General features: G+C 61.0%; 187 protein-coding genes, 2 tRNA genes and 2 pseudogenes (1 of these 191 running past the window's edge). 98 read left to right on the forward strand and 93 right to left on the reverse strand.

The features are described from left to right. The 3 genes from ACTJK7_RS07385 to ACTJK7_RS07395 all read left to right on the forward strand — a co-directional run. Positions 1-105: the 3' end of a heavy metal sensor histidine kinase gene (locus tag ACTJK7_RS07385; protein WP_440780462.1), read on the forward strand. The gene continues 1,284 nt to the left of window position 1, outside the view; only the last 105 of its 1,389 coding nucleotides appear in the window; its start codon lies off the left edge, out of view; it ends in the stop codon at positions 103-105. Positions 106-219: 114 nt separating this feature from the next. Continuing rightward, complete coding sequence (locus ACTJK7_RS07390) at positions 220-468, forward strand: helix-turn-helix domain-containing protein (protein ID WP_085647915.1); 249 nt, start codon at positions 220-222, stop codon at positions 466-468. Beyond that, positions 461-1,684 carry a type II toxin-antitoxin system HipA family toxin gene (locus tag ACTJK7_RS07395; RefSeq protein ID WP_108559037.1) on the forward strand — a complete coding sequence of 408 codons (1,224 nt, stop codon included), beginning with the start codon at positions 461-463 and terminating at the stop codon, positions 1,682-1,684. The genes ACTJK7_RS07390 and ACTJK7_RS07395 overlap by 8 nt, the downstream gene beginning before the upstream one ends. Before the next feature lie 15 nt (positions 1,685-1,699). Here ACTJK7_RS07395 and ACTJK7_RS07400 read toward each other — a convergent pair whose 3' ends face one another. Beyond that, a complete protein-coding gene (locus ACTJK7_RS07400; protein WP_440780463.1) occupies positions 1,700-2,704 on the reverse strand; it encodes an AraC family transcriptional regulator in 1,005 nt (334 codons plus the stop codon). 100 nt (positions 2,705-2,804) lie between these two features. On the opposite strand from ACTJK7_RS07400, the gene ACTJK7_RS07405 reads away from it, so the two are divergent. Further along, positions 2,805-3,878: a fatty acid desaturase gene (locus tag ACTJK7_RS07405; RefSeq protein WP_440780464.1), complete on the forward strand. Its 1,074-nt coding sequence runs from the start codon at positions 2,805-2,807 to the stop codon at positions 3,876-3,878. 109 nt (positions 3,879-3,987) lie between these two features. Here ACTJK7_RS07405 and ACTJK7_RS07410 read toward each other — a convergent pair whose 3' ends face one another. The 3 genes from ACTJK7_RS07410 to ACTJK7_RS07420 are packed head-to-tail and all read right to left on the reverse strand — an operon-like array spanning position 3,988 to position 8,023. Further along, complete coding sequence (locus ACTJK7_RS07410; protein ID WP_323150578.1) at positions 3,988-5,598, reverse strand: arylsulfatase; 1,611 nt, start codon at positions 5,596-5,598, stop codon at positions 3,988-3,990. Positions 5,599-5,612: 14 nt separating this feature from the next. Next, on the reverse strand, positions 5,613-6,428 hold the full coding sequence (locus ACTJK7_RS07415; RefSeq protein ID WP_108559044.1) for an ABC transporter ATP-binding protein: 816 nt from the start codon (positions 6,426-6,428) through the stop codon (positions 5,613-5,615). Continuing rightward, entirely contained in the window at positions 6,425-8,023 is a 1,599-nt protein-coding gene (locus tag ACTJK7_RS07420) for an ABC transporter permease (RefSeq protein WP_440780465.1), read from the reverse strand. The genes ACTJK7_RS07415 and ACTJK7_RS07420 overlap by 4 nt, the downstream gene beginning before the upstream one ends. A 301-nt stretch (positions 8,024-8,324) precedes the next feature. Here ACTJK7_RS07420 and ACTJK7_RS07425 point away from each other — a divergent pair, with 301 nt between their 5' ends. Then, a complete protein-coding gene (locus ACTJK7_RS07425; RefSeq protein WP_011331920.1) occupies positions 8,325-9,338 on the forward strand; it encodes an ABC transporter substrate-binding protein in 1,014 nt (337 codons plus the stop codon). Positions 9,339-9,377: 39 nt separating this feature from the next. Here the strand turns inward: ACTJK7_RS07425 and ACTJK7_RS07430 are convergent, their stop codons facing one another. Then, entirely contained in the window at positions 9,378-10,298 is a 921-nt protein-coding gene (locus tag ACTJK7_RS07430) for a LysR family transcriptional regulator (RefSeq protein WP_064382709.1), read from the reverse strand. 180 nt (positions 10,299-10,478) lie between these two features. Between ACTJK7_RS07430 and ACTJK7_RS07435 the strand changes: the two genes are divergently transcribed. Then, a complete protein-coding gene (locus ACTJK7_RS07435; protein ID WP_064382710.1) occupies positions 10,479-11,387 on the forward strand; it encodes a TauD/TfdA dioxygenase family protein in 909 nt (302 codons plus the stop codon). A gap of 145 nt (positions 11,388-11,532) precedes the next feature. On the opposite strand, the gene ACTJK7_RS07440 is transcribed toward ACTJK7_RS07435, so the two are convergent. Both ACTJK7_RS07440 and ACTJK7_RS07445 read right to left on the reverse strand, forming a co-directional pair. Next, on the reverse strand, positions 11,533-13,143 hold the full coding sequence (locus tag ACTJK7_RS07440) for an alkaline phosphatase family protein (RefSeq protein WP_440780466.1): 1,611 nt from the start codon (positions 13,141-13,143) through the stop codon (positions 11,533-11,535). A 228-nt stretch (positions 13,144-13,371) separates the two neighbouring features. Then, complete coding sequence (locus ACTJK7_RS07445) at positions 13,372-14,316, reverse strand: LysR family transcriptional regulator (RefSeq protein WP_108559051.1); 945 nt, start codon at positions 14,314-14,316, stop codon at positions 13,372-13,374. Positions 14,317-14,481: 165 nt separating this feature from the next. Between ACTJK7_RS07445 and ACTJK7_RS07450 the strand changes: the two genes are divergently transcribed. The 12 genes from ACTJK7_RS07450 to ACTJK7_RS07505 all read left to right on the forward strand — a co-directional run bounded on the left by ACTJK7_RS07450 (position 14,482) and on the right by ACTJK7_RS07505 (position 26,903). Beyond that, positions 14,482-16,842, forward strand: a complete 2,361-nt coding sequence (locus tag ACTJK7_RS07450; RefSeq protein ID WP_440780467.1) for a TonB-dependent receptor — start codon at positions 14,482-14,484, stop codon at positions 16,840-16,842. A gap of 23 nt (positions 16,843-16,865) precedes the next feature. Next, positions 16,866-18,209 carry an aryl-sulfate sulfotransferase gene (locus tag ACTJK7_RS07455; RefSeq protein WP_108559054.1) on the forward strand — a complete coding sequence of 448 codons (1,344 nt, stop codon included), beginning with the start codon at positions 16,866-16,868 and terminating at the stop codon, positions 18,207-18,209. A gap of 380 nt (positions 18,210-18,589) precedes the next feature. After that, on the forward strand, positions 18,590-19,402 hold the full coding sequence (locus ACTJK7_RS07460; protein WP_041475106.1) for an energy transducer TonB: 813 nt from the start codon (positions 18,590-18,592) through the stop codon (positions 19,400-19,402). Between the two features lie 45 nt (positions 19,403-19,447). Further along, a complete protein-coding gene (locus ACTJK7_RS07465) occupies positions 19,448-20,173 on the forward strand; it encodes a MotA/TolQ/ExbB proton channel family protein (protein ID WP_007952775.1) in 726 nt (241 codons plus the stop codon). A gap of 1 nt (position 20,174) precedes the next feature. Then, the gene (locus ACTJK7_RS07470) at positions 20,175-20,576 is read left to right on the forward strand and encodes an ExbD/TolR family protein (protein ID WP_003220570.1); all 402 of its coding nucleotides are present in this window, start codon (positions 20,175-20,177) and stop codon (positions 20,574-20,576) included. Between the two features lie 168 nt (positions 20,577-20,744). Next, the gene (locus tag ACTJK7_RS07475; RefSeq protein WP_007952774.1) at positions 20,745-21,326 is read left to right on the forward strand and encodes an alpha/beta hydrolase; all 582 of its coding nucleotides are present in this window, start codon (positions 20,745-20,747) and stop codon (positions 21,324-21,326) included. Between the two features lie 56 nt (positions 21,327-21,382). Beyond that, positions 21,383-22,315 (forward strand): sigma 54-interacting transcriptional regulator, encoded by a 933-nt coding sequence (locus ACTJK7_RS07480; protein WP_011331929.1) that lies wholly within the window; start codon positions 21,383-21,385, stop codon positions 22,313-22,315. Positions 22,316-22,479: 164 nt separating this feature from the next. Then, entirely contained in the window at positions 22,480-23,277 is a 798-nt protein-coding gene (locus ACTJK7_RS07485; RefSeq protein ID WP_011331930.1) for a MetQ/NlpA family ABC transporter substrate-binding protein, read from the forward strand. Between the two features lie 651 nt (positions 23,278-23,928). Then, complete coding sequence (locus ACTJK7_RS07490) at positions 23,929-24,594, forward strand: amino acid ABC transporter permease (RefSeq protein WP_007918712.1); 666 nt, start codon at positions 23,929-23,931, stop codon at positions 24,592-24,594. Further along, complete coding sequence (locus tag ACTJK7_RS07495) at positions 24,575-25,234, forward strand: amino acid ABC transporter permease (RefSeq protein ID WP_041475107.1); 660 nt, start codon at positions 24,575-24,577, stop codon at positions 25,232-25,234. The genes ACTJK7_RS07490 and ACTJK7_RS07495 overlap by 20 nt, the downstream gene beginning before the upstream one ends. Beyond that, the gene (locus ACTJK7_RS07500; RefSeq protein ID WP_236195506.1) at positions 25,231-26,028 is read left to right on the forward strand and encodes an amino acid ABC transporter ATP-binding protein; all 798 of its coding nucleotides are present in this window, start codon (positions 25,231-25,233) and stop codon (positions 26,026-26,028) included. Before ACTJK7_RS07495 ends, ACTJK7_RS07500 begins: the two co-directional genes overlap by 4 nt. Continuing rightward, positions 26,025-26,903: a transporter substrate-binding domain-containing protein gene (locus tag ACTJK7_RS07505; RefSeq protein WP_064382718.1), complete on the forward strand. Its 879-nt coding sequence runs from the start codon at positions 26,025-26,027 to the stop codon at positions 26,901-26,903. Before ACTJK7_RS07500 ends, ACTJK7_RS07505 begins: the two co-directional genes overlap by 4 nt. A 144-nt stretch (positions 26,904-27,047) precedes the next feature. Here ACTJK7_RS07505 and ACTJK7_RS07510 read toward each other — a convergent pair whose 3' ends face one another. Next, on the reverse strand, positions 27,048-28,208 hold the full coding sequence (locus tag ACTJK7_RS07510; RefSeq protein WP_108559060.1) for an AAA family ATPase: 1,161 nt from the start codon (positions 28,206-28,208) through the stop codon (positions 27,048-27,050). A 144-nt stretch (positions 28,209-28,352) separates the two neighbouring features. Here ACTJK7_RS07510 and ACTJK7_RS07515 point away from each other — a divergent pair, with 144 nt between their 5' ends. From ACTJK7_RS07515 to ACTJK7_RS07525, 3 genes are read left to right on the forward strand one after another with little or no spacing between them, the layout of a single operon-like run. Continuing rightward, on the forward strand, positions 28,353-29,456 hold the full coding sequence (locus ACTJK7_RS07515; protein WP_108559062.1) for an efflux RND transporter periplasmic adaptor subunit: 1,104 nt from the start codon (positions 28,353-28,355) through the stop codon (positions 29,454-29,456). Further along, the gene (locus ACTJK7_RS07520) at positions 29,453-30,517 is read left to right on the forward strand and encodes an efflux RND transporter periplasmic adaptor subunit (protein ID WP_440780470.1); all 1,065 of its coding nucleotides are present in this window, start codon (positions 29,453-29,455) and stop codon (positions 30,515-30,517) included. Before ACTJK7_RS07515 ends, ACTJK7_RS07520 begins: the two co-directional genes overlap by 4 nt. Continuing rightward, positions 30,514-33,567: an efflux RND transporter permease subunit gene (locus tag ACTJK7_RS07525; RefSeq protein WP_108559065.1), complete on the forward strand. Its 3,054-nt coding sequence runs from the start codon at positions 30,514-30,516 to the stop codon at positions 33,565-33,567. Before ACTJK7_RS07520 ends, ACTJK7_RS07525 begins: the two co-directional genes overlap by 4 nt. 26 nt (positions 33,568-33,593) lie before the next feature. Here ACTJK7_RS07525 and ACTJK7_RS07530 read toward each other — a convergent pair whose 3' ends face one another. Further along, complete coding sequence (locus tag ACTJK7_RS07530; RefSeq protein ID WP_108559066.1) at positions 33,594-34,223, reverse strand: class I SAM-dependent methyltransferase; 630 nt, start codon at positions 34,221-34,223, stop codon at positions 33,594-33,596. A 182-nt stretch (positions 34,224-34,405) separates the two neighbouring features. Here ACTJK7_RS07530 and ACTJK7_RS07535 point away from each other — a divergent pair, with 182 nt between their 5' ends. Next, entirely contained in the window at positions 34,406-35,824 is a 1,419-nt protein-coding gene (locus tag ACTJK7_RS07535) for a hypothetical protein (protein ID WP_440780471.1), read from the forward strand. A 5-nt stretch (positions 35,825-35,829) separates the two neighbouring features. Here the strand turns inward: ACTJK7_RS07535 and ACTJK7_RS07540 are convergent, their stop codons facing one another. The 11 genes from ACTJK7_RS07540 to ACTJK7_RS07590 all read right to left on the reverse strand — a co-directional run bounded on the left by ACTJK7_RS07540 (position 35,830) and on the right by ACTJK7_RS07590 (position 47,347). Then, a complete protein-coding gene (locus ACTJK7_RS07540; protein WP_007952752.1) occupies positions 35,830-36,474 on the reverse strand; it encodes a methionine ABC transporter permease in 645 nt (214 codons plus the stop codon). Continuing rightward, positions 36,464-37,588: a methionine ABC transporter ATP-binding protein gene (locus ACTJK7_RS07545; protein ID WP_108559070.1), complete on the reverse strand. Its 1,125-nt coding sequence runs from the start codon at positions 37,586-37,588 to the stop codon at positions 36,464-36,466. The genes ACTJK7_RS07540 and ACTJK7_RS07545 overlap by 11 nt, the downstream gene beginning before the upstream one ends. 2 nt (positions 37,589-37,590) lie before the next feature. Beyond that, positions 37,591-38,400: a MetQ/NlpA family ABC transporter substrate-binding protein gene (locus ACTJK7_RS07550; RefSeq protein ID WP_007952748.1), complete on the reverse strand. Its 810-nt coding sequence runs from the start codon at positions 38,398-38,400 to the stop codon at positions 37,591-37,593. Positions 38,401-38,563: 163 nt separating this feature from the next. Then, entirely contained in the window at positions 38,564-39,916 is a 1,353-nt protein-coding gene (locus tag ACTJK7_RS07555) for an LLM class flavin-dependent oxidoreductase (RefSeq protein ID WP_108559072.1), read from the reverse strand. After that, the gene (locus ACTJK7_RS07560) at positions 39,916-41,109 is read right to left on the reverse strand and encodes an SfnB family sulfur acquisition oxidoreductase (RefSeq protein ID WP_108559074.1); all 1,194 of its coding nucleotides are present in this window, start codon (positions 41,107-41,109) and stop codon (positions 39,916-39,918) included. The genes ACTJK7_RS07555 and ACTJK7_RS07560 overlap by 1 nt, the downstream gene beginning before the upstream one ends. Positions 41,110-41,147: 38 nt before the next feature. After that, positions 41,148-42,389 carry an SfnB family sulfur acquisition oxidoreductase gene (locus ACTJK7_RS07565; RefSeq protein WP_108559076.1) on the reverse strand — a complete coding sequence of 414 codons (1,242 nt, stop codon included), beginning with the start codon at positions 42,387-42,389 and terminating at the stop codon, positions 41,148-41,150. Between the two features lie 266 nt (positions 42,390-42,655). Further along, positions 42,656-43,420, reverse strand: coding sequence for a hypothetical protein (locus tag ACTJK7_RS07570; RefSeq protein ID WP_064382729.1), 765 nt, complete (start codon positions 43,418-43,420; stop codon positions 42,656-42,658). A gap of 457 nt (positions 43,421-43,877) precedes the next feature. Then, a complete protein-coding gene (gene tcyN, locus ACTJK7_RS07575; protein ID WP_064382730.1) occupies positions 43,878-44,627 on the reverse strand; it encodes an L-cystine ABC transporter ATP-binding protein TcyN in 750 nt (249 codons plus the stop codon). A 4-nt stretch (positions 44,628-44,631) separates the two neighbouring features. Then, complete coding sequence (tcyL, locus tag ACTJK7_RS07580) at positions 44,632-45,297, reverse strand: cystine ABC transporter permease (RefSeq protein ID WP_011331947.1); 666 nt, start codon at positions 45,295-45,297, stop codon at positions 44,632-44,634. Then, positions 45,297-46,097 carry a cystine ABC transporter substrate-binding protein gene (gene tcyJ, locus ACTJK7_RS07585; protein ID WP_011331948.1) on the reverse strand — a complete coding sequence of 267 codons (801 nt, stop codon included), beginning with the start codon at positions 46,095-46,097 and terminating at the stop codon, positions 45,297-45,299. The genes tcyL and tcyJ overlap by 1 nt, the downstream gene beginning before the upstream one ends. Positions 46,098-46,342: 245 nt before the next feature. Further along, the gene (locus tag ACTJK7_RS07590; protein ID WP_011331949.1) at positions 46,343-47,347 is read right to left on the reverse strand and encodes a D-cysteine desulfhydrase; all 1,005 of its coding nucleotides are present in this window, start codon (positions 47,345-47,347) and stop codon (positions 46,343-46,345) included. 190 nt (positions 47,348-47,537) lie between these two features. On the opposite strand from ACTJK7_RS07590, the gene epsC reads away from it, so the two are divergent. Together epsC and betT are read left to right on the forward strand one after the other, a co-directional pair. Further along, positions 47,538-48,464: a serine O-acetyltransferase EpsC gene (epsC, locus tag ACTJK7_RS07595; protein WP_064382732.1), complete on the forward strand. Its 927-nt coding sequence runs from the start codon at positions 47,538-47,540 to the stop codon at positions 48,462-48,464. Positions 48,465-48,873: 409 nt separating this feature from the next. Then, positions 48,874-50,835, forward strand: a complete 1,962-nt coding sequence (betT, locus tag ACTJK7_RS07600; protein WP_162831787.1) for a choline transporter BetT — start codon at positions 48,874-48,876, stop codon at positions 50,833-50,835. Between the two features lie 24 nt (positions 50,836-50,859). Here the strand turns inward: betT and ACTJK7_RS07605 are convergent, their stop codons facing one another. Continuing rightward, positions 50,860-51,120: a hypothetical protein gene (locus ACTJK7_RS07605; RefSeq protein ID WP_007952727.1), complete on the reverse strand. Its 261-nt coding sequence runs from the start codon at positions 51,118-51,120 to the stop codon at positions 50,860-50,862. A 253-nt stretch (positions 51,121-51,373) separates the two neighbouring features. Between ACTJK7_RS07605 and ACTJK7_RS07610 the strand changes: the two are divergent. Further along, a pseudogene (locus tag ACTJK7_RS07610) lies at positions 51,374-51,637 on the forward strand (type II toxin-antitoxin system HicB family antitoxin); the annotation flags it as partial. Between the two features lie 38 nt (positions 51,638-51,675). Here the strand turns inward: ACTJK7_RS07610 and ACTJK7_RS07615 are convergent. Next, complete coding sequence (locus ACTJK7_RS07615) at positions 51,676-52,713, reverse strand: LacI family DNA-binding transcriptional regulator (protein WP_108559081.1); 1,038 nt, start codon at positions 52,711-52,713, stop codon at positions 51,676-51,678. A gap of 206 nt (positions 52,714-52,919) precedes the next feature. Here ACTJK7_RS07615 and ACTJK7_RS07620 point away from each other — a divergent pair, with 206 nt between their 5' ends. The 3 genes from ACTJK7_RS07620 to mgrA are packed head-to-tail and all read left to right on the forward strand — an operon-like array spanning position 52,920 to position 57,543. Continuing rightward, entirely contained in the window at positions 52,920-55,145 is a 2,226-nt protein-coding gene (locus tag ACTJK7_RS07620; protein WP_108559083.1) for a TonB-dependent receptor, read from the forward strand. A 1-nt stretch (position 55,146) separates the two neighbouring features. Then, positions 55,147-56,466 (forward strand): LLM class flavin-dependent oxidoreductase, encoded by a 1,320-nt coding sequence (locus ACTJK7_RS07625; RefSeq protein WP_108559085.1) that lies wholly within the window; start codon positions 55,147-55,149, stop codon positions 56,464-56,466. Between the two features lie 39 nt (positions 56,467-56,505). Next, positions 56,506-57,543, forward strand: a complete 1,038-nt coding sequence (gene mgrA, locus ACTJK7_RS07630; protein WP_011331956.1) for an L-glyceraldehyde 3-phosphate reductase — start codon at positions 56,506-56,508, stop codon at positions 57,541-57,543. A 131-nt stretch (positions 57,544-57,674) separates the two neighbouring features. Here mgrA and tauD read toward each other — a convergent pair whose 3' ends face one another. The 7 genes from tauD to ACTJK7_RS07665 form a co-directional block, all read right to left on the reverse strand. Next, on the reverse strand, positions 57,675-58,517 hold the full coding sequence (gene tauD / locus ACTJK7_RS07635) for a taurine dioxygenase (protein WP_323150588.1): 843 nt from the start codon (positions 58,515-58,517) through the stop codon (positions 57,675-57,677). Positions 58,518-58,574: 57 nt separating this feature from the next. Continuing rightward, a complete protein-coding gene (gene tauC / locus ACTJK7_RS07640; protein WP_064382739.1) occupies positions 58,575-59,414 on the reverse strand; it encodes a taurine ABC transporter permease TauC in 840 nt (279 codons plus the stop codon). Continuing rightward, entirely contained in the window at positions 59,411-60,205 is a 795-nt protein-coding gene (gene tauB, locus ACTJK7_RS07645; RefSeq protein WP_440780473.1) for a taurine ABC transporter ATP-binding subunit, read from the reverse strand. The genes tauC and tauB overlap by 4 nt, the downstream gene beginning before the upstream one ends. Before the next feature lie 16 nt (positions 60,206-60,221). Continuing rightward, a complete protein-coding gene (tauA, locus tag ACTJK7_RS07650; RefSeq protein ID WP_323150589.1) occupies positions 60,222-61,199 on the reverse strand; it encodes a taurine ABC transporter substrate-binding protein in 978 nt (325 codons plus the stop codon). 341 nt (positions 61,200-61,540) lie between these two features. Then, the gene (gshA, locus tag ACTJK7_RS07655; protein ID WP_440780475.1) at positions 61,541-63,124 is read right to left on the reverse strand and encodes a glutamate--cysteine ligase; all 1,584 of its coding nucleotides are present in this window, start codon (positions 63,122-63,124) and stop codon (positions 61,541-61,543) included. 300 nt (positions 63,125-63,424) lie between these two features. Further along, positions 63,425-63,808 (reverse strand): PaaI family thioesterase, encoded by a 384-nt coding sequence (locus tag ACTJK7_RS07660; RefSeq protein ID WP_007952699.1) that lies wholly within the window; start codon positions 63,806-63,808, stop codon positions 63,425-63,427. Continuing rightward, on the reverse strand, positions 63,808-66,132 hold the full coding sequence (locus ACTJK7_RS07665; RefSeq protein WP_440780476.1) for a Tex family protein: 2,325 nt from the start codon (positions 66,130-66,132) through the stop codon (positions 63,808-63,810). Before ACTJK7_RS07665 ends, ACTJK7_RS07660 begins: the two co-directional genes overlap by 1 nt. A 359-nt stretch (positions 66,133-66,491) precedes the next feature. Between ACTJK7_RS07665 and ompR the strand changes: the two genes are divergently transcribed. Further along, on the forward strand, positions 66,492-67,232 hold the full coding sequence (gene ompR / locus ACTJK7_RS07670) for an osmolarity response regulator transcription factor OmpR (RefSeq protein ID WP_108559095.1): 741 nt from the start codon (positions 66,492-66,494) through the stop codon (positions 67,230-67,232). Positions 67,233-67,346: 114 nt separating this feature from the next. After that, the gene (locus ACTJK7_RS07675; protein WP_007952691.1) at positions 67,347-68,660 is read left to right on the forward strand and encodes an ATP-binding protein; all 1,314 of its coding nucleotides are present in this window, start codon (positions 67,347-67,349) and stop codon (positions 68,658-68,660) included. Between the two features lie 84 nt (positions 68,661-68,744). On the opposite strand, the gene rimK is transcribed toward ACTJK7_RS07675, so the two are convergent. The 3 genes from rimK to rimA are packed head-to-tail and all read right to left on the reverse strand — an operon-like array spanning position 68,745 to position 70,922. Then, positions 68,745-69,650 (reverse strand): 30S ribosomal protein S6--L-glutamate ligase, encoded by a 906-nt coding sequence (rimK, locus tag ACTJK7_RS07680; protein ID WP_007949201.1) that lies wholly within the window; start codon positions 69,648-69,650, stop codon positions 68,745-68,747. Continuing rightward, positions 69,647-70,126 carry a retropepsin-like aspartic endopeptidase RimB gene (rimB, locus tag ACTJK7_RS07685; protein WP_011331964.1) on the reverse strand — a complete coding sequence of 160 codons (480 nt, stop codon included), beginning with the start codon at positions 70,124-70,126 and terminating at the stop codon, positions 69,647-69,649. Before rimB ends, rimK begins: the two co-directional genes overlap by 4 nt. 16 nt (positions 70,127-70,142) lie before the next feature. After that, complete coding sequence (rimA, locus tag ACTJK7_RS07690) at positions 70,143-70,922, reverse strand: S6 modification regulatory phosphodiesterase RimA (RefSeq protein WP_323150591.1); 780 nt, start codon at positions 70,920-70,922, stop codon at positions 70,143-70,145. Positions 70,923-71,038: 116 nt separating this feature from the next. Here rimA and ACTJK7_RS07695 point away from each other — a divergent pair, with 116 nt between their 5' ends. After that, positions 71,039-71,446 (forward strand): RNA-binding S4 domain-containing protein, encoded by a 408-nt coding sequence (locus ACTJK7_RS07695; protein WP_011331966.1) that lies wholly within the window; start codon positions 71,039-71,041, stop codon positions 71,444-71,446. A 69-nt stretch (positions 71,447-71,515) separates the two neighbouring features. On the opposite strand, the gene ACTJK7_RS07700 is transcribed toward ACTJK7_RS07695, so the two are convergent. Next, entirely contained in the window at positions 71,516-72,316 is an 801-nt protein-coding gene (locus ACTJK7_RS07700) for a phosphatase PAP2 family protein (RefSeq protein ID WP_323150592.1), read from the reverse strand. A gap of 104 nt (positions 72,317-72,420) precedes the next feature. On the opposite strand from ACTJK7_RS07700, the gene hslO reads away from it, so the two are divergent. Both hslO and ACTJK7_RS07710 read left to right on the forward strand, forming a co-directional pair. Beyond that, the gene (hslO, locus tag ACTJK7_RS07705) at positions 72,421-73,323 is read left to right on the forward strand and encodes an Hsp33 family molecular chaperone HslO (RefSeq protein WP_011331968.1); all 903 of its coding nucleotides are present in this window, start codon (positions 72,421-72,423) and stop codon (positions 73,321-73,323) included. A 181-nt stretch (positions 73,324-73,504) separates the two neighbouring features. Next, complete coding sequence (locus ACTJK7_RS07710) at positions 73,505-75,046, forward strand: phosphoenolpyruvate carboxykinase (protein WP_007952682.1); 1,542 nt, start codon at positions 73,505-73,507, stop codon at positions 75,044-75,046. A gap of 77 nt (positions 75,047-75,123) precedes the next feature. Here ACTJK7_RS07710 and ACTJK7_RS07715 read toward each other — a convergent pair whose 3' ends face one another. The 6 genes from ACTJK7_RS07715 to ACTJK7_RS07740 form a co-directional block, all read right to left on the reverse strand. Beyond that, on the reverse strand, positions 75,124-76,395 hold the full coding sequence (locus tag ACTJK7_RS07715) for a type II toxin-antitoxin system HipA family toxin (protein WP_064382749.1): 1,272 nt from the start codon (positions 76,393-76,395) through the stop codon (positions 75,124-75,126). Next, complete coding sequence (locus ACTJK7_RS07720; protein WP_085654484.1) at positions 76,392-76,871, reverse strand: helix-turn-helix domain-containing protein; 480 nt, start codon at positions 76,869-76,871, stop codon at positions 76,392-76,394. The genes ACTJK7_RS07715 and ACTJK7_RS07720 overlap by 4 nt, the downstream gene beginning before the upstream one ends. A gap of 149 nt (positions 76,872-77,020) precedes the next feature. Next, positions 77,021-77,185, reverse strand: coding sequence for a hypothetical protein (locus tag ACTJK7_RS07725; RefSeq protein WP_159085194.1), 165 nt, complete (start codon positions 77,183-77,185; stop codon positions 77,021-77,023). Between the two features lie 75 nt (positions 77,186-77,260). Next, positions 77,261-77,560 (reverse strand): hypothetical protein, encoded by a 300-nt coding sequence (locus tag ACTJK7_RS07730; protein WP_007952679.1) that lies wholly within the window; start codon positions 77,558-77,560, stop codon positions 77,261-77,263. Between the two features lie 344 nt (positions 77,561-77,904). Continuing rightward, positions 77,905-79,032, reverse strand: a complete 1,128-nt coding sequence (locus ACTJK7_RS07735) for a hypothetical protein (RefSeq protein WP_440780479.1) — start codon at positions 79,030-79,032, stop codon at positions 77,905-77,907. Positions 79,033-79,134: 102 nt separating this feature from the next. Then, entirely contained in the window at positions 79,135-79,416 is a 282-nt protein-coding gene (locus ACTJK7_RS07740; protein ID WP_064382752.1) for a hypothetical protein, read from the reverse strand. 304 nt (positions 79,417-79,720) lie between these two features. Here ACTJK7_RS07740 and ACTJK7_RS07745 point away from each other — a divergent pair, with 304 nt between their 5' ends. Continuing rightward, positions 79,721-80,224 carry a polysaccharide deacetylase gene (locus ACTJK7_RS07745; protein ID WP_103385574.1) on the forward strand — a complete coding sequence of 168 codons (504 nt, stop codon included), beginning with the start codon at positions 79,721-79,723 and terminating at the stop codon, positions 80,222-80,224. A 17-nt stretch (positions 80,225-80,241) separates the two neighbouring features. Here the strand turns inward: ACTJK7_RS07745 and ACTJK7_RS07750 are convergent, their stop codons facing one another. Further along, a complete protein-coding gene (locus ACTJK7_RS07750; protein ID WP_267895892.1) occupies positions 80,242-80,376 on the reverse strand; it encodes a hypothetical protein in 135 nt (44 codons plus the stop codon). Positions 80,377-80,610: 234 nt separating this feature from the next. Between ACTJK7_RS07750 and ACTJK7_RS07755 the strand changes: the two genes are divergently transcribed. The 3 genes from ACTJK7_RS07755 (at position 80,611) to ACTJK7_RS07765 (ending at position 84,335) form a co-directional block, all read left to right on the forward strand. After that, entirely contained in the window at positions 80,611-82,539 is a 1,929-nt protein-coding gene (locus tag ACTJK7_RS07755) for a RecQ family ATP-dependent DNA helicase (protein WP_323150593.1), read from the forward strand. Between the two features lie 109 nt (positions 82,540-82,648). Continuing rightward, positions 82,649-83,872: a 3-hydroxyacyl-CoA dehydrogenase gene (locus ACTJK7_RS07760; protein ID WP_064382755.1), complete on the forward strand. Its 1,224-nt coding sequence runs from the start codon at positions 82,649-82,651 to the stop codon at positions 83,870-83,872. A gap of 31 nt (positions 83,873-83,903) precedes the next feature. Further along, on the forward strand, positions 83,904-84,335 hold the full coding sequence (locus ACTJK7_RS07765; protein WP_159085195.1) for an acyl-CoA thioesterase: 432 nt from the start codon (positions 83,904-83,906) through the stop codon (positions 84,333-84,335). 65 nt (positions 84,336-84,400) lie between these two features. Here the strand turns inward: ACTJK7_RS07765 and ACTJK7_RS07770 are convergent, their stop codons facing one another. From ACTJK7_RS07770 to ACTJK7_RS07785, 4 genes are all read right to left on the reverse strand, one after another. Further along, complete coding sequence (locus ACTJK7_RS07770) at positions 84,401-84,880, reverse strand: YMGG-like glycine zipper-containing protein (RefSeq protein WP_011331978.1); 480 nt, start codon at positions 84,878-84,880, stop codon at positions 84,401-84,403. A 288-nt stretch (positions 84,881-85,168) separates the two neighbouring features. Continuing rightward, positions 85,169-87,517: an FdhF/YdeP family oxidoreductase gene (locus ACTJK7_RS07775; RefSeq protein WP_064382758.1), complete on the reverse strand. Its 2,349-nt coding sequence runs from the start codon at positions 87,515-87,517 to the stop codon at positions 85,169-85,171. Continuing rightward, entirely contained in the window at positions 87,514-88,353 is an 840-nt protein-coding gene (gene fdhD / locus ACTJK7_RS07780) for a formate dehydrogenase accessory sulfurtransferase FdhD (protein WP_108559110.1), read from the reverse strand. Before fdhD ends, ACTJK7_RS07775 begins: the two co-directional genes overlap by 4 nt. A 92-nt stretch (positions 88,354-88,445) precedes the next feature. Beyond that, entirely contained in the window at positions 88,446-89,333 is an 888-nt protein-coding gene (locus ACTJK7_RS07785) for a LysR family transcriptional regulator (RefSeq protein WP_011331981.1), read from the reverse strand. A 137-nt stretch (positions 89,334-89,470) separates the two neighbouring features. Between ACTJK7_RS07785 and lysM the strand changes: the two genes are divergently transcribed. Then, complete coding sequence (lysM, locus tag ACTJK7_RS07790) at positions 89,471-89,911, forward strand: peptidoglycan-binding protein LysM (RefSeq protein ID WP_039764611.1); 441 nt, start codon at positions 89,471-89,473, stop codon at positions 89,909-89,911. 42 nt (positions 89,912-89,953) lie between these two features. On the opposite strand, the gene yrfG is transcribed toward lysM, so the two are convergent. After that, complete coding sequence (yrfG, locus tag ACTJK7_RS07795; protein WP_323150595.1) at positions 89,954-90,616, reverse strand: GMP/IMP nucleotidase; 663 nt, start codon at positions 90,614-90,616, stop codon at positions 89,954-89,956. Between the two features lie 88 nt (positions 90,617-90,704). Here yrfG and nudE point away from each other — a divergent pair, with 88 nt between their 5' ends. Both nudE and cysQ read left to right on the forward strand, forming a co-directional pair. After that, entirely contained in the window at positions 90,705-91,271 is a 567-nt protein-coding gene (nudE, locus tag ACTJK7_RS07800; RefSeq protein WP_064382762.1) for an ADP compounds hydrolase NudE, read from the forward strand. Between the two features lie 11 nt (positions 91,272-91,282). Continuing rightward, positions 91,283-92,110 (forward strand): 3'(2'),5'-bisphosphate nucleotidase CysQ, encoded by an 828-nt coding sequence (gene cysQ, locus ACTJK7_RS07805; protein ID WP_323150596.1) that lies wholly within the window; start codon positions 91,283-91,285, stop codon positions 92,108-92,110. A gap of 13 nt (positions 92,111-92,123) precedes the next feature. On the opposite strand, the gene ACTJK7_RS07810 is transcribed toward cysQ, so the two are convergent. The 4 genes from ACTJK7_RS07810 to rfbC all read right to left on the reverse strand — a co-directional run bounded on the left by ACTJK7_RS07810 (position 92,124) and on the right by rfbC (position 96,465). Beyond that, the gene (locus tag ACTJK7_RS07810; protein ID WP_108559113.1) at positions 92,124-92,579 is read right to left on the reverse strand and encodes a YiiD C-terminal domain-containing protein; all 456 of its coding nucleotides are present in this window, start codon (positions 92,577-92,579) and stop codon (positions 92,124-92,126) included. Between the two features lie 40 nt (positions 92,580-92,619). Then, on the reverse strand, positions 92,620-94,008 hold the full coding sequence (locus ACTJK7_RS07815; protein ID WP_064382765.1) for a sigma-54-dependent transcriptional regulator: 1,389 nt from the start codon (positions 94,006-94,008) through the stop codon (positions 92,620-92,622). Continuing rightward, on the reverse strand, positions 94,005-95,813 hold the full coding sequence (locus tag ACTJK7_RS07820) for a sensor histidine kinase (RefSeq protein WP_440780485.1): 1,809 nt from the start codon (positions 95,811-95,813) through the stop codon (positions 94,005-94,007). The genes ACTJK7_RS07815 and ACTJK7_RS07820 overlap by 4 nt, the downstream gene beginning before the upstream one ends. A 106-nt stretch (positions 95,814-95,919) precedes the next feature. Further along, positions 95,920-96,465 (reverse strand): dTDP-4-dehydrorhamnose 3,5-epimerase, encoded by a 546-nt coding sequence (rfbC, locus tag ACTJK7_RS07825; RefSeq protein ID WP_440780487.1) that lies wholly within the window; start codon positions 96,463-96,465, stop codon positions 95,920-95,922. A 178-nt stretch (positions 96,466-96,643) separates the two neighbouring features. On the opposite strand from rfbC, the gene ACTJK7_RS07830 reads away from it, so the two are divergent. The 9 genes from ACTJK7_RS07830 to ACTJK7_RS07870 all read left to right on the forward strand — a co-directional run bounded on the left by ACTJK7_RS07830 (position 96,644) and on the right by ACTJK7_RS07870 (position 106,244). Beyond that, positions 96,644-99,556, forward strand: a complete 2,913-nt coding sequence (locus ACTJK7_RS07830) for an aminotransferase (RefSeq protein WP_440780488.1) — start codon at positions 96,644-96,646, stop codon at positions 99,554-99,556. A gap of 180 nt (positions 99,557-99,736) precedes the next feature. Further along, positions 99,737-100,843, forward strand: a complete 1,107-nt coding sequence (gene aguA / locus ACTJK7_RS07835) for an agmatine deiminase (RefSeq protein ID WP_064382768.1) — start codon at positions 99,737-99,739, stop codon at positions 100,841-100,843. Positions 100,844-101,089: 246 nt separating this feature from the next. Beyond that, the gene (locus tag ACTJK7_RS07840) at positions 101,090-101,302 is read left to right on the forward strand and encodes a hypothetical protein (RefSeq protein WP_064382769.1); all 213 of its coding nucleotides are present in this window, start codon (positions 101,090-101,092) and stop codon (positions 101,300-101,302) included. Positions 101,303-101,544: 242 nt separating this feature from the next. Continuing rightward, positions 101,545-102,213 (forward strand): DsbA family protein, encoded by a 669-nt coding sequence (locus tag ACTJK7_RS07845; protein ID WP_064382770.1) that lies wholly within the window; start codon positions 101,545-101,547, stop codon positions 102,211-102,213. Between the two features lie 299 nt (positions 102,214-102,512). Continuing rightward, positions 102,513-103,799, forward strand: a complete 1,287-nt coding sequence (locus ACTJK7_RS07850; RefSeq protein ID WP_064592776.1) for an OprD family porin — start codon at positions 102,513-102,515, stop codon at positions 103,797-103,799. Between the two features lie 232 nt (positions 103,800-104,031). Continuing rightward, complete coding sequence (locus ACTJK7_RS07855) at positions 104,032-104,778, forward strand: 2OG-Fe dioxygenase family protein (protein ID WP_011331995.1); 747 nt, start codon at positions 104,032-104,034, stop codon at positions 104,776-104,778. 79 nt (positions 104,779-104,857) lie between these two features. Beyond that, positions 104,858-105,235, forward strand: a complete 378-nt coding sequence (locus ACTJK7_RS07860) for a GNAT family N-acetyltransferase (RefSeq protein WP_007952618.1) — start codon at positions 104,858-104,860, stop codon at positions 105,233-105,235. Then, the gene (locus tag ACTJK7_RS07865; RefSeq protein WP_064382772.1) at positions 105,232-105,948 is read left to right on the forward strand and encodes an AzlC family ABC transporter permease; all 717 of its coding nucleotides are present in this window, start codon (positions 105,232-105,234) and stop codon (positions 105,946-105,948) included. Before ACTJK7_RS07860 ends, ACTJK7_RS07865 begins: the two co-directional genes overlap by 4 nt. Continuing rightward, positions 105,927-106,244, forward strand: a complete 318-nt coding sequence (locus ACTJK7_RS07870; protein ID WP_007952614.1) for an AzlD domain-containing protein — start codon at positions 105,927-105,929, stop codon at positions 106,242-106,244. Before ACTJK7_RS07865 ends, ACTJK7_RS07870 begins: the two co-directional genes overlap by 22 nt. On the opposite strand, the gene ACTJK7_RS07875 is transcribed toward ACTJK7_RS07870, so the two are convergent. Further along, positions 106,161-107,087 carry a LysR family transcriptional regulator gene (locus tag ACTJK7_RS07875; protein ID WP_085647967.1) on the reverse strand — a complete coding sequence of 309 codons (927 nt, stop codon included), beginning with the start codon at positions 107,085-107,087 and terminating at the stop codon, positions 106,161-106,163. The genes ACTJK7_RS07870 and ACTJK7_RS07875 overlap by 84 nt on opposite strands. A gap of 447 nt (positions 107,088-107,534) precedes the next feature. Here ACTJK7_RS07875 and ACTJK7_RS07880 point away from each other — a divergent pair, with 447 nt between their 5' ends. The 4 genes from ACTJK7_RS07880 to ACTJK7_RS07895 all read left to right on the forward strand — a co-directional run bounded on the left by ACTJK7_RS07880 (position 107,535) and on the right by ACTJK7_RS07895 (position 110,020). Then, positions 107,535-108,068 carry a PBECR2 nuclease fold domain-containing protein gene (locus ACTJK7_RS07880; RefSeq protein ID WP_159085196.1) on the forward strand — a complete coding sequence of 178 codons (534 nt, stop codon included), beginning with the start codon at positions 107,535-107,537 and terminating at the stop codon, positions 108,066-108,068. Positions 108,069-108,416: 348 nt separating this feature from the next. Then, a complete protein-coding gene (locus ACTJK7_RS07885) occupies positions 108,417-108,635 on the forward strand; it encodes a tautomerase family protein (protein WP_007952610.1) in 219 nt (72 codons plus the stop codon). Next, positions 108,632-109,276: a DsbA family oxidoreductase gene (locus tag ACTJK7_RS07890; RefSeq protein ID WP_440780490.1), complete on the forward strand. Its 645-nt coding sequence runs from the start codon at positions 108,632-108,634 to the stop codon at positions 109,274-109,276. The genes ACTJK7_RS07885 and ACTJK7_RS07890 overlap by 4 nt, the downstream gene beginning before the upstream one ends. A gap of 33 nt (positions 109,277-109,309) precedes the next feature. After that, complete coding sequence (locus ACTJK7_RS07895) at positions 109,310-110,020, forward strand: SDR family NAD(P)-dependent oxidoreductase (RefSeq protein WP_323150603.1); 711 nt, start codon at positions 109,310-109,312, stop codon at positions 110,018-110,020. A 58-nt stretch (positions 110,021-110,078) separates the two neighbouring features. Here the strand turns inward: ACTJK7_RS07895 and ACTJK7_RS07900 are convergent, their stop codons facing one another. After that, entirely contained in the window at positions 110,079-110,345 is a 267-nt protein-coding gene (locus ACTJK7_RS07900) for a DUF3077 domain-containing protein (protein ID WP_064382775.1), read from the reverse strand. A 428-nt stretch (positions 110,346-110,773) separates the two neighbouring features. Here ACTJK7_RS07900 and ACTJK7_RS07905 point away from each other — a divergent pair, with 428 nt between their 5' ends. Both ACTJK7_RS07905 and ACTJK7_RS07910 read left to right on the forward strand, forming a co-directional pair. Next, a complete protein-coding gene (locus tag ACTJK7_RS07905) occupies positions 110,774-111,091 on the forward strand; it encodes a transcriptional regulator (protein WP_108559126.1) in 318 nt (105 codons plus the stop codon). Next, the gene (locus ACTJK7_RS07910; protein ID WP_007952602.1) at positions 111,081-111,365 is read left to right on the forward strand and encodes a helix-turn-helix domain-containing protein; all 285 of its coding nucleotides are present in this window, start codon (positions 111,081-111,083) and stop codon (positions 111,363-111,365) included. Before ACTJK7_RS07905 ends, ACTJK7_RS07910 begins: the two co-directional genes overlap by 11 nt. A 130-nt stretch (positions 111,366-111,495) precedes the next feature. Here the strand turns inward: ACTJK7_RS07910 and ACTJK7_RS07915 are convergent. The 7 genes from ACTJK7_RS07915 to ACTJK7_RS07945 all read right to left on the reverse strand — a co-directional run bounded on the left by ACTJK7_RS07915 (position 111,496) and on the right by ACTJK7_RS07945 (position 117,020). Continuing rightward, a tRNA-Thr gene (locus ACTJK7_RS07915) sits at positions 111,496-111,571 on the reverse strand. A gap of 76 nt (positions 111,572-111,647) precedes the next feature. After that, entirely contained in the window at positions 111,648-112,463 is an 816-nt protein-coding gene (locus ACTJK7_RS07920) for an FkbM family methyltransferase (protein WP_108559128.1), read from the reverse strand. A gap of 344 nt (positions 112,464-112,807) precedes the next feature. Continuing rightward, a complete protein-coding gene (locus ACTJK7_RS07925) occupies positions 112,808-114,043 on the reverse strand; it encodes a methyltransferase (protein WP_108559130.1) in 1,236 nt (411 codons plus the stop codon). Next, entirely contained in the window at positions 114,024-114,713 is a 690-nt protein-coding gene (locus ACTJK7_RS07930; RefSeq protein ID WP_064382782.1) for an ABC transporter permease, read from the reverse strand. The genes ACTJK7_RS07925 and ACTJK7_RS07930 overlap by 20 nt, the downstream gene beginning before the upstream one ends. Further along, positions 114,713-115,405 (reverse strand): ABC transporter permease, encoded by a 693-nt coding sequence (locus tag ACTJK7_RS07935; protein WP_102687857.1) that lies wholly within the window; start codon positions 115,403-115,405, stop codon positions 114,713-114,715. The genes ACTJK7_RS07930 and ACTJK7_RS07935 overlap by 1 nt, the downstream gene beginning before the upstream one ends. A 78-nt stretch (positions 115,406-115,483) precedes the next feature. Then, on the reverse strand, positions 115,484-116,233 hold the full coding sequence (locus ACTJK7_RS07940) for an ABC transporter substrate-binding protein (protein ID WP_102687858.1): 750 nt from the start codon (positions 116,231-116,233) through the stop codon (positions 115,484-115,486). Between the two features lie 13 nt (positions 116,234-116,246). Next, on the reverse strand, positions 116,247-117,020 hold the full coding sequence (locus tag ACTJK7_RS07945; protein ID WP_007897462.1) for an ABC transporter ATP-binding protein: 774 nt from the start codon (positions 117,018-117,020) through the stop codon (positions 116,247-116,249). Between the two features lie 552 nt (positions 117,021-117,572). On the opposite strand from ACTJK7_RS07945, the gene gabP reads away from it, so the two are divergent. Then, positions 117,573-118,964 (forward strand): GABA permease, encoded by a 1,392-nt coding sequence (gabP, locus tag ACTJK7_RS07950; protein ID WP_064382785.1) that lies wholly within the window; start codon positions 117,573-117,575, stop codon positions 118,962-118,964. A 70-nt stretch (positions 118,965-119,034) separates the two neighbouring features. Here the strand turns inward: gabP and ACTJK7_RS07955 are convergent, their stop codons facing one another. The 3 genes from ACTJK7_RS07955 to ACTJK7_RS07965 are packed head-to-tail and all read right to left on the reverse strand — an operon-like array spanning position 119,035 to position 120,881. Beyond that, positions 119,035-119,487, reverse strand: coding sequence for a hypothetical protein (locus tag ACTJK7_RS07955; protein ID WP_108559132.1), 453 nt, complete (start codon positions 119,485-119,487; stop codon positions 119,035-119,037). A gap of 6 nt (positions 119,488-119,493) precedes the next feature. After that, positions 119,494-119,907: a hypothetical protein gene (locus ACTJK7_RS07960; RefSeq protein WP_064382787.1), complete on the reverse strand. Its 414-nt coding sequence runs from the start codon at positions 119,905-119,907 to the stop codon at positions 119,494-119,496. Between the two features lie 20 nt (positions 119,908-119,927). Then, a complete protein-coding gene (locus tag ACTJK7_RS07965) occupies positions 119,928-120,881 on the reverse strand; it encodes an alpha/beta hydrolase family protein (RefSeq protein ID WP_108559134.1) in 954 nt (317 codons plus the stop codon). 265 nt (positions 120,882-121,146) lie between these two features. Here ACTJK7_RS07965 and ACTJK7_RS07970 point away from each other — a divergent pair, with 265 nt between their 5' ends. Next, positions 121,147-121,596 carry a carboxypeptidase regulatory-like domain-containing protein gene (locus tag ACTJK7_RS07970; RefSeq protein WP_323150605.1) on the forward strand — a complete coding sequence of 150 codons (450 nt, stop codon included), beginning with the start codon at positions 121,147-121,149 and terminating at the stop codon, positions 121,594-121,596. On the opposite strand, the gene ACTJK7_RS07975 is transcribed toward ACTJK7_RS07970, so the two are convergent. From ACTJK7_RS07975 to ACTJK7_RS07995, 5 genes are all read right to left on the reverse strand, one after another. Continuing rightward, entirely contained in the window at positions 121,593-121,931 is a 339-nt protein-coding gene (locus tag ACTJK7_RS07975; protein WP_108559138.1) for a hypothetical protein, read from the reverse strand. The two genes, ACTJK7_RS07970 and ACTJK7_RS07975, sit on opposite strands and share 4 nt — an antisense overlap. Positions 121,932-122,066: 135 nt before the next feature. Beyond that, positions 122,067-122,142 (reverse strand) — tRNA-Phe (locus tag ACTJK7_RS07980). A gap of 104 nt (positions 122,143-122,246) precedes the next feature. Then, entirely contained in the window at positions 122,247-122,519 is a 273-nt protein-coding gene (locus ACTJK7_RS07985) for an oxidative damage protection protein (protein ID WP_007952551.1), read from the reverse strand. Next, positions 122,516-123,583, reverse strand: a complete 1,068-nt coding sequence (mutY, locus tag ACTJK7_RS07990) for an A/G-specific adenine glycosylase (protein ID WP_108559139.1) — start codon at positions 123,581-123,583, stop codon at positions 122,516-122,518. The genes ACTJK7_RS07985 and mutY overlap by 4 nt, the downstream gene beginning before the upstream one ends. After that, a complete protein-coding gene (locus tag ACTJK7_RS07995; RefSeq protein ID WP_108559141.1) occupies positions 123,580-125,802 on the reverse strand; it encodes an AsmA family protein in 2,223 nt (740 codons plus the stop codon). Before ACTJK7_RS07995 ends, mutY begins: the two co-directional genes overlap by 4 nt. 354 nt (positions 125,803-126,156) lie before the next feature. Between ACTJK7_RS07995 and ACTJK7_RS08000 the strand changes: the two genes are divergently transcribed. From ACTJK7_RS08000 to ACTJK7_RS08030, 7 genes are all read left to right on the forward strand, one after another. Continuing rightward, on the forward strand, positions 126,157-127,821 hold the full coding sequence (locus tag ACTJK7_RS08000; protein ID WP_039764668.1) for an OFA family MFS transporter: 1,665 nt from the start codon (positions 126,157-126,159) through the stop codon (positions 127,819-127,821). A gap of 271 nt (positions 127,822-128,092) precedes the next feature. After that, the gene (gene hisB, locus ACTJK7_RS08005; protein WP_039764670.1) at positions 128,093-128,686 is read left to right on the forward strand and encodes an imidazoleglycerol-phosphate dehydratase HisB; all 594 of its coding nucleotides are present in this window, start codon (positions 128,093-128,095) and stop codon (positions 128,684-128,686) included. Next, a complete protein-coding gene (gene hisH, locus ACTJK7_RS08010; protein WP_007952546.1) occupies positions 128,686-129,324 on the forward strand; it encodes an imidazole glycerol phosphate synthase subunit HisH in 639 nt (212 codons plus the stop codon). Before hisB ends, hisH begins: the two co-directional genes overlap by 1 nt. Then, positions 129,325-129,585, forward strand: coding sequence for a DUF2164 domain-containing protein (locus ACTJK7_RS08015; RefSeq protein WP_011332018.1), 261 nt, complete (start codon positions 129,325-129,327; stop codon positions 129,583-129,585). Positions 129,586-129,687: 102 nt separating this feature from the next. After that, on the forward strand, positions 129,688-130,425 hold the full coding sequence (hisA, locus tag ACTJK7_RS08020) for a 1-(5-phosphoribosyl)-5-[(5-phosphoribosylamino)methylideneamino]imidazole-4-carboxamide isomerase (protein ID WP_003220753.1): 738 nt from the start codon (positions 129,688-129,690) through the stop codon (positions 130,423-130,425). A 9-nt stretch (positions 130,426-130,434) separates the two neighbouring features. Continuing rightward, positions 130,435-131,205, forward strand: a complete 771-nt coding sequence (gene hisF, locus ACTJK7_RS08025) for an imidazole glycerol phosphate synthase subunit HisF (RefSeq protein WP_007897430.1) — start codon at positions 130,435-130,437, stop codon at positions 131,203-131,205. 76 nt (positions 131,206-131,281) lie between these two features. After that, a complete protein-coding gene (locus tag ACTJK7_RS08030) occupies positions 131,282-132,037 on the forward strand; it encodes a substrate-binding periplasmic protein (protein ID WP_064382793.1) in 756 nt (251 codons plus the stop codon). On the opposite strand, the gene ACTJK7_RS08035 is transcribed toward ACTJK7_RS08030, so the two are convergent. The 5 genes from ACTJK7_RS08035 to gpmI form a co-directional block, all read right to left on the reverse strand. Next, positions 132,018-133,400 (reverse strand): Vps62-related protein, encoded by a 1,383-nt coding sequence (locus tag ACTJK7_RS08035; protein WP_108559145.1) that lies wholly within the window; start codon positions 133,398-133,400, stop codon positions 132,018-132,020. The genes ACTJK7_RS08030 and ACTJK7_RS08035 overlap by 20 nt on opposite strands. A gap of 118 nt (positions 133,401-133,518) precedes the next feature. After that, positions 133,519-134,295 (reverse strand): divergent polysaccharide deacetylase family protein, encoded by a 777-nt coding sequence (locus ACTJK7_RS08040; RefSeq protein ID WP_064382795.1) that lies wholly within the window; start codon positions 134,293-134,295, stop codon positions 133,519-133,521. A 2-nt stretch (positions 134,296-134,297) separates the two neighbouring features. Next, positions 134,298-135,617 (reverse strand): S41 family peptidase, encoded by a 1,320-nt coding sequence (locus ACTJK7_RS08045; RefSeq protein WP_323150607.1) that lies wholly within the window; start codon positions 135,615-135,617, stop codon positions 134,298-134,300. 31 nt (positions 135,618-135,648) lie between these two features. Then, positions 135,649-136,935, reverse strand: coding sequence for a murein hydrolase activator EnvC family protein (locus ACTJK7_RS08050; protein WP_064382797.1), 1,287 nt, complete (start codon positions 136,933-136,935; stop codon positions 135,649-135,651). A 252-nt stretch (positions 136,936-137,187) separates the two neighbouring features. Next, entirely contained in the window at positions 137,188-138,714 is a 1,527-nt protein-coding gene (gene gpmI, locus ACTJK7_RS08055) for a 2,3-bisphosphoglycerate-independent phosphoglycerate mutase (protein WP_085654437.1), read from the reverse strand. Between the two features lie 152 nt (positions 138,715-138,866). Between gpmI and ACTJK7_RS08060 the strand changes: the two genes are divergently transcribed. From ACTJK7_RS08060 to secB, 3 genes are read left to right on the forward strand one after another with little or no spacing between them, the layout of a single operon-like run. Then, entirely contained in the window at positions 138,867-139,280 is a 414-nt protein-coding gene (locus tag ACTJK7_RS08060) for a rhodanese-like domain-containing protein (protein WP_440780492.1), read from the forward strand. Position 139,281: 1 nt separating this feature from the next. Beyond that, positions 139,282-139,536: a glutaredoxin 3 gene (gene grxC / locus ACTJK7_RS08065; RefSeq protein WP_007952522.1), complete on the forward strand. Its 255-nt coding sequence runs from the start codon at positions 139,282-139,284 to the stop codon at positions 139,534-139,536. Between the two features lie 53 nt (positions 139,537-139,589). Further along, positions 139,590-140,075 (forward strand): protein-export chaperone SecB, encoded by a 486-nt coding sequence (secB, locus tag ACTJK7_RS08070; protein ID WP_064382799.1) that lies wholly within the window; start codon positions 139,590-139,592, stop codon positions 140,073-140,075. A 192-nt stretch (positions 140,076-140,267) separates the two neighbouring features. Here secB and ACTJK7_RS08075 read toward each other — a convergent pair whose 3' ends face one another. Then, positions 140,268-140,723 (reverse strand): tRNA (cytidine(34)-2'-O)-methyltransferase, encoded by a 456-nt coding sequence (locus ACTJK7_RS08075; RefSeq protein ID WP_007952520.1) that lies wholly within the window; start codon positions 140,721-140,723, stop codon positions 140,268-140,270. Here ACTJK7_RS08075 and ACTJK7_RS08080 point away from each other — a divergent pair. Beyond that, complete coding sequence (locus ACTJK7_RS08080; protein ID WP_108559149.1) at positions 140,722-141,162, forward strand: hypothetical protein; 441 nt, start codon at positions 140,722-140,724, stop codon at positions 141,160-141,162. The two genes, ACTJK7_RS08075 and ACTJK7_RS08080, sit on opposite strands and share 2 nt — an antisense overlap. 410 nt (positions 141,163-141,572) lie before the next feature. On the opposite strand, the gene ntrC is transcribed toward ACTJK7_RS08080, so the two are convergent. From ntrC to glnA, 5 genes are all read right to left on the reverse strand, one after another. After that, positions 141,573-143,009 (reverse strand): nitrogen regulation protein NR(I), encoded by a 1,437-nt coding sequence (ntrC, locus tag ACTJK7_RS08085; protein WP_007952518.1) that lies wholly within the window; start codon positions 143,007-143,009, stop codon positions 141,573-141,575. After that, on the reverse strand, positions 143,006-144,091 hold the full coding sequence (gene glnL / locus ACTJK7_RS08090) for a nitrogen regulation protein NR(II) (protein WP_007952516.1): 1,086 nt from the start codon (positions 144,089-144,091) through the stop codon (positions 143,006-143,008). The genes ntrC and glnL overlap by 4 nt, the downstream gene beginning before the upstream one ends. A gap of 230 nt (positions 144,092-144,321) precedes the next feature. Beyond that, complete coding sequence (locus ACTJK7_RS08095) at positions 144,322-144,945, reverse strand: DUF4124 domain-containing protein (protein ID WP_323151084.1); 624 nt, start codon at positions 144,943-144,945, stop codon at positions 144,322-144,324. Then, complete coding sequence (locus ACTJK7_RS08100; protein ID WP_440780493.1) at positions 144,942-145,451, reverse strand: DUF4124 domain-containing protein; 510 nt, start codon at positions 145,449-145,451, stop codon at positions 144,942-144,944. The genes ACTJK7_RS08095 and ACTJK7_RS08100 overlap by 4 nt, the downstream gene beginning before the upstream one ends. A 199-nt stretch (positions 145,452-145,650) precedes the next feature. After that, on the reverse strand, positions 145,651-147,057 hold the full coding sequence (gene glnA, locus ACTJK7_RS08105) for a glutamate--ammonia ligase (RefSeq protein ID WP_011332032.1): 1,407 nt from the start codon (positions 147,055-147,057) through the stop codon (positions 145,651-145,653). A gap of 327 nt (positions 147,058-147,384) precedes the next feature. Here glnA and thiI point away from each other — a divergent pair, with 327 nt between their 5' ends. Further along, entirely contained in the window at positions 147,385-148,839 is a 1,455-nt protein-coding gene (thiI, locus tag ACTJK7_RS08110) for a tRNA uracil 4-sulfurtransferase ThiI (RefSeq protein WP_108559153.1), read from the forward strand. Positions 148,840-148,978: 139 nt separating this feature from the next. Next, complete coding sequence (typA, locus tag ACTJK7_RS08115) at positions 148,979-150,799, forward strand: translational GTPase TypA (protein WP_007952502.1); 1,821 nt, start codon at positions 148,979-148,981, stop codon at positions 150,797-150,799. A gap of 217 nt (positions 150,800-151,016) precedes the next feature. Here typA and ACTJK7_RS08120 read toward each other — a convergent pair whose 3' ends face one another. Continuing rightward, positions 151,017-151,454, reverse strand: coding sequence for a YkgJ family cysteine cluster protein (locus tag ACTJK7_RS08120; protein ID WP_007961740.1), 438 nt, complete (start codon positions 151,452-151,454; stop codon positions 151,017-151,019). 258 nt (positions 151,455-151,712) lie between these two features. Here ACTJK7_RS08120 and ACTJK7_RS08125 point away from each other — a divergent pair, with 258 nt between their 5' ends. The 5 genes from ACTJK7_RS08125 to ACTJK7_RS08145 all read left to right on the forward strand — a co-directional run bounded on the left by ACTJK7_RS08125 (position 151,713) and on the right by ACTJK7_RS08145 (position 161,035). Further along, a complete protein-coding gene (locus ACTJK7_RS08125; protein WP_064382805.1) occupies positions 151,713-154,163 on the forward strand; it encodes a glycogen/starch/alpha-glucan phosphorylase in 2,451 nt (816 codons plus the stop codon). Positions 154,164-154,265: 102 nt separating this feature from the next. After that, positions 154,266-157,862 (forward strand): DUF2339 domain-containing protein, encoded by a 3,597-nt coding sequence (locus tag ACTJK7_RS08130; RefSeq protein ID WP_440780021.1) that lies wholly within the window; start codon positions 154,266-154,268, stop codon positions 157,860-157,862. Then, complete coding sequence (locus tag ACTJK7_RS08135; protein WP_085654428.1) at positions 157,859-159,223, forward strand: DUF3999 domain-containing protein; 1,365 nt, start codon at positions 157,859-157,861, stop codon at positions 159,221-159,223. The genes ACTJK7_RS08130 and ACTJK7_RS08135 overlap by 4 nt, the downstream gene beginning before the upstream one ends. A gap of 195 nt (positions 159,224-159,418) precedes the next feature. Next, positions 159,419-160,429, forward strand: a complete 1,011-nt coding sequence (locus ACTJK7_RS08140; RefSeq protein ID WP_007952492.1) for a class 1 fructose-bisphosphatase — start codon at positions 159,419-159,421, stop codon at positions 160,427-160,429. A gap of 3 nt (positions 160,430-160,432) precedes the next feature. Then, a complete protein-coding gene (locus ACTJK7_RS08145; protein WP_085654427.1) occupies positions 160,433-161,035 on the forward strand; it encodes a DUF924 family protein in 603 nt (200 codons plus the stop codon). Between the two features lie 13 nt (positions 161,036-161,048). Here the strand turns inward: ACTJK7_RS08145 and ACTJK7_RS08150 are convergent, their stop codons facing one another. The 3 genes from ACTJK7_RS08150 to ACTJK7_RS08160 all read right to left on the reverse strand — a co-directional run bounded on the left by ACTJK7_RS08150 (position 161,049) and on the right by ACTJK7_RS08160 (position 163,674). Further along, entirely contained in the window at positions 161,049-161,381 is a 333-nt protein-coding gene (locus ACTJK7_RS08150; protein WP_064382809.1) for a type II toxin-antitoxin system RelE/ParE family toxin, read from the reverse strand. Further along, positions 161,378-161,650 carry a type II toxin-antitoxin system Phd/YefM family antitoxin gene (locus ACTJK7_RS08155; protein WP_039764708.1) on the reverse strand — a complete coding sequence of 91 codons (273 nt, stop codon included), beginning with the start codon at positions 161,648-161,650 and terminating at the stop codon, positions 161,378-161,380. Before ACTJK7_RS08155 ends, ACTJK7_RS08150 begins: the two co-directional genes overlap by 4 nt. A 131-nt stretch (positions 161,651-161,781) precedes the next feature. Further along, entirely contained in the window at positions 161,782-163,674 is a 1,893-nt protein-coding gene (locus tag ACTJK7_RS08160; RefSeq protein ID WP_199912998.1) for a methyl-accepting chemotaxis protein, read from the reverse strand. Between the two features lie 282 nt (positions 163,675-163,956). Here ACTJK7_RS08160 and ACTJK7_RS08165 point away from each other — a divergent pair, with 282 nt between their 5' ends. Together ACTJK7_RS08165 and ACTJK7_RS08170 are read left to right on the forward strand one after the other, a co-directional pair. After that, positions 163,957-164,211, forward strand: a complete 255-nt coding sequence (locus ACTJK7_RS08165; protein ID WP_007952486.1) for a hypothetical protein — start codon at positions 163,957-163,959, stop codon at positions 164,209-164,211. 31 nt (positions 164,212-164,242) lie between these two features. Then, complete coding sequence (locus ACTJK7_RS08170; RefSeq protein WP_108559160.1) at positions 164,243-164,812, forward strand: lipocalin family protein; 570 nt, start codon at positions 164,243-164,245, stop codon at positions 164,810-164,812. A gap of 137 nt (positions 164,813-164,949) precedes the next feature. Here the strand turns inward: ACTJK7_RS08170 and ACTJK7_RS08175 are convergent, their stop codons facing one another. Next, positions 164,950-166,314: a formimidoylglutamate deiminase gene (locus ACTJK7_RS08175; protein ID WP_108559161.1), complete on the reverse strand. Its 1,365-nt coding sequence runs from the start codon at positions 166,312-166,314 to the stop codon at positions 164,950-164,952. 145 nt (positions 166,315-166,459) lie between these two features. Here ACTJK7_RS08175 and hutC point away from each other — a divergent pair, with 145 nt between their 5' ends. From hutC to ACTJK7_RS08275, 20 genes are all read left to right on the forward strand, one after another. Further along, on the forward strand, positions 166,460-167,170 hold the full coding sequence (gene hutC / locus ACTJK7_RS08180; protein WP_170844914.1) for a histidine utilization repressor: 711 nt from the start codon (positions 166,460-166,462) through the stop codon (positions 167,168-167,170). After that, a complete protein-coding gene (locus tag ACTJK7_RS08185; RefSeq protein ID WP_108559163.1) occupies positions 167,167-167,736 on the forward strand; it encodes a HutD/Ves family protein in 570 nt (189 codons plus the stop codon). Before hutC ends, ACTJK7_RS08185 begins: the two co-directional genes overlap by 4 nt. A 500-nt stretch (positions 167,737-168,236) precedes the next feature. After that, complete coding sequence (hutU, locus tag ACTJK7_RS08190; RefSeq protein WP_011332044.1) at positions 168,237-169,919, forward strand: urocanate hydratase; 1,683 nt, start codon at positions 168,237-168,239, stop codon at positions 169,917-169,919. Between the two features lie 149 nt (positions 169,920-170,068). Continuing rightward, complete coding sequence (locus ACTJK7_RS08195) at positions 170,069-171,541, forward strand: purine-cytosine permease family protein (RefSeq protein WP_440780015.1); 1,473 nt, start codon at positions 170,069-170,071, stop codon at positions 171,539-171,541. Between the two features lie 70 nt (positions 171,542-171,611). Continuing rightward, positions 171,612-172,580: an ABC transporter substrate-binding protein gene (locus tag ACTJK7_RS08200; protein ID WP_064382816.1), complete on the forward strand. Its 969-nt coding sequence runs from the start codon at positions 171,612-171,614 to the stop codon at positions 172,578-172,580. Between the two features lie 84 nt (positions 172,581-172,664). Then, on the forward strand, positions 172,665-173,516 hold the full coding sequence (locus tag ACTJK7_RS08205) for an ABC transporter permease (protein WP_007952475.1): 852 nt from the start codon (positions 172,665-172,667) through the stop codon (positions 173,514-173,516). Then, on the forward strand, positions 173,513-174,343 hold the full coding sequence (locus ACTJK7_RS08210) for a quaternary amine ABC transporter ATP-binding protein (RefSeq protein ID WP_085654423.1): 831 nt from the start codon (positions 173,513-173,515) through the stop codon (positions 174,341-174,343). The genes ACTJK7_RS08205 and ACTJK7_RS08210 overlap by 4 nt, the downstream gene beginning before the upstream one ends. A gap of 166 nt (positions 174,344-174,509) precedes the next feature. Further along, complete coding sequence (gene hutH / locus ACTJK7_RS08215; protein WP_440780012.1) at positions 174,510-176,033, forward strand: histidine ammonia-lyase; 1,524 nt, start codon at positions 174,510-174,512, stop codon at positions 176,031-176,033. A gap of 116 nt (positions 176,034-176,149) precedes the next feature. Beyond that, on the forward strand, positions 176,150-177,682 hold the full coding sequence (hutH, locus tag ACTJK7_RS08220; protein ID WP_440780010.1) for a histidine ammonia-lyase: 1,533 nt from the start codon (positions 176,150-176,152) through the stop codon (positions 177,680-177,682). A 145-nt stretch (positions 177,683-177,827) separates the two neighbouring features. Next, entirely contained in the window at positions 177,828-179,033 is a 1,206-nt protein-coding gene (hutI, locus tag ACTJK7_RS08225; protein ID WP_440780009.1) for an imidazolonepropionase, read from the forward strand. A 10-nt stretch (positions 179,034-179,043) separates the two neighbouring features. Then, complete coding sequence (hutG, locus tag ACTJK7_RS08230) at positions 179,044-179,847, forward strand: N-formylglutamate deformylase (protein WP_440780007.1); 804 nt, start codon at positions 179,044-179,046, stop codon at positions 179,845-179,847. 277 nt (positions 179,848-180,124) lie between these two features. Beyond that, entirely contained in the window at positions 180,125-181,072 is a 948-nt protein-coding gene (locus ACTJK7_RS08235) for a choline ABC transporter substrate-binding protein (RefSeq protein ID WP_440780005.1), read from the forward strand. Beyond that, on the forward strand, positions 181,072-181,989 hold the full coding sequence (locus ACTJK7_RS08240) for an alpha/beta hydrolase (protein WP_440780004.1): 918 nt from the start codon (positions 181,072-181,074) through the stop codon (positions 181,987-181,989). Before ACTJK7_RS08235 ends, ACTJK7_RS08240 begins: the two co-directional genes overlap by 1 nt. 104 nt (positions 181,990-182,093) lie before the next feature. Continuing rightward, positions 182,094-183,065: a prolyl aminopeptidase gene (pip, locus tag ACTJK7_RS08245; RefSeq protein WP_007952436.1), complete on the forward strand. Its 972-nt coding sequence runs from the start codon at positions 182,094-182,096 to the stop codon at positions 183,063-183,065. Next, a complete protein-coding gene (gene dtd / locus ACTJK7_RS08250) occupies positions 183,062-183,499 on the forward strand; it encodes a D-aminoacyl-tRNA deacylase (protein WP_011332054.1) in 438 nt (145 codons plus the stop codon). Before pip ends, dtd begins: the two co-directional genes overlap by 4 nt. A gap of 321 nt (positions 183,500-183,820) precedes the next feature. Further along, positions 183,821-185,635: a glucan biosynthesis protein G gene (locus ACTJK7_RS08255; RefSeq protein WP_011332055.1), complete on the forward strand. Its 1,815-nt coding sequence runs from the start codon at positions 183,821-183,823 to the stop codon at positions 185,633-185,635. Next, positions 185,628-188,198 (forward strand): glucans biosynthesis glucosyltransferase MdoH, encoded by a 2,571-nt coding sequence (gene mdoH, locus ACTJK7_RS08260; protein ID WP_064382823.1) that lies wholly within the window; start codon positions 185,628-185,630, stop codon positions 188,196-188,198. The genes ACTJK7_RS08255 and mdoH overlap by 8 nt, the downstream gene beginning before the upstream one ends. Before the next feature lie 247 nt (positions 188,199-188,445). Then, positions 188,446-189,243, forward strand: a complete 798-nt coding sequence (locus ACTJK7_RS08265) for a transporter substrate-binding domain-containing protein (RefSeq protein ID WP_108559177.1) — start codon at positions 188,446-188,448, stop codon at positions 189,241-189,243. 141 nt (positions 189,244-189,384) lie between these two features. Then, the gene (locus tag ACTJK7_RS08270) at positions 189,385-190,344 is read left to right on the forward strand and encodes an amino acid ABC transporter permease (protein WP_007952431.1); all 960 of its coding nucleotides are present in this window, start codon (positions 189,385-189,387) and stop codon (positions 190,342-190,344) included. Beyond that, positions 190,337-191,071, forward strand: a complete 735-nt coding sequence (locus ACTJK7_RS08275) for an amino acid ABC transporter ATP-binding protein (RefSeq protein ID WP_108559179.1) — start codon at positions 190,337-190,339, stop codon at positions 191,069-191,071. The genes ACTJK7_RS08270 and ACTJK7_RS08275 overlap by 8 nt, the downstream gene beginning before the upstream one ends. A gap of 168 nt (positions 191,072-191,239) precedes the next feature. On the opposite strand, the gene ACTJK7_RS08280 is transcribed toward ACTJK7_RS08275, so the two are convergent. The 11 genes and pseudogenes from ACTJK7_RS08280 to ubiE form a co-directional block, all read right to left on the reverse strand. Beyond that, entirely contained in the window at positions 191,240-192,112 is an 873-nt protein-coding gene (locus ACTJK7_RS08280) for a methyl-accepting chemotaxis protein (RefSeq protein WP_419791859.1), read from the reverse strand. Continuing rightward, positions 192,095-193,156, reverse strand: a pseudogene (locus tag ACTJK7_RS08285) (methyl-accepting chemotaxis protein); the annotation flags it as partial. The gene ACTJK7_RS08280 and the pseudogene ACTJK7_RS08285, both read right to left, overlap by 18 nt. A gap of 106 nt (positions 193,157-193,262) precedes the next feature. Then, complete coding sequence (locus ACTJK7_RS08290; RefSeq protein WP_064382826.1) at positions 193,263-193,970, reverse strand: 16S rRNA (uracil(1498)-N(3))-methyltransferase; 708 nt, start codon at positions 193,968-193,970, stop codon at positions 193,263-193,265. Further along, complete coding sequence (gene tatC, locus ACTJK7_RS08295; RefSeq protein WP_007952425.1) at positions 193,967-194,755, reverse strand: twin-arginine translocase subunit TatC; 789 nt, start codon at positions 194,753-194,755, stop codon at positions 193,967-193,969. The genes ACTJK7_RS08290 and tatC overlap by 4 nt, the downstream gene beginning before the upstream one ends. Continuing rightward, positions 194,752-195,198 carry a Sec-independent protein translocase protein TatB gene (gene tatB, locus ACTJK7_RS08300; protein ID WP_440780001.1) on the reverse strand — a complete coding sequence of 149 codons (447 nt, stop codon included), beginning with the start codon at positions 195,196-195,198 and terminating at the stop codon, positions 194,752-194,754. The genes tatC and tatB overlap by 4 nt, the downstream gene beginning before the upstream one ends. A gap of 10 nt (positions 195,199-195,208) precedes the next feature. Then, complete coding sequence (locus tag ACTJK7_RS08305; RefSeq protein WP_007952423.1) at positions 195,209-195,487, reverse strand: twin-arginine translocase TatA/TatE family subunit; 279 nt, start codon at positions 195,485-195,487, stop codon at positions 195,209-195,211. Between the two features lie 25 nt (positions 195,488-195,512). After that, on the reverse strand, positions 195,513-195,845 hold the full coding sequence (locus ACTJK7_RS08310; RefSeq protein WP_007952422.1) for a phosphoribosyl-ATP diphosphatase: 333 nt from the start codon (positions 195,843-195,845) through the stop codon (positions 195,513-195,515). After that, complete coding sequence (gene hisI, locus ACTJK7_RS08315) at positions 195,838-196,239, reverse strand: phosphoribosyl-AMP cyclohydrolase (protein WP_007909357.1); 402 nt, start codon at positions 196,237-196,239, stop codon at positions 195,838-195,840. Before hisI ends, ACTJK7_RS08310 begins: the two co-directional genes overlap by 8 nt. A gap of 80 nt (positions 196,240-196,319) precedes the next feature. After that, positions 196,320-197,924 (reverse strand): ubiquinone biosynthesis regulatory protein kinase UbiB, encoded by a 1,605-nt coding sequence (gene ubiB / locus ACTJK7_RS08320; protein ID WP_064382828.1) that lies wholly within the window; start codon positions 197,922-197,924, stop codon positions 196,320-196,322. Continuing rightward, a complete protein-coding gene (locus ACTJK7_RS08325; protein WP_440780000.1) occupies positions 197,921-198,544 on the reverse strand; it encodes a ubiquinone biosynthesis accessory factor UbiJ in 624 nt (207 codons plus the stop codon). Before ACTJK7_RS08325 ends, ubiB begins: the two co-directional genes overlap by 4 nt. Then, on the reverse strand, positions 198,544-199,314 hold the full coding sequence (ubiE, locus tag ACTJK7_RS08330) for a bifunctional demethylmenaquinone methyltransferase/2-methoxy-6-polyprenyl-1,4-benzoquinol methylase UbiE (protein ID WP_007952418.1): 771 nt from the start codon (positions 199,312-199,314) through the stop codon (positions 198,544-198,546). The genes ACTJK7_RS08325 and ubiE overlap by 1 nt, the downstream gene beginning before the upstream one ends. Positions 199,315-199,479: 165 nt before the next feature. On the opposite strand from ubiE, the gene ACTJK7_RS08335 reads away from it, so the two are divergent. Next, positions 199,480-199,755, forward strand: coding sequence for a polyhydroxyalkanoic acid system family protein (locus tag ACTJK7_RS08335; RefSeq protein WP_007952417.1), 276 nt, complete (start codon positions 199,480-199,482; stop codon positions 199,753-199,755). The last annotated feature ends 90 nt before the right edge of the window (positions 199,756-199,845 follow it).

Here is a 199,845-nt window from a genome sequence, read left to right on the forward strand (position 1 = left end):
CTGGCGATCGTGCAGTCGATCATGCAGTTGCATGGGGGGCGGGTGCGGGTCAGCAGTGATGTAACGGGTACGGTTTTTGAGCTTGGATTTGTAACCCGTCGCTAATCGACCCGCACATGCCGTTTTATATGAGCTAGACTTGCCCTGAGTTTGCATCGAATACGATGCATATAATTTTAATTACGCTTTATTGCACTTCATATAATGCACTGGTGTGTCATGGAACAGTTGGGCGAACTGATCAGAACTCTGCGCAAAGCGCAAAAACTCTCGCAGCAAGCGTTGGCGCAACGTTACGGCATGAGCCGCGCCACCATTTCGGGTATCGAAAACAATACGATTTCTGAAATTGGTCTGCGCAAAGTCGAGGCGATCCTCAACGGCTTTGGCTACGAGCTGACAGCGATTCCCGTGAGAGCACAACGCCCGACACTCGACGCGTTGCAGAAGGTCAATTTCCATGACTGAGCCGACAGATCGCTTGCACATCACCGTCGCTGATAGCCCGGTTGGAACGCTCGGTCGAGGGCAGCCGGGCATGGACAGTGTGTTCAGTTATCGCGAGGACGCCATCGACGAGAATGCAGTGTCGCTGACAATGCCGACCCGGCTGGAGAGCTACGGCTGGGAGCGGGGCATTCATCCCGTCTTCGAAATGAATCTGCCGGAAGGCGCGCTGCGCGATGAGCTGGTTCGACGCTTCAGTAAGGCCGTGCGCGGTTTTGATGATTTCGCCTTGCTCGCAATCGTCGGACCGCATCAGTTGGGACGGCTGGCGATTACCAGTGAGTCGGCAACCGAACGTCAGCCCGAAACATCACTGGCCGAGCTTCTGGTGCACGACGGTGCCCAGGGACTGTTCGATGATTTGCTACAGAAGTACGGCCAATACTCCGGTGTTTCAGGTGTGCAGCCCAAAGTTCTGGTGCGCGACAGTGCGGCAGCAGTTGATCGCCTGACTCACCGAGGCTCCACACATCTGGTCAAAGCCTTCCGTCCCGAAGAATTTCCCGAGCTGGCGACCAACGAGTACTTCTGTATGCGCGCCGCAGCGCTTAGCGGACTTGAAGTGCCAAAGTTTGAATTGAGTGAGCAGGGCAGGTTTTTGGTGGTCGAGCGTTTTGACCTGATTGAGCACGGCTATCTGGGTTTCGAGGACTTTTGCGTACTCAACGGCTGGCCTTCCAGAGCCAAATACGATGGCTCTTACGAAGGCGCTGCCCGACAGATCAAAGCCTTTGTTTCCCCTGCGCTATTGAGTCAGGCGCTGGAAGCTTTTTTCAAGATCGTGGCGCTGTCAGCGGGACTGAAAAACGGCGATGCGCATCTGAAGAACTTCGGTGTGCTGTATGACCATTGCGGCGCGCAGGCCTCGATCCGGCTGGCCCCGGCTTACGACATCATCACCACATCGGTTTACATCAGGAACGACAGCCTGGCCTTGCTGTTGGGCGGGTCGAAGGCATGGCCCAAGCACAAGGCGCTCATCCGCTTCGGTCGTACGGCATGCAATCTCACTGAAGGTCGCTGCAATGAACTACTGCAACAGGTTGTTCATGGCATGCAGACGGCGATGGCGGAAATGCTTGAGCATTGCCGAACCCATCAGTCGTTCGCCGAGGTAGGTACGGCAATGATCGAGCAGTGGGAATCCGGGATTGAGCGCAGTCTGACCAAGGGTTGAGCGACCCATTTGCGCTCAGCGCAACTGATCCCGAAACTGCCCCGGCGTCATCCCGGTCCAGCGTTTGAACGCGCGACTGAAACTGCTGGTGTCGGCAAATCCCAACAGATAACTGACCTCGCTCAGCGAGCATTGCGGATCGCGCAGGTGCAGCAGCGCGAGGTTTTCGCGGCTTTCATTCAGCAGGGTGTCGAAGCGGCAACCCTCGTCCGCCAGATGCCGTTGCAGGCTGCGCAGGCTCAAGTGCAGGGCCTGGGCGATGCGTTCGGCGCTGGGTTCGCCTTCGGGCAGTTGTTCTTCGATGGCGTCGCGCACCTTGCGCTCCCAGGTAAGCGGCTTGAGCTGGGCGAGGGTGCGTTTGAGCACCGCTTCGTTGTGCTCGGCCAGTTCCGGGTTGGCGTCGTCGAGGTGGCTGTCAAAGTCGGTGAGGGCGAATTCGATGCGGTCTTCTTCGGCGCAAAAGTGCACCGGCGAGCGGAACACCTTGTGCCATTGATGCGCATCGGCCGGTTCCGGGCGGCGCAGGTACACCGCCAGTGGCGCGTAGTCGCGGCCCAGGCGATTGCGGCAAGTGCGCACGTAAATCGCGGCGAAGGCGTCGATGGCTTCGAAGGCGGGTGCCGGGTTTTCGGCCGGGATCTTCAGGCGAAATCGATAGCGGTCCTCGGTGCGGGTCAGCTCCAGTTCCAGCGCGTCGCTGACCACTTGGTGATAACGCACGATCCGCTCGAACACTTCCCGCAGGCTGCCGCTGGCCACCAATGCGTAGCCCAGCGCGTGAAAGGTCGTGGGGCTGACGAAGCGCGACACCCGCAAACCGATCGCCGGATCACCGCTGACCTGCACCGCGATTTCCCACAGACGTGTGGTCGCGGACAACGGATAGCGGGCGTTCGGGTCGTCCATCAGTTGCGGATCGAGCCCGGCCTGCTGACACAGGGCAGTGCTGTCCAGCCCCAGCGCGTCGAGTTGCTTGCGCAGGGCACGGGTCCAGCTGGCGAGAGAAGTCGGTTCCTTCATGCTGATTGGCGCTTCCGGTCAACAGGTTGGCGTTCTCGGCTACCGCGTTTGGAGTCCGCGCGAGGCAGGATACGAACATCTATAACCAGAGGATGGAAGCATGGACCGTACTTCTGCAAGTCCCCAGCGACACAATGCTGCCCAGCGATCAGCGCATATTCGCGAAGTGGTGCTTGCCAAAGGCGTCGAGCTGCGCGAGCGCTACCCGATTCTCAACCATCAGGACGCCCTCGGCGCGGGGATTCTGGCGTTTGCCCTGGCCGGGATGATCGGTTCGGCGGCGCTCTACGTCACCGGGCACATGGCGTGGTGGGCGTGTCTGTTGCTCAACGCGTTTTTCGCTTCGCTGACCCATGAGCTTGAGCACGACCTTATCCACAGCATGTATTTCCGCAAACAGCGGGTGCCGCACAACCTGATGATGGGCCTGGTGTGGCTGGCGCGGCCGAGCACGATCAACCCGTGGATCCGCCGCCATCTGCACCTCAATCATCACAAGGTGTCCGGTACCGAAACCGACATGGAAGAACGGGCGATCACCAATGGCGAGCCTTGGGGTTTCGCGCGGTTGCTGATGGTCGGCGACAACGTGATGTCAGCGTTCATCCGCATGTTGCGGGCCAAGACCTGGGCGCACAAGTTCAGCATCATCAAACGCACGCTGAAGGTCTACGCGCCGCTGGCACTGGTGCATTGGGGCGCGTGGTATGTGTTTCTCGGGTTCCATGCCGCCAACGGGATCGCCTACCTGATGGGTTCGCCGATCGAATGGTCGGCGACCACGTTGTCGGTGATGCAGGTGATCGACATCGCCGCCGTGGTGATCATTGGCCCGAACGTGTTGCGCACGTTTTGCCTGCACTTCATCAGCTCCAACATGCATTACTACGGGGATGTGGAACCGGGCAATGTGCTGCAGCAATGTCAGGTGCTGAACCCGTGGTGGCTGTGGCCGTTGCAGGCGTTCTGCTTCAACTTCGGCAGCAGTCACGGGATTCATCATTTTGTGGTGAAGGAGCCGTTTTACATTCGCCAGCTGACGGTGCCGGTGGCGCATAAGGTGATGCGGGAGATGGGGGTTCGGTTTAATGATTTCGGGACGTTCGGGCGGGCGAACCGGTTTGTACGCCAAGTGAAGGTATCGGCCGAAGAGGCTCGTACAGCTCAGGCTTGATGGGTGATTGCAACGCTCTCATCGCGAGCAGGCTCGCTCCCACAATTGAATTGTGAATACGATCCAATGTGGGAGCGAGCCTGCTCGCGATGGCAATATTTCAGCCCCCTCAATCCGGCTGAAACGGCGATTCACTCAAAATCACCCCGGTCTCCTCCACATACCGCTGCCAATGCTCGATCAGCGCTTCAAGCCTTTGCGGCTGACTCGACGCCAGGTCATGAATCTCCCCCGGATCACTGCCCAGATCGTAAAGCTGCCAGGTCGCCGGCCCCACCGGCCCGGGAATCCACACCGCCTTCCACTGACCCTGCCGAATCGCCCGGCGCCCGAACAATTCCCAACCGGTAACGGTGTGTTCGTCATGCACCTGCGCCGTCTCGCCAGACAAAAAGCCCAGCCACGATTTACCACGCAAAGGCGCCACCGGTTTGCCGTGCCATTGCTTGCCAGGATGGCGCACGCCGGCCAGATCGAGAATGGTTGGTGTGATGTCCATCACGGTGTCAAAACCATGGCTGATCTGCCCCTTCAGCGGCAGCTGCGGATAGTGCAACAGTGCCGGAACGCGAATCCCGCCCTCGGTGGTGAACGCCTTGAACAGGCGCGACGGCGCGGTCGCCACCTGCGCCCAGTTCGGCCCGTACCAGACGTAGGAATTGGCGCGGCCGATGTTGTCGAGGCTGTTGTCGTAGTGCTGGCTCAGGTAGGTCACCAGCTCCGGACCGAATTTCGGGAAGGCTTCCAGCAGCGCGCCTTCGGCACCGTTGTCGGACATGAACAGGATGAAGGTGTTGTCGAGCTGGCCCTGCTGGCGCAGGTAATCGACGACGCGCCCGATGTTCCAGTCCATACGCTCGACCATCGCCGCGTAGACCTCCATCGCCCGGGCGGAAATGCGTTTTTGTTCATCGCTCAGCGCGTCCCATTGCGCGGTCAGCTGGATCAGCGGATGCGGTTCGACATCCGGCTCGATCAATCCCAGCGACTTGAGTTTCTCCAGACGCTCGAGGCGCAGCACTTCCGGCCCTGCGTCGTAGCGGCCACGGTATTTTTCGACGATGTCGGCGGGCGCCTGCAACGGCCAGTGCGGCGCGGAAAACGGCAGATAGGCGAAGAACGGCCGGCTCTGGTCACGCTCCTTGAGGTACTGCAACAGCTTGTCGCCGAACGCGTCGGAGGAATAGAAATCCTTCGGCAATTCGTCGATGAACCTGTCGTCCTCGATGTACAGCGCCGGGGTGGATTTCAGCAGGCCGGGCGTGTGTTCATCGTAGGTCGGTTCGAATCCGTAGTGGTTGGCCGCGCCGGGCAGCAGCGAGAACGAGCGCTCGAAACCACGGGCGTGGGGCGCCAGTTCGGCAGTCAGGCCCAAGTGCCATTTGCCGCTCATCAAGGTCTGGTAACCGGCCTCGCGCAGCAACTCCGGCAACGCGACGACACGGTCGTTGAGATAGCCTTCGTAACCCGGTTTGCCGATCAGGTCCGGGGTCAGGGTTTCAGCCATGGTGCCGATGCCGGCGATGTGGTGATCGGTGCCGGTGAGCAGCATCGAGCGGGTCGGCGAGCAGGTTGGTGCAGTGTGAAAATCGGTCAGGCGCAGGCCATTGTTGGCCAGGGCATCGAGGTTCGGCGTGGCGATTTCGCCGCCGAACGCGCCGATGTCGGAGAAGCCGAGGTCATCGGCCAGAATCACCAGAAAGTTGGGACGTTGTGGCATCGACAGGCTCCTGTTCAGCAGGCAATGAACGACAGCGGCAGATCGCGGATCTGTACCGGTGCGCTCGGTTGGTAATGATCGTCACTGGTCAGCTCGTGCAGCAGTTCTTCGCGCAGCTGATGGAAGTCGAAACTGCTGCGTTGGCGCGGATGGGGCAGGGCGATGTCCACCACCTGTTTGATCCGGCCGGGGCGCGGTTCCATGACTACCACGCGGTCGGCGAGGAAAATCGCTTCCTCGACATCGTGGGTGACCAGAATCGTGGTGATTTTTGCCCGTTCGCGAATCGCCAGCAGTTCGTCCTGCATCTGCTGGCGGGTCAGCGCATCGAGGGCGCCGAAGGGTTCGTCGAGCAGCAAGATTCGTGGGCTCGCCACCAGCCCGCGAGCAATCGCCACGCGCTGGGCCATGCCGCCGGAGAGTTGATGCGGGTAGGCGCGGGTGAAGTCGCGCAGGCCCACCAGCTCGATGAAATCGGTGATGCGTTGCTGCTTTTCGGAGGTAGCCAGCGGCTCGTTGACCAGGCCCAGGCCGATGTTGTCGGCCACCGTCAGCCACGGGAACAAACGGTGTTCCTGAAACACGATGCCACGCTCGCCGCCAATGCCGCTGACGGCTTTGCCATCGACAGTGATCTGCCCGCGAAATTGCGTATCGAGGCCCACCAGCAAGCGCAGCAAGGTGGATTTGCCGCAGCCGCTGGAGCCAACGATGGCGACGAATTCGCCCTCGGCGATGTCGAGGTTGAATTCGCGAATCGCCTCCAGTTCGAAACCGTCGACGTCGAAGGATTTGCCTACATGGTTGAAGCTGACAATCGGTGCGTTCATGCGTGTCTCCAGCGGGTGGCGCGGATTTCCAGGCGTTGGCCAATGAGGTTGAGCAGGGCGCCGGTGAGGCCGACCAGCAGCATCCCGGCCATGATCAGGTCCATGCGCAGCAGTTGTTGGGCGCCGATCATCTGGCTGCCGATGCCGCCGTTGGACGGCATGAAATATTCGGCGCCGATGGTGCCGAGCCAGGCGTAGATCAGGCTCAGGCGCAGGCCGGCGAAAATCCCCGGCGCGGCGCCCGGCAATACCAGTCGACGCAGGCGCTGAGTGAGGCTCAGGCGCAGCACTTGCGCGGCTTCGTTGAGTTGCGGTGAGAGGTTGGCGACGCTGCGTTGGGTCGCGACAAACAACGGAAAGAACGCGGCGAGGGCGACGAACACCCATTTCGCGAGTTCGCCCAGACCGAACCACGCGGTGAGCAGCGGCACCCAGGCGAAAATCGCGATCTGGCGCAGGGCGGCGAGGGTCGGGCCGAGTACGCGTTCGCTGGTGCGCGACAGACCCAGCAACAAACCCAGCACGAGGCCGAGGCCGCCGCCAATCAACAAGCCACCGAGTGTGCGGCCCAGGCTCAGAGCCATGCCCGCGATCAACGTGCCGTCGAGCAATCCGTTTTTCGTCGCCTCAAGCACCACCCACGGGCTGACCAGAATATTGGCATCAATCCATTGCTGATCGACCGCCAGTTGCCACAACGCAAACAGCGCCAGCGGCAGCAGCCACGGCTGCACGCGCTGCCAGCCTTCATAGCGTGGGCCGCGACGAATTTCTGCCGTGGCGGGATGTGGCCAGTGCACCAGTTTCCTGTCCAGCAGACCGATGCCGCGATCCATCGCCACGCCGATCAGGCCGATCACCACGATGCACACAAAGACGATGTCGAGCATGAACAGCTGTCGCGCCCAGACCATCAGGTAACCGATGCCTTCGCTGGAGGCCAGCAGTTCCACCGCGAGCAATGAAGTCCAGCCAGCGGCCAGCGCCAGACGCACGCCGGCCATGAATGCGGGGAGGGCGGCGGGCAGAACCAGTCGGCGAATCAGCAACCGTGGCGGCAGGCGCAACACGGCGGCGGCTTCGCGCAGTTTTGGTTGCGCGTCACGCACGCCGACCAGCGTGTGCAGGGTCACCGGCACCACGATGGCCTTGACCAGCACCACCAGTTTCAGCGTTTCGCCGATGCCGAAAAACACCATGAACAGCGGAATCCACGCCAGCGTCGGCACCTGGGCCAGGCCGGCGAAGGTCGGGAAGATCAGGCGTTCGAGACGACGGCTGAAACCCAGCGCCGCACCAAGTACTGCGCCGGCGGAAACGCCCGCCAGGAGGCCCCAGAACAGCCGTTGCAGGCTGATCCACAAGTGACTCCACAACTCGCCCTGGGACAGCTCGATCGCGCTGTTCCACACCAGCGATGGCGCCGGCAGGATCTGTTCGCTCATCCATTGATTGCGCGCCGCCATCCACCATAGGGCGAACAGTCCGAGCGGCAATATCCAGGGTAAAACGCGGTGGCTCAGGCTTGGCCAGGTTCGCCGGCTTTTCAACGGCGGTGCGGCCAGTGGCAGGCTGAGCAGGGATTCACGGGCCATGGTGACCTCCGTTGTCGGGTTGGATCGAGTCAGCGGAATTAGCTAAAAACCAATGGTTATAAGCGAGTTAGGAAATAATCATTTTGGAGATAAGCAGCGCCATTTAAGGCCTCAGCCCTGCGCGCATCCAATGCATTCGAAGAATATTTTCGATGCTCTCCATGCATACGGCTCTGCATGTCCCGACTTTGCTGGCTTAGCGTGAAAAGCTATAAAAATGTGCTTTTTAAGTATTTAAGTGCTGATACGGATTGCGCCTACTTTCGGCTCCTCAATGCCGCCGTGATCAGGAGCCGCACCCATGAACCTTCCCTTCAAACGTGTCATCAGTCTGTTTGCCGCGCCGGCACTGGCGGGTCTGCTGGCGTTCTCTGCCCAGGCCGACGAGCTCAAGGAAATCAGGATTGCCGTGCCTGATCTGAGCGCCGGTACCCAGCACAGCGGCGGGGGCATCGTGGACGTGCTGCGCGATCAGCAGATCTTCGAAAAGGCTTTCGCCGATCAGGGCATCAAGATTCAGTGGAGCTTCTTCAAAGGCGCCGGGCCTGTGATCAACGAGGCGTTCGCCAATGGCCAAGTGGACCTGGCCTATCTCGGAGATCTGGCGGCCATCATCGGCAAGTCCAACGGTCTGGATACGCGCCTGCTCAGCGCCAGCGCCCGGGGCGTGAAGCAATATCTCGGCGTCGTGCCGGGTTCGGGGATCAAGACGCTGCAGGATCTCAAAGGCAAACGCGTGGCGATCTTCCGTGGCACCGCGACCCAGTTGTCGTTCGATGCGGCGCTGGCCAGCGTCGGTTTGAGCGAGAAGGACGTGAAGGTGATCAACCTCGATTTCAACGCAGCGGTAGCGGCGCTGGCGGCGAAGCAGATCGATGCGTCTTGGGGCAGCTCCGGGCTGACCGCGTTGCAGGCCAAAGGACTGGCTGAGCTGCCATTGAATACCAAGGATCTCGGTGGCGCCGGCAGTGTGCAGTCGGTGTTGGTGGGCACCGGCAAGTTTGTCGACGGGCATCCGGAAGCCGTGGCGAAGCTGCTCAAGGCGCAGCAGCAGGCGGTGGAGTGGTTGACGCAGGACAGCAACAAGGACGCCTACGTACAGCTGGTTTCGGGGCTGGCGAGCTATCCACCAGTGATCCTCACCCAGGATCTGAAGGATCAGAACCTGAGCGAAGTCTTCCCTTCGACACTGGATCCGCTGTTCCTCGAAAACCTGCAGGGCAAGGTGGATCTGGCGGCGCAGCAGAAGCTGATTCGCAAGCCGTTCAAGGTGAACGAGTGGGTGGCGCCTGAACTGGCAGCTGCGAAGCTCTGAGTCATGCGGTCATTCCCGCGCAGAGCGTGGGAATGACCCTCAAACCGCGACGCTGATCGCCTGTTTATCCACCGCCACCAGCGTCTCGATCATCGCCCGCGCCGCCGGTGACAGCCGGAATCCCGTGCGGCTCACAATCCCGCACCGCGCATTCATGCTCTCCAGGTTCTGCGGCAGATTGCGCCAGTGCAGCAGCGCCAGCGAGCCTTGCGCAATGTCCTCGACAAACGCCTCTTCAGTGCCGACGCCAATCGCGTTGGATTGCAGCACCACTTTCACCAGCGCGGGAAAATGCTCGGTCTCGATGGACGGTGAAAAGTCGATCCGGCCGCTGAGATTCGCCAGTAGTTTGCGAATGCCCGGCGGGATCAGCGTGGTCGCCAGCGGGTAGTCGAACATGTCGTTGGTCGACAGGCTTTCCTTGGCCAGCAGCGGATGCCCCGGCCGGCAGAAAAACACCCCGCGCTTGGGTGTCAGCGGCTGGGTCTGGAAGTTCGGGTCGGATTCGAAATGACGGATGTCGGCGATGAAGAATTCGATCTCCTCACGGCTCAGGGCACGGCTGAGTTTTTCCCAGTTATCCACCTGAAAACAGGTGCGCACTTTCGGGTGCGCATTGATGAATTGCGCCACCGCGTCCGGCACCAGTTTCACCGCTGGTGCCGGACCGCAACCGAAGTGCAGTTCGCCGGCATCGAGCTTGGTCATCTGTGTCACTTCGGCGCTGAGCAACGCCGCGCCCTGCACCAGGGTCAGGGCGTGTTGCAGCACCACCTGGCCTTCGGGTGTCGGGCGCAGATCCTTGTTGCCGCGATCCACCAGCACGCAGCCGAACTCCTGCTCCAGCCCCTGAATACTGCGGCTGAACGCCGGTTGAGTGATGCCCATGGCGTCGGCCGCGCGGACAAAACTGCGGTGTTCGTTGAGGGCGATGAAGTAGCGCAACTGGCGAAGATCCATATGCTTTTCCGGCATCCTAAAAATAGCTCGAAGGCATTTGCGACGAGGTTGCTTGAGGTTTTAAATGCAAGCTCTTATTCCGTCAACGAAGCATGTGAATATCTATTAGATGTAAATGGAATATAGATAGAGCGTTGTTTCGCTGCCGTCCAACCGCAAGCAGTCGATGAGGGTCTACCCATGAGCAATGCCGCACTCGCTGTAAAACCCGCTGTCCACGCACTGGACATTTATCCGGTGGCCGGCCGTATCGGCGCCGAAATCCGTGGCGTGCAGCTGTCCGGTGAGCTGGACGCCGCGACGGTTGAAGCCATTCAACAGGCGCTGATCCAGTACAAGGTGGTGTTCTTCCGCGAGCAGACCCAGCTCGACGATCAACGTCAGGAAGCCTTTGCGCACCTGCTCGGCGAGCCCGTGGCGCATCCGACCGTGCCGTCCCGCGAGGGCACCCGTTATCTGTTGGAACTGGACGGCGCCGAAGGGCAGCGCGCCAACTCGTGGCACACCGACGTGACCTTCGTCGATGCCTACCCGAAAGCCTCGATCCTGCGCTCCGTGGTGGCCCCGGCGTTCGGTGGCGACACGCTGTGGGCGAACACCGCGACCGCGTACAACGAACTGCCGACTGAATTGCGTGAGCTGGCAGACAAACTGGTGGCCGTGCACAGCAACGAATACGACTACGCCGCCGTGAAGCCGGACGTGTCGGCGGAGAAGCTTGAGCGCTATCGCAAGATCTTCACCTCTACCGTCTACGAAACCGAGCACCCGGTGGTCCGCGTGCACCCGATCAGCGGCGAAAAGAGCTTGCTGCTGGGGCATTTCGTCAAACGCATCAAGGGCTATTCCCAGGCCGATTCGGCGCACCTGTTCGGCTTGCTGCAAAGTCATGTGATCCGTCAGGAGAACGTCGTGCGCTGGCGCTGGAAGGCCGGTGACGTGGCGATCTGGGATAACCGCTCGACTCAGCATTATGCGATTGATGATTACGGCACTCAGGATCGTGTGGTGCGTCGGGTGACGCTCAAGGGTGAAGTGCCGGTCGGGGCGAATGGGCAGCGTAGCCAGACCATCAAAGGGCGCGAGTAAGAGCAGAAGATGATCGTTCCCACGCTCTGCGTGGGAATGCAGCCCGGGACGCTCCTCGTCCCAAAGCGGACGCAGAGCGTCCATTGAGGCATTCCCACGCGGAGCGTGGGAACGATCAGTGCCTCGGCGGGGGGAGCGATCACTGTCACCAAACCCCGATCTGCACCATCTTCTCGGTCTCCGGCTCCCCATAACGAAACCGCTGCCCGCGCAAATCAATCTCCTGATGACTGATGGTCGTGCGCCGCTTCAACCCGCGCACCCACTCGAACAGATACCCCGCATGCTCCTCGCGCACCGCCGCATACGCCGGGTCCGCGCCCAGATCCTGCAGCTCCTGCGGGTCATTCAGCAGATCGAAAAGCTGCGGCCGGAAGCCGTCGTACGCCAGGTATTTCCAGCGCTCGCTGCGCACCATGGTCATGCGGCAACGGTCGATCGGCTGGCCCAGTCGCTCCCGCGCCGGGGCCTGGAAGGCGTAGTCGTATTCGCTGATCGCATAGCGGCGCCAGTCAGGGTTTTCACCATGCAGCAGTGGAATCAACGAGCGACCTTCCAGGCGATGCTCCGCCCCCGTCACGCCCAGCGCTTCGAGAAAGGTCGGCACGCCGTCGATGGTTTCCGCCAGACGTTCGTCCACCGTGCCCCGGGTGATATCCGCCGCCGCACGCGGGTCGCGCACGATCAATGGCACGCCCACCGCCTGCTCCAGCAAAAACTCCTTCTCACCCAGCCAGTGATCGCCCAGAAAGTCGCCGTGATCGCTGGTGAACACGATCAGCGTGTCTTCCCAGCGTCCGTTGCTTTGCAGGAAATCGAACAGCCGCCCCAACTGATCATCGACCTGTTTGACCAGGCCCATGTACGTCGGGATAACGTTCATTCGTACCGGATCTTTGGAGAAATTCAGGCTTTCCTCATGCTGGCGAAAGGCCTGATAGACCGGGTGGTCGCTTGGAGAGGCATTACGTACCGGGTCGAGAATCGATTTCGTACTGTACAAAGTGTAGTACGGAGCCGGTACGATGTAGGGCCAGTGGGGTTTGATATAGGACAGGTGTAAAAACCACGGTTTTTCACCTTGCTCACCGATGAAGTCGATGGCCCGATTGGTAGTGTAGACAGTCTCTGAATGTTGCTCGGGAATTCGCGCGGGCAAATGGGCATTGCGCATTTTCCAGCCACTGAGGATTTCTCCGTTGTCGCCTTCGGCCGCGTTGGCCCAGTCATGCCAGGGGTTACGCCCTTCGAAACCCTGCTCGCGCAGGTAATGGGTGTAGGGCGCGGATTCGCGTTTGTCATCGAACAGCGGGTCGTCGGGGAAGATGCCGTCGTGGCGAAAGTAGGGTTCGAAGCCGACTTCGTTCAGTACCTCGGCCTGGGCACTTTCGGGGTTGATCGCCAACCGCTGCAAGGCATCCACGTTGGCCGTGGCGTGGGTCTTGCCGACCAGCGCGGTACGAATGCCGTGGGGGCGCAGGTAATCGCCGATGGTCAGTTCTTCCAGCGGCAGCGGCACGGCGTTCCACGCCACTTGATGGCTGCTGACATAGCGCCCGGTATAGGCCGACATCCGCGACGGCCCGCAGATCGTGCCCTGTGTGTAGGCGCGGCTGAAGCGCACGCCGGCGGCGGCCAGGCGGTCGATGTTCGGGGTGTGCAAGTGCGGGTGGCCGTAGCAGGACAGGTAATCGCGGCGAAGTTGATCGCACATGATGTACAGCACGTTGCGCACAGGGTTTTGCGGGTTGGACATGGGGTTCACCAGTCAGAAAGACAGGCGAGGTTTTTCGCTTTCGGCGAGGGTGTTCGGCAAGTGCATTCGGGGAATGCTTTATATGCAGCAAATGCATCGGCGCCTGTACTGACGTCATCGCTGGCAAGCCAGCTCCCACAAGTACCGGGTGAACGCATTATTTTTGCCAGGCGCAGGTCCTGTGGGAGCTGGCTTGTCGGGTCGCCGCATCGCAGCGATAGCTGTGCCTCAGACAGCCAGATTCTCAAGTGAACACACCTCCTCATCCACCGCATCAATCGCTTTGATCTGCTCGATCATCGCCTCGGCCAACGGTGACAAGCGATACCCGGCGCGGCTGACAATTCCGTAACGGGTATAAAGCTCCTCCAGATCATCCGCCAACCCTTCGATCTTCAAGCAGACCAACTCACCCCGGGCCTGATGCAGTGCATCCGAATAGGCGCCGACGATACCGATGGCATCCGAACGCAGCACCACGCCGAGCAGGCTTGCGCTGTTCTCGCACTCCACATTCGGGACGAAATCCGGGCGGCCACTGAGGTCGACGATGACCTTGCGCAGATTCGGCGGACGAATGCTCACGGCCAGCGGATAACTCATCAATTGCTCGGCCGTGACCCGATCCGATGCGGCCAGCGGATGCCCGGCGCGGCAGCAGAAATGCCATTTGCGCGGGCGCAAGCGGTGGGTCAGATAATCCGGATCTGCCTCGAAGTGCCGTGTATCGGCAACGAAGAATTCGAACTCCTCGCTCAGCAGTCTTTTGCTCAGGCTCTGCCAGTCATCGACCTGGTAGTGCACCCGCGCTTTCGGGTAGCGGCCGATGAAGCTGCCGATCGCTCGCGGGATCAATCCCGCTGCCGGCGCCGGTCCACAACCGAAGCGCAATTCCCCAGCCTCCAGCCCGTTGAACTGGCTGATCTCGTTGGCCATCTGCTGCGCACCGCTGACCAGTCGTCGCGCATGTTCAAGCAGCACCTGGCCCTGTTTGGTCGGCGGCAATTCCTTGCGCCCGCGATCCACTAACTGGCACCCGACGCTGTGCTCCAGCGCCTGAATGCTGCGGCTGAACGCCGACTGCGACAGGTTCACCGCCTGCGCGCCGGCGACGAAACTGCGTTGTTCGGCGAGGGCGATGAAGTGTCTGAGCTGGCGCAAGTCGATATGCATTTTTCACATAAAAAATATCCGGGAAATGCATTGGATATGCATTAGGTCGACTCCTTATAAAGGCAATCTCTTATGCAGTAAATCTTTGTAAAAACATAAATAAATAACTTAAAAGAATATGCGGCACGGAAGATGTCTGCGTGTTTTTTGACCAGGAGCAGTCCCATGAGTCCGTTGCACCTCGCTTCACCGCCGCCGCCACGACGGCTCAAACGTCTGCCTCTGGCCCTGTTGCTGGCGGGGAGTGCCAGCTGGACCCACGGCTACGCTGCGGAATCGGAAACCCCTGTGCCGGCACCGGCAGGCAAGACCGCGACCGCCACTTCGCAACTGGAAACCGTGACCGTCACCACCCGCCGTCGCGAAGAAAGCTCTCAGGACGTGCCGACGCCAATGAGCGTGGTGAGCGGCACGACTCTGGAGACGCAACGGGTCTACCGAATCCAGGATCTGCAGCAACTGGTGCCCAGCGTCAACGTCGCCTACATGCATGCGCGTCAGTCCAGCGTGTCGATCCGGGGCCTGGGCAACAACCCGGCCAGCGACGGTCTGGAAGGCAGCGTCGGGCTGTACATCGACAACGTTTATCTGGGTCGCCCGGGGATGGCGGTGTTCGACCTGATGGACATCGAGCAGCTGGAAGTCCTGCGCGGGCCGCAGGGGACGTTGTTCGGCAAGAACACCACCGCCGGGGTGATCAACATCAGCACCCGCGCGCCGAGTTTTACCCCGGAGCGCAGCATCGAGACGTCGGTCGGCGAGGACGGTTACTTCCAGACCAAGGGCACGCTTTCCGGGCCGCTCAACGATCAGTTGGCCGGACGCATCTCTGCCTATCGCACCCGCAGCGACGGCGACATCAAGAACGAATTCAACGGCCATGACCTGAACGGCGGTTCCCGCGACGGCTTCCGGGCGCAACTGCTGTTCAAGCCCAACGAGAATTTCAACCTGCGCTGGATCGGTGACTACAACGAAGAGGATTCCAGCGCCGGCACCCGTGTGCTGTACAACACCGGGCCGACCATCAATGGCGTCAATCTCTACTCGGCCCGCGCCGCCGCTGCCGGCGCGACGCTGGTCAACGGCTCGCACCGCAAGGTCAATCTGGACAACGACCAGCACGTCACCGTGCATCAGGGCGGCACCTCGGTGGAGGCCAACTGGACCCTGCCGAGCGACTTCACCCTGACCTCGGTCAGCTCCTACCGCTTCTGGAATTTCACCCCGCGCAACGACGATGGCCTCAATGTGCCGGCCACCTACAACGCCGGGGTGTCGGTGGAGGACAAACAGTATTCCCAGGAATTTCGCCTCGCGTCGCCCAAGGGCGAATTCTTCGATTACGTCCTCGGCGCCTACTATTTCGGATCGGACCTGGACAACAAATCCTTCGCCTATTACGGCCCCCAGGCAGACATCTGGAACGGCACGCCACGGGGTGCGCTGGCCAACGTCAACAGCGTCGGCCGTGGCCATATCAAGACCGACAGTTTCGCGTTGTTCGCCCAAGGCACCTGGCACCTGACCCCGCGTCTGGATTTCACCGCCGGGGTGCGTGGCACCTATGAAGAGAAAAACGCTTGGGTCAATCGCGACGCGCCGGTCGGTGGCGCCGCTGTCACGGGTGCCGCAGCCACCGCGCGACGCGGCCGCACCGGCGCCTACGATTCCGGCGACCTGAACCAGTACAGCTCCAGCCCGTCCGGATTGCTCAACCTCAGCTATCGCTTCACCGATGATCTGCTCGGCTACGCCACGTTGTCTCACGGCGAAAAATCCGGCGGGGTCAACCTCGTGGTCGGCTCGGCCCCGACCGCTGGCGCCGACTCGTTGCTGATCGGCACCGAGCGCGCCAACAACGCCGAACTCGGCTTCAAGAGCACGTTGTGGGATCGGCGTTTGCAGCTCAATGCCAACGTGTTCTGGACCCAGGTCAACGCTTACCAGACCAACGCCTACGACGACGTCAACCGGGTGCAATACCTGACCAACGCCGGTTCAGTGCGTTCACGTGGCGTGGAGTTCGAAAGCACCGTGATCCCGCTGCGTGGCTTGACGCTGAACTTCAACGGCTCCTACAACGACGTCAGCTATCTCTCCTACAAGGACGCGCCGTGCCCGCCGGAGGTCAGCCAGGCACCGGGTGCTCCAGCCTCTTGCGACCTCAGCGGTCATCAGGTGGTCGGCGCCTCGAAATGGATCGGCAACGCCAACGGCAAATACGAATGGAATCTGGATAACGGCCTGCAGCCTTACGTCACCGGCAGCTACGCGTTCCGCTCCAAAGCGGTGGGCACGGTCGAGGATTCCGACTACGGCCAGATCCCGAGTTACGCAGTGGTCAATCTCTCCACCGGCCTGCGCGGCGATTTCAACCAGGGTCAGTGGGACATCTCGCTGTGGCTGAAAAACGCCTTCGACAAAACCTACTACACGACCCTGTGGACCGGCGGCAACGGCGGTTATGAAGGCCTGCTCGGTACGCCGCGCACCCTCGGCGTCACCGGTCGCTACGACTTCTGATCGATCCTTCAAGGAGCTGCATCATGTTGCGCATCAAAACCGCTTTTCCGGTGTTGTTGTCCGGCGCAGTGCTCAGTGCCGGGGCGCTCGCCGCGCCCAGCGTCTACCCCACCGGCGTCACTCGTTACGACCCGGCCAAGGCCTTCAATCAATATGTGATCTTCAGCGGTGCCGACAAGCAGACGCACCTGATCGACATGAACGGCAACGAAGTGAAGAGCTGGCCGCAATCAGGTTTTCCCTCGGCGATCATCGACCCGCAACTGGTCGGTGGTGAGCGCGGCCATGTGTTGCTGCAACTGAGCGAAAAGGATCCGGGCAAGCTCGGTTCCGCCGGCAATGGCCTCGGCAATCAGAGCGTCGGCGAGCTGGACTGGAATGGCAAAGTCGTCTGGCAGTGGGGCGACAAGGCCCCCGGTGGCGCCGCGCAACAGCATCACGATCAGCGTCGCCTGAGCAACGGCAACACCGTGGTGCTGGCGAACAAGGTGCACCAGGTCAAAGGCTTCAAAGTGCCCGAGGTGATCGACGATGCGATCTACGAAGTCAGCCCCGCCGGCGAGGTGAAATGGCAGTGGCTGGCGTCGGATCACTTGAACGAATTCGGCTTCACCGCCGAGCAGTTGAAGCTGGTTCGTGCCAGTGAGAATCCGGATTACCTGCACATCAACAACCTCAGCCTGGTCGGGCCGAACAAGTGGTTCGATGCCGGCGACAAGCGCTTCAATCCGGACAACCTGCTGATCGATTCGCGCAACGCCAACTTCATCGCGATCATCGACAAGCACAGCGGCAAAGTGGTCTGGCGTCTGGGGCCGAATCTGCCGTTGGCCAGTCCGAAAACCGCGCAGAAAATTCCGCGCCCGGTGGACCAGTTCGTCGGCCAGCATGACGCGCACATCATCCCGGCCGGACTGCCTGGCGCGGGCAATCTGCTGGTGTTCGACAACCAGGGTTCGGCGGGGTACCCGAACGTCACGCTGGGGCTGATTTCCGGTTCTCGGGTGCTGGAGATCGACCCGGTGAAAAATGAAATCGTCTGGCAGTACAGCGCGGCCAATTCGAAGCAGCCGGGGTGGGCGTTCTACAGCTCATTCATCAGCAGCGCGCGGCGCTTGCCCAACGGCAACACGCTGATCGACGAAGGCATGAACGGGCGGTTTTTCCAGGTAACGGCCAGCGGCGAAAACGTGTGGGAATACGTCAGCCCTTATCTGGGCAAGGCACCGGGCAGTGACGCGATCAGCAACTGGGTCTATCGAGCCCTTCCTGTAAGTTATGACTGGGTGCCGGCGGGCACGCCGCGTTCGGAGACAGCAGTGATTGCGCCGGCCATCGGCGTGCAACAGACCAATGCCAGTCGTTAGTTATCAAGATTGTTCACCGTCGAAACCAGGACCGTTGAGCTTGTGAAGCAATAAGAAATTCAGTCATCGAAGGCCGATGCATTAAACATGCATCGGCCTTTTTTGTTTGCTTGTTTCCAAGATCCGATGCCTTGGATGAATACTTTTTATGCCAGGAAAGCATGTCGATTCTGGCGAATCGCTGAAAGCCTTGCAGGCCGTGGCTATGGCGGAAATGACCGTTTGACATATTCCGAAAGCGTCTATTCATAACATGAAAGATTACTTTCGGAGATAAGCCGCTGGCCCAATGATTGACCCATCGATCACGCCGTGGGGGATTCAACAAACGGCGAATCGGCTAAGCGAAAAAACGCAAAGAGACCGCAGGGAGTAAATCAATGGGCAATGTCCAGACCGCCGCCAGCGCACAGGAGGTGCTGTGGCGCCAGGCGCCGAGCGGCGAGTTGGTCGACCTCGGCCGGCCCCATCGCGTGCCGTTGGGCCAGCTGCGTTTGCAGCGCGCGCCCAAGGGCATTTTGAGCCGCCGCGAAACGATTCTGCTCGGCGTTCTGGCGCTGGTGGTGCATGGCGCGGTGATCTACTGGATCAACCAGCATCCGACGCCAGCGCTGCCGATCGTGCCGCCGGAAATTCCACCGATGACCATCGAGTTTTCGCGCCCGGCGCCACCGGCACCACCTGTGGTTGTACCGCCGCCACCGGCACCAGTGGTCGAGCCACCACCGCCGGTGGAAGACGAACTGGCCACCAAGCCACCACCGAAACCGAAGCCGATCCCCAAACCGAAACCGGTCGCCAAACCCGTACCGAAACCGGCGCCAAAAGCGGTCGAGCAACCACCGGCTCCGCCACAACCGGCCGCCCCGGTCGCCGCGCCAGCGCCACCTGCACCACCGGCACCTGCGCCGGTGACGCCGGCCTCGGCCAACGCGGCGTACCTGAAGAACCCGGCGCCGGAATATCCGTCGCTGGCCCAGCGTCGCGGTTGGGAAGGCACGGTGTTGCTGCGGGTACACGTGTTGGCCAGCGGCAAACCGGGCGAAATCCAGATTCAGAAAAGCAGTGGCCGGCAACAGCTCGACGACGCGGCGCTGGACGCCGTGAAGCGCTGGAGCTTCGTGCCGGCCAAGCAGGGTGATGTCGCCCAGGACGGCTGGGTCAGCGTACCCATCGATTTCAAGATTCACTAAACCGAAACCAAATTCGCGCGAAATGTTTACACGAGGGAACACATCATGACGTTACTGGCATCTCCACTGGAATCCATCGAAAGCGCGGTGATCTGGCTGCTGGTGGTCTTCTCTGTCGCCACCTGGGGCCTGGCATTGCTCAAGGCGCTGCAGTTCGGCCGGTTGAAGGCGCAGGACCGCAAATTTCACAAGCGCTTCTGGGCGGCGTCGAGTCTGGACTCCGCCGCCGAGTTGAGCGAAACCCAGCCCGGCGCCGCAGCGCGGGTGGCACAGGCCGGTTATGCGGCGATCCAAGTGGGCGAGGCGCCGCAGGCCAATGACCTGAGCCAGGCGATCAACCATCAGGATCGCCTCGAACGTGCTTTGCGTCAGCAGATCGTCCGCGAGCGCCGTTCGCTGGAAACCGGTCTGGCGGTGGTCGCGAGTATTGGCAGCACCTCGCCGTTCATTGGTCTGTTCGGCACGGTGTGGGGAATCATGGAAGCGTTGAAAGGCATCAGCGCGGCAGGTTCGGCGAGCCTGGAAACGGTCGCAGGACCGATCGGTGCAGCGCTGGTCGCCACCGGTGTGGGGATCGCGGTCGCGGTGCCGGCGGTGCTGGTTTACAACTACTTTTTGCGTCGTCTGAAACTGACGGCGGCGGACCTGGACGACTTTGCCCACGACTTCTACAGCCTGGCGCAAAAGAGCTCGTTCCGCGTGCTGATTCACCCGACCGCGCACAAGGCTGCGGCCCAGGGCAATGCAACAAAAGTGAAGGAGGCGTCCTGATATGGCCTTCTCCACGCAAGACAGCGACGAGGTGCTGAGCGAGATCAACGTGACGCCGCTGGTGGACGTGATGCTGGTGCTGCTGGTGGTGTTCATCGTCACCGCGCCGCTTTTGACCAACGCGATACCGATCAACCTGCCGAAGACCGAAGCGGTGGCGCCGGTCGAGCAGAAAGACCCGTTGGTGGTGAGCATCGACGGTGCGGGAAAACTGTTTATCAACAAGGACGAAATCCAGCCGGACCTGCTGGAGTTCAACCTCAAGTCGGCCAAGGCCAAGGACCCGGAAGTGCGCGTGCAATTGCAGGCCGACGACGGGGTGAATTACGGCGAAGTGGCGCGAGCCATGGCTTCGATTGAGCGGGCGGGCATCACCAAGCTGTCGGTGATCACTGCACGATAAGGGTTTCACGTTTTTCCGGGGCCGTCTCCTTGGCAGGGTGCGGCCCCTTTTTTGTCTGTTGTTTAATATGCATTTCAGGTATTAATAAATAGCTTCTTATTCCTTAACGAATATAAATCCCGTCCCTATACTCGTTCAGGAACAGACACGACGCAGGAGAGCTCCCCCATGCGCAACGAATCAATCCGTTATCTGATTGTGCCGGGCTGGCAAGGATCGCCAGAAGATCATTGGCAAACCCACTGGCAGAACAGCCTGCCCAACAGTGCGCGGGTGGAGCAGGCCGACTGGCTGACGCCGCGTCGTGAAGACTGGGTCGCGGCGCTGGCCGAGGCGATTGCCGCCGACAGCTCGCCGGTGATCCTCATCGCGCACAGCCTGGGCTGCATCACCGTGGCGCACTGGGCTGCCACCGCGCCGCTGCATCATTTGCGTCAAGTGCGCGGGGCGCTGCTGGTCGCACCGGCGGACGTCGAACGCCCGGCCTGCGTGCCGGCACTGCGCAATTTCGCACCGATCCCGACCGATCTGCTGCCGTTCCCGAGCCAGGTCGTCAGCTCCGACAACGACGCCGCCGTCAGTGCGCCGCGTGCGCTGGAACTGGCGCGCAACTGGGGCGCCGAGGCGGGGATTCTCGCCGGCGCCGGCCATATCAACGTGAAGTCCGGGCATCAACGCTGGGAGCAGGGATTCGCTTATCTGTATCGCCTGCAAAACCGCATGGAACACCACGCCCGGCGCCGTGCCTGACCACTTTTATTTGTTCAACGCCCCCGTCTCCCGGCGATTTGGGGCGGGAGTCTGCCATGAGTCTTGAAACCTTCGGTCAGCCGTTGCTGACCTTTCCCGATGCGGAAAAAAGTCCCCTGAGCATTCGCGCCAAGGCGCTGGTGTTCGTCGATCCACGCTCGCGCCAGTTGCGCGAGGAAATGGCCCAGCTCGCACCCCGCTCGATCTCGGTGTTGATTCGCGGCGAGACCGGCACCGGCAAGGAATTACTCGCTCGCCATATCCATCGCGCCAGTGATCGCAGCGGATTGTTTGTCTCGGTCAATTGCGGCGCGATCAGCCCGACCTACGCCGATGCGGAATTGTTCGGTTATGCCGCCGGCAGCTACAGCGGTTCGGCCAGCAGCCGCGCCGGTTGGTTCGGTTCAGCCAACGGCGGCACCTTGTACCTGGACGAGATCGGCGACCTGCCGTTGCCGATCCAGATCAAGTTGCTTTCCGCACTGGAAAACCACGAAGTCACCCGCGTCGGTGCGCATCAACCAAGCCCGGTGGACGTGCGCCTGGTAGCGGCGACCAGCATCGATCTGGCGCAAGCGGTGGCGGCGGGGAAATTCCACGAGCGGCTTTATCACTATCTCAGCGAAGGGCATCTGGAACTGCCGGCATTGCGCGCGCGGGTTGGCGACATTCTGTCGTTGGCCGAGTACTTCCTCGGCATCTACAGCCAGCGTCTGGATCTGCCGGTGCCGCTGATCAGCGAAGCGGCGCAGCAGGTGCTGGAACAACACAGCTGGCCGGGCAACACCCGGGAGCTGGAAAACGTCATACATTTTGCGTTGCTGGTGAGCACCGGCGACGAAATCCTGCCGGAGCACCTGAACCTGCCCGAGGTGTCTGGGCCGCAGGTTCAGATCGAGCGTCAGGTGGCGAGCGTCAGCCTCAACGGCACCGTCGACGAACGTAAGGCATTGAAAGAATGGCTGTTGAGCCTGAGCGAGGCGTTGTAACCATTTTGTTCAACATGAACAAAATGGAATATGAAGCTGAATAAACGTTATTGTCCGGGAATAAAAAATCCCGGTATTGTCCGCTTCACGCCAGCAGTAGCACATCGCTGGCACACGTATTAATGCCGTCGTCGATGACGACCGATTTTCGATAAGGACACTGCATGAAAAAGGTTCTGTTGTTTACCGCATTGGCGGCTGCTCTGACGGCTTCCCTGGCCCAGGCCGGCGAGAAACTGGTGGTGGCCGCGACGCCGGTCCCACACGCCGAAATCCTCGAGCTGATCAAGCCGACCCTCGCCAAAGAGGGCGTGGATCTGGAAATCAAGGTCTTCACCGACTACGTACAGCCGAACGTACAGGTGGGCGAGAAGCGTCTGGACGCCAACTACTTCCAGACCAAGCCTTACCTGGACAGCTTCAACGCCGGCAAATACAAGGATGACAAGGCCAAGTACCTGGTGACCGTGCAAGGCGTGCACGTTGAACCGTTCGGTGGCTACTCGAGCAAGTACAAGACCCTGGCTGAACTGCCGGACGGCGCCACCATCGCCATTCCGAACGAAGGCAGCAACAGCGGTCGCGCACTGATCCTGCTGCAGAAGGCTGGCCTGATCGAGCTGAAAGATCCGAAGAATGCCCTGGCCACGCCAAAAGACATTGCCAAGAACCCGCACAACTTCAAGTTCAAGGAACTGGAGTCGGCCCTGCTGCCGCGCGTTCTGAAAGAAGTCGATCTGGACATGATCAACACCAACTACGCGCTGGAAGCCAAGTTGAACCCGACCAAGGACGCTCTGGTGATCGAAGGTGCGGATTCGCCTTACGTGAACTTCCTGGTTGCCCGTGAAGACAACAAGAACAGCGACGCCATCAAGAAACTGGCCGCTGCCCTGACCAGCCCTGAAGTCAAAGCGTTCATCGAGAAGAAATACAATGGCGCGGTACTGCCGGCGTTCTGATCTGACGCAGCAACACAACCCCTTCAAGGTATGAAAACGCCGATGGCCAGTGATGGTCATCGGCGTTTTTGTGTGTGCCTCAAAAGCACCCCTCACCCTAACCCTCTCCCCGAGGGAGAGGGGACTGATTGGGGGATATTTCAGAAATGCACCGACCTGATCGTGTGTCACCGAATCCATAATCGATGAGGTTTTTCAGGTCGGTGTCTGCCGAAAGACAACTCGGTCGGCTCCCTCTCCCTCCGGGAGAGGGCTGGGGTGAGGGTGGCTCTTGATCTCAGGCAGCGCTGGTTTTCAACGCCCTGCGCAAGGCCACCAGCCATTTCACGAAATCCTGCGGGTCCGGTCGCTGCGGCACTTTTACGTCCATGTTCTCTTCCTTGTTATGGGTTCGGCCGTGGGAGTCTGGCCAAAAGCTGTTCGTCCTTGGAGGGCTTTTACGAAAAAAAGATCCGTCCTACAGCGAAAGGAAAAATAGCCTTCTTATTCTGTCGGGGCAAACCCGCAGGATAGTTTTTTGCGTGATATCAATATGCTTTAACGGTATTTAAATTCTTTTTCTTATACCTTTAAATTCGGTGCCTGCCGGACAGTTACCCGCTGTCCATGGACTGCACCACCGTCGCTTACCGAGCGGCGTCAGGATGTTTCATGACCTTCGATTACGCATTTATCCTCAGCACCCTGCCGGCGTTTCTCAAGGCCGTGGGCGTGACGCTGCAGGTCGGTTTGATCGCCATTGGCACCTCGCTGCTGGTGGCGTTGCTCAATGCGACGATTCTGGTGTTCCGCACGCCTTATCTGCAAAAACTGGTCGGGCTGTATGTGGAGCTGGCGCGCAACACGCCGCTGCTGATCCAGCTGTTCTTCGTCTACTTCGCGCTGCCGGCACTGGGGATCAAGGTTTCCGGTTTCACTGCGGCGATCATCACCATGACGTTTCTCGGCGGTGCCTACCTCACCGAAGTGCTGCGCGCCGGCGTCGATGCGGTGCCCCAGGCGCAGCTTGAGTCCGGTCGCTCCATCGGTTTGTCCCACGGCCAGTTGCTGCGCTACGTGATCCTGCCGCAGGCCGGGATTCTCAGCCTGCCGTCGCTGTTCGCCAATTTCATTTTCCTGCTCAAGGAGACCACCGTGGTCTCGGCCGTGGCGGTGCCGGAGATTCTCTACACCACCAAGAGCTACATCGCGCTCTACTACAAGACCTACGAAATGCTCGCCGTGCTGACGCTGATCTGCGTGCTGCTGTTCCTGCCGCTGTCGCTGCTGTTGAGCCGTCTGGAAAGGAGGCTCCAGCATGGCCAGTTCGGGTCTTGAACTGCTCTGGGTGTCATTGCCGCAACTGGCCAAAGGCGCCGGGCAAACCCTGTCGATCTCGTTCCTCAGTATCGCCATCAGCACCGTCGGCGGCGTGCTTTACGGTGTGCTGCGCACGCTCAACGTACGGTGGCTGAACGCGCTGCTGCGGATCTATCTGGAGCTGTTCCGGGCGATCCCGGTGCTGGTCTGGTTATACCTGCTGTTTTTCGGCCTGCCGATTTTCTTCGGCCTGAGCCTGCCGAGCTTCTGGTGCGCGGTGCTGGTGCTGTCGTTGTGGGGCGCCAGTGAGGTGGGCGAAGTGGCGCGCGGTGCGCTGCATTCGTTGCCGCGCGGGCAACGTGAGGCGGGATTGTCGATCGGCCTGAATGCGGCGCAACTCTACGGTTACGTGCTGCTGCCCCAGGCGCTGAAGCGCATGACGCCGCCGACCATCAACGTCTACACGCGGATCATCAAGACCAGTTCGCTGGCGGTGCTGATCGGCGTCGTCGATGTGATCAAGGTCGGCCAGCAGATCATCGAACGCACCTACGAATCGGTGCTGATCTACGGCGCGCTGTTCCTGTTTTTCTTTTTCATCTGCTACCCGCTGTCGGCCGCTTCGCGCGTGCTGGAGCGGCGCTGGACGCAAGCATGAGCGCATTGATCGAGTTTCAGGGTTTCAACAAATTCTTCGGTGAACAGCAGGTGCTCAAGGGCATCGACCTGCAGGTGAAGTCCGGCGAAGTCATCGTCGTCCTCGGCCCCAGCGGCTGCGGCAAAAGCACCCTGCTGCGTTGCCTGAACGGTCTGGAAACCGCCCACAGTGGCTCTCTGAAATTCGCCGGTCGCGAATTGCTGGACAAGGCCACCGACTGGCGCGAAGTGCGTCAGCAGATCGGCATGGTGTTCCAGAGCTATCACCTGTTTCCGCACATGAGCGTGCTCGACAATTTGCTGCTCGGCCCGCTCAAGGTGCAGAAGCGCGAACGCCGCGAAGCACAGCAACAAGCCGAAGCGTTGCTTGAGCGCGTGGGCCTGGCGGACAAGCGCGACGCTTTCCCGCGCCAGCTCTCCGGCGGCCAGCAGCAACGCATCGCCATCGTCCGCTCGCTGTGCATGAACCCGCGGGTCATGCTATTCGACGAAGTCACCGCCGCCCTTGACCCGGAGATGGTCAAGGAGGTGCTGGAAGTGATTCAGGGTCTGGCCCGCGAAGGCATGACCCTGTTGATCGTCACCCACGAGATGGCCTTCGCCCGCGCGGTGGCCGATCGCATCGTGTTCATGGATGCCGGGCGCATCCTTGAACAGAACCCGCCCGAGCTTTTCTTTACGAACCCGCAAACCGCACGCGCGCAGCAGTTCCTGGAGAAGTTCTCCTACGTCGAAGCGCTGACTTCAACGACTTCGCCCACAACGTCTCAAACCAAGGAACTGGAACTGCCATGAAAACTGCCAAAGCCTTATTCGCACTACCGCTGATCAGCCTTGCGTTGCTGGCCGGCTGCAACAAGACCGAAGAACCGGCCAAGCCGAAAGTCGCCAGCGAAAGCACCGCACCGGCCGGTTACCTGGACAAGATCAAGGCCCGCGACAAGCTGATCGTCGGCGTATTCACCGACAAGCCGCCGTTCGGTTTCGTCAACGAAGCAGGGCGCTACGTCGGCTTCGATACCGACATCGGCCGTCAATTCGCCAAGGATCTGCTGGGCGACGAAAACAAGGTCGAGTTCGTGGCCGTGGAACCGGCGAGTCGCATTCCGTTCCTGCAAAGCGACAAGGTCGACCTGATCCTCGCCAACATGACCGTGACCCCGGAGCGCAAGGAAGCGGTGGAATTCACCAACCCGAACCTCAAGGTCGCGGTGCAGGCGCTGGTGCCGCAGAGCAGTGATGTGAAAAAGCTCGATGATCTGGCAACCCGCACCACCATCGTCACCACTGGCACCACCGCCGATATCTGGCTGACCAAGAACCACCCGGACTGGAAACTGCTGAAGTTCGAGAAAAACTCCGAGTCCCTGCAAGCCCTGGCCAACGGCCGTGGCGATGCCTATGCGCAGGACAATCTGGTGCTGTTCAGCTGGGCCAAGCAAAACCCGGGCTACCGTGTGCTGGACGAAAAACTTGGCGCCGAAGCACCGATTGCGCCGGCGGTGAAGAAGGGCAATATCGAATTGCGCGATTGGGTGAATGCGGAATTGGCCAAGCTGGGGGAAGAGAAATATCTGCTCAAGCTGTATGACCAATACGTGCGTAAAGAGCTGAGCGATGACACCAAGCCTGAGAGCGTGATTGTCGAAGGCGGTAAGTGGCAGGGCTAACTCCCTGACAGATGATCGTTCCCACGCTCCGCGTGGGAATGCAGCCCGTGACGCTCCGCGTCACTGGACGCGGAGCGTCCCCAGAGGCATTCCCACGCAGAGCGTGGGAACGATCAGATACGGTGTGGAAGCGAGAGTGTGAGGTTAATCAGGCCAATTCCACGCCGGCTCATCCAGAACCCTCTGCCCGACGATTCCCGTCTGGCCGAGGGTTTTTTCCAGCACGATGCAATTGCATTCCGGGTCCTCCTGCAACGCCGAAATCAACCGCCGCGCATGGGACACCACCCACACCTGACACTGCTCCGACACCCGGATGATCAAGCGCGCCAGCGCCGGCAGCAGGTCTGGATGCAGGCTGGTTTCCGGTTCGTTCAGCACCATCAGCGATGGCGGGCGTGGCGTCAGCAGCGCCGCGACCAGCAGCAGATAGCGCAACGTGCCGTCCGACAATTCGGCCGCCGACAACGGCCGCAGCAACCCTTCCTGAAAGAACTCGATAGCGAAGCGTCCGCCCGCCAGCGGCGCAATGTTCAGCCGTGCACCGGGAAACGCATCACTGATCGCCGCCTGCAGCGCCTCGGGATCGCCGATCTCGCGGATGGTCTGCAACGCCGCCGCCAGATCGCGCCCGTCGTGATGCAGCACCGGCGTGCGCGTGCCCAGTTGCGGCTGGCGCACCGGGGCGTCGGCGTCGCTGCGAAAGTGATCGTAGAAGCGCCAGCGGCGGATGAACTCGCGCATCTGGAAAACCTCCGGCGAGGTGCGCAGGCTGCCGACCTGATCGAACAGGCTGTCGAAGTTCGGCGTGTATTGCGCCAGAACATCCCAACCACGACCTTCACGGGCACGGATCATCGGCCCGTCGCGATCCACCAGCAGGCTGGCGGGACGATAAAGCGGCCCGGCCCAGATGCATTCCTTTTTGATTTCCGGGTCGAGGGAAAAGTACGAGAGGCTCGGCTCAGGCAATCCCAGGGCGATCGAATAGCTGAAATCCTCCCCGGCAAAGCCCAGGCGCAGGCGTTTGACGCCTTGACGCACGGTGGACTGGATCGGCACTTCACCGTTGCGCATGCGCCGGCTGATGGTTTCCGGCCCGGCCCAGAACGTCGAGTCGAGCCCGCCCTCACGGGCCAGCGCATTGACCACGCCGCCCTGAGCGGTTTCCGCCAGCAGCCGCAGCGCCCGGTACAGGTTGGACTTGCCGCTGCCGTTGGGGCCAGTGATCAGGTTCAGACGGCCCAGCGGAATCACCAATTTATTGATCGAGCGGTAATTGGCCACCGCGAGGGTCTTGAGCATGAAAATCCTTCCTGGGTGCCCCGAAATCCGGATCAGGATACTCGCTGCACAGAAATGCATATATCGCCCGGACGAAGGTTGAACCCTGTTCTAAGCTCACAGTCGTATCGTCACTTGCACGTTCGTACACAGGAAGGAGTCTGCATGGCGAGTCCCGGATTGAAAACAGCGGTCATGCTGAGTCTGCTCGCTTTATTGAGCGCATGCGGCGAGAAAAAGGCCCCCGCCGAATACCTGCCCCGGGTCTTCGTGCAGGAGGTGAACCCCGCCAATTACGCCGCCGCCGTGACCCTCACCGGCGATGTGCAGGCACGGGTGCAGACCGAACTGTCGTTCCGGGTCGGCGGCAAGATCATCCAGCGTATGGTCGATGTCGGTGACCGCGTCTCGGCCAAACAAGTGCTGGCCAAGCTCGATCCGAAGGATTTGCAGACCAATGTCGATTCCGCCCAGGCTCAGGTAGTGGCCGAGCAGGCGCGGGTCAAACAGAGCGCCGCCGCGTTCGTCCGCCAGCAGAAGCTGTTGCCCAAGGGCTACACCAGCCAGAGCGAATACGATTCCGCGCAGGCTGCATTGCGCAGTAGCCAGAGTGCCTTGAGTGCAGCGCAGGCGCAGTTGGCCAACGCCAAGGATCAATTGAGCTATACCGCGCTGATCGCCGATGCGCCCGGCGTCATCACCGAACGTCAGGCCGAAGTCGGCCAGGTGGTTCAGGCCACGGCACCGATTTTCAGCCTGGCTCGGGACGGCGACCGCGACGCCGTGTTCAACGTCTACGAATCCCTGCTGGCCGAACGGCCGGCGGAGCGTTCGATTGTCGTCAGCCTGCTCGACAACCCCTCCATCAAGACCACCGGCACCGTGCGCGAAATAACCCCGGCGGTGTCCGCGCAGTCCGGCACTGTGCAGGTCAAGGTCAGCCTCGACAGCCTGCCGCCGGGAATGCAACTGGGCTCGGTGGTGAGCGCCACGGCCAAGGGTACCGGCAAATCGGCCGTTGAATTGCCGTGGTCGGCGCTGACCAAGAACGTCAGCGATCCGGCTGTGTGGATGGTCGACGACAAAGGTGAAGCGCAGTTGCACAACGTCACCGTCAGCCGCTACCTGATCGGCAAGGTCATCATCAGCGAGGGCCTCAAGGGCGGGGAAAAAGTCATTGTCGCGGGTGGGCAGTTGCTGCATCCGGGCATGAAGGTCGAAATTGCCGAAAACACCTATAAGGATCTGCAACCGGGAGCACAGCCATGAAGCGTCTGGGGCTGTTATCCATTGGCCTGTTGTTGGCCGCCTGTTCGAAAAGCGAGCCGCCGCCGGAGCCGGTACGGCCGGTGTTATCGGTCAAGGTCGAAGCGTTGAGCGAGGAAAACCTCGGGCGTTTCGCCGGCAGCATTCAGGCACGCTATGAAAGCAACACCGGTTTTCGTGTCGGCGGGCGCATTGCCAGCCGCAACGTCGATGTCGGTACCGAGGTGCAGAAGGGCACGCTGCTCGCTACGCTCGATCCGACCGATCAGCAGAACCAGCTGCGTTCGGCCCAGGGCGATCTGGCGAGGGTTCAGGCACAACTGATCAACGCCCAGGCCAACGCCCGCCGTCAGCAAGCGCTGTTCGACCGGGGCGTGGGTGCGCAGGCGCAACTGGACATTGCCATGACGGACCTGAAAACCACCCAGGCCTCGCTGGATCAGGCTCGCGCGGCGGTCAATCAAAGCAAGGACCAACTCGATTACACCCAGCTACGCTCCGACCACAAGGCGGTGGTCACCGCGTGGAACGCCGAGGCCGGGCAAGTGGTGACGGCGGGCCAGCAAGTGGTGACTTTGGCGCAACCGGACATCAAGGAAGCGGTGATCGATCTGCCGGACACCCTGGTCGATGAGATCCCGTCCGACGTGGTGTTTCTGGTGGCCGGGCAGCTCGACCCGAGCATCAACACCACGGCCACCCTGCGCGAGATCGAACCCCAGGCCCAGAGTGCCACGCGCACCCGCCGCGCACGGTTGACCCTGGCCAATACGCCTGACGGCTTCCGCCTCGGCACGGCGATCAGCGTCACCCTCAGCTCGGCGATCAAGCCACGTATCGAATTGCCAGCTACGGCGTTGCAGGAGGTCGATGGCAAACAGCGGATCTGGGTCATCGACACCCAAAGCAAAACCGTCAACCCGCGCGACGTCAGCGTGATCAGCCGCACCGACAGCAGCGTTGTACTTGCGGGTGGCGTGAAGAACGGCGAGCGCGTGGTCAGCGCCGGCGTCAACAGTCTCAAACCCGGACAATCCGTGAAACTTGACGAGGACAGTCAATGAAAGGCTCTTTCAATCTCTCCGAATGGGCCCTCAAGCATCAGTCTTTCGTCTGGTATCTGATGTTCGTCGCGTTGCTCATGGGGGTGTTCTCCTACTTCAATCTGGGGCGCGAGGAAGACCCGTCGTTCACCATCAAGACCATGGTGATCCAGACCAAATGGCCGGGCGCGACCCAGGAGGAAACCCTCAAGCAGGTCACCGATCGCATCGAGAAAAAACTCGAAGAACTCGATTCCCTCGACTACGTGAAAAGCTACACGCGCCCCGGCGAATCGACGGTGTACGTGTACCTGCGCGACACCACCAGCGCCAAGGACATTCCGGAAATCTGGTACCAGGTGCGCAAGAAGATCGACGACATTCGCGGGCAGTTTCCTCAAGGGATTCAGGGGCCGGGATTCAACGACGAATTCGGTGACGTGTTCGGCTCGGTGTACGCCTTTACCGCCGACGGCCTGACCATGCGCCAGTTGCGCGATTACGTGGAACAGGCGCGGGCCGAGATCCGCAATGTGCCGGGGCTGGGCAAGATCGAAATGATCGGCCAGCAGGACGAAGTGATTTACCTGAACTTCTCGACCCGCAAACTGGCGGCGCTGGGCATCGATCAGCGCCAGGTGGTGCAGAGCCTGCAATCGCAGAACGCCGTGACTCCGGCCGGTGTCATCGAGGCGGGGCCCGAGCGGATTTCCGTGCGGACTTCGGGGCAGTTCGCTTCGGAGAAAGACCTGGCCGAGGTCAATCTCAAGCTCAACGACCGCTTCTATCGTCTGGCGGATATCGCCGACATCACTCGTGGTTACACTGATCCGGCGACGCCGGAATTCCGTTTCGACGGCAAGCCGGCGATCGGGCTGGCGATTGCCATGCAGAAGGGCGGCAACGTTCAGGAATTCGGCAAGGCCCTGCACAAACGCATCGATGAACTGACCGCGGATCTGCCGGTTGGCGTGGGTGTGCACACGGTGTCCGATCAGGCCGTGGTGGTGGAGGAAGCCGTCGGCGGCTTCACCAGTGCCTTGTTCGAAGCGGTGGTGATCGTGCTGGTGGTCAGCTTCATCAGCCTCGGCGTGCGCGCCGGGCTGGTGGTGGCGTGCTCGATCCCGCTGGTGCTGGCGATGGTGTTCGTGTTCATGGAATACAGCGGCATCACCATGCAGCGGATTTCCCTCGGCGCTCTGATCATTGCCCTCGGCCTGTTGGTGGACGATGCGATGATCACTGTGGAAATGATGGTCACGCGCCTGGAAATGGGCGAGAGCAAGGAGGAGGCCGCGACGTTCGCCTACACCTCGACCGCGTTCCCGATGCTCACCGGTACGCTGGTGACGGTCGCCGGTTTCGTCCCCATCGGTCTCAACGCCAGTTCTGCAGGCGAGTACACCTACACGCTGTTCGCGGTGATTGCCGTAGCGATGATCGTCTCGTGGATTGTGGCGGTTTTTTTCGCCCCGGTGATCGGCGTACATATTCTGAGCACCAACGTGAAATCCCATGAGGCCGAACCGGGGCGCGTTGGTCGGGCGTTCAATGGCGGTTTGCTGTGGTGCATGCGCAATCGCTGGTGGGCCATCGGCATCACCGTCCTGTTGTTTGTGCTGGCAGTGTTCTGCATGCGGTTTGTGCAGAATCAGTTTTTCCCGTCTTCGGATCGACCCGAAATTCTGGTCGACCTCAACCTGCCGCAAAACGCCTCGATCGACGAAACCCGCAAGGCCGTCGACAAACTCGAGGCCACGCTCAAGGGCGATGCGGACATCGTGCGCTGGAGCACCTACATCGGTCAGGGTGCGATCCGTTTTTACCTGCCACTCGACCAACAATTGCAGAACCCGTACTACGCGCAACTGGTGATCGTCAGCAAAGACTTCGAAGCCCGCGAGGCCCTGAGTCAGCGCCTGCGCGAACGGCTGCACAAGGACTTCGTCGGCATCGGCAGTTACGTGCAGGCGCTGGAAATGGGCCCGCCGGTGGGGCGCCCGATCCAGTACCGGATCAGCGGCAAGGACATCGACCAGGTGCGCAAGCATGCCATCGACCTGGCGACTGAACTGGACAAGAACTCGCACATCGGCGAGATCATTTACGACTGGAACGAGCCGGGCAAAGTCCTGCGCATCGACATCGCCCAGGACAAGGCGCGCCAGCTCGGGCTGTCGTCCGAAGACGTGGCGAACCTGATGAACAGCATCGTCAGCGGGGCGCCGCTGACCCAGGTCAACGACGACATCTACCTGATCAACGTGGTCGGTCGTGCGGTGAGTTCGGAACGCGGTACGCCGGAAACCTTGCAGAACCTGCAGATCGTTACGCCCAACGGCACGTCGATTCCACTGCTGGCCTTCGCCACGGTTCGTTATGAGCTGGAGCAGCCGCTGGTATGGCGTCGTGACCGCTTGCCGACCATCACCATCAAGGCGTCGGTGCGTGACGAGATTCAACCGACCGATCTGGTGAAACTGTTGAAGCCGTCCATCGACGCGTTCGCCGAAAAACTGCCCGTTGGCTACAAGGTCGCCACTGGCGGTACGGTCGAAGAGAGCGGCAAGGCCCAAGGGCCGATTGCCAAGGTATTGCCGCTGATGCTGTTCCTGATGGCGACGTTCCTGATGATCCAGCTGCACAGCGTGCAGAAGCTGTTCCTGGTGGCCAGTGTTGCGCCGCTGGGGCTGATCGGCGTGGTGCTGGCGCTGGTGCCGACCGGTACGCCGATGGGCTTCGTGGCAATCCTCGGGATCCTGGCGCTGATCGGCATCATCATCCGCAACTCGGTGATCCTTGTGACCCAGATCGACGAGTTCGAACGCAAAGGTTACGCGCCTTGGGATGCCGTGGTGGAAGCCACCGAACACCGACGTCGCCCGATCCTGCTGACGGCCGCGGCGGCGAGCATGGGCATGATTCCGATCGCCCGGGAAGTGTTCTGGGGGCCGATGGCTTACGCGATGATCGGCGGGATCGTGATCGCGACTCTGCTGACGCTGCTGTTTCTGCCGGCGCTGTACGTGGCCTGGTACAAGATTCGCGAGCCGAAGAAAGAGGCGCAGTAAGGCGAGCGCCTTGCGTTCATCGCCAACTACACGGCTTTGCGCCAGACACTCGCCAGCCAGGGCTGCTGCTCACGCGGCAGCCCCGCCGGCCGGTAATAATGCTCAAGTTCCACGAACCCGGCAGCGGTCAACAATCCGCGCCAGGCCTCCAGATCGTGATACGAGCCATAACGCGGCCCGTTCCAGCCCTCACGGTTATCCCCACGCGGATTGGAACTGAACAGCACGCCGCCCGGTTTCAATGTCCCGTGCAGTTGCTTCAAGACCCGAGGCAATTCCTGCAACGGCACATGAAACAGCACTGCGTTGGCGAAGATCCCGTCGAAGCGTTCGTCCGGCAGATCCAGCTTCAGAAAGTCCTGACACCACACCTCGCAACCACTGTCCTCGCGAGCCATCTGCGCGAATTTTTCCGCACCGTCGAGGCCGACGGCGACGTGTCCCATCCGGGTCAATGTCTGTAAGTCCCGCCCCGGCCCGCAGCCGAAATCGAGGATGGAAAACGGCGCCGTACCCTGGATGTGCCGCAACAGGGCGTCGATGTTCTGGCTGACATCGTGATCGCGGGTGCCTTCACGAAAATCTTCGGCCACCGCGTTGTAGTGGCCGAGGGTGGTCGAAGTGATCTGCTCAAGATCGGTGGGGGTCTGTTTCATGGTCGGACTGCGGTGGCATTCGGGTTTGGTGAATATACGCCATACAGGTTCAGGCGGGTGCGCAGGCAATAACCCTGTACCGCACTGAGCAATCGCGAAACGGATGAAATAACGCCTGTGCGACAGATGATTGTCGCGATGCCGCCCTGTCTCGGGCGACCTCTTCAGAAACAGGATTTCCTATGGTCATCGGTCGCAAGCCCCACGTCACGCCATCACCTGCCCGTTTTGCACCGGATGCCACGCGGCCCCGTACAAGGCCTGGCGATACCCTTTCCATCGAGGCCCCGGCAATCAAGGTTGCGCGAACCTCTCCAGCGCTGGAAAAAGATCCGGCGATGCCGGTTTCTGCTGACGCCGCGGTCACGATTACCGGGATGCCCCTGGCGGAAAATACTTCTATCCGGTCCGTAGTGATTTCGCTTGAAAAGTATCACCTCAGACTGCCGCGTGGCCTCCCGGCTGCCGATACCCAGGGCATCAGGCGTTTCAAGGGCCGCGAGTTTGTCGATATCGCTGCGGGTGAAATCGTGCAGGTCCGGCAGGACGTCGTAACAGGTGAATACCGTGCGACGCTCCCGTCGGAACAGTCCGCCTCGGGGCCGAGACTTGTTCTTGATCAGCGGACGAAGCTCTGGAAAACCGAACAACTGTCGATTCTGGCTGACATCGGCAACGCCATGAGCGCCCGATCCGATTCCGAGCTTATCGGCCTCAAGCCTTCAATCGGCAGGGATGCAACAGCTGCGCAGGGCCGACTGTATGAAGGCCGGGATGACCGGTTCGAGCGTCAAACCTCTCTCACCGTGACGATCGTTGCCCGTGGACTGAGTCAGTTTGAACCCCGGCACGCAGCCGCCCTGCGAACCGAGTTGCACGCCACGCACCAGATATTTTCCGATGCTCGCAATGGGCTCGCGGCGAACTACGCCGAGGTCGCAGATATTTTTAAGGGATTTTTCGGCAGGCAGCATGCGCTGATCAAGGCGAAGTTCGCCGATTGCCTGTCGCGAGGCGAGGCGCTGTCAAAGGAGTATCAGGGGCCATGGGGGATGGAAAAGTTCGTGGGTGTGGCGTTTGACCAGGATCGCCGGGCGTGGATGTACCAGTTCGATTTTCATGGCCGTTTATTCATCAGTCTCAATCACCTGCAGACCGGGGATTTTGCCGCCGTTCTGGGTCATGAAATGCTGCACACGAACAGGGTCAACCGGTTCAAGAGCGTTGGGCCAGGCGCGCTGGATTTCTTTTATCTGGACGCGCGCATGGGAAATGCCCTAAGTCGTCCGGTGCCGGTTTACGACATGGCCGAGCGCGGTGTTTCGGAAGTCATCATGCAGGGCGGCATGACGGTGGCATACCTGGATGGGTTCACGAGCGACCACAGCCGTTTCACCGCCGGAGTCAGAGAGGCTCTGGGACTGGCAGAGAAGCTGGATGTCCAGACGGCTGTCGACCTGTTCAATGCCCACTCGACCGTTCGGACATCGCTAGCCTCAAGCAATGCCGACAGCATTATCTACGCCGCCACGAGTCTGCAGGCTCTGCATCTGGCCAGAATCGCAGACAGCCAGCTGCTTGAAAGCCTGTTGAACCGTTGACGATCTCAGCGCTTGTTCAGCCCCCGTGCCAGACGATCTCCACCCAGCTGAATCAGCGCTACCAGCGCCACCAACAGTACGATGACGGTCAGCATGATCTGGCTGTCGAAGCGCTGATAGCCGTAGCGATAGGCGATGTCACCCAGACCGCCGGCGCCAATCGCTCCGGCCATGGCCGATGAGTTGATCATCGTCACCAGGGTGATGGTGAACCCGCCCACAATCCCCGGCAGGGCCTCGGGCAACAGCACGTGCCAGACGATGTGCCAGCGCCGGCAGCCCATGGCTTGCGCGGCCTCGATCAGGCCGTAGTCGACTTCACGCAGACTCACCTCGGCGATTCGCGCAAAGAACGGTGTGGCCGCGATGGTCAGCGGTACGACGGCCGCCCACACGCCGTAGGTGGTGCCGACGATCAGCCGGGTGAACGGGATCAGCGCGACCATCAGAATCAGGAACGGGATCGAACGAAACAGGTTCACGAAGGCACCCAGCGCACGGTTAAGAACCGGCGCTTCGTAGATCCCGCCCTTGTCGCTGGTGACCAGAATCACCGCCATCGGAATACCCGCCAGCAATGCGATCAGCGAGGACACGCCGACCATCAGAAACGTGTCGATGAAACCCTGCAGCAAGCGATCAAACCACATAACCCAGCACCTCCGTGCGTTGTGCCCATTGGCTGGCTCGCTCACGCAATTGCTCGGCGTTCAGCTTTGAGCCCGCCACCGCCAGCAGCAATTGCCCAAGCGCGTGGCCCTGAATCCGTTCCACGCCGCCCTGGAGCAATTTCACCCGGCCACCGAGCGCGGCGAACAGCGCGGCCAGATCCGGTTCGTCCTGTTGGTTGCCAGTGAACTGCAAACGCAGCACAACTGACGCATCGGGCGAGGACGGTTGTGCCTGCAAACGGCTTTGTAATTCTTCGGGCAAGGCGTGTTGCAACGGTGCGAGCAAGGTCTGGCTGACTTCGTGCTGCGGGTTGCCGAACACTTCCCAGACCGGGCCCTGCTCGACGATGCGGCCGTGTTCGAGCACGACGACGCGGTCGCAGATTTCCCGGATCACCGCCATCTCGTGGGTGATCAGCACGATGGTCAGGCCCAGGCGTCTGTTGATCTCGCGCAGCAGGCCGAGGATCGATTGAGTGGTTTCCGGATCGAGGGCCGAGGTGGCTTCATCACACAGCAAAATATCCGGGTCATGCACCAGCGCGCGGGCGATGCCGACCCGCTGTTTCTGCCCGCCGGACAGCTGCGCCGGATACGCCTTGTGCTTGGCTTGCAGGCCCACCAGCTCAAGCAGTTCGCGAACCTTGTTCTCCCTCTGTTCCTTCGGGACGCCGGCGACTTTCAGCGGCAGTTCGACGTTTTGCCACACCGTTTTCGCCGACATCAGGTTGAAGTGCTGGAAGATCATGCCGATCCGCCGTCGCAGGGCGACGAGGCGGTCCTCGTCGTATTCGCCGATGTCCACCTGATCGATCAGCACCCGGCCCGAGGTCGGTTGTTCGAGGCGGTTGATGGTGCGAATCAGCGACGACTTGCCGGCGCCGCTGCGGCCGATGATGCCGAACACTTCACCGCGCTGGATCGCCAGGTCGATGCCTTGCAGGGCGGCGACCGGGCCTTGTTTGCCGTCGTAGGTTTTGCCGAGCCCGACGAAACGCACATGAGCGCGGTTCAGTTCCGGATGCAGTTCGGTGCGCTCCGCAAGCGCGGGTGGCTCTGGAAGATCCAGTCGCCGTTGGATGGCCGCGGTCATCCTCAGCTTTCCCAACCGGCCTGGTACAGCTTGCCGTGGGCCTTATCCAGCGCCGCGCGAACGGCTGGCGAGTGTTGGTAAATGTCGACGAACTTGATCAGGCGCGGGTCGGTTTTGCTCTTCGGCTGGATCACGAACTGGATCACGTATTCCTTGTGGTCGAGGCCGTCGAACAGCAGCGCGGAGCCGGCATCGAAGGTCTTTGCCAGACGAATGTAGGCCGGGTAGCCCTGGACCAGATCGGCGTCATCGTAGGCGCGCACCAGTTGCACGGCTTCGACCTGGAGGATCTTGATCTTCTTCGGATTGGCGACGATATCGTCTTCGGTGGCCTTGTAACCGACGCCCGGCTTGAGGGTGATCAGACCGGCCTTGGCCAGCAGTTGCAGGCCGCGTCCGCTGTTGATCGGGTCGTTGGCGATGGCGACGCTGGCGCCTTCCGGCAGTTCGTCGAAGCTTTTGTATTTCTTCGAGTACAGGCCGACGTTGTTGATGATGCCCGGGGCGAACGGCACCAGGTCGAAACCGGAGGCGGCCTTGGCGTTTTCCAGGAACGGAATGTGCTGGAAGTAGTTCACGTCGATGTCACCGGCGGCGAGGCTGACGTTCGGCGCGATCCAGTCGGTGAATTCCACCAGCTCGACTTTCAGGCCTTGTTTGGAGGCCTCTTCGACGGCGGCTTCCAGCGGAATCGCGAAGGCTGCGGTAGTGCCGATTTTCAACGGGGCATCGGCGGCGAAAACAGCCGAGCTGAACAGGCCGAAGGCCAGGGCCAGTGCTTTGACTGGGTGGGACAGGAGCTTCTTGGTCATGGTGGTTTTCCAGTCAGTTAATTTAGCCTGATCGCTCCCACGCTCCGCGTGGGAGCGCGCCTCAATGGACGCTCTGCGTCCGCTGTTGGGACGCAGAGCGTCCCAGGCTGCATTCCCACGCGGACGGTTCGACGCCTCGACGTGGGAACGATCAGTGCAAGGGTTAGTGTCGGTAGTGGGCGCCGGTGTGTTGCTGCGGCAAATGCGCTTCGCCGTGAAACAGTTTTTCCCGCAGGCTGCCGCTGTCGTACGCGGTCTTGTACGAGCCGCGCCGTTGCAGTTCCGGAATCACCAGGTCGATGAAATCCACATAGCTTTCCGGGGTGACGATGCGGGTCAGGTTGAAGCCGTCGAGGCCGGTTTCGGCGATCCACGATTCCAGTTCATCCGCCACTTGTTGCGGCGAGCCGACCACGGTGATGTAGCGCCCGCCGAGGGCGTGCTGGTCGAGTAATTTGCGGCGGGTCCAGTCGTTGTTCTGCAAGTTCTTGGTGGCGGACTGGATCGCGTTGCTCTTCACGTACTGGATCGGCTCGTCGATTTCGTACTGGGAAAAATCGATCCCGGTGGAGGCCGAAAAATGCGCCACGCCCGCTTCGGCGCTGGCGTAGCTCAGGTATTCGGCGTGCTTGGCCCAGGCCGCTTCCTCGGTCTCGCCGACGATCACGTTGAGGCCCATGAACACCTTGATGTCCTCGGGATTGCGCCCGGCTTCGACGGCGCTGGCACGGACCTTGTCCACCTGCACTTTGGTTGACGGTTTGTTCTGGCCACTGATGAACACGCACTCGGCATGACGCCCGGCGAACAGCAGACCGCGATCCGAACTGCCAGCCTGGAACAGCACCGGCGTGCGCTGCGGCGACGGTTCGCACAGGTGATAACCCTCGACCTGATAGAACTCGCCCTTGTGTTCGACCTTGTGCACCTTGTCCGGCTGCGCGTAGATCCGCCGCTGCGGATCGTTGAGCACCGCACCGTTTTCCCAGCTGCCTTCCCAGAGTTTGTAGAGCACTTCGAGGTACTCGTCGGCCTGGTCGTAACGCCGGTCGTGCTCGACCTGTTCACTGAGGCCCATCGCCTTGGCGGCGCTGTCCAGATAGCCGGTGACGATGTTCCAGCCCACCCGTCCACGGCTCAGGTGATCGAGGGTCGACATGCGCCGGGCGAACAGATACGGCGGCTCGTAGGTGAGGTTGGCGGTCAGGCCGAAACCGAGGTTTTTGGTCACCGCAGACATGGCCGATACCAGCAGCAACGGATCGTTGACCGGCAGCTGAATCGACTCTTTCAGGGTGACGTCCACCGAGTTCTGATAGACGTCGTACACGCCGACGATGTCGGCGATGAACAGCCCGTCGAACAGCCCGCGCTCCAGCAACTGTGCCAGTTCGGTCCAGTATTCGATTGTCTTGTACTGGGTTGAGGTGTCGCGGGGATGGGTCCACAACCCGTGGTTGATGTGGCCGATGCAGTTCATGTTGAACGCATTGAGCAGGATCTTTTTCTTGCTCATCAGATGGTCCCTCGCAGCGGCGGGTTTTCATCGTTGAGGTAGTAATTGCCCACCGCGTGGTACTTCCAGCGCACCGGGTCGTGCAGGGTGTGAACCCGGGCGTTGCGCCAGTGACGGTCTAGGCCGTGTTCGATCAGGGTGGCCTGGCTGCCGGCCAGTTCGAACAGCGTGCTGCCGGCGGCCAGAGAGATTTCGGTGCTGATCGCCCGTGCTTCGGCGACCGCAATCGAGGCCGCTGCAACCGTCTCGGCGTTGGTCTCGGCCTGGGCGGCGTCGAGGAATTCGCCGGCACGTTCGAGCAGGGCTTCGGTGGCGTGCAGGCGAATGCTCAAGTGGCCAAAGCTCTTGAGGGTCAGCGGGTCTTCGGTGGCCTTGTCGTTACCCGAATCGATCCACGGCCGGGTTTTGCTGCGCACGAAGTGCAGCGCATCTTCGTAGGCGGCGCGGGCGATACCGGTGTCGATGGCGGCGTGAAGGATCTGCGCCAGCGGGCCGACCGGGGTCGGGCGCTCGAAAGCGCTCTGGAACGGAATGACATCTTCGGCAGTGACGTACACGTCTTCGAACACCACCGAACCGCTGCCAGTGGTGCGCTGACCGAAGCCGCTCCAGTCGTCGATCACGGTCAGGCCTTTGCTGTCGCGCGGGACGAACGCCAGTTGCTGCACGCCGTTTTCATCGACCACGGACGTTGGAATGCGTTGGGCGTAAATGGCGCCGGTCGCATAGAACTTGCGGCCGTTGATGCGATAACCGCTGCCGTCGCGCTTGAGGCTGGTGACACGGTCATGGGCGGTCTTGGTGCCCAGTTCTGCCAAGGCATTGCCGAAGCGCTGGCCGGCGAGGACTTCGGCGTACAGGCGTTGTTTCTGCTCGTGGCTGCCGTTCACCCGAAGCACTTCCAGGGCATAGAAATGGTTCTGTGGAATCTGCCCCAGCGAGCCGTCAGCCCGGGCGATCAGCGCGATGACTTTGGCCAGGGTCACGTTGGATACGCCGGCGCCACCGTACTCCTTGGGCACGCTGATGCCCCACAGGCCGGAGCGGGAAAACACGTCGAGCTCCGGCAGCGGCAGCCGGCGTTCGCGGTCGCGCAGGTTGCTGTCGCGCTGGAAATCTTCGGCCAGGTCGCTGGCGACGATCAGGGCTTGCTCGTCGCTGGTGATGAGCGCGACGGGATGGGAAAAAGTCATGTATTTCTCCAGAGATCTGGTCAAAAGTGTTCGGGTCGTCAGATCCAGGAATGGCGAGCCGGCAACTTGCCGTTGAGGCGATAAGCGCCGACCGCGTGGTACTTCCAGCGCACCGGGTCGTGCAGGGTGTGCACCCGGGCGTTGCGCCAGTGACGGTCGAGGTTGAATTCGGCGAGGGTCGCGCGGCTGCCGGCCAGTTCGAAGAGTTTTTCGCTGGCCAGCAGCGAGATCTCGGTGGTCAGCACCTTGGCTTCGGCCACGGCAATCGAGGCGCGGGCGGCGGACTCGGCAGTCAGCGGTGCGGCGTGCACCTGATCCAGCACTTGCCCGGCCTTGCGCAGCAGCGCTTCGGCGGCGTGCAGTTCGATTTTCAGTTTGCCGATGTCGGCAATCACGTAGAGGTCATCGCTGGCCCGTTCGACGTTGGCGTCGATCCACGGCCGCGCGCGAGTCTTGACGAATTCGATGGCGTCATCGATGGCGCCACGGGCGATACCGGCGTCGATCGCTGCCTGAATCAGCTGCGAAACCGCGCCCTGGGTGTTGGGCTTTTCGTTGATTTTCCAGTTGTCCACCACGAGGCCGGCGTCGACCCGCACGTTGTTCAACAGGATCGTGCCACTGGCGGTGGTGCGCTGGCCGAAACCGGACCAGTCATCGACGATGCGCAGGCCCGGCGTGCCCCGACGGACGAAGGCCAAAACCTGTTTACCGTCATCGTTCAGCGCCTTGACCGCGACCCAGTGGGCGAACAGGGCGCCGGTGGAGTAGAACTTCTGGCCATTGATCACGTAGTCATCGCCGTCGGCGGTGATGCGCGCTTTCAATTCCAGGGTGTCCTTGGTGCCGCGTTCGGGCCCGGCGTTTCCGATGCGCCAGCCTTCCAGAACGCTCTGCAACAGCAGTTTTTTCTGCTGTTCGGTGGCGCTGCCGAGGATCAGGTTGATGATGCCGAACTGGTTCTGCGGGATCTGCCCCAATGCCGGGTCGGCTGCGGAAATGATCGCGAACACTTCGGCCAGGGTCACGAAGGAAACCTGCGGGCCACCGTACTCGCGCGGAATCGCGATGCTGCCGAGGCCGCTGCGGGTGAACTGTTCGATTTCCGACCACGGCAGCTTGCGCTGGCGATCGCGTCTGGCGGCCTGCACGCGAGCGACTTGCGCCAGCTCGTGGGCGGCCTTGATGGCTTGAGCGTCGTTGCGCAGCACTTGCGCGGGCAACAACAACGGGGCGATGTCCAGGTCACTCTGGACGTTTGCGTCTGCCAGACTGGACATCAGTGCCGCTCCCTGGCTGCACGCAATGCCCTGGCGATCTGCACTGGGGTGATTGTGTTCCGGACCATGTTACCTACCTCACATCTCATGAAAAACGCCGCAAAAGTGCGGCGAACGAAAGAATGTCCGGTGGTCCGGTTCATATACCCTAAGCGCGTATAAAATTTAAATAAACTAACTTTTAGGAATATGTATAGAAGGGGGCGTGGTCCGTCTGGTTAAGCGTGCGGCGGCGAGGGAAGTCGTCCCTCACCGGCCGTCGATGCTCATTTTTTTTGCGGCTCTGCTGCCTTCGGCGTTTCCTTGAGCGGCACCTTGAGGTAGGGATTCACACAACCGATCTTCAGCGTTCGCGGCGGCGCCCAGCGCGAGTTGTTGCCGACCCGGTCGAGGATGCAGTAGGTCACATCCAGCCGCAGGTCTTCGCCGGCCTCGGTGATGATCGCCGGCGGCACCCAGACCTGAATCGGCTGGCCGACATCGGCCGGGGTGATGCGCGCCAGGTCCATCCGCACATCGCCCCAGCGCAGGGTGATGGCATCGCCTTCAGCCATGTTCAGGTACGGCTCGATGGTCAGTGGTACGCCACGCTTGATCTGGTTCGCGTTGACCCCCTGACGGCGAATGGTCTCGGGCAGGGTCACAGGGGCCAGTTGCTGGTTTTCGTCACCACACACCGCGGGGGGCTGCCCGCCGGGGCAGTCGAGTTTCACCGTGACGCGCGCCGCCGCCGACAGCGATGGCCCGTGACCCACCCGCATGACCCGGTAGTGAATACGTGATGAGCCGCTGACGATAAAGCTCTCGGGCACCCGCAGACTCACCGGGGCTGCGAGGTCTTGCGCTGTCAGCAGGTGAGAGGCGACATAGCAGTTGTTCCAGAACAGTTCGATCAGGTCGCCGGTGTCCATGTCCGGGTAGGGCGGCACATCGACCAGCAGATGCGCCGCTGCTGCGAGATTGATGCCGTTGTTTTGCGAGGGCGCCACGCTCGGCGCGGTCAGTTCGGGGATAAGCGAAGTGCGGGTCATGAAATCCTCTCCTTGAAGCCTTGCAGCGAAATCCGTTTCTGAAAGTTCAAATGGCCAGAATTGCCCGGTAATAAAAACCAGTACTTTCGGCCAATCGTTATTGGGTCTTTGTGATGTAGCGGCTTGCGATGAGTGACTAGATAAAAGTTCACTGAAAGGCATGTCAATGGATGGCGTTAGTTAATTGCAGAATTACGGATTTATCAGAATGCTCCTACGTCGATAAGGCACTCTACCTATCTGGAACGGCGAATTAAGCCACGTTTTTTCCAGGCTTTACCGGCTGTGGCGGCTATTGAACTGCGCAAAGGAAGACGAGTGAGAGGGCGCAATTCAATCATGCCCAGTGTGTTGCAGGACATGGATAAGTAGCGCAATTGTTTGATTGAGTTGGTGTTGTGGAATGTTTAAACATAACTTCCATCCATGGAAGTTTGTATTCAGGAAAGTTTGCGGATCAGCCGTTGTTTCTGAACTTGCTGAGGAACTGTCGAGTGCGTTCTTCTTTCGGATTGGCAAACAACGCTTTCGCTTCACCTTGTTCGACGATCACGCCTTTATCGAAAAACACCACGCGGTTGGCCACGTCACGGGCGAACGCCATTTCGTGGGTGACGATCACCATGGTGCGTTTCTCCTCGGCGAGGCCGCGGATGGTCGCCAGCACTTCACCTACCAGCTCCGGATCGAGGGCCGAGGTCGGCTCGTCGAACAGGATCACTTCCGGCTCCATCGCCAGCGCCCGGGCAATCGCCACGCGCTGTTGCTGGCCACCGGACAGGCGCCGTGGGTAGGCGTCTTCCTTGCCCGCCAGGCCGACCTTGGCCAGCAGCTTCTTGCCCAGGGCAATGGCTGCATCGCGAGGCGTCTTCTTGACCACGATCGGGCCTTCGATGACGTTTTCCAGGGCGGTGCGGTGGGGGAACAGGTTGAAGTTCTGGAACACGAAGCCCACATGCTGGCGCAGGTTGCGCACCAGGCTCTGCTGCTGGTTCAGCGGGCGACTGGTATCGATCTCGATCTCGCCGACCTTGATCCGGCCGCTGGTGGGTTCCTCGAGGAAGTTCAGGCAGCGCAGGAACGTGGTCTTGCCCGAGCCGCTGGGCCCGATGATTGCCACGACCTCGCCTTCCTTCACCTCCAGATCAATGCCGTTGAGCACGACTTGACCCTTGAACTGCTTTGTCAGTTTTTCCACGACAATCATGGGGTCAGGACTCCTGGTCGTGCCGATTGACCCGCTCTTCCAACTTGTTCTGGAAGTGCGACAGCACCGTGGCCAGAATCCAGTAGATCAGCGCGGCGGCAAGATACATGGTGAAGACTTCGAAAGTCCGGGCGGTAATCAGCTGCGCCTGACGGAACAGCTCCGGCACCTGAATGGTGGCGGCCAGTGCGGTGTCCTTGACCAGCGAAATGAAGCTGTTGCCCAGCGGCGGCAACGCCGTGCGCATCGCCTGCGGCAGGATGGCCCGGCGCAGGGTCTGCGCACGGGTCATGCCGATGCTCGCAGCGGCTTCCCACTGGCCGCGTTCGATCGAACCGATCGCGGCACGCAGGATTTCACAGGCGTAGGCGGCCATGTTCAGCGAGAAGCCGATCAGCGCCGCCGGGAGCGGGTCGAGTTCCATGCCCAATTGCGGCAAGCCGTAATAGATCACGAACAGTTGCACCAGCAACGGCGTGCCGCGAAAGAACGACACGTAGATGCGGGCCAGCCAGCTGACCGACTTGAAACGCGACAGGCGCATCAACGCCAGGCCAAAGCCCAGCAGCAGGCCGAAAAACATGCCGCCGAGGCTGAGGATTACCGTGTAGTACGCGCCCTTCAACAGGAAGGGCGCGGAGTCCAGAGCGAGTTGGAAAGCTTCTTCCATTATTGGGTGACGTCAGCGTTGAAGTATTTCTTGGACAGCTTCTCAAGGGTGCCGTCGGCACGCAGTTCGTCGAGGGCCTTGTTCACGGCGGCCAGCAGTTCGGGTTCGCCTTTGCGCAGGGCAATACCCGCTTCCTGACGGGAGAAGGCTTCACCGGCAGCGACGGTTTTTGGCGCTTTCTGGGCGTATTCCAGTGCAGCCAGTCGGTCGATCAGGATCGCGTCGGTACGTCCGTTGTTCAGGTCGGCGAACTTGGTCGGATCATCGTCGTAGGTGCGAACGTCGGCACCCGGCACGTTGGCGCGGACCCACTGTTCATAGTTGGTGCCCAGACCGACGCCGACTTTCTTGCCGGACAGGTCGGCGGCGGATTTGATGTTCAGCGCGGCTGCCTTGTCTTTCAGTACCAGTGCCTGAATCCCTGAAACGGTGTACGGCTCGGAGAAGTCGTACTTCTTCTTACGCTCTTCGGAGATGGTCACCTGATTGACCACCACGTCCAGACGCTTGGATTCCAGGGCCGCGAGGATGCCGTCCCATTTGGTCGGCTGAATCTTGGCCTTCACGCCCAGCTTCTTGGCCAGGGCTTCGGACAGCTCGACTTCGAAACCCGACAGCTTGCCGTCGGCATCGACGAAGCTGAACGGTGGGTAAGTGCCTTCCAGGCCGACGTTGATAACGCCTTTGTCCTTGATCTGTTGCAGTTGCTCACCGGCAACCGCCTGCCCCAGCAGACCGGCGCTCAGTGCCAGGCCCAGCGAACCTACCAGCAGATTTCGACGTAGTGCGGAAAGAATCATGACAAGCCCCTGTGTTTTCTTATGGAAGACGCTTAAGGAAAGTTGGCGAATCCGGGAATTGGACGACAGCGCTATCCTGCCTTAAAGCAGCTTATGCGTCTCTCGCGAAATTCGCCTGCGGCGAGACTATAGGGTGGTTCTTTTAGAATGGAAAATAATGAATTTTCCATTTGTTATTCATCTGCGGAATATGCGTTTTTCGTATTCCGGGCTGTGTTCCCACGCAGAGCGTGGGAGCGAGCGCGTCAGAGAAAATCCTTGTACGCAAACAACGCCGGGGCGCCGCCGGTGTGCAGGAAGATGATCGGGCCGTCGTCGAAACGCCCGCGACCGATGCCGTCGAGCAGTCCGGCCATGGCCTTGCCGGTGTAGACCGGATCGAGCAACACGGCGTCCTGGCTGGCCAGCAGCTTCACCGCCGACAGCGTCCCGGCATTCGGCTCACCATAGCGCGGGCCGAAGTATTCGTCCCACAACTCGACCTTGAAGCTGTCCGGCAGCGCCACACCCAGCAGGTCGGCGGTGCGTTCGGCGAGGCCCTGGACTTTCGGGCGCTGATCTTCTTCGCTGCGCGACACCGTCACGCCAATCACCGGCAGTTGTGGCAGGGCTTCGCTCAGGGCCAGCGCCAGACCGCTGTGAGTACCGGCGCTGCCAGAGGCCAAAACGACGGCGGAGAATTGCAGGCCGGTGTCCTTGATCTGTTCTGCCAGCTCCAGACCGGCGCGCACATAACCCAGCGCACCGATGGCGTTGGAGCCACCGATCGGCACCAGATACGGCTTCTTGCCGTTGCTGCGCAGGCGCACGGCGAGGGCGGCCAGTTGTTCGTCGGCGTTGTCGAGGTTGTCGACCAGCTCGACCTTGGTGTCGAACAGGTCCAGCAGCAGGCGGTTGCCGTTGCCGGTGTAGTTGCTGTCATCGGTGCCCAGCGGATTTTCCAGCAGCGCCACGCAACCCAGGCCCAGTTTCGCGGCCAGCGCGGCGGTCTGGCGAACGTGGTTCGATTGCAGTGCACCGGCGGTGATCAGGGTATCGGCCCCTTGGGCGATGGCATCGGCGGCGAGGTATTCGAGCTTGCGCAGCTTGTTGCCGCCCATGGCCAAAGGCGTCAGGTCATCGCGTTTGATGTAGACATCGCGGCCGAGCCAGGTGGACAGGCGCTCGAGTTTTTCCAGTGGGGTCGGTTGGCCGAGCAGGTCGAGGCGGTTGAAGCGTTGCAGCTGTTGTTTGATCGGTTGTGTGGACATGGTTCCGTACTGATGCAAGGAGATGTCAGGACTATAGGCACGCCGATTTACCGGGGCAACCGCCAATCGCTTATAGCCAAATGTGCTTAACCCAGCACTATCGGTTCTTAATTCGCCCCGGTGGGGTTGCCGTAAAGTAGTCGCCGTTGACGCGGCCAGACAGTCCGGCCGCCCGTGAGGAGTCTTTACCGTGAGCGAGCGTTCCAGCCATTGGCAATTGCAGACCATCGTCAGCCAGCTGCGTACTGCGCGGGATCAGTGGCGTGCGCAAAACGGGCGCGCGTCCGGCGAGCAGGGCGGGCGTGAATTGCCGTCCCGTGATGCGATGGCGCAGATCCTTGAAGCCCTGTGCGGCGCACTGTTTCCGATGCGACTGGGACCGGTGGATCTGCGTGAAGAGAGCGAGGATTTCTATGTCGGTCACACCCTCGACGTTGCGTTGAATGCATTGCTGGCTCAGGCACGACTCGAACTGCGTTACGTCGCCCGTCACAGCGCCCAGGCCGACACTGAAGTCGAGGCCGAAGCCATCCGGATCATCCAGGATTTCGCCCTCGCACTGCCGGGCCTGCGCAGCCTGCTCGACACCGATGTACTGGCCGCCTACCACGGCGACCCGGCGGCGCGCAGCGTCGATGAAGTGCTGCTGTGCTATCCGGGGATTCTGGCGGTGATTCACCATCGTCTGGCCCACCATTTGTATCGTGCAGGCCTGCCGCTGCTGGCGCGGATCAGCTCGGAAATCGCCCACTCGGCGACCGGCATCGATATTCACCCCGGTGCGCAGATCGGCCGCAGTTTCTTCATCGACCACGGGACGGGCGTGGTGATCGGCGAGACCGCGATCATCGGCGAGCGCGTCAGGATTTATCAGGCGGTGACCCTCGGCGCCAAACGCTTCCCGGCGGATGAGGACGGCCAGCTGCAGAAGGGCCATCCACGCCATCCGATCGTCGAAGACGACGTAGTGATCTACGCCGGGGCGACAATCCTGGGACGGATTACCATTGGCAAGGGCTCGACCATCGGTGGCAACGTGTGGCTGACCCGCAGCGTACCCGCCGGGTGCAACCTGACCCAGGCCAATCTGCAGCATGATGACGGGACGCAGAAGTAACGCTTACACCTGATCGTTCCCACGCTCCTGCGTGGGAACGCCTACAGGGACGCTCCGCGTTCCGAACTCCCCCCGAAATACAGAGTGGCCCGCAATATGACGCGGAGCGTCAAGGGCGGCATTCCCACGCAGAGCGTGGGAACGATCAGTTGGGAACGATCATCCTCGCCACAGCGTCATAACCCCTCTTGAGCTAGCGTACGAAAGGTACCGCTGAGCCCTGCGATTAGTCCTGAGCGTACTATCCATGTTTAACTTGAACGTTCATTCAAGTTAAACCGGCGGTTCGCTGCCCGCTCACAACAGGAGGCTTGCCTTTGCTGAGTCCGATCATTTCAGCCATTTTCCAACCCCTTGAGGTGCACCGTTCATGAGTGCATCGTCCACCCCCGCCAGCGGTCTGGTACGCATGAATCCGCCGGTGTTCTGGTTCGCCGCGACGGTGATCCTGCTGTTCGGCCTGACGGTCATCGCCATGCCGGAACAGGCCGGCGCCTGGCTTCTCGAAGCGCAAAACTGGGCGGCCAACACGGTCGGCTGGTACTACATGCTCGCGATGACCCTGTATCTGGTCTTCGTGGTGGTCACCGCGTTATCGGGCTACGGCAAGATCAAACTCGGTGCCGACCACGACGAACCCGAATTCAGTTACCTGTCCTGGGCCGGCATGCTGTTCGCCGCCGGGATCAGCATCACGCTGTTTTTCTTCTGTGTGTCCGAACCGCTGACCCATATGCTCCAGCCGCCGCAAGGCGAGGCCGGCACGGCGGAGGCGGCGCGTCAGGCGATGCAGATTCTGTTTCTGCACTGGGGCCTGCACGGCTGGGGCGTGTTCGCCTTTGTCGGCATGGCGCTGGCGTATTTCGCCTACCGGCATAACCTGCCGCTGGCCCTGCGTTCGGCGCTGTATCCGCTGATCGGCAAACGCATCAACGGCCCCATCGGCTACGCAGTGGACGGCTTCGGCATTATCGCCACGGTGTTCGGCCTCGGTGCGGACATGGGCTTCGGTGTGCTCCATCTCAACTCCGGTCTGGACTACCTGTTCGGCATCGCCCACACCCAGTGGATTCAGGTCGGCCTGATCACGCTGATGATGGGCGCAGCGATCATCGTCGCCGTCTCCGGTGTGGATAAAGGCGTGCGGGTCATGTCCGACATCAACATGCTGCTGGCCTGTGCGCTGCTGCTGTTCGTGTTGTTCGCCGGCCCCACCCAGCATTTGCTCAATACCCTGATCCAGAACCTGGGCGACTACCTCGGCGCGTTGCCGATGAAGAGTTTCGACCTCTACGCCTACGACAAACCGAGCGACTGGCTCGGCGGCTGGACGGTGTTCTACTGGGCCTGGTGGATTGCATGGTCGCCGTTTGTGGGCCTGTTCATCGCACGGATTTCCCGTGGCCGGACCATCCGCGAATTCGTCTTCGGCGTGCTGCTGATTCCGCTCGGTTTCACCCTGGCGTGGATGTCGATCTTCGGCAACAGCGCCATCGACCAGGTGCTCAATCACGGTATGTCGGCGCTGGGTATGTCGGCCCTCGACAACCCGTCGATGACCCTCTACCTGCTGCTGGAAACCTATCCGTGGAGCAAGACTGTCATCGCGGTGACGGTGTTCATCAGCTTCGTGTTCTTCGTCACCTCCGCCGACTCCGGCACCGTGGTGCTCTCGACCCTGTCGGCGAAGGGCGGCAACCCGGATGAAGATGGGCCGAAATGGCTGCGGGTGTTCTGGGGCGCGATGACCGCGCTGGTGACCAGTGCGCTGCTGTTCTCCGGCAGCATCGATGCGTTGAAGTCGGCGGTGGTGCTGACCTCGCTGCCGTTCTCGCTGATTCTGCTGCTGATGATGTGGGGCCTGCACAAGGCGTTCTATCTGGAGTCGCAGAAGCAGATCGCGCAACTGCATTCGCTGGCGCCGGTGTCCGGTTCACGGCGTGGCAAGGGCGGCTGGCGCCAGCGCCTGAGCCAGGCTGTGCACTTCCCGTCGCGGGACGAGGTGTACCGCTTCATGGACACCACGGTGAAGCCGGCCATCGAAGAAGTGACGGCCGTGTTCGCCGAGAAAGGCCTGAACGTGGTCACCCAACCGGATCCGGCGCACGACAGCGTCAGCCTGGAAATCGGTCACGGCGAGCAGCATCCGTTCATCTACCAGGTGCAGATGCGCGGCTACTTCACGCCGTCGTTCGCCCGTGGCGGCATGGGCTCCAAGCAGCTCAACAATCGCCGCTACTACCGCGCTGAAGTGCACTTGAGCGAGGGCAGTCAGGACTACGATCTGGTCGGTTACACCAAAGAGCAGATCATCAACGACATCCTCGACCAGTACGAACGGCACATGCAGTTCCTGCATCTGGTGCGTTGATCGGGGCAGGGCGCCGAGACGGCTTCAGGTCTCGGCGCTCAGCACCATGAACAACACCATCGCCGCCAGCGGCACGCCATACACGGCGCTGCCGATCGCAATCTCCGAACCCAACGGCTGCCCGGCGTGGACCACGCCGACCGCACCATTGATCACCGTCAACGCCAGCCACAACGCCGCGAAACCATAGGCCAGCGTCTGCCGACTGAAACCGATGCGCTCGCCGATGTAAAACATCAATGCCAGCAGGATCAGGCCGAAGAAGATGATGATTGCGGTGTGCATGGTGGGTTTCGCCTGGTGGGTTCGTTTACCTGTGATTCGTCCAGCTCGGTGTCCTTTTAGAGCATAGCCAAACCAGCCCATTCTTTTCGTATCTCTCCGCCGGCTGACCATGACGCTCTGTCTATGTCATCCAGACTGCGAGCTGCATCAGATCTTCACGTAACGATCGATTTCAAGATGTGTAATTTAGCTTTCTGATTGGTGGTTACACCTATAGTGCGCTGCATCTACGGGTGTACAGGAAGGGGCTCTAATGAAATTCCCGGTCGTTCTGCATAAGGATTCCGACTCAGACTACGGAGTGATCGTCCCCGACATTCCGGGTTGTTACTCGGCAGGCGGTACAGCCGCTGAAGCTATCAGCAACATTCAAGAAGCACTGGCATTGCACTTTGCGGGACTGGTCGCGGATCGCGAGTCGTTGCCGCAGGTGCGGGATATTGGTGCTCATCTCGACAACCCGGAATACGCCGGAGGCGTTTGGGATGTAGTCGAGTTTGATATCACCCCATATTTTTCGATCTGACTCCCATGCCGTTAGAGCGAGTCTCTGGGTCAGGTACTTTCCCGCTCAATGACCGTGCATTGCAGCAGATTCAACCGCTGCACCTCATCACTCGGCAGCACGCCCAGACTTTCCAGCACCCGGGTTGCCGCCAATACGCCAATCTCCAGCGCGGGAGGTTTGATCGTGCTCAGGCTCGGCAGCAGCATCTCGGCGAACGGGTAGTCGCCGAAGCCGAGGACGGCGCAGTCTTCGGGGATCTTTAGGCCGGCGCGTTGTCCGGCGAGCAGGCCGCCGGCGGCGAGGTTGTCGTTGGCGAAGATGATGGCGTCCGGGCGCGGTGAGGCGTTCATCAGTGCTTCCATCGCTTGCTTGCCGGCCTCAAACGGGGCGCGATCGGCGGCGGGTGCGAATACCCAGGGTTCAAGTCCTAACTCACGCACGGTCGCCGCATAACCGTCGCGGCGTTCCAGTGCGCTGAAGTCGCCGGGGGCGCTGTTCTGCACGAAGGCGATTCGCCGGTAGCCTTTGCCGTGCAAATAACGAGCGGCACTGACCCCCACTTCAAAGTGCGAAAAACCGATCTGCATCGGCTCGCGATCCGGTTGGTAATCCCAGGTTTCGATCACCGGAATATCCGCTTCGGCGAGCATCTTTTCCGTGCCCGGACTGTGGAAGTGACTGGTCACCACCAGCGCCGCCGGCGACCAGCCGAGGAACGCCCGCACGGCGTTTTCTTCCTGCTCGGTGCTGAAGTAACTCGATGCCAGCATCAGCTGATAACCGTGACGGCTGAGGGTGTCGCTGAAGCCATGAATGGTGTTGGCAAAGATCGGCCCGGAAATATTCGGGATCACCATGCCGACGATTTTCCCCCGTGCAGAGGCGAGTCCGCCGGCCACCAGGTTCGGCACATAACCCAGTTCGGCGACTACCGCCGCGATCCGTTCGCGGCGTTCGGGCGAGACCTGTTCCGGCTGGTTGAAGTAGCGCGATACGGTAATCGCCGAAACACCGGCCTGGCGCGCCACCGCGTTGAGGGTCACGCGACCGGCGCCACGGCGTTTGCGGGGCTTTTCTTCGCTCAAGGCTCGATCCTTCTTAAAAACCAAAACGCATATAAAAGTAATTTTTCAGTATTGGACGGTCTATGTCCGGCTTGCCGATACTGGGGATGTTAGCGCTAACAAAGCGCGTTGTCTGCTACTCGCTCGAGCGAATGCCCAAGACACCGAGACAGGCGCTGTCGTCGCAGAACGGCAGCGGTTCAGGGCAACTTTCCGAGCGGGCAAACATGCACAACATTCCTGGGGCGACACACAAACTGGCGCAATCGATCCGCGCTGCGGGCTGGCTACTCACCGGGCTGGCCGCGCTGCCGCTGCCTTCCGCGTTCGCCGCCGACAGCACCGATCAGGAGCCGACACTCAAGTCCGTCACGGTCACCGCCACCCGCCGCGAAGAGTCGCTGCAAAAGGTCCCGGTGGCGGTGTCGGTGATCGACGGCGAGCAGTTGGAACGCGACAACCGCAACAGCGTGGCGAGCATCGTCCAGCAAGTGCCGTCGCTGAATTTCCGCACCGGCGCATCGAACAAGGACACCTCGTTGTTCGTGCGTGGCGTGGGGACGATTTCCACCTCGCCAGGTGTGGAGCCGACCGTGGCCACGGTGATCGATGGCGTGGTCTATGCCCGTCCCGGCCAGTCCACTCTTGACCTGCTGGACCTGGAACGCGTCGAAGTTCTGCGCGGCCCGCAAGGCACGCTGTTCGGCAAGAACGCTTCGGCCGGCGTGCTGAACATCACCAGCAAGGCGCCGACCGCCGAGACCCACGGCTACATCGATCAGTCGTACTACAGCGGCAACGAAAGCCGCACCCGTTTCGGCATCGGCGGCAGTCTGATTCCGGACACGCTCAAGGGCTCGATCAGCACCTTGTTCGGCACGTACGACGGCAACGTCGACAACCAGCACAACGGTCAGGAGGTCAACGGCTATAACCATCGTGGCGTGCGCGGCAAACTGGAATTCACTCCGAACGACGACATCACCTTCACCCTGATCGCCGACTACATGCAGTCCCACGATGACGGCCCCAACGGCGTCGTGACCAAGGCTCTGACCCCGGCCTTCGCGAACGCGTTGAGCCCGGTCGGCGCCACCAGCCACAACCGCGACATCAACACCGACACCCGCTCCCACGTCGAGGACACCAACAAGGGCCTGTCCGGCCAGCTCGATTGGCAACTGGGGGATTACACCCTGACCTCGATTACCGCGTGGCGCGGCTGGGACAACACTCAGTATCAGGATGGCGACCGCCTCGGCACGGTGACGGCTGCGTTCCCCGGCACGGCGGACAAGGGCGATCTGGCCTTCGATCAGTACTCGCAAGAGCTGCGGCTGGCGTCGCCGAAAGGCGAGTTCCTCGAATACGTCGGCGGCCTGTTCTACATGCACGGCAAGGACGAGGAAACCTATCAGCGCACCCTGACGACCACCACGCGCACTGATCGCGGCGTCGCCGATTACAGCACCACCAGCGACAGCTACGCGGTGTTCGGCGAGAGCACGCTGAATTTCACCTCGGACTTTCGTGGCATCGCCGGCCTGCGCTACACCCACGACGATCTGGAATACGATCACCGTCGCGTCTCCACGTCCGCCACCACGGTCAGCGGCATTCAACCGGCCACCCGCAGTTCCGGTTCGGTGGACGAGGACGGCTGGTCCGGCCGGCTCGGTTTGCAGTACGACCTGAGCGATACCGTCACCACCTACCTGACTTACTCGCGCGGCTACAAAGGCCCGGCCTACAACGTGTTCTTCAACATGCAGCCGCGCGATACCGAAGCGCTGAAACCGGAAACCTCCAACACCTGGGAGGCGGGGATCAAAGCCTCGTCCTGGAACAATCGCCTGACCACCAACCTCGCGGTTTTCCACAGCGACTACGACAACTACCAGGCGAACTTTTTCGACACCGTCGCCGGGCAAGTCGTAACGCGCCTGATCAACGCCGGCAGCGTCAGCACCGAGGGTGTGGAACTTGATTTCGCCCTGCAGGCGACCCAGCAACTGAAGTTCTCCGGCGCGCTGGCCTACACCCGCGCCCGCATCGACGAGTTCGCCTGCCCGGCGGGCGCGGCGGCGTCGTGCAACGTCAACGGCAAACCGCTGCCGTTCAGCCCGGACTGGAAAAGCTACGTGCGGGCCGACTACACCATCCCGCTGGATAACGGCCTGGATATCGAACTCGGCACCGATTACAGCTGGCAGAGCGAAGTGCAGTACGACATCAGCCAGAACGCCGACACCAAACAGGGCGCCTACGGCCTTTGGAATGCCAGCGTGGCCCTGGCCGATTACACCAACGGCTGGCGCGTGGCGTTGCTCGGCAAGAACCTCTCCGACAAGTCGTATTCGCCGCTGCTCGCCAGCGGTGGCAACTACATCTACCGCGCTGTGCCTCGCGACGACGAGCGCTACTTCGGCGTGCAACTGCGCAAGGACTTCTGAGATGAGCCGACAGCTGAAACTTGGCGCGTTTCTCATGGCCACCGGGCACCACGTTGCCGCGTGGCGTCATCCGGACGTACCGGCCAACGCCGGACTGGATTTCGCCCATTACAAACGCTTGGCGCAGATTGCCGAGGCGGCGAAGTTCGACACCTTGTTCGTCGCCGACAGCGTCGCCGCCCCGACCCAGGACATCGCCAGCCGCATGGCCCGTTCGGATCACTTCGAACCGCTGACGTTGCTCTCGGCGTTGAGCGCAGTGACCGAGCACATCGGCCTGATCGCCACCGCCACCACCAGTTACAACGAGCCGTACCACGTGGCGCGCAAGTTCGCTTCGCTCGATCACCTGTCGGGCGGGCGAGCGGGGTGGAATCTGGTGACCTCGGACAACGCCGCCGAAGCGCAGAATTTTGGCCGCGACGAACACATCGGCCATGCCGAACGCTACAGCCGCGCCCGGGAATTTCATCAGGTGGTCACGGGTCTCTGGGACAGTTGGCAGGACGATGCTTTCCTCCGCGACAAAGCCAGCGGCGCGTATTACGACCCGGAAAAGCTGCATGTGCTGAATCACGTTGGCGAGCACTTCCGGGTCAAAGGCCCGCTGAATGTCGCGCGTTCGCCACAGGGGCAGCCAGTGATCGTGCAGGCCGGCTCGTCGGAAACCGGGCGTGAACTGGCGGCGCAGACGGCCGAAGTGGTGTTCACCGCGCAGACCTCACTGGCCAGCGCTCAGGCGTTTTACGCCGACCTCAAGGGACGCTTGCCGAAGTACGGACGCAGTGCCGATTCGCTGAAAATCATGCCCGGCGTGTTTGTCGTGGTCGGGCAGACGGAAGCCAAAGCGCAGGAAAAATATGAAACGTTTCAGCAATTGGTCGAACCCGAGGTGGGCATCGCCCTGCTTGGGCGTATGCTGGGCAACTTCGATCTGTCGAAGTACCCGCTGGACGGGCCGCTGCCGGAATTGCCGCTGACTGACAGCGGCCAGCAAAGTCGACAGAAACTGCTGACCGAACTGGCCGGCCGCGAGCATCTGACCCTGGCCGAACTGGGCCGCAGAATCGCTGGCGGTCGCGGGCATTACAGCGTCGTCGGCACTCCGGCGCAGATTGCCGACCGTTTGCAGGAATGGTTCGAGCAGGGCGCGGCGGACGGTTTCAACGTGCTGGTGCCGCACCTGCCCGGCGGGCTCGAAGACTTCGCCAATGGCGTGGTCCCGGAACTGCAACGGCGTGGGCTGTTCAGAACCGAATACGAGGGCCGGACCTTGCGCCAGAACCTTGGCCTCGCCCGGCCCGGCAACAGATTTGCGTAGCAATCGACACCTGATTCAAGACCGACAAGAGAGGATTCGATGACTTACACCGCTGCCGAAAACCGCTATGACTCCATCCCTTACCGCCGCGTCGGACGCAGCGGTCTGGTGCTGCCGGCGCTGTCGCTGGGCCTGTGGCACAACTTTGGCGACAGCACGCCGATCGACACCCAGCGCTCGTTGCTGCGCACGGCGTTCGACCTGGGCATCAACCACTTCGACCTGGCCAACAACTATGGCCCGCCCTACGGCAGCGCCGAGATCAACTTCGGCCGTCTGCTGCGCGAAGACTTCAAGCAGTACCGCGATGAACTGATCATCTCCAGCAAGGCCGGTTGGGACATGTGGCCCGGCCCTTACGGCCAGGGCGGCGGTTCGCGCAAATACGTGCTGGCCAGCCTCGACCAGAGCCTGCAACGCCTCGGTCTGGACTATGTGGATATCTTCTATTCGCACCGCTTCGACCCGGACACCCCGCTGGAAGAAACCGCCAGCGCCCTTGCCACGGCGGTGCAGCAGGGCAAGGCGCTGTACATCGGCATCTCGTCGTACTCCGGGGTGAAAACCCGCGAAATCGCCGCGTTGCTCAAAGAGTGGAAAGTGCCGCTGCTGATCCACCAACCGGCCTACAACCTGCTCAACCGCTGGGTGGAAAAGGACCTGCTCGACACCACTGACGAACTCGGCACCGGCGTGATTGCGTTCACCCCGCTGGCGCAAGGCCTGCTGACCGACAAGTACCTCAACGGCGTGCCGGCGGATGCGCGGGTCAACCGTCCGGGCGGTGGTTCGTTGCAGGCTTCGCACTTGTCCGAGGCCAACATCGCTCACGTTCGGGCGCTGAACGAGATCGCCAAGCGTCGCGGGCAGAGCCTGGCGCAATTGGCATTGGCGTGGACACTGCGGGATCCGCGGGTGACTTCGGCGCTGATTGGCGCGAGCCGGCCGGAGCAGATTGTCGAGAACGTTGGGGCGTTGAAGAATTTGAGCTTCAGTGCGGAGGAACTGGCAGAGATTGACCGGTTTGCCCAGGAAGGTGGGATCAATCTTTGGGAGAAGCCTTCGACAGCAGAATAACGACACACAGATCGTTCCCACGCTCCGCGTGGGAATTCAGCCCGGGACGCTCCGCGTCCCCTGCCAAGCCGAACGCGGAGCGTCCGTAGAGGCGTTCCCACGCAGAGCGTGGGAACGATCAACGTAAAGGCTCAACGAAAAAACGGCACATCCCCCAACACCGTAGCCCGCTGCATCACCCGCCGCGCCGGACGGTAATCATCCACGGCGTAATGCTGCGTCACGCGGTTGTCCCAGAACGCAATGTCGTCCTTCTGCCAGCGCCAGCGAATGGTGAATTCAGGCCGCGTTGCATGCGCGAACAGAAACTTCAACACCGCTTCGCTCTCGGTCTCCGACAGCTCATTGATCTTCGACGTGAACCCTTCGTTGACGAACAGCGAACGCCGTCCGCTCACCGGGTGCGTGCGAATCACCGGATGCGACAGCGGTGGATTCTTGCGCCGCGCCTCTTCCCACTGCGCCAGTGCCTGCGGCGTGTTGCCATAGCGCTCCAGCGGAAACGAGCGGGTGAAGTCGTGAGTCGCGGTCAGCCCTTCGAGCAGCGCTTTCATCGGCGCCGAGAGCGCTTCGTACGCAGCGATCCCGCTGGCCCACAACGTGTCGCCACCAAACTCCGGCAACAGCTTGGCGCTGAGCACCGCACCCATGGCCGGGGTCGGCAGGAAGGTCACGTCGGTGTGCCAGATCGCGTTGTCGCGCACGTCGGTGACGGCGGTGTCGAGGATCAGCACTTCCGGCTGTTCCGGCACGTTCGGGTAGATCGGATGAATGTGCAGGTCGCCGAAGCAGGCGGCGAAACGCGCCTGTTGCGAAGGTTCGATCGGCTGATTGCGGAAGAACAGCACCTGGTATTTGAGCAGCGCCTGCTCGATGGCGTCGCGCTGTTCCAGGTTCAGCGGCTGGCTGATGTCGACGCCGCTGATCTGTGCGCCGAGGGCCGAGCTTAACGGGGTGATGTTCAGGCTGCTCATGGTGGTTCTCTTCAATTCCGGGGCCCCGAAACTGTCGGGGTAGTCAGTGCTGAAAAATCAGTGGGCCTGGCCGTGCCACGGCACCAGTTTGCGTTGCAGGGCGCGCAGGCCCATCTCCATCGCGAAGGCGATCAGGGCGATGACCAGAATCCCCAGCACCACCACATCGGTGACCAGGAACTGCGCAGCCGACTGCACCATGAAGCCCAGGCCGCTGGTGGCCGCGATCAGTTCGGCGGCGACCAGGGTCGACCAGCCGACACCGAGGCCAATGCGCACACCGGTCAGAATGTCCGGCAGGGCGCTTGGCAAAATCACATGGCGGATCAGTTGCGCGCGGGTGGCGCCCAGCGACTGTGCGGCGCGCAATTTGGCCGGGTCGACGGTGCGCACGCCGGTGGCGGTGGCAATCGCGATCGGGGCGAAAATCGCCAGATAGATCAGCAGCACTTTCGACAACTCGCCGATGCCGCACCAGATCACGATCAGCGGTAGATAAGCCAGTGGCGGAATCGGCCGGTAGAACTCGATCAGCGGATCGAGCACGCCACGGGCGATGCGGTTGGCGCCGATGGCAATGCCCACCGGCACTGCGGTCAAAATCGCAAAACCAAGGCCCAGACCGATGCGGCTCAGGCTCGCGCCCAAGTGCTGCCACAACGTCGAATCCATGTAGCCCGTGGTCGCCAGCAACCAGCCTTTTTGCAGTACGGCGGACGGTGGCGGCAGGAACAGCGGCTCGATCAGGCCAGTGGCCGTCACGGCCCACCAGATCACCAGCAACGCGAACAGGGTCAGCAGGCTGATCCAGCGGGTGCTGAGGCTGCGGCGCACGGGAATCACCACCGACGTGGCGGCGGGTTTCACGGCGGTGGCGGAAACGTCGTAACTGCTCATGCGCGCTCCTGCCGCTGAACGGCGCTGCGTTGCGAGAACACTTTGGCAAGCACGTGTTCGCGGGTTTCGATAAAACGCGGGTCGGATTTGATGGTTCGTGCCGACTCACCGGCGGCGTAGCGCTGGCCGAAGTCGAGGTGCAGGCGCTCGACGATCTGCCCCGGATTCGGCGCCAGCAGAATCAGGTCAGTGGCGAGGAACACCGCTTCTTCAATGCCGTGGGTAATCAGGAACACCGGCTTGGCGGTGCGTTGCCAGACTTGCAGCAACAGCTCCTGCATCTGTTCGCGGGTGAAAGCATCCAGGGCGCCGAAGGGCTCGTCCATCAGCAACACACGCGGGTCCGCCGCGAGGGCGCGGGCCAGGCCGACACGTTGCTTCTGGCCGCCGGAAAGCTGCCAGATGCGACGGTGTTCAAAACCGGAAAGATCGACCAGCGCGAGCATTTCCCGGGCGCGCTGTTCGCGTTTGTCCTTGGCCACACCGGCCAGTTCCAGACCGAAAGCCACGTTGGCCAGCACGTCCTGCCAGGGCAGCAGGGCGTCGTCCTGGAACACCACGCCGCGTTCGGCGCTCGGGCCTTTGACCGGCACGTTGTCGAGGGTGATGCGGCCGGCGCTCGGTTCGACGAAACCGGCAATCAGGTTCAACAGCGAAGTCTTGCCACTGCCGGACGGGCCGAGGGCCACCAGCAATTGCTGAGGGCCGAGGGTCAGGGAAATGTCGGACAGTACCGGTTCCGGGCTGCCGGGATACTGTGCGCTGATGCGCTCCAGCTGTAGCAAGGCCATCGCGATTAACTCCCGATCAGTTGGTGATGTACTTGGCGCTGACGTACGGCGCGTAGTCCGGCAGTACCGCTTCGACCTTGCCTTGCTCCTTGAGGAACGCAGCGGTGTCGGTGATGGCCTTGGTGGTCGGTGCACCGAGGTCACTGACCTGATCCGCCGCCAGCGGGTAGACGTTGCCTTGCAGAAGCAATGGGATGTCGCTGGCCTTGGCGCCCGAAAGCTTCACCAGCTTGTCGACGTTGCTCTGGTTGGCCAGCCAGGCTTTCGGATCCTTGCGGTAGTCGGCGTAGGCGTCGAGGGTGACCTTGGCGAATGCGGTGACGATTTCCGGGTGTTTCTCGGCGAAGTCCTTGCGCACGATCCAGGCGTCGAAGGTCGGCGCGCCGAACTTGGCCAGTTCACCGGATGTGATCAGCACTTTGCCGTTTTCCTTGGCCACACCCAGCGCCGGATCCCAAACGTAGGTAGCGTCGATGTCACCGCGTTTCCACGCAGCAATGATCGCTGGCGGGGCGAGGTTGATGACGGTGACTTTCGATGGATCGATGTTCCAGTGCTTCAGCGCGGCCAGCAGGCTGTAGTGACCGGTGGACACGAACGGCACGGCGATTTTCTTGCCGACCAGATCCTGCGGCGTCTTGATGCCGGAGCCGTCGCGGGCGACCAGTGCTTCGGCGGCGCCGATCTGAGTGGCGATGAGGAAGGTTTCCACCGGGACTTTGCGGGTGATCGCAGCGGTCAGCGGGCTGGAACCGAGGTAACCGATCTGCACGTCACCGGAAGCGATGGCGGCAATGATGTCGGCACCGTTATCGAATTTGCGCCAGTTGATGTCGGCCTTGGTGGCTTTTTCATAGGCGCCGTCGGCCTGGGCGACTTTCGCCGGGTCAACGGTGGTCTGGTAGGCGACGGTGAGGTCGGCGGCCTGAGCCAGGAAACTTGCAGCAGCCAGAGAGGCCACGGCCAGCAGGCGAAGCGGGAAATTCAGTTTCATTCAAGAGCTCCATATCAGGCGACCGAGCGTCGGCGTGAAAGGAGACTAAATGATCTAAGAATCTAAAAATAAATAACTTTTTAGAATGAGCTTATGAGCGGAAAAATCTAAGCCGGGGGTATTTGATAGTTCCCACGCTCTGCGTGGGAATTCAGCTTGTGACGCGGAGCGTCACTGGGACGCAGAGCGTCCCTTGAGGCTTTTTTTGATCGTTCCCACGCTCTGCGTGGGAATGCAGCTCGTGACGCTCCGCGTCACTTGGACGCGGAGCGTCCATTGAGGCGTTACCACGCAGACGGTTCGACGCCTCGACGTGGGAACGATCAAAGAACCTTCTGATGTCAGTTGCTGATCGCCAAAATGCTCGCCTGATACGACCCGACAAACACGTCGAAATCGCCCACCTCGTTCTGCTCAAGCTCAGCCTGTTGGGCCAGCGAAGACCGCGCCAGTTCTTCAAACTTCGCCTGTTCTTCAGCCGCCAACGGCTCTCTGCGGAAGAACTCGGCGTGAGCCTGACTCTGGCGCAGGGAGAATTGCGCGAAGCTTTCCTTGTGCGTGGCCATGGCTGCCAACACCTGGGCCGAAGGCGTCAGGGACGAATCCTTGACCTTGGCCAGTTGCGCATCGAGCGCCTTGCTGTGGGCATCGCCGCCGTGGCTTTGATCCAGCAGCGCTGCCAGCGGAGCGATTTTTTCCAGCAGCTCGGCGGCCCATTCCTTCAGCTCGACCGGTTGGCCGTCGCGCTGCAATTGCAGGCCCGGACGGCGGCCTTCCTTGACCACGCTGAGGAAGTTGGAGGTGGCGTTGCCGCAGGAGTTGTTGGTCAGCAGCGGGCTTTCGTTCAGCGCGCAGTACAGCAGGAACGCGTCGAGGAAGCGCGACTCGGTGAGGTCGATGCCCATCGGCAGGAACGGGTTGATGTCCAGGCAGCGCACTTCGACGTACTGAATGCCACGGGCCATCAAGGCCTGGATCGGCCGCTCGCCGGTATAGGTCACGCGTTTCGGGCGGATGTTCGAGTAGTACTCGTTTTCGATCTGCAGGATGTTGGTGTTCAGTTGCACCCACTCGCCATCCTGGTGCGTGCCGACTTCGACGTACGGCGCGTACGGCGTGGCCACCGCTTTGCGCAGGCTGTCGGTGTAGCTCGCCAGGTCGTTGTAGCAAGGGGTCAGTCCGGCCTGGGCGTTGCTCTGGTAACCGAGGTCGCTCATGCGCAGGCTGGTGGCGTAGGGCAGGTACAGGGTGTCCAGATCCAGCTGTTCCAGCTGATGCGCACGACCGCGCAGGAAACCGGCGTCCAGTGCCGGCGAGGCACCGAACAGGTACATCAGCAACCAGCTGTAGCGCCGGAAGTTGCGGATCAGCGCAATATAGGACGACGACTGGAAATCCCGGTCGGTGCCGACGAAGCCTTCGGCTTCTTTCAGCAGCGGCCAGAGTTTTTCCGGCAGGGAGAAGTTGTAGTGAATCCCGGCGATGCACTGCATGGTCTTGCCGTAACGCAGTGCCAGGCCCTTGCGGTAGACGTACTTGAGCTGACCGATGTTGGAGGTGCCGTAATAGGCGATCGGGATGTCTTCCTCGGCCGGCAACGGGCACGGCATCGATGGACTCCACAGGTACTCGTTGCCGAGCTTGCTGTAGGCGAAGCGATGAATCTTGTCCAGGCTCGCCAGGGTATCGGCAGGGTCTGGCAGGGCGGGCGTGATGAACTCCAGCAGCGACTCGGAATAGTCGGTGGTGATCTGTTCGTTGGTCAGCGCGGAACCCAGGGCTTCAGGGTGCGGCGTTTGGGCCAGGCGGCCTTCGCCGGTCACCCGCAGGCATTCACGTTCGATACCGTGAAGGCACTGCTCAAGCAGAGAGAGGTTAGCGCGCTCGCCGAGCAGAGCCAGGCGGCGGTTGAGAAGTTCGCTCAATTTGGATTCCTTCACGCGTCAGTCGCCCCAATATGGGGGTGGGCAGGACGGTCTACAAGGGTGAAGTTGAAACTGGCGTTTTCGCCTGGTTTTTCGGGCTCTGAAGCCCCCGTTGAAACGCCAACTTCACTCCCTGAATCTGGCCGATGCACGCGAAGATTACGCGGTTCCTGTGGGAGCGGGCTTGCCCGCGAAGGCGTCGTGTCANGACACTCCCTCTTCGCGGGCAAGCCCGCTCCCACAGAAAAGCTCGACGCTGCGATCACAGCGCCGAAATTAACTCAAAATGATGAACAACATCTACAGGACAGCGAACGTGCCTTGCGCTTTTGCGACCAGTTTGTCGCCCTGCATCACGTCGGCTTCGACCACCAGCGTGCGCCGGCCCGGGTGGATCACCCGCGCCGTGCACATCACCTCGCCTTCGGAGACGGCTCGGATGTAGTTGATCTTGCACTCGATGGTCGCGCTCTGCTGGTCGAAGCCGTGGGTGCTGGAACAGGCCAGCCCCATGGCGATATCCACCAGACTGAACAACGCGCCACCGTGCAGCTTGCCGCCGCGGTTGCGCAGTTCGGGTTCCAGCGCCAGGGCGACTTGCGCCACCCCGGTTTCCAGACTGTGCAGGCGGCAGCCCAACAGTTTGAAAAACGCGCTCTCGACGAGCCCGGCCGGAATATCCATCAGCGTTTCTTCAACTGTTTTGCGTTGGCAAACAGCGACGCCATCGCGTTATTCACCGGAGCCGCCGGGGTGCTTTCCTTGCGCGGAGCCGAACCCTGCGACTGGCGTGGTGCCGAGCCCGGACGCGAGCCCCGGGCACCGTCGATCTTCTCGCCCGGGGTGTCGCTCATGCGCATCGACAGGCCGACGCGTTTGCGCGGGATGTCGACTTCCATGACCTTCACTTTCACCACGTCACCAGCCTTCACCGCTTCGCGCGGATCCTTGATGAATTTCTCCGACAGCGCCGAAATATGCACCAGACCGTCCTGATGCACGCCGATGTCGACGAACGCACCGAACGCGGTCACGTTGGTCACCACGCCTTCGAGAATCATCCCCAGTTGCAGGTCCTTCAGGTCCTCGACGCCTTCCTGGAACTCGGCGGTCTTGAACTCCGGACGCGGGTCTCGGCCCGGTTTTTCCAGCTCTTGCAGGATGTCGGTAACGGTTGGCAGACCGAAGGTCTCGTCGGTGAATTTCTTCGGATCCAGACGCTTGAGGAACGCGGCGTCGCCGATCAGCGAGCGGATGTCGCGGTCGGTTTCAGCGGCAATGCGCTGCACCAGCGGATAGGCTTCCGGGTGAACGGCCGAGGAATCCAGTGGGTTGTCGCCGTTCATCACACGCAGGAAGCCGGCGGCCTGTTCGAAGGTTTTCTCGCCCAGACGCGCGACTTTCTTCAGCGCAGCACGAGTCTTGAACGCGCCGTGCTCGTCACGGTGAGCCACGATGTTTTGCGCCAGGGTCGCGTTGAGGCCGGAGATCCGCGCCAGCAGCGCCACGGAGGCAGTGTTCACGTCCACGCCCACGGCGTTCACGCAGTCCTCGACCACGGCGTCCAGACCGCGCGCCAGTTTCAGCTGCGACACGTCGTGCTGGTACTGACCGACACCGATGGATTTTGGATCGATCTTCACCAGCTCGGCCAGTGGATCCTGCAGACGACGGGCGATCGAGACCGCGCCACGGATCGATACGTCCAGATCCGGGAATTCCTTGGCTGCCAGTTCCGATGCCGAATACACCGATGCGCCGGCTTCGGAGACCATGACCTTGGTCATTTTCATCGCTGGATATTTTTTGATCAGTTCGATCGCCAGCTTGTCGGTCTCACGGCTGGCGGTGCCGTTGCCGATGGCGATCAGGTCGACCGAGTGTTTGGCGCACAGGGCGGCCAGAATGGCGATGGTCTGATCCCATTTGTTGTGCGGCACGTGCGGGTAAACCGTGGCGTGATCCAGCAGCTTGCCGGTGGAGTCGACCACCGCAACCTTGCAGCCGGTGCGCAGGCCCGGGTCGAGGCCCAGAGTCGCGCGCGGGCCGGCCGGGGCGGCCAGCAGCAGGTCGTGCAGGTTGTGGGCGAACACGTTGATCGCTTCGGTTTCGGCGCCGTCGCGCAGCTCGCCGAGCAAGTCGGTTTCCAGGTGGGTGTAGAGCTTGACCTTCCAGGTCCAGCGCACCACTTCACTCAGCCACTTGTCGGCCGGACGGTTCTGGTTCTGGATGCCGACGTGCTGGCCGATCATGCCTTCGCACGGGTGCAGGGTGCCCGGCAGCTCGTCGCCGACTTTCAGCGCGGAGCTGAGAATGCCTTCATTGCGGCCACGGAAAATTGCCAGCGCGCGGTGCGACGGCATGCTTTTCAGTGGTTCGTCGTGTTCGAAGTAGTCGCGGAATTTCGCGCCTTCCTCTTCCTTGCCGGCGATCACGCGGGCACTGAGGGTGGCTTCCTGTTTCAGGTAGGTGCGCAGTTTTTCCAGCAGGTTGGCGTCTTCGGCGAAGCGCTCCATGAGGATGTACTTGGCGCCTTCCAGCGCTGCCTTGACGTCGGCCACGCCTTTTTCAGCGTCGACGAAACGCGCGGCTTCGGTTTCCGGGGTCAGCGTCGGGTCGTTGAACAGACCGTCGGCCAGTTCGCCGAGGCCGGCTTCCAGGGCGATCTGGCCCTTGGTGCGGCGCTTCTGCTTGTACGGCAGGTACAAGTCTTCGAGGCGGGTCTTGGTGTCGGCGAGTTTGATTTCGCGCTCCAGCTCAGGGGTGAGTTTGCCCTGCTCCTGAATGCTGGAAAGAATGCTGATGCGCCGTTCGTCGAGTTCTCGCAGGTAGCGCAGACGCTCTTCCAGATGACGCAGTTGGGTGTCATCGAGGCTGCCGGTCACTTCTTTCCGGTAACGGGCGATGAAGGGAACGGTAGAGCCTTCATCGAGTAGCGCGACGGCCGCTTCGACCTGTTGTGGGCGTACGCCGAGTTCCTCGGCGATGCGGCTGTTGATGCTGTCCATAAAACCACCTGACAAATTGTGAAAGCAGACTCGCAGGCGCGTAAATAAAGGCCCGGAGTCTGGTGGGGCGGCTTGATGCTGGCCGCTGCCTGGGTCAAAGGCATCCCATTGACCCGTGAAATCGAACAATTACTGCCGTGACCCGGAAAATAAAGGACGGCCACCTGCGGTAACGATTCAGACGTTGCCTGACACAAAAGGCCGCGCATTATAACCAGCGTTCTGTCATTCGGGGGCGACACAGTCTGTAGGCTCAAGCCCCGGTTTTCTGGCAGTGAAGGAAAAATCTGCTAACAATGCACACGGTGCGTATAACGGCAGCTACGCCATAATGCGCGCCGAGCTAAAAGGAGTATCCAATGAGCAGCACTGCACAAACTGCTGAAGGCGAAAAAATTCTCATCGTTGACGACGATCCGGGGCTGAGCAGCCTGCTGGAACGCTTTTTCGTCAGCAAGGGCTACCGTGCCCGCGCCGTACCGAATACCGAGCAGATGGATCGTCTGCTGTCGCGTGAAGTCTTCAACCTGGTCGTCCTCGACCTGATGCTGCCGGGCGAAGACGGCCTGACCGCTTGCCGCCGCCTGCGTGGCGCGAACAATCAGATTCCGATCATCATGCTCACCGCCAAGGGCGACGAGCTGAGCCGTATCAAGGGCCTGGAACTGGGCGCCGACGACTACCTGGCCAAGCCATTCAACCCGGACGAGCTGCTGGCACGCGTCAAAGCCGTGCTGCGCCGTCAGGCTGCACCGGTGCCGGGCGCGCCGGGCAGTGAAGAAGAAAACGTCACGTTCGGCGACTACGTGCTGTCCCTGGCTACCCGCGAACTCAAACGCGGCGACGAAGTGCACATGCTCACCACCGGCGAGTTTGCTGTACTCAATGCTCTGGTGATGAACGCCCGTAAGCCGCTGACCCGCGACAAGCTGATGAACCTGGCCCGTGGCCGTGAGTGGGATGCCCTGGAGCGTTCCATCGACGTGCAGATCTCCCGTCTGCGCCGGATGATCGAACCCGATCCGTCCAAGCCGCGCTACATTCAGACTGTCTGGGGTGTCGGCTACGTGTTCGTGCCGGATGGCAACTCCACCAAGTGATGGGTGATTTGTAGGAGCGGGTCTGCGGGAAACGGTAGGAAACGCCGTCCGCGCAGACTCGCAATCCGCAATATGCGAGCATTGCTCGCTCCTGCAAGTGTGTAGCGGTTATCCATGAAAACCCCCGTCTGGTTTCCCCAAAGTTTCTTCTCGCGCACCCTGTGGCTGGTGCTGATCGTCGTATTGTTTTCCAAGGCATTGACCCTGGTTTATCTGTTGATGAACGAGGACGTGCTGGTGGATCGCCAATACAGCCACGGCGTCGCCCTGACGCTGCGTGCCTACTGGGCCGCCGACGAAGAGAACCGCGCGAAAATCGCCGATGCCGCGACCCTGATCCGGGTGGTCGGCGCTGGTGTGCCGGAAGGCGAACAGCACTGGCCTTACAGCGAAATCTACCAGCGGCAGATGCAGGCGGAGCTGGGTGCCGACACCGAAGTGCGCTTGCGCATGCACTCGCCGCCGGCCTTGTGGGTTCGTGCCCCGAGCCTCGGTGATGGCTGGCTGAAAGTGCCACTGTATCCACACCCGTTGCGTGGCCAGAAAATCTGGAACGTGCTCGGCTGGTTCCTGGCGATCGGCTTGCTGTCCACGGCGTCCGCCTGGATTTTCGTCAGCCAGCTCAACCAACCACTGAAGCGTCTGGTCTACGCCGCCCGGCAACTCGGCCAGGGCCGCAGCGTGCGCCTGCCGATCAGTGACACCCCCAGCGAGATGGCCGAAGTTTATCGCGCGTTCAACCAGATGGCCGAAGACGTCGAGCAGGCCGGTCGCGAGCGTGAGCTGATGCTGGCCGGGGTATCCCACGACTTGCGTACACCGCTCACCCGTCTGCGGCTATCACTGGAGTTGATGGGCGACCGCACCGACCTGACCGATGACATGGTGCGCGACATCGAAGACATGGACGCAATCCTCGATCAGTTCCTCGCGTTCATTCGCGATGGGCGGGACGAATCGGTGGAAGAGGTGGACCTCAGCGATCTGGTGCGTGAAGTGGCGGCGCCCTATAACCAGACCGAAGAGAAAGTGCGCCTGCGCCTGGAGCCGATCCAACCGTTTCCGTTGCGTCGGGTGTCGATGAAGCGTCTGCTGAACAACCTGATTGGCAACGCGTTGAATCATGCCGGCGGCAGCGTGGACGTCGCGGCTTACGTGTCCGGTGATACCAGCGCCCCGTACGTGGTGTTGAGCGTGATGGATCGTGGGGCAGGGATCGATCCTTCCGAGCTTGAGGCGATCTTCAACCCGTTCACCCGTGGCGATCGTGCGCGGGGCGGGAAGGGCACCGGGCTGGGCCTGGCGATCGTCAAGCGGATTGCGTCGATGCACGGCGGCAATGTCGAGCTGCGCAACCGATCCGGTGGCGGGCTGGAAGCGCGGGTGCGGTTGCCGCTGGGATTGATGCTGCCAAGAGATGCCGTTTAACGGCAGCCTCAAGCGGCAAGTTTCAAGCTACAAGCAAAAGCGGCTTTTACTCGCCACTTGCAGCTTGTAGCTCGCCGCTGTTTTTTATCCCTTGCCTTTTGTGCGGGTCATGTTCGGCCCGCCATTCTTCTCGAGATGCTCGATGATGATCCCCGCCACGTTCTTGCCCGTGGTGGTTTCGATCCCTTCCAGACCCGGTGACGAGTTCACTTCCATCACCAGCGGGCCGTGGTTGGAACGCAAAATATCCACGCCCGCCACCGCCAAGCCCATGACCTTGGCTGCACGCAACGCAGTCATGCGCTCTTCCGGGGTGATCTTGATCAGGCTGGCGCTGCCGCCCCGGTGCAGGTTGGAGCGGAACTCGCCAGGCTTGGCCTGACGCTTCATCGCCGCGATCACCTTGTCGCCGACCACGAAGCAGCGGATGTCGGCGCCGCCGGCTTCCTTGATGTATTCCTGCACCATGATGTTCTGCTTCAGGCCCATGAACGCCTCGATCACCGACTCCGCCGCCGTCGCGGTTTCGCACAGCACCACGCCGATACCCTGAGTACCTTCCAGCACCTTGATCACCAGCGGCGCGCCGTTGACCATGTCGATCAGGTCGGGAATGTCGTCCGGCGAGTGGGCGAACCCGGTCACCGGCAAACCGATGCCCCGGCGTGACAGCAGTTGCAATGAACGCAGCTTGTCCCGCGAGCGGGCGATGGCCACCGATTCGTTGAGCGGGAACACCCCCATCATTTCGAACTGGCGCAATACCGCGCAGCCATAAAACGTCACCGACGCGCCGATTCGTGGAATCACTGCGTCGAAACCCTCCAGCGGCTTGCCACGGTAATGGATCTGCGGCTTGTGGCTGGCAATGTTCATATAGGCGCGCAAGGTGTCGATCACCACCATTTCATGCCCGCGTTCGGTTCCGGCTTCGACCAGACGGCGGGTGGAATACAGACGCGGGTTCCGCGACAGCACAGCGATCTTCATGCAACACCTGTGGAGGAGGTAGATACCGGGAACACCGGCTTGTCTTGTACATATTTGATGCCCGGATTGACCACCAGCTGGCCGTCGATCAAGGCTTTGGAACCGAGCAACAGGCGATAGCGCATGGACTTGCGGCAAGCGAGGGTGAACTCGATCGGCCAGACCCGGTCACCCAGGGCCAGGGTAGTGCTGATCACGTAGCGCACCTGGGCCTGGCCGTTCGAACTCTTGATGGTCTTGCGGGCAACCAGCGGCGCTTCGCATCGCCGATGGCGCAACTGCACGACAGTGCCCAGGTGCGCGGTGAAACGCACCCACTTCTCGCCGTCGCGTTCGAACGGCTCGATGTCGGTGGCATGCAGGCTGGAGGTGCTGGCGCCGGTGTCGATTTTTGCCCGAAGGCCGGCGACTCCCAGATCCGGAAGCGCCACCCACTCGCGCAGACCGATAACGGTCAAATGGTCAAATGTCTTCAATGGAAAAAACCAACGATTAACGCGTCCACGCTTCAGGGGACACCTGGGCTAACGCTTTGAATGCGGGTCTGGCGAACCAGTAACCCTGCATCAGAAATATTCCGCAGTCCGCCAGGAAATCCCGTTCACCGGCACTCTCTATGCCTTCGGCGATGACTGTAACGTCCAACTCCGCACAGATTGTGACAATCCCCCGAACGATAGCCTGACGAATACGATCGCGGTCGATATCGCGGATCAGCGCCATGTCGAGTTTGATCAGGTCTGGTTGGAAATCGGCCAGCAGATTGAGCCCCGAGTAGCCGGCACCGAAATCGTCGATGGCCGTCTTGAAGCCGAATTCGCGGTATTCACGCAGAATATTGGTCAAATGGCGATAGTTATCTACGTGCTCGCTTTCCAGTGTTTCGAAAATCAGCCGGTCGACCGGGAAATTGTGTTTTTTTGCTGCTTCCAGCGTGCTCCGTATGCACAGCTCTGGACGATAGACGGCGTTGGGCATGAAGTTGATCGACAAGTGTGTCTGCATATTAAGCTCGGCTGCGCCTTCGATGGCGCGAGTCCGGCAGAGCTGGTCGAAACGGTAGCGGTTATCTTCTGTAACTTGATCCAGCACGGTTAACGCGCCTTCACCGGCCGTACCACGGACCAGTGCCTCGTAGGCGTACACCGACTCGTCACGCAGATCCACGATGGGCTGATAGGCGAAGGAAAAATCGAAGCCCAGCGGCTCGCTTTGCTGGCAGCCGTGGCACCCGGATTGGGGCGAGGTCAATGAAGACGGAAATTTGGTCACTCGATCACTCCATGCCGTTGAACCGGCGAAGATCACAGTTTATCTGGAGGGCCGAGTTCTTGCGCCCGACAGAATCGGTAGTACAGTTCCGACTACTGGCTGAACGAGGAATTCATATGGCACAAAAAAGCGAAGAGGACGACAAGGTCCGTCTCGACAAGTGGTTGTGGGCCGCGCGTTTTTTCAAGACTCGCGCCTTGGCCAAAGCCGCCATCGAGAGTGGCAAGGTGCATTGTCGGGGAGAGCGCTGCAAGCCTGGCAAAGAACCACGCATTGGCGATGAATTCGAGATTCGCGCCGGCTTCGACGAGAAGACCGTTGTGGTTCAGGCCCTGTCGATCGTGCGTCGCGGCGCACCTGAGGCGCAGACGCTGTACGCCGAGACCGAGGCCAGCATTGCCAAACGTGAAGCGGCTGCGGCGATGCGCAAGGCGGGCGCCTTGGGCGTGACCACCGACGGCAAACCGAGCAAGAAGCAGCGCCGGGATCTGTTTAAATTTCGTGGGAACAGTAGCGGCGAATAAAAAAACGCAGCCTGCCGGCCTGGGTTCAAGACCCGCCGGCGGCTGCGTTTTTTATCCAGCCATCTTTGATTACCGCGCGGACACCACGCTCATCCGCGAAACCACCGGCAGTTTGCCCAGCAGCCGGAACACCGGCGCCGTGACCTTCAGCCAGAAGTTCGCCGCGTGATAAGCAAAAGGCGTGTAGTAACCCCAGCCCAGTGCCCAAATCGCCAGCAGCATGCCGCCGATGTAATCGTCCTGACCCCAATGTGCACCGGCGACCAGACGCGGCAACATGAACAGCAGCGCCAGACCCCAGATCACCAGGAACTGACCGACCGTACGGCTGAACACGCCCATGAAAAGAGCCCAGATCAGCAGCACCGAGGCGTGGTCACCGGGGAAGCTCTGGCTGGAGCGATCTTTCAGCTCCCAGGTCTTCTCAAGATGCGGGAAGTAATCGCTGATATGCACCGCGCCTTCGAGCACCATCGACGGGCTGCTGTGCTGCCAGCCCATGTGATCGGAGAACTTGGAAAACAGCGCGCGGATCACCACCATCAGCAGCAGGATCGAAAAAAAACCGAAAAATGCGCGGCGTACATCAATTGCCCTGAACACCCAGTCGCCCTTGATCAGCAGCATCAGCAGAATCACACCGACGACAATGTCGAACGGTCGCAGACTTGCAATTGCCCAGATGTGGAGCCATATGGGGTTGCTGGCCAGCGGTGCGTTGAGTGAGCGGAACAGCCACTCGTCGAAAATCACACACAGCATCTGACCTGTAGGCCATAACCAGAAAGCCAGTAGTGCCAATGGCACAACGTTGCACAGAACCAGCCGGCCGAGGATCCACCTTGATTGGAACAAACCCGGATTGTTCATAAAATGCCTCCCGTGGCTGAACATCGGCATCAAAAAGGATGCCAGAAGCGCGGGATTTTCATTCTTTGTAACCATTTTGTCATCACATTCAGATACCCAGACCTATGACCGATTTCCTCGATACCGATTACACCCAACGCTTCATCTTCGATGACAGCGACACGCGCGGCGAACTGGTGTCGCTGGAGCGCAGCTACGCCGAAGTGCTCGCCAAGCACCCGTACCCGGAACCGGTTGCGCAATTGCTGGGTGAACTGATGGCCGCCGCCTCGTTGCTGGTGGGCACCCTGAAATTCGATGGCTTGCTGATTCTTCAGGCCCGTTCCGAAGGCCCGATCCCGCTGCTGATGATCGAGTGCTCCAGCGAGCGCGAGATTCGTGGCCTGGCGCGCTACCACGCCGAGCAGATCCCGGCCGACGCAACCCTTGGCGACCTGATGCCGAACGGTGTCCTGGCCTTGACCGTCGACCCGATCGCCGGCCAGCGTTATCAGGGCATCGTCGACCTCGACGGCGAAACCCTGTCCGACTGCTTTACCAACTATTTCGTCATGTCCCAGCAGGTCGGCACTCGCTTCAAGCTCTGTGCCGATGGCCGTCGTGCCCGTGGTCTGCTGCTGCAGCAACTGCCGGCCGATCGCCTGAAAGACGAAGAAGAACGCGCCGCCAGCTGGCAGCACATCACCGCGCTGGGCAACACCCTGACCGCTGATGAACTGTTGAGCCTGGACAACGAAACGGTTCTGCATCGCCTCTACCATGAAGAGCAGGTTCGTCTGTTCGATGTGCAGAAACTGCGCTTCCACTGCAGCTGCTCCCGCGAGCGTTCGGGCAATGCACTGGTCAGCCTGGGTCTGGAAGATGCGCAGGCACTGGTGGCCGAGCAAGGTGGCCAGGTCGAGATCGATTGCCAGTTCTGCAACCAGCGCTACCTGTTCGACGCGGCGGATATCGCTCAATTGTTCGCTGGCGCGGGCGTCGAGACGCCGTCAGATACCCGGCACTAAAACGGTTCAGCGCAGGTAAATTCACTGCTCAACGACGGAATTACGCCGTTACGACGGGAGGGCCCTACTCTTTTTGGGCTTTTCTGGCATAATCCGGCCCACTTTTTTCGCGGTAGTAGTGCACGACTTTCTACTACAAAACGTTTGGAGCACACTCGGCCACTGGCCGACGGGGAACCTCATGACGCAAGCCAATAACGCCGTGTACACCGATCTGAGTGTTGATGATCTGGTAAAAGAAGCCCTGAACCGCGGTGAGGGCGAGCTTGCCGATACCGGCGCTCTGGTTGTTCGCACCGGTCATCGCACCGGCCGTTCGCCAGTCGACCGTTTCATCGTTGAAGAGCCTTCCACCCAGGCAGCCATCGCCTGGGGCCCGATCAACCGCAAGTTCCCGGCCGACAAGTTCGACGCGCTGTGGGCTCGTGTTGAAGCATTCAACAACGCGCAAGAGCATTTCGTTTCCCACGTGCATGTAGGCGCGGCCGAAGATCACTACCTGGCCGTGAAGATGACCACCCAGACTGCCTGGCAGAACCTGTTCGGTCGTTGCCTGTTCATCAACCCGGCCCAGTACAACCCGGCCGGTCGCGAAGAGTGGCAAGTGCTGAACGTCGCCAACTTCGAGTGCGTGCCTGAGCGTGACGGCACCAACTCCGATGGTTGCGTGATCATCAACTTCGCCCAGAAAAAAGTGCTGATCGCCGGCATGCGTTACGCCGGTGAAATGAAGAAAGCCATGTTCTCCGTGCAGAACTTCCTGCTGCCGGCCGCTGACGTGCTGCCGATGCACTGCGCTGCCAACATCGGCGAAGAAGGCGACGTGACCCTGTTCTTCGGTCTGTCGGGCACCGGCAAGACCACCCTGTCCGCCGACGAAAGTCGTTACCTGATCGGTGACGACGAACACGGCTGGGGCGAAGGCGTTGTCTTCAACATCGAAGGCGGCTGCTACGCCAAGTGCATCGACTTGTCCGAGAAGAACGAGCCGGTCATCTGGAAAGCCATCAAGCACGGCGCGGTGCTGGAAAACGTCGTGATCGACGACGCCAAACACGCCGACTACGCCGATGTCAGCCTCACCCAGAACAGCCGCGCGGCCTACCCGCTGGAGCACGTTGCCAAGCGTTCCGAGAAGAACCTGGGCGGCGAGCCAAACGCTGTGATCTTCCTGACCTGTGACCTGACCGGCGTCCTGCCGCCAGTGTCGATCCTCAACGAAGAACAAGCGGCCTACCACTTCCTGTCCGGCTACACCGCACTGGTGGGCTCGACTGAAATGGGCTCGGGCAGCGGCATCAAGTCGACCTTCTCCACCTGCTTCGGCGCACCGTTCTTCCCGCGTCCGGCCGGCGAATACGCTGAACTGCTGATCAAGCGCATCCGCGGCTTCGGCTCCAAGGTCTACCTGGTCAACACCGGCTGGACCGGCGGCGGCTACGGCGTTGGCAAACGCTTCAACATCCCGACCACCCGCGCGGTGATCGCAGCGATCCAGAGCGGCGCGCTGATCGGTGCAGCCACCGAGCACCTGGACACCATCAACCTGGACGTGCCACTGGCCGTACCGGGCGTCGAAACCAACCTGCTCAACCCACGCAACACCTGGGCTGACAAGGCTGCGTACGACGAAGCTGCAAAAGCACTGGCCGGTCTGTTCATCGAGAACTTCAAGAAGTTCGAAGTGAGCGACGCGATCAAGGCTGCCGGGCCTAAGTTGTAAGACTTAGTTTTGGTGAATGAAAAAGCCGCCTGTTGAGGGCGGCTTTTTTGTGGGTGATGGATTAGTTGCGGTCGCTTTTAATATGCCGACAGCTGGAATGCGGGGGCCATTCTTTCCTGTTCACGTCTCGGAATGCCGAGCGCACCAGCCAATTCCGGCCACTGCGTTACGGTCTCTTTGAAGTCGTTGATGATTTTGTCGGCATCCTCTCGGTCAAGCCGGAAGTTAATCGCCACTTCCCGAGCAAGGTCCAGATCCAGTGCGTTATCAGAGTCCGTGATGTTCAGTTTCAACCCATCCGCGTTCGCCACCGGATTCATGTCGTAAGCCTCAGACAACCTCCACCCGCGACCAGGATCGAGAAGGAATCCGTGGTTGCGCAAGTGGTCGTCGGTGTTCGAAACGAGGATGTTGAAGACGATTCGCGACCACAGCTCGCGCAGGTCGGTGTCGACTTCAGAGCCGTGTTCAATGATTACTCGAGCCAGTTCGATGTAGCTGGCGCCGTTCGAGGCATCGTCACCGTCGACGCGGTCGGTCATGGTCATGGCTGAGGCGAAGTGGAAGCGGCCACCGGATTTGCTTCGGTCAAAGCGCTTGACCATGAAGCAGTGGTGCTGGCTTGCGTAACGTTGAGCGGTGCCAGTCGCTACTCTTAACCCGCAGTTCTTGGCCAGAGCATTCACCACCATTTCCCAGGCACCGACGTCGTAGTCATCTCGAATGCTCGGAAACTTGGCGATCCACAGATGACCGTGGCGATCTGCGACGCTGGCCTTGGGTCTGGCGCCACCCAGCGAGCCGCCGGGTGCGATCAGCATTTTCAACCACTCGCGTCCTTCAAGTGCTGTGTTGTCTGGGTCGTTTTCCAGTGCACGGCTTGCTTGCTCCAGTGCGCGCAACTCCAGAAACGGCGGGGCGGCTATGCCGTCGCGGTCATCAAGAAAGCTGCCTTCATCGTTGAGCTTGTAGCGCAAGCCTCCAACGCGAAAGAGGTCATGTACACCCAGTAGGCAGTCGGATTCGTAAAGCTTGCTGCCGCTTGGCAACAGCCCGTCGCGAATGTCTCGCTCCAGACGCCGTTTCATCAGTAAACGTCCCCAACGATCGGGGCTTGAGTCTGCAAACGCGCCGAACTGGGTTTGGTGCCCGCCGGGAAACTGGTGCCCTTCGAAAAGGTTGATGCGGGGATCGAGCTTTATAAAGCTCAGTTCTGGATCGGCCAGTGCGGCTGGATCGTACTCAAACTCGAACACTTCGTTAGCACGGGCCTTTCTGGCATGCAGAAATCCGAGGCGTCTTGCGCCATTCAAGGATTCCCAATCTGCATAAACCGCAATTCGCGTCATTCTTCACCTGTTTTGGAGCCGCTTTTTTTCTTGTTCAACAGTTCTGAAAGCGAGTGGGTGTTGAGGGGGAAGTCTTCGGTCAGACTGGCGATGTAGGCGCTGTCTTCCTCCACTCGTGTGCTTTTTTCGCCGACCAGAGGCGACTTCTTGATCCTGGATGTTCCGCGTACTCGCTGGGGTTTTGCTCCAGGCAGCAATTGTGCGTCCTGCAATCGGCGCCCCATCTCATCGGCTTCGGCCAGTTTATTCAGGTCCTTTTCCAGCCCGAGTACCTGCATGACCGACAGATAGGCACCGATGGTTACCCCCGAGCCTCCGGACTCTAGAGAGCGCAACGTTGTCAGCGACATGCCTGATCGTTCTGCGACTTGCTTGGCCGTCAGTTTTCGGCGCAGGCGGGCCAGCTTCAGGCGCTCGCCAAACTCGGAAAGCAGTCTGGAGGTCGCCGGCAGGAGCGATGCTGTCTTATTAGCCATGTGCCAATATTCCTTCTTTTTTTAGCTTTAACTACCAGAATAGTAGCACTTAAGACTGAGAGGAATATTCGGCAAGACAACTGGAGGCAGAAACGCCTAATTGGAAGCATTCCAGCTGTTTTTATGGCTAATGAGCAGAATTTTGGTACTTATTTGTCTTGGTCATTGTCAGCACACGGGGCGTTGTGAAGATGTTCTTCGATTTTCAGCGGCATCTTTGGAGCAGGTTTCGAGTTGAGGTCTCCGTGCTCGCGGCGAAAGATTTCATCCGCCTGTTTGACGCTTTCCATCAGCTCATCAAAAAATTTGCTCACGAGAATCTCCATTGTTTGATTGGGTTTTTTCCATCGCTCTCAGGTAGCGCCTGAGAGCGATTCGTTCACTCAGCCTCAGGCCGGCGCTTTCCAGTTGAGCATTCGCTGCTGGGCGACCTGGAGCAGGTCATAGCCGTCTTTGGTGAGAAGGTAGAGTGCGTGTGTGATGTGCGGGATGTCTTCGACGTCGGCGTGTTTGAAGCAGAGGCAGTAGAGGGTTTGCAGCAAGTCGCTTGAGGCGCGCAGGCGCTGGACGGCGCATTCGAGGATGTCTTGCGGGTTGGCCTCGGTGTCGATGACCAGGGGCTTGGTGTCGGTGAGGTTGGAGTCGAGTGGGCGGTAGCGATCGGAGTGGAGCTCGTTCCATGATTTCATTTTTTTCTATCTCTGTAGGCATCGATGAACCGCTGCTACCGTGACCAAGCGGTGGAGGCGGACTGTGTTCAAGTTGGTCAAACCGGCAGAGATAACCCGGTACGCCGAAGCGTCCCAAACACAGCCCGCCATAAAGCGTGCCGACAGAAAGAGGTCGGCAGCATACAAGGGCATGCATCAGTTATCTCTGTTTTTCAGGTGACCAAACCTGAATCGCTGATTAGGCAGCGACACTCACAACTATAGATTTGGGCTAACAGGCGCCGATAGAAGACAAGGCGCCGCTGCGTGTAGGAACGGGATGCAGATTCGGGCAGTCCGTTCCTACAGATCAATCACGGTTTTCAACGAATCGCCCGATACCCCTCAACATCCAGCACACTCGTCGTCAGCCCGGTCGCCGGGGTGTAGATCCCGCCTTTCACCGTCGAGAACGGCACGCCTTTGCTGCCCAGCGAAACGTAGCGCTCGCCTTGATCCAGCTCGGTGAACCAGGTGTAGGAGCACTTCTCCATGGCCTTGTATTTCGCTGCCGCGTTGACGATGGCGGCGGCATGGTTGCGCAGGTCGGCGTCGGTGAGGTTGAGGTTTTTGTCGAGTACGGTGCCCCAGCGTTTCAGGCAGACCTCGGCAAAGTGGCGGACGATGAGGCCGGGTTCGGCCAGCACTTTGGGACCACTGTTGCCATCGGCGGAGGCGTTACCGACCAGGGTGGCGTGACGGCCAGGCATCGGGAAGATGCTGGTCTTGGTGCCGGTCGCGGTTTGCGGGATGACGCAGCTGAAACCCTTGGAGCGTTCGTCCCGTGCATAAAAGCCCACGTATTCCTTTACGTTGTAATTGAGTTTAACCCGATGCTCCTGAAAGTTACCGATACCAGGTACCGGATCAATGGCGAAGATATTAACCGGAATGTTTGTCAGCATGCTGTCATTGAACATAGCGTTGGCCAGCATATGGCAACTGATACCGCCACGGCTCCAGCCCACCAGATTGACTTTTGTTGGAATAACGCCGTCCTTGCGGAAGGTTTTAATGATTTGTTCCTGCAATTTCTGTTGGGTGACGCTGCGGTCACCATAGTTATATTTGCGCCATAGCCAGGAACCTTCGACCTTTACATCTTCAATCGGGATGCCGGCGGCTTTGAGGCGGTTGTATTCCGCTTCGGTCAATTGCTCGCGCTGCCAGTCACACTTGCCTTTGATGATGTTTACCGCGTGCTGGACGTTTTCCTCCCAGCCCTTGCCGAACAGGGTTCCGCTGAGGCCGTAGTCCTTTGATTGGGTGAACAGTTCATCGGCTTGCAGGTTACTGGTGTCGGGGCCGTCGACCACGATCCATTCGGCGAACTCGCGACCCGCGTGATGTGAGGCGAGTGTGGATACCAATTCACCATTCCAATAATTTTCGTGGGCGTTATCAAACTTTGTCGAACCTGTACCGCAAAAGAAAATAGTTAACGTAGTCATGTTGTTGCTCCTGGTTGATGTAAGAGCAAGCAGGCTAGTTCTCAACTTTGCAGTAATGGAAGCGATGGGTTGTTGCGAGCTTTGTAAATTTTGAATCTGGCGTTAATTATTTATTCGTTGCCTGGCAACTTCCAGCAAGTCACAACCGTCTTGGGTCAATAAATAAAGCGCATTGACGATGTTGGGGATGTCTTTCACATCGGCCTGTTTGAAACACAAGCAGTAAAGAGTTTCCAGCAGATCGCTGGCGGCACGCAGACGTTGATCGGCGGCATTGAGCAGGTCTCCCGGTTCTGCCTCGGTGTCGATAACCAATACCGGTTTTTCGCTGTCGCAAGTCTTGAGAGGGCGAAAACGGGTATTCAGCGGTTTGTACATATTCATGATCAAGGTGTGTCCCTTACGAAGTCGCTTCGGTGAGCCGACACAGAGTTTTCAGTCGCGCCAGCCACTATAGAAGGGCGCTGACCGGAGGGACAATACGGCCGCAATGGACAGATTTCGTAAGGGTTTTTTCCATGATATGGGCATTTGCCCTACATGTTTTTTCGGTTTTTCAAAGCCAAACCCTTATTGGCGAATTTTCCGACGTGATTATCAGGCGTTTCAGAGTAAACCTCTGTATGGTGCGCGCCAGAATCCGTAGGGCGTTTCCAAACGTCCTGCACAGGCTTAAAGGGAATTAGGTATGCAGTGGCTACGAATGGCCTCGATCGTTTTGCTGTGGGTTAGTGGTTGTCGTCTGGCGTTGGCCTCCGACGCGGGCAACGGGTTGGTGCTTGCCAACCTGGAGCGCACCGGTTGGCCCGACGCGCTCGCCACTCAGGCCGACATCGACACGGCTGCCCGCGCGCAGGTGCTGGTTTTCGCCAAGGCTCTGCTGGCAAGCGAAGCCCTGGACGAGCCGCAACTCACACAACGACTGGGCGTGCAGCAAATGCAGCTCAAGTCGATCAGACAAGTACGCGACGGTCTGTGGGATCGCCTGCTCAACACCTACCGCAATGCCAGCACTCAGTGCGACGAGCAAGCATTTTGCCCCCGTGTCCGTAGCGTTGCCGACTTGCGTCAACTGGCGGCAGCCTTCACCGGCGATATCAGCCCGGCTCATGCACGATGGGCGAGCAAGAGCCTCGATGTGCATGAACGGGTGCTGGATGAGCAACTGCGGGTAGCCGTATTGCGGCCCTGACACAGCGCTTGCGGGGGTTAAGTCGATGGCGCTTCGGTGACGGTCACAACGCTGGCCAGGATCGGCGGAAAGTCGTCTGGAGAGGGCGTGCAGCCTCCCAGCAGCAGGGAGGCAAAGATCAGGGCGAGGGGCAGTTTCAAGTTGTTCGACATATTCACTCCTTGGTAAAAATCCATGCACATGGGCCGTCCTGGCTCAAGGCGTGACGGACATTACCCTCGGGTCGTTCCACACGGCGATGAACAAAGTGTTTCATTTGATTGATCCCTTGACCGAGCCGGCGACCCTGTATCATCCCGTTTCGATTTGACCCCCGACCTATTCTCGACTCGCTGCAATTGCCCGCTAGGCTGTTGGCATCACAGCGGTCAACGGAGTGACAGCGAATGCACAACACCCTGGAACAGGTTTTCGGTTATCCACAGTTTCGACCCGGCCAGGAGGCCGCGATCAGCGCTGTGCTCGCCGGGCGCTCGGCCGCCGCGATATTTCCCACCGGCTCCGGCAAATCCCTTTGTTACCAGGTCCCGTCACTCTTGCTGCCGCACCTGACGCTGGTGGTCTCACCGTTGCTGGCGCTGATGCAGGATCAGCTCGAGTTCTTGCGCCGGCACGGGATATCCGCAGGCAGCATCGACTCGGCACAGACCCGCGAAGACGCCAACGATGTGATGGCCCGTGCCCGTTCGGGTGAACTGAAGATCCTGATGATTTCCGTGGAGCGTTTGAAGAACGAGCGCTTTCGCAATTTTTTGCAGCAGGTGCCGATCTCGCTGCTGGTGGTGGACGAGGCGCACTGCATCTCCGAATGGGGCCACAACTTTCGCCCTGACTACCTCAAGCTGCCGGACTACCAGCGTCAGTTCAACATCCCGCAAACCTTGCTGCTGACCGCCACGGCAACGCCGAAGGTCATCGCCGACATGCAGGCGAAATTCTCCATTGCTGAAGACGATGTGGTGACCACCGGTTTCTATCGGCCCAACCTCAATCTGCTGGTCGAGCCGGTGCGTGGGCAGGACAAGCGCCGACGGCTGGTGGAGTGGATGAGCGCGCGCGCGGGCCAGCCGAGCATCGTTTACGTCACCCTGCAGAAAACCGCCGAGCAGATTGCCGAACATCTTGAGCGCAATGGCATTCAGGCCGAGGCTTATCACGCCGGTTTGCCCCATGAACAGCGGGACGCGATCCAGAAGCGCTTCATGGGTGGGCAGTCCAATTGCATCGTCGCCACCATCGCCTTCGGAATGGGCATCGACAAGAGCGACATCCGCAACGTGGTGCATTTCGACCTGCCCAAATCCATCGAAAACTACAGCCAGGAAATCGGCCGTGCGGGGCGTGACGGGCAGCCGTCCGACTGCCTGGTACTGGCCAACCGCGACAGCCTCAACGTGCTGGAAAACTTCGTGTATGGCGACACGCCGGAACAGGAGGGCATTCGTCATGTGCTGGACGAGTTGCAGGCTGCTGCATCGGAAGGCCAATGGGAGTTTCTGCTCGGGCCGCTGGCGGATCAGAGCAACATTCGTGCGTTGCCCTTGAAGACGCTGTTGGTGCAATTGGAGTTGCGAGGACTGATTGCCCCGCGCTACGCGTACTACGCCGAGTACCGTTTCAAATACCTGCTTGAGCCCGAGGCTTTGCTCGAGCGTTTCGAAGGTGAACGCAGGGATTTCGTCGCCGCAATCATCCACACGTCGAGCCGTGCGCGCACTTGGGCCACGGTGAATTTCGAGGCGATGTACGAGCAGTATTCCGCCGATCGCAACCGGGTGGTGAAGGCACTGGATTATTTCCAGGAGAAGGGCTGGGTCGAGCTTGAGAGCAAGCAGATGACCGAGGTCTACAACGTCCTGCGTGGTGATTTCGACAGCCAGGCCTTGAGCGCTGAACTGCATGAGTACTTCACCCGCCATGAGCAAACCGAAGTGGCGCGGATTCACGCCATGCTCGAGCTGTTCGCCACCGAGCGATGTCTCGGTTATCGGTTAGCCGAATATTTTGGCGATCACAATGCGCCTCAGCGGTGCGGACATTGTTCCGTGTGCCATGGGCAAGTCGCCCGGCTGCCGGCGCCGCCGGAATTGCCGGCGCTTGTGGATAAAAACTTTACGGAGTTGTGTGGAGAATTTATCCACAGGCATCAGCAGCACGCCGACAGTGCTCCGTCGGCCGAGCGGCTGACCCGGTTCCTGTGCGGAATCAGCGTGCCGTTGTTTACCAAGCTCAAGGCCCGGGCCATTTCCGGGTTTGCGGCACTGGAGGAGTATCCCTACGCCGAGGTTCGGGCCTGGGCTCAGACGCATCTTTGAGCTCTCGAATCCATCTGCTGAATGTCGATCATCACGGCAATGAACTTCAAAAATGGCCGGTGGCTGACTATGGTGATGGCTGTCTTCGGATCGCCAACAAGAGAACAACATGAGCCAGACATCCTTCACTATTCAGCAGGCCGCCGTGATCGGCGCCGGCACCATGGGCCGCGGCATCGTCATGTGCCTGGCCAATGCCGGCGTGTCAGTGCAGTGGGTCGATAACAATCCACAGATGCTCGAGCAGGCGCTGTCCAGCGTGGCCGAGACTTATGCACACAACGTGCGACAGGGACGGATCGATCAGGCCGAAGCCGATGCGCGGATTGCCCGTGTCAGCACGGCGGCCGACTATGTGGCGATCCGTAATGTCGATCTGGTGATCGAAGCGGTGTACGAGAATCTTGAGCTCAAGCAGAAGATCTTCCGCGAGCTCGATGGCGTGCTGAAGCCCGAGGCGCTGTTGGCGAGCAATACTTCGGCGCTGGACATCGACGCCATTGCGGCCGCGACACGGCGGCCGACTCAAGTGCTGGGCCTGCATTTCTTCAGCCCGGCGCACATCATGAAGTTGCTGGAAATAGTCCGTGGCGCGCAGACCGCACCGGCTGTGCTGGAGGCTGCGCTGGACCTGGGCAAGCGCATGGGCAAGGTCAGTGTGGTATCGGGCAACTGCCACGGCTTTATCGGCAATCGCATGCTCCATCCGTACGTGCTCGAAGCGCGCAAGATGTTGCTCGAAGGGGCGTACCCGCATCAGGTCGATGCAGCCTTGCAGAGCTTCGGTTTTGCCATGGGGCCGTTTCGCATGTACGACGTGGTCGGCATCGATCTCGAGTGGCGTGCCCGCGAGCTGGCAGGCAAGGGGCAGGACGCGCCAGAGGTTCAGGTGGATAACCGTTTGTGCGAGCAGGGTCGGTTCGGTCAGAAGTCCGGCAACGGTTATTACCACTACGAGCCGGGCAGCCGTCAGGCCGAGCATGATCCCGAGGTCGATGCGCTGGTGTTGAGTGTCAGCGAAGGGTTGGGATTTCATCGGCGGGATATCGGCTCGGAGGAGATCCTCGAGCGGTGTCTGCTGGCGTTGGTCAACGAGGGCGCGAAGATCCTGCAGGAAGGGATTGCCGAGTCGGCGCATGACATCGATCAGGTCTATCTGAATGGCTATGGCTTCCCAGCGGAGCGGGGCGGGCCGATGGCCTGGGCGGACGATCAGGGGCTGGCCGATATTCACAAGCGATTGCTGGCGCTGGAGACCCGGCAGGGCGATCACTGGCGGCCGGCGCCATTGATCGGCGAGCTGGCGGCGCGAGGCAAAGGTTTTTACCTTTAGACTGGGCAGATCACTCCAGGAATCAACACTGATGTCCAACCCGATGCCGCAACGCAGCGATTACCCGCATTTCCAGCCGATCACTACGCGCTGGCACGACAATGACGCCTACGGCCACGTCAATAACGTCACCTATTACAGCTTCTTCGATACGGCGGTGAACACCTACCTGATCCAGGTTGGAGGGCTGGATATTCATGACGGCGAGGTGGTGGGGTTTGTGGTGAGTTCGTCTTGCGACTACTTCGCGTCGATCGCTTTTCCGGATCGAATCGAGATTGGCCTGCGGGTAGGCAAGCTGGGTAATAGTTCGGTGCAATACGAGCTGGCGGTGTTCAAGGCCGAAGAAGACGAGGCCTGTGCCGCCGGGCGCTTCGTGCATGTGTTTGTCGATCGGGCGTCCAATCAGCCGGTGTCGATCCCGGCCCCATTGCGTGAAGCGCTGGAGCGCCTGACGGTGTGACGGGCAAAAAAAATCGCAGCCCGGGGGAGCTGCGATCTGGGTGTATCGGCTAACGAGGCCTGGCCTCAGTCGCGATAGTAGCGGTGGTGCTTGCGATGGCCATAGGCATGACCACGACCTGGGTGACGGTCACGGTAGTAGCGACGATCATCATGGCGACGATCGTAATGACGATCATCGTCATCGCTCTTGTTGCCCATGTAGTTGCCCAGCGCGCCACCCGCGCCGCCACCGGCTGCTGCGCCGATCAGGCTGCCGGTGGTGCCGCCCATGCTGCGGCCGACCACGTTGCCGCCGGCTGCGCCCAGCGCACCGCCGATGGCTGCTTCGCCACGGCTGCGCTTGTCGGCGCCCACCGCACTACCACCCGCGCCGCCCAGGGCTGCGCCAATGGTTGAACCTGTACTGCCGCCTAAGGATTGACCGACGACCGAGCCAAGAACCCCGCCCAATGCGCCGCCCACACCTGCTTCGGTGGTGCCTCCGGCAGAAGCGAAGCCACTGACCAGGCCAAGGGACAACAAGAGAATCGAGGAGAACTTCATAGAGGAGCCTCAAAGGGATGACGGCGCGATCCTGAGGCTCTGCGATGGGCGTGACAATCGAAATCCGACGAATAGCACGACCTGTATACAATTGTGCAAGTTGCTGATTTTTGGGCGGAACTTAACGGTTTTTCGCCGGTCTTTAGCTACTTCGGACAGGCCGCTTTAATCACAAGGCGGCCTTTTTTGTGGGCGTTTGAAAAGTGCCTGCAAGATGTTTCGAGTCTGACTTTCGGACGCGGAGCGTCCACGGCTGCGCTCCCACGCAGAGCGTGGGAGCAATCAGAATCAGGCCGACTTGGCCATGATCAGCCCCGTCTCACTCGCCGCTTCCAGCCGGATAGCGATGAACTTCGACGTCGGCGTATGGCTGCCATCGCCGGTGCTTTCCAGCGGCACCAACGGGTTCACCTCAGGGTAATAAGCCGCCGCCTGCCCGGCAGGGATATCGAACGCCAGCAGCGTGAAGCCCTTCACCCGACGCTCGCGGCCATCGTCCCACAGCGACACGATGTCAGCCTTCTGCCCCGGCTTGAAGCCCAGGCGAATGATGTCCGCCTCGTTGGCGAACAGCACGTCACGCTGTCCCTTCACCCCGCGATAACGGTCGTCAAGACCGTAGATCGTGGTGTTGTACTGATCGTGAGAACGCATCGATTGCAGGATCAGGTCCGGCAGTTTGCCGGTGGCGCGGGTGCGTTCGTGGATCAAGTCTTTGGGCAGCAGGTTCGGCTTGAAGTTGGCCCGGCCCGACGTGGTATTCCACTTGCGCGCGCCGGCGCTGTTGCCGAGGTAGAAACCGCCCGGGTTCTTGACCTTCTCGTTGAAGTCCTTGAAGCCCGGAATGGTGTCGGCGATCAGTTCGCGGATGCGTCGGTAGTCGGCCACCAGCCAGTTCCAGTCCACCGGTTTGCTGCCCAGAGTCGCGGCGGCGATGCCGGCGATGATCGACGGCTCCGAGCGCATCTGGTTCGACAGCGGCTGCAACTGACCGTTGGAGGCGTGCACCATGCTGAACGAGTCTTCCACGGTGACGGCCTGCGGGCCTTCGGTCTGGATGTCGATGTCGGTACGGCCCAGGCACGGCAGGATCAGCGCGTCCTTGCCGTGGGCCAGGTGGCTGCGGTTGAGCTTGGTGCTGATCTGCACGGTCAGGTCACAGTTGCTCAGGGCCTGGAAGGTGCGCGGGCTGTCCGGCGTGGCCTGGGCGAAGTTGCCACCCAGCCCGATGAACACCTTGGCGCGACCTTCGGCCATCGCGTGAATCGCTTCGACCACGTTGTGCCCGTTATGGCGCGGCACCTTGAACTGGAAGCGACGCTCCAGGGAATCGAGGAACGCCACCGGCGGACGCTCGTTGATGCCCATGGTGCGGTCGCCCTGCACGTTACTGTGGCCGCGCACCGGGCACAGACCGGCGCCGGGCTTGCCGATGTTGCCGCGCAGCAGCATCAGGTTGGCGATTTCCTGGATGGTCGGCACCGAGTGACGATGCTGAGTGATGCCCATCGCCCAGCACATGATCACGTTCTTGCCTTTGGCGTACATGCGCGCCGCCTGTTCGATTTCCACCAGGGTCAGGCCGGACTGCGCAACGATCTGCTCCCACGGCGTGTCATCGACGACGCCGAGGTATTCCAGCACGTTGATGCTGTGTTCATTGAGGAAATCGTGATCGAACACGGCCGGTGCGCCAGCCTTCTGCGCATCGCGTTCCCATTGCAGCAGGAACTTGGCCATGCCGCGCAACACCGCCATGTCGCCGCCCAGTGCCGGGCGGAAATACGCGGTGTTTGTCGGCTTGTCGCCGTTGGTGAGCATCTCCAGCGGATGCTGTGGATGCTGGAAACGCTCCAGACCGCGTTCTTTCAGCGGGTTGACGCACACCACCTGGGCGCCGCGTTTGACTGCTTCACGCAGCGGTTCGAGCATGCGCGGGTGATTGGTGCCAGGGTTCTGGCCCCAGACGAAAATCGCATCGGCGTGTTCGAAGTCGTCGAAGGTCACGGTGCCTTTGCCGACACCGACGCTTTGCGCCAGGGCCACGCCGCTGGCCTCGTGGCACATGTTCGAGCAGTCGGGGAAGTTGTTGGTGCCGAACGCGCGCACGAACAGTTGATACAGGTACGCCGCTTCGTTGCTGGCGCGGCCCGAGGTATAGAACTCGGCCTGATCCGGACTCGACAGCGCTTGCAGGTGTTTGCCGATCAGCGCGTAGGCATCGTCCCAGCTGATGGGTTTGTAGCGATCAGTTTCGGCGTCATACACCAGCGGTTCGGTCAAACGACCCTGATACTCGAGCCAGTAGTCGCTCTGCTCCAGCAGCGAGGTGACGCTGTGTTTGGCGAAGAATTTGCCATCGACCCGGCGCTTGGTCGCTTCCCAGTTCACCGCTTTGGCGCCGTTCTCGCAGAACTTGACCATGCCGCTTTCCGGCGAATCGCCCCAGGCGCAGCCCGGGCAGTCGAAGCCGCCGTTCTGGTTGGTCTTGAGCATCATGCGCAGATTTTTCAGCGCGTTGTCGCTGGTCAGCCAGGCCTGGGCCACGCTGATCAGTGCGCCCCAGCCACCGGCCGGGCCCTTGTAAGGCTTGTAACGCGGAACGGGTTTCTGGTCGGCTTGATGATGTTGGCTCACGGGTGTTTCTCCATTTCTGGGCTATACACCCGCGGCGCGTTTTTCTGCGGCAGGTGGATGAGATTGAGGTTGTGGCGCCGGGCCCATTGCACGGCAAGGCCGGTGGGCGCGGACAGGCTGACCAGGGTCTGAATCCCGGCCCGCAAAACTTTCTGGATCAATTCGAGGCTGCAACGGCTGGTGACAATCGCCAGGCCACCGGCTGTGGATATCTTTTGCCGGATCAGGCCGCCGATCAGTTTGTCGAGGGCGTTGTGCCGGCCGATGTCTTCACGGCCCAGCAGCAATTCACCGCTGGCGTTCATGAACACCGCCGCGTGCACTGCGCCGCAATGCTGGCCCAGCGGCTGGAACGCACCGATACGCTGGCGCAATCCATCGAGCCATTCGGCGGGCGGCAACGGTGCGCCGGGCAAAACCCTGAGCTCAGGCAGCGCCTGCTCCACCGCTTCCACGCCGCACAACCCGCAACCGCTGGTGCCGGCCAGTTGCCGGCGTTGCTGTTTAAGGTTCCAGAAGGCGCGGTTGGCGATGGTCACTTGTGCGTATTGCGCCGAGCCCGAGCCGGTCAGTTGCAGGTCGTAGATGTCCGAGGCGTCTTCGATGATGCCGCTGCCGAGACTGAAGCCGACGATGAAGTCTTCAAGGTCTGTCGGCGTGACCAGCATGACGGCCTGGCTGATGCCGTTGTAGGCAATCGCCAACGCGACTTCTTCGGCCAGCGCGGTGCTGGCTGATTCCGCGAGGGGGAGATCGCTGTAGCTGTAGGTCTGACTGGCGGCAGGCGCGGGTGTTTCGAGAGCAGGCGCCGCGCAGGCCGGGCGCTTGGCGTTCATGGCATCACCGATGGATTGATCAACGTTAAGACTAGGCGCGGCAAGATGTCGCGTCTAATCGCTAGTGTCGATCCTTCGATAGATGCCGTCGATCAAGCGTCCGTGGGTGATTTTTGATAGAGCGCGAAACAGGCCTCGGCGAGCGCCGAGCGCGGGGCTCCTCGACGCATGATCAGGCCCAGGCGGGCGAGGGTCTGGGCGTTTTCGATGGGTTGCAGGCGCAGGTTATCCGTGAGGTTTTCCAGACCGCCGTCCAATGGCATCACCGCGCAGCACAGCCCGCCGTGCACAGCTTGCAACAATTGGTGAACGGCGTCGGTTTGCAGCAACGGTTGTGGCGTCAGGCCACGGCTGTGGAAGTTATGGTCGATGGATTGGCGAAAATGCATGCCGCTGGTGAGCATGCCCAAGGGCAGCTCGATCAGCGATTCCCAACTCAGCGGCGCCTGACCAAAACTGAAGAACCGCTGGTCGTAGAGCAGGCCCATCTGCGTTTCACTGAAGGCCAGGGATTCAAACCGCTCGCCGTCGAGGCGGTCCAGGTAAGACACGCCAATGTCGATGCGGTTGTTCGCCAGTTGCTCCAGAACCTGTTCGGAGCTCAGCGAGGACAGTTCGAAGCGCAGGTTCGGATGTTGTGCGTGCAGGCGTTGCATCAACGGCAGTGCATCGAAACTCGACAACGGCACCACGCCCAGCCGCAGGGTGCCGATCAGATTGCCGCGACAGGCCGCCGCTTCCGCCTGCAAACCGTCGTAGGCCGCCAGTACCGTGCGCGCCCAGGCCAGTACCCGTTCGCCTGGCGCGGTGAAACCTTCGAAGCGCTGGCCACGGTTGACCAGTGGCAGGTCGAGTTCTTCCTCGAGGCTGCGCAGGCGCATCGACAGGGTCGGCTGGGTGATGTGGCAGCGGGCGGCGGCCTGGCCGAAGTGGCGGGTTTCGTCGAGGGCGATGAGGAATTTCAGCTGCTTGATGTCCATCTTCGCTCCGGGGCGCTGGCAAGGGTGGGCGATTCTACCGCTTGCGCGGGGGCAGGGTCATTGGTCGGGCCGCAACCGGGTTTGTCCGGCGTGGTCTAGGCTTGGGCGTCTGGAACTTTAATCAAGGAGTGTGCGCTATGAGTCTTTTGAGCTTTGTGAAAGAGGCCGGTGAGAAGTTGCTCGACCTGTTGACCCCCGGCAACGCCAATGCCAGCGAGCAATTGAAGGAACATATCAGCAAGGTCGGGTTGGGTAACCCCAATGTCCAGGCGACCGTGGACGGTGACAAGGTGACGGTTACCGGTGAGGTGGCGAGCCAGGAAGAGAAAGAGAAGATTCTGCTGGCGGTGGGCAACATTGCCGGTGTCGGCAGCGTCGACGACCAGATCACCGTGACCGGGCCGGTTGTGGCGGCGGCGCGTTTTGTGGTCGTGAAGAAGGGCGACACCCTCAGTGCGATTTCCCTGGCGGTGTATGGCAACGCCAACCAGTACAACAAGATCTTCGAGGCCAACAAGCCATTGCTGTCACACCCGGACAAGATTTATCCGGGGCAGACGCTGCGTATTCCCGAGTAACAACACGCCTGCGGGAGCAGCCTTTGGCGGCTCCCGCAGTTTTCAGAGTCCTGCTATCAAATCGCGATAATCCTCGACCGCTGCAAACTCCCCGGTGTCCTTCGGCCCTTTGCGGCTGTCCGGCTCTTTCACCGCCAAAAGATGCGCCACGCCAAAACTCCGCGCACTGCGCAGGATCGGCAAGGTGTCGTCGATGAACAGGCTGCGTGCCGGGTCGAAGTCGATGTCGGCCTGCAACGCCTCCCAGAATTGCGGGTTCTCCTTGGGATAACCGTAATCGTGGGAACTGATCAGTCGCTCGAAGTACGGCGCCAGTTCGATGCGTTCGAGTTTCAGCGACAGGGAATCGCGGTGGGCGTTGGTGATCATCACCACCCGTTTGCCGGCGCGTTTGATCGCCCCCAGAAAAGTGTCGGCGTCCGGGCGCAGGGCGATCAGGTGGGCGGTCTCCAGTTTCAACTCACGCACCGACAGCTTCAGTTCCGCGCTCCAGAAGTCCAGGCAGTACCACTGCAACTGACCGGCATGGCGCTCGAACAACGGCTGCAGTTCCATTTCCGCCATGGCCCGGCTCACACCATGCAGTTCGGCGTAGCGCTGCGGCAGGTGTTCCAGCCAGAAGTGGTTGTCAAAGTGCAGGTCGAGCAACGTGCCGTCCATGTCCAGCAGAACGGTATCGATGTCGGACCACGGTAATGAAGGCATGGCAACGTCTCGAACGGTAGAAAGATATCCGACGCAAACAATCGGAAAAGCCGCGTTATAGTAGCGCGTTCACGCCAAGGAGCTTTGCATGCGCCAGAAACCCACCGTACTCGCCCGCGAGATCGTCGCCACCAGCCGGCTGTTCTGCGTCGAAGAGCTGAAGCTGCGTTTCTCCAACGGCGTGGAACGTACCTACGAGCGACTGGTCGGCAAGGGCGCCGGCTATGGCGCAGTGATGATAGTAGCGATGCTCGATGCCGAGCACGCGGTGCTGGTCGAGGAATACTGCGGCGGCACCGACGAATATGAACTGTCGCTGCCCAAAGGCCTGATCGAACCCGGCGAAGACGTGCTGGCTGCCGCCGAACGCGAACTCAAGGAAGAAGCCGGTTATGGCGCGCGACAACTGGAGCATCTGACCGAGCTGTCGTTGTCCCCCGGTTACATGAGCCAGAAAATTCAGGTGGTGCTGGCCACCGATTTGTACGAAGAGCGCCTCGAAGGCGATGAGCCCGAGCCGATGCGTGTGGACAAGGTCAACCTGCGGGAGCTGTCGGCGCTGGCGCAGAATCCGAACTTCAGTGAGGGACGCGCCCTGGCGGCGTTGTACCTGACCCGCGACCTGCTGACCCAGCGCGGATTTTTCCAGTCATGAGTGAGAGGCCGATGAATTTTCCCCATCCGTTGATGGCGCCGGTGGTTGAGCTGGCATTGCGGGCCGGTGAGGCGATCCTGCCCTTCTGGCGTGCCGATGTGGCCGTCACCGCCAAGTCCGATGATTCGCCAGTGACGGCGGCGGACATGGCCGCGCATCACGTGATCGTGGCCGGCCTGACAGCGCTGGATCCGAGCATTCCGGTGCTGTCCGAAGAGGACGCCAATATCCCGCAAAGCGTGCGCGCCGGCTGGCAGCGCTGGTGGCTGGTGGACCCGCTGGATGGCACCAAGGAGTTCATCAGCGGCAGCGAAGAGTTCACCGTCAATATCGCGTTGATCGAGAATGGCCGGGTGGTGTTCGGTGTGGTGTCGATGCCGACCAACGGACGGTTCTACGTTGGCGGCGCGGGACTCGGTGCCTGGCGCGGCGACAGGGGCGGCTCGCCGGTAGCGATTCAGGTGCGTGATGTGCCGGGGCCGGGCGAAGCGTTCACCGTGGTTGCCAGCCGCCGTCATTCGAGCCCGGAGCAGGAACGCTTGCTGGCCGGATTGAGTGCCAGCCTTGGCGAGTTGCAGCTGGCCAACATCGGCAGTTCGCTGAAGTTCTGTCTGCTGGCCGAAGGTGCGGCGGATTGTTACCCACGTTTGGCGCCGACTTCGCAGTGGGACACCGCAGCCGCGCAGGGCGTTCTGGAAGGGGCGGGTGGCGAGGTGCTGGACTTGAGTGGCGAAGCGTTCTGTTACCCACCACGGGAGTCGTTGTTGAACGGTTTCTTCCTGGCGTTGCCGGCGAAAGCCGCGTGGCGGGCGAAGCTGCTCGAACTCGCCCGCTCGTAAGCGCGTTCTGTCTTCAGCGGTGCAGGACGTACTGCCCGCTGAACGTCACCGCATCATCATCGCTTCCCGTATTGACCACCCGCGTACGGAGCGTCAGTCGCGCCCGCCCGTAGCGTTGATACATCGCCAGAAACTTCTTCCACACCGCAGCGCTCGGTGACGGGCAGATCGCAATGGCATCGCCCGTGACCGGCAGTGGATAACTGATCTGCCCTTCCTGAATCACGATGTGACCGTCTTCGATACCTTCCTCTTTCAAGCGCAGGTGCAGCCAGCCCCAACCGGCCAGCACCGCGCCGCAATACAGGCTGCCGCCGAACATGGTGCTCTTGTGGTTGACGTTGGCGTCCAGCGGCAAGTGCAGACGCAATTGCTGCTCGTGCCAGTCGAGCACCTTGAGGCCCATGTCCCGGGTCAGCGGGATGTCGTGGTGAAGGACGGATTCCAGATAACGACTGTCGTGCTTCATGCCCGAACCTCTTGCGGCAGAAAGGTGTATTGAGTGAAGTTCATTCGGATTCATCCGAATGGCCGCCGCTGCCGGCGAAATTCAGCCCGTGCTTGCGCAATTTGTCGTGCAGGGTCTTGCGCGGAATGCCCAGGGCTTCGGCGAGACTGCGCACGGAACTGTGAGAGCGGGCCAGTTCGGCGGCGATCAGGGATTTCTCGAAGTTTTCCACTTGTTCGCTGAGCCCTCCTGCAGTGATCTCGACGGTGGTGCCGGGGCTGCCATCGGGCTGCGTGTTGTCCAGGGCCAGCTCCAGGCCGAGAGCAAAACGCTCCGCCGCGTTCTGCAATTCCCGCACATTGCCCGGCCATGAATGGCGCAACAGCAACGCCCGTTGTGCCGGTTGCAGTTCGTGAGGTGGCAGTCCGTGGCGGGCGCTGGCTTCGTCGGCGTAATGCTGGAACAACATCAACGCGTCTTCGCCCCGTTCGCGCAGTGGCGGAATGCGCAGCGGCGCCACGTTCAGGCGGTAATACAGGTCGGCGCGGAAGCGCCCCTGATCGGCAGCCTGGCGCAAGTCTTCCTTGGTGGCGGCGATGACGCGGATGTCCAGCGGGATCAACTGATTGCCGCCCAGACGCTCGACCACTCGCTCCTGCAACATGCGCAGCAGTTTGACCTGTACGTCCATGCTCATGCTCTCGATTTCGTCGAGGAACAGCGTGCCGCCATTGGCGAATTCGAACTTGCCGATCCGGCGCTTTTGCGCGCCGGTGAAGGCGCCGGGCTCATGGCCGAACAATTCGCTTTCGACCACCGATTCGGCCAGCGCGCCGGCGTTGATCGCCACGAACGGGCCGTTACGCCGACTCGACAGATCATGCAGGGCGCGGGCGACGACTTCCTTGCCGGCACCGGTTTCGCCGAGGATCAAGACGTCGGCCTTGGTCGCCGCCAGTGCGCCGATCTGTTCGCGCAGGCGCAACATCGGCGCGGATTGACCGACCAGCCGCGCGCTCAACTCGTTGCGATCGCTCAGGGCCATGCGCAGGCTGCGGTTGTCCAGTACCAGACGCCGCAGGGCCAGGGCGCGGCGCACGCTGTCGAGCAGGGCGTCGCTGGCGAAGGGTTTTTCCAGAAAATCATAGGCACCGGCCCGCATGGCCTGCACGGCCAGTGGCACGTCGCCGTGGCCGGTGATCAGCAGCACCGGCAGTTCCGGATCCTGAGCGTGCAGCTCGCTCAGCAGTTCCAGGCCATCCATGCCGGGCATGCGGATGTCGCTGACCACGACGCCCGGCCAGTCTCGCTCCAGTTGCGCGGCCAGGCCCTTGGCTTCGGACAGCGGAAGAATTTTCAGGCCGGCCAGATCCAGGGTCTGGCCGAGGGCCTGACGCAGGTGCGGATCGTCGTCGATCAGCACCACCTGGATGCGGTTGTCGATGGTCATGCGCTTCGATCCTCGGACGGTTGCAGGCTGACCCCGGGTGCGCCGGCGCGCAGCCGCAGGGTGATCAAGGCGCCACCTTGCTTGTGGTTGGCGAACGACAGTTCACCACCGAAGGCGCGCATCAGGGTTTCGCAAATGGCCAACCCCAGACCCAGGCCCTGAGTGCGGGTCTTGGTCGTGTAAAACGGTTCGCTGGCACGGCCCAGTGCTTCCATGCAGAAGCCCGGGCCATTGTCGCGAATGTACAGGTTGACGCCTTCGTCGGTGGATTCGGCACTCAACCACAATTTGCGCGGCGGGCCTTTTTCGGTCAGGGCGTCGAGGGCGTTGGCCAGCAGGTTGCCCAGTACCTGGCGCAGTCGGGTTTCCCCGGCCTCGACCCACAGGGTGGCGGCGGGCAGGTCGCGGATCAGCTCGACATCCATGCTCCGGCGACGCTTGGCCAGCAAGGCGAGTGCGTCGTCCAGCGCCGGTTGCAGGGCGACGCTTTCCGGGGCGTGGCGATCTCTGCGGGCGAAGGCGCGCAGGTGAGCGATGATCGAGGCCATACGCCCGGTCAGCTCGCTGATCAGCTTGAGGTTACCTCGGGCATCTTCGGTGCGCTCGTGGTCGAGCAGCACTTCGGCGTTCTCGGCATAGCTGCGGATCGCCGCCAGCGGCTGGTTGAGTTCGTGGCTGATGCTCGCTGACATGGTCCCCAGCGCCGACAGTTTGCCGGCCTGTACCAGATCGTCCTGGGCCCGCACCAGTTCCTGCTGGGCCTGTTCGCGCTCGAGTACCTCTTGCTTCAGGCGCCGGTTAAGCCCTTCCAGATCGCTGGTGCGCTCGGCAACCCGGCCCTCGAGCTCCCGCCGGGCCTTGGCTTCGAAAGCGATCCGTTCCAGGTAATGACGACGACGCTGCATCATCAGGCCCAGCAACAGCATCACCACCAGCAAGGTCGCGCCGCCGATTGCCACCACTGTGCGCACCGGTCGGTCGATCAACGTGCGCGGGGCGAGGATACTGACGCTCCAGCCGGTTTCCGCGATCTCCTGTGTCTGCGGCAGCCACGCGGTCGGGCTCAGGTTCAAGGGCCGTGGCTCGCGGGTCGGGTAGGGCTGGATCGCGGCGATCGCCGCGCGCTCGGTATCGCTCAGGGTGCGGGTCGCGCGAAAACGCCATTCCGGACGCGAGGTGAGGATGACTACACCGTTGTGGTCGGTCACCAGCAGTTGTTCCGGGGTTTTGCCCCACAGGCTTTCGGTATGGTCGAGGTCAACCTTGATCACCAGCACGCCGATGATTTTTTCGCCGTTACGCACCGCCGCCGCAAAGAAATAACCGCGCTTGGCCGAAGTGGTGCCGAGACCGAAGAAGCGTCCAAGGCGTCCGGCCATGGCCTCGCTGAAATACGGACGGAAAGCGAAATTGCGTCCGACGAAGCTGTCGTGTTTGTCCCAGTTCGACGCCGCGAGCGTCTGACCGTTGGTGTCCATCAGGTACATGACTTCGGCGCCGGTCTGCGCGGCGATGTTTTTCAACAGGCGGTTGGCGTTGCCCTGGGTCACGCCGTCGTCCGGCGCCCCGAGCACCGCGCGCAGGGCCGGCAGGTCACCGAGGATTTGCGGCAGCACTTCATAGCGATGCAGCGTGCCCAGCAGGTTGGCGACGTAGAGGTCGAGGGTCTGACGGTTCTGGCCGGCCAGTTCGCTGCGGTAATAGCGCTCGGCCAAATGTTCCAGAGGCCACAGCAGCGGTGCCAGACACAGAGCCAGCAGGGCGAGACTGCGCCAGCGGGGGCGGCGGGGTAGGGTCGGAGTCATGAGCATCGAGCGCCTGTGAGTACAGGCGCATTATGCCTAGGCTTGCCGGCGCAGTCTGCGCACCCGTGGCCGGGTCTGCAGCGGCGCTGAAGATTCACACAGGACTTCAGGAAAAGACGTCGGCGTCCTTGAGCAGTGCCGCCGCCTGGTCCTTGGCCGACAGTTTCGGCGCTTCATCCAGCTGCCAGTCGATGCCCAGATCCGGGTCGTCCCAACGAATGCTGCGCTCGGAAGACGGGTTGTAGTAGTCGGTGGTCTTGTAGAGGAATTCGGCGAACTCGCTCAGCACTACGAAACCGTGGGCGAAACCTTCCGGAACCCATAGTTGGCGATGGTTGTCGGCGGACAGACGCACGGCCACCCACTTGCCGAAATGCGGCGAGCTGCGACGGATATCCACGGCGACATCGAGGACTTCGCCAGCGGTAACGCGGACCAGTTTGCCCTGGGTGTTTTCCAGTTGGTAATGCAGCCCGCGCAGAACGCCTTTCTGCGAGCGCGAATGGTTGTCCTGCACAAACTGCGTTTCGAGGCCGGTCGCGTCCTGAAAGGCCTTCGCATTGAAGCTTTCGTAAAAGAACCCGCGTTCGTCACCAAATACCTTGGGTTCGATGATCAAGACACCAGGCAGGTCGGTGTTGATTACATTCATGTAGATTTTCCAGTGGCAGGTGTGAATGGCCGACATTCTTGCGCAAAGCGTCGACAGGTGCGAGGGGCGCTTGCAAATCCGCCGGTCTCGCAGCGTGTCGGGGATGGATGGTCGGGGGTTGCTTATCGCCCGAAGCAATGGCGATATAGGCGCCTAATAAAATTTCAGGGGTCGTTCCATGTCGTTCGCCACGTTGATTCATCGCGCCAGTTTGCCCAGCCCGCAGGTTTCGGTGGAGCAGGCCCGGCATCTGCTGGCGCAGCATTACGGCTTGAACGGCACGTTGCAGGCTCTGGGCAGCCAGCAGGACCTCAATTACCGGATCGACAGCGAGCGTGGTCGGTTCGTGTTGAAGATCTGCCGGGGCGACTATGCGCTGGTTGAGCTGCAAGCCCAGCATGCGGGCCTGAAATACCTGGCCGAGAAGGGTGCCGTTAAGGTTCCTCGAGTGATGGCGGCCACTAACGGCGCAGACCTGCTGACCCTGGACGTCGGTGGAGAATCGGTGCATGTGCGACTACTCGATTACATCGACGGACAACCCCTGACGGCCCTCGATCACCTTGGCCACGAAGTCGTCGCCGGTTTTGGCCGGCTCTGCGGCGAGATGGATCTGGCCCTCGTCGGTTTCGACCATCCGGGGCTCGAGCGCACGTTGCAATGGGACGCGCGCCACGCCAGCGCACTGATCGAGCACCTGCTGCCGGTGATCGAAGACGAACGCCAGCGCACGCTGATCGCCGAGGTTGCCGAGCAGGCCAGACTTCGTTTGCAGCCGCTGGTGGAAAAGCTGCCGGTGCAGGCGATCCACATGGACATCACCGACGACAACGTGGTCTGGCAGCGTGACGCCCGGCGGCACTGGCAGTTGCAGGGCGTCATCGATTTCGGCGATCTGGTGCGCACCTGGCGCATCACCGATCTGTCGGTCACCTGTGCCGCGCTGCTGCATCACGCCGCCGGCGATCCGTTCGTGATCCTGCCGGCCGTGCAGGCCTATCACGCGGTCAATCCGCTGCAACACGAAGAATTGCTGGCGCTGTGGCCGCTGATCGTGGCGCGCGCGGCGGTGCTGGTGCTCAGTGGCGAGCAACAGGTCAGCATCGATCCGGGCAATACCTACAGCCGCGACAACCTGACCCACGAATGGGAGATCTTCCGGGTCGCCACCTCGGTGCCGCTGGCATTGATGGAGGCGGCGATTCTCACGGCGGTCGGCCAGACATTGCCGGACATCGACAGTGAAGGCTTTGCGCCGTTGTTGCCCGGCCTGGTCGGGCGCGAATTCGCGTTGATCGATCTGGGGGTGTTGAGCGCACACTTCGAGGCGGGCAACTGGGAGCAGCCAGGCATCGATCAGCGCCTGTTGAGCGAGGCCGCTGCCATCCACGGTCTGGCGGCCAGTCGATACGGGCAATACCGGTTGTCGCGCACCCGGCCTGACAGCGCCGATGAGCCAGAGACGTTCCCGCTGCACGTCGAATTGCATGTGCCGAAAGGTTCGGCGGTGGAAGCGCCGTTTGCTGGCGTACTGCACCTGTCGGCTGACGGCGCGCTGCGACTCGACGGCCCGCAACTGAGCCTGCGCTTGCTGGGCGTGAAAGCTTCGTTGCACGGCGGCGCAGCGCTGGTCAAAGGCCAGGTGCTGGGTTCGGTGGACGGTCCGTTGATCGTGCAATTGATTCGCGGCGCACAGCTTGAAGCGCCGCTGTTCTGCACGCCGACCCGCGCGGCGGCGTGGCAGGCGTTGTCCCCCTCGCCGGCCGCACTGCTGGGCCTGGCCTGCGACGCTGAGCCCGAACTGGACGCCGCAACCCTGCTGGCGCGCCGTGACGCCAGTTTCGCCCGCACCCAGAAGCACTATTACGTCGACCCGCCGCGTATCGAACGCGGTTGGCGCAATCACCTGATTGACATGCAGGGCCGTTCCTACCTCGACATGCTCAATAACGTCGCGGTGCTCGGCCACGGTCACCCGCGCATGGCGGCGGTGGCGAGCCGACAGTGGTCGCTGCTCAATACCAACTCGCGGTTCAACTATGCGGCGGTCGCCGAGTTTTCCGAACGCTTGCTGAAACTGGCGCCGGAGGGCATGGATCGGGTGTTCCTGGTCAACAGCGGCAGCGAGGCCAATGACCTGGCGATTCGCCTGGCATGGGCCGCCAGCGGTGGGCGCGACATGATCAGCGTGCTGGAGGCCTATCACGGCTGGACGGTCGGCGCGGACGCGGTCTCGACCTCGATTGCCGATAACCCGAAAGCCCTGAGCAGTCGCCCGGACTGGGTGCACGCGGTGACGGCTCCCAACACCTATCGCGGCGAATTTCGCGGCGCGGATTCGGCGCCGGATTACGTGCGCAGCGTCGAGCAACATCTGGCGAAGCTCGATGAGCAGAAACGCCAGCTGGCCGGGTTTATCTGCGAGCCGGTCTACGGCAATGCGGGCGGGATTTCGCTGCCGCCGGGTTACCTGAAAAAAGTCTATGAAATGGTGCGTGCCCGTGGCGGCGTTTGCATCGCCGATGAGGTGCAGGTCGGTTACGGGCGCATGGGCCACTTCTTCTGGGGCTTCGAAGAGCAAGGCGTGGTGCCGGACATCATCACCATGGCTAAAGGCATGGGCAACGGCCAGCCGCTGGGCGCGGTGATCACCCGCCGGGAAATCGCCGAAGCGCTGGAAGCCGAGGGCTATTTCTTCTCGTCCGCCGGCGGTAGTCCGGTGAGCTGCCAGATCGGCATGGCGGTGCTCGATGTCATGGAAGAAGAAAAGCTCTGGGAAAACGCCCAGGTGGTCGGCGCCCACTTCAAGGCCCGGCTGGAGGCGCTGATCGATCAATATCCGTTGGTCGGCGCGGTGCACGGTTCCGGGTTCTATCTGGGGGTCGAGCTGATCCGCGATCGGGCAACGCTGGAGCCGGCGACCGAGGAAACCACGCTGTTGTGTGACCGCCTGCGAGAGCTGGGGATTTTCATGCAGCCGACCGGCGATTACCTGAACGTCCTGAAGATCAAACCGCCGATGGTCACCTCGCGGCAGAGCGTGGATTTCTTCGTCGATATGCTGGCCAAGGTGTTGGAAGAAGGGCTTTAAAGCGATCCGCAACCGGGCAAATACCGATTTGTATCGGTATTTGCCCGGTTAAATTGGGATTGTTTTTTCTTTATGGCTTCTAAAGCCGATATTTATCGTTTATAAAGTCGCCATAGTCCGTCGTCCAACCCTGTACGGCGTGTTGAACAACCTCGACGGTTCCCTGGAGTCCTGATCGACATGACCACATTGAAAAGCACACCACGCGCCGATGGCTTCTACATGCCGGCCGAATGGGCACCGCAAACCCAGATCTGGATGATCTGGCCCGAGCGTCCGGACAACTGGCGTCTGGGCGGCAAACCGGCGCAGGCCGCTCACGCCGCTGTGGCCAAGGCCATCGCGCGTTTCGAACCGGTGACCGTGGCGGTCTCCGCCGGCCAATACGAAAACGCCCGTGCTCGTCTCGACGTGCCGAATATCCGCGTGGTCGAGATGTCCAGCGATGACGCCTGGGTTCGCGATAGCGGCCCGACGTTCGTGATCAACAACAGCGGCGAAGTGCGCGGTGTGAATTGGGATTTCAACGCCTGGGGCGGTTTTGATGGCGGCCTGTATTCGCCGTGGAACCGTGATTCCCAGGTCGGCGGCAAGATCCTCGAAATCGAGCGCAGCCCGCGCTACCGCACCGAAGGCTTTGTGCTCGAAGGCGGCTCGATTCACGTCGACGGCGAAGGCACTCTGATCACCACCGAAGAATGCTTGCTCAACCGCAATCGCAACCCGCACCTGGGCCGCGAAGAAATCGAAGCGGTACTCAGCGAAAATCTGTCGGTGGACAAGATCATCTGGCTGCCGGACGGCCTGTTCAACGACGAAACCGACGGCCATGTGGATAACTTCTGCTGCTACGTGCGTCCGGGCGAAGTGCTGCTGGCCTGGACTGACGATCCGCAGGATCCGAACTACCCGCGTTGCCAGGCCGCGATGAAAGTGCTGGAAAGCAGCACTGACGCCAAGGGCCGCCCGTTCACGGTGCACAAGATGCCGATTCCGGGGCCGCTGTTTGCCACCGAAGAAGAATGCGCTGGCGTGGACCCGGTGGACGGCACTCAGGAGCGCAACCCGAGCGTGCGCCTGGCCGGTTCCTACGTGAACTTCCTGATCGTCAACGGTGGCATCATCGCGCCAAGCTTCGACGACCCGATGGACGCCCCGGCGCGAGAGATCCTGCAGAACCTGTTCCCGCAACACGAAGTGGTGATGGTGCCGGGTCGCGAACTGTTACTGGGGGGCGGCAATATTCACTGCCTTACCCAACAGCAACCCGCGCCGCACAAAGAGTGAGTGCGGATGTAACAGCTTGAGTTGATTGAAAAAACGACCGGGCAGTCATTTGTTGCCCTCGTATGAAGAGAAACCCGCAGCCCGTCAGGACTGCGGGTTTCTTTATATCCGCCTGTCGGCAGTTTCCAGACATTGGCATAGCTCTTGTATCGCTCATGACGCACTAGGGAGGGGGGGAGAACTTCAACAGTTCTGTCATAAACCTTGGATAACGTAGCCGCTCATGAACGGGGAGAGAGCGCTGAAATGAACGCCGAAGTGAACGTAATCAGCGAGCGGACGATGCATCCCATGGCTGTAAATAGTGAGTCGCTCCAGATTGTCGCGCACTGGTTGAAGTCCAATGGAACGCGTCAGATCAGGGAACCTGATCCGCGCCGGATGATGATCGAGCGTTACCCCGCTGGCCTGTTCAGCGAGGCCGAACTGGAAGCACTCTGGGATGTGTTGGAAGGATAAGAAGAACAGACAGGGATTGTAAAAAGCGCTGCCCGGATGGCAGCGCTTTTTTTATGGGCGCAAATCAGGCGCTTGAGGTACCGATGCACACCAGGTTGTCTGCCTGATCTGGAAGTGGCGGCTGCCGGTCCCGATTTGACCGATTGCCGAAACACACTGAAAGCCATTCCGGCGTTTTTTCGCAACGACCGAGGGACTAATGTGCCGACATCATTTCCCCACCTTCCAGCCGGAGCATTTCGATGACCCTTCACTACATTTACGACCCGTTGTGCGGCTGGTGCTATGGCGCCAAACCACTGGTGCAAGCTGCACAGCAAGTGCTGCCGGTGATCGCCCACGCCGGCGGCATGATGACCGGTGCCAACCGCCAGAGCGTTTCGCCCCAACTGCGCAATTACGTAATGCCCCATGATCGCCGCATTGCCGAATACACCGGTCAGCCGTTTGGCGAAGCCTATTTCGAAGGCCTGTTGCGCGACCATACGGCGGTGTTTGATTCGGCACCGCCGATTGCCGCTGTGATGGCAGCGCAAAAAATCGACGGCCGTGGCCTGGGACTGCTAGGGCGTTTGCAGACGGCGCACTACGTCGAAGGGCGTCGAATTGCAGACCAAAGCGTGCTGTTGGAATTTGCCGTGGAGCAGGGCTACGACGCCGATACTTTCTTGAACGCACTGCAATCAGTCGACACTCTGCAACATATAAAGAGCAGCCGCGCCTTATTGGCGAAACTCGGTGGCCAAGGTTTTCCGACCTTTGCGCTGGAGCAGGATGGTCAGTTCACCTTGGTGGATATCGGCCCTTGGCTCGGCAAACCAGAAGCCTTCGCCCAATGGTTGAGCGAGTCGTTTACGTCTGTGCCAGGGACTGAAACCCTGCCGGTCTGTGGGCTCGGTAGTTGCGCGTAATCCGGCATCAAAATCCCTGATTGCGGGCAATTCCGTGCACGAACCCGTCGCAAAATTTACTTTTTTTAGACGTTTTTCGCCTATTTAAAGACGATTCTTGAAATTGACACATTGTTGAGGGCGCGGCTACGATTCGGCCCAACGCCTGTGGCTAACCGCCATGACTCAAAATCAGGAGCAGGCCCGCCATGACATTGTCTTGAGCGGGTCTTTTTGTTTCGGGGTGAATAAAAGAGTGCAATAAGCGCCGTTTCAGCCGTTCGACACAGCGCGTTTCAACCCGTAATAAGGAAAACAAAATGTTGAACAAGCGAATCAGTTTGATCGCACTGGGGATGTTGAGTGCCACTTCGGCCATGGCTAACGACCAGGCCGAGTCCAAGGGTTTTGTAGAAGACAGCAGCCTCAAAGTGCTGCTGCGCAATGCCTATATCAATCGTGACTACAAAGATGGCAACCAGGACAAAGCCGAATGGGGCCAAGCGGCCATCGGTACGTTCTCGTCCGGTTTCACTCAAGGCACCGTCGGTGTCGGTGTGGATGCCTTCGGTCTGTACGCGCTGCGTCTGGACGGCGGCAAGGGCCGCAGCGGTGCCGGTGGTATCGACTTCTTCAAACAGGGTGACAGCGGTAACGCTGCCGACGATCTGTCGAAGGGCGGTGCAGCGGTCAAATTCCGTATCTCCAACACCGTACTGACCTACGGCGACCAGATGCCGGCCCTGCCGGTGCTGAGCTACGACAACGTGCGTCTGCTGCCGGAAAGCTACACCGGTACCTTGATCACTTCCAAAGAGATCAAAGGCCTGGAGCTGAATGCCGGTCGTTTCACCGCCGAATCGCGCAAGAGCGCTGAAGGCCGTGACAGCGGTGGTCTGAAGTCGATCAACGTGTTGGGCGGTAGCTACCAGTTCACCGAACAGTTCAAGGCAGCGCTGTACGCTTCCGACGTCGAAGACGTGCTGAAAAAACAGTACGTGAACGCCAACTACGTGTTCCCGATTGACAAGGATCAGTCCCTGACCCTGGACTTCAACGGTTACCGCACCAAGCTGGACAACTCCTACGTCCGCGAAAACGGTGTGACCGGCGACGACAACAAGATCTGGAGCCTGGCAGCGACCTTCGCCACCGGCCCGCACTCGTTTACCGTGGCGCACCAGCGCTCCACCGGCGACAGCAACCTGGGCTATGCCTATGGCGGTTACCAGAAAGGTCAGGGTCGCGTGGGTGACGGTGGCAACACCATCTACCTGGCCAACTCCTACTGGTCCGACTTCAACGCTGAAGACGAGCGCAGCTGGCAGTTGGGCTACGGCCTGGACTTCAGCGCATTCGGCGTACCGGGTCTGAGCTACAACTTCGCGTATGTGCGTGGCGACAACATCACCACGTCCACCAGCGAAGGCGGCACCGAGCGGGAGATCTTCAACCAGTTCAAGTACGTCGTGCAAAGTGGCCCGGCCAAAGACCTGAGCATCAAGCTGCGCAGCTCGATCCTGCGTGTTTCGCAGAAATCCAGCGAGTACAACGTCAGCGGCAACGAACTGCGTGTGTTCGTGGACTACCCGATCAACATCTTCTGATAATCGGTTGACCCGCGACACGCGTCAGAAAAACCCCGACTGGTTCGGGGTTTTTTTTTGACGTTTTTCGCGAAAACAGCATAAAAACCCGTGTTTTTGTCATTTGAAATGCACTTTCAAGCCGTTTCAAATCGCGTTTCAAACAGGGCTTTAAATGCCTGAAATTCTTTCTCATGGACGCAAATTCTCCACCTAATAGATTAGGCCGCTCAATGCAGCGGAGAATTTGGTAATGATCGTTTTAACCAGAGAAGTGGGCGAATCGCTACGGCGCGACAAGTACGCCAATGTGCAGGGTGCTGACTTCAATCTCTACGGTCATTTCGCCGACTTCGTCAGACTGACCAAAAGTTGGGAAAACATGGAGCCTGACAGTTACTACGGTCAGGCCGAAGCCGGCATGCGTTACCGTCGTTACAGCGACTTTGAATACAACCCCAAGACTCGCGAACTCAAGCAACTGGAACATCGCGCGTACGTACAGTCCAAGGCCAACAACAGCTATGTGGGCGGCGTGGTGCGACACTTCCAGGACTTCTCGGACGAAGTCATCAGCTCGCCGGTGATGCGCAGCCTGATCGACACCGATTTCGAAGTGTACAAAAGCGTGTTGCCGGAAGAGCTGCACGATGAAATCTGGCAGTGCCAGATCCATCAGATCCGTATCGAGATCAAACCCGGCAAACAACTGGAAATCACTCCGGAAGGGATTCACTGCGACGGTTATCCGTTCAGCGGTGTGCACTTCTGGGGCCGTAACAATGTCGAGGGTGCGGAGAGTCGTTTGTACGACATCCACGAGCAGCAACTGGCGTCGACCACTTACCAGGAAATCCTCGACACCACCTACTTCCTCGACCGCGACATGCGTCACTACGTGACACCGGCACGCAACACTCACTCCCACGCCATGGCGTACCGGCAGATCCTGGCGATTTCCTTCTCGCGGCCCGGGACCGCTTTCGACATTGTTCGCTAATCAGATCACCCCAATCGACGGCGTCGAGTGCTCGACGCCGGTGGTGCTGCGGCGTGCGACGGCCAAGGACGCGCAGCGCATGGAGCGCTTCTTCCGCCAGTTCGACGAGGTGTCGTTCTGTGAATGGCAGGATGCCAAATGCCTGCGCGGCGTGCTGATCCAGAAAACCACCACGGCGTATCTTGCTTTCGATGTTGAAGGCGAGATCGTCGGCGCGGTGCTGGGCGGCATGCTCGGCAGTCGTGGCACCATCAACCATCTGGCGGTCAGCCTGCGTTATCGCAGCCAAGGCGTGGGCCAGCGGCTGGTGGAAGCGGCGTCGGCCGACATGAAACGGGTCGGAGTGCTGCGGATGTTCCTGTTCGTCGATGATGCTAACCTCGCGGGCAAGCGTTTCTGGACGGCCCAGGGATTTTGCGAACCTCACGGCGAGCGGACATTTGAGAGGGATCTATGAATGAAACATCCGGCAGTGCGCCGCTGATGGTCGACCGTCAGCCGTCGCGCACCTTTGCCGAAGCCAGCCCGGTGGTGGCCGGTTACTTCACCGTGTCGTTCGTGTTCGGGCTGATGGCCGTCAACGCCGGGCTGCCGTTGTGGCTGCCGGTGGCGATGTGTCTGTTCGTGTATGCCGGGGCTTCGCAATTCGCGGCGCTGGCGCTGATCAGCAGCGGGGCGTCGCTGACCACCATCGTGCTGACCACGTTTCTGATCAACGCGCGGCACATGCTGATGTCGGTCTACATGGCGAAAGCCCTGCGGGCGCTGGGCCTGAGTCGCATGGAACGCTGGTGTTACGCCGGCGGCCTGACCGATGAATCGTTCGCCTTCCACAGCGTCAAACTGGGCACCGGGGCGCCGGTGAACGTCCGTTATCTGATTGGCTTCAACCTGTTCTGCCACACCTCGTGGGTGATCGGCGGATTGCTGGGCGCCCTGTGCGCGCAGTACGCCTCGCATCTGATCAAATACCAGCTCGACTATGCGCTGACCGCGATGATGCTCTACGTGCTGGTCTCGCTCTGCAACACTCGCAATAAACTTATCGCCGCTATGGCCGCAGTGGTCTGCATGGGCGCACTGAGCCTGGTGGGCAACTCGCCATTCAACGTTTTCATCGCCACGTTTGTGGGCTGCGGAGTGGGTGTATGCCTGACCAAACGTTCCTGATTCTGGTGGTCGCGCTGATGATGGCCGTGACCTTTTTGCCACGGGCCCTGCCGTTGCAGGTCAACACCGAGCACTGGCCGCCCTTCGTCGCCCGTGCGCTGGAATACCTGCCGGTGGCGATCGTCGCTGCGATCAGCCTGACACCCTTGTTGATCAAGGATCAGCACATACAGCTCGATCGCCCGGAATTTTATGCCGCGATTCCGACGCTGTTATGTGCGTATTTCAGCAAAAACCTCTTTCTCAGTGTGGCGGTTGGGACGGCTGCGTACATTGCGCTCGGCTCGTTCATGTAGCGGCAGATCGACCACGTCGTTCAACGCCTGACCGGACAGATCCGGGTTGTTCACCGCCAGGCGCACTTCGAGGAAATCCTCGAACCCGGGGAAAATCGTCAGGCCATTTTTCTGCGCCGCCTCGCGGGAGACCATGCCGACGGCGTCCATCTGCGTGATGAGTGACAGGGTCAGCGTTTCGCTGCAGGAGTAGATCGTCCGCTGGCTGTTCTCGTGATTGCCCAACCCGGCGTCGAGAAAACGCAAAAAGCTGTGGGAATACGGACAATCTTCTGCGGGACGCACCTGAAACTTGTTGCCGAGCAACGTCAGCGGATCGTTCTCCTGACCGCAGTGCGCGCCGACCACCTGCACCTGCACTTCCGGCAGGACAATGCTCGGCAGACCCGGACGCTGCGGACCGATCAGCACCGCAAGGTCAAAGTCCTCGTTCTTCAGCTTGCTGAGGTTTTCCATTGATTCGGCGTAGCTGAATTCCATCTGGTAGTCGGGAAACACCTCGATCAGGCGCCCGATCAATCGCCGGTTGAAATCCGGGTCCAGCGTGGTGTTCAACGCCACTTTCAACGTGCGCTGTCCCGGCACCTTCAACGCTTCGACTTTCTCTTCCATCTGCCGTGTGGCAATCAGCACTCTGTCCATATAAGGCGTCAGCTCTGTGCCTTGCGGCGTCAGCGTCAGCCCCTTGTTGGATCGTCTAAACAAGCGGAAACCGAACTGCTCTTCGACCTTGTTCAGCTGTGCGGCCAAGGCCTGCACAGTCAGGCACGAATGCTCGGCTGCGGCCGACAACGAGCCGGTCTGCACGATGCGCATGAGGTTGCGTAAGGTTCTGCTATCCATGGGTAATGCCCTCTGAAGTGGGCTGGGTATTGTTGTGTACGTGACAGCCTGAACGGCGCCATTTGCCGGCTATATTCCTGTACCTGAGCATAGTTGTCGCGCAATTAGTAGCGAATCGATGTCTCCGCCGATGGCTGGAGGCTGACACAGGATCGGGGTTTTTGGTGACGTGGGGGTGATTGGTGTCAAAAAAAGTGCCCGACTCTAAGGAGCCGGGCAATTTTTTGTGCGGTTGGGTTACAGCGGCTGGGACAATTTCGTACAGCCCTCTCGCGCTGTTCAGCGTTTGATGCCGGAAGCCTCCTATTGAAAGACAAGAACGGGCTGATTTATTACCGCAGCACAAGTGGCTGAAATATCAGGCAATTAACTTCGAGACTTTTTCAGTCCGATGCCATTGGATATCCAGGCAATGCCGGCATCCGCGAAGCTAGCGAGAAGATGCCAATGAGTGTGCCTGGGAGCAGGGCGTTACCTGAACAAAAGAACTGGAAGGATCTTGGTTTACCGGACATTCGGGACATTGATCCCGAGTTGCTGACTTCTGCGATCAGAGAACGTCCGGGTGCCGAGAGTCTGGAGGCTGCATGGGAGCAAGTTGCCAAAGGCTTCGGGCTTCATGACGGCCTCAATTCAATAGTGATTGAGACATCCATTTGCCCAGTTCTGGTGAAGCGCGAGCATTTGTTGCACATTGTGGAAAAACGCCCGAATGCTCGGGAGCGCTTCACAGACTTCGCGCAAGACACCCTGAAAAAGCCGTTAGAGATTTGGAAGATTTCCTACGATGACGACTCTTTCCGGCTCTCATATATCGGTGCCTACAACACGAAATACCAGATGCTGGTCGTGATCCATATCGATCATGGCAACGTACTCTGGAACTTCATGAACTGTGACAAAAAGGGACTGAACAAGCATCGGCATGGAGAGCTGCTGTTCCAACGTTACCGATGGCCCAAACAAAAAGGGCAGCCTTAACAGGCTGCCCTTCACGAAAAAGTTGCTTGATATTGTGCTCCCTCAAGCAGGGGAGAAGAGGTCTCACCCGAACGCTGATTTTCAGGTCATCAACGGGGTTCCTAACGCCGACTATCGCCACCTGATGGCAGTCGGTTTCGCGCTCTTGGCACCGATTCTCGGCCACTGAATCTGATGTGTCAACCTACGAATTCTATGGGTAAGCGGTAGCGAAATAGGCGTATCAATTCATTACACCACCTCACAAATGAAGTACCCCACCCCTACTTTTTCCCCTCCCGGCACACGCCTAAATTGAGCTCCAACACCTGACCATCATCCCGAGGGCAGGTCACTGGAGTAGTCGTCATGCCATTTGTCAGCGTACGCATCACCCGCGACGGCGTTACCCGTGAGCAGAAAGCTCAGGTGATCGCCGAAATCACTGAAACCCTGGAACGTGTCCTCAACAAACGCCCGGACCTGACCCACATCGTGATCGAAGAAGTCGACACCGATAACTGGGGCTACGCCGGCATCACCACTACCGAGTACCGCCGACAGCTGGCGGAACGGGGCCAGTCATGACCCCGACCGTGACCATCGATTTCGTTTCCGACGTGGTGTGCCCCTGGTGCGCACTCGGGGCGACAGCGCTGGAGCAGGCGATCGGCAATCTGGCCGGCGAGATTTCGGTGGAGCTGACCTACAAGCCCTTCGAACTCAACCCGGATATGCCCGCCGAAGGCGAGCCGGCCGTGCAGCACCTGATGCGCAAATACGGCCGCACCGCCGAAGACGTCGCCGCCGGCAAGAAGATGCAGATCGAACGCGGCAAAGCCATCGGTTTCGAGTTCGACCTGGAGAAACGCACGCACTTTCATAACACCTTCGACGCCCATCGATTGCTGATGTGGGCAGCGCAGGAAGGGCGGCAAGTCGCGCTGAAAAAGATCCTGCTGCGCGCTTACTTCCGCGACGGCGACAACCCGAACGATCACCCGACGCTGATCCGTCTGGCGACCGAAGCGGGACTGGATGCGGCGAGGGCCCGCAAGGTGCTGGCCAGTGACGAATTCGCCAGCGAAGTGCGGCAACTGCAAGCGTTCTACCGGCAGCACGGAATCAACTCAGTGCCCGCGCTGATCCTGAACGGCAAGCACCTGGTGTCCGGTTCGCAATCGGTCGAGTACTACGAACAAATGCTGAAACAACTGGCTGCGGCCTGATTCAACACCTACTTATTGATTGAGGATTTCATCATGAGCAACTCGAAAAAAACCGTCGTTATCACTGGTGCTTCCCAAGGTCTGGGCGAAGGCATGGTCAAGGCCTTCCGTGAGCTGGGCTACAACATTGTCGCCACCTCGCGCTCGATCAAACCGTCGAACGACCCGCAAATCCTGACCATTGCCGGCGACATCGGCGACCCGGCCACCGCTCAGCGTGTGATCAGCGAAGGCGTGGCCCGCTTCGGCCGCATCGACACCCTGGTCAACAACGCCGGCATCTTCGTCGCCAAACCGTTCACCGCCTACACCCCGGAAGACTACACCGCGGTGCTGTCGGTCAACCTCAACGGCTTCTTCTACATCACCCAACTGGCCATCGCCGAGATGGAAAAACAGGGCAAGGGCCACGTGGTCAACATCACCACCAGCCTGACCGACCACGCGGTAGACGGCGTGCCCTCGGTCCTCGCTTCGCTGACCAAGGGCGGCCTCAACGCCGCCACCAAATCCCTGGCCATCGAATACGCCAAACGCGGAATCCGGGTGAACGCGGTATCGCCGGGCATCATCAAAACGCCGATGCACGGCGAGGAAACCCATGAGGCACTGGGCGCGCTGCACCCGGTTGGGCACATGGGCGAGATCGACGACATTGCGCAGGCGGTGGTGTATCTCGATAACGCGAACTTTGTGACTGGCGAGATTCTGCACGTGGATGGCGGGCAGAGCGCCGGGCACTGATTGATGCGTTAACACAAAGCCCTTGCAGCGATGCGAGGGCTTTTTTATGGGCGACTATTTATGGATCTGGACTCAACACTTTGACCGCGTCATCGACCAGCGCCTTGCTCAACTCCTGCAAATATTGCGAGGCGCAGGCGTGGAGTTCCGGGTCGTTGGCGGCAGAAGTATCTGACGTGAGCAGTTTGGAAATGTGCAGCAGATGCGAGGCGTGGGAGAGGGCGGTGGCGACCGGGACGCCGGAGTTGGTGCGGAAGAGTGCGTGGTTGGACTGGAAGGAGAAATGGGTGAGGCCGAGGGTTTTCAGATCGTGGGGATTGGTCATGGCTTCACCTACCGTTTGTTGGGAGGTGGAAAGGGCAGACTTTGGATGGATCGATGCTAATCATTTGTGAAACTCCCTGTATCAAATGAGGGCTGCCAATTCGTTATCAGGCGAATGGGGTGGCAGCTATGCGCAGGCTGATAAACCGGAGATACAGGAACCCGGCAGACCCGAAGGTCTCCCACGCACAGCCGCCATTGCACGGAAATGCAGGCACAAAAAAACGCCGGCAAACGTGGGTTGGGGCGCTGGTGCGCCTGTATCTTACGCGGGTTATCAGGCCCGGTCGCTGAATTGGCAGCGACGGGTTTGACGGTAGCGTGGAGGAGGATTGAGCGCAATCGTGGCCAGGTGGTGGCGGAGACTTCAATCTCGACCAGACAAACGTGCATTGCCCATCTATACGGCAAAGCCGTATAGTGCCGCCCATGTATACCATTATCGAAACCGAAATTTTCAAGCGCTATGCTGACGGTATCTGGGCCGAGGGTGAGCGGCATGAATTCATAACCTGGCTTGCCGCAAATCCGCTGGCCGGTGATGTCGTTCCGGGTAGCGGAGGCCTGCGCAAGGTTCGCTGGTCTCGTAGCGGCATGGGCAAGCGAGGTGGTACACGTGTCATTTATTACAACACGCTTTCCGAAGGCTCAATTTGGTTGCTGATTGCCTACACCAAGGCCAAATTCGACAACCTGCCCGCAGCCTTCCTTAAGCAATTGAAGGAGGAAATCAGCGATGGTCAATGAACTGGAGCAATTCCAGCAGGACTTGCTGGACTCTGTCCGCCAAATGAAGGCGGGAAAAGCTGCTCGTGTGACAGAGGTGCCACTCTCGGCGGCTGCTGAAGCGCGGGCGAAGGTGGGCGTTTCGCAAAGTGCATTCGCCAAGTTAATCGGTGTGAGTCTGCGGACGTTGCAGGATTGGGAGCAGGGTCGCAGGCAGCCGACAGGTGCGGCACAGACATTGTTACGTGTTGCTAGCCAGCATCCGGAAGCATTGCGGGATTTGCAGCCAGCCTGAGGTGAAATCGTCTACCGATTGTTCCGATTAAAACTGGCAACACGGTTGCTGATGATCGGAGATTTGGACGTTTTGTGGACACTCCAGAAACAACAAAGCCCCTGCATTTCTGCAGGGGCTTCGTTTTGTATGGTGCCGGCACCAGGAATCGAACCCGGGACCTACTGATTACAAGTCAGTTGCTCTACCATCTGAGCTATACCGGCGTGTGGGCGACGATTATAGCGACTCGGGTGCTTCTGTAAACCCCTGAATTCAGACTATTTTTGCGCCCTCCGCGAATCACGCCCGGCGCAGGACGTTGCGCAGTTTTTGTACAGCGCGCCAGGCGCGGCTGTTTTGCATGGCGCGCAGTTGGGCTTCGGCTTGTTCGGCGCGTTGCAGGGCGGTTTCCAGGGCCGAGTTTACCGGGTGGGCGAGGTTGTGGCCTTTGCACAGCTGGAAATTGTCGAGATTGCACGGTGGCAGGTCGAACGCGGGTTTGAGGTTGATGTGTTCGTTGGCGAGGAAGAAGCTGTTGAGGCCGTCGAACAGGACGTTGGTGTAGCCAGCGTCGGTCACCAGGTGTTCCCAGGTGTGGTCGCGCTCCCATGGGGTTTCGATGAGGATGATCCAGGGGCGGAAGCGGCTGAAGTCCATGCCGCGCAGGACGGTTTCTTCGTGACCTTCGACGTCGATTTTCAGGAAGTGGATCGGTCGCTCGGCAGCGTGTTCTTCGCAGATCGAGGTCAGTGTGCGTGCGTTGACAGTGAAGCTTTGTACGTCCATGCCGAGGTCTTTGCGTTCTTGCGCAACGACCGGGTCAGCAGTGGACAGGCCGGTGTCGGGAATGCCGTAGAAAGTCAGTTCGCCCGGCTGGTCGCTGGCCACGCATTGCAGCGTGGTGTCGCGGGGGCGATGCTGGCGAAGTGCGTCATGGTAGTTCTGCATCGGTTCGACATTGATGCCCTGCCAGCCACGATCGTAAAAGGCCTTGGTGACCGAGTCGTGGATCGGGTCATTGGCGCCGACGTCAATATAAAAACCGTTTTCAAAATACTGCAGGGCGCGCCAAAGGCGAACGTCCTCGAAATTCTGTGCGTAAGAAATGAACGTCACGGTCGCTTCCTGTCGGTCAGGTTTTTCTTGTTCGGGTGCGCGCTACCTGCACGGCACAGGTCTGTATAGCAAGGGCGTATGGCAGGCGCAATTGTCCGCTGCTGGCGTCCGCGATTCGGCGGTTATGTCCTTTTGGTCGAGGGCTTATGCACAACAGGTTTTGAAGAGGGGGCGCTTAGAGGGAATTTTGTGGACGGGTTCTCATTTGAGTCTTAAATCCCTGTTTTGCTGGTTTTTTATTCATGTGAACAAAAAATGACCAGCGCTGTTGATGGCCTGAAACGACCGTAGATATTGGATCCACGATAATTCCATCAACAGAGTTATCCACAGGCTGTGGAAGATTAAACGCGTTCGGCCAGCAACAGGATATTACGCGGTGTTAGTGGCGCCTCGCAGAAGGTGCCGAGGCATACGATGTAACCCTGTTCGGTGAGGAAAAGTGCCCGATCCAGGTTCAGCCAAAGCTCCAGCGGGCGTCGGAACAGTCCGCGCAGCAGTTCCAGGTTGCGAACTTCGGCCAATCGCTGCCAACCGGCGGCTTCCAGTGCCACCCAATCTGGCGCGCCAGCTGTGGATAACTCTTTCAACGCTGCCAGATCGCGGCAGTAATCGGCGAACGGTTTGTCCAGCCAGGCGCTCGGCAGGGACGGCGTCGGCAAGTATTCGTCGACGCCACGCACTTGCCGTTGCAATAGATCAAAGGCCAGTCGGCGGGCCATGGAGGTGTCACGCTGACGTCGGACGCGGGCACCGGCGGTGACCGTTTCGCTCATCGGCAGGGACAGATCTTCCAGCGAGAGCTGTAGGACGGAGCGTGAACCTGCGGAGGACAACGCCTGATATTCGGTGCGACTGATCCGGTTGTAACAGCACGGTGCAATTGCCAGTTGTCGGCAGCCAGCGGCGGAGGCCAGTTGCATCAGCCGCACATGCAAATCACCGCAAGCGTGCAGGGCGACAGGGGTGTGTTCGGTGTTCAGCAATAAAGCCGTGTCCGCTGCGAGCACATCCTGCTCGACATGCAGCGCATGCAGATGATGACGCTGACTCAGCGCCTGACCGCTGGCAACCAGCGCCGGGTCGTATTCCAGACAGGTGAGTTGCTGATCGGCACCCAGCAGACGCCGGCCCAAATGGCCTTTGCCCGAACACCAATCCAGCCAGTGCTTCGGTTGCGCGGCAAACGACAAGCGGCTGGCGAAGGCCTCTATCTGCTGCCATTTGCGTCCCGGCACATCGACATTCAGGCGATGCTCGGCGGCTTCCAGCGAATGTGCAGGCAACTCACCCACCGCACTCAATTCAAGCGACAACGCCGCCAATGAAGCAAAGGGCTCCGGCGCTTCCGAAAGATCGGCAGGGTGGTTATGGGCGTTTTCCGCATCTTCCAGCGAACGTCCGCGTAGCCACGAGGCCAGTTCCGGGTAGGACGCTTCCCAAGGCAGTTGCAGATGAGTGAAAGGGCGGGGTTTCCACAATCCCTGATGGGCCGTGAGAAATGCATCCAGTGCCGTGAAACGGGCGAGCAGGGCCTCGCCCGTCAGCACGCCGGAAGAATCAGCGCCCTTGGCACGCATCGACGCGCAACCACCGCTCCAGCTGCTTGAACGCCTGAACGAGCACAAACGACATCAGCAGGTAAATGACGCCTGCGGTGAAGAACATATCCACTGTCAGGTAGTTGCGGGCAATGATGGTGCGGGTGATGCCAGTGAGTTCGAGCAAGGTCACCGTGCTCGCCAGAGAACTGGCCTTCAGCATCAGAATAACTTCGTTGCTGTAGGCCGGCAGAGCGATGCGCGCGGCGCGGGGCAGGACGATATAGAACAATGCCTTGGCCTTGGACATGCCCAGTGCGCGTGCGGCTTCGATCTCACCCGGCGGGATGGCCTGGATGGCGCCACGCAGGATCTCGGCGATGTAAGCGGCTGTATGCAACGTCATCGTGGCGGTGGCACACCAGAATGGGTCGCGCAGGTACTGCCACATGAAGCTGCCGCGTACGGCGTCGAACTGAGCCAGGCCGTAGTAGACCAGGAACAGTTGCACGAGCAACGGAGTGCCACGGAAGAAAAAGATGTAAGCGTAAGGAAATGCGCGGATAAACCAGAGTTTGGAGGAACGAGCGATGCCCAGAGGAATCGCCAGCAACAACCCGAGAATAACGGCAATACCCACGAGTTCGAGTGTTAGCAGGGCGCCCTGAAAGAACTTCGGCAGCCACTTATAGATGACTTCCCATTCCATTAGGTCGTCCTCACGAAGCCACGAGCGGCGCGTTTTTCCAGGAAGTGCATAGTGATCATCGCCAGTATGGTCAGGACCAGATACATGAAGGCTGCAACCAGATAGAAAGTGAATGGATGCTTGGCGAAGGTTACGGCGTTCTGCGCATTGCGCATGATTTCTTCCAGTCCTATGACCGATACCAGCGCGGTGTCTTTCATCAGAATCATGAACAGGTTGCCAAGGCCAGGCAGGGCGATACGCCACATCTGCGGCATGATCAGCCGGGTGAAGATCCGCCATTTTGACAGGCCCAGGGCCTGGCCGGCCTCACGGTGACCTTTGGGAATGGCCAGGAGCGCGCCACGAAAGACTTCCGTGGCATAGGCGCCGAAGCACAGTCCGAGGGCGGTTACGCCTGCCACGAAAGGGCTCAGTGCCAGGTCGGGATTACCAAAGTATTCGCCAATGGCATTCATCGTCTTGACGGTGCCGAGGTAGATCAGCAGAACCCATAGCAGTTCCGGCACACCGCGTACGAGGGTCGAGTAGGTTTCGCCAAGCCACTGCAGCGGCTTGTACGGGGAAGTCTTGGCCAAGGCACCGAGCAGACCGAGCACCAGCCCGACGCACAGGGCCGAGAGTGCCAGTTTGACGGTCATCAGCGCGCCGGCGAGTAGCACCGGGCCGAATCCGTGGAGATCGATAATCATGGATTTCTTTTCAAATCGCGGCAGGCAAGATCGGGAGCCTGCACCGTCTGATCACGGCGCAGGTCCCGCAGGTCAGGATCAATAGATGCTGAACGGGAAGTACTTGTCGTTGATCTTTTTGTAGGTACCGTCGGCGACGATTTCCTTCAATGCGGCGTTCAGCTTCTCGCGCAATGGGTCACCTTTGCGCACGGCGATGCCGATCTTGTCGCTTTCCACGACCGGGTCACCCTTGAACTCGTAGTTCTTGCCGGCGTCGGTTTTCAGCCAGTCATAGTTGGCGTACTTGTCGGCGAGGATGGCATCGACACGACCGGAGGTCAGGTCCAGGTAGGCGTTTTCCTGGGTGTCATAAAGTTTGACCTGGATATCGCTACCGTAAGTGTCTTCGAGCCAGGTACCTGCCAGGGTTGCGCGTTGCGTACCGATGATCTTGCCCTTGAGCGCGTCCTTGTCGGTTTTGAAATCGACGTTTTTCGGCGCGATGAACTGCAGTTTGTTCGAGTAGTACGGGTCGGTGAAGTCCACCGCGCCCTTGCGCTCGTCGGTGATCGACAGCGAGGAAATCAGGAAGTCGAACTTCTTGGCGTTCAGGGCCGGGATGATGCCGTCCCAGTCGGAGGTGACCACGGAGCATTCAACTTTCATCTTGGCGCACAGGGCGTCGCCGATGTCTTTGTCGAAGCCGACGACGTTGCCGCTGGCGTCTTTATTGTTGAACGGCGGGTAAGCCGCTTCGATGCCCATCTTCAGGGTCTCGGCCATGGCACCGGCGCTGAACGCGAGGGTGACGGCGGCGGCCAGGAAGACCTTTTTGTAGTTCTGCATGCGGGTAGCTCCGTTAGCGGTTGCTGGACATGAATTGTTTGCAGCGCGCCGAAAGCGGGTTTTCGAACACCTGCTGTGGCGATCCTTGCTCTTCTACCAGGCCCTGGTGGAGGAACACCACTTCGCTGGAGACCTGACGGGCGAAGCCCATTTCATGGGTCACGAGCAGCATGGTGCGGCCTTCTTCGGCCAATGCGCGGATGACATTAAGTACTTCCTGGACCATTTCCGGGTCAAGGGCGGAGGTGGGCTCGTCGAACAGGATCACCTTGGGCTGCATCGCCAGTGTGCGGGCAATCGCCGCGCGCTGTTGCTGGCCGCCGGACAGTTGCGCCGGGTAGGCGTGGCGCTTGTCGGCGATGCCGACCTTGGCCAGCAGCGCTTCGGCGACCTCGATGGCTTCGGCCTTGCTCTGGCCGAGCACGCGGCGTGGGGCTTCGATGATGTTGTCGAGCACGCTCATGTGCGGCCACAGATTAAAGTTTTGAAACACAAAACCAATCTCGGAGCGCAGGCGATTGATCTGCTTGCCGTCGGCGGCAACCAGTTCGCCATTCTTGGCGGCCTTGAGCTTGAGTTCTTCCCCGGCCACCAGGATCTGGCCCTGATGCGGGTTTTCCAACAGATTGATGCATCGCAGGAACGTGGACTTGCCGGAACCGGAGGAACCCAGGATCGAGATCACATCGCCGTCGCGGGCGGTCAGCGAGATGCCTTTGAGCACCTCAAGCTGTCCGTAGCGTTTGTGCAAGTTGCGGATTTCAAGCGCGGGCGTGGCCTCAGCCATGTGCGTTCCTCATATATGTTGCGCTCCTGCTGTTGGCCGGCCTTCCTGGCGAGGCGGCCAAGCTAGCATAGCGTTTCAATGGCAGCCAACAGCGCTACGAGCGGTAAACGGATGGCCTGTGGCAGGTTGTCGCATCGGCGCAGCAGACTGTCGCCCCATCAACAACCGAACGGGTGTTTGAACGTGAATTCCCGTGGGTGTCGCGTAAAAAAAGGCGCGATGTTGCCACCTTTGGCGGGGTGTTGGAAGCGCTATCCGGCCGAACGTTCCTCATTCGCCCTTTTATTGTGCATCCCGTAGTTTTTCAGTGTGTTTCTGGTGCGCCGATTCGTTTAAAAAGTGAGTCGCAGGGTAACGCTTTGGCGAAAGGCCATTATTCTCAAGGACTTGCGATGACTGTCCGGTCGCGCTGAAAACCGCAGGCCAGAAGAGTTTGAAACATTTTGGCGCATTTATTGCGTGCAGAATCCGGAACGCCCCGTTGGATTCTTTTTACGAGAAGGAACGCCAGACGGGCCGGACGCAATCGCTTTCCTCGCAAAGGTAGTTCCAATGAGCAGTACCCAAAGCTCCAATGGCCTCGAACAGGGGCTCAAACCGCGTCATGTGACCATGCTGTCGATCGCCGGGGTGATCGGTGCAGGTCTGTTCGTCGGCTCCGGCCACGCCATCGCCGCCGCCGGTCCCGCTGTTCTGCTGGCTTACGCCGCTGCTGGCGCGCTGGTTGTGCTGGTCATGCGCATGCTCGGCGAAATGGCGGTTGCCTCGCCTGACACCGGCTCCTTCTCGACTTACGCCGACCGCGCTATCGGTCACTGGGCCGGTTTCACCATCGGCTGGCTGTACTGGTGGTTCTGGGTCTTGGTGATTCCGCTGGAAGCCAACGCCGCCGCGACCATCCTGCACGCGTGGTTCCCCGGTGTGGAAATCTGGGCCTTCGCCCTGATCATCACCATGCTGCTGACCGTGACCAACCTGTTCAGCGTGAAAAACTACGGTGAGTTCGAATTCTGGTTCGCCCTGCTCAAAGTCGTGGCGATCATCGGTTTCATCATCCTTGGCGTCGCGGCCATTTTCGGCTTCCTGCCGAACAGCCAGGTCAGCGGCGTTTCGCACATCTTCGACACCCAGGGCTTCCTGCCGAACGGCATGGGCGCGGTGCTGGGCGCGATCCTGACCACCATGTTCTCCTTCATGGGTACCGAGATCGTGACCATCGCGGCCGCCGAATCGAAGAACCCTGGCAAGCAGATCTCCAAGGCCACCAACTCGGTGATCTGGCGGATCGGCCTGTTCTACCTCGTGTCGATCTTCATCGTCGTGGCTCTGGTGCCATGGAACGACCCGGTTCTGGCCAGCCTCGGCTCCTACCAGACTGTGCTTGAGCGCATGGGCATCCCGAACGCCAAGATGATCGTCGATATCGTGGTTCTGGTTGCTGTGACCAGCTGCCTGAACTCGGCGCTGTACACCTCGTCGCGCATGCTGTTCTCCCTCGGCAAGCGTGGCGACGCCCCGGCCATGTCGACCCGCACCAATAAGAGCGGCACCCCTTACTGGGCAGTGATGCTGTCCACCGGCGCGGCGTTCCTGTGCACCTTCGCCAACTACGTGGCCCCGGCTGCGGTGTTCGAGTTCCTGCTGGCCAGTTCGGGCGCCATTGCGCTGCTGGTGTATCTGGTGATCGCGATTTCGCAACTGCGCATGCGTAAACAACGCATGGCTCGCGGCGAGAAAATCGTCTTCAGCATGTGGCTGTTCCCGGGCCTGACCTACGCGGTGATCGCCTTCATCGTGGCAGCCCTGACCATCATGCTGTTCCAGGACGCCCACCGCGTGGAAATCCTCGCGACCGGCCTGCTGAGTCTGGTGGTTGTGGCGACCGGCCTGTTGGTGGCTCGTCGTCGGAAAATGGAAAACCGTGGTGCGGCAGTTCTGAACTGATCCGCAACGCATAACGCAAAACGGCCGCTGTCAGTGATGACAAGCGGCCGTTTTTGTTACTGCGAGCGGTTTATTCGCTCTTCTCTTCCTGCGCTTCCACCGACTGACCGTAGGTGTCCAGCGCAATCCCGAAATCGCTGATGAACTGCGGTTCGCTCAGCCAGGCCTGGGCGGTCTCGCGATCCATGCCGTCGGCCCACATGCGGTAGTCGATCAGCATGTCGGCGGCCAGGTGAGTGGCGGCCATGCCTTCGTTCTCGGCGTTTTCCATGTCCAGCAGTTCAGGATGATCGACGATGATGAACGCCAGCTCACGGAGCAGCGTCAGCAGCATTTCATTACGGCTGACGGCTTCGGCGTCGCGCATCTTGCTGAACATCGCCAAGGCGTATTCCGGGATCGGCTCGGCCAGATGACCGAGGTCATCGTCCTGCGCCAGGGGTTTGCGACCGACCATGCGGATCTGCTTGGCTTTGGCCTTGGCGCGTTTGGCGCGTTTCTGTTGCTTGTTCAGGGATGCCATGGGAACTCAGTTTTTCTGTTGGGTTTGTGCGGCGATTGCGTCGGACGCGGCCACATAGTCTTTCTGGAAATCCGGCGATTCGATCCACGCCAGAGCGCCGGCCTCGTCAGTCTCGGTGGACCACTGGCGGTACTCGATCAGCGCGGCGAGGATGAAGTCCATTGCGCCTTCTTCGCCTTCCTGCTCGTACACCAGCTCCAGCAACGGGTCTTCGAGGAACGCGGTGCACAGGGCCTGCTGGCTGATCTTCTCGGCGTCGATCATTTTCTTGAACAGTTCGGTGAGGTCTACCGACTCGAAATCGATGCGGTCGTCGTTCGGGTCCAGCTCGACCAGCGCTTCCGCACGTTTGGTGCGGTTCTGCTTGGCCTTGGTCTTGGCCCGGGCGGCGCGTTTTTGCTGCTTGTTGGCGGAAGCCATGGTGTGTGTTCCGTGGTGCGTTAAAGGGCTTGGCTGCGTGGGATCTTGCGCCCCGGTGTGTCGGAGGCCAGTTCGCCGGTCTGCAGCCAGGTCAGAGCGATGGGCCATAGTGTGGCTTGGTATGCGCTGCGAAAAAAGGCGAAATGTCCGACGTGCTGTTCGCCGATGTCCTGCGGCTCGATTCGCAGGTGGGTCTTTTGCGCGTTGTGGAAGTAAGCGAGCAGGCGTTCGATGGCGGGAATCGTGCCGTAGGGATCGTCGCTGATGCTGATTGCCAAGGCTTTGGCCCGGACGTTGGCGAACGGCAAGTCCGCCATCTTTCTACCGCTCGGGCGCCGCTCATAACGTGCGGCCGGCGTGCTCCAGTCGCGCACCACGCCGGCGGGCGTGTCTTCCAGCCAGCCAAGTCGTTTGCCCGGAAAGTAGCCACACAACAGCGTGACCAGCGGCATCAGCAGATGCCATTTTCCGAACATCCGCCAGCGGTGCCCGGGCGCGTAATCGCGCCAATAAGCGAATTGCGCGCCGACCGTCACCAGTCGTCGGATTACCTGTCCGGAGGCCCCCAGGCCTGCTGCGCAGCCGCCGAAGCTGTGCCCGACCACATCGATCGGCTGGCCGGGAAACTCCCGTTGCGCGCGTTTGAGCATCGCCTCGAAATCCAGCGCGCCCCAGTCCGTCCATGAAGCCTGCAAATGCCTCATCGACTTCGGCCGCGACTCGCCAATGCCCCGGTAGTCGTAAATGATCACGTCGAAGCCGTTGGCGAACAGATACGCCGCGAAACGCGAGTAGTGTCGGCAACGCACGGATGTGGCGGCGTTGATGATCACAACCGGGCGTTGTGGATCCGGTGAGACGTGACGCCAGGTGAAACCGCCGAGCAGATAGCCGTCGGCGGCGGGCTCTTGGAAGGGCTCGCTTTCAATGTCGGATGTTTGGCCAAGTGGCGGCGGCGCACTTTGTAGGTTCATGAGTTTCGAGCCTGGCTAGGACGGGTCGAGAATGAACTTCATGCGGGATGTAGCGCAATGATTGGGTACGCAGTGCGTACCGGATGGAAGGTTCGATAAGGCGGTCGCCAATTCGTGACGCGGTGCGTCATGAATTGGCTGGAAGACACTTCTGTAGTCCTTTTCGCATTCAAGGCAACTCCCAATCGTTCTAAAACCCACCCCGCAAGACAAAATCTAAAAAGAGGTAACGATTGGGTTCCGCGAGAGCCCGGGAGTCGTCCTCATGAAACGCGTTCTTTCATTCGTGCTGCCCGTTGCCGCTGCGGCGGTGCTGCTGTTTCCGATCATGGCGCAGGCTGCAAGCCTGGAGCCGATCGACAGTTCCGCCGTGCAGGTTCAGCAGCAAGAGCAAAACGGTGTTCGCTATCTGGCCGGCGGGATTGGTGAAGATGAGTCGAAAGCCATTCAGCAATCCGCGGGCTACAACCTGCACATGACGTTCGCTGTCGGCATGCAAAATCAATACACCGCCGATGTCGATGTGATGATTCAAAAAGCACCCGGCCAGACCGTGCTGACGCTGAGTCAAACCGGGCCATTGGTGTACGTGCAGTTACCGCCCGGCAAATATACGGTCGTCGCGACCCGCAATGGTGAAACGCGCCGGGATGCGGCGGAAATTGGCGGCGGTGCTGCGCGCAATCTGGTGTTCCACTGGAACGACAACACCTAGCGTTGCTGACGGTCGCGTCGGGATGGCGCGACCGTTGCCGTGCGGCCCAGCCAGATCAATACCCAGGCGGCGCCCGACAGAAAGAGGGCGAGGAGGCAATGCGCGGCGACGGCAAACCAGAAGCTGCTGGGTTGTGTGCTCAACGAATACACGGCGAAGCGTTTGCCGCGTGCCATGTTGCCGATGCGCCCCTGAATCAGGCCGTCCACGGTTTCATAGGCGATCAGGCTGATGCACAGGATCAGCACCAGGCCGAGCGCGATCATCAGCCAGTCGGTACGTTTTACGGGCGGCGCGGGATGGGGCAGGGGAACGCGGGTTCTTTTCTGGTTCATCGCGGGATGACCCTCTTCCATAAGGGTTGAGCAACGTATCGCGAATTCCGGCCTGCAAGAATAGCGGGATCCGGTCGCCATCAAATCGCAGGCATAAAAAAACCCTGAATCTTGCGATTCAGGGTTTTCGGTATTTGGTGCCCAGAGACGGAATCGAACCGCCGACACGGGGATTTTCAATCCCCTGCTCTACCGACTGAGCTATCTGGGCAACGGGGCGCATTAAAAGGGTTTTTCGGATTTACGTCAACGACTTTTTTAAAATTTCTTAAATTAATTCCGTCGCTTACGATCCGACCCTCGATTTCGCGGGTTTTACTCTGCAGGCGGAACGTAGCCTTCGGCCTGAGCGTATTCCTCGCCGGAGAAGTACTTGTCCATTTCGCCCTGAAGAAATTTGCGGTCTTCGGCGTTCATCATGTTCAGGCGTTTTTCGTTGATCAGCAGGGTCTGGTGTTTCTGCCAGTCCGCCCAGGCCTTGGCCGAGACGTGTTCAAAGATGTCCTGGCCCTTGGCGCCCGGGTACGGTGGGCGCTCCAGACCTTCGAGTTGTTCTTTGTACTTGCGGCACATTACGGTGCGGGTCATGTCGACTCTCCTGCATTCAAGACGGCGGCCGCGCGTTCGAGCAAGGTCTTGACCGGGGCGGCGAGGCCCAGGCGCGGCGGGGTGGCGAGGTTATACCAGAGCCAGTCGGCCTCGGCCACGTGGCCGCCGGCTTCCTGCACCTGAACCAGCCAGGGTTCGATGGACAACTGGAAGTGGCTGAAGGTGTGGACCAGGCTCGGCAGCGCCTGCTGCTCGCCCAGTTCCAGCGAGTGCTGCGCGGCGAGGTGCTGCAGGTCGTCGAGGTCGTCGAGTTCCGGCAGGCTCCACAAACCGCCCCACAGTCCGCTGGACGGGCGGCGATAAAGCAAAATCGCGCCGTCCTCGTTGGCCAGCAGCGGCATCAACGTGCGTTTCTGCGGGATGGCCTTGCGCGGCTTGGGAATCGGGTAGCGCGTCTCCAGGCCGAGCATGTGCGCTTCGCAGCCGTTTTTCAGCGGACACAGCAGGCAGCTCGGTTTGCTGCGGGTGCAGAGCGTGGCGCCCAGGTCCATCATCGCCTGGGTGTAAGCGTTGACCCGATCCTGCGGCGTGAAGCGCTCGGCGTTGGCCCACAGCTGTTTGGCAACCTTCGGCTCGCCGGGGTAGCCCTCCTGCGCGGTAAAGCGCGCCAGCACCCGTTTGACGTTGCCGTCGAGGATCGGCGCGCGCAGGCCCATGCTGATGCTGGCGATCGCGCCGGCAGTCGACAGGCCGATGCCCGGCAAATCCGTGAGCTTCTCGACATCGCGGGGGAACTCGCCACCGTACTGGCTGACGACGATCTTCGCGGTCTTCTGCAGATTGCGCGCGCGGGTGTAGTAACCCAGGCCCGTCCACAGGTGCAGCACTTCGTCTTCCGGCGCTTCGGCCAGGGCCTGCACCGTCGGCAGTGCGGCCATGAACCGGTCGAAGTAATTGAGCACGGTGCTGACCTGGGTCTGCTGCAACATGATCTCGGACACCCACACCCGGTACGGGTTGATGTTCTGTTGCCAGGGCAAATCATGGCGGCCGTGGCGGTCGAACCATTCCAGCACCGCCGTGGAAAACTGCTCCGCTCTCATCGCTTGAACAGCCCCTTCAATGCGTTTTTCAGTTCCGGGCTGACTTTGTCACCCAGTTTCTCATCGATCTTTTCGCTGAGCTTGTCGCCGGCCAGTTTGCTCGCGACCTGGCCCATGCGTTCGTTGTCCACGCGGCAGGCCTTGGCGCCCAGTTCCAGTGGGCCACGGCAACGCAGCGGCCATTCGATGCCGACGAATTTGTCGCCGACCTGGCAGGCCGGGTCAGGCATGGCGCTGGTGTCGCCTTCGACGATGATGCCGACGCGATAGTCCATGCCCAGCACCTTGAGGTCGATATCGCCGTCACCGTTGACGCTCATGCCGGGGATGCGCACTTTCAGGTCCGGGTTGCTGGCCACGCCGTTGCGGAAGGTCAGGTTGCCCTTGAGCTCCTGGAACGGTGTGTCCTTGCCCCGCGGCTCGCCGCTCAGGGATTTTCGGTTGAGGGTGGCGATGCCCTTGCACAGTTGCTGCTCAAGGTTGGCGTTGAGCAGCACGCCGTTGTTGATCACGAAACTGGCGTTGCCGTTGAGGGTTTCGATCAGCGCCTGCTGGCTGTTGCCGCTGCCGGTGACGGTGCTGGTGAGATTGACCAGACCCTTGACCGGCGGGTTCTTGCCCTGGCTTTCGAGGATTTTCTCCACTGGCACGCGGTTGATCCGGGTTTGCAGGTTCAGCACCGGCGCGGTCTGGCGCACGTCCAGTGTGCCCTTGGCTTCGAAGTCGCCGTTGTACAGCTCGCCGCGCAGGTTCTCCAGAGTCAGCAGGCCGCCCTGGCCGGTCGCTTTCAGTGCGGCGTTCTGGATCGGCAATTTGTCGAGGGTCAACTGGCCGAAGGTCAGGTCAGCGTTCACGTCGAGCTTGCTCAGGCGCTCGACCGGGAACAGGCGCTCGGTGCTCCAGGCGCTTTTGCTCGGTTTCTCCGGCAGCGGTGTGCTGCCGGCACCCGCCATCGCATCGGCCTCGGTACTGGCGACTTCGGCCTGACGAACCTGAGTGGCGTTATTGGCTTTTTCCGATTTCGGCGGCAGGTAGCGGTCGACGTTGAAGGTGTCGGCCTTGAGGACCGCCCGCAGCGATTGTTTGGCGAAATCCTCGACGGCGATGCGGCCACTGAAACTGCTGTCGTCGAGTTTCAGGTTGATGTTGTCCAGTGACACGCTGGTCGGCGTCGCGGCCACCCGGCTGACCAGTTCAACCTTGCTCAGGCTGCCTTCGGCCATGGCTGGCAGGGTCTGGCCGATGCTGTCGACGAATTTCGCCAGGTCGAACTGGGCGATGGAAATACCGCCGCTGATCTGTGGGGTCTTGTCCAGGTCGTTGGCCTTCAGCTCGCCGAGGGCACGCAACTGATTGACCGACAGTTTGATGCCGGTCCATTCGGCGACGTTGGCGGCCTTGTCCAGCAACAATTGGCCCTGGGCGGCAAAGGTTACGGTTTTGCCCTGCAGCGGATCGCCGGCGACTTCGCCGGACAGCTTCAGGTCTTCGAACTTGTAGCGTTGCAGGGCGCGCTCGAAGCGCAGCTCGCCGTTGAGCTCGGTGCGCACCCGCAGCACTGGCTGGTTGGTGCCGAGGAACGCGGTGGCCTTGACCGGGATGTTGGTCGAATCGTGAACAGCGCCGGTGCTCAACTGGATGCTTTCGGCGCTGAATTGCTTGCCGGTCAACTCGTCGTTGTATTCCACGCGGGCGTTGTTGACAGTCAGGCTGTCGATGTCGAGGCGGATCGGCTGGGCCGGTTTTTCCACCGGGGCCGGTGTTGCTGGAGAGGCTTCCCCAGCGGTCGCAGGCGGTGTGCTGCCGGCGGGAGCCGGCACCTTGCCGATGTCTTCCCAGTTACCGTGACCATTCTTGTCACGGTTCAGACGCAGGTTCAGGCCTTCGACACGCACGTCGCTCATCTGCACTTCACGGCGCAGCAGCGGCAGCACGCGCACGGACAGGCCGAGCATCTGCAGGTCGGCGAACGGTTCGGCAGGTTTGGCCAGGGTCGCGACACTGGCCTCGTGCAGTTCCAGGCCGAGCCACGGGAACAGGCTCCAGCCGATGTCGCCATTGAGCGTCAGCTCGATGTGGGCCTTGTCGCGGGCAATCTGGCGGATCTCGTCTTTGTAGTCGTTGGGATCAAACAGGTGGGTCAGGGCGAAGCCCGCCGCCACAATGATCAGCAACAGCCCGAGAAGTACCAGACCCAGGATTTTGCCGAACGCTTTCATGGGCGAGTCCTTGTAAGTAGTCGAATTCGTAATTTAGCCGGGGAGTATAGCGCCGCATCAACCCGCGCTGTTGCGGTGTCCCCTGCACGCTGCTGAACCGTGATGTACAGCGCTTCGACAACGGTCGGCATCGGGGTTCCCCGGCGTCATGAGATCAGATGACTCAAAAAAGGTGATATCAGTTTGGTTTTTCTGTCACGTGCAAATGGTAACCTTCGCCCGTTCGTCCGCCCATCTGCGACTTAACGTCGCGCTTTCAAGGAGCTTCACCCGCAAAAAACGGTCATGCCTGCGTGCATAAAGGCCGGGGTGGGCAGTGGCTGGCGAACCATACTAATAATTGGGGGATACACAATGAGCACGACCATTACGGCGGACGGCTTTAAAGCCGATCAGCCCGGGTTCCTGTCCAAGGAACGCATCATCGCCAAGCCCGGTTTCAACCGCTGGCTGGTGCCGCCGGCCGCTCTGGCCATTCACCTGTGCATCGGCATGGCCTACGGCTTCTCGGTGTTCTGGTTGCCGCTGTCCAAGGCACTGGGCGTCACCGCTCCGGTGGCTTGCGCACCGGACATGAGTTTCATCGCACAAGTCTTCTCGTCGCAATGTGACTGGCCGATCTCCATGCTCGGCTGGATCTACACCCTGTTCTTCATCTTCCTCGGCTGCTCGGCAGCGATCTGGGGTGGCTGGCTTGAACACGCAGGACCACGCAAGGCCGGCGTTGTATCGGCATTGTGCTGGTGCGGCGGTCTGCTGATTTCTGCGCTGGGTATCTATACCCACCAGATCTGGCTGATGTGGATCGGCTCCGGTGTGATCGGCGGTATCGGTCTGGGTCTGGGCTACATCTCGCCGGTCTCGACCCTGATCAAATGGTTCCCGGACAAGCGCGGCATGGCGACCGGCATGGCGATCATGGGCTTCGGCGGTGGCGCGATGGTTGGTGCACCACTGGCGACCGCTCTGATGAGCCATTTCGCTTCGCCGACTGGCGTGGGCGTGTGGCAGAGCTTCGTGGCCATGGCCGCGATCTACTTCGTGTTCATGATCGGTGGCGCCTTGGCCTACCGCGTACCGCCAACCGGCTGGAAGCCTGAAGGCTGGACCGCGCCGGCGAAGAAAGCGTCGAACGCGATGATCACCCACCGTCACGTTCACGTGAATGTGGCGTGGAAAACCCCGCAATTCCGTCTGGTGTGGCTGGTGCTGTGCCTGAACGTGTCTGCCGGTATCGGCATCCTCGGCATGGCTTCGCCACTGTTGCAGGAAGTGTTCGGTGGCAAGCTGCTGGGCAACGATCTACCGTTCGGTCAGCTGGATGCCGGTCAACTGGCTTCCATCGCAGCGATTGCGGCCGGTTTCACCGGTCTGCTGAGCCTGTTCAACATCGGCGGTCGCTTCTTCTGGGCGTCGTTCTCGGACTACCTGGGCCGCAAGAACACTTACTTCGTGTTCTTCGCACTGGGTTTTGCGCTGTACGCACTGATTCCGAACCTCGGTCACCTGGGTAACGTTGCGCTGTTCGTGGCGGCGTTCTGCATCATCCTGTCGATGTACGGCGGTGGTTTCGCGACCGTTCCGGCGTATCTGGCCGACCTGTTCGGTACGCAGATGGTGGGCGCGATCCACGGCCGTCTGCTGACTGCCTGGGCCGCCGCTGGCGTGCTGGGTCCGGTGCTGGTGAACTACCTGCGTGAGTATCAGCTGAGCATCGGTGTTGAACGCGCCGCCGCTTACGACATCACCCTGTACATCCTCGCCGGCCTGCTGGTGCTGGGCTTCCTGTGCAACCTGCTGGTGCGCCCGGTGGCGGACAAGTACTTCATGACCGACGCCGAACTGGCCGCCGAACAGGCGCTGGGCCACGACAAGGGTGCTGACGGCAGCACCGTGCTGGAGTGGAAAGCCGCGCCGGGCAGCAAGCCGCTGGCGATCGCTGCGTGGCTGGTGGTGGGGATTCCGTTGGCGTGGGGTGTGTGGGTGACCCTGCAGAAGACGGCGGTATTGTTTCACTAAGGTGTAGATCCTGGCTGATCTGAAGCTTTCAGGTCAGCCAGGGAAAACATTAATCCCTGTGNTGTGTGTGCCGGCCGCTTCGCGGGCAAGCCCGCTCCCACAGGGATCTCTTCAAGTTTCCAAATTTCCGCTTTTTTGGCTTGTATGGACATGTCTACCCGCGACAGCCGGGCGTTCTATCCGTCTGCCATATCACCTCTCGTGTTTCTGTTTCGGCCCCGCGCCCCTATAATGGCTGCCTTTTTCGCCCAATGATTTTGCGGAGCTGGTGATGGCCGAACGTAAGGCGTCTGTCGAGCGCGACACTCTGGAAACCCAGATCAAAGCCTCGATCAACCTTGATGGCACCGGAAAGGCCCGATTCGATATCGGTGTTCCTTTTCTTGAGCACATGCTGGATCAGATCGCCCGTCACGGGTTGATCGACCTGGATATCCAATGCAAGGGCGATCTGCATATCGACGACCACCATACGGTGGAAGACGTCGGTATCACCCTCGGCCAGGCCTTCGCGCAAGCCATTGGCGACAAGAAAGGCATCCGTCGCTACGGCCACGCCTACGTGCCGCTTGATGAAGCGCTGTCGCGCGTGGTGATCGACTTCTCCGGCCGTCCGGGCCTGCAGATGCACGTGCCGTACACCCGCGCCACCGTTGGCGGCTTTGACGTCGACCTGTTCCAGGAATTCTTCCAGGGCTTCGTCAACCACGCGCTGGTCAGCCTGCACATCGACAACCTGCGCGGCACCAACACCCACCACCAGATCGAAACCGTGTTCAAGGCTTTCGGCCGCGCGCTGCGCATGGCCGTCGAGCTGGACGAGCGCATGGCCGGCCAGATGCCTTCGACCAAGGGCGTCCTGTAATGCAGACGGTCGCAGTTATCGATTACGGCATGGGCAACCTGCACTCGGTGGCCAAGGCCCTCGAGCACGTCGGTGCCGGCAAGGTGCTGATCACCAGCGATGCGGCAGTGATCCGCGAAGCCGACCGCGTGGTGTTCCCCGGTGTCGGCGCGATTCGCGATTGCATGGCGGAGATCCGTCGCCTCGGTTTCGATTCGCTGGTGCGTGAAGTCAGCCAGGATCGTCCGTTCCTCGGCATCTGCGTCGGCATGCAAGCCTTGCTCGACAGCAGCGAAGAGAACGACGGCGTCGACTGCATCGGCCTGTTCCCGGGTGCGGTGAAGTTCTTCGGCAAAGACCTGCATGAAGACGGCGAACACCTGAAAGTCCCGCACATGGGCTGGAACGAAGTGAAGCAGGCGGTGGATCACCCGCTGTGGCACAACATTCCGGACCTGGCGCGTTTCTACTTCGTGCACAGCTACTACATCGCCGCCGGCAACCCGCGGCAGGTGGTCGGCAGCGGTCATTACGGCGTCGATTTCGCTGCGGCACTGGCCGAAGGTTCGCGTTTCGCCGTGCAGTTCCACCCGGAGAAGAGCCATACCCATGGCCTGCAATTGCTGCAGAACTTCGCGGCGTGGGACGGTCGCTGGTAAATGGCCGTCAAGAAATCCAAGCCGCCGATCCTGACCCTCACTCCCGAGCAGGAGAGCGAGGCCAACCGCAAGATTCAGCGGTTCATGGAGGATCGTTTCGAACTGGACCTGGGTTCGTTCGAAGCGGCGGAAATTCTTGAGCTGTTTACCCGCGAAATTGCTCCGCACTATTACAACAGGGCGATTTTCGATGTGCAGACCCACCTCAAGGAGCGGTTTGAAAGCATCGAAAGCGACCTGTGGGCGCTCGAGAAGAATTAGGGCAGCGGCAAGCTTCAAGCTGCAAGCTGCAAGAAGTACACACGCGTGCGCGCTTGCAGCTTATGGCTTGCAGCTTGCAGCTCTTTTGACGAAGGAAAAAGCATGCTGATTATTCCCGCTATCGATCTTAAAGACGGTGCCTGCGTACGTCTGCGCCAGGGCCGCATGGAAGATTCCACAGTGTTCTCCGATGACCCGGTGAGCATGGCTGCCAAGTGGGTGGAGGGCGGCTGCCGTCGTCTGCATCTGGTCGACCTGAACGGCGCTTTCGAAGGCCAGCCGGTCAACGGCGAAGTGGTGACCGCGATCGCCAAGCGCTACCCGACTCTGCCGATCCAGATCGGCGGCGGCATTCGTTCGCTGGAAACCATCGAGCACTACGTCAAGGCGGGTGTCAGCTACGTGATCATCGGCACCAAAGCGGTGAAGGATCCGGCGTTTGTCGCTGAAGCCTGCCGCGCGTTCCCGGGCAAGATCATCGTCGGTCTGGATGCCAAGGACGGTTTTGTCGCCACCGATGGCTGGGCTGAAATCAGCACCGTGCAGGTCATCGACCTGGCCAAGCAGTTCGAAGCCGACGGCGTGTCCTCGATCGTTTATACCGACATCGCCAAAGACGGCATGATGCAGGGCTGCAACGTGCCGTTCACCGCTGCGCTGGCGGCTGCCACCAAGATCCCGGTGATCGCTTCCGGTGGCATTCACAACCTCGGTGATATCAAGTCGCTGCTCGACGCCAAGGCGCCAGGCATCATCGGCGCCATCACCGGCCGGGCGATCTACGAAGGCACTCTCGACGTCGCCGAAGCGCAAGCTTTCTGCGACTCGTATCAAGGCTGAGGACTGACCATGGCGCTGGCCAAACGCATCATCCCTTGCCTGGACGTGGACAACGGCCGGGTCGTCAAAGGTGTGAAGTTCGAGAACATCCGTGACGCCGGCGACCCGGTGGAAATCGCCCGTCGCTACGACGAGCAGGGTGCTGACGAGATTACCTTTCTCGACATCACCGCCAGCGTCGATGGTCGTGACACCACGCTGCACACCGTCGAGCGCATGGCCAGCCAGGTGTTCATCCCGCTGACCGTCGGCGGTGGCGTGCGGACCGTGCAGGACATTCGCAACCTGCTCAATGCCGGTGCGGACAAGGTGTCGATCAACACCGCTGCCGTGTTCAACCCGGAGTTCGTCGGCGAAGCGGCGCAGCATTTCGGCTCGCAATGCATCGTCGTCGCCATCGACGCGAAGAAGGTGTCCGGCCCGGGCGAAACCCCGCGCTGGGAAATCTTCACCCACGGCGGCCGCAAGCCGACCGGCCTCGACGCGGTCGAGTGGGCGAAGAAAATGGAAGGCCTGGGTGCCGGTGAAATCCTCCTGACCAGCATGGATCAGGACGGCATGAAAAACGGTTTCGACCTCGGCGTGACCCGCGCCATCAGCGATGCGCTGGGCATTCCGGTGATCGCTTCCGGCGGCGTCGGCAACCTGCAGCATCTGGCGGACGGCATCCTTGAAGGCCACGCCAGTGCAGTACTGGCGGCGAGTATTTTCCACTTCGGCGAATACACGGTTCAGGAAGCCAAGGCCTACATGGCGCACCGCGGCATCGTAATGCGCTAAACATCCATACAGGCCAGTGGACAGCATGGCGTACCCAAGGCACTCTTGGGCACGCCATGGATTTCGGTAGCCCGACATGATCAAACGCCTGCTCCTCGCCCTCGCCAGTGCCTCCGTGTTGTTGATCAACACCGGCCACGCCGAGGAAAGTCCCGACACCGATCTGGTGCTCCTCACCGAAAACTTCCCGCCGTACAACATGGCGAAGAACGGCAAGAATTTCGCCCAGGATGAAAACATCAATGGCATCGCCACGGACATCGTGCGCGAGATGTTCAAGCGTGCCGGCATCACTTACAGCCTGACCCTGCGCTTCCCCTGGGAGCGGGTCTACAAGCTGGCGCTGGAGAATCCCGGCTACGGAGCGTTCGTCATGGCGCGGCTGCCGGATCGCGAAAAGCTCTTCAAGTGGGTCGGCCCGATCGGGCCGGACGACTGGGTCATGCTGGCCAGGGCCGACAGCAAGATCACCCTCGAAACCCTCAATGACGCGCGCAAATACAAGATCGGCGCCTACAAGGGCGATGCGATTGCCGAGACGTTGACCAAACAGGGCCTGAAGCCGGTGTTGGTGCTGCGCGATCAGGACAACGCCAGGAAACTCGTCGGCGGTCAGATCGACCTCTGGGCCACCGGCGATCCTGCCGGCCGTTATCTGGCGCGGCAGGATGGGGTGACCGGGTTGAAAACCGTACTGCGCTTCAACAGTGCCGAACTGTATCTGGCACTGAACAAGGACGTGCCCGATGCAACGGTTGCCCGGTTGCAGGCCGAGCTGGATCAGATGCGCAAGGACGGTGTGGTCGATGAGATCATGGGACGGTATTTGTAGCGACTTCTTCCTCTGTCGTCGGTTGAGGGGCAAAGCCAATATTGTCGCTGTCTGAATGGCTTTCGCTTGCAGGTGGCTCTGTCGCCAGTTGCGGAGTGAAGGTCAGCGTGCTGTCGCTTTCTGGCGGATACTCGGTCAGGTAAAGGCTTTCATCATCGGTGTAACCCACGCTCACTGCTACATGAGTGCCGTCTGCGCGCCTCAACGTATAGATACTTTGTATTTGATAGACCGCCACGGCCTTGTGTTTGGCAGCCATGGCGACGATGTCCAGTGGGCGCGATTCATCCCAGCCGCTGGCTGATGTCTCGCAGTAGGTAAAGTCTTTGTACAGATGTGCCGAGAAGCGGATGGCAGGGGGTGCGCTCGAAGGCAGCGCTGACCACGCTGTCGAGAGCTCGATAGCGGTGAGGCGGCTGAAAATCTGCTGCATCTGCGAGTTCTGGGCGCGAACCGCTTTCCATTTGAAAGGCCGCGGCAGATCAGTGGTGTTGTGGCCGTGCCCCACCAGGACATATTGATCCGAGCGTTCCAGACGGTAGAACGGGGAAGTGGACAACTGCTCGCCCGCAGACAGTTGATCGTTTACCGCGAACCATGGAATTCGCACGGTCTGTGTGACCTTGGCCGGTGCCAGTTCCGGAGGGGCTCCATACCCCGACAGTTCAGGCGCCTCGGGTGCAGGTATTGACTGTCGGGGAAGCTGCATTCGCAACGCGTGGACGGTGGAATTCACAGGTTTGGAGTGGCTCTGGACTCCGAAGAACGTGCCCGCTGCAAAGTGGATTTCACCCGCAGCAGCCTGCGCAGGTTCAATGTCCCAGGCGCTGAAGTTCTGCCTGGCGCCACTGCCTTTGTCATCCCAGATCAAATCGCCAACGGTTGCGGGCATGACCAGATCTTCGCGGACACAGCGGATCGCATTGAGTAATGGCTTGTCGCGCCCGTTGGAGCAGACAAACCCCATGGCCACATAGCCGGGAGGAGGGATGGGGCGCCATACCGTGCAGTCGGCGGCGGCTCCGGAGTTGGCGTCCTTCCAGACTCTTTCGTAGTCCGTGGGCGGGCTGAGTGCGTTGCTCCGGGAGGGGCCATCGCCTTGCGGCTCGCCTTCACGGACGACAGCCACGATTCTGTTTCCATTGACGTTTTCGTACCCGGTCACGGCCACATCCCCCAACGGGAAATACCCCGGTAGCAGATCGGGAGCGGGAGCCGGGCGCCAAAAACTGCCAACCGCGGAACCGGAGCCGCGGCTGTCCCAGATCCGGTGGAATTCGCTGGTGAAATTGATCAGCAGATTGCCGAACCGGATCGGTTCCATTCGCTGCGCAGATAATGTGTTGCTGTCGATGCCTGTCATAGTCAGTCCTGAAGTTTGCAAGGCGACCCACAAGAGTCGCTAACCATTACAGGGGTGACTATCCAGATGCGGGCGAGTCGTCAGGCAATAACTATGTGTAGCGGTTGTATCAGGGCATTTATCGGTAGACACCGTTTTTGCCGTGTGCGGCCATGGCGCGATTGCTGCGCACGCTGATCATCTGCTTGATGTCGATCCACTCGATGCCTTGGGCTTTCAACTTTGGCAGCTCCCGCTCCAGCACCGCCAGTGTCTGTGGATAAGGGTGTCCGATCATCAAGGCTGAACCCTGCTTGTGCGCCAGGCTGATTGCTGTCTGCAATTGAGTCAGGATCGCCGCTTCGGTGCGCTCGTCATCGAGAAATACATCCCGCGAAACACTTGCCAGATCGATCTTCTGTGCCTGCTGCGCAGCGACAGTCTGGGCGCTGGTCCGGCTGTCGACGAAGAACTTGTGGCGGCGCTGCAGCTCGCCCATCAACCACGCCATGGCCACCGGCTGCGCAGTCATGCGACTGCCCATATGGTTGTTGATGCCGGCGGTGTAGGGGACCATTTTGAACGCAGCGTTCAGGCGTTTCTCGAGTTCTTCGATGGGCAGTTCGGGATGCCAGGCGAACGGGCCTGTGGCCGGGTCCATCGGCATGTGCAGGATCACGATCTTGCCGGCGCGATGGGCTTCGCGGGCGAATTCGGTGGCGTGCGGGGTGTCGGGCATGATCGCGGTGGTCACCGGCCCGGGCAGGGCCAGCACCCGGCGGTCCCGGGGCAGGTTCTGCCCCAGGTCGTCGATGATCAGTGTCAGGTAGGCTTTTTGAGGTGTGGGTCTGGCAGGTTCTGCGTGAGCAGCGCCCGCCAGACAGCACAGCAGGACAAAGACCAGACGCAAGGACATCCTCAACGGCCGGACGTGATGCTCAGGCCTTTGAGCAGGCTCAATGCCTGGGCCAGCTGGTAATCGTCATCCTGCGGCATCGCCTTGGCCTTGCCGCCCGAGCCGGACGGTTTGTCAGCGCCGCCGTTGCCGTTGCCCAGGTGGCCTTGCAGGTCCGCTTCCTTGAAGTAGTCGCCGTCCGCTTCGTTGGTGATCTTGGCCTTGCGTACTTCGATGTCCGGGACGATGCCCTGGGCCTGGATCGAGCGGCCGTTCGGCGTGAAGTACAGCGCCGTGGTGATCTTCAGTGCGCGGTCGTTGTTCAGCGGCAGCACGGTCTGTACCGAGCCCTTGCCGAAACTGGTGGTGCCCATGACCACGGCGCGTTTCTGATCCTGCAGGGCGCCGGCGACGATTTCCGAGGCCGAGGCACTGCCACCGTTGATCAGCACGACCATCGGCACGGCTTCGCTTTCGTCCTTGCCGGTGGCGGAGAAGCGCAGCTCGGAGTTGGCGATCCGGCCCTTGGTGTAGACGATCAGGCCTTTGGTGATGAAGTGGTCGACCACTTCCACCGCCGCCTGCAGCACGCCACCCGGGTTGTTGCGCAGGTCGAGGATGATGCCGTTGAGCTTCTTGCCATTGTCCTTGCGCAGCTTGGCCAGGGCCTTGGAGACTTCTTCGCCGGTCTTGACCTGGAACTGAGTGATGCGGATCAGGCCGTAGCCCGACTCCAGCAGTTGCGCCTTGACGCTCTTCACCTGGATCACGGCGCGAGCCAGGGTTACATCGAACGGCGTGCCGCCGTCGCGCACCAGGGTCAGGGTGATCTTCTGGCCGATCTTGCCGCGCATCTTGTCCACGGCTTCGGTCATGGTCTGGCCGCGGGTCGGCGCGCCGTTGATCTTGACGATGAAGTCGCCGGCCTGGATGCCGGCCTTCGACGCCGGAGTGTCATCGATCGGCGACACGACCTTGATGAAGCCGTCCTCGGCGCCGACTTCGATGCCCAGGCCACCGAATTCACCGCTGGTGCTTTCCTGCAACTCGGCAAAGTCTTCAGGGCCAAGGTAGGCGGAGTGCGGATCGAGGTTGCTGAGCATGCCCTTGATCGCGTTTTCCAGCAGGGTCTTGTCGTCCACCGGCTCGACATAGGCGGCCTTGATCCGGTCCATGACCTCGGCAAAGGTGCGCAGCTCTTCCAGCGGCAACGGCGCCTTGGAAGTCGCGGCAGTACCTGCCGGAGCGACGGTCGGAGCCGGTTGAGCGGCAAACGCCAGAGGCGCGCCGATCACCAGGGCGATCGTCAGGGCCAGCGAGGTAAGGCGGGACAAATGCAGCATGTCGAACGAACTCCTGAATTAGATGGCGTGCTTATCCTTGCGCACGGCACCATTGCGCCGGATCACTCGGGTGACCCTGCTGACGAATTGCGAAATACAGCGCTGGTGTGTCCTGGCCGCCACTGTTACCCACAGTGGAGATGGACTCACCGGCTTTTACCACGTCACCTGCCGACTTGAGCAGCGTCTGGTTGTGACCGTAAAGACTCAGAAAACCGTTGCCGTGGTCGAGAATCACCAGCAGCCCGGCACCGCGCAGCCAGTCGGCAAACACCACGCGCCCACCGTGAACGGCGTGCACCTGGCTGCCGGCGGAGGCGCTGATCATCACGCCGTCCCACTTGGTGCGCGCATCGTCGCCACGGGTTTCGCCAAAGCGTGCCAGCAGTCGACCATCAACCGGCCATGGAAGTTTTCCTCGACTTGAGGCAAAGGGGCCACCGAAGGTCTCGCCGCCGCTGGACACCAGGGCGCCAGGCGTCGATCTGACCGGTTTGCGTGGGGCGTCGGTGTTTTCTGCCTCGGCCTCACGCAAGCGCTTTTTTTCGGCTTCCTGCTGGGCGATGAGCGCTTTCTGCCGCGCTTCTTCTGCCTCACGGGCCTGGCGGGCCAGGGTTTCTTCAATGGTTTTAAGGACTTTAGACAGGTCTGCCTGATCCTGCTCGCGGGCGGCCAGTTTCTGGTCCCGGGCTTTCACGTCTTCGTTCAACTTGGCGAGGGCCTGCTGGCGCTCCTTGCGGACCTTGTCGAGCGCTTCGCGCTGAGTGTCGAGATCACTTTGCTGCGCCAGCAACTGAGCCTGCTGCACGCCGATGTCTTTTTCGACGTTGGCCAGTTGGCGCAGGGTTTCGTTGAAGCTCTTCAGCTGCTCCAGGCGGGCCTGGCTCAGGTAGTCGTAATAGGTGAGGGTACGGGCGAATTTTTCGGGATTCTGCTGGTTGAGCAGCAGCTTGAGGTATTCCTGGCGACCGTTCTGGTAGGCGGCGCGGGCCTGGATGGCGATCAGTCGCTGCTGTTCAGTGCGCGCGCTCTGGAGTTTTTTTTTCTCCGCATCGAGCCGCTGCAGCTCGGATTCGCTCTTCTTCAGCTCTTTCTGCAGGGCTTCGACCTGTTTCTCGAGCTTGCCCATCTCGGTTTCGGTGCCCTTGAGCTCCTTTTGCACCCCGGATTTTTCTTCCTGGAGCTTGCCCAGCAGTTTTTTCAGCTCGGCAATGTCCTGGCGCGTGGCGTCCAGTTGCTGTTGGGTTTGCGCGCGCTCATCCGCGAAGGCCGGTTGGAGCAGGCATGTCAGAGCGAGGGCGATCAGGACGCGAAGCATAGAGGCGGGCGGCACCAGGGTAAGGGACGGCCTAGTATGCCCGCCCGACGCAGCAAAAAAAACGCCCAATTGGGACTGTGTGATAACTGGGGCAAGCGACAGGCCGAATTCCATTTCGAAATCTCCATAAACCACTGTGGGAGCTGGCTTGGCAGCGATGGCGTCTGCAGATTCAACATAGATGTTGGCTGTCAGATTGCTATCGCTGGCAAGCCAGCTCCCACAGGGTTTTGCAGTGTTTTTGACGGGCGATTACACCAGAATCGAAGTGCCAGTCATTTCCGCCGGTTTTTCCAGACCCAGCAGTTTCAGCATGGTCGGCGCCACGTCCGCCAGCACGCCGCCTTCGCGGACTTTCAGATCGCGCTTGCCGACATAGATGAACGGCACCGGCTCGGTGGTGTGTGCGGTGTGCGCTTGCCCGGTGGCTTCGTCAGCCATCTGCTCGACGTTGCCGTGGTCGGCGGTGATCAACGCTTCGCCGCCGACTTTTTCCAGAGCGTCGACGATGCGGCCGACGCAGGTGTCCAGGCATTCCACGGCTTTGACCGCGGCTTCGAACACGCCGCTATGGCCGACCATGTCGCCATTGGCATAGTTGACCACGATCACGTCGTAGCGCTGGTTCTCGATGGCCTCGACGATGCGATCAGTGACTTCCGGCGCACTCATTTCCGGCTGCAAGTCATAGGTGGCGACTTTCGGCGACGGAATCAGGATGCGTTCTTCGCCCGGGAACGGTTCTTCGCGACCGCCGGAAAAGAAGAAGGTCACGTGGGCGTATTTCTCGGTTTCGGCGATGCGCAGCTGGGTCTTGCCGTTTTTCGCCAGGTAGTCGCCGAGCACGTTTTCCAGGCTGCCCGGGGCAAAGGCTGCGGGGGCCGGGATGCTGGCGGCGTATTGGGTCAGGCCGACGTATTGCACTTTTGGCTGGCGTGCGCGCTCGAATTCCTTGAAACCATCTTCGACAAATACGCGGCTCAGCTCGCGGGCGCGGTCGGCGCGGAAGTTCATGAACACCACGGCGTCGCCGTCTTCGACTTTTACCGGCTCGCCGATGCTGGTGGCTTTGACGAATTCGTCGCTCTCGCCACGGGCGTAGGCGGCTTCCAGGCCTTCCTGGGCGGTGGCGGCGTTGAATTCGCCCTTGCCGTCGACGATCAGGTTGTAGGCCTGGGCCACGCGATCCCAACGGTTGTCGCGATCCATGGCGTAGTAGCGACCAATCAGGCTGGCGATGCGGCCCTTGCCGAGCGCCTGGAAGGTCGCGTCGAGCAGTTCGATCGACGAGGCAGCGCTCTTCGGCGGCGTGTCACGGCCATCGAGGAAGGCGTGCAGGTAGATTTTTTCGGCGCCGCGCTTGAAGGCCAGTTCGGCCATGGCGATCAGGTGATCCTGGTGGCTGTGAACGCCGCCGTCCGACAGCAGCCCCATGAAATGCACAGCCTTGCCGGCGGCCACGGCCTTGTCCACGGCGGCGCAGATGGTCGGGTTCTCGAAGAACTCGCCGTCGCGGATCGCTTTGGTCACACGGGTGAAGTCCTGATACACCACGCGCCCGGCGCCGAGGTTCATGTGGCCGACTTCGGAGTTGCCCATCTGGCCGTCCGGCAGACCGACGTCCATGCCGCTGCCCGAGATCAAGCCGTTCGGCACGGTGGCCCACAGGCGATCCAGCACAGGCTTCTTGGCCGCATAGACGGCGTTGGACTCGGGGCTGTCGCTGTGACCGAAGCCGTCGAGAATCATCAGGACCAAAGGTTTAGGCGTGGTAGTCATGGAATCCACTCGTGGCTAATAAGAAGAGGGCGATGGAAAAGGGAGTTGGAGTTTAAAGCGAAGTTCCGGCGGCGTCACCGCCGGACGGGGTTTGGCCGACCATAGTGGCTGTGTATACTGGCCGACATTTTAACGCCCTGGAACCTCCTTCGATGGTTGCTCACCTGATTGAATTTGCCACTAACCACTACATTCTTGTCGGTATCTTCGTCGTACTGCTGGCTTTGCTGCTGGCGCATACGGTGCAGGGCGGCGGTAAAAGCCTGAGCACGGGCGAGCTGACTGCACTGGTCAACAAGGAAGCCGGCGTGGTGGTGGACATCCGTCCGAGCAAGGACTACGCCGCCGGTCACATCGTTGGCGCGGTGAACATTCCCCAGGAAAAACTGGCCGCCCGCATCGGCGAGCTGGAAAAACACAAGGCCAAGACCATCATTCTGGTCGACGCCCTGGGCCAGACCGCCGGCACCCACGCCCGCGAGCTGATGAAGGCCGGCTTCACCGCCGCCAAGCTGTCCGGCGGGATTTCCAGCTGGAAAGGCGACAACCTGCCGTTGGTGAAGTGACATGAGCGACGTCATCGTCTACTCCAGCGATTACTGCCCTTACTGCTCGCGCGCCAAGTACCTGCTCGCGAACAAAGGCGTGGCCTTCGAAGAGATCAAGGTCGATGGCAAGCCGCAGGTGCGCGCCGCCATGGCCCAGAAGGCCGGACGCACGTCCGTGCCGCAGATCTGGATCGGCGACACCCACGTCGGCGGATGTGATGATTTGTATGCCCTGGAGCGTGCCGGCAAGCTCGACGCGCTGCTCAAGGCCTGACCTGCTGCGCACGTAAAGAACCCTAAAAGACCCAAGATCAGAAAGGATCTGAGATGACTGACCAACAGAACACTGCAGCCAGCGAAGAAGAAACCGCACCGCAATTCTCCTTGCAGCGCATCTACGTACGCGACCTGTCCTTCGAAGCCCCGAAAAGCCCGGCGATCTTCCGCCAGCAGTGGGATCCGGCGGTCGCTCTGGATCTGAACACCCGCCAGAAAGCCCTGGAAGGTGATTTCTACGAAGTCGTGCTGACCCTGTCCGTCACCGTGAAAAACGGTGAAGAAGTGGCCTTCATCGCTGAAGTGCAACAGGCCGGTATCTTCCTGATCAAGAACCTGGACGCGGCTTCGATGAGCCACACCCTGGGTGCGTTCTGCCCGAACATCCTGTTCCCTTACGCTCGCGAAACCCTGGACAGCCTGGTGACCCGCGGTTCGTTCCCGGCCCTGATGCTGGCCCCGGTGAACTTCGACGCCCTGTACGCGCAAGAGCTGCAGCGCATGCAGGAAGCCGGCGAGACCCCGACCGTTCAGTAAGCGGTCGATGCAACAACGAAAAAAGCGCCGTTACAGGCGCTTTTTTCTTGGCTGATTGCTCCTGTGCTGATCGTTCCCACGCTCCGCGTGGGAATGCAGCCCGTGACGCTCCGCGTCACTGGACGCGGAGCGTCCCCAGAGGCATTCCCACGCAGAGCGTGGGAACGATCAGCGGTGTCTTCTTGGGCGGTGTTATTTGAAGTCGTTCTGCCGCCACGCTTCGTACACGGCCACTGCCACGGTGTTGGACAGGTTCAGGCTGCGGCAGCCTTCGCGCATCGGCAGGCGCAGGCGCTGTTCGCCGGGCAGGGCATCGAGCACTTCCGGCGGCAGGCCACGGCTTTCCGGGCCGAAGATGAACGCATCGCCGGGGACGAACGCGGCATCGTGAAACGGCCGCGAACCCTTGGTGGTGAAGGCGAACAGCCGTGGATGACCGAGGCTTTCCAGGCAACTGGCGAGGTCGGCGTGGCGCTGCAAAGTGGCATACTCGTGGTAGTCGAGACCGGCGCGGCGCAGGCGCTTGTCGTCCATCTCGAAGCCCAGCGGTTCGATCAAATGCAGGTGGCAGCCGCTGTTGGCGCACAGCCTGATAACGTTGCCGGTGTTCGGCGGAATTTCCGGTTGAAAAAGGATGACGTGAAACATGCACGGCTCCGAAGGTAAAGATGACGCGCATTCTACGCCGCAAGCGGATCCGCGTTCGAAACTATTCCCGCGGGTGATGGCTTCACTGGCGATCGTCGGTGTGATGGTCGGGATGATGATCGGCCGTTTGACCACGCCTGACCCAACCGTCTTGCAGCAGGTCGAGGTGATCGATGATGGTCTGGCGGTCTGGTTCAACAACGAGCCGAAGCTGCATGGCGAGATCGTCGATGGCAGCGTTGCGTTGCTGTTTGAGGCCGAAGGCAAGGCGCAGAAAGGTCAGCTCAAGTTCAACGGCAAGGACGTGAACTGGCGGACGCGGTTGAGTGACGGCGGATTGTTGCTGACGCTGGTGGCGGCACGGCCGCTGCAGGGCGACTGGGCCGGCCAGGCGGTCGATGACCGCTGGCGGCTGGAGATCCATCTCCGGGAGCAATAAAAGAGGGAATCCCCGGCCTGCCTGTACCAAGGTTCCCGAAACGGGCGGGCTCATCGCATGGCGTTCTGAGCCGGTGTAAAGAAGGAACCCCTGACCTGCCTGTATCAAGGGCCCCAAAAGGGTGGACTCGCTGAGTCCGGTGTAAAGAGGGGAATCCCCGGCCTGCCTGTACCAAGGCCCCCGAAAGGGTGGGTGAATCGAATCACCTGAAGGAGTTATTGCAGGGGGCGTGCCAGTTTTTCTCGTTTTGAAACAAAAAAGCTCGGCACAACGACGAAGGCCCCGTAATACGGGGCCTTCGGCTTTTCACAGGACGGGGTTTTCAGCGATTTACAGTGCAAGCCTGAGTCCGTGGCCGTGCCCGATTAAGGGTCACGGTGCCTTGCGGCGGTGCAGGCTGGCGCTGAGTCTCAGCCTTCATCGCCCTCATCGTCATCCCCGCCATCGACCTTCATGCCGAGTTCCTTGATCTTGCGGGTCAAGGTGTTCCGGCCCCAGCCCAGCAGCACGGCCGCGTCGCGACGACGTCCGGCAGTGTGCTTCAACGCGGTCTCGATCATGATTCGCTCGAACGCCGGCACCGCGCTGTCGAGCAGGCTCGACTGACCGCGCGCCAGGGCCTGATCGGCCCACTGACGCAGCGCCTGTTCCCAGTTGGTCACTGGCGCCGAGTCCTGCGGCAGGCTCAGCAGTTCCGGCGGCAGATCGCTGATGTGCACTTCGCGTCCGGACGCCATCACCGTGATCCAGCGGCAGGTGTTTTCCAGCTGCCGCACGTTGCCCGGCCATGGCAGGTTCTTCAGGTATTCCTCGGTCTCGCTTTTCAGCAGCTTAGGCTCGACCGCCAGTTCTTGCGCGGCGCGGCTGAGGAAGTGCTTGGCCAGGGTCGGGATGTCTTCGCGACGGTCCGACAGGCGCGGGATGTGGATGCGGATCACGTTGAGGCGGTGGAACAAGTCCTCACGGAATTTCCCGGCGTGAACCAGGGTTTCCAGATTCTGGTGCGTTGCGGCGATGATCCGCACATCGACTTTGACCGGCACGTGCCCGCCAACGCGATAGAACTCGCCATCGGCCAGAACCCGCAGCAGTCGGGTCTGGGTGTCCGCCGGCATGTCGCCGATTTCATCGAGGAACAGCGTGCCGCCGTCGGCCTGCTCGAAACGGCCGCGACGCAGGTTGGCCGCGCCGGTGAACGCGCCTTTCTCGTGGCCGAACAGCTCGGATTCCATCAGGTCTTTCGGGATCGCCGCCATGTTCAGCGCGATGAACGGCGAGGCCGCGCGCGGGCTGTGGCGGTGCAGGGCGTGGGCCACCAGTTCTTTACCGGTGCCGGATTCGCCGTTGATCAGCACGGTGATATTGGAATGGCTCAGGCGCCCGATGGCGCGAAACACTTCCTGCATTGCCGGCGCTTCGCCGATGATTTCCGGGGTGCGGGTCAGGGTCGGGGCGACTTCCAGGCCTTGCTGCTCCTGGGCATGCTGATTGGCGCGCTTGACCAGCGACACCGCTTCGTCGACATCGAACGGCTTGGGCAGGTATTCGAACGCGCCGCCCTGATAGGAGGCAACAGCGCTGTCCAGATCGGAGTGAGCGGTCATGATGATCACCGGCAGCCGCGGGTGCTGCTCGCGGATCCGCGCCAGCAGGTCCAGGCCGCTTGCACCCGGCATGCGGATGTCAGAGATGATCACGTCCGGCTGCTGGCGCGCGAGGCGGCTCATCACGCCATCGGCACTGTCGAAGCTCTGGGTGGTCATGCCTTCCTGTTGCAGGGCTTTTTCCAGAACCCAACGGATAGAACGGTCGTCATCGACGATCCACACGGTTTCACTACGGCTCATGTCGATGTGGCTCCTTGTTCCAGTGGCAGAAAGATCGAGAACGTGGTGTGGCCTGGATGGCTGTCACACTCGATCAGGCCCTGGTGCTGGCTGATGATGTTCTGGGTGATGGCCAGGCCCAGCCCGGTACCGTCCGGACGGCCGCTGACCATGGGAAAGAAGATGGTTTCCTGGAGTTCCGCCGGAATGCCCGGACCGTTGTCGATGATCTCGATCTTGGTCACCAGGCGATGGCGGACGTGGCCGATGGTGAACTGGCGCATGGCGCGGGTACGCAGGCTGATGCGGCCCAGGCGCAGCTCGTTCTGGCTGCTGATGGCCTGCATCGCGTTGCGCACGATGTTTAGCACGGCCTGAATCATTTGTTCGCGATCAATCAGGACGTCGGGGATGCTCGGGTCGTAATCGCGCACCAGCGTGATGCAGCCCTGGCTTTCGGCCTCGACCAGTTGGCAGACGCGCTCCAGCACTTCGTGGACGTTGCACAGGGCCAGCGACGGCAGTTTGTTCGAACCGAGCATGCGGTCGACCAGATTGCGCAGGCGGTCGGCCTCTTCGATGATCACGTTGGTGTAGTCGCGCAGGCTGTCTTCCGGCAGTTCCCGGGCCAGCAGTTGCGCGGCGCCGCGGATGCCGCCGAGCGGATTCTTGATCTCGTGGGCCAGGCCGCGCACCAGCATCTTGCTGGTTTCCTGCTTCGACAACTGGGCCTCTTCCTTGGTGATCCGCAACAGGCGGTCACGAGGATGGACTTCCAGCAAAAGCAGGGTCGCGCCGTTGCTGAGGATCGGCGTCACCGCGTAATCCACGGTCAGGGTCTGGCCGGTGAGGGCAGTGAGCATCGCTTCGCGCTTGGTAAACGGGTGCGCCTGCTCCACCGCCTGGCGCAACGAATTGAGCGCCTCGGTGGACTCGGTGAACAGCTCGCTGATGAACTGCCCATGGCTGCGCTGACCGCTGATGGCCAGCAGCATCTCCGCCGCCGGGTTCATGTACTCGAGGCGCAATTCGCTGTCGAGCAGGATGGTGGCGGTGGTCAGATTGTCGAGTAGCAAGCGATGCAGTGCGTCACTGATGGTCATGAGGACCTCTTTTGGAGCATGGCGCGCGCAGGGATACAGCGCTGATGCGAGGAAAATGCAAAAACCAAACCAAGGCTCCGAAAAGAAGCGTTCAACCCCTGAAACGGGCGTTTGACGCTCGTTTGCGTGGCAGTCAAACCGCTCTGGCGGGTACTTTCGAACCAAAATGGGTTGGAATGTGAGTACGGTGCAGCGTATTGCACCAATATAGTGCGCAAAGCTGAACGGCGTCAGAAGAAACGCAGGAAAGGATTTTTCGGTTCGGCGGGTTTGTCTTTCAGCGGGCATTCCGGGCGAACGCCGTAGTCGGCGCTGACGCACGGTTTGACCTGACGCTTCTGTGCCAGGGAAATGCGCTGCATGTGGAACGGCTGGTTCGCGGTTTTCTCCACGGTGCGGCCCTCGGCATCAAGGATCTCGACCGACAGGTTGTGGCTGCCACGATCGATGTTGCTCAGCGGGAACACCGGGCTCAGGCCGGGTTCGCCGACGGCCTGGCCATCCAGCAGGAGGCGATACCGATGACCTTTTTGCAGGCCCGGCTCGCTGGTGACGCTGACGATCAGCTCGCCGGCGCTGCTGCGAATGGTCGCGTCCGGCTCGGGGATCAGCACCCGCAGCATGTCGTAGTGGAACAGCGGCGGCTCTGTTGATTTTTTCGAAGGCGTGACCGGCGCAGCGGCGGTCGGGTTCGAGGCCATGCGATTGCTGGTGGTCAGCGGCACACGCTTGGCGTTGCCCCGTGGTTGATCGGTGTAGACGCGATTGCCCTGTGCGTCGATGTAAGTGAACACCTCGGCCGATGCGCCAAACGCGATCAGCGACAGGCACAAGGCAATCAATCCCCGCGTCATGGCCTGTGCACCCGCTGCACGGTGAACACCACCGCCGGACTCTGCTGAATGATCGCCTCACCATTGATCACCTGCACCGCCAGCCGATGCTCGCCCCGGTCGACGTTAACCAGTTGCAGGATCGGCACATTGCTCGGCTGGCCATAAGGCGCGTCGTCCAGCAGCAGGCGCAGTTGATGCGGCGGTTGCAGGCGCGGCTTGATCAGCACGCTGACCGTGAAGGTGCCGTTGTTGGCGCGCAGGGCTTCCTCGGTGGGCAGGCCGGTCAGCTCCAGCACTTCGTAGGCATTGCGCGCTGGCTCACGAGTGGCCGTATCGGCAGAGGGCGCATTCGGTGCCTGAGGCTGGACGCTGTTGAGCGGCGGCAACTCCACCGGCTGCGCCTGCACCCCATCCGGCGCGTGATCGCTGTACACCGTGTTGCCGCTGGCGTCGGTGTACTTGTAGATCTGCGCGGCAGCGGGCAAGGCGATCAGCAGCAGAATAGAGAGAAGGGTGCGACCCATGAAATCGACCGGAACGAAAACGATGGGATGCAGCATAGGCCAGTCGTGGCGGTTGGCCCAACTCGCTGCACATCCAGAAATGTATTCAAGCACCACAAGTCCCGCAGTGTGGTGCATCGCCAACGAATTCCGGCCAATAAAAAAAGGCCTCCCGAAGGAGGCCTCTTTTTGTCACGCCGCGTAGCGCGGCGCTACCGGATCAGCAGCTGTAGTACAGCTCATATTCCAGTGGGTGTACGAAGGTGCGGACCTTGATTTCTTCTTCGGATTTCAGCGCGATGTAAGCGTCGATGAAGTCGTCGGAGAACACGCCGCCCTTGGTCAGGAACGCACGGCCCTTGTCCAGCTCTTCCAGGGCTTCTTTCAGGCTGCCGCAAACTTGCGGGATTTCTTTCGCCTCTTCAGGCGGCAGGTCGTACAGGTTTTTGTCGGCAGCATCGCCTGGGTGGATCTTGTTCTGGATACCGTCCAGACCAGCCATCAGCAGCGCTGCGAAAGCCAGGTACGGGTTGGCAGCCGGATCCGGGAAGCGGGCTTCGATACGACGGCCTTTCGGGCTGTTGACGTAAGGAATACGGATCGAGGCGGAACGGTTGCGAGCCGAGTAGGCCAGCATCACTGGAGCTTCGAAGCCTGGCACCAGACGCTTGTAGGAGTTGGTGGCCGGGTTGGTGAAGCCGTTCAGGGCCTTACCGTGCTTGATGATGCCGCCGATGAAGTACAGGGCGGTGTCGGACAGGCCGGCATAGCCTTCACCCGCGAAGGTGTTCTTGCCATCTTTGGAGATGGACATGTGAACGTGCATGCCCGAACCGTTGTCGCCGTACAGAGGCTTCGGCATGAAGGTCGCGGTACGGCCGTAGGCGTCGGCAACGTTGTGTACAACGTATTTCAGGGTCTGGGTTTCGTCGGCTTTCTTCACCAGGGTGTTGAACTTGACGCCGATTTCGTTCTGGCCGGCAGTTGCCACTTCGTGGTGGTGAACTTCAACGGTCAGGCCCATTTCTTCCAGTGCGTTGCACATGGAGGTACGGATTTCGTGGTCGTGGTCGAACGGCGGAACCGGGAAGTAGCCACCTTTCACGCCTGGACGGTGGCCTTTGTTGCCGCCTTCCACGTCCTGGTCGGACATCCACGAGCCTTGCTCGGAGTAGATCTTGAACATCGAACCGGAGATGTCGGACTTGAACTTCACTTCGTCGAAGATGAAGAACTCAGGCTCTGGACCGGCGAATACGGTGTCACCGATACCGGTGGTCTTCAGGTATTCCTCGGCGCGGCGGGCGATGGCGCGCGGGTCGCGATCGTAACCTTGCATGGTCGAAGGTTCGATGATGTCGCAGACCAGGATCAGGGTCGGCTCTTCGGTGAACGGGTCCAGAACGGCGGTTTCGTCGTCCGGCAGCAGGATCATGTCGGAGGCTTCGATGCCTTTCCATCCAGCGATGGAGGAACCGTCGAACATCTTGCCAACTTCGAAGAAGTCGTCTTCCAGCGCATCGCGAGCCGGCATGGTCACGTGGTGCTGAGTGCCTTTGGTGTCCGTGAAGCGCAGATCAATCCACTTGACGTCATGATCTTTGATGAGTTGAACCGACTTCGACATAGTGTCCTCCGGGTGAATTAGGGCGGGTAGTGGATGCCCTTAATAGTGGTGATGCCGGCGCGAATACTCTGCCAAGGCAACCTGCCTCACAAGGGAGCAAATTGCATGCCAGTGCCCCAGCATGGGTTTTTTGCCCCAAATTCACGCTTCTGAAGGTCGAAAGCGCCTTAAAGGCGAAAATCTCGCCCTTTAATGTAGCGCTCAAATCGAAAAATGACCCGTTTTGGTGCGAGCAAAACCTTCTGCACATTAACTGGTTAAACCTTGAGCAATTTCCGCTATAATCCGCGCCCCCCTTTTTCGGCTGGCCCTGCGCGCGCTGTTTTCATGAAACTAATCGTAAAAGTCTTCCCCGAGATCACCATCAAAAGCCGACCTGTCCGGACGAAATTCATCCGCCAGCTGGCCAAGAACATCCGCACCGTGCTCCGCGACCTGGACCCGGCCGTGGTGGTGAACGGTGTGTGGGACAATCTCGAGCTGGAAACCCGCGTCACCGACCCCAAGGCCCTGAAAGAGATGGGCGAACGCCTGACCTGCATGCCGGGCATCGCGCACTTTCTGCAGATCGACGAGTACCCGCTGGGCGACTTCGACGACATCACCGAGAAGTGCAAACAGCACTACGGCGAAGCGCTGGCCGGGAAGATTTTTTCGGTGCGCTGCAAGCGTGCGGGCAAGCATGCGTTCAGCTCGATGGACGTCGAAAAATACGTCGGCAGCAAGCTGCGCCGTGAGTGCGGTGCCGCCGGAATCGACCTGAAACAGCCGGAAATCGAAGTCCGCATCGAAGTTCGCGACAAACGGTTGTTTGTGATCCACAGCCAGCACAATGGCATCGGCGGCTACCCGCTCGGTGCGCTGGAACAGACGCTGGTGCTGATGTCCGGCGGCTTTGACTCGACGGTTGCCGCGTACCAGATCCTGCGCCGCGGCCTGATGACGCACTTCTGCTTCTTCAATCTGGGCGGTCGTGCCCACGAATTGGGCGTGATGGAAGTCGCGCATTTCATCTGGAAGAAGTACGGCAGCTCGCAACGCGTGCTATTTGTCAGTGTTCCGTTCGAAGAAGTCTTGGGCGAAATTCTCGGCAAGGTCGACGACAGTCATATGGGCGTCGTGTTGAAGCGTATGATGTTGCGCGCCGCATCGAGCATTGCCGAACGCCTGCACATCGATGCGCTGGTCACCGGCGAAGCGATTTCCCAGGTGTCGAGCCAGACGCTGCCGAACCTGTCGGTCATCGATTGCGTCACCGACAAGCTGGTGCTGCGACCGCTGATCGTCGCCCACAAGCAGGACATCATCGACACGGCCGACCAGATCGGTACCGGTGATTTCGCCCGGCACATGCCGGAATACTGCGGCGTCATCTCGGTCAACCCGAAGACCGCCGCCAAGCGTGGCCGGGTCGAGCACGAAGAGCAGGAATTCGACATGGCGGTGCTCGAGCGTGCGCTCGCAAACGCCAGACTGGTGCCGATCGATCGGGTGATCGACGAATTGGGCCAGGATTTGCAGATCGAAGAAGTCAGCGAAGCGCTGGCCGGTCAGATCGTCATCGACATCCGTCACCCGGATGCCGCCGAGGATGACCCGCTGGAACTCGCCGGCATAGAGGTACAGACGATGCCGTTCTACGCAGTGAACGCTCGTTTCAAGGAACTGGACCCTACTCGCCAGTACCTGCTGTATTGCGACAAAGGCGTGATGAGTCGCCTGCATGCCCACCATTTGCTCAGTGAGGGGCATGCCAATGTGCGCGTTTATCGACCGAGCTAAGTGCCCGGGGCTGTTTGCCTGTGGCCTGCGTCACCGGCCCCCCGACACCGCCGTCAAGCTGTAACGGCCATGCCGGACACTACTGTCAATCGCTGCCAAGACTTGTCAGCAAACCGAATCCTCTGATCGAGATACACAAGTGATCGAAAATCTACGCAACATCGCCATCATTGCCCACGTTGACCATGGTAAGACCACCCTGGTAGACAAACTCCTGCGTCAATCCGGCACCCTGGAGCGCAACGAGCTCAACGACGAGCGCGTGATGGACTCCAACGACCAGGAAAAAGAGCGCGGCATTACCATTCTGGCGAAAAACACCGCCATCAACTGGAACGGCTACCACATCAACATCGTGGACACCCCGGGCCACGCCGACTTCGGCGGCGAAGTTGAGCGCGTAATGTCCATGGTTGACTCCGTGCTGCTGCTGGTCGACGCCCAGGACGGCCCTATGCCGCAAACCCGTTTCGTGACCAAGAAGGCTTTCGAAGCCGGCCTGCGTCCAATCGTGGTCATCAACAAGGTTGACCGTCCGGGCGCGCGTCCTGACTGGGTTCTGGACCAGATCTTCGATCTGTTCGACAACCTGGGCGCCACCGAAGAACAACTGGACTTCCAGGTTGTTTACGCTTCGGCCCTGAACGGCATCGCCGGTCTGGACCACACCGCCATGGGCGAAGACATGACCGCGCTGTACCAGGCGGTAGTCGACCACGTTCCGCCTCCGGCTGTTGACCGTGACGGTCCGTTCCAGATGCAGATCTCCGCTCTGGACTACAACAGCTTCCTGGGTGTTATCGGTGTTGGCCGTATCGCTCGTGGTCGCGTCAAGCCGAACACTCCGGTTGTCGCTATCAGCGCCGACGGCAAGCGCCGCAACGGTCGTATCCTGAAGCTGATGGGGCACCACGGTCTGCACCGCGTTGACGTTGAAGAAGCAGCAGCCGGCGACATCGTCTGCATCAGCGGTTTCGACGAGCTGTTCATCTCCGACACCCTGTGCGACATCAACAACGTCGAGGCGATGAAGCCGCTGACCGTTGACGAGCCAACCGTTTCCATGACCTTCCAGGTAAACGACTCGCCATTCTGCGGTAAAGAAGGCAAGTTCGTGACCTCCCGTAACATCAAGGATCGTCTGGACAAAGAGCTGCTGTACAACGTTGCACTGCGCGTTGAAGAAGGCGACTCGGCTGACAAGTTCAAGGTTTCCGGCCGTGGTGAGCTGCACCTCTCGGTACTGATCGAAACCATGCGTCGCGAAGGCTTCGAGCTGGCCTTGGGCCGTCCTGAAGTGATCATCCGTGAAGTTGACGGCGTGAAGCAGGAACCGTTCGAAAACGTGACCATCGACATCCCTGAAGAATCCCAGGGCAAGGTCATGGAAGAAATGGGTCTGCGTAAAGGCGACCTGAGCAACATGGTGCCGGATGGCAAGGGCCGTGTTCGTCTGGAATACAACATCCCTGCTCGCGGTCTGATCGGTTTCCGTAACCAGTTCCTGACTCTGACCAACGGTGCTGGCATCCTGACCTCGATCTTCGACCGTTATGCTCCAGTGAAGTCGGGCCACATGTCCGGCCGTCAGAACGGCGTTCTGGTTTCGGTTGAAACCGGCAAGGCACTGACCTACTCCCTGGAAACCCTGCAGGCTCGTGGCAAGCTGTTCGTAGAACACGGCCAGGAGATCTACAACGGTCAGATCGTTGGTCAGAACTCCCGCGACAACGACCTGGGTGTGAACCCGACCAAAGGCAAGAAGCTCGACAACATGCGTGCTTCGGGTAAAGACGAAACCATCGCTCTGGTCCCACCTGTTCGCTTCACCCTGGAACAGGCTCTGGAATACATCCAGGAAGACGAGCTGTGCGAAGTCACTCCTAAGTCCATCCGTCTTCGCAAGAAGATCCTGGACGAAAGCGAGCGTACCCGCGCTGCCAAGAAAGCCAAGGCATAAGATTTAGCCAAGGCTGAAAAAAACGCCCCCGGTCGAGAGACCGGGGGCGTTTTTGTTTGTCCGGGATTTATGCGGTGTTTGTGCGGGCCCCATCGCTGGCAAGCCAGCTCCCACAGGGTTTTGGGGGGAACACAAGTTACTTGATCACCAGTAACCTTTGTGGGAGCTGGCTTGCCAGCGAAGGCGGCCGATCAGCCGCCGAACATCTCAGGGCAGATCAGAACTTCTCGATCGACCGCGAATTCTGCACCCGTTCCACTTCCTTCGGCTTGTACGCGCAATAGCCAGGGCGCGGGCCGATCTTCGGGTGGTTGCGGCAGGTGTCCGGGCGCTTGTCATAAATGGTGCACAGGCGGCTCTTGCGATCCAGGTAGTAGCAATCGTTGTTGCTCATGCGCTGCAGGGTGAAGATCCCCGACTTCTGGTTGAAGCGCTCTACCAGACCTTCCTTTTGCAGACGCTTGGCGATGTTCTTCGGCGGGTCGCCCAGTTCGAACTCGTCGACCACGCCGATGCGCACCAGATCCTTGATCTTGACCTCGACCGGCAGCGTGCAGCAGCTGGAAACGCACGAACCGCACATCGGGGCCGAATATTTGGCCCAGGTATCGAGACGGTCGATCTCGGCTGCGGCGATCAGGTTGGGCTTCATCATCGGTGTTTACCAGGCGTGTGCGTCAGGGCGCGCGATCATACCGGGACTGGTGGATTTTTGAACAACCTTTCGCCAGATTTTTTCTTCATGCACCCGCATCGTCCGACAATTCGGCACGGCCCCTGCATTCATTGAGGCATTCGCCAGAGTATTGCCGGTCGATCTCACACTCTCGGTAAAAACTGCCGAACCAGAGCCCTTACCGTCGGTCAGACCGTCTAGGCTCTGACAACTCCCCGCTCGCTCGAGGTCCTATCGATGACTCAAGAACCACTAGTTCGCGAAGCAGAGGTGGCCGCATTCCGCGACGCCGTCCTGACCAAACTCACCTACGCGGTGGGCAAAGACCCGGATCACGCCTTCGACCATGACTGGTTCGAAGCCATCGCCCTGGCGGCGCGCGATCACATGGTCGAGCACTGGATGGACCACACCCGGCAGATTTACCGCAAAGGCCAGAAGCGGGTGTATTACCTCTCGCTGGAATTTCTCATCGGCCGTTTGCTGTACGACAGCCTGAGCAACCTCGGTCTGCTGGACGTCGCCCGTGAAGCCTTGACCGAACTGGGCGTCGATCTGGAGCGCATCCGCATCCTGGAGCCGGATGCGGCGCTGGGCAACGGTGGCCTCGGACGATTGGCGGCGTGCTTCATGGAAAGCATGTCGACCCTCGGCATCGCCGGCCACGGCTACGGCATTCGTTATGAGCACGGGCTGTTTCGCCAGGCCATCGTCGATGGCTGGCAACAGGAGCAGACCGAGCACTGGCTGGATTTCGGCAACCCCTGGGAGTTCGAGCGGCCGGAGGTGGTCTATCCGATCGGCTTTGGCGGCAGCGTCGAGACCGTCACCGACGCCAATGGCAAGTCCCGGCAGGTCTGGCACCCGGCGGAAACCGTCCGGGCCATTGCCTACGACACCCCGGTGGTCGGCTGGCGCGGGGCGAGCGTCAACACCTTGCGCCTGTGGCGGGCGAGGGCCATGGAAGACTTGCATCTGGAGCGCTTCAACGCCGGCGACCACCTGGGCGCCGTCGCCGAAGTGGCCCGGGCCGAAAGTATCTCCCGCGTGCTTTACCCAGCGGACAGCACCGAAGCCGGGCAGGAACTGCGCCTGCGTCAGGAATACTTCTTCGTCGCCGCGTCGCTGCAGGATTTGCTGCGCCGTCACCGCAACATGCACACCTCGGTGCTGACCCTCGGCGATCACGCGGCGATCCAGCTCAACGACACCCACCCCTCGATTGCCGTCGCCGAACTGATGCGCCAACTGGTCGACGTCTACGACGTCGCTTGGGACGCTGCGTGGCAAGTCACCGTCGACACGCTGTCGTACACCAACCACACGCTGCTGCCCGAAGCGCTGGAAACCTGGCCGGTGGGCCTGATGGAACGCATGCTGCCGCGGCACATGCAGATCATCTATCTGATCAACGCCCAGCATATCGATTCGCTGCGGGCCAAGGGCATCCACGATTTCGACGTGCTGCGCGCGGTGTCGCTGATCGAGGAAGACAACGGCCGACGGGTGCGCATGGGCAACCTCGCGTTCCTCGGCTCCCACAGCGTCAACGGCGTGTCCGGGCTGCACACGCAGCTGATGCGCAAAACCGTGTTCGCTGAACTGCACAAGCTGTATCCGGAGCGGATCAACAACAAGACCAACGGCATCACCTTCCGCCGCTGGCTGTACCAGGCCAACCCGGAGTTGACCTCGATGCTGGTCGATGCCCTTGGCCCGGACGTTCTGGATAACCCCGAAGAGCGGCTGCTCGATCTTGAACCGTTCGCCGAGAAACCCGCCTTCCGTAAAGCCTTCGCCGAGCAGCGGCTGCACAGCAAAAAAGCCCTCGCCTATCTGATCCACGAACGGCTGGGGATCGCGGTCAACCCGGCGGCCATGTTCGACGTGCAGGTCAAACGGATCCACGAATACAAGCGGCAGTTGCTCAACCTGATGCACACCGTTGCGCTGTACCAGGCGATCCGTGCCGAGCCGGAAATCGACTGGGTGCCACGGGTGAAAATCTTCGCCGGCAAAGCGGCGGCGAGTTATCACCAGGCCAAACTGATCATCAAACTGACCAACGACATCGCCCGGGTGGTGAACAACGACCCGACCGTGCGCGGCCTGCTCAAAGTGGTGTTCCTACCCAACTACAATGTCAGCCTGGCGGAAAGCATCATTCCGGCGGCGGACCTGTCGGAGCAGATCTCCACCGCCGGTTTCGAGGCCTCGGGCACCAGCAACATGAAGTTCGGCCTGAACGGTGCGCTGACCATCGGCACCCTCGACGGCGCCAATGTGGAAATGTGCGAGAGCATCGGCGCCGAGCACATGTTTATCTTTGGCCTCAGTGCCCAGCAGGTCGAAGCGCGCAAGCAGAACCACGAGTTCAGCGCGGTGCCGGACATTGCCGCGTCCCATCGCCTCAACGATGTGTTGCAGGCGATCCGCAGCGGGGTGTTCTCCCCGGACGACACGTCGCGCTACACCGGGCTGATCGATTCGCTGGTGGATTACGACCGGTTCTTCGTCTGCGCCGATTTCGACTCCTACTGGGAGGCGCAGATGCGCGTCGATGCGCTCTGGCACGACGCCAATAGCTGGTGGCGTTCGGCGGTGCTGAATACTTCGCGCATGGGCTGGTTCTCCTCCGACCGGACGATCCGCGAGTACGCCACGGATATCTGGAAGGCACTCGAGTAACTTTTAGCGACAAATGTGCGCCCGGCCCCACGATTGTTGGGCCGGGCCGATATACTGAGCGTTGGTTCCGCCCCGTCACGGGGCTGCTCAGGGATATCGACCATGCAATGGATGTTCATGTTGATCGGGCTGTTGCTCGGCTGGCTGCTCGACGAGTCGTTCAGCGATGCGCTGTTGGGCGCCTTGCTCGGGCTTGCCATCGGCCAGGCGATGCGTATCGCGCGGCTCGGTTCACAGGCTGCCGAGCAACAGCGTCAGCTGGATCACGCGAAGATTGCGTTGCAGGGCGTCGAACAGCGTCTGTTTCTGCTGGAGGGCGCTCCTGCACATTCGCCAGCGCCTCCGAGTGTCGCGCCGGCCAGCGAAACAGTCGTCGAGCCTGTCACGGTATTTGAACAACACGCTGCCGCAGAACCCGAGCTGGTCTGGGAACTGCCACCCGAACTCGAACCTGTTGCCGTCGCTGCCAGCGAATCCAGCCAGCCGCTGCCGGTCGATGTCTGGCGTCTGGACGCCGTTACGCCTGAACCTGAACCCCGACGACCCGCCGAACCCCGTGGCCCGAACCTCATCGAGCGCGGCATCAGCGCTGCGCGCAACTGGCTGTTCGGTGGCAACACTGTGCTGCGGGTCGGCGTGGTGCTGTTGTTCTTCGGCCTGGCTTTCCTGTTGCGCTACGCCACCGAAGGCATGGTGGTGCCGATCGAATTGCGTTACGCCGGGGTTGCGGCGGCAGCACTGGGCTTGCTGGCGCTGGGCTGGTGGTTGCGCCATCGCAACAACAGCTACGCCTTGATGCTGCAAGGCACCGGGATCGCGGTGCTGTACCTGACGGTGTTTGCGGCGATGCGTTTGCATCCGCTGCTCGATCCGTCTGCCGCGCTGGGATTGCTGGTGGCAGTGACGGTGTTTTCGGCCATTCTGGCCATCACTCAGGACTCCCTGGCCCTGGCCTGTGTCGCCGCACTGGGCGGTTTCGCCGCGCCGATTCTGACCTCCACCGGCGCCGGCAACCATGTGGCGCTGTTCAGTTATTTCGCGCTGCTCAACGCCGGCATTCTGGCCATCGCCTGGTTCAAGGCCTGGCGCCTGCTCAACCTGATCGGCTTCGTTGGCACCTTCGGCATCGGTTTCGCCTGGGGCTTGCGTTCGTACACGCCGGAACTGCTGTGGAGCACCGAGCCGTTCCTGATGCTGTTCTTCCTGATGTACCTGGCCATCGGCCTGCTGTTCGCCCGGCGCAAGTTGCTGGACATGCCGGACGCACCGGCAGAGAGCGATCGCGAGGCGCTGCTGCACTGGTCGGCGCGCAAGGGCGATTACGTCGACGGGACGATGCTGTTCGGTCCGCCGCTGGTGGGTTTCGGCCTGCAATTCGCGCTGGTTCAGCATCTTGAGTTTGCGGCGGCGTTCAGCGCACTGGCGCTGGGCATGATTTACATGGCCCTCGCCAAAGTGCTGATGGGCGGTCGGGCGATGTTGCTGGGCGAGACTTGCCTGGCGCTCGGGGTGATTTTCGCCAGCCTGGCGATTCCGCTGGGGCTGGATGCACGCTGGACATCTGCCGCGTGGGCGGTGGAGGGCGCGGGGATTTTCTGGCTGGGCTTGCGTCAGCAACGGCCGTTGGCCCGGGCTTTCGCATTGCTGCTGCAACTCGGTTCGGCCCTGGGGTTTCTCAGCCAGCTGCGCGTCGGCGAAAGCAGCCTGCTCGACGGTGCGCCGTTGGGCGCATTAATGCTCGGCGCGGCGTTGCTGTTCAGCTTCCATCAATTGCGCAAGGCGTCGCCGGAGCAAACTTCACCTTGGGAGCGTCAGGGCTTGCCGGTGCTGGCGTGCCTGGGGCTGACCTTCCTGTATCTGCTGGCGCCGCTGTTCTTCTTCATTCAGGGCACGGCGATCAGTTGGGCATTGGCCGGGCTGGCGACCTTGTTCGTCGGCTTGCGCCTGCAATCGCGCACGTTCCTGTTCACCGCGTTTGCCGTGCAGTTGCTTGGCGGGGCGTTATTCCTGTTGCGCCTGCAAGGGGCGGGCGAGGATTCGGCGGCCGTTTTCAGCGCCGGCTGGAGCGGTCTGCTCAGCGCCTCGCTGATCGGTCTGGCGTTGATCGCCGGCATGCTGCTGGCGGCGCGCGACGAGATGGTGCGCAGCGATGTTCGTCTGCTGCGCGGTTTGTCGGTGGTGCTGCTGGCAGGTCTGGTGCTGATCAATCTGGCGGTGTTGTTCGTCCTGCCGTGGCAGACCGCGAGCGCGGTATGGGCGGCCAGTGGTTTGCTGATCATCTGGCTCAGTCTGTACCTCAAGCAGCGCGTGAGTTTTGTGTTCGGACTGCTCTTGCAACTGATCGGTGGCGCAGCGTTTTTGCTGGCCGGCCCCGAGTTGCTCGGGCCGCTGTCCAGCGAGGGGCTGCGACCGCTGGCCCATGGCGGATTCTGGACGCCACTGGTGCTGGGCCTGGCGGCGATGATCGGGGCGTGGCGCCTGCAACTGGGCAATCACGCTTCGGCGTTCGATGTGCTGAGCCTGCAGCGACTGTCCGACGTGTTGCTGGTGTGGGGCGCCGGTTGGTGGGCGCTGGCGTGGGTCAGCGAAGTGATGCGGTTTGCGCCGGTGAATCTGGAAAATTCGCTATTGCTGCTGGTCGCCGCGTTGATGGTCGCGTTGTGGGCGGTGTTGGCCTTGCGCCTGAAATGGCCGTCGCTCGGTCTACTCTGCACCTTGCTGATTCCGGTGGCCGGGCTGGTGTTGCTGGTCTCGTGGCATTCGCGTTATCACCCGGCGGCGGATTTCGGCTGGCTGGCGTGGGCGGCGGTGTTCGTTGTGCATTTCATCAGCCTGCGACGTCTGGCACCGATGCTGCCGGCGCGGGCCCTGAGTACGGCGCATGTGCTCGGTTGCTGGCTGCTGATCGGCGTGCTGGCGCTGGAGCTGCGCTACGGCCTGCTGCTGTTGTCCGAGCAGTACAACGCCTGGCGCTGGCTGGGCTGGGCGATTTTGCCGAGCGTGTATCTGTTGTTGATGGCCGCACCGCGTCAATGGCCATGGCCGGTAGCAGCGTTCCCTCGCGAATATCGTTTGTACGCGGCGGCGCCGCTGGCGGTGTTGATGCTCGTCTGGTTCTGGCTGGCCAATGGCATTAGCGACGGCAACGCCGAACCGCTGCCTTATGTGCCGCTGCTCAACCCGCTGGAATTGGGTCTGCTGTTTGCGCTGTTCGGTGTTTATGTCTGGTCGCGCAGCGCCGTTGCCGAGCTGTCGATCCGTCAGGATTACGCGGCATACGCGACGCAACTGATTGCCGGCGTTTCCCTGTTTGCGTTCTGCACTGCGCTGGTCACCCGCGCTGCGCACCATTGGGCAGGGATTCCGTTCGAGCTGGATCTGCTGCTCGAATCGATGCTGGTGCAGGCCGGGTTGTCGATCGTCTGGACGCTGATGGCGCTCGGGCTGATGATCGGCGGGCACCTGCGCCATCGTCGCGAAGTGTGGCTGATCGGCGCGGCGCTGATTGCGCTGGTGGTGGCCAAACTGATTTTTGTCGAACTGAGCAACCGTGGCGGGCTGGCCCGGATCGTCTCGTTTATCGGCGTCGGCGTGTTGCTGCTGGTGGTGGGCTACTTCGCGCCGCTGCCGCCCAAACGCGTCGACGCTGCACCGGAGGCGGACCAACCGGCCCCGGAAACCGAAGGAGTGTCGTCTTGAGTCGCAAGCTTAATCTCGGGTGGCTGTTGCTGGGCGTGGCCATGGCGGCCGGCGCCCAGGAAAAACCGGCGGACTTCGCCGCGCAGGTGCCGTTGTCGGTCAGTGGTTCCGGCCCATGGTATCGCCTCGAACTGCCGCTGAGCGTGCAGTTGCAGGCACGTCAGACCGATCTCAGCGACCTGCGGGTGTTCAACGCCGCCGGAGAACCGCAGGCTTATGCGCTGGCCCGGGAATCGGCGCAGACCCGCGACGATGGCCAATTGCATGAGGTGAAGTGGTTCCCGCTGTACAACTCGGCGGATGCCACCGAACGTGCGCCGAGCGTTCGCGTGCAATCCACCACCACCGGCACGCTGGTGGAAGTGCAGCCGTCCAGTCAGCTTGAAGCCGGGGAAGAAGTCCTGCGTGGCTGGCTGCTCGACGCCAGCGCGATCAAGGCGCCGTTGCAGCAACTGATCCTCGACTGGACCAGCGAGCGCGACGGCTTCCAGCGTTTCAGCATCGAGGCCAGCGACGACCTGCAGCACTGGCAAGCCTGGGGCGAAGGCCAGGTCGCGCGCCTGACCTTTGCCGACGAACGGGTCGAGCAACATGAAGTGGCGCTGCCGGGGCAATCGGCGCGGTATCTGCGTCTGCTGTGGGATTCGCCGGCCTCGGCGCCGGTCCTGACGTCGGCGCAACTGAAAAGCAGCGACCCGCGCAACCTGCCGCTGCCATTGGTCTGGTCGCCAGCGCTGGCCGGCAGCAGCGGCAAGGCCGGGGAATACACCTGGCAGTTGCCGATGGGGCTGAACATCGAGCGAGTGCAGGTCGAACTGAAACAGGCCAACAGCCTGGCGCCGGTGACACTCTCGGGCCGTCGCGACAGCAGTCTGCCGTGGCAACCGCTGAGCAGCGGCTTGCTCTATCGTCTGACTCAAAATGGCCAGGACGTGGTGCAGAACGAATTGCAGCTCTACGGCCAGACCGTGCAGCAGTTGAAACTCACGGTCGACGAACGCGGCGGCGGTCTCGGCGAGCAGGCACCGAGCGTGAAATACGCGGTGCGCGCCACTCAGGTCATTTTCCTCGCGCGCGGCGACGGGCCTTACAGCCTGGCGCTGGGCAATCCGACGGTGAAGACGGCGAACCTGCCGCTGACCACGCTGATCCCCGATTTCAAACCGGAGAAACTGGCCACGCTGGGCAAGGCCACGGTGCAGGGTGAAGCGCTGGCGACTCAGACCTCGACGGCCACCACGGCTGCGACCACCGACACCCACTGGAAGAAGTTCGGCCTGTGGGCGGTGTTGCTGCTCAGTGTGCTGTTTCTGGCGGCGATGGCCTTCAGTCTGCTGCGCAAGCCGCCGGCCAAGTCCTGAATATGACGGGGGTGGCCTCTACACCCGTCGGGTTTCCAACTACGCTGAATCCGGTGCCTGAACTCTCTGGGTTCGATCACGTCTGATAGCAGGAATTGCACCCGACGCACGTTACCGGGCGTCATTGCTCGCTACGGTTTCAGACTCCCTGTAAACTGCGCGGGTTTTTAGCCCCCCATTCCACCGGAGCCGTCCATGTCCCGCGTTACCCTGAGTCGCTATTTGATTGAGCAGACCCGCAGCAACAACACTCCTGCCGATCTGCGCTTCCTGATCGAAGTGGTGGCGCGTGCCTGCAAGGAGATCAGCCACGCCGTGTCCAAAGGCGCCCTGGGCGGCGTTCTGGGCAGCATGGGCACAGAAAACGTGCAAGGCGAAGTGCAGAAGAAGCTCGACGTGCTGTCGAACGAAATCCTGCTCGAAGCCAACGAATGGGGCGGTCACCTGGCCGGCATGGCGTCCGAAGAAATGGACAACGCCTACCAGATCCCGGGCAAATACCCGAAAGGCGCCTACCTGCTGGTATTCGACCCGCTGGACGGTTCGTCGAACATCGACATCAACGCCCCGGTCGGCACCATCTTCTCCGTGCTGCGTTGCCCGAACGAATATCTGAGCCAGAACGAAGCCCTGGATGAGAAGGCCTTCCTGCAGCCGGGCACTCAGCAAGTTGCCGCCGGTTATGCCATCTATGGCCCGCAGACCATGCTGGTGCTGACCCTGGGCCACGGCGTCAAAGGCTTCACCCTGGACCGCGAAATGGGCAGCTTCGTCCTGACCCACGAAGACATCACCATTCCTGAAAGCACCCAGGAATTCGCCATCAACATGTCCAACCAGCGTCACTGGGAAGCTCCGGTACAGCGCTACGTTTCGGAACTGCTGGCCGGTGAAGAAGGCCCGCTGAAAAAGAACTACAACATGCGCTGGGTCGCGGCGATGGTTGCCGACGTGCACCGCATCCTGACCCGTGGCGGTCTGTTCATGTACCCGCGCGACAGCCGCGAGCCGTCCAAACCGGGCAAACTGCGCCTGATGTACGAAGCCAACCCGATGTCGTTCCTGGTGGAACAGGCAGGCGGCGCTTCCACCGACGGTCACCAGCGCATTCTCGATATCAAGCCTGAAGGCCTGCACCAGCGCGTAGCGGTGTTCCTCGGCTCGAAAGAAGAAGTCGCCCGCGCTACGGCCTACCACAAGGAATAAACCATGACCGCGCCCTGGCAGCCGTTGCTCGATTGGTGGTTCGGTCACTCCGAATCGGCAAAGGATGTAACGGCTGAAAAGGGCAAGTTGTGGTTCGGCAAGAAAGACAGCCAGGACCTCGAAGCGCGTGAGCGTTTCGGGGTCTTTGTCGATCAGGCCCTTGCTGGCGAATTGACCGAATGGACGCAACGTCCCGAAGGTTGGCTGGCGCTGGTGCTGCTGCTCGACCAACTCCCGCGAATGATTTTTCGCGATACGTCCAAGGCTTTCTCGGGTGATCTACGGGCCCAAAAACTGGTGGCTCAGGGGATTGCCGCAGATTTCGATCGGCAGTTGAAGCCGATCCAGCGACTCTTCATCTACCTCGTCTTCGAACACTGCGAAAACCTCGCGGTGCAGAATGAAGCGGTCTCGCGATTTATCGAACTGGTGGCTGAACAGCCGGAAGCGGAGCGCGGGGTGTTTGCCGACAATCTGGACTATGCCGAGCGGCATCAGCGGGTGATTGCGCGGTTTGGACGGTTTCCGCATCGCAATGCGGTGTTGGGGAGGGAGTCTACGGTTGAGGAGCTGGAGTTTCTTTCGCAGCCGGGGTCGAGTTTCTGAAGCTTCATCAGACTCACGGATTGCCTTGAAGCAAACGTTTCATCAAGAGCGCAGGCAGGTTTTTTCTCGTATCAGCGATGATATGGATATAGATGGTCTGCTCTCGGACTTCATAAACAATGCGATTCAAGCCAGAGATGACTTGTCGATATTGACCGAGGTTCAGCCTTTCTATTTCTTCGGGAATGGAGCCTGAATAGGGTAAGGATGCGAGACTACGAATAGCGACCTTCAAGCTGGCATAGGTGCTATGCCAGGTTTGAGGTGAGAACTGTTTGATGAGGTAGGTGCGAAGATCTTTGAGATCTGTTTCGGCGGACTGAAGAATAACGACCCTCAAACTCATTGGGGGTCGATCCTGTCCAGCTCTGCGAAAACGTCTTCAACATCCCTGTACTTGCCTTCCTCAATTTCTCGATTTCCCATGGCAAGCAGTTTGAGCAGAGCCATTGTTTCTTCCTGCTCTTCAAAACTTTTGACGTCCATGACTACAAGCTTCGCTTCGCCGTTCTGGGTAATCACCAGCGGCTCACGGCTTTCGCTAATCGTTTTGACGATTTCTGCGGTATGGCTTTTCAGGTAGCTGATGGGTTTGATCTGGGATGAAAGCTTCACGGGCTGCGCCTCGCTGGGTGGAATAGGACTGAGTTTAGTCTTAATTCAGTCCTGAGTCAGTCCGAGGTGACAAGCGTGTCTAGCGTTGTTCCGTCTTCGCGGGTTCAAGCGCGAAGACGGCTTCGAACGACTTAGATCCGGAAACTACCCACCAACTGCTTGAGTCGCGCAGCCTGCTGCTCCAGATCCGCACAAGCCCGCAACGTCGCCTGCAAGTTCTCCACGCCTTCCTGGTTCAGCGTGTTGATCTCGTTGATATCGACGTTGATCGACTCGACCACCGCTGTCTGTTCTTCCGTCGCGGTCGCCACCGACTGGTTCATGCCGTCGATCTCGCCGATGCGCTGGGTCACACTGCCCAGGCGTTCGCCGGCCTGGTTGGCGATGCCGACGCTGCTTTCGCTCTCACGCTGGCTCTCGGTCATGATGCCGACCGCCTGACGCGCGCCGACTTGCAGCTCTTCAATCATCTTCTGCACTTGCTGCGCCGAATCCTGGGTGCGGTGTGCCAGGTTGCGGACTTCGTCGGCGACCACGGCGAAACCACGACCGGCCTCGCCGGCACGGGCTGCTTCGATGGCGGCGTTGAGCGCCAGCAGGTTGGTCTGCTGGGAGATGCTGGTGATCACTTCCAGAATCTGCCCGATGTTCACGGTGTTGCTGTTCAGGGTTTCGATGTTGCCGCAGGAGTCGCTGATCTTCGCCGACAGCTGTTGCATCGCGTGGATGGTTTTATCCACCACCTGCTGGCCGTCTTCGGCCAGGCTGCGCGCATCGCTGGAATGTTGTGAGGCGAGGGCGGCGTTCTGGGCGATTTCCTGGGCGGCGGCGCCGAGCTGGTTGATCGCGGCGGCCACGCTGTTGGTGCGCGAGGCCTGCTGGTCGGAGTTGAACATCGACGAATTCGACGCCGCGACCACGCGCAGGGCGACTTCGTTGACTTGCCCGGTGGCGGACGATACTTCGCGGATCGAAGTGTGGATACGCTCGACGAAACGGTTGAACGACAGTCCCAGCGCACCGAATTCATCGTGGCCGTGGATGATCAGGCGTTTGGTCAGGTCACCTTCGCCTTCGGCGATGTCATGCATGGCACGGCCCATGGTCAGCAGCGGTTGCATCAGTACGCGGATCAGCATGCCGAGCAGGGCGATGATAATCACTACGGCAATGACCATGGCGATCAGCGCCGAGGTGCGGAATTCGCTGAGCATCGAGAACGCGGTGTCCTTGTCCAGCACCAGCGCCACGTACCAGTCGGCCGACGGCACGCCGTTGACGCGGGTGAAGGAGATCAGTTGGGTCTTGCCGTCGAACTCGACTTCTTTCAGGCCCGGGCTGACGTTCGGCGCGCCGTTGGGATAGGCCTCGGCCAGGGTCTTGAGTACCAGCTTGCTGTCCGGGTGGATCAGGATCTTGCCGTCGGCGCTGACGATGAACGCATGGCCGTGGCCGCCGAAGTTCAGTGAGTTGATGATTGCGCTGACGCTGGACAGATCAATGTCGGCACCGGCCACACCAATCATCTGGCCCTGGCGCTGTACCGGCGTGGCGACGGTGATCACCAGTTTGCCCGACGAGGCGGCGATGTACGGTTCGGTGACGATGGTCTGTTGCGCAGCGTTGGCGGCCTTGTACCAGCCACGGGCGCGCGGGTCGTAATCCGGTGCGCGGTTGCCGGCCGGGACCGAGAACATCACGCCGTCGGCGCCGCCGAAGTAGCTGAGCTGGAAATTGCCGGTGTAGGCGGGCAGGTCGATGATGCGTTTCAGGCTGGCCGGGGCGTTGCCGTCGGCGACAACCTGCTGCGCCATCGATTGCAGCAACTGGATGCGGCTTTCCAGCCAGGTCTGGATGTTGCTGGTGGTCAGGCTGCCCAGTTCCTGCATCGATGCTTCGGTGCTGCTTTGCAGGGCTTCGCGCTGGCGATAGTCGTTGAACAAAATGAAACAGGCGAATGCAACGGCCACCACGAGGGCGGCAGCCAACAAGATCTTGTGGCTGAATTTCATGTTTCTGGTCATTAAGAGAGCTACCGCGAAGGGGCTGGTCAAGAAAGGGCGGCAATTTGCCACACTCTGGGGCTTTGCGCTGCTGTTATTTCGACCGCCACGCGCCAAAGATTAGGCGCCTTTTGCTAAAAGCGACGAAATGCTCGATAGCCTTACAAACTGTCTGATTTACCGGCAAAAGCCGGACGAGCGGGTTAACAAATAGCCAGCCTCCCAGGGAACCAGACAGGGGTTTTCTCTTCTAAGCTTCTGGTTGGCGCCATGCCATCCCCCTTCCGTTCCAGGAGTTACACCATGTCGCTGCGATCTATCGCCCTTCTGTCGTTTTGCGTGCTGTTGGCCGCATGCAGCAAGGTCAATCAGGAAAACTATTCGAAGCTCTCGGCCGGCATGGCCAAGGCCGAAGTGGAGACGCTGCTTGGCAAGCCCACCGATTGCTCGGGCGCGCTCGGCATGTCCAGTTGCACCTGGGGCGACAAGAACAGCTTTATCAGCGTGCAGTACGCCGGTGACAAAGTGCTGATGTTTTCCGGCCAAGGCCTGAAGTAAACCGGGGCTTCGCGCCCACGGGAGAAAAACAATGAAGCGGTTATTGCTTGTCCTTTTGGCCGGCCTGGTATTGGTCGGCTGCGCCACGTCCGGTGAAGATCCGCTGGCGCCGAAGACGGTCAACAGTGTCAATCTCAAGCGTTACCAGGGCACCTGGTACGAACTGGCGCGTCTGCCGATGTACTTCCAGCGCAATTGCGCGCAGTCCGAAGCCCGTTACTCGCTCAAGCCCGACGGCAATGTGGCGGTGTACAACCGCTGCCTGACGGCGGACTGGACGTGGGAAGAAGTCAAAGGCACGGCTTATCCACAGGTGCCGGGCAAGACCGACAAGCTGTGGGTCGAATTCGATACCTGGTTCTCGCGCCTGATTCCGGGTGTGGCGAAGGGTCAATACTGGGTGCTGTACGTCAGCGATGACTACAAGACCGCCCTCGTCGGTGACCCGAGTCGTCGCTACCTGTGGCTGTTGTCCCGCACGCCGACCGTCAACGGTGTGGTGCGTGAGGAGCTGTTGAGCAAGGCGCGTCAGCAGGGTTATGACACCACGCGCCTGATCTGGCGTACGTCGGATCAACAAATGGCCAAGACGTCCAACTGACTTCTCCTGTTCTGATCGTTCCCACGCTCCGCGTGGGAATGCCTCAATGGACGCTCTGCGTCCGCTTTTGGGACGCGGAGCGTCCCGGGCCGCGTTCCCACGCAGAGCGTGGGAACGATCAGTAACAGAAGTTTGTGTCAGCCCAAAAGCTCTCGCAGGACCTGGGTAAAGGCGCGATTGCTGTATTCCTCCCCGGCATGTCGCCCCTCGCGCACGACCCACTGACCGTTGACCAGGACGTCGCGCACCTGACGGTCGCCACCGGCAAACAACCAGCGATTGAGAATCCCGTCACCGTTGGCCGTGGCCAGATACGGATCGTTGCCATCGAGTACGATCCAGTCGGCACGCTTGCCGACTTCCAGCGCACCGATCGGCTGGCCCAGCGCCTGAGCGCCACCGTCCAGTGCCGCGTCGTACAGCGTACGGCCGACCATCGGCTGATCCGCGCCATACAAGCGATTGCGCCGCTGATCGCGCAGACGCTGGCCGTATTCCAGCCAGCGCAGTTCTTCCACCACACTCAACGACACATGGCTGTCGGAGCCGATGCCCATGCGCCCGCCCTGAGCGAGGAAATCCACCGCCGGGAAAATCCCGTCGCCGAGGTTGGCTTCGGTGGTCAGGCACAGGCCGGCGATGGCGCGACTCTTGGCCATCAGCGTGACTTCTTCCGGATTGGCGTGGGTCGCGTGCACCAGGCACCAGCGCTGATCGACCTCGGTGTTTTCGTACAACCATTGCAGCGGACGGCGACCGCTCCAGCTCAGGCAGTCGTCGACTTCCTTCTGCTGCTCGGCGATGTGGATGTGCACCGGGCATTGCTGGTCGCTGGCCGCCAGTACTTCGCTGATCTGCTGTGGCGTGACCGCGCGCAACGAGTGAAAGCACAGGCCCAGCGACTGCGCCTTTTGCTGTGCCAGCAGGGGTTGCAGGCGCGATTGCAGCTTCAGGTAGTTTTCGGTGCTGTTGATGAAACGGCGCTGGCCTTCGTTCGGCGTCTGGCCACCGAAACCGCTGTGGCTGTAGAGCACGGGCAGCAAGGTCAGACCGATGCCGACGGAACTGGCCGCCTGGCTGATGCGCAATGCCAGTTCCGCCGGGTCGGCGTAAGGCTGGCCGTTGTGATCGTGGTGGACGTAATGGAATTCGGCGACCGAGGTGTAACCGGCCTTGAGCATTTCGATGTACAGCTGACGGGCAATCACACCGAGCTGGTCGGGGCTGATTTTTCCGACGAGCCGATACATCAGGTCGCGCCAGGTCCAGAAACTGTCGTTGGGATTGCCGGCCACTTCCGCCAGTCCCGCCATCGCTCGCTGGAACGCGTGGGAGTGCAGATTCGGCATCCCCGGCAGCAGCGGACCGCTCAGCCGTTCGGCGCCGTCTGCAGTGGAATCGGCCTGGATTCGGGTCAACACGCCATCGGCGCTGACCTCGAGACGTACATTGTTGGCCCATCCGTTAGGCAGCAGCGCGCGTTCGGCAAAGAAGGCGGACATGGTTCAGCACCCCATCGTGTGTTATTTGTATATACATATACAGACGTTTGCCTGCCCGGTAAACTCCGGCAAGCTAGCCACTTTCACCAATGAACAGGGATCCACCGTGCCGACTCCGCCTCCAGTCTCCCCGTTGGCCGCGAACATGGGCGACAGTCCGGCGCCCTTGTACGCCCGCGTCAAACAGATGATTACCCAGCAGATCGACAGCGGTAACTGGCCGCCGCATTACCGCGTGCCGTCGGAAAGCGAGCTGGTCAGCCAGTTGGGTTTCAGCCGCATGACCATCAACCGCGCGCTGCGGGAAATGACCGCCGACGGTCTGCTGGTACGCATGCAAGGCGTCGGCACTTTCGTTGCTGAACCGAAGAGCCAGTCCGCGCTGTTCGAAGTGCACAACATCGCCGACGAAATTGCCTCTCGTGGCCATCGCCACACCTGCCAGGTGATCACCCTGGAAGAAGAGGCTGCCGGTTCCGAGCGCGCGCTTGCGCTGGACATGCGCGAAGGGCAGAAGGTCTTTCACTCGCTGATCGTGCATTACGAAAACGACATTCCGGTGCAGATCGAAGACCGCTTCGTCAACGCGCTGGTCGCCCCGGAATACCTCAAGCAGGACTTCACCCTGCAAACGCCTTACGCCTATCTGAACCAGGTCGCGCCGCTGACCGAAGGCGAGCACGTGGTCGAAGCGATCCTTGCCGAAGCGTCCGAATGCAAATTGCTGCAAATCGAAAAAGGCGAGCCATGCCTGCTGATCCGCCGCCGCACGTGGTCGGGTCGTCAGCCGGTGACGGCGGCGCGCCTGATTCACCCCGGTTCCCGTCATCGTCTGGAAGGTCGGTTTCATAAATGAGTGAAGTGAAGGTTTTACGCGCTGAGGGCTACCCGCGCATGCCGTGGAAAAACGGCGGCGGCAGCACCGAGGAGATCACCCGTGACGCCGGCGCAGGCCTCGACGGTTTTGGCTGGCGTCTGTCGATTGCCGACATCGCCGAATCCGGCGGTTTCTCGACCTTCGCCGGTTATCAGCGGGTGATCACGGTGTTGCAGGGCGACGGCATGACCCTGTGTGTCGACGGCGACGATACCCGGCCGTTGTTACCCCTCGACCCGTTTGCCTTCAGCGGCGAAAGCCAGGTGTCCTGCACCTTGCTCGGCGGCGCGATCCGTGACTTTAACCTGATCTACTCGCCCCAGCGTTACAGCGCACGCCTGCAATGGCTGGACGGCGAACAGCGGTTTTTCAGTTCGGCGAGCACCGTGCTGGTCTTCAGCGTCAGCGAACTGCTGGAGGTCACGGTCGGTGACAGTGCGTCGCAACTCGGCCGCCATGACTGTCTGCAACTGGACGGTAACACCGGGCTGACCGAGATCGCCGTCAATGCCGGCTGCTGCGTGATCGAACTGTCCCCGCGCTGATTCCTTCACACGCTTGCATACCGTGACGCTCTGCGTCACAAAGCGGACGCGGAGCGTCCATGGCGGCATTCCCACGCGGAGCGTGGGAACGATCTAACGATCAACGATCAAAAACCGCTGCTTTGAAAGCAGCGGTTTTTTTTTCGTCCCGACGTTCCCGAAATGCGCACCAACTTGTTACCGAACGCCCCAGCGTGGCGCAAAACAACGCTTTCGTAACAACCTCTCGCCACCCTCAATCCACCCCGCGAAAAATTTCATGACCGCCAGAGCCCTTGATTCAGGCGCTCTGCAGCCCTGTCCGGGATTTTTGTTGAACGGTCCTCCAACAAGTTGGCCGCTTGATTGCATATGCTTGTATGTACAAGTAAAGACGTATGCGTATGAGTCGATCGAGACTCTCCGCAGCGTCCACTGATTCGCTTGTCGCGCACTGAGGCGCACAGGCTGCTTGCCCACTGCCAGGGTTGGTTTGAATTGATCGCTGAGGAGTCTTTTTCGTGACTGACAATAAGCCTACTAAGTTTCGTAATGTTGAGATCCGTGCCGCCCGCGGCAACAAGCTGACCGCCAAGAGCTGGCTGACCGAAGCGCCGCTGCGCATGCTGATGAACAACCTCGACCCGGAAGTCGCCGAGAACCCGAAAGAGCTGGTGGTCTACGGTGGCATCGGCCGCGCTGCGCGTAACTGGGAGTGCTACGACAAGATCGTCGAGAGCCTGACCAACCTCAACGAAGACGAAACCCTGCTGGTGCAATCGGGCAAGCCGGTCGGCGTGTTCAAGACCCACAGCAACGCCCCGCGCGTACTGATCGCCAACTCCAACCTGGTGCCGCACTGGGCGACCTGGGAACACTTCAACGAACTCGACGCCAAAGGCCTGGCCATGTACGGCCAGATGACCGCCGGCAGCTGGATCTACATCGGCAGCCAGGGCATCGTCCAGGGCACCTACGAAACCTTCGTTGAAGCCGGTCGCCAGCACTACAACGACAACCTCACCGGCAAGTGGGTACTGACCGCCGGCCTCGGCGGCATGGGCGGCGCCCAGCCACTGGCCGCGACCCTCGCCGGTGCCTGCTCGCTGAACATCGAATGCCAGCAGATCAGCATCGATTTCCGCCTCAAGACCCGCTACGTCGACGAGCAGGCCAAAGACCTCGACGACGCGCTGGCCCGCATCGCCAAATACACCTCCGAAGGCAAGGCGGTTTCCATCGCCCTGTGCGGCAACGCCGCTGAAATCCTCCCGGAGCTGGTCAAGCGCGGCGTGCGCCCGGACATGGTCACCGACCAGACCAGCGCCCATGACCCGCTCAACGGTTATCTGCCGGCCGGCTGGACCTGGGACGAATACCGCGCCCGCGCCAAGACCGAGCCAGCCGCTGTGGTCAAGGCTGCCAAACAGTCGATGGCCGTTCACGTCAAAGCCATGCTCGACTTCCAGAAAATGGGCGTGCCGACCTTCGACTACGGCAACAACATCCGTCAGATGGCTCAGGAAGAAGGCGTCGAAAACGCATTCGATTTCCCAGGCTTCGTACCGGCCTACATCCGTCCGCTGTTCTGCCGTGGCATCGGCCCGTTCCGCTGGGCTGCACTGTCGGGTGATCCGCAGGACATCTACAAGACCGACGCCAAAGTCAAAGAACTGATCCCGGACGACGCCCACCTGCACAACTGGCTGGACATGGCCCGCGAGCGCATCAGCTTCCAGGGTCTGCCGGCGCGTATCTGCTGGGTCGGCCTGGGCCTGCGCGCCAAGCTCGGTCTGGCGTTCAACGAAATGGTCCGCAGCGGCGAGCTGTCGGCTCCGATCGTGATCGGTCGCGACCACCTCGACTCCGGCTCGGTATCCAGCCCGAACCGTGAAACCGAATCCATGCAGGACGGCTCCGATGCCGTCTCCGACTGGCCGCTGCTGAATGCCCTGCTGAACACCGCGAGCGGTGCGACCTGGGTTTCCCTGCACCACGGCGGCGGCGTCGGCATGGGCTTCTCCCAGCACTCGGGCATGGTGATTGTCTGCGACGGTACTGACGAAGCGGCCGAGCGTATCGCTCGCGTGCTGCACAACGACCCGGGCACCGGTGTCATGCGTCACGCCGATGCCGGTTACCAGATCGCCATCGACTGCGCCAAGGAACAAGGGCTGAACCTGCCGATGATCACCGGCAAATAAAGAACCTGTGGGAGCTGGCTTGCCAGCGATGGCGGCGGCACTGCCGGAATTGATGTTGCAGGTGCCGACGTCATCGCGGGAAAGCTCCGCTCCCACAGGAATCGCGTAAACCGGACAGAGCAATTAAAACAATCCACAGAGGTTGAATCATGGCGGGCAACACCGATCGTGCAGGCAGTAAACCGTTGATCGAAAGGCGTTCGATCGACTACATCCCGGAAGCGGAAAGACACGGTCGTCTGTTCAGTCAGTTCACCCTGTGGATGGGTGCCAACCTGCAAATCACCGCGATTGTCACCGGGGCCCTGGCCGTGGTGCTGGGCGGCGATGTGTTCTGGTCGTTGATCGGTCTGCTGATCGGTCAATTGCTGGGCGGCGGGGTGATGGCGCTGCACGCAGCGCAAGGGCCGAAGCTTGGCCTGCCGCAGATGATTTCCAGCCGGGTGCAGTTCGGCGTCTACGGCGCGGCGATTCCGATCGTGCTGGTGTGCCTGATGTACCTCGGCTTCACCGCCACCGGAACGGTGTTGTCCGGTCAGGCGCTGGGCCAGTTGTTCGGGGTCAGCGATACCGTTGGCATCCTGCTTTTCGCCAGCGTCATCGTCGTGGTCACGGTGCTTGGCTATCGGGTGATTCACTGGATCGGCCGCATCGCCAGTGCCATTGGCGTGATTGCTTTCGTTTATCTGTTCAGCCGTCTGATGAGTCAGGTGGACGTCGGCGCACTTCTGGAAATCCGCCACTTCAGCTGGAGCAGTTTCCTGCTGGCGGTGTCGCTCGCGGCCTCCTGGCAGATCGCTTTCGGCCCTTACGTGGCGGACTACTCGCGTTACCTGCCGAGCAAGGTGTCGTCGGTGAAAACCTTCTTCGCCGCCGGTGCCGGTTCGGTGATCGGTGCGCAGGTGGCGATGATCCTCGGTGTGTTCGCGGCCGCTTCGGCCAACGGGCAATTCGCCGGTCATGAAGTCGCCTACATCGTCGGTCTGGGCGGGACCGGTGCCACCGCCGCGCTGCTGTATTTCAGCATCGCGTTCGGCAAGGTCACCATCTCCACCCTGAACTCCTACGGCAGCTTCATGTGCATCGCGACCATCATCAGCGGCTTCCGTGGCCACCTGACGGTGACCCGCATGCAGCGTCTGGTGTTCGTGCTGGTGATTGTCGGCGCGGCGACCCTGATCGCGCTGCTCGGCCAGCATTCGTTCCTCGGTGCGTTCAAGTCCTTCATCCTGTTCCTGCTGGCGTTCTTCACGCCGTGGAGCGCGATCAACCTGGTGGACTACTACTGCATCACCCGTGAGCGCTACGACGTGCCGGCGCTGGCGGATCCGAACGGTCGCTACGGCCGCTGGAACCTCCTCGGTATCAGCGTTTATGTGTTCGGAGTGCTGGTGCAACTGCCGTTCATTTCCACCAAGTTCTATACCGGTCCATTGGTAGCGGCCCTGGGGGATGTGGATGTTTCCTGGATCATCGGTCTCGTGTTGCCCGCAGCGCTGTACTACGTCTGCGCGAAAAAATGGCACGGCACCGTACCCGATCGACTGATTCTGCCCGTCGAGCAGGACAGCGTTGTACAACCTAAAACAAGCGGGGCCGGTCGCGCTGCGGCGCAGGCCTGATTTGGACGTGGACAGGGCTGGATGCCTCTTGACTGCCGTAAGCCAATTCATGATTAGGAGCGTCACAACAATGAAATCGAACAAGACCCTGCTGACCACCTTGCTTTCCATGGGCCTGCTGGCCAGCGCCGGCGCGACCCAGGCCGCCGGCTGGTGCGAGTCCGGCAAACCGGTGAAATTCGCCGGCCTGAACTGGGAAAGCGGCATGCTGCTGACCGACGTTCTGCAAGTGGTGCTGGAGAAAGGTTACGACTGCAAGACCGACAGCCTGCCGGGCAACTCCATCACCATGGAAAACGCCCTGAGCAGCAACGACATCCAGATCTTCGCCGAAGAATGGGTCGGCCGCAGCGAGGTCTGGAACAAGGCCGAGAAGGCCGGCAAGGTCGTCGGTGTCGGCGCCCCGGTGGTGGGTGCGATCGAAGGCTGGTACGTGCCGCGCTACGTGATCGAAGGCGACGCCAAACGCAAACTCGAAGCCAAGGCGCCGGACCTGAAAAACATCGCCGACCTGGGCAAATACGCCGCCATCTTCAAGGACGCCGAAGAACCTTCCAAGGGCCGCTTCTACAACTGCCCGGCCGGCTGGACCTGCGAGCTGGACAACAGCGAAATGCTGAAAAGCTACGGCCTGGAAAACAGCTACACCAACTTCCGTCCGGGCACAGGTCCAGCGCTGGATGCGGCTGTGCTGTCGAGCTACAAGCGTGGCGAGCCGATCCTGTTCTACTACTGGTCGCCAACCCCGCTGATGGGCCAGATCGACGCAGTGAAACTGGAAGAAAAACCGGGCGTCGACAAGACCGTGACCATCAAGGTCGGTCTGTCCAAGACCTTCCACGAGCAAGCGCCGGAACTGGTGGCCGTGCTGGAAAAGGTCAACCTGCCGATCGACCTGCTGAACCAGAACCTGGGCCGCATGGCGAAGGAACGTATCGAGTCGCCAAAACTGGCGAAAATCTTCCTCAAGGAACATCCTGAAGTCTGGCATGCGTGGGTGAGTGAAGACGCTGCCAAGAAAATCGACGCGGCGCTGTAGGTCGAATTCCTCCCGGCCAACCGAGAGGCTGGCCGGGGTGTTCGCCGCAATCGCTTGATTGAGTTTCCTGATTGAGAGCCGCTTATGTTTCCCGAAAGCTTTACCTTTTCCATCGCCGACTGGGTCAACGGTTGGGTCGATGCGCTGGTCACCAACTACGGCGACGTGTTCCGCCATATCTCCGACACCCTGCTGTGGGCCATCGTCAATCTTGAAGGCCTGCTGCGCGCCGCGCCGTGGTGGTTGATGCTGGCCATCGTCGGCGTCGTGGCCTGGCATGCGACGCGCAAAGTCGTGACCACTGCCGTGATCGTCGGTCTGTTGTTCCTGGTCGGCGCTGTCGGTCTGTGGGACAAGTTGATGCAGACCCTCGCGCTGATGATGGTGGCGACGGTCATTTCGGTGCTGATCGGCGTACCGCTGGGGATTCTCTCGGCGCGCAGCAATCGCCTGCGCTCGGTGCTGATGCCGCTGCTCGACATCATGCAGACCATGCCCAGCTTCGTGTACCTGATTCCGGTGCTGATGCTGTTCGGCCTGGGCAAGGTGCCGGCGATTTTCGCCACCGTGATCTACGCCGCGCCGCCGCTGATCCGCCTGACCGATCTGGGCATCCGCCAGGTCGACGGCGAAGTGATGGAAGCGATCAACGCTTTCGGCGCCAACCGCTGGCAGCAACTGTTCGGCGTGCAACTGCCGCTGGCCCTGCCGAGCATCATGGCCGGGATCAACCAGACCACCATGATGGCCCTGTCGATGGTGGTGATCGCCTCGATGATCGGCGCCCGTGGCCTGGGTGAAGATGTGCTGGTGGGCATTCAGACCCTCAACGTCGGACGCGGTCTCGAGGCCGGTCTGGCGATCGTGATTCTCGCAGTGGTCATCGACCGCATTACCCAGGCGTATGGTCGGCCACGGCATGAGGTGAGCAAATGAGCAACGCAACCGTGAGCAAGATCGAAGTCAAAAACGTCTTCAAGATTTTCGGCAACCGCGCCAAGGATGCACTGACGATGGTCGGCCAGGGCAAGACCAAGGATCAGGTGCTGAACGAAACCGGTTGCGTGGTCGGGGTCAACGATTTGTCCCTGAGCATCGGCACCGGCGAGATCTTCGTGATCATGGGCCTGTCCGGCTCGGGCAAATCGACCCTGGTGCGCCACTTCAACCGCCTGATCGACCCGACCAGCGGCGCGATCCTGGTGGACGGCGTGGACATCCTGCAATACGACATGGACGCCTTGCGCGAATTTCGCCGGCACAAGATCAGCATGGTGTTCCAGAGCTTCGGTCTGCTGCCGCACAAGACCGTGCTCGACAATGTCGCCTACGGCCTGAAAGTGCGCGGCGAGAGCAAGCAACTGTGCGCCGAGCGTGCGCTGCACTGGATCAACACCGTGGGCCTCAAGGGCTACGAAAACAAATACCCGCACCAGCTCTCCGGCGGCATGCGCCAACGTGTAGGTCTGGCCCGGGCATTGGCAGCGGACACCGACATCATCCTGATGGACGAAGCGTTCAGTGCGCTGGATCCGCTGATCCGCGCCGAGATGCAGGACCAGTTGCTGGAGCTGCAAAAGACCCTGCACAAGACCATCGTCTTCATCACCCACGACCTCGACGAGGCCGTGCGCATCGGCAACCGCATCGCGATCCTCAAGGACGGCCGCCTGATCCAGGTCGGCACGCCGAAAGAGATCCTGCATTCGCCGGCGGACGAGTATGTCGACCGTTTCGTGCAGCGGCGGGCGGCGGTGGTTTAAAGGTTTACGGCAGGCTCGTTCCCACGCTCTGCGTGGGAATGCATCCCGTGACGCTCCGCGTCACCATTGCGCAGGACTCCAGTCTTGCGTTGAGAGCGGGACGCGGAGCGTCCCAAGCGGCATTCCCACGCAGAGCATGGGAACGATCAAGTCCAAGAGGTTTTAGATGTCCCAGGCTGAAAAAATCGTTATCGCCGACGCCCCGATGCGTTGGCAGGATGTGGTCGCAGTCGCCCGTCACGGCGCGCAGCTCGAGCTGTCGGCGCAGACCTGGGCGCGCATTGAAAACGCGCAGGGCATCGTCCAGCGTATCGTTGCCAGCGGCGAGCGCGCCTACGGCGTGAACACCGGGCTCGGTGCGCTGTGCAACGTCTCGCTGAAAGACGAACAGCTCAGTCAGCTGTCGCGCAACACCTTGCTCAGCCATGCCTGCGGCGTCGGTCCGGTGCTGGCCGATGAGCAGACCCGCGCCATCATGTGCTCGGCGATCCGCAACTACAGCCACGGCAAATCCGGCATTCATCGCCGGGTGGTCGAAGCGCTGCTGGCGCTGCTCAATCGCGGCATCACCCCGCAAGTACCGTCCCAGGGTTCGGTGGGTTACCTGACCCACATGGCGCACATCGGCATCGCGCTGCTGGGCGTGGGCAATGTCAGCTATCGCGGGCAAGTGGTGTCCGCGCAGCAGGCGCTGGCCGAAGAGGGCCTGCAACCGGTGCAGCTCGGGGCGAAGGACGGCCTGTGCCTGGTCAACGGCACGCCGTGCATGACCGGCCTCGGTTGCCTGGCGATCGCCGACGCCACGCGCCTGCTGCAATGGGCCGACGTGATCGGCGCCATGAGCTTCGAGGCCCAGCGTGGCCAGATCGCCGCGTTCGATGCCGAGATCATTGCGCTCAAACCGCATCCGGGCATGCAGCAGGTCGGCGTCAATCTGCGCGCCTTGCTCGATGGCAGTGAAGTGATTGCGTCGAGCAAAGGCATTCGCACTCAGGATGCCTTGAGCATCCGTTCGATCCCACAGGTGCACGGCGCCGCCCGCGATCAACTGGAACACGCGATCAAGCAGATCGAAACCGAGCTCAACGGCTGCACCGACAACCCGTTGTTGCTGGGCACGCCGGATGACTTCCGTGTCATGTCCCAGGCCAACCCGCACGGACAATCGGTGGCGCTGGCGGCGGATCTTCTGGCGATTGCGATGGCTGAAATCGGCTCGATTGCCGAGCGGCGTCTGGATCGCCTGATCAACCCGCACGTCAGCGGTCTGCCGGCGTTTCTGGTGGCCAATCCGGGGGTGAACTCCGGGATGATGATCGTGCAATACGTCGCCGCGTCGCTGTGCGCGGAAAACCGCCAGTTGGCGCAACCGGCGGTGCTCGACAACTACGTCACCTCGGGCCTGCAGGAAGATCACTTGAGCATGGGCACCAACGCCGCGCTGAAGCTGCATCGCGCGCTGGAAAACTGCACGCAGATCCTCGCCATCGAGTACCTGCTGGCGGCCCAGGCGTTTGAATTTCTCAAGGAACAGCGCTTCGGCGCCGGCACCGATACCGCCTGGCGACTGCTGCGCGAAAAAGTCCCGGCCTACGATCAGGACCGCTGGCTGGCACCGGATATCGCCGCTGCCGCAAGCGTTCTGAAAGACCCGGATCTGCTGCACAACGCATTACCGAATCTGCACTGACAACTACCCACGCCAGCGTGCCAAGGCGCGGCTCCCCAAAAGGGCAGACGCGACGGACAACGGACATCTCCGGAGCGTCTGGCGAGTTAACAATAAACTCTCAAAAGGAGCACAAAATGACTGCGCTGAACCTGATCCCCGGCCAACTGAGCCTGGCCCAACTGCGTGACGTTTATCAGAACCCCGTCAAGCTGACCCTCGACAACAGCGCCAGCGCGCAGATCGAAGCCAGCGTGGCCTGCGTCGAGCAGATCCTCGCGGAAAACCGCACCGCGTATGGCATCAACACCGGTTTCGGCCTGCTGGCCTCGACCCGCATCGCCAGCGAAGACCTGGAAAACCTTCAGCGCTCGCTGGTGCTGTCCCACGCCGCCGGCGTTGGCCAGCCGATCAGCGATGAGCTGGTGCGCCTGATCATGGTGCTCAAGGTCAACAGCCTCAGCCGTGGTTTCTCCGGCATTCGTCGGGTGGTGATCGATGCGCTGATCGCGCTGATCAACGCCGAGGTCTATCCGCACATTCCGTTGAAAGGCTCGGTCGGTGCATCCGGTGACCTGGCACCGCTGGCGCACATGTCGCTGGTGCTGCTGGGCGAGGGCAAGGCGCGTTACAAGGGCGAGTGGATGGAAGCGACCGAAGCGCTGAAAGTCGCCGGTCTGACCCCGCTGACCCTGGCGGCAAAAGAAGGTCTGGCGCTGCTCAACGGTACTCAGGTTTCCACTGCATTCGCGTTGCGTGGTCTGTTCGAAGGTGAAGACCTGTTCGCCGGCGCACTGGCGCTGGGCGGTCTGACGGTGGAAGCGGTGCTCGGTTCGCGCTCGCCGTTCGACGCACGCATCCACGCCGCTCGTGGCCAGAAAGGCCAGATCGACGCCGCTGCCGCTTACCGCGATCTGCTGGGCGAACGCAGCGAAGTCTCCGACTCGCACCAGAACTGCGAAAAGGTTCAGGATCCGTACTCGCTGCGTTGCCAGCCGCAAGTCATGGGCGCATGCCTGACTCAGTTCCGTCAGGCCGCCGAGGTGCTGGCCGTCGAAGCCAACGCCGTATCCGACAACCCGCTGGTGTTCGCGGCCGAAGGCGACGTGATTTCCGGCGGCAACTTCCACGCCGAGCCGGTGGCCATGGCCGCTGACAACATGGCGTTGGCCATTGCCGAAATCGGTTCCCTGAGCGAGCGTCGTATCTCGCTGATGATGGACAAGCACATGTCGCAACTGCCGCCGTTCCTGGTGGCCAATGGCGGCGTGAACTCCGGCTTCATGATCGCCCAGGTGACCGCTGCGGCACTGGCCAGCGAAAACAAGGCGCTGGCCCATCCGCATTCGGTAGACAGCCTGCCGACTTCTGCCAACCAGGAAGACCACGTGTCGATGGCTCCGGCTGCCGGCAAGCGCCTGTGGGAAATGGCCGAGAACACGCGCGGGATTCTTGCGGTGGAATGGCTGGCGGCGGTGCAGGGGCTGGACCTGCGCAACGGTTTGAAGACCTCGGCCAAACTGGAACAGGCCCGAGGGATTCTGCGTCGCGAAGTGCCGTTCTACGAGAAGGACCGCTTCTTCGCGCCGGACATCAATGCGGCGACCGAGCTGCTGGCTTCGCGGGTTCTGACTGAACTGGTTCCGGCGAAGTTGCTGCCGAGCCTTTAACCCCACCACTGATCGTTCCCACGTCGAGGCGTCGAACCGTCCGCGTGGGAATGCAGCCCGGGACGCTCCGCGTCGCTGGACGCGGAGCGTCCCTTGAGGCATTCCCACGCAGAGCGTGGGAACGATCACAAGACGAGGACTTGGGATGAAAACCCTCTGGCAACACTGCCACGTCGCAACCATGGCGCAAGGCGTCTACTCGATCATCGAGGATGCGGCCATCGTGACGTCCGGTGCACTCATCGAGTGGATCGGCCCGCGCAGCCGATTGCCGTCAGGCGAATACCCGGCGGTCAATGACCTGCAAGGCGCGTGGGTCACCCCCGGCCTGATCGACTGCCACACCCACACCGTGTTCGGCGGCAACCGCAGCGGCGAATTCGAGAAGCGCCTGCAAGGCGTCAGCTACGCCGAGATCGCAGCGGCCGGCGGCGGCATCGCCAGCACCGTACGCGCCACGCGCGAAGCCTCGGAAGACGAGCTGTTCGCCAGCGCCGCCAAACGCCTGAAAAGCCTGATGCGCGACGGCGTGACCACGGTCGAAATGAAATCCGGCTACGGCCTCGATCTGGCCAGCGAGCGCAAGATCCTGCGGGTCATCCGTCGCCTCGCCGCCGAGCTGCCGATCAGCGTGCGCAGCACCTGCCTGGCCGCCCACGCATTGCCGCCGGAGTACAAGGACCGCGCCGACGCTTACATCGATCACATCTGCGCCGAGATGCTCCCGGCGCTGGCCGCCGAAGGCCTGGTGGATGCGGTGGATGCATTCTGCGAATACCTGGCGTTCTCCCCGGAACAAGTCGAGCGGGTGTTCATCGCCGCGCAAAAACTCGGTCTGCCGGTGAAGCTGCACGCCGAGCAATTGTCGTCGCTGCACGGCTCCAGCCTGGCCGCGCGTTATCACGCATTGTCCGCCGATCACCTGGAGTTCATGGACGAGGCCGACGCCATCGCCATGGCCGAATCCGACACCGTCGCGGTGTTGTTGCCGGGCGCGTTCTACTTCCTGCGCGAAACCCAGTTGCCGCCGATGGAAGCCCTGCGCAAACACAAAGTGAAAATCGCCATCGCCAGCGACCTCAACCCCGGCACCTCGCCGGCGCTGTCTTTGCGCCTGATGCTGAACATGGCCTGCACCTGCTTTCGCATGACCCCGGAGGAGGCGCTGGCCGGCGCCACGATTCATGCGGCACAAGCCTTGGGCATGGCCGAGACCCACGGTTCGCTGGAAGTCGGCAAGGTCGCCGATTTTGTCGCTTGGCAGATCGATCGGCCGGCGGACCTGGCGTACTGGCTGGGTGGTGAACTGGACAAACGCGTCGTGCGTCACGGCGTTGAATCAAGTCTGTAGGAGAGCGGTTGTGGATAAGGTTCTGAACTTCAAACAAGGTCGCGTGCCGCTGCTGATCAGCATGCCCCACGCCGGTGTGCGCCTGACCCCGGCGGTCGAGGCCGGATTGATCCCGGACGCGAAAAGCCTGCCGGACACCGACTGGCACATTCCGCAGCTTTACGACTTCGCCGCCGAACTGGGCGCCAGCACCCTGGCGGCCGAGTACTCGCGATTCGTCATCGACCTGAACCGGCCGTCCGACGACAAACCGCTGTACGCTGGCGCCACCACCGGGCTGTACCCGGCGACGCTGTTCGATGGCATTCCGTTGTTCACGGAAGGCAAGGAGCCGTCGAAAGAAGAACGTGCGACGTACCTGGAGCAAATCTGGACGCCGTACCACCGCACCTTGCAGGAAGAACTGGCGCGGCTGAAGGCCGAGTTCGGTTACGCGCTGCTGTTCGATGCGCACTCGATCCGTTCGATCATCCCGCACCTGTTCGACGGCAAGCTGCCAGACTTCAACCTTGGCACCTTCAATGGCGCCAGTTGCGATCCACAACTGGCCACCCAACTGGAAGCGATCTGCGCCCGCCACGCCGCTTACAGCCATGTGCTGAACGGACGCTTCAAGGGCGGCCACATCACCCGTCACTACGGCAACCCGGCCGAGAACATCCACGCCGTGCAACTGGAGCTGGGCCAGTGCACGTATATGGAAGAGTTCGAACCGTTCCGCTACCGCGCCGATTTGGCCGAGCCGACGCGGGTGGTGCTGAAGGAATTGCTGCAAGGACTGCTCGCCTGGGGCAAATCCCGCTATACAGCCTAACTGATTGTCTGATCGTTCCCACGCTCCGCGTGGGAATGCAGCCCGTGACGCTCCGCGTCACTGGACGCGGAGCGTCCCTTGAGGCATTCCCACGCAGAGCATGGGAACGATCTGCGGTGAGTGAGCGATCTGGGGGGCGCCCTCAAACAGTCGCCACCGTGCAAATCCCGGTCGCCACAGTTCGCTTTTCCCGCTCGTCCGCTGCGTAATGTTTCGACCACGGTGCAAGAAGACACCGATCCGAACAATAACCCGCTGCCGCACGAGACGATCCCACATGAAAAGACTGTTCACTCGTTGTGCGTTAATCCTCACCGGCAGTGCGCTGCTCAGCGCCGGTGCCATGGCTTCCGATGATGCTTCCTGCAAAACCGTGCGCATGGGCGTGGTCAACTGGACCGACGTGATCGCCACCAGCGGCATGGCCGACGTGCTGCTCAACGGCCTCGGCTACGAAAGCAAACAGACCAGCGCCGTGCAGCAAATCATCTTCGCCGGCATCCGCGACAAACGTCTGGATATCTTCCTCGGCTACTGGAAACCGGCGATGGACAAGAACATCGCGCCATTCCTCGCCGCCAATCAGGTCAAGGTCATGGACAAGCCCAGCCTGGCCGACGCACAGGCGACGCTGGCAGTGCCGGATTACGTGGCGGCGGCAGGGCTGAAGACCTTCGGCGACATCGCGAAATTCAAGGATCAGCTCGGTGGCAAGATTTACGGCATCGAGCCCGGCAGCGGCGCCAACACCACGATCAAGACCATGATCGAAACCAACCATTTCGGCCTGAAGGATTTCAAGATCATCGAACCCGGTGAGGCCGGCATGCTCGCCGCCGTGCAGCGAGCGGTGAACCGCAAGGAGTTCGTGGTGTTCGTCGGCTGGACCCCGCACCCGATGAACATCAACATGAAAATCACCTACCTGACCGGCAGCGAAGACGTCTACGGCCCGAACGAAGGCGCCGCCACCGTTTCCACGGTCACCGCGCCGGACTACGCCGAGCGCTGCCCGAACGTCCATCGTCTGCTTGAAAACCTGACCTTCACCGCCGCCCAGGAAAGCCAGTTGATGGTGCCGATCATGGAGCGCAAGACACCGCAGGAAGTGGCGAAGAGCTGGCTGCGTGAGCATCCCGAAGACCTGCAACGCTGGCTGGCGGGTGTCAGCAGCTTCGACGGCAAGGACGGCGTGGCCACGGTTCAGGCCAGCCTGAAAAACTGATGGGCACTTATCCACTTTCGCCGTCGATGGCAGCCTTCGTTTCCAGAACCGAAGGCTTTGCCAGCGATGACAGCAGCCTAGGCGGATTGCGCAAATCCTATGACGACATGTGTCGCGCCTTCACGCCCGAACGGCCGGCGGGTCTGGAGGTGGTGGATTTCCAGTTGAGCGGGGTGGCGGTGCGTTCGTATCGCCCGCCTGTCCGGCCATCGGCCAGTGGCTGGCCGTGCGTGTTGTATCTGCACGGCGGCGGTTGGGTGGTCGGCGGGCTGGATTCCCACGATTTCATCTGCTGCGAGCTGGCGATGGCGCTCGGGGCAATGGTGGTGGCGGTGGATTACCGGCTGGCGCCGGAGCACCCGTTCCCGGCCGGTTTCGAGGATTGCCTGAGCGTCTGGCGCGCATTGCGCAGCGGGCCGTTCTGGTTCGATTCTGGACGGATGCTGGTGGCGGGTGACAGCGCCGGCGGCAATCTGGCGGCGGCGCTGTGCCTGGCGTTGCGCGATGCCGGCGAGCCGCTGCCGGGCGCGCAGGTCTTGATCTATCCGGGACTGGGAGGCGACGCACAGTTAGCGTCACGCAGCGAATGCGCCGATGCGCCGTTGCTCGCCAGCAGCGATGTCGATTGTTATCACGCCCTGTACCTGCGCGGCACCGCGAAGCCGAACGCCTATGCGATGCCGTTACTGGCCGGGGATTTCAGCGGTCTGCCCCCGGCCTGGATCGCCGTGGCGCAGTTCGATCCGCTGCGTGACGACGGCGTGTGCTATGCCGAACGGCTTGACGCAGCGGGCGTCGACGCGGCGCTGTATTACGGCGAAGGGCTGGTTCACGGCTGCCTGCGGGCGCGACATCAGGTCGCCGAGGTCGATCGTCTCTTTGAGAACCTGCTGGGGTTCATGGCTGACAAAATGTGACAGCGCACGGGCATGCTCATTGACGTAAATCGGGTTTATGATGCCGGACGGCAGAATAATAGAAGTCCCCCCAGGGATGACCTCGACCCCTTACGGAGCGCGCAATGCAGACTTTGTTTCCGCAGATCAAACCTCACGCACGGCACGATCTGGCCGTCGATGACACCCATACGCTGTACGTCGACGAAAGCGGTTCACCGGAAGGTTTGCCGGTGGTGTTCATCCACGGAGGTCCCGGCGCCGGGTGCGACGCCCAGAGTCGCCGTTATTTCGATCCGAACCTGTATCGCATTGTCACCTTCGACCAGCGCGGCTGCGGTCGCTCCACGCCCCACGCCAGTCTGGAAAACAACACCACCTGGGATCTGGTCGAAGACCTCGAGCGTATTCGTAAACACCTGGGCATCGACAAATGGGTGCTGTTCGGCGGCTCCTGGGGTTCGACCCTGGCGCTGGCCTACGCGCAGACCCATCCGGAGCGCGTACATGGCCTGATCCTGCGCGGGATCTTTCTCTGCCGTCCGCAGGAAATCGAATGGTTCTACCAGGCCGGCGCCAGCCGTCTGTTCCCCGATTACTGGCAGGACTACCTCGCGCCGATTCCGCTGGACGAGCGCGACGACCTGCTCAGCGCGTTCCACAAACGCCTGACCGGCAACGACCAGATCGCCCAGATGCATGCGGCCAAGGCCTGGTCGACCTGGGAAGGGCGCACCGCGACCCTGCGGCCGAATCCGCTGGTGGTCGACCGCTTCTCCGAACCGCAGCGCGCCCTGTCGATCGCACGGATCGAATGCCACTACTTCACCAACAATGCGTTCCTTGAGCCGAACCAGCTGATCCGCGACATGGGCAAGATCGCCCATCTGCCGGGCGTGATCATCCACGGCCGCTACGACGTGATCTGCCCGCTCGACAACGCCTGGGAACTGCATCAGGCCTGGCCGAACAGCGAGCTGCAGGTGATCCGCGATGCCGGCCACGCCGCGTCCGAACCGGGCATCACCGATGCGCTGGTGCGCGCCGCCAGCAAAATGGCCCGTCGTCTGCTCGATCTGCCGCCCGAAGAAGCATGAAGGGTCTGTTGCAGCGCGTGAAAGGCGCGCGGGTCGAAGTGGCGGGCGAGGTGGTTGGCAGTGTCGATCAGGGTTTGCTGGTGCTGGTGGCGGTAGAACCCGACGACACGCCGGCCAGCGCCGACAAACTTCTGCATAAGCTGCTTAACTATCGAGTGTTCAGTGACGCCGAGGGCAAGATGAATCTGTCCCTGGCGGATGTGGGCGGCGGGTTGCTGCTGGTCTCTCAGTTCACCCTCGCTGCCGACACCAAAAGCGGGTTGCGCCCGAGTTTCTCGACCGCCGCTCCTCCGGCGCTGGGCGAAAAATTATTCGACTATCTATTAAGCAGAGCGAAACAGATGCATGGCACAGTGGCATCAGGTAGATTCGGCGCGGATATGCAGGTGCACCTGGTCAACGATGGCCCGGTAACCTTCCTGTTACAGACATGAAAGCGCTTGAAACATCTTTTTAAGGGCTTTTCGACTGAAAACAGGGAATTTTCGCGATAAATACTTTGTTACCCCTGATGCGTTGTCACGCGGGCTACTAGATAATCGCGCGCTACGGGGATCAGCGTTCGTTGGTCCATTTTGACTTAGGTAGAGACTTGTCCGGATCCGATTGGGGAATCATTTTGACCCAGCGGAGTCGGAACAATGCTCGCCAACTTGGCAAGGGTGTCCTGCAAGGTCGGTTTTTTTGTACCGAATTCCTCACAGGCACTTCATCTGGCCGTTGGTTTATTGATCTGTTTTCGGCGAGGGTTGCTCGTGATTGTTAGTCCCTGTAATGCAGCAAAATTGTCTGCCAAACGCTTGCGCAGCGCTCTGGTAGCGGGCTCGGCAGTACTCTGCCTGCTCAGCGCCGGCCAGCTCTGGGCATTCAATCTTGACGATGTGTCGGCCAAGGCTAAAGAGCTGGCCGGGCAGAAGTTCGAAGCCCCGCGCAGCAACCTGCCAAACGAATTCCGTGAAATGAAATTCGCGGACTATCAGAAGATTCGTTTCCGCACCGAAAAAGCCGAATGGGCCGACCAGAAGACCCCGTTCAAGCTGTCCTTCTATCATCAGGGCATGCACTTCGATACGCCGGTGAAAATCAACGAAATCACCGCGAACACCGTCGAAGAGATCAAATACGATCCAAGCCGTTTCGATTTCGGCGACCTGCAGTTCGATCCGAAGGCCACCGAACAACTGGGCTATGCCGGTTTCCGTGTGCTGTACCCGATCAACAAGGCGGACAAGCAAGACGAAATCATGACCATGCTGGGCGCGAGCTACTTCCGCGTGGTCGGCAAGGGGCACACCTACGGTCTGTCGGCCCGTGGTCTGGCAATCGACACCGCTTTGCCGTCCGGCGAAGAATTCCCGCGTTTTCGCGAGTTCTGGATTCAGCAGCCGAAGCCGGGCGACAAGCACCTGGTGATCTTCGCCCTGCTGGATTCGCCACGTGCGACCGGCGCCTACCGTCTGATCCTGCGTCCGGGCAGCGACACCATCGTCGACGTCAAGGGCCAGATGTACCTGCGTGACAAGGTCGGCAAGCTCGGCATCGCGCCGCTGACCAGCATGTTCCTGTTCGGCGCCAACCAGCCGTCGAAAGTGCTCAACTACCGTCGTGAACTGCACGACTCCAGCGGTCTGTCGATCCATGCCGGCAATGGCGAGTGGATCTGGCGTCCGCTGAACAACCCGAAACACTTGGCTGTCAGCCAGTTCAGCGTCGAGAACCCGCGTGGTTTCGGTCTGCTGCAACGTGGCCGTGACTTCAGCCACTACGAAGACCTCGACGACCGCTACGACAAGCGCCCAAGCGCCTGGATCGAGCCGAAGGGCGATTGGGGCAAGGGCACCGTTGATCTGGTCGAGATCCCGACCGCCGACGAAACCAACGACAACATCGTAGCGTTCTGGAACCCGGAAAAACTGCCGGAGCCTGGCCAGCCGCTGGACTTCGCCTACCGCATGCACTGGACCATCGACGAAGCCGCGCTGCACGCGCCGGACAGCGCCTGGGTCAACCAGACCCTGCGTTCGACCGGTGACGTCAAGCAGTCGAACCTGATCCGTCAGCCGGATGGCAGCGTGGCCTACCTGGTCGATTTCGAAGGCCCGTCCCTGGCGGCCCTGGCCCCGGACGCGGACGTTCGCAGCCAGGTCAGCGTCGGCGACAACGCCGAACTGGTCGAAAACAGCGTGCGCTACAACCCGGAAACCAAAGGCTGGCGCCTGACCCTGCGGATGAAGATCAAGGACCCGAGCAAGTCCACCGAAATGCGCGCAGCCCTGGTTCAGCCAGTGGTGACCGCTGATCTGGCCAAGTCTTCGGTGCCGACGTCCAATTCGTCGGTAGCCAAGGCCGACAAGGTTGCCGCCAAGCAACAAGAGAAAGCCGACAAGGAAGCCAAGGCCGCCGAGGCCAAACAGGCCGACGCCAAGCCGGTTGCAGATGCCAAGGACAAGGCCAACAAAGACGCCAAGCAGCCAGCCGCTGCGGACGCGGCCCCAGCCACACCGGAATCGGCACCGACTGAAGAAGTCCTGACCGAGACCTGGAGCTATCAGTTGCCTGCCGATGAGTAACTCTCAAGTACAGCCAGAGACTCTGTCCGAGTACCTGGCGCATCTGCCGATGACCGACGAGCAGCGCGCGGAACTCGCGGGCTGCCAGTCCTTCAGCGAATTGCATGAACGCCTGTCGTCCAAGACCTTTGACGCACCGACCGAAGCCGCCCAGGCTTCGGTCGGCCAGCGCCTGATCCTGAGCACCGCCGAAGAGCTGCAAGACGCGGAAATGCTGGTGCTCGACGCCAGCGGTCGGGTCAGCATGAAGGCCACGCCGCCGATCCGTCGGACCAAGGTCGTGCCGGAGCCGTGGCGCACCAACATTCTGGTGCGTGGCTGGCGCCGCCTGACCGGCCGGACCAACCCGCCGCAACCGCCGAAGGACGCCAACGTGCTGCCGGCGGCGCGCTGGCGCACGGTCGGTTCGATCCGTCGCTACATTCTGCTGGTGCTGATGCTGGGTCAGACCATCGTCGCCGGCTGGTACATGAAAGGCATCATGCCGTACCAGGGCTGGTCGTTCGTCGATCTGGAAGAAGTCCTGCATCAACCGCTGTTGCAAACCGCCACGCAAGTGCTGCCGTATGCGCTGCAAACCAGCATCCTGATCATGTTCGGGATTCTGTTCTGCTGGGTGTCGGCCGGTTTCTGGACCGCGCTGATGGGCTTCCTCGAATTGCTCACCGGCCACGATAAATACCGGATCTCCGGTAAAAGTGCCGGCAACGAGCCGATTCCGAAAGACGCGCGCACCGCGCTGGTGATGCCGATCTGCAACGAAGACGTGCCTCGGGTATTTGCCGGTCTGCGCGCGACGTTCGAGTCGGTCGCCGCTACCGGTGACCTGGACCGTTTCGACTTCTTCGTCCTCAGCGACAGTAACGACACCGACATCTGCGTTGCCGAGCAGCAGGCCTGGCTGGACGTCTGCCGCGAAGCCAAGGGCTTCGGCAAGATCTTCTATCGCCGCCGTCGCCGTCGCGTCAAACGCAAGAGCGGCAACCTCGACGACTTCTGCCGTCGCTGGGGCGGTGACTACAAGTACATGGTCGTGCTCGACGCCGACTCGGTGATGAGCGGCGAGTGCCTGACCAGTCTGGTGCGCCTGATGGAGGCCACGCCGGACGCCGGCATCATCCAGACCGCGCCGCGCGCTTCGGGCATGGACACGCTGTATGCGCGCATGCAGCAGTTCGCCACCCGGGTTTACGGTCCGCTGTTCACGGCCGGTCTGCACTTCTGGCAGCTGGGTGAATCCCACTACTGGGGTCACAACGCGATCATCCGCATGAAGCCGTTCATCGACCACTGCGCCCTGGCGCCGTTGCCGGGCAAGGGGGCGTTCTCCGGTGCGATTCTCTCTCACGACTTCGTTGAAGCGGCGCTGATGCGCCGTGCCGGCTGGGGCGTGTGGATTGCCTACGATCTGCCGGGCAGCTACGAAGAACTGCCGCCGAACCTGCTCGACGAGCTCAAGCGTGACCGTCGCTGGTGCCACGGCAACCTGATGAACTTCCGTCTGTTCCTGGTAAAGGGCATGCACCCGGTGCACCGCGCGGTGTTCCTGACCGGCGTGATGTCTTACCTGTCGGCGCCGCTGTGGTTCTTCTTCCTGGTGCTGTCGACCGCGCTGCTGGCGGTGAACACGCTGATGGAGCCGCAGTACTTCCTCGAACCGCGTCAGCTCTATCCGCTGTGGCCACAATGGCACCCGGACAAGGCGATCGCGCTGTTCTCGACGACCATCGTGCTGCTGTTCCTGCCGAAGCTGTTGAGCATCATCCTGATCTGGGCCAAGGGCGCGAAAGAGTTCGGCGGCAAGTTCAAGGTGACCCTGTCGATGCTGCTGGAGATGCTGTTTTCCATGCTGCTGGCGCCGGTGCGGATGATTTTCCACACCCGTTTCGTTCTGGCCGCGTTCCTCGGCTGGGCCGCCACCTGGAACTCGCCGCAGCGTGACGATGACTCCACGCCATGGAGCGAAGCGGTCAAGCGTCACGGCCCGCAGACCCTGCTGGGCTTCTTCTGGGCGCTGCTGGTGATCTGGCTGAACCCGAGCTTCCTGTGGTGGCTGGTGCCGATCGTCGGTTCGCTGATGCTGTCGATTCCGGTGTCGGTGATTTCCAGCCGCGTCGGTCTGGGTCTGAAGTCCCGTGACGAGAGCCTGTTCCTCATCCCCGAGGAATACAATCCGCCACAGGCGCTGCTGGCCACCGATCAGTACACCCACGAAAACCGCTGGCACGCGCTGAACGACGGCTTTATCCGCGCGGTGGTCGATCCGCAGCAGAACGCCCTGGCGTGCTCGCTGGCGACCTCGCGTCACGGTCAGGCCGAGCCGATCGAATGGCTGCGTCAGGAACGCGTGCGTCACGCGATCAAGGTCGGCCCGGCCGGGCTGAACAACCATGATCGCCTGCAACTGCTGAGCGATCCGGTGGCCCTGGCCCGTCTGCACGAGCAGGTGTGGGCCGAAGGTCACGCCGAGTGGCTGGACGCCTGGCGGGCTTCGGTGAAAGCCGATCCCCATGCGCCGCTGCTGCCGCTCAAGCCGGTGAGCTTGCAGGCGCAACCGGCCTGATGAAGAAACCCCGCGAAAGCGGGGTTTTTTTTGCCTGCCGATTAGTGTCGCGGATCACTCGTTCCCACGCTCTGCGTGGGAATGCAGCCCGGGACGCTCTGCGTCCCATACGGCAGCAACCGATCAAAAAACCTTGTGCAAACGGACGAGTGCGTTAGCATCCGTCCCCGAATTGGCGCACCCGGACAATCTTGTCCATTTCTGTCGGTTTTCGCGCCGCAAACGCAATGGTTTTGGGGACTTGAAGATGAAGAAGTATCTGTCGATGCTGCTGGTCGGCGTCACGGCACTGGTTGCAGTCAATGCGGCGCAGGCCGGCGCAATCGACGAGGCGGTCAAGCGTGGCTCGTTGAAAGTCGGCATGGATCCGACCTACATGCCGTTCGAAATGACCAACAAGCGCGGCGAAATCATCGGTTTCGAAGTCGACATCCTCAAAGCCATGACCAAGGCGATGGGCGTCAAGCTGGAGCTGGTCTCCACCGGTTACGACGGGATCATCCCGGCGCTGATGACCGACAAGTTCGACATGATCGGCAGCGGCATGACCCTGACCCAGGAACGCAACCTGCGCCTGAACTTCAGCGAACCGTTCATCGTGGTCGGCCAGACCCTGCTGATCCGTAAAGAGCTGGAAGGCACCATCAAGTCCTACAAAGACCTGAACACCGCCGACTACCGCATCACCTCCAAGCTCGGCACCACTGGCGAGATGGTCGCCAAGAAGCTGATCTCCAAGGCCAAGTACCACGGTTACGACAACGAGCAGGAAGCCGTGCTCGACGTGGTCAACGGCAAGGCGGACGCCTTCATCTACGACGCGCCGTACAACGTCGTTGCAGTGAACAAGGTCGGCGCCGGCAAGCTGGTGTTCCTCGACAAGCCGTTCACCTACGAGCCACTGGCCTTCGGTCTGAAGAAGGGTGACTACGACAGCATCAACTTCATCAACAACTTCCTGCACCAGATCCACGAAGACGGCACCTACGATCGCATCCATGACAAGTGGTTCAAGAGCACCGAGTGGCTCAAGGACATGGAATAACACCCGCTCGCCGATCCTTCCCACGCTCTGCGTGGGAATGCCGCCCGGGACGCTCCGCGTCCCTTCGCAAGCGTGACGCAGAGCGTCACAGGATGCATTCCCACGCAGAGCATGGGAACGAGCGACTCAGAGAAACATTCAATGAAACAGAAAAAAGCCCAATGGCCCTGGCACGTCCTGACCGTGCTGGTGCTGGTCGGCCTGGCCGGCGCGCTGTATTACGCCACGTCGCTGATGTCCTACGAATGGCGCTGGAACCGCGTGCCGCAGTACTTCGCCTATCAGGCCGAGGAAACCCAGCGCGCGACCGATATTTCCACCGTCAGCGAACTGGTGCGCAAGGGTGGCAGCGCGCAGGTCACCCTGCGCAACGATGCCGGTGACGAGCAGCACCTGACCGTCGACGAAAACAGCCTGCAATTCGCTCAGGGCGACGATGTGGCCGAAGGCGACGTCGTGGGCGTGACCCGGCATTGGGCGGCGGGTCCGCTGTTGTGGGGCCTGTGGACCACGCTTTGGCTGTCGGTGGTGTCCGGCGTGCTGGGTCTGCTGATCGGTCTGGCGACCGGGCTGTGCCGGCTGTCGAGCAACCCGACCCTGCGCGACCTGTCGACGATCTATGTCGAGCTGGTGCGCGGCACGCCGCTGCTGGTGCAGATCTTCATTTTCTATTTCTTCATCGGCACGGTGATGAACCTGTCCCGGGAGTTCGCCGGGATCGCAGCGCTGTCGCTGTTCACTGGCGCCTACGTGGCGGAAATCATCCGTTCCGGTGTGCAGTCGATTGCCCGTGGTCAGAACGAAGCGGCGCGTTCGCTGGGCCTGAGCGCCGGCCAGTCGATGCGTCATGTGGTGCTGCCGCAGGCGTTCAAGCGCGTGCTGCCGCCGCTGGCCGGGCAGTTCATCAGTCTGGTCAAAGACACTTCGCTGGTGTCGGTGATCGCCATCACCGAGCTGCTGAAAAGCGGCCGTGAAGTCATCACCACCTCGTTCTCGCCGTTCGAGATCCTGTTCTGCGTCGCCGGCCTGTACCTGTTGATCAACCTGCCGCTGTCGAAAATCGCCAGCCGGCTTGAGCGGAGGCTCGCGCAAAGTGATTGAAGTCCGCGATCTGGTAAAAGTCTTCGACACCCGTGGGCAAGTGGTGCGCGCGGTGGATAACGTCAGCACGTCCGTGGCCAAGGGCGAAGTGCTGGTGGTGATCGGCCCGTCCGGTTCCGGCAAGTCGACCTTCCTGCGTTGCCTCAACGGTCTGGAAGAATTCGATTCCGGCTCGGTGAGCATCGACGGCCTGCAACTGGCCGACCCGAAAACCGACGTCAACGCCTATCGCCGCGAAGTCGGTATGGTGTTCCAGCATTTCAATCTGTTCCCGCACATGACCGTGCTGGAAAACCTGTGCCTGGCGCAGAAAGTCGTGCGCAAGCGCGGCCAGAAGGAAAGCGAGGCCAAGGCCCTGGCGTTGCTGGAGAAGGTCGGCATCGCCCAGAAGGCCCGCGAGTACCCGTCGCGCCTGTCCGGCGGTCAGCAACAGCGGGTGGCGATTGCCCGGGCGCTGGCGATGGATCCGAAGGTCATGCTGTTCGACGAACCGACCTCGGCCCTCGACCCGGAAATGGTCGGCGAAGTGCTGGACGTGATGAAGAACCTGGCCGTGGAAGGCATGACCATGGTCTGCGTGACCCACGAAATGGGTTTTGCCCGGGAAGTGGCGGATCGGGTGCTGTTCTTCGATCACGGCAAACTGCTGGAAGACGCCTCGCCGGCGGAGTTCTTCGATGCGCCGAAGGATCTGCGAGCCCAGGCGTTCCTGCGGCAAGTCCTCTAAACGCAGGGCAAAAAAAACGCAGCCATTGGCTGCGTTTTTTTATCACTGATCGTTCCCACGCTCTGCGTGGGAATGCCGCCCAGGACGCTCTGCGTCCCTTCGCAAGCGTGACGCGGAGCGTCACAGGATGCATTCCCACGCGGAGCGTGGGAACGATCGGGCGTCCACTTACACCTTGAACCGGCCCACCAGCGTTTGCAGGTGAGTGCCCAAACGCGCCAGCTCGACGCTGGAGGCCGCCGTCTCTTCACTGGCCGCCGAGGTCTGGTCCGAGACATCCCGCACGTTCAGCACGCTGCGGTTGATCTCTTCAGCCACGGCGCTCTGCTGCTCGGCCGCTGCGGCGATCTGCTGGTTCATCGCCTGAATCGCCGAAACGGTACGGGTGATGCTTTCCAGCGAACCACCGGCACGCCGGGTCAGCTCGACGCTGCTGTCGGTCAGGGTGCGGCTGTTGTCCATGATCGTCGCGACTTGCTGGGTGCCGTTCTGCAGGCCGACGATCAGTTCTTCGATCTCTTCCGTGGACTTCTGAGTGCGCTGGGCCAGGCTGCGGACTTCGTCGGCAACCACCGCAAAGCCACGTCCGGCTTCACCGGCACGGGCGGCCTCGATGGCGGCGTTTAGGGCCAGCAGGTTGGTTTGTTGGGCTACGGACTTGATCACGTCGAGCACGCTGCCGATCTTGTCGCTTTCGCGCTTGAGCTCGCCCATGGCCTCGGTGGAATGGCTGACTTCAGCGGCCAGACGTTCGATCTGGGCAATGGCTTCGCCAACCACCTTGTCGCCTTCACGGGCCTGCTGGTCAGCAGCGACCGCGGCTTCCGAAGCTTCCTCGGCGTTGCGCGCGACTTCCTGCACGGTGGCGGCCATTTCGTTCATGGCGGTCGCGACTTGGTCGGTTTCGACTTTCTGATTGTTCACCCCGGCGCTGGTCTGCTCGGTCACCGCGGACAACTCTTCGGCGGCGCTGGCGATCTGGGTCACGCCGTCGCTGATGCCGCCGATCAATTCGCGCAGGCCCTGGGTCATGCTCTGCATCGAACGCTGCAGCTGACCGAGTTCGTCACGGCGCAGGGACACCAGATTGTGGGTCAGGTCACCGGCGGCCACGCGTTCGGCGACTTTCAGGGTCTGCTCCAGCGGAATGATGATCTGTCGGGTGATCGCCCAGGCCGCGAGCAGACCGAAGGCCAGGGCCAGCAGGGTGGCGATCATCAGCATGTTTTTGGCGTGCGCGGCATCGGTGTCGCGGACGATGGTCTGAGATTCGGTAAGTTTCTTGCTGACGTCGAGCAGGATGTCGCCCTGAGCGGTCATGCGAGCCATGGCCTTGGCATTGTTCACCTGGGAGTCGCGGAACTGGCTGACGGCAGCGCGGTAAGCCTTCAGCGATTCGGTGGCCTGTTGCAGGTTGGCGATGTGTTGTTCGGGCAGTTTGCTCGGCAGGCTTTCGAGATTGTTCAGAGCCGCGGCGATGGCATCCAGCGCCGGTTGTTCGGCTTCGGCCTTGCCGCTGTAGGTGTAGCCGCGCACCTGATAGCGCGCCTGCTGCAGCAGTTTGCTCAGCTCGATCACGCTGTTGAATTGCGCAACGCTGTCGCCTTGCAGCAGGGATTTCTCGACTTCGCTGACCTTGGCCACGGCGTTATCGGCGCTGGCGCCGAGTTTGCTGCGGGCGTCTTCACGCTGCACGGTGGCCTGGGTCATGTCGCCAAAGGCGCGTTTGTACTCGGCGACCGCCGCCAGTTGCTGGTCGATCATGGCCACGTCGGACGGTTGCTCGATCATGCCGCGCGCGCTTTGCAGGCCGCTGTCGAGCTTGCCGAGCAGGTCATTGACCGCGCCAGGGCCCTGTTCGCCACGGCGGGCTTCATAGTCCAGGCGTGCCAGGCGCAGGTCTTTGGTCAGCTCGTTGAGGCTGGAGATGAAGCCGAGCTTGTCACCCCGGCTGATGATCCCGCTCATGCCGGTCCAGCCGGTGAAGGTGATCAACAGGGTCAGCAGCAGCACCAGGCCGAAACCGATTCCAAGCTTACGTTTGACGCTGACGTTTCCAAGACTCTCGGCTAACCAACGGTACATGCGACGACTCCCTCGGACCACTAATTGGACTTATGGAGAGGGTATCGGCCGGATGATGGCAATCTGTAACGCCTTTTGTCCGGCGAAGCGCTTAGAACAGAAGCGCTCAGAACAGCCGGGCCAGCAGCGCGGTGACGGCGGTTTCGACCCGCAGGATTCGCTCGCCCAGTTGCACCGGTTGCAGCCCGGCCTTGGCCAGCAGGTCGATTTCGTAGGGAATCCAGCCACCCTCGGGGCCGATGGCCAGGGTCACCGGTTCGTTCAGGGCGCGGGGGCAGGGCGGGAAATTGCCCGGATGACCGACCAGGCCGAGGGTGCCGTCGGTGATGGCTGGCAGGCGATCTTCGACGAACGGCTTGAAGCGCTTCTCGATGATGATTTCCGGCAGCACGGTATCGCGGGCCTGTTCGAGGCCGAGGATCAGTTGTTCGCGGATGGCGTCCGGTTCGAGGAACGGCGTCTGCCAGAAGCTTTTCTCGACCCGGTAGCTGTTGACCAGAATCACCTTCGACACGCCCATGGTCGCCACGGTCTGGAACACCCGGCGCAGCATCTTAGGGCGGGGCAGGGCGAGTACCAGGGTCAGCGGCAGTTTGGCCGGTGGCGGTTGATCGAGGGTGACCCGCAGTTCGGCTTCACCCGCGTCCAGGCGCAGCAGCTCGGCCGAGCCCATCAACCCGCCGATCCGCCCGACCCGCAGGCTGTCGCCGACTTCCGAACGGTGGACTTCCTGCATGTGGGTCAGGCGCCGATCACGCAGCACGACGCGGTCGGCCGCAATGAAGTCGGCCTCTTCGAGCAGCAGCAGGTTCATGGCTGAGTCGCTGGCGGCTGGTCGTTGTGATCGTCGGCGGTTTCTTCCGGGCGCTCGCGCTTGCTGACCAGGCTGCCGAAAAGGATGCCGACTTCGAACAGCATCCACATCGGCACGGCCAGCAGGGTCTGGGAGAAGATGTCCGGCGGGGTCAGGATCATGCCCACCACGAAGCAGCCGATGATCACATACGGACGAATCTTCTTCAGGTATTTGACGTCGACCACGCCGATCCACACCAGCAGCACCACGGCCACCGGGATTTCGAACGCCACGCCGAAAGCGAAGAACAGCGTCATGACGAAATCGAGGTAACTGGTGATGTCGGTCATCATTTCCACGCCGGCCGGGGTGGCCGAGGCGAAGAACTTGAAGATCAGCGGGAACACGAAGAAGTAGGCGAACGCCATGCCGGTGTAGAACAGCAGGATGCTGGAGATCAGCAACGGCACCGCGACACGCTTCTCGTGCTTGTACAGGCCCGGCGCGATGAAGCCCCAGATCTGATGCAGGATCACCGGGATCGCCAGGAACAGCGAGACCATCATCGTCAGTTTCAGCGGCGTCAGGAACGGCGACGACACGTCGGTGGCGATCATCGTCGCGCCGGCCGGCAGGTATTCGCGCAACGGCGTCGAGACGAAGGTGTAGATCTGCTGGGTGAAGGCAAACAGCCCGGCGAAGATGATGAAGATCGCCGCGACGCAACGCAGCAGGCGGGTGCGCAACTCGGTGAGGTGCGAAACCAGCGGCATGTGCTGGTCGTTTTCGGGGAGATCGCTCATGGGGCTCGCGGCGGCAATGTTGGGTCGTGAGGCGCTGGTGTGGTCGGCGCGGCGGTTGGAGCTACATGTTCAACCGTCGTGGTTGCGACAGCAGGTGCAGAATCGGTTGGCGCTACGACAGGTGCTGGTGGCGTCGCGGCGGCAGGCGCATGAATCGTCTGCTCACCCACGTGCTCGACCGGCGTCGGCTCCTGCTGAACCGGCGTGAAAAACTTCCGCGCCTCCTGTTCCAGCGACAGGATGTGCTCGTTGTGCAGTTGCCGACGGATTTCGTCGGCACCGATTTCACGCTCAACTTCCTGTTTGATCGCGTTGAAGCTGCGCTTCAGCCGTCCGACCCACAGGCCGGCGGTGCGTGCAGCGCCCGGCAGACGCTCGGGGCCCAGCACCAGCAGGGCGACGAGGCCGACGAGCAGCAGTTCAGAGAAGCTGATACCAAACATTAGTCAGTGCTCACACGTCTTTGCGGATCGGCTCTTCGACTTTCTGCGCCTGCACGTCGATGGTGTGCGGCGGGTTGGCCTGAGCGGTGGCTTGCGGCTGTACCGGCGGTACCGGTTGCGCAGGCGTGACGGTCGGGTCGGCCGGTTTTTCGTCGTCGTTCATGGCTTTACGGAAGCCCTTGATCGATTCGCCGACGTCGGTGCCGAGGTTTTTCAGTTTCTTGGTGCCGAACACCAGTACCACGACCACCAGGATGACGATCCAGTGTTTCCAGTCAAAAATGCCCATGTTGCTGTTCCTCTCTTGAAGTTGTTCAGGCGGACGGACGCGAGGCTTTCTCGACGTGTCCGGACAGGCCGAAGCGGCGATCCAGCTCATCCAGCACTGCCTGCGGATGCTGCCCCAGCTGGGCAAGCATGACCATGCTGTGGAACCACAGGTCGGCGGTCTCGTAGATCACGTCGCTGCAGTCGCCGCTGACGGCGGCGTCCTTGGCGGCAATGATCGTTTCGACCGATTCTTCGCCGACCTTCTCCAGAATCTTGTTCAGACCCTTGTGATACAGGCTGGCGACATACGAGCTGTCGGCGGCTGCGCCTTTGCGCTCCTCAAGTACCTGAGCAAGGCGAGTCAGGGTGTCACTCATGTTTGTGTCCTGCGGAATAGATGGCGTGCGGGTCTTTCAGGACCGGGTCGACCGTTTTCCAGTCGCCGTTTTCGAAGACGCGGTAGAAGCAGCTTTGACGGCCAGTATGGCAAGCGATGTCGCCGATCTGCTCGACCATCAGGATGATGACGTCGGCGTCGCAGTCCAGACGCATTTCATGCAGCGTCTGTACGTGCCCGGACTCTTCGCCCTTGCGCCACAGCTTGCCACGGGAACGTGACCAATAGATGGCACGGTTTTCCGCCGCGGTCAGCTCCAGGGCTTCGCGGTTCATCCAGGCCATCATCAATACGCGTCCGGTCTTGTGATCCTGGGCAATCGCCGGCACCAGGCCATCGGCGTCCCACTTGATCTCGTCCAGCCAGTTTTTCATCTTCGACTCCGACAGCGAACCCACACTTCAATAGTCGGGTTCAGGCGTTGAAACAGTGTGCCAGCCGATCACGGAACTGGCTATCGGCGAACGACCAGATACAAGCCGACTGCCACCATGATCCCGGCGGGCCAATGCCCCAGTTCGTGCATCGGGCCCCCGGCAGCGAGGATCGTACCGCCCGCCAGATGGGCGCTGCCGAGCAGGCGCAGGAACCAGTCGTCCTTGCGCTTTTTCCACGGCGGTGGCGGGTCGTTGGCGTGGGGCTGGGACATGCGTTCGAGCAGATCGCGGGCCATGTTGGCCAGGTGCGGCAGTTGTTCGAACTGGCTCTGGACGTTGCCGAGCAAGGCTTTCGGGCTGACGCGCTCGCGCATCCAGCGTTCGAGGAACGGCTGCGCGGTGTTCCACAGATCGAGGTCCGGGTACAGCTGACGGCCCAGGCCTTCGATGTTCAGCAAGGTCTTTTGCAGCAGTACGAGTTGCGGTTGTACTTCCATGTTGAAGCGGCGCGCGGTCTGGAACAGGCGCATCAGCACCTGGCCAAATGAAATATCTTTTAATGGTTTTTCGAAGATCGGCTCGCACACGGTACGGATCGCCGCTTCGAATTCGTTGAGCTTGGTTTCCGCCGGCACCCAGCCTGAATCGATGTGCAATTGCGCCACGCGGCGGTAGTCGCGCTTGAAGAAGGCGAACAGGTTGCGTGCCAGATAGTCCTGGTCTTCCGGGGTCAGGCTGCCGACGATGCCGCAGTCGATCGCGATGTACTGCGGGCTCCACGGGTTGACGGTGCTGACGAAGATGTTGCCCGGGTGCATGTCGGCGTGGAAGAAACTGTCGCGGAACACCTGGGTGAAGAAGATCTCCACGCCGCGTTCGGCGAGCATTTTCATGTCGGTGCGCTGGTCGGCGAGGGTTGCCAGATCCGTCACCTGGATCCCGTAGATGCGCTCCATCACCAGCACTTTCGGCCGGCACCAGTCCCAATAGACTTGTGGCACATACAACAGCGGCGAGCCCTCGAAGTTGCGCTTCAACTGGCTGGCGTTGGCCGCCTCGCGCAACAGGTCGAGTTCGTCGTAGATGGTTTTTTCGTAGTCGCTGACCACGTCCACCGGGTGCAGCAGGCGGGCGTCGGCGGAGACCTTTTCGGCGGCGCGGGCGAGGATGAACAGCCACGCCAGATCCTGGGCGATCACCGGTTTCAGGCCCGGGCGGATCACCTTGACCACCACTTCTTCGCCGGTCTTCAGTTGCGCGGCGTGTACCTGCGCCACCGAGGCCGAGGCCAGCGGTTCGACGTCGAAGCGACTGAACACTTCGCTGATCTTCTTGCCCAGTTGCTCTTCGATCAGCTTGACCGACAGCTGCGAATCGAATGGCGGCACCCGGTCCTGCAACCGCATCAGCTCATCGGCGATGTCTTCCGGCAGCAGGTCGCGGCGGGTCGAGAGGATCTGCCCGAACTTGATGAAGATCGGCCCCAGATCCTGCAACGCCAGGCGTAGACGTGCGCCACGGCTGAGCTCCAGCGGCTTGCGCGGGAACCAGCGCCACGGCAGGACGTAGCGCAGCGCCAGCAGGAACCACGGCAAAGGCAGATCGAACAGCAGGTCATCGAGGCGGTAGCGGATCACGACGCGCTGGATGCGCAACAGACGGCGGACGGCGAGCAGCTTCATGCGTTATCGCTTGGGTCGAGGGATCGGGAAAGGCGCTCGAAGCGCGCCTCGAGACGTTCCAGATCGAGTTTGATCCGGTCCAGTTCGCTGAAACGGGCTTCGGCTTCGCGCTGCCCGACGAGGGTGCGCGATTCTTCGGCCAGGTATTCGGCGAGGTTCTGGTTGAGGCTGGCAAATCCTTGTTGATACCAGCGGGCGCGGCTGCGCAGGTGACCGCCGACCAGTTGCGTGGCGACCGGGCCCAGCCAGCGCGAGAGTTCGTACTCCCAGTCCAGCTCGAGGTTCTGCAGCACGCCCGCCAGCTCCAGCAGCACGCCGCTGTCGCCGTCGAGTTCGACTTCCGGTGCGTGCAGCACCGCCGTCTTGTCCTTGCTCAGGGCCAGTTTCACCAGGCTCGAGGCCGGGGCTCGCAGGGTGCAATCGACGCCGGTTTCCCAGTGGGACGCCAGCATCAGGCCTTCGTCGCTCGGCAGGATGAACAGTTGCAGCGCCGGGTTGCGGCAATTCACGGCAATCACTTTGCCGGTCAGATGCGCCAGTCGCGGCAGCGCCGTGCTGTCGAGACGCAGCACACGGTTGAGGCCGAGTTCGACGCTGGCGAGCAGCCCGGTCAGCAGCATCAGGGTTTGATGCCGCGGTGCAGGGCGACGATGCCTGCGGTCATGTTGTGATAGGTCACGCGGTCGAAACCGGCGTCGACCATCATCGACTTCAGGGTTTCCTGATTCGGGTGCATGCGGATCGATTCGGCCAGGTAACGATAGCTTTCCGAGTCGTTGGTGATCAGCTTGCCCATCAGCGGCATGAAGGCGAACGAATAGGCGTCGTAGGCCTTGGACATCAGCGCGTTGGTCGGCTTGGAGAATTCCAGTACCAGCAGGCGACCGCCCGGCTTGAGTACGCGCAGCATCGAGCGCAGGGCGTCTTCCTTGTGCGTCACGTTGCGCAGGCCGAAGGCGATGGTCACGCAGTCGAAGTGGTTGTCCGGGAACGGCAGTTTTTCAGCGTCGGCCTGGACGAACTCGACGTTGCCCGACACCCCGACATCCAGCAGGCGGTCACGACCGACCTTGAGCATGGATTCGTTGATGTCGGCCAGCACCACCTGACCGGTCGGGCCGACCAGGTGCGAGAACTTCTTGGTCAGATCGCCCGTGCCACCGGCGATGTCCAGCACGCGGTTGCCGGCGCGTACGCCCGACAGTTCGATCGCGAAACGCTTCCACAGACGGTGCATGCCGCCCGACAAAAGGTCGTTCATCAGGTCGTACTTCGCCGCTACGGAGTGGAAAACCTCAGCGACTTTTTCCGCTTTCTGGCTTTCCGGAACGTTTTTGAAGCCGAAGTGAGTGGTGGGTTCGGCATCGCTGCCTTTGCGCTGATCAGTCATATCGCTGTCACCAAAAGAGAATGCGCGACATTCTAATCCCCAAGCCATGCTTTGTCTTGGAATGGCTAAAGGTAAGATGGGCAACCTTCGGGACGATTTGCCGCAGTGGCGGTCAAGATTCGTTGCAGGCATTCATAGCCCCATTCAAAAAGCAGGAGTCATTCAATGGCCCATATCAGTGTTGAGCGTGCCCACAGCCTGGGCAAGGAAGCAGCCCGCGAGAAAGCCGACAAACTGGCGCAGAAACTTTCCGATCAATATGGCCTGGAGCCGCAGTGGTCGGGCGATGTCCTGAACCTCAAGCGTTCGGGCGTGAAGGGCGCGGTGCATGTGGCCGAGGATTCGATCCGGGTCGACGTCGAACTGGGCCTGATGATGTCGGCCATGAGCGGCATGATCAAAGCCGAGATCGAGAAGGCGCTGGATAAAGCGCTGGTCTGACGCGGTTCTTGCAGCTTCAAATCCTTGTGGGAGCGGGCTTGCCCGCGATGGCGTCGGCAAATCCAGCATCTTTATCGGCTGAACCTACGC

The organism is Pseudomonas sp. 22085 (assembly GCF_052045815.1).
GTDB lineage: Bacteria > Pseudomonadota > Gammaproteobacteria > Pseudomonadales > Pseudomonadaceae > Aquipseudomonas > Aquipseudomonas glycinae.

Excerpts from the sequence above, each read along its gene's own strand:
- ACTJK7_RS08150 (WP_064382809.1), bottom strand. The coding sequence starts at position 161,381 with ATGAGTTTGAGGGTCGTTATTCTTCAGTCCGCCGAAACAGATCTCAAA.
- ACTJK7_RS08080 (WP_108559149.1), top strand. The coding sequence starts at position 140,722 with ATGCACGGCTCCGAAGGTAAAGATGACGCGCATTCTACGCCGCAAGCG.
- ACTJK7_RS08235 (WP_440780005.1), top strand. The coding sequence starts at position 180,125 with ATGAAAAGACTGTTCACTCGTTGTGCGTTAATCCTCACCGGCAGTGCG.
- ACTJK7_RS07900 (WP_064382775.1), bottom strand. The coding sequence starts at position 110,345 with ATGACCAATCCCCACGATCTGAAAACCCTCGGCCTCACCCATTTCTCC.
- ACTJK7_RS08015 (WP_011332018.1), top strand. The coding sequence starts at position 129,325 with ATGGCCGTCAAGAAATCCAAGCCGCCGATCCTGACCCTCACTCCCGAG.
- hisB (WP_039764670.1), top strand. The coding sequence starts at position 128,093 with ATGGCCGAACGTAAGGCGTCTGTCGAGCGCGACACTCTGGAAACCCAG.
- ACTJK7_RS08175 (WP_108559161.1), bottom strand. The coding sequence starts at position 166,314 with ATGTCCGCCTTCTTTGCCGAACGCGCGCTGCTGCCTAACGGATGGGCC.
- ACTJK7_RS07985 (WP_007952551.1), bottom strand. The coding sequence starts at position 122,519 with ATGACCCGCACCGTAATGTGCCGCAAGTACAAAGAACAACTCGAAGGT.
- tcyN (WP_064382730.1), bottom strand. The coding sequence starts at position 44,627 with ATGATTGTCGTGGAAAAACTGACAAAGCAGTTCAAGGGTCAAGTCGTG.
- grxC (WP_007952522.1), top strand. The coding sequence starts at position 139,282 with ATGAGCGACGTCATCGTCTACTCCAGCGATTACTGCCCTTACTGCTCG.
- ACTJK7_RS07745 (WP_103385574.1), top strand. The coding sequence starts at position 79,721 with ATGCAGTGGCTACGAATGGCCTCGATCGTTTTGCTGTGGGTTAGTGGT.
- lysM (WP_039764611.1), top strand. The coding sequence starts at position 89,471 with ATGAGTCTTTTGAGCTTTGTGAAAGAGGCCGGTGAGAAGTTGCTCGAC.
- ACTJK7_RS08145 (WP_085654427.1), top strand. The coding sequence starts at position 160,433 with ATGACCGCGCCCTGGCAGCCGTTGCTCGATTGGTGGTTCGGTCACTCC.
- hutI (WP_440780009.1), top strand. The coding sequence starts at position 177,828 with ATGAAAACCCTCTGGCAACACTGCCACGTCGCAACCATGGCGCAAGGC.
- ACTJK7_RS08205 (WP_007952475.1), top strand. The coding sequence starts at position 172,665 with ATGTTTCCCGAAAGCTTTACCTTTTCCATCGCCGACTGGGTCAACGGT.
- betT (WP_162831787.1), top strand. The coding sequence starts at position 48,874 with ATGAATCCGCCGGTGTTCTGGTTCGCCGCGACGGTGATCCTGCTGTTC.
- ACTJK7_RS07540 (WP_007952752.1), bottom strand. The coding sequence starts at position 36,474 with ATGTGGTTTGATCGCTTGCTGCAGGGTTTCATCGACACGTTTCTGATG.
- ACTJK7_RS07590 (WP_011331949.1), bottom strand. The coding sequence starts at position 47,347 with ATGTCCACACAACCGATCAAACAACAGCTGCAACGCTTCAACCGCCTC.
- ACTJK7_RS08325 (WP_440780000.1), bottom strand. The coding sequence starts at position 198,544 with ATGCTGCTGACCGGGCTGCTCGCCAGCGTCGAACTCGGCCTCAACCGT.
- ACTJK7_RS08210 (WP_085654423.1), top strand. The coding sequence starts at position 173,513 with ATGAGCAACGCAACCGTGAGCAAGATCGAAGTCAAAAACGTCTTCAAG.
- ACTJK7_RS07480 (WP_011331929.1), top strand. The coding sequence starts at position 21,383 with ATGAGTCTTGAAACCTTCGGTCAGCCGTTGCTGACCTTTCCCGATGCG.
- ACTJK7_RS07530 (WP_108559066.1), bottom strand. The coding sequence starts at position 34,223 with ATGAAACAGACCCCCACCGATCTTGAGCAGATCACTTCGACCACCCTC.
- dtd (WP_011332054.1), top strand. The coding sequence starts at position 183,062 with ATGAAGGGTCTGTTGCAGCGCGTGAAAGGCGCGCGGGTCGAAGTGGCG.
- ACTJK7_RS07660 (WP_007952699.1), bottom strand. The coding sequence starts at position 63,808 with ATGGATATTCCGGCCGGGCTCGTCGAGAGCGCGTTTTTCAAACTGTTG.
- hutC (WP_170844914.1), top strand. The coding sequence starts at position 166,460 with ATGGGCGACAGTCCGGCGCCCTTGTACGCCCGCGTCAAACAGATGATT.
- ACTJK7_RS08305 (WP_007952423.1), bottom strand. The coding sequence starts at position 195,487 with ATGGGCATTTTTGACTGGAAACACTGGATCGTCATCCTGGTGGTCGTG.
- ACTJK7_RS07665 (WP_440780476.1), bottom strand. The coding sequence starts at position 66,132 with ATGGACAGCATCAACAGCCGCATCGCCGAGGAACTCGGCGTACGCCCA.
- ACTJK7_RS08280 (WP_419791859.1), bottom strand. The coding sequence starts at position 192,112 with ATGCAGAGCATGACCCAGGGCCTGCGCGAATTGATCGGCGGCATCAGC.
- ACTJK7_RS07620 (WP_108559083.1), top strand. The coding sequence starts at position 52,920 with ATGCACAACATTCCTGGGGCGACACACAAACTGGCGCAATCGATCCGC.
- ompR (WP_108559095.1), top strand. The coding sequence starts at position 66,492 with ATGAGCAGCACTGCACAAACTGCTGAAGGCGAAAAAATTCTCATCGTT.
- ACTJK7_RS07440 (WP_440780466.1), bottom strand. The coding sequence starts at position 13,143 with ATGTCCAACCCGCAAAACCCTGTGCGCAACGTGCTGTACATCATGTGC.
- ACTJK7_RS07890 (WP_440780490.1), top strand. The coding sequence starts at position 108,632 with ATGACCCCGACCGTGACCATCGATTTCGTTTCCGACGTGGTGTGCCCC.
- ACTJK7_RS07935 (WP_102687857.1), bottom strand. The coding sequence starts at position 115,405 with ATGATTATCGATCTCCACGGATTCGGCCCGGTGCTACTCGCCGGCGCG.
- ACTJK7_RS07840 (WP_064382769.1), top strand. The coding sequence starts at position 101,090 with ATGAACGCCGAAGTGAACGTAATCAGCGAGCGGACGATGCATCCCATG.
- ACTJK7_RS07475 (WP_007952774.1), top strand. The coding sequence starts at position 20,745 with ATGCGCAACGAATCAATCCGTTATCTGATTGTGCCGGGCTGGCAAGGA.
- ACTJK7_RS07395 (WP_108559037.1), top strand. The coding sequence starts at position 461 with ATGACTGAGCCGACAGATCGCTTGCACATCACCGTCGCTGATAGCCCG.
- ACTJK7_RS07490 (WP_007918712.1), top strand. The coding sequence starts at position 23,929 with ATGACCTTCGATTACGCATTTATCCTCAGCACCCTGCCGGCGTTTCTC.
- ACTJK7_RS07445 (WP_108559051.1), bottom strand. The coding sequence starts at position 14,316 with ATGCATATCGACTTGCGCCAGCTCAGACACTTCATCGCCCTCGCCGAA.
- ACTJK7_RS07415 (WP_108559044.1), bottom strand. The coding sequence starts at position 6,428 with ATGAACGCACCGATTGTCAGCTTCAACCATGTAGGCAAATCCTTCGAC.
- ACTJK7_RS07555 (WP_108559072.1), bottom strand. The coding sequence starts at position 39,916 with ATGAGCAAGAAAAAGATCCTGCTCAATGCGTTCAACATGAACTGCATC.
- ACTJK7_RS07500 (WP_236195506.1), top strand. The coding sequence starts at position 25,231 with ATGAGCGCATTGATCGAGTTTCAGGGTTTCAACAAATTCTTCGGTGAA.
- ACTJK7_RS08120 (WP_007961740.1), bottom strand. The coding sequence starts at position 151,454 with ATGATGAAGCCCAACCTGATCGCCGCAGCCGAGATCGACCGTCTCGAT.
- ACTJK7_RS07845 (WP_064382770.1), top strand. The coding sequence starts at position 101,545 with ATGACCCTTCACTACATTTACGACCCGTTGTGCGGCTGGTGCTATGGC.
- mdoH (WP_064382823.1), top strand. The coding sequence starts at position 185,628 with ATGAGTAACTCTCAAGTACAGCCAGAGACTCTGTCCGAGTACCTGGCG.
- yrfG (WP_323150595.1), bottom strand. The coding sequence starts at position 90,616 with ATGCCTTCATTACCGTGGTCCGACATCGATACCGTTCTGCTGGACATG.
- ACTJK7_RS07550 (WP_007952748.1), bottom strand. The coding sequence starts at position 38,400 with ATGACCAAGAAGCTCCTGTCCCACCCAGTCAAAGCACTGGCCCTGGCC.
- ACTJK7_RS07560 (WP_108559074.1), bottom strand. The coding sequence starts at position 41,109 with ATGACTTTTTCCCATCCCGTCGCGCTCATCACCAGCGACGAGCAAGCC.
- ACTJK7_RS07430 (WP_064382709.1), bottom strand. The coding sequence starts at position 10,298 with ATGGATCTTCGCCAGTTGCGCTACTTCATCGCCCTCAACGAACACCGC.
- ACTJK7_RS07750 (WP_267895892.1), bottom strand. The coding sequence starts at position 80,376 with ATGTCGAACAACTTGAAACTGCCCCTCGCCCTGATCTTTGCCTCCCTG.
- ACTJK7_RS07940 (WP_102687858.1), bottom strand. The coding sequence starts at position 116,233 with ATGCAGAACTACAAAAAGGTCTTCCTGGCCGCCGCCGTCACCCTCGCG.
- hutH (WP_440780010.1), top strand. The coding sequence starts at position 176,150 with ATGACTGCGCTGAACCTGATCCCCGGCCAACTGAGCCTGGCCCAACTG.
- ACTJK7_RS07895 (WP_323150603.1), top strand. The coding sequence starts at position 109,310 with ATGAGCAACTCGAAAAAAACCGTCGTTATCACTGGTGCTTCCCAAGGT.
- ACTJK7_RS07720 (WP_085654484.1), bottom strand. The coding sequence starts at position 76,871 with ATGGCTAATAAGACAGCATCGCTCCTGCCGGCGACCTCCAGACTGCTT.
- tauA (WP_323150589.1), bottom strand. The coding sequence starts at position 61,199 with ATGAAACTGAATTTCCCGCTTCGCCTGCTGGCCGTGGCCTCTCTGGCT.
- ACTJK7_RS07830 (WP_440780488.1), top strand. The coding sequence starts at position 96,644 with ATGTCGTTCGCCACGTTGATTCATCGCGCCAGTTTGCCCAGCCCGCAG.
- thiI (WP_108559153.1), top strand. The coding sequence starts at position 147,385 with ATGAAACTAATCGTAAAAGTCTTCCCCGAGATCACCATCAAAAGCCGA.
- ACTJK7_RS08060 (WP_440780492.1), top strand. The coding sequence starts at position 138,867 with ATGGTTGCTCACCTGATTGAATTTGCCACTAACCACTACATTCTTGTC.
- aguA (WP_064382768.1), top strand. The coding sequence starts at position 99,737 with ATGACCACATTGAAAAGCACACCACGCGCCGATGGCTTCTACATGCCG.
- ACTJK7_RS07960 (WP_064382787.1), bottom strand. The coding sequence starts at position 119,907 with ATGGCTTCCGCCAACAAGCAGCAAAAACGCGCCGCCCGGGCCAAGACC.
- ACTJK7_RS08160 (WP_199912998.1), bottom strand. The coding sequence starts at position 163,674 with ATGACCAGAAACATGAAATTCAGCCACAAGATCTTGTTGGCTGCCGCC.
- ACTJK7_RS07755 (WP_323150593.1), top strand. The coding sequence starts at position 80,611 with ATGCACAACACCCTGGAACAGGTTTTCGGTTATCCACAGTTTCGACCC.
- ACTJK7_RS07505 (WP_064382718.1), top strand. The coding sequence starts at position 26,025 with ATGAAAACTGCCAAAGCCTTATTCGCACTACCGCTGATCAGCCTTGCG.
- ACTJK7_RS08270 (WP_007952431.1), top strand. The coding sequence starts at position 189,385 with ATGAAACAGAAAAAAGCCCAATGGCCCTGGCACGTCCTGACCGTGCTG.
- ACTJK7_RS07820 (WP_440780485.1), bottom strand. The coding sequence starts at position 95,813 with ATGACTCCGACCCTACCCCGCCGCCCCCGCTGGCGCAGTCTCGCCCTG.
- ACTJK7_RS07465 (WP_007952775.1), top strand. The coding sequence starts at position 19,448 with ATGACGTTACTGGCATCTCCACTGGAATCCATCGAAAGCGCGGTGATC.
- ACTJK7_RS08310 (WP_007952422.1), bottom strand. The coding sequence starts at position 195,845 with ATGAGTGACACCCTGACTCGCCTTGCTCAGGTACTTGAGGAGCGCAAA.
- ACTJK7_RS07955 (WP_108559132.1), bottom strand. The coding sequence starts at position 119,487 with ATGGCATCCCTGAACAAGCAACAGAAACGCGCCAAACGCGCCAAGGCC.
- ACTJK7_RS07945 (WP_007897462.1), bottom strand. The coding sequence starts at position 117,020 with ATGGCTGAGGCCACGCCCGCGCTTGAAATCCGCAACTTGCACAAACGC.
- nudE (WP_064382762.1), top strand. The coding sequence starts at position 90,705 with ATGCGCCAGAAACCCACCGTACTCGCCCGCGAGATCGTCGCCACCAGC.
- ACTJK7_RS07815 (WP_064382765.1), bottom strand. The coding sequence starts at position 94,008 with ATGACCATCGACAACCGCATCCAGGTGGTGCTGATCGACGACGATCCG.
- ACTJK7_RS07760 (WP_064382755.1), top strand. The coding sequence starts at position 82,649 with ATGAGCCAGACATCCTTCACTATTCAGCAGGCCGCCGTGATCGGCGCC.
- tauB (WP_440780473.1), bottom strand. The coding sequence starts at position 60,205 with ATGGCCTTGCTACAGCTGGAGCGCATCAGCGCACAGTATCCCGGCAGC.
- ACTJK7_RS07420 (WP_440780465.1), bottom strand. The coding sequence starts at position 8,023 with ATGGCCCGTGAATCCCTGCTCAGCCTGCCACTGGCCGCACCGCCGTTG.
- ACTJK7_RS07525 (WP_108559065.1), top strand. The coding sequence starts at position 30,514 with ATGAAAGGCTCTTTCAATCTCTCCGAATGGGCCCTCAAGCATCAGTCT.
- ACTJK7_RS07875 (WP_085647967.1), bottom strand. The coding sequence starts at position 107,087 with ATGGATAGCAGAACCTTACGCAACCTCATGCGCATCGTGCAGACCGGC.
- ACTJK7_RS07405 (WP_440780464.1), top strand. The coding sequence starts at position 2,805 with ATGGACCGTACTTCTGCAAGTCCCCAGCGACACAATGCTGCCCAGCGA.
- ACTJK7_RS08030 (WP_064382793.1), top strand. The coding sequence starts at position 131,282 with ATGATCAAACGCCTGCTCCTCGCCCTCGCCAGTGCCTCCGTGTTGTTG.
- ACTJK7_RS08265 (WP_108559177.1), top strand. The coding sequence starts at position 188,446 with ATGAAGAAGTATCTGTCGATGCTGCTGGTCGGCGTCACGGCACTGGTT.
- ACTJK7_RS07770 (WP_011331978.1), bottom strand. The coding sequence starts at position 84,880 with ATGAAGTTCTCCTCGATTCTCTTGTTGTCCCTTGGCCTGGTCAGTGGC.
- ACTJK7_RS07975 (WP_108559138.1), bottom strand. The coding sequence starts at position 121,931 with ATGAACCAGAAAAGAACCCGCGTTCCCCTGCCCCATCCCGCGCCGCCC.
- ACTJK7_RS08045 (WP_323150607.1), bottom strand. The coding sequence starts at position 135,617 with ATGCTGCATTTGTCCCGCCTTACCTCGCTGGCCCTGACGATCGCCCTG.
- ACTJK7_RS07520 (WP_440780470.1), top strand. The coding sequence starts at position 29,453 with ATGAAGCGTCTGGGGCTGTTATCCATTGGCCTGTTGTTGGCCGCCTGT.
- ACTJK7_RS08185 (WP_108559163.1), top strand. The coding sequence starts at position 167,167 with ATGAGTGAAGTGAAGGTTTTACGCGCTGAGGGCTACCCGCGCATGCCG.
- pip (WP_007952436.1), top strand. The coding sequence starts at position 182,094 with ATGCAGACTTTGTTTCCGCAGATCAAACCTCACGCACGGCACGATCTG.
- ACTJK7_RS07905 (WP_108559126.1), top strand. The coding sequence starts at position 110,774 with ATGTATACCATTATCGAAACCGAAATTTTCAAGCGCTATGCTGACGGT.
- fdhD (WP_108559110.1), bottom strand. The coding sequence starts at position 88,353 with ATGAACGCCAAGCGCCCGGCCTGCGCGGCGCCTGCTCTCGAAACACCC.
- glnA (WP_011332032.1), bottom strand. The coding sequence starts at position 147,057 with ATGTCGAAGTCGGTTCAACTCATCAAAGATCATGACGTCAAGTGGATT.
- mutY (WP_108559139.1), bottom strand. The coding sequence starts at position 123,583 with ATGAGAGCGGAGCAGTTTTCCACGGCGGTGCTGGAATGGTTCGACCGC.
- ACTJK7_RS08200 (WP_064382816.1), top strand. The coding sequence starts at position 171,612 with ATGAAATCGAACAAGACCCTGCTGACCACCTTGCTTTCCATGGGCCTG.
- rfbC (WP_440780487.1), bottom strand. The coding sequence starts at position 96,465 with ATGAATGTAATCAACACCGACCTGCCTGGTGTCTTGATCATCGAACCC.
- ACTJK7_RS08000 (WP_039764668.1), top strand. The coding sequence starts at position 126,157 with ATGAGCACGACCATTACGGCGGACGGCTTTAAAGCCGATCAGCCCGGG.
- ACTJK7_RS07455 (WP_108559054.1), top strand. The coding sequence starts at position 16,866 with ATGTTGCGCATCAAAACCGCTTTTCCGGTGTTGTTGTCCGGCGCAGTG.
- tcyL (WP_011331947.1), bottom strand. The coding sequence starts at position 45,297 with ATGGAAGAAGCTTTCCAACTCGCTCTGGACTCCGCGCCCTTCCTGTTG.
- hisH (WP_007952546.1), top strand. The coding sequence starts at position 128,686 with ATGCAGACGGTCGCAGTTATCGATTACGGCATGGGCAACCTGCACTCG.
- ACTJK7_RS07695 (WP_011331966.1), top strand. The coding sequence starts at position 71,039 with ATGGCACAAAAAAGCGAAGAGGACGACAAGGTCCGTCTCGACAAGTGG.
- ACTJK7_RS07535 (WP_440780471.1), top strand. The coding sequence starts at position 34,406 with ATGGTCATCGGTCGCAAGCCCCACGTCACGCCATCACCTGCCCGTTTT.
- ACTJK7_RS07625 (WP_108559085.1), top strand. The coding sequence starts at position 55,147 with ATGAGCCGACAGCTGAAACTTGGCGCGTTTCTCATGGCCACCGGGCAC.
- ACTJK7_RS07485 (WP_011331930.1), top strand. The coding sequence starts at position 22,480 with ATGAAAAAGGTTCTGTTGTTTACCGCATTGGCGGCTGCTCTGACGGCT.
- hslO (WP_011331968.1), top strand. The coding sequence starts at position 72,421 with ATGACCGATTTCCTCGATACCGATTACACCCAACGCTTCATCTTCGAT.
- ACTJK7_RS08125 (WP_064382805.1), top strand. The coding sequence starts at position 151,713 with ATGACTCAAGAACCACTAGTTCGCGAAGCAGAGGTGGCCGCATTCCGC.
- ACTJK7_RS08040 (WP_064382795.1), bottom strand. The coding sequence starts at position 134,295 with ATGTCCTTGCGTCTGGTCTTTGTCCTGCTGTGCTGTCTGGCGGGCGCT.
- ACTJK7_RS07740 (WP_064382752.1), bottom strand. The coding sequence starts at position 79,416 with ATGAATATGTACAAACCGCTGAATACCCGTTTTCGCCCTCTCAAGACT.
- ACTJK7_RS07925 (WP_108559130.1), bottom strand. The coding sequence starts at position 114,043 with ATGCGTGCCAAGGGCGCTGATTCTTCCGGCGTGCTGACGGGCGAGGCC.
- ACTJK7_RS07865 (WP_064382772.1), top strand. The coding sequence starts at position 105,232 with ATGAATGAAACATCCGGCAGTGCGCCGCTGATGGTCGACCGTCAGCCG.
- ACTJK7_RS08095 (WP_323151084.1), bottom strand. The coding sequence starts at position 144,945 with ATGACGCGGGGATTGATTGCCTTGTGCCTGTCGCTGATCGCGTTTGGC.
- ACTJK7_RS07965 (WP_108559134.1), bottom strand. The coding sequence starts at position 120,881 with ATGAACCTACAAAGTGCGCCGCCGCCACTTGGCCAAACATCCGACATT.
- ACTJK7_RS08035 (WP_108559145.1), bottom strand. The coding sequence starts at position 133,400 with ATGACAGGCATCGACAGCAACACATTATCTGCGCAGCGAATGGAACCG.
- ACTJK7_RS07605 (WP_007952727.1), bottom strand. The coding sequence starts at position 51,120 with ATGCACACCGCAATCATCATCTTCTTCGGCCTGATCCTGCTGGCATTG.
- ACTJK7_RS08290 (WP_064382826.1), bottom strand. The coding sequence starts at position 193,970 with ATGAACCTGCTGCTGCTCGAAGAGGCCGACTTCATTGCGGCCGACCGC.
- ACTJK7_RS07785 (WP_011331981.1), bottom strand. The coding sequence starts at position 89,333 with ATGGACATCAAGCAGCTGAAATTCCTCATCGCCCTCGACGAAACCCGC.
- ACTJK7_RS07710 (WP_007952682.1), top strand. The coding sequence starts at position 73,505 with ATGACGCAAGCCAATAACGCCGTGTACACCGATCTGAGTGTTGATGAT.
- ACTJK7_RS08165 (WP_007952486.1), top strand. The coding sequence starts at position 163,957 with ATGTCGCTGCGATCTATCGCCCTTCTGTCGTTTTGCGTGCTGTTGGCC.
- ACTJK7_RS07425 (WP_011331920.1), top strand. The coding sequence starts at position 8,325 with ATGAACCTTCCCTTCAAACGTGTCATCAGTCTGTTTGCCGCGCCGGCA.
- ACTJK7_RS07565 (WP_108559076.1), bottom strand. The coding sequence starts at position 42,389 with ATGTCCAGTCTGGCAGACGCAAACGTCCAGAGTGACCTGGACATCGCC.
- cysQ (WP_323150596.1), top strand. The coding sequence starts at position 91,283 with ATGAATTTTCCCCATCCGTTGATGGCGCCGGTGGTTGAGCTGGCATTG.
- ACTJK7_RS07995 (WP_108559141.1), bottom strand. The coding sequence starts at position 125,802 with ATGAAAGCGTTCGGCAAAATCCTGGGTCTGGTACTTCTCGGGCTGTTG.
- hisA (WP_003220753.1), top strand. The coding sequence starts at position 129,688 with ATGCTGATTATTCCCGCTATCGATCTTAAAGACGGTGCCTGCGTACGT.
- gabP (WP_064382785.1), top strand. The coding sequence starts at position 117,573 with ATGAGCAGTACCCAAAGCTCCAATGGCCTCGAACAGGGGCTCAAACCG.
- ACTJK7_RS07810 (WP_108559113.1), bottom strand. The coding sequence starts at position 92,579 with ATGAAGCACGACAGTCGTTATCTGGAATCCGTCCTTCACCACGACATC.
- ACTJK7_RS08195 (WP_440780015.1), top strand. The coding sequence starts at position 170,069 with ATGGCGGGCAACACCGATCGTGCAGGCAGTAAACCGTTGATCGAAAGG.
- tatB (WP_440780001.1), bottom strand. The coding sequence starts at position 195,198 with ATGTTTGGTATCAGCTTCTCTGAACTGCTGCTCGTCGGCCTCGTCGCC.
- ACTJK7_RS07885 (WP_007952610.1), top strand. The coding sequence starts at position 108,417 with ATGCCATTTGTCAGCGTACGCATCACCCGCGACGGCGTTACCCGTGAG.
- ACTJK7_RS08335 (WP_007952417.1), top strand. The coding sequence starts at position 199,480 with ATGGCCCATATCAGTGTTGAGCGTGCCCACAGCCTGGGCAAGGAAGCA.
- ACTJK7_RS07910 (WP_007952602.1), top strand. The coding sequence starts at position 111,081 with ATGGTCAATGAACTGGAGCAATTCCAGCAGGACTTGCTGGACTCTGTC.
- ACTJK7_RS07930 (WP_064382782.1), bottom strand. The coding sequence starts at position 114,713 with ATGGAATGGGAAGTCATCTATAAGTGGCTGCCGAAGTTCTTTCAGGGC.
- ACTJK7_RS08240 (WP_440780004.1), top strand. The coding sequence starts at position 181,072 with ATGGGCACTTATCCACTTTCGCCGTCGATGGCAGCCTTCGTTTCCAGA.
- ACTJK7_RS07390 (WP_085647915.1), top strand. The coding sequence starts at position 220 with ATGGAACAGTTGGGCGAACTGATCAGAACTCTGCGCAAAGCGCAAAAA.
- ACTJK7_RS07435 (WP_064382710.1), top strand. The coding sequence starts at position 10,479 with ATGAGCAATGCCGCACTCGCTGTAAAACCCGCTGTCCACGCACTGGAC.
- tatC (WP_007952425.1), bottom strand. The coding sequence starts at position 194,755 with ATGAGCGATCTCCCCGAAAACGACCAGCACATGCCGCTGGTTTCGCAC.
- ACTJK7_RS07675 (WP_007952691.1), top strand. The coding sequence starts at position 67,347 with ATGAAAACCCCCGTCTGGTTTCCCCAAAGTTTCTTCTCGCGCACCCTG.
- ACTJK7_RS07450 (WP_440780467.1), top strand. The coding sequence starts at position 14,482 with ATGAGTCCGTTGCACCTCGCTTCACCGCCGCCGCCACGACGGCTCAAA.
- tauC (WP_064382739.1), bottom strand. The coding sequence starts at position 59,414 with ATGAGCAGTTACGACGTTTCCGCCACCGCCGTGAAACCCGCCGCCACG.
- ACTJK7_RS07545 (WP_108559070.1), bottom strand. The coding sequence starts at position 37,588 with ATGACCGCGGCCATCCAACGGCGACTGGATCTTCCAGAGCCACCCGCG.
- tcyJ (WP_011331948.1), bottom strand. The coding sequence starts at position 46,097 with ATGATTCTTTCCGCACTACGTCGAAATCTGCTGGTAGGTTCGCTGGGC.
- rimK (WP_007949201.1), bottom strand. The coding sequence starts at position 69,650 with ATGAAGATCGCTGTGCTGTCGCGGAACCCGCGTCTGTATTCCACCCGC.
- tauD (WP_323150588.1), bottom strand. The coding sequence starts at position 58,517 with ATGAGCAGCCTGAACATCACCCCGTTAAGCTCGGCCCTCGGCGCACAG.
- ACTJK7_RS07470 (WP_003220570.1), top strand. The coding sequence starts at position 20,175 with ATGGCCTTCTCCACGCAAGACAGCGACGAGGTGCTGAGCGAGATCAAC.
- ACTJK7_RS08050 (WP_064382797.1), bottom strand. The coding sequence starts at position 136,935 with ATGCTTCGCGTCCTGATCGCCCTCGCTCTGACATGCCTGCTCCAACCG.
- ACTJK7_RS07410 (WP_323150578.1), bottom strand. The coding sequence starts at position 5,598 with ATGCCACAACGTCCCAACTTTCTGGTGATTCTGGCCGATGACCTCGGC.
- ACTJK7_RS07765 (WP_159085195.1), top strand. The coding sequence starts at position 83,904 with ATGTCCAACCCGATGCCGCAACGCAGCGATTACCCGCATTTCCAGCCG.
- hutH (WP_440780012.1), top strand. The coding sequence starts at position 174,510 with ATGTCCCAGGCTGAAAAAATCGTTATCGCCGACGCCCCGATGCGTTGG.
- ACTJK7_RS07850 (WP_064592776.1), top strand. The coding sequence starts at position 102,513 with ATGTTGAACAAGCGAATCAGTTTGATCGCACTGGGGATGTTGAGTGCC.
- hisI (WP_007909357.1), bottom strand. The coding sequence starts at position 196,239 with ATGAAAAACTGGCTGGACGAGATCAAGTGGGACGCCGATGGCCTGGTG.
- ACTJK7_RS07510 (WP_108559060.1), bottom strand. The coding sequence starts at position 28,208 with ATGCTCAAGACCCTCGCGGTGGCCAATTACCGCTCGATCAATAAATTG.
- ubiE (WP_007952418.1), bottom strand. The coding sequence starts at position 199,314 with ATGACTGATCAGCGCAAAGGCAGCGATGCCGAACCCACCACTCACTTC.
- ACTJK7_RS08170 (WP_108559160.1), top strand. The coding sequence starts at position 164,243 with ATGAAGCGGTTATTGCTTGTCCTTTTGGCCGGCCTGGTATTGGTCGGC.
- ACTJK7_RS07460 (WP_041475106.1), top strand. The coding sequence starts at position 18,590 with ATGGGCAATGTCCAGACCGCCGCCAGCGCACAGGAGGTGCTGTGGCGC.
- ACTJK7_RS07870 (WP_007952614.1), top strand. The coding sequence starts at position 105,927 with ATGCCTGACCAAACGTTCCTGATTCTGGTGGTCGCGCTGATGATGGCC.
- ACTJK7_RS07735 (WP_440780479.1), bottom strand. The coding sequence starts at position 79,032 with ATGACTACGTTAACTATTTTCTTTTGCGGTACAGGTTCGACAAAGTTT.
- ACTJK7_RS07970 (WP_323150605.1), top strand. The coding sequence starts at position 121,147 with ATGAAACGCGTTCTTTCATTCGTGCTGCCCGTTGCCGCTGCGGCGGTG.
- secB (WP_064382799.1), top strand. The coding sequence starts at position 139,590 with ATGACTGACCAACAGAACACTGCAGCCAGCGAAGAAGAAACCGCACCG.
- gpmI (WP_085654437.1), bottom strand. The coding sequence starts at position 138,714 with ATGACTACCACGCCTAAACCTTTGGTCCTGATGATTCTCGACGGCTTC.
- ACTJK7_RS07570 (WP_064382729.1), bottom strand. The coding sequence starts at position 43,420 with ATGACCCGCACTTCGCTTATCCCCGAACTGACCGCGCCGAGCGTGGCG.
- glnL (WP_007952516.1), bottom strand. The coding sequence starts at position 144,091 with ATGACCATCAGTGACGCACTGCATCGCTTGCTACTCGACAATCTGACC.
- ACTJK7_RS07400 (WP_440780463.1), bottom strand. The coding sequence starts at position 2,704 with ATGAAGGAACCGACTTCTCTCGCCAGCTGGACCCGTGCCCTGCGCAAG.
- ACTJK7_RS08075 (WP_007952520.1), bottom strand. The coding sequence starts at position 140,723 with ATGTTTCACGTCATCCTTTTTCAACCGGAAATTCCGCCGAACACCGGC.
- ACTJK7_RS07860 (WP_007952618.1), top strand. The coding sequence starts at position 104,858 with ATGGAGCGCTTCTTCCGCCAGTTCGACGAGGTGTCGTTCTGTGAATGG.
- ACTJK7_RS07880 (WP_159085196.1), top strand. The coding sequence starts at position 107,535 with ATGAGTGTGCCTGGGAGCAGGGCGTTACCTGAACAAAAGAACTGGAAG.
- ACTJK7_RS07495 (WP_041475107.1), top strand. The coding sequence starts at position 24,575 with ATGGCCAGTTCGGGTCTTGAACTGCTCTGGGTGTCATTGCCGCAACTG.
- ubiB (WP_064382828.1), bottom strand. The coding sequence starts at position 197,924 with ATGAAGCTGCTCGCCGTCCGCCGTCTGTTGCGCATCCAGCGCGTCGTG.
- ACTJK7_RS07515 (WP_108559062.1), top strand. The coding sequence starts at position 28,353 with ATGGCGAGTCCCGGATTGAAAACAGCGGTCATGCTGAGTCTGCTCGCT.
- ACTJK7_RS07855 (WP_011331995.1), top strand. The coding sequence starts at position 104,032 with ATGATCGTTTTAACCAGAGAAGTGGGCGAATCGCTACGGCGCGACAAG.
- ACTJK7_RS08100 (WP_440780493.1), bottom strand. The coding sequence starts at position 145,451 with ATGGGTCGCACCCTTCTCTCTATTCTGCTGCTGATCGCCTTGCCCGCT.
- ACTJK7_RS08140 (WP_007952492.1), top strand. The coding sequence starts at position 159,419 with ATGTCCCGCGTTACCCTGAGTCGCTATTTGATTGAGCAGACCCGCAGC.
- mgrA (WP_011331956.1), top strand. The coding sequence starts at position 56,506 with ATGACTTACACCGCTGCCGAAAACCGCTATGACTCCATCCCTTACCGC.
- hisF (WP_007897430.1), top strand. The coding sequence starts at position 130,435 with ATGGCGCTGGCCAAACGCATCATCCCTTGCCTGGACGTGGACAACGGC.
- ACTJK7_RS07700 (WP_323150592.1), bottom strand. The coding sequence starts at position 72,316 with ATGAACAATCCGGGTTTGTTCCAATCAAGGTGGATCCTCGGCCGGCTG.
- ntrC (WP_007952518.1), bottom strand. The coding sequence starts at position 143,009 with ATGAGCCGTAGTGAAACCGTGTGGATCGTCGATGACGACCGTTCTATC.
- ACTJK7_RS07730 (WP_007952679.1), bottom strand. The coding sequence starts at position 77,560 with ATGAAATCATGGAACGAGCTCCACTCCGATCGCTACCGCCCACTCGAC.
- ACTJK7_RS08130 (WP_440780021.1), top strand. The coding sequence starts at position 154,266 with ATGCAATGGATGTTCATGTTGATCGGGCTGTTGCTCGGCTGGCTGCTC.
- ACTJK7_RS07715 (WP_064382749.1), bottom strand. The coding sequence starts at position 76,395 with ATGACGCGAATTGCGGTTTATGCAGATTGGGAATCCTTGAATGGCGCA.